Genomic DNA, 226,429 nt, shown 5'->3' with positions numbered 1-226,429 from the left:
CGCCCACGAAAAGATGGAAGACGACGACTCGAGCGACGTGATCTCGTCGGCGGGCTACTTCTACCAGTAGAGCGCCACTCGAGAGCCATCTCTCGGTAACGGATCGCGCTCGGTCGTCTCGGGTGGGTAGTCGATGCGGTAGTGATTTTTAACGATCGTCGATCGCGGATCGCAACGCCTTACGCCGTCCGTCTCCGACCCGTAGCTATGAGCACGATTCGAGTCGTCTGGGGGTCCGCCTCGGGTCCCACGGCGATGTCTTCGTACGACGCCGCCCTCGCGGAGGCTGGCGTCGAGAACTACAATCTCGTCTCCGTCTCCTCGATGATCCCGGCGGGTGTGGACGTCGAGGCTGTCGGCACCGCACCCGATCTCGGTCCCGCGGGTGAGCGTTTGACCGTCGTCGAAGCGCGGGCGACGACCGCCGAACCGGGGCGAGTGAGCGCGGCACTGGCGTGGTCCCAGTCGATCGACGGCGGGCCGGGGGTGTTCTACGAGACCGCGGGCGAGATGGACGGCGACGACGTCGAACGCCGCGTTCGCGAGGGATTAGCGTCGGGACAGGAGCTCAGAGACTGGCAGTTCGACGAGCCGTCTGTGATCGTCGAAAGCATGCAGGCAGACTCCGGCACCCACACGACGGCCCTGGTGCTTGCGATCTACGGCGACAGCGATCCCTTACTCTGAGATGAGAGTGCCCGAAGGCGAACGTTTTTCACCCCGTACAGACTATGGTAGAGACACACACTTCTCATGAACGGAAATACGCCGTACGCAGGGCTGCCGGGGGAAACGGGTGCTGGTCAGCGTGCAGCGGCGGACGTTCCTGATCTCTCGAACACCCAGAAGCGAGTGCTCAACCGCGACGTTTCGCGGATCGCCGCCCGCACTCGCGAGTTCCTCCCGGACGAATACATCGTCGACGCCGACATCTCACGGGGAATCGCCGGCCCGGAGGTCACCGTTGCCGTCCGGCCACCGGTCGGCCATCCCGTTAGTGCCGGCTTTACCCCGGAACTGGAGGACGCCCCCGAGGAAGTCATCACGGCCGACGAACGAGACGAAGTCGCCCGCGGCCTCGCCGCAAGCGCCGCCTTGCAGGTCAAACAGGCGGTCAGTGACAACGTGACGCCGACCGGGAAATAAGTCGCGAACGCCAACCGCCGACCCCGATCGTTCTTCGCTGACACCGACAGCCTCGATATCGTTTCTTTTGGTATCGAACCGACGCGTACCGTCAGGTATGATACCAGTCAAAACGCTCATGTATTCGCATCCAAAACCCGAATCATGGTCCTCCAGCGTCCCCGTGCTGTCTCCCTCCTCCTCCTGATCGTCCTCGGAATCGCCGCACTGTGGAGCGCCGTCGCGTTCACCGAACCCAAGCCGGACACGGTTCGCCAGTACACGGCCGTCGAGGTGAGCCACGACGGCGAACTCGTCCTGACGGAGGTGGACTCCGGAACGGAACGACGCCCTTCCGCGGTCAACGTCGACGAGAACGTCGTTTGCCTGCCGAGTCTCACCAGAGAGTGCTCGCTCGCTCACCAGGAGTACGACGGCGAGATCAACGCCACCGGGCTCGGGTCCACGTTCAGCCACGCGTACCTCGACGGCGAGTTCTACCGAATCAGCGCCAACAGAAGCGCTAGCCTCGAGTTCGAGTTCGAACGAGTAGAACCCGACACCGCACTCGATCGGCTCGCGATCGATGCTGACCAAGTGACCGACGCGGAACGAGAAGCGATCGAGGACGGCCAGTCCATCACCACAGAACCCCCCACGAACGTCAACCGGATCGTCGAACACGAGGGACGGTACTACACGATCCAGCAGACCGGCTATAAAACGTACGGCGATAGCGGATCGTTCTGTGGCTCGAGCGGCGACGACTTCTGCGACCGCGCCGACTACGCCCGGTGGAGCGGTCTGCTCACCCTACTCGTTCTCGGCGTTCTCGGTGTCTTGGGGACCGGAACCGGCGGCGTTGGTCTGATCAGAGCGTTCCGAGACGCCGACGACCGGGAGTGAGCGCGCCGCGAACTCGCCTCTCGTTTCCCGGCGGTCCCGCTCAGTACAGCAGTTGCTCGAGCTGGTGGCGTCGGCGCTCGAGATCGATCGCCGGTTCGATCGAGGAGTCACTGACGAGGCGATCGATCGTTAACAGCGGATCGACGCCTTGGCGCTCGACGGCCAGCAGCAGCGCCTCGATCGCCTCGCGGTTGGTCGCGAGCGACGAACACAGATCGAGCGCGAGTGCAAGCGGCACCGCGCTCGCGGCTCGAGTCGGAAACGCCTCGCTGATCGACGAAAAATCGGGATCGTCGCGATCGCTCGTCGCGTCCGTCGGTGCGGGATCGACAGTGAGACAGCGTGAACAGATCGCTACCGCAGACGCGGTCTCGGGTGCGTGTTCGCGGTACTCATCCGGGATAGAAACGGCGATCGTCGACTCGGTTCCACACGCTGAACAGGCCATCGGCCGGGATTACTGGTCAGCCGTGGGCGATCGGGCGGCGGTACTCGGCTGACTCTCCTCGACGGTCGACACGGCGTCTTTGGCCGCGGCGTCGGCTTCCGCCTCTGCCTCGGCTTCTCGTGCTTCTCTCTCTTCCTGTTCTTTTTTGTCCTTGATCTTTTTCAGGCGGAACGTCTCCTCGCGTTCTTGCTCTTCGAGTTTCTGCTCGATGTACTCCTGACTGTCGTAGAGATCCGGAAGGAGTTTGAACTCGAGTGCGTTGACGCGGCGTTTGGTCGTCTCGATCTCTCGAAGCATTTTCTTCATCGCGGTTTCGACCTCTGCGGCGAGGATGATACTCTCCAGAAGATCCTCGTAGGCCTCGGCGGCTTCGTCGATGCGGGCGGAAGTTCCCATAATCCCGTAGCCACGCTGATCGAGCGTTTTGGAGACGCGTGAGGACTCGATCTGTGGGACGACCACGCCCATGATGTTCTTGGATTCGGTGGTGATCTCGGGATGTTCCTGCAGCGCCGCGGCGGCACCGCGAACGGCGACATCACCCTCCATCGCTCGGGCCATGTTGATCGTCTTCTGGGCCGCCTCGTAATCGTCTGCGAGGTCCCCACGAACGTCCTGTGCTTTGTCCAGGATGTCCATGAACTCCATGATCAGCCCGTCCCGCTTCTTCTCTAAGGTCCCGTGCCCGCGCTCGGAGAGTTCGATCCGATCCTCGATCTCCATCAGGTTCTTGCGGGTGGGTTTTACGTCCTTGGCCATCTTGTGGGGGGATTGCGCCCCCAGTCGGATAACTGTTTACAGTTTTGCTCGGCGCTCGCGTCCCGGGTCGGGAGTCCAGTACACTCACGATGGTTCGTCCGCGGTCCCGAATTCCACACCGGCTGGGCTAGCCGAGAAACAGGTCGACCATGTCGCTCGTCTTGCCGCCTTTGTAGAGTTCGGCGTATCCACAGTTCGTACAGGAAACGACGCGAAACCGACGGTTCTGGATGTCGAAGAACTTCGAAAGTCCGGTCCCCGTCGTCGAGATGTCATCGACCTCCGTTTCGGTGTGGCCACACTTCGGGCAGCCGTCTTCGTTGGGCATACGCTTCCGTACTCGTCAGACAGCAAATGTTTTGTGTCCAACTGGTTTACTGGAGATCGACGGTGGAATCCATGGCTGGCGGTACACTGGTCGTGATCGTGTTGCTCCTCGTGATCTTCACATTCGCACTCTACGCGCTCATCGAGAGCGAGACGTCGAACCCGGAGGTGGTCGATCGGCAGGCGGCCGAACGCGAGGCCAAAGAACAGGGTGGACTCCGACGAACCCCCCGTCGAACGGGGGCGGACGAGAACCGACGAGGTCGGACGGACGATCGGGGATCAACGGCGAACCGGGACGAGGAGGACCCGGATGGGAACCGCACCTTCTGGGACGAGCGCTGATCCGTGTCCGGGTGGTATCCTACGACGTCGCTTTCGATGGGAAAACCGAACGTAAAAAACCCCGATCGAGTCAGTCGTCAGCCGTCGCTTCCGCGAGTTCGGCCTCGTCTTCGCGGTAGTGCTCCGCGATGAGGTCTTCGTCGATCCGGTTGAGAGCCTCCTTCGGTAGCATCGAGAGCAGGTCCCAGCCGAGTTCGAGCGTCTCCTCGATCGTTCGATCGGTGTCGTACCCCTGCTGGACGAACTCCGTTTCGAACCGATCGGCGAAGTCGAGGAACTTGTTGTCCCGTTCGCTGAGTGCCTCGCGACCGACGATGTTCACGAGGTCGCGCAGGTCCTCACCCTCGGCGTAGGCGGCGTACATCTGGTCGGAGACGTCGCCGTGGTCGGCGCGGGTCAGGCCCTCACCGATCCCGTCGTCCATCAGCCGCGAGAGGCTTGGGAGAACGTTGATCGGCGGCTCGATCCCCTGACTGTTGAGGTCTCGGTCCATCACGATCTGGCCTTCCGTGATGTAGCCGGTCAGGTCAGGGATCGGGTGGGTGTCGTCGTCGCCGGGCATCGTCAGAATCGGAAGCTGCGTGACCGATCCCTCGCGACCCTCGATACGGCCGGCACGCTCGTAGAGCTGTGCCAGGTCGGTGTACATGTATCCGGGGTAGCCACGGCGACCCGGAACCTCCTCACGTGCGGCACCGATCTCTCGCAGCGCCTCACAGTAGTTGGTGATGTCGGTCAGGATGACCAGCACGTGGTAGCCCTTCTCGAATGCGAGGTACTCCGCCGTCGTCAGCGCGAGTCGCGGCGTGACCGTCCGCTCGACTGCGGGGTCGTCCGCTAAGTTCATGAAGACGACCGATCGCTCGAGCGCGCCGGTGCGCTCGAAGTCCTGCATGAACTCGTTTGCCTCCTCCTGGGTGATGCCCATTGCGCCGAAGATGACTGCGAACTCGGTGCCCTCGTCGTCGTCGCCCTCGTCCTCTTCCGGCACTGTCGCCTGACGGGCGATCTGGAGTGCGAGTTCGTTGTGGGGCAATCCCGAACCCGAGAAGATCGGCAGTTTCTGGCCGCGAACCAGCGTGTTCATCCCGTCGATACCGGAGACACCGGTCTGGATGAACTCCTCGGGATACTCCCGGGAGTAGGGGTTGATCGCTTCGCCGACGATGTCGATGCGCTCGTCGGGAACGATCTCCGGGCCGCCGTCGATCGGGTTTCCGGAGCCGTCGAGGACCCGTCCGAGGAGGTCCTCGGTGACGGGCATCTTCATCGTCTCGTCGAGGAAGCGAACGGAGGCGTTACGGTCGATTCCGCCAGTGCCCTCGAACACCTGAATCGCGACGAGTCCCTTACTCGATTCCAGTACTTGTCCGCGCAGCGTTCGGCCGTCGTCGGTTTCGATCTCGACGATCTCGTCGTAGCCGACCGGCTCGTCGACCTCGGCGAACACCAGTGGACCGCTGATCTCTGTGATTGTCTGGTACTCTTTCATGGTTAGTACAGTGCGCTGATCTGCTCGGAGAGGTCCGATTCGAGTTCGTCGATGAACTCGTTCCACTCCTCAGCGACCCCCATCCGGTTCAGTCGGGGTGCCGCGTCGACATCGGTGATCTCTTCGACCGGGACGCCGGCTTCGAGCGCATCGAAGGCCTCGTCGTTGAGTGTCTTGATGGCACCCAGCATCCGGTAGGTCTTCTTCGGATCGCAGTACGTGTCGACGTCGTGGAACGCGTTCTGCTGGAGCCACGCCTCGCGCAGGTAGCGTGCGACCTCGAGGGTCAGCTGCTGGTCTTCCGGCAGCGCGTCCTTACCGACGAGCTGAACGATCTCCTGCAGTTCGTCTTCTTCGTCGAGAACGTCGACCGCCCACTGGCGGCGCTCGGGCCAGTCTGCCGCGACGTTGTCGCGGAACCACGGGTCGAGTTGCTGGCGATACAGCGAGTACGACTCGTTCCAGTTGATCGACGGGAAGTGGCGTCGTTCCGCGAGGTCCGCGTCCAGCGCCCAGAACGTTTTGACGATACGTAGCGTGTTCTGGGTGACTGGCTCGGAGAAGTCCCCACCCGGCGGAGAAACGGCCCCGATGACCGAGACCGAACCGCGGGTGCCGTTGATGTTCTGGAACAGGCCGGCGCGCTCGTAGAACTCCGACAGCGAGGCTGCCAGATAGGCGGGATACCCTTCTTCGCCGGGCATCTCCTCGAGTCGGCTCGAAATTTCGCGCATGGCCTCCGCCCACCGGGAGGTGGAGTCGGCCATCAGCGCGACGTCGTAGCCCATGTCACGGAAGTATTCCGCGATCGTGATCCCGGTGTAAATGCAGGATTCACGGGCGGCGACGGGCATGTTGGACGTGTTCGCGATGAGGCACGTCCGCGACATCAGCGGCTTGCCGGTCTTCGGGTCTTCCAGTTCGGGGAAGTCCTCGATAACCTCGGTCATCTCGTTGCCACGCTCGCCACAGCCGACGTAGACGACGATGTCCGCGTCGGCCCACTTGGCGAGCTGGTGCTGGGTGACCGTCTTCCCGGAGCCGAACGGGCCGGGAATCGCGGCCGTCCCGCCTTTGGCGATCGGGAACAGACCGTCGAGAATCCGCTGTCCGGAGACGAGCGGAATCGTCGGCGTTTCCTTCGTGTCTGCGGGGCGGGCCTCCCGAACGGGCCACTCCTGGTGCATCTGGATCTCGGTGCCGTCTTCGAGCGTCGCGATCGTCTGATCGACGCGGAACTTGCCGCTCTCGATCTCGTCGATGTCGCCGCCCTCGACGTCCGGCGGAACCATCACTTTGTGGGTGATGCTCTCGGTCTCGGGGACTTCACCGATGATGTCACCGGGCTCGACCGTGTCACCGGTCTCGACGGTCGGCGTAAACTTCCACTTCTTCTCGAAGTCGATGCCGGGCGCGTCGACCCCGCGGTCGAGGAACGCCGATCCCATCTTCTCCTCGAGTTCGTCGAGTGGGCGCTGGACGCCGTCGTAGATGGCGTTTAACATCCCCGGTCCGAGGTCGACGGAGAGGGGTTCGCCCGTGTTCTCGACGGGTTCGCCCGGGCCGACGCCGGAGGTTTCTTCGTACACCTGAATCGTGGTCAGGTTCCCTTCGATCTCGATGACCTCGCCCATCAGTCCTTCGTCGCCGACGTAGACGACGTCGTTCATCCGGGCGTTGAGGTCCGTGGCGGTCACGACCGGACCGCTCACGCTTTCGATTACACCGTCTTCGTCGACGGTCTCGATGTCTTCTGCCTGGCTCATAGTGTTACTCGCTTTCGTCCTCGTCCATCAGGTCGATACCGATCGCTCGTTTGATCTGTTCGCGAAGCCCGCCGCCAGCGCCGCTGCCACCGATCGTGACGACGACCGGTTCGACGCTCGTCTCGACGTCCTGGCGCACGTTTCGCGACAGGTAGTCGAGGTCCTCGTCGTGCATCACCACGATGCCGACGCCCTCGTCGCCCAGCACCTCGGTGACGGCGTCGTCGAGCGCTGCGTCTTTGTCGTCGTCCGGCACGTTCTCGAACCGGCGAACGCCAGCGAGGCGAAAGCCGGTCGTAAACTCCGGACTGCCGACGACTGCGATTTCCTGGCTCATAGAATCACCAGCTCTTCTTCGATTTCGCTTTCCGAGAGACCGACCTCTCGCCCGCGCGCGATCGCGCGAATGTTTTCGACCTCGCGTTCTTTGGCGAGGATGTACGAGAGCACGGCCGAAACCGAGGTCGGATAAATGCTCGAGAGTGTGTCCGCGTACTCGAGCAACGCAGCGTCTAGTGCGTGCTCGAACTGGATAAGACTGTCAGCTTCGCGCAGCCGATCCAGGGCCTCGGACAGCCGATCACCGTACCGTTTGTCCTCGGCAATATGCTCGACGAGTTCGTCTTCGGCGCCGATGAGGCGGTTCAGTTCCGCCTGATCGAACAGGACGCCGCCCTCAATGTAGTAGGCTGCCGGGTCGAGGTTGGCGCCGCTCCGTGCGAGGCGCAACGCGTTCCGGAGGTTTCGGAAATCGATCTCCGCCTGCAGGAACTCGATATAGAGCGCCTCTGCCCCTTCTTCCGGCTCGCCGTACTGCCGGCTGACATCCTCGAGCAGGTGCTCGTAGAACTCTCGGTCCAGTGCGTTTTCGATAGGGACGAGTGCGCCCGTCTCTTCGAACTCTTCGTAAGCCGCGGAGAGTGGGTCGTAGTAGATTGTCCGGTTGAGCACTTCGATCGCGTCCTCGATCGTATCGACCTCGAGCAACCGGTTGATCGTCGCCTCGCCGAGTTCGCCGGCTCGGATCAGGTCGGTCTGGATCTCTTCGGGATCGGTTTCGGTGTAGATCCCTCGGATAATCGTCTTGATGTTCCAGACGTCGAACTTTCGGAGGTACCGAGCGATGAGGTCGTAGAGCCGCCCCTCCGACCAGTCGAGCAGATCCTGGAAGTGCTTTGCAAGATTCCGGTTCAGGGCGTACTCGATCAGGTCGACGCCGGAGAACCGGGCCCCGAGTGCATTGATTTCGCGTTCGTACTCGGTCTCCTCCATAAACCGTGCGATCCCGCTCGGCCCCATCCGGATCAGCTTTCGATAGTCTTCGTCCGAAAACAGCGACGCTCGGCGCGACCGAACGCGAGCATTCACGTATTCCGGATTCGAGGCGCCTACACTCATTGTTCGAAGAGTCGGTTACTGATCTCCCGGAGGTTGTCCTCCCAGACGTCCTCGAGGACCGAGTCGAACGTGTTATTGACCCGGACCCGTGACTGTTCGCTCTCGACGACGACGCCGCCGAGACAGTCGTATTCGCCGGCGAACTGGTAGCCGTCGTAGTCATCGACGATCGACTCGAGCAACTCCTCGTCGTCGGCCCGACCGTAGACGCTGACGTCGTCGTCCTCGTCGAACTCGTCGCTCGCGGCGTCGAGCAGGGTCCGCGTCAGCTCCTCACGGGCGTCTCCTTCGAGGGCGGCGATTTCCTCCTCGACCTGTTCGCGAACCTCCCCGAGGACGTCGCGGCGGGCCTCCAGGCGCTGCTGTTTCGCCTCCAGTTTCGCACTGGAGAGTCGCTGTTCGCGTAGCTGCTCGATCTCGCGCTCGCTCTCCCGCTCTGCGGTGGCGAGGATCTCCTCGGCCTCCTCCTCGGCGGCCGATTCGATCTCTTCGGCGCGCTCTTCGCCCTCTGAGCGGATATCCTCCGCACGCGCGCGGGCTTCTTCTCGAATGTCTTCTACGACTGTGTCTAAACTCATTGTGAGAGAAGGGGACGCGGTTGTTAGACGATGAAGATGACGACCAGTGCCAGAATCACGAGCGTCTCGGGAAGGACGGTCATAATCAGGCCGGGGACGAACATGTCGTCATCCTCAGCGATCGCTCCGACCGCGGCAGCTCCGATTCCGCGTTCGGCGTAACCGGCACCGAGCGCAGCGAGTCCGACGGCCAGGGCTGCGGCACCAGGGCCTGTGATCGATGGGGACTCAGTCATTTCTCCGTTTTGCAGTACGATATTTGCCATTTCCGCGATTTCAAGTTCCATTGTATTCAGTCCTCACTGTGGTTTCGATCGTCTCCGAACGGTTCGTAGTTCTTTCCACCGCCCTCATAAAACTTCCCAAAGAACTCGACGTACTCGAGCCTCACACCCTGTAATCCGGCACTTGTGATACCAAGTAGCAAGACTACTATGTGTCCGACGACCAACAGGACGAGTCCGAAGACGAGTGCGATCGGGCCCATGTGGATCAGGCCTTCGAACATCACTTCGCCGGACTCGTGAGTGTAGTCAGTCCATGGGGCGAGGAAGGGGCGCGTTCCCTCTTCAGTTTCGATTCCGCCGAACACCAGGAGGTTGACGACGAACGCCATCCCACCCTTCGCGAGCAGGACTGCCGCCATTCGGGCGTAGGAAACGCCGTGTGCGAACGGAATCGCGAACTCGGCGAGTTCGACGGGATCCCCGATTGCGAGCAGGACGATGCCGATGATGACCAGCAGGAACGGCAGCGTCAGCGTAAACGTCTCGTAGCCCGAGATTGCGATCGGCAACGGGATGTCGGCGATCGCCATCATCGGGAAGCTGCTGAACCCGAAGTTGAACGCAGCGCCGTCGAAGATCTCGAACAGGAAGTCGGGCTTCGCGCCCGCTCCCTGCGGTGTGAACACCCAGATCCAGAGCCCGTTGAGCATCAGGATCCACGAGCCGCTGTGGGTGATCGCGCCCCAGAGGCCGTGTCCGTGCTGGATATTCTCGATGAAGTCCAGGATGTACGCGATGTTCAGGTGGATCACGCCGAGCAGGACGCTCACGACGACCCACGTGATCGCGAAGTTTTCGGTCGCCGGCGAGAGTCCCTTGTCTTCCATCGGCGGGTGGCCATCGAACAGGATGTAGCCCAGTTCGTGGATGCCGAATATTTCTCCGAACATGATGCCGAAGAAGATCGTGAACGCGCCAGCCCACATCGCGACGCCCCCGAGGCTCGTAATCCCGGGGCTGTCGAAGCTCTGGTACATGTAGAACCCGATCAACACGTACAGCAGCCCGTACCCGACGTCGCTGATCATGAAGCCGAAGAACAGCGGAAACGTCAGGAACAGGAAGATCGTGGGGTCGAGTTCGTTATACTTCGGTCGGTTGACCGCCTTCACCAACACTTCAAACGGCTTGGCCGCCGACGGGTTGTCTTGGACGGTCGGCGGCTGGTCGCCCATCGTGATGACCGAGCCACCATCGGTGACGGCCGTTTGCTGCTGGCTGTCCTCCGACGCCGCATCTGATTCGTCGTCGCCTGCAGCCTGCTCGCCCTGCTGGATCTCTTCCGTGTGCGAGCCGCCGTGGCGATCGTAGCTCGCCCGCTCTAGTTCCTCGATCTCGATGCCGTCTCCGACGGCGTCTTCGAGCGCCCCGACGAGTCTGTCGTACTCGCCGCTCGGAATCCACCCCTCCGCGATGAAGGCGTGATCGCTCGTCGCAAACTGCAAGGGTGCTTCCGCCCGCTGGACCTCGATCGTCAACTCCGCTTCGAGACGAAGCAGGAACGAGCCCTCGGTCCCTTCGATCTGGTCGAGTTCCGCGTCGATCTCGTCGATCTTCGACTCGAGGTCGCGCTGTCGCGTCTCGAGTTCGTCGACGTACGCCGCGGGACTTTGATCGGTTTCGGGTACCTCGTATCGGGTCAGTTCGACGCCGACGAGCGCGTCGTCGATGACGCCCGGTCCGGCACCTTCGGTAGGTGCAGCGACGACCGCCACGATATCGCCTCCGGTAAACGTCTCGAAGGCCCGAATGTCGTCGGATGCGTCGACGGCTGCCTCGATGGCCTCCCGTCGGCCCTCACCGACGAGAACCTCGACCGATTCATACCCCGACAGCAAGTCGAGGTCGATCCCGAGTTCCGCGAAGGGCGCGACGCGGTCTATCTTTTCGTCGACCTGACGGAGTTCCTCGCTGACCTCGCTTCGCTGGTCGTCGAGTTCGTTGACTCGCGTTCTGATCTCTTCGAGTCGCGCCTCCCAGTCGTCGCCGATCGGTCCTGGCTGGGCGTCGGTTTCCGCCAGTCCGAGCGTACTCTCGAGTGCCCGGACGGTCACGAGCTCCTCGGAGGCGTCGTCAGCACCCTCGATCGGGTTGCCGTTGTCGAACCCCTCCCAGGAGCCGTCGTAGTCCGAGAGGTGAACCAGGTTCAGCTCGTGGATCGTCTCGATGACCGTGGGCATGACGCCCTTCGAACCGGTCACCGAAACCTTGCTCATCCGTTCAGGTCTGAGCATGAACGTCCTCCTGGAACAGTTCGACGACGTGTTCGGTCACTTCGTCGACCCGGCTCTGGGCGCGCTTGGCGAGCGCCTCGCGCTCCTGTTCGCCCTCTTCGAGGACGCGTTCACACTCCTGATCGATCTCTTCGCGCGCCGCCTCGAGACGGCGCTCTTTGAGATCGCGTGCTTCTTGTTCCGCTTCCGTGCGAATGTCCTCGGCACGTTCCCGGGCCTCGGTGATTCGCTCGTCGCGGTCGTTCTGTGCCAATGCGACGATCTCGTCGGCCTCTTCTTCCGCCGACTTAATTCGTTCGAGAACCTCTGGCCTCGGCATACTCTAAGCAATCGGATGTTTGCCAGAGCGCGTATATGGTAGTTGCGAAAGCGACTCGCCAATTCCGTGCGTTCTGGCGGAGTATTTGTCGATTACTTTCGAGACAGAGACGACCGGATCGTCCCGGTCCGATCACGCCTCGGCGGGAACGGCAGACATATCCCGATCGGATCGAAATACTTCGGTAATGGGAGTTCTCGAGAACAAGGCTCGTGCCCGACTGTTCTACAAGTACCTCTCCAAGGTCTACGATCGGGTCAACCCCTTCATTTGGACCGAGGAGATGCGCTCGGAGGCACTCTCGTTGCTCGACCTCGAAGACGACCTGACCGTACTCGACGTCGGCTGTGGCACCGGCTTCGCCACGGACGGACTGCTCGAACACGTCGACGAAGTCTACGCGCTCGACCAGAGCGAACACCAGCTCGAACAGGCCTACGCGAAGTTCGGCAAACGCGGCCCGCCCGTCCACTTCCACCGAGGTGACGCCGAACGACTCCCGTTCGCGACGAACACGTTCGACATCGTCTGGTCCTCCGGTTCGATCGAGTACTGGCCGAACCCGATTCTCGCGCTTCGGGAGTTTCGCCGCGTGCTGAAACCGGGCGGACAGGTCCTCGTGGTCGGTCCAAACTATCCTGATAGTTTCCTCGCGCAGCGGCTGGCCGACTCCATCATGCTGTTTTACGACGAGTACGAGGCCGATCGGATGTTCAAGACTGCCGGCTTCGAGGACGTCAAACACCTCTTTCAGGGTCCCTCCTACGATCCCGATGTCGCGATCACGACGATCGGACGGTCCCCCGAATAATCCCTCGGTCGACGGGACTATCCACGCCCACGCGTCAGTTTGCGGTCGCTTCGAGCGTCCTGACGTGTCGCTTTTCGACCGCCAGCGTGACCGTGACCGTATCGCCGGCGTCAATCGGCGGCCCGTTCGTCCCGGCGACGACGAGACTCACGCGCTCGCCGGCCCGCCATTCGGAATCGCTCGCCGCGTTGAACGCTCCTGTCGGTGGCCCGTCGAAACCGGGTGCCCCGGCGAACGGCACCGGCGGCTGTTTCGTCAGGTCCTCGTCGTTGACCGCGATCGTCACCGACAGCCGCTCGACGTCGATCGGATCGCCCGCGAGGTGATCGATCGCGACGACGGACCGATCGCCGTCGACGGTCAGGTCGAACGCCGCCATCGATCCTCCAGCGTCGATCGACCACGCGCTGACGCCGACGGCGATGATGCCGGCCAGTCCGACGGTCAGCGCTATCAGCAAGACGACGCCGACGATCGGCGTTACCGCCCGCTGCTCGCGTTGGCGGTCGTCCCTCGAGCATTGGGGGAACGATTCGTTCACACCCCGTCCTGGTCGCCCGTTCCCGGATAAACGTACGCCTGGCGGCGCTCGTCGTCAGCTTTCGGATACCGTCACGGCGATGCTACGATCGTCTGTCTCCGCCGTCAGTTCGTACGTCCCTTCCGGCGGGATGATCCAGATGGTCCCGTCCCCGTCGGTCTCACCGACTTCGAATCCGTCGATCGTGACCGTCGCGGTTTCGGGGTCGCCCGTCTCCGAGTCGGTCACAGACACCGACGCCGGTCCATCCGCCGGCGTCTCGTTGAGCGTCAGTTCGAGACCGTCGTCGGCCCAGCGCGTTTCCGTTTCCGTCGGCAGCGACGCGTAATTCAGTATCTGGACTTCGCGGTGGACGGTGGCCGTCCCGCCGTCGAGATACGCGACGAGGCTGCCCTGATCGTGCGAGGCCTGAATCTGGTACAGATTCACCGTCGTGTGCTCGTTGATCGTCGGCGAGCGGCTGGTTTCGACCCCCCACGGGTACAGTTCGCTCGCGTACTCGTAGGCGTCGGTGATATCTTCGAATTCTGTAACCCACGCCTCCCGGCGATTGTCGAATCTGGTCGCCTCGCGAACGTAGTTTCCGTCGAGATACGAGAGGCTGTACCCCGTTTCGGAGGTTCTAATCGCGATAACGGCGTCGTCAGTCGCTTCACCCGTCGCCGCCCGATCGAGATACGCCCGTACCGGCGTCCGGTGCATCGCGAGTTCGTTCTGGTCGTCCTGTACCGACAGCGAGTAGCCGGAGACTTGATCCGCCCGGGCTTCGACGTCATCGAGGGCATCCGAGAGTACCGCCGCCTCGTAATAGTTCTGCAGTACGATCTGGAGCAGTTCGTGTGTCGACAGACTGCCCGCCGCGTGGTCCGTTACGGCGGTCTGTTCTCGCTGTTCGAGTTCGTCACTTCGGTTCTTGAGACGGTCGTACGCTGTCTCTACCTTCGCCTCTCGTTCGTCCGGCCCCGCTTCCTCGAACTCCCGATCGAGCACCGTATACTGATCGTAATCAGTTCGTAACTCGGTCTCCGTACCCGCAAGTACTGACCCGAAATCGGCCCCGAACTCCACGTAGTCGCTTCTGACTTCGCCTTCGAGCGGGAGACGGTTGGTCGTTCTCTCGGTTGCTGTCTCGTTGACCGTCCGGTTCAGTTGCTCGGCTTGCAACTGGGCAACCGTTCCGGTCTCGGCCCCGAGTCCAGTACTGGGTCCCGCTGCGACTGGAACCCCGACGAGTGACGAGACGAGAAGCACCGCGAGGAGGATGGAGGGCGTACCGTTCATCGAACCAGCATACGAACTCCTCATACAAAAACAGGTCGCACTCGAAACTTTCGCGGTTGCTGACGGGTAAACGCGTGTTACCGTCGTTTTATGGCTATTCCCGTCGTTTCGCGAGCGTTCGAGTCGCCGTTCTTTCGACAGAGACCGTTCAGCGCCGACGGTAACGCCGTATTTTTCGATGGAAAGGGTTTTTTCCCCCGGGCGACCACCGTGTTGGTACGCATGCGGGTATCCGCCGCCATTTCACTCGCCCTCGCAGCCCTCCTCGCGATGTCCCTCTTCGGGGCGGTGGCCGCTGCACCGACCGCCTCCGGCTACGGACCCGACGACGGTTCGCTGGACGCCGTCGGTGACGGGGCGCTGTCAGCTGTCGAAACCGCACCTCTCGCGGCCGGTCCCTCGGCCGCCCCGACCCTCGCTACTACCCAGTCCGCACCCGACGAGGTCGACCCCGGACAGGTTATCCGAATCAATATCAGCGACGACGGCGACGCGACCTGGACGATCGAGAGTCGCTTCCTCATAACGAACGCGGACGACGAAGCCGCGTTCACCGAGTACGCCGACGCGGTGACGAGCGGCCAGCGCGACGTGACCTACGACGCCCAGCAGTTCGATCGGTTCCGCCAGAACGCCCAGCGATCGACCGGTCGGGAAATGACGATCGAAAACGTCGGCTGGGACGACCCGCGTCTCCTCACACCCGCGGAGGCGGGCCTCGACGAGCAAGCCTTTCCCGAAGCCGACGACGAACCGACCGGCGACGAACCGGCCGGCAACGAAACGACCGGCAACGAAACGGCAGTTCGCGTCGGCGTGCTTTCGTACTCGTTTACCTGGACGAACTTCGCCACCGTCGACGAGGATCGAATCTACTTCGGTGATGCCTTCGAAACCGACACCGGCGTCTGGCTCTCGCTGAACGACGGCCAGCGTCTCGTGATCGAGTCACCGTCCGGGTACGCCCTCGAGACGCCGAGTACGCTCGAGTGGGACGGTCCCTATCAGTTCGAGACGGACGAACTGCAGATCGTCTTCGTTCGGAGCGCCGGCGGGCCGGCACCCGGCGTCTCGGGGTGGATAATCGCCGGCGTTGTCGGTGCCGTCCTGTTCGCCGGTGTCGGCAGCTACCTCCTCGCTCGGCGCCACTCGCAGGTCGACTTCCCGGAACCCGTCGATCGACTCCCCGATCGCGTCGGGAAACTTGCGATCGTCGGCCGGCTTCGATCGCGCGTGTTCGGTGGGGACCCCACACCGGCTTCGGCGGACACCGATGGCGGCTCGCTTCCACCAGACTCCGATCGCGACACCGGATCCGGCCGTCCCGGCGAGACGGAGACAGAACTCGAGTTCGAGGAGGATCGCGACGAGGAGATCGATCCAGAACTGTTGAGCGACGAGGAACGCGTCAGCCGAATGCTCAGACGAAACGGGGGCCGGATGAAACAGGGCTCGATCGTCTCCGAGACCGGTTGGTCGAACGCCAAGGTTTCGCAATTGCTCTCGAAGATGGACGAAGACGGCGAGATCGAGAAGCTCCGGATCGGCCGTGAGAACCTTATCACGCTGCCGGAAGTTGACCCGACCGAAGTGGAATAAAATAGCCGCTCGCTCACGCTGTTCGCTCGCGGTGCAGTTTCTACGCTAACGGCGTCCGCTCGACGACCTGCCCATCGTACGTCGGGTACTGTTCGACGATCTCGCCATCGTCGAGGTCGCCTTCGTCGATCATCTCCTCTAGAAGCCACCAGGCGACTTCGACGTGGTTCGTTTTGACCGTGTAGAACTCCTCGGGAACGCCGAGCGCCTCGAACCGATCGGGCGAGGCCGTCGTTTTGCCGTAGACGAGCGTGCCGTCGTCGGTGATGTCGTCGAACTCGCGGCGGATGTTCCGGGCCATCCGCTTCAGTCGGCGTCGGTGCTGGGCGGCATCTTTGAACACCGACGTACAGAAGTATACCCGTTCGTGGTCGCCCATCACGTCGAGGATCTCCTCGCGATCGCCGTCGACGGCGCTCATGTGGTCTTCTTTGAGTTCGAAGCCTTGCTCTTGCATCCGGCGGTAGTTGCCGTCGCTCATCTCGAATTCGTTGACGTTACAGAACTCCGCCGCCCCTTCGTCGAGGAACTCGAGGAACTCCTCCTCAGCACGGATTCCCGGAATCTCGAACGCCGGAGTGAGTCCTTCTTCACGAGCGACGTAGAGAATGTCCTCCCATTCGGTGCCGTGGAGGTCGCCCCACTGTTCGAGCGGCGGGTGGAACCGAATCTCGTCGAGACCGGCTTCCGAGAGCCGTCGCATGTTCTCGCGACCGCCCGTGATCCCCGTATAGAGGTGGGTGTGGTGGTCCTCACCGAACTCGTCTTTCAGCAGGGAGAGGTAGTGACAGGTTCGATCGAGAGCCTCCTGTGGTTCGCCACCGGTGATCGAAGTCCCGAGGGCGTCCATCCGGTGGGCCTCGGTGAGCACGTCCTCGTCGGTCTCGACGAGCCGTTCGTTGGCGTAGACGTCGGTGACGTTCTTGCGGTTCTCTCCGAGCGGGCAGTAAAAGCAGTCGCGCTGGTCGCAGTAGCCGTAGACGAACAGCACCATCTTGCCACCTTTCGCACACTGCTCACAGCCCCTGGAGATCATTCGAGTCTCACTACCGGACCGAGCCTCAAAAGCCGTGCGAAACGAATCCGTCGAACCCGGGGTGTTGATACCGAATCACACGATTACGGCGTCTCTCGCGGCCGCAAAACTGCAACGTCGCCGCCGAGCAGTCGATCGGTTTCCGACCTGCCCGGCGTCGATCGATTCGGCGTCCCAGAAGAGCAAAATACCGTGGCGTGCAACCACAGATAGATGCTGCTGGTCCTGTGTGTCGACCTCGACGACGACCTCGGCAGAAAGACCGGTTTCTCGACGCCCGTTATCGGCCGTGAACCCGTCGAGGAAGCAGCCGTCGCGCTCGCGACCGCAGACCCTGAAGACTCCGACGCGAACGTCATCTTTCAGGGACTGCACATCTACGACGATCTCGACAGCCGCGGCGAGAGTGTCGCGGTCGCCGTCGTCACCGGTAACGACGACGGTGACGTTCAGGCGAACCGTGAGGTTGGCGACGAAGTCGATACGGTCCTCGCGAGTCTCTCGACGGCCGAGGACGTCACGGCACTGGTCGTTACCGACGGGGCCCAGGATGAGTCGGTCATCCCGATTATCCGATCGCGGGTGCCGATCGACGGCGTTCGGCGGGTCGTGGTCAGACAGGCCCAGAACTTGGAGTCGATGTACTACACGATCAAACAGGTGCTCAACGACCCCGAGACCCGAGGGACGGTCCTCATTCCGCTGGGGATTTTGCTGCTCATCTATCCGCTCGCACTGATCGGCACCGTACTCGATATGCCGGGCTTCTTCCTCGGGACGACCTCGGCCCTGCTCGGCCTCTATCTCATTTCGCGCGGGATTGGTCTCGGCGATCGACTCGACGCGGGCGTCGAACGGGCCCGCCGGTCGCTGTATGCCGGCCGAACCACGCTGCTCGCGTACGTCGTTGCGGCCGCTCTACTGGTCATCGGCGGTGTCAGAGGCCTCGACACGCTCGAGGCAGTCGAAGCGTCAACGACCGGCGAGATCGACGTGGTCGTCCACCTCTCGGCGCTGGTCTTCGGCTCGATCCAGTGGATCGCCGCGGCGGGAATTACCACGAGTCTCGGACAGATTACCGACGAGTACATCGCGGGCACGCTCGAATGGCGTTACCTCAACGCCCCGTTTTACGTCCTCGCGATGGCGATCGTTCTCCACGCCGTCAGCGCCTTCTTTATCGACGAAGTCGGCATCACCTACCTCGCGGCGGCGCTCACGACCGGGACGCTGCTGGGAATCGTAAGCACGCTTACGTTCGCGGTCGCCGAATCCCGGTTTTCAGAGGGTGGGCGACAGCCCGACAGCGCCTCGCGCTGATCGCCGGGGCCGATCATTGCGGCCCGCTAACACCCTCGTCCACCCCGTGCTCACCGTTCTCGTTCGACCACGAACTCCGCCAGTTCCTGCAAGTAGCGTCTGGCCTCGCGATCGGCCGCGTCGACCCGGTCGAGGGCCTCGAGTGCGCGATCGGCTTCCGTTCGCGCGCGATGGTTCGCCTCCTTCGGCGTGAGGTCGGTCACCTGGACGACCGACGGCCGTTCGAGCGCGGCGTCGTGGCCCGTCGGCTTGCCTAGCTCCTCCGCGTCGGCGACCGCGTCGAGTACGTCGTCTCTGATCTGGAACGCGACGCCGACGCGCTCGGCGTACTCGCCGACGGCCTCGACGGTAAACGGGTCCGAGTCGGCGGCGATCGCGCCGAGTTCGGCCGCCGCCCGGAACAGCGCACCCGTTTTTCGCCGTGCGAGGGTCATGTACTCGGCTTCGTTGGTCGGCTGTGCCGACAGTTCGGTCGCCTCGCCAATCCCCAGTTCGACCATCGCCTCCGCGACAGTCTGCGTGGCGTCTGCGTCCGTCGAAAACAGTGCGAACGCCTCTCCGAGCAGTCCGTCGCTGGTGATAATCGCCGGCCCGTAGCCGAACTCGGCCCAGGCGCTGGTCGTCCCGCGGCGCAGTTCCGATCGGTCGATAATGTCGTCGACGACCAGCGAGGCGTTGTGGACGAGTTCGATCCCAACGCCGAAGTCGACCGCCTCCTCGGCGGTTCCGCCGACGGTTTCGCAGACGAGAATCGTCACCATCGGGCGAACCCGCTTCCCACCGGAGAGCGCGACGTGGCGAACTTCATCGCTGAGCGTCTCGGGATCGATGCCATCGATGACGTCGACGAGACGCTCTTCGATCAGCGCCCGACGGCGCTCCAGAAGTTCCATTGCCAGCGCTTAGGAGGGGGTGAAAAAGTAGCTAACGGATCAGCCGCCGAACTCCTCGATCAGCGCCGGCACCACCTCGAAGAGATCGTCGTGGATCGCGTAATCCGCAATGTCCATAATCGGGGCGTTGGGGTCCGTGTTAATCGCGACGATCGTCTCCGATCCTTTCATTCCGGCGACGTGCTGGACGGCACCGGAGATGCCGATCGCGATGTAGACCTCGGGCGTGACGACCTTCCCGGACTGGCCGACCTGGCGGTTCTTGGGAAGCCAGCCGTTGTCGACGATCGGGCGGGAAGACGAAACCGTCGCGCCGAGTGCGTCGGCAAGCTCCTCGATCAGCGGGATGTTGTCCTCCTCTTCGATGCCGCGGCCGACGGAGACGAGCACGTCGGCGTCGCTGATATCCACGTCGCCGCCGCCGACCTCCTCGAAGCCGGTGACGGACGAGCCGATCGCGTCCTCGTCGATCTCGGCCTCGACGGCGTCGATCGAGGCGTCGCCGGTTCCCTCGGCTGCGGGCCACTCCGCGCCGCGGATGGTGACGACGGCGTCGCCGGCGACTTCGTTCGTCGTCTCGACCTTGCCGCCGTACATCTCACGGGTCGCAATCAGCGTCTCGCCATTGGTTTCGAGGTCGGTGGTGTCGGTGACGATCGGGAGTCCGAGTCGGGTGGCGATCGCGGGCGCGTAGTCGAGTCCGTTGACGCTGTTCGGCGTGAGGACGTACTGGGGCGCGAGCTCGTCGTAGAGCTGAGTTGCCACCTGGGTGTAGACGTCGTGGTTGAACTCCTCACCGTAGTCGACGGTGTGGATGGCGTCGACGCCCTCGCGATCGAGTTTGCCGGCGAACTCCTCGACGGTGCCGCTGATGACAGCGAGGTGGAGGTCGCCGCCTGTTTCGTCGGCCAGTTGGCGGCCCGCGGTGATGATCTCGTAGCTGACGTCGCGAAGTTCGCCGCGGCGGTGTTCGGTGATGGCGAGAACGTCCGTCATTGTGCCACCCCCTTCTCGCGGAGCAGCTCACCGAGTTCGGCGGCCGTCTCCTCGGGGCTGCCCTCCCAGATGGTTGCGTCGGTCTCGCTTTCGGGCTCGTACATCGCCGTCAGTTCGAGTGCGGAGTCGACGGCGCTCTCGTCAACGCCGATGTCGGCGAGGGTCTGGACGGCGAGTTCCTTGCGTTGGGCCTGTCGAATCCCGCGCAGGCTCGCATACCGGGGTTCGTTGATCCCCGTCTGAATGGTCAACACGGCGGGAAGGTCGATCTCGGTGAGTTCCTCGACACCGCCCTCGAGTTCGCGACGGACCGAGGCAACATCGTCGTCGAACTCGTGTTCGAGGTGGTTGACGACGGCACCCCACTGGAACCCGAGCGCTTCGGCCAGCGAGACACCGGTCGCGCCGAAGCTGTCGTCGCCGGCCTGGACGCCGGTCAACACGAGGTCGGGGTCTTCGTCCTCGACGACGGCGTGCAGAATCTCGGTCTTGGTCCCGACGTCGAGCAGGTCGACGCCCTCGAGTGCGTCGTCCCAGACGCGCACCGCGCGGTCGGCACCCTTCGCGAGCGCCTGCCGGATCGTCTGCTCGCACTCTTCGGGACCGATCGTCACGGCGACGACCTCGTCGGCGATCCCGTCTTCTTGCAGTTGGACGGCCTCCTCGATCGCGTAGTCGTCCCACTCGTTGAGGTCCGCACCGAGGTACTGCTCCGCGATTTCGGTTCCCTCGATTTCGAACTCGTCTTCGACGGTTGCGACTTCTTTGACCGTTACGAGGATCTTCATCATCGATCACTCACACCTCCTGACCGTAAACGTTTTCGAAATACCCCGTGTCGTGACTTCATTAGGGGATTTATTACAGCTAATAAACTAATACGGGCCACATCATTGAGAGATAGTAGATGAATGGCGCGACATTCACAAATCTGTAGGTGGTTGTTTGGCGTTTATCAGCGGACGGTGTGACTATTCCGAGACGACTCACCGGGGAAGTCCGATCACGAGCGAACCGAACCCCCTACCGACACTACTAACAGGGAAACCTGTGTACCGGTATTCGACGCCGTGTACCGGTATTCGACGCCAGGCCAATCGCCGTTGTGTCACACGAGAATTTTATGACGAAGACGACAGTATCCGATCGCTGGGGACGAGACAGTCGGCTCTATAAGGAGTTCAATCGCCGCGCACAATTCCTCCTCGAGACCGAACGCGAATTCGAGACGGCAAAACAGGAGTGGGAGTCGTTTTTTCTGACGAGCCACGGGGACGTGTTCGCGGCGATCGATCTCGAGACCCCGCGAAAGCGCCTCTTTATTGACTCGCTGTATTTTGACTTCGTCGTGGACGGTGTCATGGAATACTGCGAGCGAGCGGTCGAGTGTCCCGTCAGCAATCGAGAGGCACAGGCGAACACGGATGCGCTTTCGGTCGATATTCGGGCGCTCTGTGACCGGGTCGTCGAAGACGCGTCGTTCTCCCGGTCGTCGATCGCTGACGATATTGAGACGGACGGTCTCGAAGCGGAAATCCGAACTGGATCCACTGACTTTCTCCGAACGCTCTACGAACGTATCATCTCCCGAGAGATCCGCCTCGAAATTGGGGAGTACTACACGCCACGGGGCGTTGCAGAACTGGCCGTCGACGCGATCGACGGGAACGGACTCGCGGAGGAGTCGGTTCTCGATCCTGGCTGTGGCTCCGGTGTGTTCGTTGCCGTCTGCGTCTCCCGAAAGATCGCCGCCCTTCAGGACGACCACTCGCCCGAGGAGATCGTCGACGCCGTCACCTCGACGGTCTTCGGCATCGATCTGAATCCCGTCGCCGTCAAGAGTACGAAACTGGCGTATTTGCTCTCGTTGCTCCCCGTCCTCGAGAACGCGAGCACTCCGCGGGTCGAACTTCCGGTGTTTCTCACCGACGCACTCGCGCTCACCCGAGACGACGCGATTACGTTCGAGGGCCGAGAGCTGGCGCTTACGGTCGACACTCTCGTCGGAAACCCGCCGTGGATCACCTGGGACCGCCTCTCCGAGGACCTCAAAGACGAGTGGCGCGACACCTACGTCGACCGGCTGAACTTGCTTCCCCACGAGGGGACCATCTCTCGTCTGGGCTACGCGAACGACGACATCGCGATCCCGTTCGTCTGGGTCTGCATCCACCGGTATCTGACTGCTGGGGGGACCGCCAGCTTCGTCATGAAACGGGACATTATGAAGGGACCGGCGGGGAAGCTCCTCCGGACGCTGTCGGTCGGCGATCGATCACTGGAACTGACCCACGTTCACGATTTCAACACGCTCCAGCCTTTTGGCGAGCAGGTCGGCGCGAACGCGGCGGTCTACACGTTCGCCGCCGATCGCCACCCCGAATTTCCGATCGAGACGGCGTCGTGGACGAGCGGCGACGAGACGGCCGACTTCTCGACGACGGCGACGATCCGCGAGACGTTGTCGGCCGAATCGACCGCGATCATCCCGCTCGAGGACGACGAGTCGACCTCCGCCTGGATTCGACGCGACGCCGAACGCGGCGCGCTCGGTGACTGCGACCACGACATCCGCCACGGCGTCAAAGACGACGCTCAGGCGGTGTTCTCGATCGATCGCGAGCAACTCTCGGAACTCGAACCCGATCTCGTCTACCCGTATCTCAAGTCGAGACACGTCGTCAAGTACGGCCTGTTCGGCCACGACCTGCGTCTGGTCCCGATAACACGGGCGAACGAGGACAACGAGGACGAGCTGAAAGCCGACCTGCCCTTGACATACGACTACCTCGACGGCCACCGCGAACGACTCGACGACCGATCGTCCGCCTGGCTCGAACAGGGACCGTTCTACAACGTATTCGGGCTCGGGGAGTACACGTGGGCCGACTACAAGGTCGTCTGGTGTCGACTCGGCTTCAAACCCCATTTTACCGTCATCTCGACCGTCGAGGATCCGGATCTGGGCGAGAAGCCGGTCGTGCCGGGCGATCACTTCATGTTCATTTCGACCGACAGCAGGGACGAGGCGCACTTCCTCTGTGCCCTGTTGAACTCGTCGCCGTATCAGCGCTGCCTGGCAGACATCGCTTCCGAGGGGAAGGCGAGTCTCTCGAAAACGACCGTCTCCAAACTCGAACTGCCGGAATGGACGGCAACCGACGAGAGCAAACGGCTCGCCGAACTCTCGATGCAGGCCCACGACATCGTGTCCGACTCCCTCGCAGACCATCGTCCGCCGGATAAGAGTACGCTCACGCTCAGCAAACGAGCGTACAATTCGACGACGATCGAGGAGCTAGACACTGTTCAGGCGGAGATCGACCGTCACGTCGAAACCCTCCTCGCGGGGGGAACGCCATTCCCCGGCAGTGGGCAGCAGACACTTCCCTCAACCTGAGGCTAAATCGGTGCGATCGACTCCTGCCGGCACGTCCCGCCTCCGCTGGATGTCGTGAAATCGCCACCCGGAAGCCGGGTTGATGGTTTCGGTGTCGGGGTCCGGTGGATCGTCGATCACGCCCTCTCGATCGCCGCTTGCGCACTCGACCGAGCGAATACCGCTACTCCAGCACGCTGTGCCGGCTGGTCTCGATCGGCCCGTGCCCGTAGCTCGGCAGTTTTCGGCGGTCGTTCCAGAGACGGAAACGGTTTAACGACGCCACCGATAGTACGAGTCATGGCAGACTGTCCACTCGCCGACGACTGTCCGAGTTTTTCCGAACGGGTAACTGGCATGGGGTGTCAACACTACGGCGATCGGGGTGGCAAGGAGTGGTGTAACCACTACAGCCAGCCGATTCAGGACCTGAAGACCCAGCCGGTCAAACCCGGCGAAGAGGTCGTGATCGATGTCGTCGATATGCACGAAAGCGGGGCCGGCGTCGGTCGAACCGAGGACGGATTCATCGTGATGGTCGATGGCGTCCTTCCGGAAGCCCGCGCTCGCGTCAAGATCACGCGGGTCCACAGCAATCACGCACGTGCGGACGAATTGGAACTCCTGCCCATGGACGACGAAGACGACGACGGATCCGCCGACGATGTCTCGGCCGACGCAGACGAAGACGAGGAAGTGGATCCGTACGAACGAGAGCGACTCGGCAGCCGCGAGAACTTCTGGGGGTCGTAACTCGCCGTTTGTCCGGACAGATCCCCGGAACCGACTGCGTGGACAGTCACTGCACCGCCGTGTGGATCTTCTTGTCGATCTTCTATTGCAATAACACGTAAATACCAGCAATCAGTAATGTACGCCAGCAATGGCGGGGCCAGCAATCGATCGACGACTCTTCACTACCGTTGCAGTTCTGTGTGGGATCGGCGGTCTGCTACTCGCCGCGAGTGCGATGCCGATGGTCGCGACGGAATCTCCCGCGAGCGACCTCTTTGCGGACGGTCAGGAGCGATCGATCGACGGTACGGATCGAGACGGAAGTCTCGCCGACCGGCCGGCGAAGATGGCAGGCGATGGCGAATCGACCGCTGACGATGCTCACGGGTCGGTTGAGGACGGGCCCGGAGCGCCCGGTGGGACCGTACCCGGTGACGGGATCGGTGGCATCGACGATCCGATCGTCGATGCGGCGCTGTACGGAATCGGCGCGATATTCTCGGCGTTCGGCGGCGACGCGTCGGCGATCGAGGGTGAGCAACCGCCGGATGCGGCGGTATCACAGGCGGATGCCCAACAGGAAACCGCCGCCGAGGGAATGGGCGGGGCGTTCGGCAAGATGGTCGTCGGCGAGTCGAATCTCGACGACCTCGAGGCCGGCCCGGGTGCGCTCCCGGATGAGTCGCTCGAACGCGGGTTCGACGCCGACGAGTTCGATGCGGAAGCCGTTGACGGAGGGGAACTTGACGGCGAGGAGTTCGATGCGGAAGCCGTTGACGGAGGGGAACTTGACGGCGAGGAGTTCGATGCAGAAGCCGTCGACGGCGAGGAGTTTGAAAGCGACGAGTTCGACGACGGTGGTGCAAACGACGAGGGTTCCGACGGTAACGTTGCGACGACGACCGACGGGCCGAACGCCGAGGGGACCGCAAGTGAGGACCCCAGTGGCGGCGGTGACGACACGTCGGGCGCGCAGGACGACACTGTCAGCGAATCGTCGTTTGCCGACGATCCCGACATGTCGCCGGCCGATCGCGACGGGGAGACCGTCGAGGACACCGATCGGACCGCCGATGCGGACGACGACGCCGAATCGAGTGCCCCGGACGACGGCGGCGAGGACGCCGACTCCGGACTCGACGACGCGCTTCCCTCGCTGTCGGGCACCGCGTTGCTCGCGATCGCCGCCGCAGTCGGTGTCCTCGTCGCGGGCTATCTGTACCGGACCCGCGAAAACCCGATCGCGACGTTGCTGTCGATTCCGGGCCGGATCGTCTCGATCGCGCTCTCCGTCGTCGTCGCCTGTGCTCGCTCGCTCGAACGGGCGATCGCCGCGCTCGGCCGGGTTCGGTCGATTGCGGAACTGCCGGGACTGTTCGTGGCCGGGTTGGGAAGCGTCCTCGGCGGCGTCCGGACGCAGGCCCGGAACGCGAAAGCGGCGCTGTCACTGTTCGGTGACGACACGGACGAATCGACCGCCGAATCCCGGTCCGACAAGCGGGTGACGGCGCGCGATCGAATCCGCCTCGCCTTCGAGAGCGTGATCGAGGCGTCGACGATGTACCGGGCCCGCGTCGCGACGGCCACGCCGGCGGACGTCGCCCGAAGCGCCAAACACGCCGGGGCTCCCTCGACCCCCGTCGAGACGATCACGGACTCCTTCCGTGACGTCGAGTACGGGGACCGCGACCCCGAGTCGTATCTCGACGGGACGACCGCCGCCCACGAGCGGCTTCGATCGGAACTGGACGCGGCTGACGGCGCTGATAGAAACGCAGACGGTGGGGGCGACGACGCTGATAGGAACGCAGACGACGAGGGCGAAACGCAAGCGAGCGCCGAGCGCGAACGACCATCAGACGCCAAACGCAGGGAGGGCGACGATCGATGAGTCGGACGCCGTCGACGCGCTGGCTCGCGGTCGTCTCCGTCCTCGCCGGCGCGATGCTCGCCCTCGGCGGCGCACTCGCCGTTCGGCCGGCACTGGTGCTCGAGCGACTCCCCGAAATCGACACGATCGTCTCGGCGGTCGATCCCGGTCTCGTCGTTCTCGCGCTCGTGGCCGTTCTCGTGGTGTTCGCGCCGACGATCGGAATTCTCGGTCGGCTCCGATCCTCGTCGACGGAGTCGATCGTCAGAACGGAGCGATCGACGGGGAGCCACTCCGAGACCCGGTCGTTGCTGGCGTCGGGACCCACCAGCAACGCCGTAATCGGCGCTTCGGTCGACCAGAACGTCGACGCGGCGACGGCGTACGACGATCGCACTCGCACGGAGCGCGAACGGGCACGACACCAGCTCGTCGAGTCGCTCCGGCCGATCGCGGCGACGGCGTACGCGAACCGCGCGGGTGTCACCCCCGAAGTGGCGGCGACTGCGATCGAAACGGGCGAGTGGACCGACGACGCGCGTGCGGCGGCGTTTCTCGCGGGCGAAGACGGGTCGTCGACGCCGATCCTGGTCTGGCTGTACGATCTGGTGAGCACCGCCGACCCGTTCGTCCGTGGGCTCGACCGGACGATCGCGGAGATCGATCGCCTGCAGTCGACGCCAGCGATTTCGGCGGGTGATGGGTCGTGATCGACTCGTACCGACAGGCTCGCTGGCAGGCGGCGCTGGTGGTCGCGGTGACGGTCAGCCTCGTCGCCGTCGCGCTCGGGATTCCGTCGCTGTTCTTTCTGGCGATCGTTGCCCTGGGGTTCGTCCTCGTCGGGCAGTTGAGCGGCGTCCCCGACGGCGAGTTGCGAATCGAGCGCGAACTCGACAACGCACGCGTCCGACCGGGTGCCTCCGCGACGGTCACGATCGCGGTGACCAATAAGGGCGATCGGGTCGCACCCGACGTTCGCATCGCGGACACCCCGCCAGAAGACGTCCCGGTCACGGGATCGACGGCGTTCGCGACGGCCGTCCCGCCCGACGAAACCGTGACCCACGAGTACGAACTGACGCCGCCCCGTGGCGAGTTCGCGTTCGGCCCGGTGAGCGTTCGGCGGCGATCGCTCTCAGCGACGGTCGTCAGCGCCGAGGAGCGCGATCCGGACGGCGACGACGTGGTGACCTGCGAGACGCTCCTCGATTCGTTTCCGTTTCGGGATGAGACGATCCAGTACGTCGGACAGGCCCCGACCGATGACGGCGGCAGCGGCATCGAGTTCTTCGCGACCAGGGAGTACCGCCGCGGCGATCCGATGAACCGTATCGACTGGCACCGATTCGCCCGGACGGGTGACCTCGCGACCGTCGAATACCGCGAGGAGCGGGCGGTGACGATGGTGTTCGTGATCGACGACCGATCCGCACCCCAGCGGGAGGCTCCTGGGGGCGGTCCCGACACGTTCGACCTCACGCTTTACGCCGCATCGCGGGGCGTCGTCGCCTCGCTCGAAGACGGCAACCGGACCGGACTGGCGACGCTCGCGGGCGATACCTGGATCGAACCCGGATCGGGAACCGGCGTCCGCCGTCGCGTCGAGGACGCGATCGAGGAGGTGGCGACCGACGGCACCGATTCCGCATCGACGCAGTCGGCCCGCGGCCCCGGCTCCGAACGAGCGCGGGCCGTCTCCGACGGCGGCTCCCTCGGCGTCTCGCTCGAGCGACGGCTGCCGACCCGCGCACAGGTCGTCTTCTGTACGCCCCTGACCGACGATCGGGCGGTCGATCTCGTGGAGACGCTCCGGATGCGGGGCCGCGAGGTGACGGTCGTCTCCCCAGATATCACGACGGGAATCACCGTTTCGACGGTCTCGCCGGGGGCGCGTATCGCCGGCCTCGTCCGGGCCAACCGGATCGACGAGCTTCGCGGGTTGGGTGCGACCGTCGTCGACTGGCAACTCGACGACCCGATTTCGGTCGACCTCGCGCGGGCGTTCGGTTCGGGAAGCCGCGGCGTCCGCGGAGGGCGATCGCGATGAGCAGCGACGCAGCGGGGTGGACCGCTCACGGTGAACGGGAGGACGGCGGCGATCGATCGCCGCGGCTGGTTGCGCGTCGCATCGCCTCGTCGACGATGACCGGACTCCGGCGGGGGATTCAGCGCGGGCTCGCGGCACCGACGGCGAGCGACGTCGCCATGATGTGCTGTACGCTCGCAGTCGGGATCGGCGTCGGGTCGACCCTCGTCGGCCTGCAACTGGCCGCACTCGCGACGGTTGCGGGGCTGGCGGCGGCGCTTTCGACCGTGTTGCTCGGGAGCGATCGACCGATCGTTCGGGCGCTCGGCGGCGCGGTAGCCGTTCCCGTCGCGTTGCTCGTCGTCTCCCCGGCCGCCCTCGCCGGTGCGCTCGTACTGAGCGGCTCTGGACTCGGCCTGTTCGCGGGTGGGGCCGTCTGGGCGCTCGTCGTCGCCGGCCTCGCGGCCGGACTCGTCTCGTGGAACCGGTTCGGAGACGGGGGCGTTCGGCGGGGTGCGACTGGAACGATGCTCGCCGCGATCGGCGTGACGGCCGTCGCTGGCGTTCGCATCCTCCCCGAGGCGAACGCCCGCGAGCAGGCGGCCGCGGCGATCGGAGAGACGGCAGATGCGGGCTGGAACGCCCTCGTCGCCGCCGACGGCTCGTGGGCGGTCCTCTCGTTTGCGGGCGTTCTCGGGGTGGCCGCCGCCTGCTGGTGGATCACGCTCGGTGACTTGCCTCTGGAGCGACTGGTGCCGCCGGATCGACAAAACGATCTCTCGCTGGCGATCGCGCGACTCCGGCGTAGCTGTTCGCTGGCGTTCCGGCTCTCGATCGCGATCGTCGTCGCGGCCCTCGCCGCCTCCTCGGTAACCGATCGAATCGATGCGGTTCCGGTGACGCCAGTGGAACTTCGAACCGCGATACCCGAGCCAGTCGGAGGGATCCTCGCAACGCTCGTGACGACCCCGGAGATTCGCCTCGCGCTCCTCGCGTGTTCGGCCGTCGCGGTTGCGCTTGCGGTCGTCGAGTTCACGCGACGGGCCCTCGGCCGAGGGATCGCTGTCGTGCTGGCACGGCTCGTCGCCCCGGCAGTTGGCGGCGCTGCCGTCGCAACGGTGGTCGCCTGGTTGCTCGACGACTCGATTCCCGCTGATGCGCTCGAAACGGCACTCGAGGGGACGGCTCCCCCCGCGGTTGTCGACCTGATCGCGTCGGTACCGCTGTTCGCTCTCGCAGCGGGTCTGCTGGTCGTCGCGCTAGCCGCGCTGTCGTCGCTGCTGGGAACCGTCTGGACCCTCCGAGTCGTTCGGTTGCTTCCGCCGCGAGCGATCGGTGCCGCGCTGGCTGCCGGTGCGGTGTTCGTCCTCGCCGCGGGACTCGCGATCGTTGGGCGGGTCGAACCGGCGATCGTGACGGCCGCGGGGGCGTTCGTCCTGTGGGATATCGGTGAGTACGCCGACGGCATCCGGACGGAGCTCGGCCGGGACGCGGCGACCGTTCGCGCGGAACTGGTCCACGTCGGCGGCTCCCTGCTCACCGGCGCCGTCGTCGCCGGTGGTGCGATCACTTGCTATCGGTGGGTCGCCCCCGAGGTGTCCGTAGCCGATCCGGCTTACGCCGCGATCGCCGTCGCCACGGGGCTGGCTGCGCTGGTGCTCGTCACGTGGACGCTCCGCGGGTGATACGGTTCGATCCGGAAACCGAATCGATCGGTACGAACTGCTGCGATCGGAACGCGTTTTTCGTTGCACTTACGGGAAATTCGAGGCGAGAGCCTCGTGCTACAGCGCGGGGAGATGTCAATCTCACCGATCCGGTGGAACCGTCCTCGACTATCGTAAAGAGTGTTAGACGGCCCGGTAGCCCGTGAAACCGCCTCCTGGCGTCTTATGGTCCGTTTTTGTCATCGAGCGTTCTGCTCAGGAGGTAGCCGACGATTCCGAGACTGCCGACTGCACCGATTATCCCCGGCCCAGCCATTCCATCCTGACCGTCGTTTTCGATCTCCAGGCCAGTATTCTCTTGATCGTCGGTCTCGGTTGCCTCGTCCGCTTCCGAGTCGATTTCTGTGCTTTCGGTATCGGCCAGATCGGTTTCTGATCCGGGAACAGTCTCGTTTGTAGTACTCTCGTTATCTTCGTCCGACAGGTTTTCGACGGCTTCTTCGATGACTTCCTCGCGAGCTTCCTCCGCGTCTTCGTCTACCTGTGTTTCGTCTCCCTCGTAGTCGTCCGCTTCGACCAGTGTACCAGTCGTCTCGAGGCACGAGCCCTGACTCCTGACCCCAACCGTCAGTTCGTCTGCGGGTCCGAACGCTTCGAGATCGTAGCTCACGGACCACGTATCGTTTTCGACGGTCGTCTCTTTGGCATGGAACAGAACGCCCGGAACGTAGAGACGAACCTCGAAGGTCGTTCCGTCGGGAAGCGTTGTTCCGCCTGTGAGAGTCGCGTTTTCTGCAGTTGGGAGGACTGGTGGATCTTCATCCAGCCACACGTCGTCCTCACACGCAGCCCCCACTCCCGACACGGCTCCTGCGCCGACTATTCCGGTAGCGGTGAGTCGTAACAATCTGCGTCGTCGGAGTAAATTGGAGTTCGCTGAACCGCGCTCGAACGATCGACTACTCATCATGAGCTGTTATACCGTTGATGAGTGTTAAAGATCGCTGTTGACGTGAGTTCCGAGCGCAAACCGACGAAGCACACTGGTCAGCAGACTGTGGCCACTCTTGTCGAAGGACATTCTGGCAGGACACTCACAACTGTTTTTTCGATTCCCGTACCACAAGAGGCATGAATCGGATTCCGTTGTCGAACTCGGCCTTCGAGGGCGACAACAACGCCTACCTCTTTGCAGACGGCGAGGAGACCGTCCTGCTCGACACCGGAGACTGGATGGAGACGACCCGCGACCAACTCGAAGCCGCCTTCGCAGACCACGGACTCGAATTTGCGGACGTCGATCGAATCGTCTTGACTCACTGGCACCACGATCACGTCGGTCTAGCGGGCGAGATTCAGGCCCAAAGCGGTGCCGAGGTCCTCGTCCACGAAGCCGACGCGGCGCTCGTCGAGGGCGACGACGACGCCTGGAACGAGATGTTCGACCTGCAGGAACGGTACTTCGAGGAATGGGGCATTCCGGAAGCCGGCCGTGAAGCTCTTCGAGAGCTGATGGTCAGCGCGGACGTCGCGACCGAGAACCCGACCGTGACGCCGATCGTGGACGGCGAGACGATCGCCTTCGACGAGACGGACCTCCGCGTCGTCCACGCCTCCGGGCACGCGGCTGGTCTCTGTGTCTTCGAGGCCGACCTCGACGGCCGGCACGAGGCGTTCACCGGCGACGCACTGCTCCCGGTCTACACGCCGAACGTCGGCGGTGCGGACGTCCGGGTCGACGAACCGCTGAAAAAGTACCTTCGCGCCCTGGAGCGGATCGTCGACGCCGACTACGATCGCGCCTGGCCCGGTCACCGCGACCCGATCGACGAACCCGGCGAGCGAGCCCGGTACATCACCGACCACCACGCGGAGCGTTCCTACCGGGTGCTCGACGCGCTCGATCGACTGGGCCCGTGTAACACCTGGACCGTCAGCGCGGACCTCTTTGGTGACCTCGAGGGGATTCACATCCTCCACGGTCCCGGCGAATCCTACGCCCACCTCGACCACCTCGAACGCGAGGGAACCGTCGTTCGCGAGGGGACCGAGTACCGACTCGCGGAGGGGGTCGCCGCCGATCTCGCCGCGATCGACGACGAGCGCTGGGAACTGTCGTACTGATCGCGTCGGGCGGTCCGTCGAGAGTGGAGTCGCCTCGATCGACGGTGGATCAGTTCTCCATCGACGGCACCGGCACGCTGCTCAGCGCGCTCTCGACGATCGTTCGTGGATCGACGTTCCGGACGTCGGCTTCCGTCGTCAGAACGAGTCGGTGATCGAGCACCGAATGAACGACCGCGCGAACGTCCTCGGGTGCGACGTACTGGCGGCCCGCGATCGCCGCCCGGGCGCGACTCGCCTCGAACAGTCGCTGGACACCTCGTGGCGAGACGCCGACCTCGACGCGCTCGTCGGTGCGAGTCGCCCGGCACACGTCGACGAGATACTCCCGGATAGCCGGATCGACAGCGATCGTTTCGGGCACCGAACGAAGGTCGAGTACCGACGCGCGATCGACGACGCTCCCGACTTCGGGCGTCCGGGAGTCGCGATCGGCGCGTCGATCGAGCAACTCGAGTTCGCCGTCTCTGTCGGGATATCCCATCGTCGTCTTGATCATGAATCGATCGACCTGGGCTTCGGGCAGTGGAAAGGTTCCCTCCTGATCGACGGGATTCTGGGTCGCGATGACGATGAACGGGTCGGGCAACTCGCGCGTTTCGCCGCCGGTCGAGACCTGTGTTTCGCCCATCGCTTCCAGCAGTGCGGCCTGCGTTTTGGGTGGTGCGCGGTTGATCTCGTCGGCCAATACGACGTTCGCGAAAATCGGCCCCTTCTCGAACTCGAACTCGCCGGCGTGTTCGTCGTAGATGTGCGTGCCCGTGATGTCCGCCGGCAGCAGGTCCGGCGTGAACTGGATGCGTGTAAACTCCAGATCGAGCGCCGTCGCCAGGGTTCGTGCAGTCAGCGTCTTCCCGGTCCCGGGAACGTCTTCGAGCAGGACGTGTCCCTCGCCGACGATCGCGGTCAGGATCGTCTCGAACAGGTTCCGATCGCCGATCACGGCAGTTTCGACCTCCTCGATGACGGCCCCACACGTCGTGGCAGCCTCGGATACGTTCATTATTGGCAACCAGTCACGCGATCGCCATATACCGTTCGGCTCGATTGGTTCGGCGTGGCTGCGTCCGGGTGCGATCACCCTGACAACGGCCGGAATCCGACCGGGGAACCTTTGACCTCACCGTCGGTAGTGTCGTATATGCGTATCCGAGTCACAGGGAGGCGATCGTCGTGATCGACGACGTCGAGGAGTTGCTCGAGGAGATCGGGTTCGATCCCGAGACGAGCGTGTTGACCCACCGACAGGCACAGGTGCTCGCGCTTCGGGAGCGTGACGTCTCCCAGGCCGACATCGCCGACGCACTCGGCACCTCGCGGGCGAACGTCTCCTCGATCGAAGCCAGCGCCCGCGAGAACTTCTCGAAGGCCAAAGAAACCGTCGCGTTCGCGGAGGCGCTCCGCGCCCCGGTTCGCGTCCGTGTTCCGGAGGGGACCGACCTCTACGACGTGCCACAGATGGTGTACGAGGCCTGCGACGAGGCCGGCGTCAAGGTCGATTACACCGCGCCGGACCTGATGAAGGTCGTCAGCGACGCCGCCGGCACCGCCGTCACCGGCCGCCAGGTCGCGACGCCGCTGCTCGTCGGTGTCACCTCTGAGGGGATGGTTCGGGTGCGCCATCAGGAGTGAGGGCCGGTTCAGTTCGTTGAGCGATTTCCAGGGTCGGTTCCCGCGATCGGTCTCTCCGCCAGTCCCGATTGCCAGAGCCACGGAAGATTAGTAGGCCGACGCTGTGGGTCCGAGCATGGATCTCGAACTCGACGGGAACGCAGCACTGGTGACGGCCTCCTCGAGCGGCCTCGGCTTCGCGAGCGCACAGGCGATCGCTGAAGAGGGTGCGGACGTGGCGATCTGCGGACGCGACGCCGATCGACTCGAGGCGGCACGCCAAGACCTCGAAGCGACGGCGACGGGAGACGTTCTGGCCGTCCAGACGGACCTCACCGACCCTGACGACGTCTCTCACCTCGTCCGCGAGACGGTCGACGCCTTCGGCGGCCTCGATCACGTCGTCACCTCCGCCGGCGGCCCGCCGAGTACGACGTTCCTCGAGACGGACGAACAGGACTGGTATCGGGCCTACGATTTGCTGGTGATGAGCGTCGTCTGGACGATCGAGGAGGCACACCCGCACCTGCTCGACTCCGCGTACGGGACGATCACTTGCATTACCTCGCGGACGGTTCGTGAAGTGGTCGACGGGCTGCTCCTCTCGAATTCCGTTCGACGGGGCGTCATCGGTCTCGTCAAAACGATTTCGCGGGAGTTCGCCCCCGAGATCCGCGCCAACGCGGTGTTGCCGGGGACGATCGAGACGGCGCGCATCGAGGAACTCGTCGAGGCTCGCGTCGACCGGGGCACCTACGAGGACTACGGGACGGGACTTGCCGACATGGCAAGCGAGATTCCGATGGATCGTATTGGCGACCCGCACGAACTCGGGGAGGTGGTCGCGTTCCTTTCGAGTCCGCGGGCCAGTTTCGTCAACGGCGTCGAGGTGCCGATCGACGGCGGGCTGATGCGGAGCTAGTCGCGGGTTCGGCGGTCGATCGCCGGAGGACCCGCGGACGAGCGATCCGCGGCACAACCTGGCTCAGTCGGCCGAAATTCCGCAGGTCCCCTCGTAGGCGACGTCCTCGACGGACTCGATCTCCGGCTCGTCGCCACAGACGGGACAGGCCGGATTCGATCGCATCTGGACCGTCTCGAACGTCATGTCCATCGCGTCGTACATGAGAAGTCGACCCTCCAGCAACTCGCCGTTCTCGAGCAGGTACTTTACGACCTCGGTGGCCTGAATGCAGCCGACGGTTCCGGGAAGGACGCCGAGAACGCCCGTTGTGGCGCAGTCGGGGACGGTCCCCGGCTCGGGTGCTTCGGGGAAGAGACAGCGATAACACGGCGGGGACTCCTCGTCCTCCGCTCCCTCTGTGGGCGTTCCGGCTGCGGGTCGATCGTTCGTGAACGTCGTCACCTGGCCCTCGAAGCGGTAGATCGCGCCGTGAGAGAGGGGCGTCCCCGTCAGCACGCAGTGGTCGTTGAGCAGGTATCGCGTCGCGAAGTTGTCGCTGGCGTCGAGGACCACGTCGTAGTCGTCGACGAGCGCCGCGACGGTTTCGGCGGTGAGACGCGTCTCGTAGGTCTCGACGTCGACGTCCGGGTTGAGCGCCGCCACGTAGTCGGCCGCGCTCTCGACTTTGGGTCGGCCCACGTCGGCGTCGCCGTGGACGATCTGTCGCTGGAGGTTCGATCGCTCGACGATGTCGTCGTCGACGATGCCGAGTCGGCCGACGCCGGCCGCCGCGAGGTACTGGATCGCCGGCGAACCGAGTCCGCCCGCGCCGACGACGAGGACGCTCCCCTCGAGCAGTCGCTGCTGGCCGTCCGGACCGATCTCGTCCATAATTACGTGTCTCGAGTACCGATCGAGCTGGGTGGCGTCGAGGCGAAGGTCGCTCATACCCGATCGTTGGGCCGTATCGGGCAAAAACCCGCGGGTCGATCCAGCGGTCCACGATCGGGGGGACCGGTGAATACTGGTTGCTCAAGTGACCTGTTCGGATTCTGGATACGGCTTACTGTAGTCAATTACCGGCGCAACCGCAGGACGGTTCGCGGTGCGCCGGTAAATCGTTACAGCAGACCGTATCAGGCAGCATGTTCGCCCTTCCAAACGATTTAATAGTGTGGTGTGCATTGACACACCTATGGCAACCTCACCCAATGGTGCCGGTGACGATGTCCTCGACCAATTCCTTTCGGATCGCGGTCATACGGTAGAACGGGTCGGGTGGGAGCAAGAGTATAACAAGAAACAGTGCCCGGACTGTGGCGGCCTTCACGATACGGCCGCGACCACCTGTACCGTCTGCGGATGGGAGCCAACTCCCTGACGAATTACTGCAGCGGCGTCGATCGTCTCGGCGTCCTTCCGCCGTTGCGATTCGGTTCGGTCAATTTTTTGCGCGATCGATCGCCAGTGGCGCGTGTGTATGGGACGCGGGCTCGAACTCCAGTGACTTGCTCACGTTGTGTCTGCTGACTCACTCACGTACGCTTACTGATAGGGATTATCGTAGGAGTTCATAGCTTTCCCACGAAGAACCGAGAGACCACACTGAAGGACGGGCTTCGAAACCTCCGGTTGGCTACGATAATCCCTATGACTCTCACGCTGGGTTCGGTGGCCCACCCTCGCGGCCGTCCTGTTCCGCGTGGACCGCGTCTGGCGAAACCCACGTGACTTATGAGCATCGCGGCCCTGAACAGGGATAATGGCTATTACGGAGACGAAGGTGACCCGGCTGTTCGGTGGTCCGGGCAGTGGGAAGACGACGGCCCTGCTCGACCACGTCGAGGAGATTCTCGAGGAGGACGGCGTTACCTTCCGGGACATCCTCGTCGTTTCGTACACGCGGGCGGCAGCACAGGAGGTTCGCGAACGACTGGCCGATCGACTCGACGAGAGTCCGCGCGCACTACAGGGAAACGTCTGTACGATGCACGCGAAGGCCTACGAACTGCTCGATCTCTCCCGGAGCGACGTTATCGGTGAATCGGACAAAGAGGAGTTCTGTGATCAGTACGGCCTCGAGTTCGAAGACGAGTACAGCGGTGCCGGCCGCCGGACCGCTCGCTCGACGACGATCGGCAACAAGATCATCGCGACCAGTCAGTGGCTCCAGCGGACCGGTCGCGAGGTCTCCGACTGGTACGACGTGCCCTTCCAGTGGAACGACGAGGAGGTTCGACTGCCGCCGGAGATCGACGACAACGCCCAGGAGGGGAACAAGTACACCCCGACCTGGCCCAGCGACGACGATCGAATCGACGTCCCCGAAGCGATCCGGGGCTGGCGTTCCTACAAGGGCGAAGAAGGAAAAATCGGCTTCGCAGACATGCTCGAGCGCGTCAAGCAGCGATCGCTGCTCCCGAACGTCGACTACCTCGTCATCGACGAGTTTCAGGACATCACGACCCTCCAGTACGACGTCTACGAGGAGTGGAAACCGCACATGAAACAGGTACTGATCGCCGGCGACGACGATCAGGTCGTCTACTCCTGGCAGGGCGCAGATCCCGCACTGCTGCTCGACGAACAAGTCGACGACGACATTATTCTCCCGAACTCCTACCGACTCCCCTCGAACGTCCTCAACGCGGTCAACAAGGAGATCCGCCACATCGAACACCGCCAGGACAAAGATCTCAAACCGCGCACCGAAGGCGGCTCCGTCGAGGCCCGGACGAACGCGTCGATGCTCGACGTCGTCCGAATGGTCCGGCGCACCTTGGTCGAGGGAGACGGCACGATCATGATCCTCTTTCGGGCGCGCTACCAGATGTTCCAGTTCATCGATGAGTTCATCACCGAGGGAGTCCCGTTCACGTCGCTGACCGACCAGCGGATGTGGACCGATCGACTCACTCAGTACGTCCGTGCCGTCGAAGCGATCGACGCTGGCGACGATGTCACTGGCCTGCAGGCCCGCCGCCTCGCGGATATGCTCCAGGACTCTGCGTTCGGGACCAACGAGCGCGACGACTTTTTCGACGCGATCGACGAACGCCAGGAGGAAAGCGGCATCGACGACCTCGAAGCGCTCATGATTCCCGTCGAAGTCGTCACGGACCACGTGCCGTTCATGCCCGGTCCGGAATCCGCAAGTGACATGCTCCGAAAGGTGACCAACTTCCAGAAAAAGAGCGTCAAATCGTATTTCGGAATCGGTGAGTATCGCGGGATGGCCACCGATCGCGTCCGCGTCGGCACGATCCACTCCGCGAAAGGTCGCGAGGCCGACCACGTCTTCGTCGGTACCGACCTCACGGAAAAGGTCGTCGAGCAGATGGTCGCGACAGTGGACGATCCCGAGGCTATCCCCGGCTGCGAGGAGTTCACCAAAACCACGTCACCCGTCCCCGTCCTCACCGACAACGAACGACGCGTCTTTTACGTCGGGATGTCGCGGGCACGCGAACGCCTCGTGCTCCTCGAAAACCTCGTCGACGGTGCGCCGACACTGCCGGTCGACGTATTGCTCAAAAACCAGCTGTGCGACCAGACGCTGGAGGAACTGATCGAGGAGGCCCAGCAGCCGGTCGACGTCGAGAGCGAGGGCGCGGATGCGACGGAGGGGTCGGACGAGGTCGAAGCCGAACTGCCGTGACCGACGGCGCGAGTAGCGCCCTCGAAACGGCGCTTTCGGCCGCGCTCGACGATCGCGATGCAGTCGCGTTCGTCCACGCCGGCTCCAGTCGCGACCCCACGATTCGCTACTGTCGAACAGGCAGATCAGCGTCGCGATCGAGTTCTCAGCGGCGTCTCCGCTCGGCCGGTCGCACGCTTGCCGTCGCGTTCGACGGTGCTGACTGGCTCACAGCGACAGACGACGGGTCGGACCACCCCGCCGCGGACCTCGCAACGACGCTCGTCGATCGGGTCGGGGCGGGGACCGTGCTCACCCCGGCCCGAATCCCGCACGACGCCGCCCTCTTCCTCGAACGTGCAGGATTCTCGCTCGCATCGACTGACGTCGTCGAGCGCACGCGATCGAAAAAGACGAACGTGGAGCGAGACCGCATCGCCACGGCGCAGGCGGCTGCCGGTGTCGGCGTGCGCCGCGGGGCCGTCCTGCTCGCCGGAGCGACGATCGAAGACGGCGACCTGATCGCGGATGGAACGCCGGTGACAGCAGAGCGACTGCGACGAACGATCGACGAGGGAATCGTCAGAGCCGGCGGCTTCCCCGCCGGGAACACGACGATCGAGACCGGTGCGGAGGCGAACGCAACGCTTGAGCATGACGATACGAGTCCACTCCAGCCCGGCGACCCGATCCTCGTCGCGGCCGCCCCGCGGACGCAGACGGGCTACTACGGGGCTCTCGTCCGGACGCTCGTCGTCGATAGCGAGGGCGGAACCGAACGGCGGGCACACGTCGGCGTGACGCAGGCGTTTCGCTCGGTTCAGTCGATGCTCACGGCGGACACCCACTCCGTGACCGCTGTCGAAGCCGATCTCGAGGCCGAAATCCGCGGGTTCGGGTTCAGCGACCACCCGATCGAGACGCGGGTCGCCGGCATCGGCCTCCAACCCACTGAAGGGCCTTGCAATGGAGCTGACGAGGTCGGGCCGGGTTCAGTGGTACGAATCGAGGCCGGCGTCGCGTTCGCTCCCGATCGGTGGATTCGGCTGGCTGACGTACTCGCTCTCGATGATGATGGAGTCGAATGGCTCGCGCCAGTGTCTCGATCGATCGCGCCGGGTGCGCTACGCGACAGCACCGACACGTAATTCGGGTGAGCGTCGGGCTTCTGGACTCGCTAGTCCGAGTCGTCGCCGTCTGGGTCCGGCTCTTTCGGGACCGCTCTGAAGAATCGTCGGGCGACGAGCCCCGGCACGTCCCCCGGCGTCGTCAGCCGTCGCTCGATGACGACGAGCAATGCGGCGAGAAGGAGGAGGGCGCCACCGAACAGCGTCTCGCCACCGATCAGCAGTTCGAGTCCGGCCAGCGCCGCCGGGATCGCCAGCACGAGAACGCCCGCGAGTTTGATCGTCTCGATGATGCCTGCCATTGCACCCCGTAGGGCGAGTACTGTCAAAAACGCGGCGACTGGCCGACGCGTTCGTTCGGTCGCCGCTACAGTCGACCAGACTCGTCCCACTCCATTAGACTCGCCCTACGGAACTGGAGCGGATACCGGGTCCGCACAACTCCGTCACGGATCTGGAATGGATACCGGGCCCGGAACGCCTTTAGCCGCCCGCTGGTAGCTTCGAGTATGTTCACGGGAATCGTCGAGGAGACCGGCGAGATCGTCGCGCGCGAACACACCGAGGACGGCCTGCGCCTTCGGATCGGTGCCGACGAGGTCGCGACGGGACTCGAACACGGCCAGAGCATCAGCGTTAGCGGCGTCTGTCTCACGGTCGAGCGCTTCGTCGACGGCGAGTGGTTCGAGGTCTTCCTCGCGAGCGAGACGATCGATCGGACCTACCTCGGTGATCTCGAGACGGGCGAGGCGGTCAACCTGGAGCGTGCGATGCCGGCCGACGGTCGGTTCGACGGCCACGTGGTGCAGGGTCACGTCGACGCGGTCGCGACGGTCTCGGCCATCGAGTCTGTCGACGAAGACTGGTTCTTCGAGTTCGAGCTTCCGCCGGGGTACGATCGGTACGTCGTCGAGAAGGGATCGATCACGCTCGACGGGATCAGCCTCACAGTCGCCGGTCTGGCGGAAACTACCGAGGGCGAAACCCGCCGCGTCACTGTGGCGATCGTGCCGACGACCTACGCGGTAACGACGCTTTCGGAGAAATCGGTCGGGGATCAGGTCCACCTCGAAGTCGACGTCCTCGCGAAGTACGTCGAGCGATTGCTCGAGGCGCGGTTCGAGGCGTAACGCGGGTCGTCGTCTCGTATTAGCGCTGTGAGGGCTCGAACTCGGTCAGTTCGGACTTCGGCGGCTCGCCCGTATCGTCGCGAACCTCGCGGTACCGACGCCGATACCGTGCGATCTTGCGATAGAGGTAGTAGCCGACGGCGAGGTCGAAGACGATGACGTAGCCGACGAACGCGAGCCCCGGCCCGATCGGGTAGTTCGCGGAGACGAGGCCCGGAACGATGCCGACGGTTGTGTTGTACGTCGCGTGGACGAACGCGGCGACGAGCAGCCCCTTGACCACGAGCGGGCCGGCGTACTGCGGGTTGAACTTCGCCAGGCCGAGGTAGTAGCCCGCGATCGCGGAGTAGATCACGTGGCCGGGACCGACCAGCGCCCGGACGGTCGCGATTCCCGTCGCGGCCGTCACCGTCCCGACCTGGGCCTCCGAGACCGTACTCGCGATGTAGATGGCGTTTTCGATCGCGGCGAAGCCGAGTCCGGCGATGGCACCGTAGACCGCGCCGTCGACGACCGCGTTGAAGCTATCGCTCCGGTAGGCGAAGACGCGAACCGCGAGGAGTTTGACGGTTTCCTCGACGGGGCCGACGACCAGGTAAAAAAAGAGGATGGTGCCGACCAGTGGGACGGCCCGGAGTCGCGGGCCGAGCGCCGAGTTCACGACCGCGGCGAACGTGGCGAAGAGGACGGCCAGGACGAACGTCGCGACGAGCAAGCCGAGCGGCTCGCTGGTCGTGATATCCGTGTACCAGATGAATCCGGCCAGAAGCGCCGCCGGGACGACCGAGAGCCCGAAGAACGCGCCGAGCCACGGATCATCGATGACGAGGACGGCGGGTTGGACGAGCAGTGCCAGGGTGATGACGAGCGCCACGATCAGGACGATCGCCCGGAATCCGTAGCTGATCCCGTTGTAGACCGTATACGAGAGCAGATCGACGATCGATCGCGGCTCCCACGTGGAGACGTCGTAGAGGTCTGTCGACTCGTCGCTCGCTCGTTCGACCGGGTCGCGCCTGCGCTGCATGGCGGTGTCTATGATCCCCCGCCCAGTAAGCGTTCGGCGGGATAGGGCGGCGACGGTGGCTCGTCGGGACCCGGAATCCACAAACGTCTCCCGTCCGAAGCCGCGAGCATGCACTTCGACCAGCGCACACAGCGGGCGCTTCGGGACGTTGGGCTGGATACCGACGACCTGCAGTCCGCCTCGGAAGCGATCGCCGCGGCCGTCGATGACGACGCCGCAGCGCTCGAGGCGTTCTTCGACGAACACGAGACGGTGTACTCTGACATGGAGATGGCTCACTCGCGGGCCGATTATCCCGAGCACGCGGTCGACCACCTCGATCTGACGACTCACGCAAACGAGATGCGCGGCTGGCTCCGGTTCGATAGCTGGGGCGTCTACGTCGAGGACGGCCGGCTCCTCCCGGACGGCTCCGTCGAACTGACCTTCGGCCCCACGATCCACGATCGGGTTCGGTTCGCGGCCGATCGGGAGACGCTGCGGTGATCGCCGTGACCACAGCCGATCGTTTGACGAGGTCCGGCGATCGTCTGACGGAGGGGAGACCGTGACCACGGTTCGCGTTCGGGGTATCTACACGACGGCCGCCACGCACCTACTCGACGAGAACGGTTTCGCGGTCGTCCAGGCGTCGGAGCCGATACAGAATCGGTTCGACGACGGGTTCGACGCCGCCCCGGCCGACGTGTCGATCGAGACGACACGCGATAGACAGGGGCTCGAACTCTCCGGCGACCCGGACGGCGTCGCGGCGGTCGTCACCGAACTCGACTCGCTTGCGGTCGATACGTTCCGCTGGGACGCCGACGTGTCTCGGGGCGCAGTTTTCGACGCCGAGGTGCTGGAGGCCGACGGCGGCGGCGGGGCGCTCGTCGACCTCGGCGGCGATCGACGCGGCTATCTCGACTACGACGACGTCGACGGCTACGTCGACACCGGGAACCGCTACCGCGTGCAGGTCCGCGAACCGACGCCGCCGTGGGACGACGATCGACCGCGAGTCGTCCCGTCGATCGAGATTCAGGGCGGGATCTGTGCCCTCTCGCGCGATCGAACCGGCGTCTCCGCGGCGCTTCGCGGCGAGCGCGCGAACGAACTGGTCGGCATGACCGACCTCCTCTCGACGGACGCGCCCGAGGGGTGGGGGCTGCGCTGGCAACGCGGCGCGGCCGACGCGGATCTCGAGGCGATGAACGCCGCACTCGAACGCGCCGTCGACCGCGTCGAGGCCCTCGAGAGTGCCCTCGCGGACGCGCCGGACGATCGCGGCGAACCCGCCCTGCTGGCCGCGCCGGAGCGAACGACCTGGCTCTGGTTTGGTCGGGAGTCGCGGTTCGCCCTCGACGACGCCCGACGATCGGTGACGGCGACGATGCCGGGCCACCACCGAACGAAGGCGGCCGACCGGGCCGCGAGCGCGGCCGTCGACTTCGCGGAAGCAGTCTGTGGGTCCGCCGGGAACGGAGTTGCAGGGGCGGTAGAGAGCGAGGATGCCGAGGACGACAGTGACGCGTTCCCCTTCGCGGCGGTCTCCCGTCAGTTCGGTCCCGGGACGGGCGATCGGATCGCGATCGGGCACGGCAAACCCGACGGCAGACTCATCACGCTCGGTCGCGGCGAGGTGACAGACTGGGCGGCCGACGGCTCGCTCACGCTCGAACGATCGATGCGTGGCGGCGGCACCTACGACGCGCTCGGCGTCCCGAAATCCGACGGCGACGTCGCCGTGACGAAGTTCCGTGAAGGTCGGTGGTGGTATCCGACGACCTACAGGGACAGCGAGGGGACTGCGAAGGGGACCTACGTCAACGTCTGTACGCCCGTCGAACTGTTCCCCGATAGCGCTCGGTACGTCGACCTCTACGTCGACGTGATCAAGCGACCGGACGGCACCGTTGCGATCGTCGACGAGGACGAACTCGCAGACGCGGTCGAGGATGGGCTGGTCTCCGACGCGCTCGCGAAAAAGGCCCGAACCGTCGCGCAGGCCGTCGAGCGCGCGCTCTCGAAGTGATCGGGGCGGGGATACACCGAAAGTTAGCGCCTGCGTCGCTCGATCGCACTCTCGATCGCACACGTCATGCGCGCGATCGGCGTACGACTCGTATGAGCCGGGGCAACATCACGCTGTACATCGCAACCAGTCTGGACGGATTTATCGCGACGCCGGACGGCGACGTCACGTGGCTCGAAGAAATCGAATCGAGCGATCGACTCGCCGATCGGTACGACGCCTTCTTCGACGGCGTCGACGCGCTGGTGATGGGTGCGAACACGTACGACCAGGTTCTCTCGTTCGAGGGGTGGCCTTACGGAGAACTCCCGACGTACGTGCTGTCCCACGAGGCGCGCGCCCTCGCGACCGACCACGTCGAACTGGTCGACGGGCCAGCTACCGAACTGGCCGGCGAACTCACCGACCGCCACGATCACGTCTGGCTCGTCGGCGGGGCCCAGCTCGCGCGGGCGTTCTGTCGAGCCAATGCGATCGACGAACTCTGGCTGTCGCTCGTTCCGCGGCTACTCGGGGCCGGTATCCCGCTGTTCGGTGAGTCGGGAATCGATCGCGTGCTGACCGTGATCGAGACGGTACCCCATGAAAACGGCATCGTCGAACTTCGGTACTCGGTCGAGTCGAACTGACCCGTTTGGGGTCGGTCGACGGTTTCAATCCGCAGCCGTGGCCGATTCTCCGGGCTGATCGGCGCTCGAGAGGAGATGGACGTAGTCGTCGAGGTCGAGCGCGAACTCGCGAGTCGTCGCCGGATCGACCCAGTAGAGTTCGAATTCGGCACCGTGTTCCTCCCCGCCATCGGTGACGGTGTGCGTCCACCGGTCACGCGGTTCGTGGACCGTCGCGTGGAAGAAGTGCCGGACGTATCGCTTCGGGGGCGAGCGACGTCGGGTCCAGACGTCGGTCGCGAGGTGATCCGGTGTGCTGAGCGTCCCGAGTCCACTCTCCTCCATGACTTCCCTGAACAGTGCCTCCCGCGGCGATTCGCCCGACTCGAGCGTTCCCTTCGGGATCTGTAAGTCGTCGTGACCTGGCCCCTCGAAGACGAGGAGTTCACCCGTCTGCCGGGTGATGTAGGCACAGGCCTTTCCGACGTACGTTACGTCATCCATGCTACTTCATAGCACATCCACGAGGGGTAAAAAGCGTACCTGTGGTAGTGTTATAGGACATTAAGGATATTCGCGCTCGATCGCCGTCCGTGTAAGCGTCGATCGATATCGGGGATCACCTGTCGAGCAGCGATCGCAAGAGCGTCGATTCCGCTTTCCGCAGGTGTTCGGCAGCCGTACTGGGCGCACAGTCGATCGCCGTTGCCACGTCTTCGTGGCTCGCCTCGCGAGGAATCTCGTAGTAGCCGAGTTCGATCGCAGCTTCGATCGCCTCCCGCTGGCGCTCCGGGAGCAGCGACTGGCGAACGGCGGGTGCGGCTGCCAGTCCACCGACTTCGGTGACTGACACGTCGATCGGATCCGGAATTCGTTCGATAGCCGCCTGCAGCTCTGCGGGCGGTCCAACTGCCGAGAACGTTACCGTCCCGTCACCAGTGTATTCGACCGGTGGGAGGACGACTACCGGATCCCGTGTAACGGGCGCGAACAGCTCCCGCAACGGCTCAGTCGTTGCATCTCTGACATACGCATAGAACTGGTCCTCACCAACCGCGACGAGTTCGTACGCCAATACTTCCGCGATCGAGTCGAGCGTCTCCGCGAAGGCTACGTGATCTCCCTCGACGTAGTGCATGATGCCGAGTTCGCTCCCGGTGAAGTTCCAGTGTATTGCGGTCGCCCGATCGACGAACGGTGCGTTGACGAGCACGTCATACATCGGATGAATCTCCCTCTCGCGGCCACGTGCGTCGAGGGCGAGTCGGACGTGTTTCACATCCACCCTGTCGCCGCTCCGTCAGTTAAACCCCACAGACGAATTCGGCAGTGACGGTTTCGAGGTAGCGGTCGACTATCGACCACGATGAACGAAATCCGGACACTCCTCACGGGCGCGACAGGGACGCTTGGGCAGGCGTTACTTCCCCGACTTCACGAGGGAGGACACGACGTCCGCACAGCCAGCCGATCACCACCATTGGAAGATGGACGGACGAGCGACGACCACGCCCCCGGTCGAGCATGGGCCCGAATGGACCTCGTAGACGGAACAGGAGTGCGAACGGCCGTCGACGGCGCGGATATCGTCGTTCACGCGGCCACCGCCCCCAGGGGTAACAGCGAAGCGGTCGACGTACGCGGCACCGAACGACTGCTTGAGGCGGCTGCCGACGCCGGCGTTTCGAACTTCGTCTACGTCTCGATCGTCGGGGTCGACGAGATCTCGCTCACGTACTACGAGCACAAACTGGCGGCCGAACGAGCCGTCGATGAGAGTGCTGTCCCGTCGACGATCGTTCGCGCGACGCAGTTCCACTCATTCGTCCACGATCTGCTCGAAGCGGTGGCCCGTCTACCGGTGTGGCCGCTCCCCACCGAGTTTCGGCTCCAGCCGATCGCCGTCGACGATGCTGCTGACGCGATTGTCGAGCACGCGACGCCAGATCCGAGCGGTCGCGTTCCCGACGTGGGCGGCCCCGAGGTGCTGACGGTCGGTGAGATTGCTCGGACCTATCGCGATACGTCCGGGTTGGAGCGGCCGATCGTCCGTCTGCCAATCCCTGGCTCGGTTGCGTCCGGATTTCGATCGGGTGCGGCGCTGTGTCCGGAGCGGACCGTTGGGACCGTGACCTGGGACCAGTGGCTGGTCAGCGAACACGATCTGATGCCTCTCGAGCGCTCCCGGTCGGAGTGACTGTGGAGGCGCGGCGGGGACTGATTACAGGAGGTTCGCCGCGACGATCGCGACCTGCCCCAGCAGGATCGACGCGAGAGTCGCCGCCGTCACCAGTTCGTAGACGCCGCGCACGACGTCAACCTCGTCGTCGCTGGCTCGATCGAGGAGGGCGGCCAGCCACCGGAGCCCGAGGAACGCGATCGCGATCGCGACCGGAAACGCGGCGAGGACGACCAGCGTCGGGGCGTACTCGGGACCGTAGTGGGTGCCGATCGTCCACCGAATCCGCATACTCTCACCCAGCGTACCGACGGCTATGAGACTCACGGCGAGACTCGCGAGGACGGTCAGGAGGCCGCCACCGGCAGTCGGCCGCAGCGCGCTCGATCGCGAGAGGTGGTTCCACAGACTGAGTGCCGTGCGGTGGGTAATCGCTGCCAATCGGGATCGTGACTCGGTCGTTCGTGTCGAAGTCGTCATACCCGATCGAACGAGCGCGGAGACAAAAGGTGGGTGAGCACGACTTCACGGCGTGCAGTCGTGATAATTACTTTATGTCTGATCTCGGTAGACACTGACACTGTGAGTGAGGAGCCGGACGTCGAACGGGTCGGGGCCCTGCTGGAAGACCCCGCGGTACGAACGATCCTCACGAAGACGAGCCAGGAACCCATGTCAGCGACCACTCTGAGTGACCACTGTGACGTCTCGCAACCGACGGTGTATCGGCGGCTGGAAGACCTCCGGGAGTCCGGGCTTCTCGTCGAGCAGACGCAACTGGACCCTGAAGGCGGCCACCATCGAACCGTTTACTCGACGAACCTCGAGCGGATCACGATCGAACTCGACGACGGGACGCTCCAGGTCCGCGTCGATCGTCGGGAGGATATGGCCGATCGGTTCACCCGGCTAATCGAGGGGATGTAGCGTGAGTCAACTCTCCCTCTCCCCGGGCACCCCGCCGCTCCAGCTCTGGGAGGTCGAAGAGGTGCCACCCGAGTGGGTCATCACGTTTATCCAGGCGACCGACATTCTGAGTGCGCTTCTCGGCCTGTTCATCGCCTACCTCGCCTACCGCGGCTACCGTCGCAACGAGAGTCGTCCCATGCTGTTCATCGCGATCGGCTTCGTATTCTCCCTCGCAGTCCCGTTTTTCCTGTTGCTACTGCATCTGGCGATCCCGATTCTTCCCGAGATCGCTACGGCGCTGCTGACGCAGGTGAGTCAGGTACTGGGGCTGGTGGCGATCGTCTACGCGCTCAGAATGCCGGCCTGATCGGTCTCCTACCGAACTCGAGAACGCAAGCGCCGGTTCCGTTCGATCGATCGCGGCACCGAATTACAACGGCCCGTTCAGTAGTCAGTCGTCGGTATTTTCGTCGGATTTCTTCCTGTATTTGTCCTTCTTCCGTTCTTTTTTCGACTTCTCCTCATCACCTGGGTCGTCTGGATCATCCGGATCGTCGGGGTCGTCCGGATCGTCCGGATCGTCGGGGTCGTCCGGATCGTCGGGGTCGTCCGGATCGTCGGGGTCGTCCGGATCGTCGGGGTCATCCGGATCGTCGGGGTCATCCGGATCGTCGGGGTCATCCGGATCGTCAGGATCGTCTGGATCATCCGGATCGTCGGGGTCGTCCGGATCGTCGGGGTCATCCGGATCGTCGGGGTCATCCGGATCGTCAGGATCGTCTGGATCATCCGGATCGTCAGGATCGTCTGGATCATCCGGATCGTCGGGGTCATCCGGATCGTCAGGATCGTCTGGATCATCCGGATCGTCGGGGTCATCCGGATCGTCAGGATCGTCTGGATCATCCGGATCGTCGGGGTCATCCGGATCGTCAGGATCATCCGGGTCCGTATCCCCACAGAAAATGACGTTCGAAATAGCTGCCTGCTGCCCACCACCGGTCTCGAGATTCGTTTCGATGGACCCGCTCATCGCGTCGTCGACGGCGAAGTCCTGGCAGTCGTTTCCTCCGTTTACCCGGATCGACGAGACGGTACAGTCGCCCTCGACGATCGCCCAGTCGAACGCGATCGGCTCACACTCCTCGTCGGGCTTGTCCTCGACGTTGGTAACCTCGATCGAGCACTCGCCGTCTTCTTGTACGAACGAACAATCGTCGACTTCGAGCTTTGCGACCCGTTCGGAGTCGTCGGGACACTCGTACTGTCCCGGCGGCACGCAGGATCGATTCCCGTTTTCCTGGGCCGCGCTCAGACAGCCGCTCAGCGCACCGACTGTCGCGCCGGCGGCGAGCAAAACGGTTCGTCTCGTGGTGGGTTCTCCCATAGTACCGCCGACAGTCACGACGTATATCGTTATCAGCGTCCTGAACAATGCGCCCGAGCGGAGTCTCAGCGTACGCTGCAGTTTCCGGCGCTGTAGGGGGCCGCTTCCGAGAAAACGGCAGTCCGACGAGAACGGTCGGCCTGCCGGTTCGAGTGCGGAGCAACACGCGCGACTGCCTAGTCTGCTGTGAGTTTATCCAGGCCCGCGGATTCGATGTCCGCGCCGTCGATCGACGATCGCAGCGAGTCCATCCCGTCGTCGCGATCGATCCCGAAGTTCGTCTCGGAGAGCTCGTCGACGCGGACCATCTCCTCCTCGGAGAGCTTCGGAACGTCGCTGGCCGCGGCCCACTCGTCGATGTCGGCTTTCGTTCGGAACGTGGGGGTCACGCTCGCAACGGGATCGTGGGAGAGCAGCCACGCGATCGAGGCCTGGCCCATCGTTCGCTCTCCGTCGGCACCGTTCGCGCGTTCGAGAAACCGCAGGTTTTCGAGTTTCTCCCAGCCGGTTTCGTACCAGGCGTCGGGGCGGAAGCCGCGATGGTCGCCCGCGTCGAGTTCCGTCTCTGGTGTGACCTGTTCGTTGAGGATGCCCGAGGAGTGTGGTACGCGGGGGATGAGACTGGTCGAGGAGCCGGTTCGCTCGATCGTCTCGAGGAAGTGGTTCCCGACTTCCTGTTCGAGTACGTTCCAGACGAGTTGTACCGAGTCGAACTCCTGCTCGATCGCGAAATCGCCCTCAGCGAGCCAGCCGATCGAGGGACCGAGTGCGAGACCCGTCGCTTCGATCAGGCCCTCCTCTTCGAGTTCGTCGAGGAGTTCGAGCACGTCGGGGGTGATTTCGTCGACGTTCGCGTTGTGAAGCTGGAGGACGTCGATCGAGTCCACGTCGAGACGGTCGAGACTCTTCTCGACGGCGTCCCGAAGGTAGTCGGGGTCCATCTCTTTGGGCAGTTCGCCGTGACCCGCCTGCGGGTTGTTGTAGAAGTCGTAGCCGACTTTGGTGGCGATCGTGACCTCGTCTCGAACGTCGGCCAGTGCCTCGCCGATCAGTTCCTCGCTGCGGCCGTGACCGTAGACGTCGCCCGTGTCGATGTAGGTAATTCCCTGCTCGACGGCGTACTGGACCATCTCGATCGCGTCGGCTTCGGAGCGATCGCCCCACCAGTCGGTGCCGACGACCCACGCGCCGAACCCGACCTCGCTGACCTCGAGACCGGAGTCGCCCAGTTCCTGGTATTGCATACTCGCCTCTTGGGAGCGAGGGGACTTATTGCGTGCGGAACGCTGTTGTGGCACCCGCCTCGTCCCCCACACCAGCGGTACCGTCTTCCCAGTTCCCCTCGTCTCCCCCAGTAACTCGCACGTCACCTGGTTTACGGGTCGGCAAGCCACACGCACAACCGAACCCCTATGAGTGCTGCGGGCAATACCTCGAGATATGACAAAGCGGTACGTCTCGCTCCCCGACGAGGCGGAGACGGGAATGCGCGAGTTCATCGATGAGGTCGACGAACGGCTGTCGGGCGACGAAGACACCTGTGCGGTCGTCGAGGACGTGTTGATCGACCTCTCGGGCGATCGAGGGGCCTACGAACGGTGGAAGTCCGGCGAACCCGTTTCGACGGCCGAGCGCATCCGACTTCAGAGCTACGACCCGTGTAACACCACGCTCGAAAGCGAGTACTACGCCGAAAAGGACGAAGAGAAGTTCCGGCGCTCGAAGCATCTCCAGTGGCTCTGGCGGCAGTTCGACAGCCTCCCGATCGCGGACAACGTCGAGTTCGCACTGCGCTTCAGGCGGATGCTTGCCGACCACCTCTTCGAGGAGTGTGGTGATGGCTGCCGATTCTTCAAAGGCATCTCGGTTACCTACGGCCACAACATCACGATCGGAGACAACACCGTCGTCCACGACGACGTTCATCTCGACGATCGCGGGAAGTTGACGATCGGCGATCGGGTGTCGATCTCCGACGGCGTCCACGTCTACAGTCACGACCACGACGTCGTCGACCAGACGGCGGTGCGCAACTACCATACGATCGTCGAAGACGACGTCCGCCTCACCTACGACTCGATGGTCAGGGCGGGCAACAAGGTCGGCGAGAACGCGATCGTCGGCGCACGCGGCGTCGTCCAACACGACATTCCGGCCCACCATATCGCGGTCGGGATGCCAGCCAAGAGCGTCAAGATCAAACCTGGCTGGGAGGAGGTCGCGACGCCGATCGACGAGGCCGGCGTCAACCGTCAGGAACAGCGCCACCTCGAGTACGATCTGCCGGACGGTCTCGAGGTCTTCGACGAGTTCGGTCGCGATCTCCAGCGGTCCCGATAGTTCTCCGCGTCTCGACAGTCTCGCCTTTCACACTATCATTGTACGATGAGGCAGGGAATATCCAAGTGCGTTGAGAACGTATCACACGGTGATGGAGCTCTGGGGCTGGCTCATCGGCTACGTGGTGTTGTTCGCACTGCTCCACCTGCTACTGTACTACGTCTACGTCCGCGGCGAGGACGGCGAGAACGCCGGAACGCCGTCGCTTGCCGATCCGAATCGCGCCGGTTCGCGCACGTCGCCCGGTACCGATCGGTACCCCAGAGCGCCCGACGACGCCGGCGACCCGATCGATCGGGCGGATGACCTCGCGTTCGACGACGAGGCGATCCGGTGTCCACACTGTGGCGCGCACAATGCTGCCGACCAGACCTTTACGTACTGCTGGAACTGCGTCTCGGCGCTCCGTCAGTGATACGCGGCGTCTGTCGGTCGTCAGGTCGAACGTTGGGAAGCTGACACTCAACGACGGATTTCACGATAACTAATCGGTTTCGTGCGGATACAGTCGGGATGTTATCAGTTAATCGACGATTACGCTTTTGTTCTTGAGGGGACGACTGGCTGCAGAAGGCGACATCGAATGCCCAGAGATACACCCGCAATGTCACACACCCCTCCCTCCGTGTACCGTGCCGTCCACGACCCCGACGATCCCGCGACGCTCAGCACGACCGTCGTTCACGCGCTGGCCGACTGCATCGGCGTCGACGTCACCGACTCTCGGGTATCGCTGTACGACAGCGTCGATCCCGACGCCCTCGACGCACTCTTTCGGCCGCGCCACGACGGCACGCCGCGATCGGGCGGGACGCTCTCGTTCGTCGTTCACAACCACCGCGTAACGGTCGACAGTTCGGGGGAAATCCTGATCGAACCGCCGACACGTCGGTAGCCCCGTTCGCTCCTGTCGACCCGAGTCGGCTCGGTCCGTCGTCGATTCCTGTCGACCCGAGTCGGCCCGAACCGTTTTCGATCTCTGTCGATCCGGGTCAACTCAGACCGTCGTCGCCAGCGCGTCGAGGTGGTCGATCCCGACGACGGCGACGATCGCACCATCACGGCCCGCTCGAAGCCCCGCCAACCGATCGCGCATACAGCGCTCGCGCGTCTCGTCTCGATACGCCAGCGGGCTGCCGTCGGTCTCCAGGCTCCCGAGGAGCGCCTGGACGCTGGCGACGTGCGATCGCTCGTGGGCCGCCTGCTCGGCCGGCGGATCGCCGTACTGACAGTCGTACTCGATCGGGTCGTCGCAGGCGACGGTCATCGAGGTCGCGTGGGTCAGCGTCGCGGCGAGCCGGCAGGTTAGTGCCGTCCGGGTCGCCCCGCCCACGCTCGAGATGACGCGTCGCGCCGTCGACGCCGGGACGCGCTCGGCCGCGAGTCGCGCGAACAGTTGTCGCAGAAACGACCAGTTGGGAGCGTCGATGCCGACGACGTCGCAGTCCGAAGCCCGGATCGCTGCGGTCATCTCGCCGCCGAATCGAGGCGGACCGGTCCCGTCGCCTTCGCGGGCGTAGGCGCGGTACAGCGGAATTGCTGCGGGTGGCAACTCGAGTGCGAGCGTCGCGGGATCGATCGTCTCGAGGACGCATTCGACGCGAGCGACGCTCGCGGGGTGGTCGTGAACGACGCCGACGAGGTGGCAGTCGGACGGGCCGGAAACGCGACGATAGAACTGCGGCGTAACCCGCGGATCGTCGATCGTCTCCGGGACGGACTGGCGATCGCCCATTGATCGAATAGTAATACCCGACTAGTCGCATAACCCTTCCGTTGTCGCGACACAGCCATAGGTTTCGATCGCGTAACCGGTTCGAATCGATCGGTAACGCCGTCTTATTTCGGTTTACCCTGGAAACAGTATCCTGTCCGACGGAAACGATTTGGGCCGTTTATTGACGGCAGGTCCCTCGCTTCGCCAGACCGGTTACGGTATCCGATCGGTCGATCGCGATCGGGATGTCCTCGACTCCGGGTTACGGACGGCCGCGGGGCCTCCCACCTGCGAGCGGCCCCTCGACGTGATCGCCGTCGACCGGACGATCGAACGGGACACTCATGTCACGAGACCAGTTGACGAAAGCGGACGAGGGAAAACGCGTCCTGAACACCGACGGCACCGAAGTCGGCCGTATCGTCGCTGTCGAGGGCGACCGCGCCTACGTCGATCCCGACCCGTCGATTGCGGATACGATCAAAGCCAAACTCGGCTGGGGAGACGTCAGTAGCGACGCCCATCCCCTCGACGAAGGGAGCATCGCGGAGATTACCGATGACGAGATCTATCTCCGCGGAACGCTGTGACTGTTCCCGACTGCCGTCGTAACCGTACTTGCTCCCCGACTGCCGTCGTAACCGTACTGGTCCGTTCGCGTGACCGATCGATTCCCCACGTACGGCCAAAAGGCGTTGGAACGGATGTGACAGGTGAGATCGAGCCTGCGGTGCCCTCGCCGTCTCGACTCACGTGTCTGTCAGCGCCACTTGATCCCGAGTGTGGGATTAGCCCGACGCTGACTGCCCCCTCATACGCCATCCTTCGCCCGTGCCATCCACCCCGACCGTTTGTGGCCGTCGTCGCCACTCTCTGGTTGGGATAGTCACCTCTTGAGGATTGTGGCCGTAGACCAAATGCAACCGTCGTAGCCGAGCGTCGACGACGAGTAACGGAGGGGTTGTGAGGTACTGAGGGAGGGGTGCGGTGTGCGACGGTGGGATTGGGGGCGCATATCTGCGAGTTCGTGGTGAACGACGAGCCACCGCGGCGAGAATCAGTCCGTTAGCGAGAGTTCCCGCGCAGTGGCGCGGAATCGGCGGTAGACGTCGTTGGCCCACTCGAGTGCGTCCGTCGTGTCGTTCTCGATGACGGCCTTGATTTCCATATTCTGTAAGACGAACAGGAGGACCCGCGACTCGGTCGGCATTTCGACGATCGTGAGTTCGTACGGCAGGGTCTCGATAACGTAAAAGTCGATGCCGCCGTCGACGACGAGGTCGTAGAGTTGCTGTGGATACTCCGATTTCATAAACGCCGCGAGGTCGTCGGTCACGAGCAGTTCCGCATCGAGCGTCCCGTTGACCGTCCGCTCGTACAGGCGTTTCCGAAGCTGTGGGGCGCGCTCTGCGCCGGTAATCGCTCGCACTCGTTCGGCTCGATCGACGAACCCGGCGAGTTGCTGCAGCGGTTCGGTCGGGGCGTGAGACGGCGGTTCGTCGGCCACCGCTCCGTCGAGCATCGCCGTCGACATCGGCGCGTCCCGCGGAATGTATCCGAGCAGCGAACTGACTTTGCGGATCGAATCGAAGCGGGTGGTGCTGTCGCGGTGTGCCGCAAGCGCGAGCCGTCCCGCGGCCGTCAGGCGGTAGACACCGTCCTGGCGGCGAACGAACGCGAGCCACTCCAGTTCACGCGTCGCTCGATCGATCGTCGACCGGGAGCACTCGAGTCGATCGACGAGGTCCCGCTTGTCACGCGGTCGATCTGCGAGGCTCGAGAGGAGTTCCTGACGACGGATGACGATCTCGAGTACGTCCAGCTGTGGCCCCTGGGAACGCATCCAACTACCCTGACCCAGAGTGTCCGCCTGAATAAAACTTCGCCGCCCCGAGGGGTACGTGGTGACGCAGTCGTCGCCGCCCGGAGTCGCAGTCAATTACGGCGAGTTAGACGGCGGTAGGACGGTCTAGACGCCCGTACTGTACCGCAAAATTCCCGCAAAGCCGCCGAAGGCGTTGTACAGCTGTTCGCCCTTCTCGAAGTCCGTCGAGATGAACTTCGTCTCCGTCCCGCGCTGTTCTGCGATCTCGATGAGGTGATCGATCGCGTCCTCGCGGTCCTCCTCGCTCGCGTCGACTGCGGTTCCACATTCCGTACAGTCGTGACTCGGCGTCGACTTGCGTCGATCGACCACCTCGCGATCGGTGTTCCCGCACTCGGGGCAGTCGTAGGTGATGACGTCCTTCCGGAGGTCCTCGCTGATTAGCAATCGATCGACCGACCCCATCATGAGGTTTCGACGGGTCGGCTCGAACCCGTAGGTCGCGAGGTCGCCGGCGTTGAGTTCCTCGAAGAACTCCTCCATCTGCTGTTTGTCCTTGACGACCTCCGCGTCAGCGAGGGCGTCTTCGGCGTTGTCGACGAGGTCCTTCAGGCCCGACTCGTCGGTGTAGGCCACGTCGAACTTGCCGAGGACGTTGTCCTGAATCTCGTGGTGAAGGTAGTCGCCGTCTAAGAACTCGTCTTTCGTCGGTGAGGGACCGCCGACGAGGATGCCGTCGAGTTCGTGGCGCTTCGGGACGAACAGGTCGTTGGCCATCCCCGCGACCTCCTGGTAGAAGTTGTCGATCGCTTCGAGTCGGAGTCGGGCGAACCGCTGGGCGGACTGGCCACCTTTGCGCTGCTTGCCGGGGACGAGCGAGGAGGCAGATTTGACGGGTTCGATGCGTTTGCCTTTCAGCCAGCCGACGTTGGCCTCGCGACGATCGAGGACGATCAGGCCGTAGAGTCCCTTGTCCGCGAGCATCTCCTCGAGTGGCTCGGTGAGGAAATCCGAGTCGCAGTGATACCGGAAGGACTCGACGGGCTGTGGCGGACTCTCGAGGACTCTGGTAACCATCTCGGTTCGGCCGCCACTGGAGTCGACGGCACCGGAGAACAGCACCATCCCGTTCTCCGGCGGGTAGGTATCGTAGTACCGGAGTCGGTCCTTGATACTCGTCAGTGCGTCCTGGACGGCCGTCCGGGTCTGTTTGGACTTGATGTTTGCCGCCTCGCTGTGTTCCTGTGTGACGTGGGTAACGACGTCGCTGATCTGGCGATCCTCCGGAATGTAGATCGATACGAGTTGCGTGCCAGAGCCGTCGAAGTCCTTGAGATCCTCGATGACCTTCCGGAACTCGTATTTTTTCCGGTCGGATTGCTCCTGCTCGCCCTCCTGGCTCATTGGCCGAGTAAAACACTGCTGTGGGTAAGTATCCTTTGACACACCGCCTACCGTGCCACCGGTCGTCGGTCGACGGTCGACGATCGATCGGCGGCGACGAACGCCACCCAGAACTGTGTGAGAGACAACACGAATCCGACCCCGGCACGTGGTCACGATTTAAGGTGCTGCCGTCCCACAGTCCGGACAGTACTCGAATATGTCTCAGGAGACGGTCTATGCTATTGCGAGCGGCAAGGGCGGCGTCGGGAAAACGACGACCACGGTCAACCTCGGGACCGCGCTCGCACAGGCGGGCAAACGCGTCGCGATCGTCGACACCGATCTGGGGATGGCGAACCTCGCTGGATTCGTCAGTCTCTCCCCCGATTCGACGACGCTGCACGACGTGCTAGCGGGCGCAGCATCAATCGACGACGCCACCTATCGACTGGCGGATAACATCGTCGCCGTTCCCAGCGGAACCGACCTCGACGACTACGCGGAAACGTCGCCCGAAGGGCTTCGCGAGGTCGTCTCGGAGCTTCGACAGCGCTTCGACTACGTCTTTCTCGACGTCGGTGCCGGCGTGAGTCACGAGACCGTCCTGCCGCTGGGACTGGCCGACGCCGTCATACTCGTCTCGACGCCGGAGCCTGCATCCGTCCACGACTCGAAAAAGACCCTCGAATTGACCGATCGCGCCGGCGGCGAGGTCGCCGGCCTCGTTATTACGCGAACGCGGCCGGAGGGTGACGTCTCCTACGACGAAATCGCGTCGCGGTTGCAACTCCCGCTGCTCGGAACGGTCCCCGAGGACTCGGCGGCCCGCGAGAGCGTCTACGCGGGCACGCCCCTGATCGTCAACGCACCCGACGGCCCGGCCGCGGCAGCGTACCGCCGGCTGGCGGCCGATCTCGCCGGTATCAGCGATATCGCCGCGTCATCCTCGGCGTCGACCGATCGCGAATCGACCGACGACGAGGAAACCGAGACTGGCGACGGCGCAGGCACGAAACCGTCCCGATCGTCGGGAATGCAGGCGACAGAAGACCCGCCTGCAGACGAACGGGAAGCGGCCCACGACGACGTCTCGAACGCGATTACGGAAGCCGAAACCGACTCCTAACTTCGCCTGTAGTGCCCCTCGGGGCTCCGGACTGAGTTGCCTCTGCGCCCCGCCTGGTTGCTGCTGAGTTCTTCGCTGCCGATCGCACTCTGCCGATGTCGTCGCCGGTTACATCGATCGCGGCGCGTCGACGCCCAGAATCGACAGCGCGTTCGCGACGGTGTGTTTCGAGGCGGCGACGAGCGCGAGTCGGGCGTCTCGAACGTCGGGATCGACGTCGGCGGCGAGGACGGGACACTCGCGGTAGAAGCTGTTGAATCGATCGGCAAATTCGCGCGTGTAGGTCGCGATCTGGTGGGGTTCGAGGTCGTCGGCGGCCTCCTCGACGACTCCGGGGAACCGAGCGATCGTCTCGAGCAGGTCCCGCTCCGCCGGCGTTTCGAGTAGGTCGGTGTCGACCGCGGCGTCGAGGTCGATGCCGTCCTGGCTCGCGAGATCGCGGTCGGGGTCGAGACCAGCTTCTTCGAGAATCCCACAGCAGCGGGCGTGAACGTACTGAACGTACGGCGCGGACTGGGCCTCGAAGTCGAGTGCCTGATCCCACTCGAAGGTGATCGCTTTCGTCGGCTGTTTCGAGACGATGTCGTACCGGACCGCGCCGATGCCGACCTGGTGGGCGATGCGTTCGATGTCCTCGTCGTCGAGGTCGTCGTCCCGGATGCGATCGTCGAGGCGGTCCTCGACCTCCTCACGGGCGCGATCGATCGCCTCGTCGAGCAGGTCGTCTAAGTCGACGCCGGTGCCCCGTCGCGTGCTCATCTTCCCTTCTGGCAGGTTGACGTAGGAGTACAGCACCTGTCGAAGCTGGTCCGTCTCGTTGCCAAGCAGGTCGAGGGTAGTACGAAGCTGTCTGGCCTGGAGTTTGTGGTCCTCTCCGAGGACGGTCACCGCACGATCGTAGTTGTCGAACTTCCATTCGTGGTGGGCCAAATCTCGGGTCGGGTACAGCGAGGTGTCGTCGGCTCGGAGGAAGACGAGATTCTTGTCGATCCCGTGGTCGTCGAGTTCGAGTTGCCAGGCGTCCTCTTCGTAGACGGCCTCGTCGAGGTCTTTGAGTCGGGAAACGAGGTCGTCGGTCGAGCCGTCGAACATGAATCGCGTCTCCTTGACGAACTCGTCGAACTCGGCGGGGAGGCGCGCGAGACACTCCTTCATCCCCGAGAGCACCTGGTCGACGACCTCGCTGACCCGCTCGTAGGTCTCCTCGTCGCCGTTTTCGAGCCCCTGCATGATCGCCTCGATTTCGGCTTCGGCCGCGGCGACCTCGCTCTCGGTCCCGTCCTCGAGCACGGCGTTGCCCTTCCGGTAGTAGCGTACGAGGTCGTACTCGATACGATCGCGCTCTGGCTCGTCGTCGAGGTCGTCCTCGTCGAACGTCTCGTAGGCCCAGGTAAAGGTCGCGATCTGGCGACCGGCGTCGTTGACGTAGTAGTGGCGGGACACGTCGTAGCCGGCGGTGTCGAGCAGGTTCGCGACCGCGTCGCCGATGATGGGGTTTCGCGCCCGACCGACGTGGACCGGCCCCGTCGGATTCGCGCTGGTGTGTTCGACGACGACGGACTCCTCGCGATCGTCGAGCGACCCGTACGCTTCGCCGGTCGCCGTCTCGAGGGTCTCCGCGAAGTAGGCCGCACTCGGCAGGAAGTTGAGGTACGGTCCCTGCGTCTGGATATCGGAAACGTAGTGCAGGTCGGCGGCGTCGATCGCGTCGGCGAGCTGGCCGGCGACCTGTGGCGGCGCGGCTCCGGCTTCGCCGGCGAGTCGGAAGGCGACGCTCGAGGCGAGGACGCTCTCGACATCTTCGGGCGGTTCTTCGATCCCCAGATCGTCAGTCGGGAAGCCGCGATCGGCGAGCGCCGCCTCGAGGGCACTCTCGACTTCGGCGCGCAGGGCACGGAACATACCCGCCCGTATTCAGGGGGCGACTAAAGGAATGTCGGGTTTCGCCAGCAGATCTCGGTTCGGTTGCTCGTTCGATCGCGGTGGATCGGTCTTCGGTTCACCGGAGTCTGACGGCGGTCCCGTAGGCGATCACTTCGGAACCACCCTCGGTAACCTTCGAGGTTTCGAGTCGGACGTTGACGACCGCATCCGCACCCATCGACTCGGCGTCGGCTTCCATCCGGGCGATGGCTTCGTCGCGCGCTTTGGTCAGCAACTCGGAGTACGCTTTCAGTTCGCCGCCCGTGATGTTCCGGATGCTCTGGGTGATATCCCGGCCAACGTTTCGGGCTTCGACAGTGTTCCCGCGGGCGATTCCGAGCGTTTCGACGATCTCGCGATCCGGGATCGTCTCGGTCGTCACGAGTTCCATACGTGGACATCGACGATCGCTGAAATAAGTCCCGCGGCGATACTCCGATCGAGAAACTCATCGCCAGGAGACTGCAAGACGTTCCTTCGGACACCCGATCGTCTCGACTCAATCCGTCGTCGGCCCGTTGATCGATCGATCGCGCTCGGGAATCTCTCGGCCCGGTTCCGCCTGGAGTTCGGACTGTATCTTTTCGACTAACAGATCGATCGCCATCCGGTTCGCTCCCTCCGGGATGATCACGTCGGCGTGTTTCTTCGTCGGTTCGACGAACTTCTCGTGCATCGGCTTGACCGTCTCCAGGTACTGGTCGATAACGCCATCGAGGGCGCGACCGCGCTCGATGACGTCGCGTTCGATGCGGCGCAGGATGCGCACGTCGGCGTCGGTCATCACGTACACTCGCAAGTCGAGCATATCCCGGATCGCCTCGTCGTGCAGCGCCAGGATCCCTTCGAGAACGATCACGTCCGACGGGTCGACGGTGACGTGCTCGTCCGTCCGATTGTGTATCTCGAAGTCGTACTGGGGCATCTCGATCGACTGGCCCGACAGCAGCGCGTCGAGTTGCTCTCTGAGCAGTTCCCACTCGAAGGCGGCGGGGTGGTCGTAGTTGACCTCCGATCGCTCTTCGATCGCCAGGTGAGAGAGGTCCTCGTAGTAGTTGTCGATCGGGATCCGCGTAACGCCTTCCCCGACGGTTTCGGTGACCGTCCGCGTGACCGTCGTCTTCCCGGCCCCCGTGCCGCCGGCGATTCCGATCGCGAACGACGGTATACTCATCGTCCGATTCTTGTGGGGGTGGCTAATGAATCCCGTGATTCGCCGTCGTAGCCGCGAGTTACGGAGAAGGTGCAGCGTCCGCGGCCCGGAACCGCCTCAAAGCGTTTTCAACCCGCTACCGGTCAGGGGCACGACGATGTCCTCGTCTTCGTCGATCGCACCTCGTTCGCGATACCGTCGCAACGCGGCCGGCGCGACCGCGCAGGTCGGTTCGACGTAAAAGCCGCCGCGGTGGAGGCGATCGAGCGCGGTCTCGATCGGGTCGGAGCCGACCGCGATCGCGTCGCCGCCCGTCTCCTCGATCGCCTCGAGAATTTCGATGCCGCGGGCGGGTTCGGTGATCTTGATCCCGTCGGCGATCGTCGTCCCGTTGCCGTCCTCGTCGGTGGTGTCGCCGCCGAGGGCGTCGACGATCGGCGCGTAGCCGGTTGCCTGTGCGCCATAGAGCCTCGGCATCTTCTCGACGATGCCGGCCTCTTTCAGCAGTGAGAAGCCGCGATAGGCACCGAGAAACAGCGTGCCGTGGCCGATCGGAAGCACGAGCGCGTCGGGAACGGCCCAGTTGCGCTGGGCGGCGACCTCGAAGGCGAACGTCATCGTTCCGGCGTAGAAGGCGGGGTTCCAGGCGTGACTGGCGTACCATCCCTCCCCGGTCTGGTAGGGAGCCGATACCTCGCCGTTGTCGCTATCGTCGTCGCTGTCGCCGCTTGTGGCGTCACCGGCAGTACTTTCGTCTTCGACGTTCCCGACGACGGCGTCGAGACAGGCAGCCGTCACGTCTTCTCGATCGCCCTCGACCCGGACCGGCCGGGCGTCGGCCCGCTGGATCATCATCAGCTTCGACTGTTTGACGTCCGCGGGGACGTAGATGTCCGCGTCGATCCCCGCACGCGCCGCGTAGGTCGCGATCGCGGCCCCGGCGTTGCCCGAGGAGTCCTCGATGACTTTCTCGACGCCGAGTTCGATCGCTCGCGAGAGCGTCGTCGTCGCGCCGCGGTCTTTGAACGACCCCGTCGGGAAGACGTATTCGAGTTTGAACGCGGCGTTCCACTTGGGGGCGTCGACGATCGGGGTGAACCCCTCGAAGAAGGTGACGTGGCGCTCGATCGGGAGGAACTCGAAGAACGTCCAGAGGCCGTCGGTCGTGTCGAGTCGCGAGATGGGGAGCGGATCGCCCTGCGGATGCGGTCGCTCGGTGAACTCGAGGGGGTGGCCACATTGACAGCGCCAGGGTTCCGCTGGACCCGCCTCGTAGACCGCCTCGCAGTCGGGACAGATGAGATCGGACGGCATCTCAGTACTCGTCAATCTCCGTGGCGACAGAACAGACGTACTCGCCGGTTGCGACCTGCGGGAGGCGTCGCATGCGCCAGAGGATACCGTTGCTGTCGGCGGTCACTTCGGATTTCGTCTCCCCGAACGGCGTCGTCACCTCGAACAGGACGTCGCCCGCGCTGACCCGTGTGCCGAGTTCTGGGACGAACGTCACGAGGCCGCCGACCGGCGCGCCGTACTGTTCGAATCCCCTCGCGCGGGTCTGGGGGGAACGCGGAGGCGTTCCGTCGAGAAAGCCGTAGTGTTTGAGTACGTTGAATACGCCATCGACGCCTCTCTGGATGCTTCGTTCGTCCCAGCCGACACACCCCCCGAGTTCGGGATCGACCGTCGGGATGCCCTCGTCCGGTCCCGCTCGTGCGAGTTGGCCGTCTGGTCCCTTCTGGTCCAGGACGTAGCCACAGTCGAAGGCTTTCGCCAGTTCGAGACACTTACTGTGAAGCCGGTGGCGACCGCCACAGCGCACCCGAACCTCGTCGATCATCCGACTCGTCGAACCCTGGTGAAGGTCCAGAATGAGATCCGCCCGGGTAGCCACGTCGAACGTCGCCGCGGCGATGCGCTCGCTAGAGGTTCCGTTTTCGTTGCCCGGATACGCGCGGTTCATCTTCGTGTCGTCGATCGGATTCCGGTGTTCTGCGACCTGGAACGCGTGGTAGTTGACGATCCCGACGATCAGGATCGTCCCGGATAATGTCGCGGGATCGAGCCGGGGGACGACCCGCTGGATGACGCCGACTCCGTTCAGTTCGTCGCCATCGCTTGCTGCCTGCAGATAGAGCGTCTTCCCGGCGTTTGCGCCGTTAACCACGGCGACGGGGAGACCGAACGGGCTCCCGTCCCGAGTCTCGCCGACCTCGAGTCGGCCCGTATCGACCTCGCCGGGGTCCGCGCTCGCCGTTCCGAGCGTCGTCGTCATGTGCCAGACGATGGACCCGTCTGTCTTTATTTGTTCGGTTACTCCCAGCCGTCGTCGAGTCTCGATCGTCTCTCTCGCGGTTACGTTTCGCGAATAACGTTTCGCGAAGAGCGTGTGATGGGGACGCCTCGAGTGACCTCGCGGGAAGTGAACTGTGAGGGGAACACCAAAGCCGATCGAGTGAGCAGACGCTCATATGAGTCTCGAACGGGAACCCGGGGAGGAGACGGCGGTCGACCCACTCGATGGCTTTCGCCAGTTTTTGGCCCTCGAGCGGGACGTCCTCGTCCTCTCAGTCGCGATGTTCGCGTTCAGTCTCGGCTTCCAGATGACCAACCGGTACATGGCGGAGTACATGTCCGCGCTGGGGGCGACGGCTCTGGTCGTCGGCCTGTTCGGAACCTTCGGGAACGTTATCGCCGCGCTGTACCCCTATCCCGGCGGCGCGATTTCCGATCGAATCGGCTCCCGGTACGCGCTCACGGCCTTCGGTCTCTGTTCGACGCTCGGCTTCGGGGTCTGGCTCGCCGCCCCGCTGTTTGCCGATGTCGCCGTCGGGCCGACCTCTCTCGCGATCGTTCTCGTCTTTCTCGGACTGATCCTCGCACAGGCCTGGAAGTCCTTCGGCCTGGGTGCGACGTATGCGATCGTCAAGCAGTCAGTCTCGCCGTCGCGTCTGGCCGCGGGGTTCGCGAGCACGGAGACGTTTCGACGGACGGCCTTTCTCGTCGGCCCGCTGATCGCCGCGGCGCTCTTTTTTCCGTTCGGGTCAGCCGACAGCGACGTCGTGGTCGCCTTCCAGTTGATCCTCGTCGTCGCCCTCGTCTTCGGCGCCCTCGGCACGCTCGTCCAGCACGCGCTCTACGAGGTCGAGGCCGACAGCTTCGGGAAGGAATTCGAGGGCGTCTCCCAGGTGGTCGCGGACCTGCGAGCGATGCCCGACGAGCTGCGCCCGCTCCTGATCGGAGACACCCTCGTTCGGTTCGCGAACGGCATGGTGTACGTCTTCTTCGTGCTCGTCGTCACGCGGTTTCTCGAGGTCGGACTCACGGTGGCGCTTCCGGCCGTCGGCACGGTCGCGCTCTCGCCCCAGTCGTACTTCGGCATCCTGCTCGGACTTGAGATGGTCGTCGCCTTGCTCGTGATGTTCCCCGCCGCACTCGCCGCCGAACGGGTCGGACTCAAACCGGTCGTCGCCCTCGGCTTTCTCGTCTACGCCGTCTTCCCGATTATGCTCATCAACGCCCCGGAAAGCGCCGCCATCCTCGCCGTGCTGTTCGCGTTCTCGGGACTGCGCTTTGCCGGGCTGCCGGCCCACAAGGCGCTGATCGTCGGTCCCGCGGAGATGGGCGCTGGCGGCCGCGTCACCGGCACGTACTACCTCCTGCGGAACCTGATCGTCATCCCGAGCGCCGCACTCGGCGGCCTCATCTGGGGCGGCTTCGCGAACCCGTTGACGGGCGAGACGGTGCTCGTCGGATCGCCAACGCTCGCATTCGCGATCGCGACCGCGATCGGGCTGGCGGGGACTGCCTATTTCCTAATCTTTGGCAGGGAGTTCGAGGCCTACAAGTGACGACCCGTCGATCAGGATTCGCCGTCGATACCCCGCGAGCAGGCGTGATCAAGGATCGCCGCCGGCGTCTCGCGAGCAGGTGTCGATCCCCAGCAGGGCGTTCAGCCCGCAAAACTGCGTCGCGGCGTTGAACAGGAGTCCGATCGAGACCGCGGCGGCGAGGAGACCGAGCGTTCGCCGTCCGGCGATCGCGCCGCCGATCGCGACCCCGAGGAGGACGATTCCGAGCGCGCCACGAAGGGTTCGATCGAGTCCGCCGACGTTCCGTTCGAGTGCCATACCGTCCGTTCGTCGGCAGGTTTCAAAAGCGCGATCCCTCCCAGTGTCGGCTCCCGGCGCAGTCGTCGCCGGTCGAACCGCCTAGAGGAACGGGCGGAAGTAGTACGGGCTGATGAATCCCTCGACGAAGCCCGCGATCGCCAGGAGGACGCCGACGCCGACGAGCACCCAGAACGCTCGTTCGAGGGCGTCCGCGAGTTCGGGCCGACTGGTGTGGCCGAGCGGAACGCGGGCGGCGACGACGCCCAGCGAGAGGCCCACCGCCGTGGCGATGAGGATCGCCGGAATCTCGAAGACGCCGTGGGGAGCGACGAACGCCGCCAACTCCGCGGGATTGACTTCCGTTCGGGCGTAGGCACCCAACAGGAGTCCGTTGAAGACGAGCGAGACCAGCGCCGGGACCGCGAGGGCGAACCCGGCGTAGGCGGTCGTGATCGCCACCAGCCAGTTGTTTGCGAAGAACTCTACGGCTGCGGCCGGTGGAACGTGTCCGTCCAGTCGCGCGATGATCGAACTCTCGAAGGCACCGGCGTACGGTCCGGCGAGTTCCCAGCCGATCCAGAACGTGCCGAGCGCGAGGACGACAACGAACGCGTGCGTCAGCGGCGTCGAGCGAACGTAGGAGACCATCTCGGTCCAGCCGGTTCCCACGCCGCCGACGAACTGGTCCCGGACCGATCGGTCGGGGGTGACGGGCGGTTCGAGACGCCCTCTCGCGTCCGTATACAGCCCGGTTTTCAGCAGATCGAGGAGGGGAAACAGTACGAGTGCCGTGACGAGCGCGCCGAGGGTCGTCACCTGGACCATCGCGAGCAGCGCGCCGACGGTCGAGAACGCGATCAGCGAGCCGGCGGCGACAACGTAGTAGAAGCCCGCCCCGATCGGGTGATGGCGGACGAACCCGAGCGTTCGGGAGAGCGAGGCGAACACGCCGACGTCGTCGACGACGACGGCGACGGGTGCGAACGCGAAGACGGCCCGGATGGCGGCGAACGCGAGTGCGCCGAGCAAGAAGACCGGTAGCCCGACGAGCAGGGCTGCAGGTCCGATTGCAGCCCCGGCCAGTCCGGTCAGGAGAACGCCGGAGACGAGGACGACGCCGACGACGACGAGCCAGGCGGCGAACTCGAGCAGGTAGAGCGCGAGAAACCGGAACCAGTACCGTCGCCCGCCCGCAAAGCCGGCAATCAGCCCGCGTTCGTCGCGGAGCCGTCCGTAACAGGCCGACAGCTGAGCGGCGGCGACGACGGCCGACAGCAAGACGAAGACGAGCGCGCTCGCGAGGACCGTCACCACGAAGAGAATCCCGATCGTCGGCGTCAGTAACTGCTCGACGACCGGTTCGAAGCCACTCGCCCACTCTTCGAACGCCTCAGGGTCGGCGTTCGGGTCGGGCGCGTCGAGGTCGAGCGCCGCGAGTTGCTCCTGTGCGGCCGCGAGTCGACCGGTCGCGGAGAGATAGCCGTAGGCGACGATCACGAAGAAAAACGGGATGACGCGGACGACCGCCGGGATCGCGGCCCCCAGCAAGTAGAACGGAAGCAAGTCACTCGGGCGACGACGAAGGACTGAGAGGGCAGCGCTGACGGAATCGGAGAGCTCCATACCCGTCGATTGACGTGTCGGCAGTTAAATACTCTTCTCGACGAAGCAAATCGCGTCGCGACGGTGCGTCTCTCGCCGGTGCCGATCGGGCCGCGACTGTGCATCCGCGTAGCCGACGTTTACGTGTGTCACCGCCGTATCGACTGGTATGGTTACGACGCTCTCCCCCGATCGACTCGCAGAACTGCAAGACGAGGGTGCCGAGTTCGCGCTCGTCGATACGCGGCCGGCGGACAGCTACGACTCGTGGCACGTCGCCGGCGCGCTGCACTTTCCGTTCGGCCCGGAGGAGGAACTCGACGGTCGCCTCGAGGAACTCGAAGCGCTCGTCGGTGACACCGATCGCGTGGTCACCATCTGTGCGAAAGGCATCTCGTCGGGTCATCTCGCGACCCAGCTCGCATCGGCCACCGACGCGTTCGAGGTCAACGCGGTCGACGGCGGGATGAAAGGCTGGAGCGGCGTCTACGATCGCGTCGACCTCGATATCGCGGACGACCTCGAACTGGTCCAGATCCAGCGCCGGGCGAAGGGCTGTCTGAGCTATCTCGTCGGCTGCGGGGAGACCGGCGAGGCGATCGTCGTCGATCCGACGGCCGACGTCGACGAGTTCACGGCCGCGGCCGCCGGGCGCGGGCTCACAATCACCGGCGTCGTCGACACGCACGTCCACGCCGACCACGTTTCCGGCGGTCGGGAACTCGCCGCCGAACTCGAGGTTCCCTACTACCTGGGCGATCGGGCCGGGGAGCGCGGCGTCGAGTTCGAGTTCACGCCGCTCGAACGAAACGAGGTGCTCGCGGTCGGGACTCGTGAGGTCAAGGCGATCGCCACACCCGGCCACACCAGCGAGATGATCTCACTGCTCGTCGATTCCCACGCGCTGTTGACCGCCGACACGCTACACATCGGCTCGACGGGGCGGACGGAACTCGAGTTCAGTGAAAATGAGGGTAAAGAGGGCGCACGAATGCTCTACGAAACCCTTCACCGTACGATCCTCGCAGAGCCCGATTCGATCGCCGTCCTGCCGGGTCACGTGGCGGTCACGAACGACGGCAGATTCGAGCACGGACGGCCGGGAGACGCGATCACCACGACGATCGGCGCGGCCCGTACGGGACTCGACGTGCTCGACCTCGACGAGGAATCGTTCGTCGATCGGTTAGCCGACGCCGGCGAGAAGCCGTCGAACTACGAGGAGATTATCGACATGAACCGCGGTGCCGAGACGAAACCGCCCGAGGACCGCGTCGAACTCGAATTAGGGCCGAACAACTGTTCGGCCTAAACGGGCGAGGCGGGAGTTGGTGAGGCGAGGCGGGAGTTGGTGAGGCGAGGCGGGAGTTGGTGAGGCGAGGCGGGAGTTGGTGAGGCGAGGCGGGAGTTGGTGAGGCGAAGCAGGGATTGGTGAGGTGGGGCAGGAGTTGGTGATGTAGTGGGTGAGACGGAGCGAAACGAGACGGGCGGTCGTCACCGCGAGTAGGTTTCGAGTCTCCCGATTTGACCGCCCTCGATCTCCAAGAAGTCGGCGAACTCGAACAGGAGGCGATCTGTCCGTTCGTCGACGACGCGGCCGCGAGCGGCTACCCGATCGCCCTCCGTGACGATCGCCGCCGTTTCGTGGCGCGTGTCGGGATTTGGCCGCTCGTCGCGCATGAACCGGACGAACGCGTCGCGACTCTCGAAGGACCGATCGGGTCTGTGCTGGACGAAATCCGGTGTGAGCAATTCCTCGAGTCGTCCGTACTCGTGATCGTCGAGGGCGTCGTAGTACTGCCGAACGAGTGTCCCACTATCTTCGGCCATAGCCGACGTTACGTCGCCACCGCCAAAAGCGTGTGACACCGACAGTTCGGTTCGATGGGCATCCGCGTATTCGGTTCGGTAGTTATCCGATTCTTCGGTTCGATAATTACCCGAGTCGATCGCGAAGGGCGTCCGGATGAGGCGGTTCGTTACGCTCCTCGACTGCGGCGTAGGGGCGGTCAGCGTCGTCACGGTACTCGTCGCCTCGGTCGGCGTTCCCCTTCCCGTACTGTCTGGCGGCTTCCGCGTACCACTTTGCCGCGTTGTGCCGATCGGTCGCCTGGGCCTGCGCTGTCGCCGCCGCGTCGACGATCAGGTCGTCGTCGCCGTACCGTCGGGCGGCGTCGAACGCATCGGCTGCGCTAGCTAGCGGATCGATCGCGTCTTCGAAGACGCTGGCAGCCGTCACCCAGTCGGTCTCGTCGATCGCAGTGCGTCCCTGCTTGTACGCTTCCAGGCCTTCCCGGTACTGGCGGTAGGCGATTCGGTATCGCTCGACGGCGGTTTCGTCGTCGGACGCGGCCTCGATCGCTGACCGGACTGCCTCGAAATCCGGCAGGGTGTGCACGTCGTCGGTCGACCACGCGTACTGCACCGTTCGGTCGGCATCGACGACGAACACCGATCGCTGAGCAACCGTCCGGTGGCCGTCGGGGGCTTCGTCTTCGAGGACGCCGTAGGCCCGTGCGATCGAGCCGTCGCCGTCGGCCACCAGCGGGAAGCCGAGGTCGTTCTCCGCGGCGAACGCGCGATGGCTATAGGCCGAATCCGTCGAGATGCCGACGATCGAGACGTCCGGCTGGAGACCAAACAGGTCGAGGTCACGAAGTGAACAGAGTTCGTCCGTACAGACGGGGCTGAAATCGGCGGGGTAAAACACCAGCACGACGATGTCCGTCCCTACGCCCAGCGCCTCGAATGACAGTCGTTGAATCTCGCCGTCGGCGGCGACGGGGCGCTCGAACGATGGTGCGATATCTCCCGACTCGAGCATACGCGACCATCGGATGCCCGGTACGTATCTCCACCGGTCTTTACAGCATTCGATACAGTTCCCGATTGTGATGGGAACTATCCGGGCCTCGTGACGTGTCGCCCCGTTCGACGCGCTGGACGACCGTTCCACGGTCCTTTTCTTCCGGCTTCCCCTACGGGCGTGCGTGGAGGTCCACATCTACTACGAGGGTGACGACGACCCCGACAAGTGCACCGCCCGCCGCCTCGAACGCTTCGACGAGGCGATCCTCTACCGAAAGATGGCGCAGGTGCCCTACGGTGTCGTCCTCAACCCCCACGCCGATCGGGCGCTCTCGCCGGCCGACGCCGACGCGGGACTCGACACGCTGGTCGCGCTCGACTGCTCGTGGAAGTCCGCCGAGGAGGCGTCATTTCGGATGAACGGTGTCCACCGGGCGCTTCCCTTTCTCGTCGCCGCGAACCCGGTCAACTACGGCCGCCCGTTTCAGCTCACCACCGTCGAAGCGCTCGCCGCGGCGTGTTGCATTTTCGGTGAACGCGATCGGGCCGAGGACCTGCTCGAACCGTTTCGCTGGGGCGAGACCTTCCTGACGCTCAACGAGGAGCCTCTGCGTCGGTACAGCGAGTGCGATGATTCGAGCGAGGTCGTCGCCGTCCAAGAGGAGTATCTGGCCGACGAGAGCGAGGAGTGACCGCTGGAGTCGTCCGCGGCGGACCACAGCGGTTAAATGCGCTACGGGCCAAGCGGGGGTATGGCCAAGTTCGAAGCTGCCGAGAAGCGCTCCCTCGAGAAGATGATCTGTATGCGCTGTAACGCGCGCAACCCAAAGCGAGCGGACAACTGCCGTAAATGTGGCTACGGCAACCTCCGCCCCAAGGCGAAGGAAGCCCGCGCCGCATAATCCGCGACGCGACTCCGATCGAGTCGCCCCATCGGTTCGATTCTCGAATTTCTCACCGATCAGCCCCCGCGTCGTCGATCAGTTCTCACCTGTGGATCGACTGCGGGGTTACTGACCGGGATACTTCGGCTCGCGCTTCTCCGCTCGCTCCAGCGCCGTCTCGACGACGTCACGAACGTCACCGTGGAAGACGCCGCCGTGGCCCGCGTACATGTGCTCGACCCCCTCCGGCATTCGATCGAGCAGATCCTCGATGCTCTCGATGAGCCGCTCGCGTGACTGGCCAGCCATATCGGTGCGGCCGAAGCTGCCGTAGTCGAAGGCCCCGTCGTCGTGGACGACGACATCGCCGGAGAAGAGTGCGGTGTCGGAGACGAACGAGACGTGGTCGTCGGCGTGGCCCGGCGTGTAGACCACGTCGAATTCCGCGTCTCCGATCGTAACCGTATCGCCGTCGTCGATTTCGTGGGTTCGTGTCGGATGGTCGGCGTACGCGTAAACGTCCGGATCGAAGGCATCGACGACGGCGTCGAGTTGGGCCACGTGATCGCCGTGCTGGTGGGTCATCACCACCGTGTCCACGTCGTCGGTGTACGATCGGATCTCGTCGACGATGCTGTCCCACGCGCCGGCGTCGACGAGCGTCGTTCGATCGCCAACGGCCAGAAAGGCGTTGCAAGTGAACGTCTCCGCGTCCTCGGTGACGTGATGGACCTCCATACGGGCTACGTCGTGAGCCGGCGGCAAAACGGTACCGTCCGCCGACCCGCACTTCTGTTGGTGGAGTTCGTACAGATCGTCGGTTCCGGCCGATTCGCAGTGGTTGCAGACTTGGGCTAATTCGTTCCGGGTGGTGACGGGACCTATTCGTGCGACGTGTAACCCTGTGACAATCTGGCTACCACGAGATTTTTCACTCGCAAGCGCCAATGGTACTCTGTATGGGATTCGGGAGCTACGACGAATCCGAGCAACAGGAGGTCGACGCTGATTTTGACGAGGACGACGCGGTACAATCCGACGGAACCAACCACGAGGGCACGATCGAGTTCGAAAACGGCGCATCGAGCGACGAACTCCTCGATCGGCTCGCGGAGATCAAAGACGACGATTGAGCGCGGATGACCCCCGGAGTACGGCCATGAAATCTGGGGTCAGGGCGCTGGGTATTGCCGAATCGTTTTCGGGTGACCCACGCGGGACAGCCCGGAGCACGTTCGCCGGTGTGGTCGTTCGCGCCGATCGCGTCGTCGACGGGGTTGGCTACGCCGCCTGCACCGTCGGCGGAACCGACGCGACGGCCGCGATCGAGTCGCTTCTCGAGGCGTGCTGTCGCCCGGACGTTCGCTACGTCCTGCTCGGGGCCGTCGCCCCGGCGTGGTACAACCTGCTGGATCTCGATCGAATTTACGAGACGGCCGATCGCCCGGTGCTCGCCGTTACGTTCGAGGCGAGCGACGGACTCGAATCCGGGCTTCAGGACGCGTTTTCGGGGGCGGAACTCGAGGAGCGACTCGACCGGTATCGATCGCTCCCCGATCGTCACGCAGTGTCGGTCAACGACGAAACGGTGTACGTCAGGCCGGTTGGCTGCGACGCCGACGAGGCCCGTGAGATCGTTCGGGCGTTCACTCCGAACGGCGGCCGCCCGGAACCACTGCGGGTTGCGCGGCTGGCTGCGCGGGCGGCGGACGAGTACGCCGGCGATCGAGAGTGATCCGTTAACTAAATCTTGACAGGTGACTGGCCGGTGACCTGTTGGTATCCGAGACCCCCCGAACGGTCCACAGCGGGGTGGGACTGAAAGGGGCTCGACGATCGGGGACGGCGGACGACGCAAGCACCGCAGCCGAACGAAGTGAGGCGAGGAGCACAGCGAGGCCCCCGACTCGATCGTCGAGGGGCTTTCTGTGTCGTCGTCTCGGTTGCGGCCGTCAAACCGACTCGATCGCTTGCACACCTTCGTCGAGACCCGAAAGACGTAGGAGGTGGCCGTCGGACCCTCTGGGTATGGGAACGATGGAGGACCTTCGGGTCACCGCCTGCACCCGGTGTCCGGAACTCGTCGAGTGTCGCAGCCAGATCGTCAACGGCACGGGTCCCGAAGACGCCGACGTGGTGTTCGTCGGCGAGGGACCGGGTGCAAGCGAGGACGAGCAGGGCGAGCCGTTCGTCGGTCGCAGCGGCTCCGTACTGGACGAGCAGCTTCGCATCGTCGGCCTCGATCGAGAGACCGTCCGCATTACCAACTGCGTGCGCTGTCGGCCGCCGGAGAACCGCGACCCGACGGGCGAGGAACTCGAAAACTGCCGGGAGTATCTCGAAGAGGAGATCAGCCGACTCGATCCCGAGGTGATCGTCACCCTCGGGAAGGTCCCCAGCGAACACCTGCTCGATCGATCGGTCGCGGTAACGAAGGAGGCTGGAGACGTCGTGGATGTCCGAATCGAGGGGACGCCGCGACGAGTACTGATCTGCGTCCACCCGGCAGCGACGCTGTACGATCGCAGCCAGGAAGACACCTTCCAGACCGCGCTTGGCCGGGCGGCGGAGTTGGCAGGGGTCGACGGCAGCGATAACGGAAGCGGGCAGACTCGACTCGACGGATTCTGAGCTGAGCGATCGCGACGGGTTTTGAGGTGTGCGATTCCAACGGGTTCTGAGAGAGGCGATCGATTGCTCGAAAGGCAATACACTTCACACCGCCGGACCGAGTACGCGTATGAGCACGGTCTCGTCCGAACAGGAGCAATCGATCGCCTCCGTGGTGATCGTCGACTACGGACTCGGAAACTTGCGTAGCGTCACCCGCGGGTTAGAGCGTGCGGGTGCCGACGTGGAGATCACCGACGACCCCGAGGCCTTCCACGCGGCCGACGGCGTGGTGCTCCCCGGCGTCGGGGCGTTCCGCGAGGGCGTCGAGAACGCCGACCCGCTGCGCGAGGACCTCCTCGCGGTAGCGGAGGCCGGGACGCCGCTGTTTGGTATCTGTCTCGGAATGCAGATGCTACTGACCACCAGCGAGGAGGGGGAAACCGACGGCGACGCCGCAGTACAGGGCCTCGACCTGGTCCCCGGTACGAACGTTCGCTTCGCGGAGGGCCAGAAGGTCCCGCACATGGGCTGGAACGAGCTTTCCGTCGAGCGCGACCACCCGCTCGTCGAGGGCGTCGATGGCGAGTACGCCTACTTCGTCCACTCCTATTATGCGGTTCCGGACGACGAACACGCAACCGTCGCGACCACCGACTACGAGGTCGAATTCCCCTCGATCGTCGCCAACGAGGACGGCACCGTCTTCGGAACGCAGTTCCATCCCGAAAAGAGCGGTGAGACGGGGCTGCAAATTCTGCGAAACTTCGTCGAGATCTGTGCGGAAGAATAGTCGACCGCGAGCGACCGACGGGAGCGAGCGGCTTTTTTTGGTCCAGATTTTTGCCGTGAGCGGTCGGCACCGCCGACCCGAACGGTAAAAAGGTGGGTGTGTGAGACGGGGCTGCAAATTCTGCGAAACTTCGTCGAGATCTGTGCGGAAGGTAATTGAGCGCGATCGACCACCGGGAGTGAGCGACGCTTTTCGTTCTCTCATCGAACGGGGAGAGTACTGGTTAACGATAGGGGTCAGCGTAGATTTTCGTACGTCCTAATGTGAAAAATTTTTCATATGTTGAAATCCGCGTGCAAGACTTAGAGGCTGAGTTCAGCAGACAGAAACCGTGCGAATCACAGGCTCAAAATAAGGACTTCTCTGCGTTAGTATCGCGCTGCCGTGCCAGTTGCCTCCGACCCGGGTGAGGAAAAACTCATTATCCCATGGCGTAGGACGATAAGAAGTGTCAGAACGAGCATGGCTATTATAAACGCTTGCCCACCGATGTCGGATTCGATTGCGGGGAACGCCCATAATGCCCAATTGAACGATGCATGGAGCAGGATCATCGGGGCGAGGCTCCCTCCTGTGTTCTGGAATACCCACGTCATGACCACGGACAGGAGCGTTATCGTGATCAGAAAGCCCACAAGCGGGCGCTGATAGTACAGCGTCATAGAGGGCATGTAGAACCACGGCAAATGCCAAACGCCCCATACAATCCCCAACCCGAGACTACCTGCTAACGCGCCGAATCGGTCGATCAGCGGATCGAGTGCGTACCCGCGCCAGCCGAATTCCTCCTGAAGGGGCCCACCGAGAAGCAGAACGTAGACGAATGCGATCGGGAGCACATATGCTTCACCCGCCCACGGAAATGTCGGTTCAACCCCCCAGACAACGGCGACACCCAGTGTTCCAACGGCGAATGCTGGGAACAGCACCAGTGCAGGTACGAACCACCGTCGGGGAAATGAAAAGTCAATGGCTCGCTTAAGGAGACGGGTGGCGCCGCGCCGTCCAGTATGCAGATACACGAGTACAACAGCAGCCACTGTAGGACCGAACGCCCCGATCTCTGGGATCAGGGTGATCCCCACGATCAGGTCGTCTATCACTGTGATTCCTGTCTCAGTTCCCGAAGACACGGCGACCCTTGGGAGCCACACCGCCCATGAGAAACCAAATGTGAGTACAAAGAATAGAACGAGCTGCTTGGCTCCGGTGTTCGGAGTTTTGTTGGTCTCTGGAGACGATTTCATCGAATGGAATACAAATTGACTATAAAAAACATTTTTGATATTCTGAGCTGGACACTTCGAGTCGGCTTGATGATAACACCCGTGGGACGTTCGCGCTGTGTATTCGTCAGCGAATGTATGTCAGCCACTAATGAGTATTGGTGCGAAGCTGTGGATTGTTTTGCAAACCCTACGAGAGTGGTGAGAGAGACACACCCCGGAGTGCCGCTGTATGGGTTCGGGAGAGCGTGTTTGGTCGGTGATTTCGACCGAATTGGGGTCTTCGTCTCCTCGAGATCGATCGATTTCCTGAATTGATTGGACCGATCGACGCGAGAAAGACAGCAGTATTAAATAGTACTACTGTGTGAAAGTTCACTAAGTCTTCGAACGCATTGCTGTTCGATCGCGATCGAACGCAGATTGTCGTTCCACTCGATACGAACCATCCAGCGTTTTCGGTTTCTCGTACTCGGTAGCTGGTGAGCTATCTCGTATTCGATCGCTGTCGAGTCGGTTGACTGCTGTTGAATCGGTCGCCTGCCGTTGAGTCGGTCGCCTGTGGGGTAGTTGGAGTTGCCAGATGATAGCCTGGCTTCGGTCGTCACGCATGGCTGTCTTTCCGCCGGGGACGTACCGACACCGTCCGGCCGAAGGCCTGCCATACGTTCCAACGGGGGATGTGCCGGACCCCCCACGACCCCCAGTTCAACTCCACCACAGCCCCACACGCATACAGCGGCACTCCGGGGTGTGTGTCTCCCACATACAGCGGCACCGAGGGGTCCAAACCGATCGGTTCGATTCCGATGGAAATCGTTTTGTAGCTATACAGCGGAACTCCGGTGTTGCGCTCGCGATCGGTCCGAAACCCGATCGTGACACGGAGAACCCAGGGTCGTCCGATACAGCGGCACTCTGGGGTTACTGCGTTCTGTGCGGCAGCACTCCCGGATCACAACCGTGCTACACAGCGGCACTCCGGGGTCGCAACCGTGCTATACAGCGGCATTCCGGGGTCGCAACCATGCTATACAGCGGCACCGAGGGGTGTCGAACTGACCTTTCAGCGACTCTACGGCGAAGAACACAGCTATACAGCGGCACTCCGGTTCAGAACCTTTAAGTTACGATCGTGTGTCGGTTCGGATAACTGAATGTCGGATTCGATGGACTACTTCGGGACCGAACACGAAATCTTCCAGAACAAGGAGCTGTTGCAGGTCTCGCACCTCCCCGATGGCGATCGGATCATCGGTCGCGAGGACGAACTGACGAACCTCGCGAACGCAATCAAACCAGCGACGCGCGGTAACACGCCGAACAACGTCCTCGTCTACGGGAAAACGGGGACCGGCAAATCGCTGTGCTCGAAGTTCATCACGAATCAGGCGATCGAACGCGCGAAGGGTAACGACGTCTCGATCGGCGTCGCGTACGTCGACTGCCTGCAGGAGTCGACGGAGACCCAGGCCGTCCAGTCAGCCGCCCACCGACTCAACGACAGGGACGAGACGGGCATTTCGATCCCTCACTCCGGCCTCAGCACGGCCGAGTACTACCGGCGACTGTGGCGGATCGTCGACACCCGCTACGACGTCGCGTTGATCATCCTCGACGAGGTCGACAAGATCGAAGACGACGACATCCTGATGCAACTTTCGCGGGCGGTCGAATCCGGGAAACTCACCGAGAGCACGGTCGGCGTCATCGGCATCTCGAACAAGGTCCGGTACAAAGACTCCCTCGACGAGCGAATCAAATCGAGCCTCTGTGAACGCGAGTACGTCTTCTCACCCTACGACGCCGGCCAGATCCGAGAGATCCTCCGATCGCGCTCCGATGCGTTTCACGAGCACGTCCTCGACGACGGCGTCATCGCTCGCGTGGCCGCACTCGCCGCGCGCGAACACGGCGACGCCCGCAAGGCGATCGACATTCTCCGGTTTGCCGGCGAAATTGCCGAGGAGAACGATTTCGATTCCGTCACCGAAGACTGCGTCGACCAGGCCCACGAGCGCGAAGAAACCAGCCGGCTCGCGGAACTCATCTCCAAAAGCCCAAGTCATGCGAAACTGGTTCTCGAGGCGATGGCGCTGCTCACCCAGCAACAGGACGGCGACGACGTTCCCGTGACGACGAACGAAGTGTACGAACTCTATCGTCGGCTCTGTGAGCGCGACGGCTCCGACCACCTGAAACTCCGGCGCGTCCGGGACATCCTCTCCGAACTGGAATTTCTCTCGATCATCGACCAGGAGCGCAAGTGGGCCGGCAAGGGGAAAGGAAATTACATGGAAAATCGGCTGATCGACGATCCGACGGTCATCATCGCCGCCTGCAACGAATCCGAGTAGGGACCGAGTTGTCTGAGTAGGGACCGAGTTGTGCAAATAGCGATCGAGTTACCCGCGTAGCGATCGAGTTACAGCAGTTCTCGCACGTCGGAGTACCACATGTCGTGGTAATCGACATGGCCGACTCGGCGCGCGACCGCGACGGCGATCGTGTGCCAACAAAGCTCGGTCGGATCCTCCGAATCGAGGTTGTACTCGCTGTCCTTGCACGTACAGCCGCCGTCCTCGACGATGTACTCGTCCTCGTAGCCGACGACGATCGTAAAATCACGGTAGGCCTTCACCCGGTTTTCGCTGACCGCCTCGATTGCCTTCGCACCCCGATCGCCGTGGACGCGCGTGATCTGTTCGACGACTTCGGGCGTCAACTCGCCCGTCTCTTCGAGGGTTGCCTGCCAGCGATCGACGGGTGTAGCCTCCGGCACGATCGGAACTGTGTCCCGAACTGTAAAATCCGTTTGGTTGTCCGTCGGTGACTATGCTGCCGCCCAAAAATACGCGATCGTGAACGCTTCGAAAGTCCCACCCTGGCAGATGGTCTGCCGGCGACAGTGAGCGGATTGTTTGCCTCGGCTGGCGGAGACCACGCCGTTTTTCGATCTCCACCGACGAGAGGGGGTATGCGCGTCACCGAGGGCGGCGTCGAACTCGAGGTGCCAGGCGAGCAGACCGAAGGCGTCGAGGAGGCGGTGTTCTACAACCCCCGACAGGAACTGAACCGCGATCTGACGATCGCCACGCTCCGGGCGTTCCGCGATCGGGAGCCTCGGGCCGAATCCTATCTCGATGCAATGACCGCAAGCGGCATTCGCGGGGTGCGCGCGGCGGCCGACGGCTGGGACGTCACCTGCTGTGATATCGACGAGGCGGCGATCGATCTCGCACGCGAGAACCTCGCGCGAAACGACTGCGAGGACGCGACCGTCGAACACCGAAACGTCAACGCCCTCATGCACGACGATCGTTTCGACGTGATCGACCTCGATCCCTACGGGACGCCGATGCCCTTCGCCGACGCTGCCTTCGCGAACTGTCAGGACCTCGTCTGCGTCACCGCGACCGACACCGCGCCGCTGTGTGGGGCCCACTTCAACAGCGGCGTTCGATCCTACTCCGCCGTTCCGCGAAACACGGAGTATCACCCCGAAATGGGCGTCCGGATCCTCCTCTCGGCGCTCGCCCGTAGTGCCGCCCGGTTCGACGTCGGCGTCACCCCGATCCTGACCCACGCAACCAGCCACTACGTTCGGACCTACCTCGAACTCGAGCACAAAGCGACCTCGGCCGACGCCGCGATCGACCAGCTCGGCTACATCACTCACTGCGAGGACTGTCTCTACCGCGAACACGAGTCGGGATTGATCGCGGCTCCGATCGATCGCTGTCCGCACTGCGGCGGCGAGCGCCTACTCACGGCGGGTCCGGTCTGGCTCGGACCCGCACACGATTCCGACTTCGTCGCCGCGGTTCGCGAGGAAATTCCGGATTCCTTCGGCACCGCGGAGAAGGCCCGATCGCTCTGTCGAACGCTCGAGGACGAACTCGATACACCGACTCACTACGACCAGCACAAACTCTGTCGAAACTGGGGCCTGCCGGCCAACGCGATGGACGAGTTCCTCGCCGATCTTGACGGTGCGGGCTACGTCACTTCGCGGGCCCACTACGGCGGCACGACGTTCAAAACGGACGCGACCGTCGGTGAGATCAAGACGGCGACCGAGGATAATCTCACGTAGTCTACGTTACGATCGGCTCAGCGCCATTAGTCGTCGTCACGATCGGCATAGAGCCGAAGTAACCCGCATTCGGGACAGCAGACCCCGTCGACGCTCGCCGTCTTTCCGACACCGAACTTCCCGAGGATACCGTCTCGCGGTCCGGTCTGGATCGAAAGCTCGTATCCCCCGCTCGTCTGGACCGGAACCGACTCCATTCGGACGCCACAGTCGGGGCAGCGGTATTCGTCCATACTCGTGAACAGATCGTGCATCCAACAAAAAATCTCTGTACCTGCTGTACCGTTGGACATCGTTGCTTCGGTTGGACATCGTCGCTTCGGCTGGATATCGTCGCTTCGAAACCGGCAGGCGTCTCCCTCCGTGCCTGTAACGCGCGATCACATATTTGGCCGTGTCCCGAATAATAGGCACGTGATCGATTACAGACAGGGAGTCGCGTTCACGCGGCAACTCGTCGATTTTTCCAGGCGAGAACAGCTACCGCTGCTTGCGGCCGGGGTTGCCTTCTACGGGTTCATCTCGCTCGTCCCGCTCATGCTGCTCACCGCCGCACTCGCGGCCTCGATCGGCGGGGAGGCACTCGCGGCCCGGGTGACGGCTGCGGCCAGTGACATCCTCACACCGTCGGCACAGGAACTGCTCGCGGAGACGATCGTCGACGAGGCTGGGCGAACGGGTGCGACCGTCGTCGGGATCCTCGGGCTTCTCTGGGGATCGAGTCGCGTCCTGTGGGGGCTCGATCAGGCCTTCTCGCTGGTGTACGGGACCGGTGCCTCGAAGACGGTGCTGGATACGATCTGGGATGCAACGATCGTTTTCGCGGTGATCGTACTCGGTCTAACGCTCGTCGGTGCCCTCGAGATCGTGATCCGAGTGGTTCCGCTCGTCGGTGTGACCGTCTTCGGCCCACTGCTCGTCTTGCTGGGACTGGTCGCGACGTTTCTACCGCTGTACGTAATCTTTCCGGACGTGGATGTCAGCGTCCGTGAGGCACTTCCCGGCACCGCTGTGGCCGCAGTCGGCTGGTACGCCCTGAGTCGAACGTTCTCGGTGTACGCCGGTTTCGCGGGGGAGTACGCCGTCTACGGCGCGCTTGGTGCCGTCTTTCTGGTCCTCATCTGGTTGTACGCCGGGGCGATCGTCCTCGTCTTCGGGGCCGTACTCAACGCGGTCCTTGCCGATCGTGAACTGGATCGGCAGCTACAAAGTCCCCGCGCACGACAGTTTTCGACAGAAGCGATGACCGACGACGCTACGGGTGCCGACGAGGGTGACGCCGAGAGCGCCGCGGCCGACCGCGACGGAAGCCGCGAGCCGCCGAGTGACCGATCGAAATCGAGCGCTCGCACGCGCGATCGATCGGCCGATCCCGAAGCACTTCGCGAGGAGATCGAACGGCTGCGCGATCGGATCGACGACTTCGAAGAGGGCGTCGAGCGTCGCACCGTCGACAAACCGTCCCTCGAGAGCGAACTCAAACGCTACGTCCGCCGGAAGATGTGGCGCGGCCACGCCCACGGCTGGGGACCGTACCTCGTGTTGCTCTACGGAACGGCGATGGCGATCGCGGCGTTTTATTTCCTGAACGGCGGATGGGCCATCCTCGCGATGTTCGTCGTCTGGACGTCGACGCTCGGGGTCTACATACTGATGGTGCTCCTCGGTGCCGGCATTTCGGTGCTCGGCATCCCCGGTCGACTGCGCGATCGAATCAGCGACTGGCGGTCCTGACGACTGGCGTTGCAGTGGCTGTTGACTCGCTACGGTGTTCACCTCATTCTTTGTATACGTACAACCCAATTGCATCCGGGCCGGACCGAATCACGACAGCGGATTGAGTCACAGCGTTGGTAGAAGGGGGCGCAGGGTAGCGGTGTTGCTCGCAGGGTTCGGGTCGCGACGTTCCTCAGTCGCGACGTTCCTCAGGCGCTGTTTAGAACGTTTCGAGGTAGCGATCGAGTTCCCACTGGGAGACGTCGATGAGGTACTCCTCGAACTCCTGGCTCTTGGCTTCGACGAACTTCTCACCGATGTGCTCGCCGAGGGCGCTGTAGATGATCTCGTCGTCTTCGAGGGCGTCGACGGCTTCCCCGAGGTTCGTCGGCAGCGTCTCGATGCCGTACTCGTCGCGTTTCTCCTCGTCGAACTCGTAGATATTCTCGCGGACCGGGTCCGGCGCGTCAAGGTCGTTCTCGATCCCTTCCAGCCCGGCGTGGATGAGCGCCGCGAGCGCGAGGTACGGGTTACACGACGGATCCGGGAAGCGCGCTTCGATGCGCGAGGCCGCCGGGACGCGCGCGGCCGGTTTACGGATCAGCGCCGATCGGTTGCGATCGGACCAGGCGACGTAGACGGGCGCCTCGTAGCCGGGGACCAGGCGCTTGTAGCTGTTGACGGTCGGATTGGTGACGGCCGTGATCGCGGGAGCGTGTTCGAGGATGCCCGCGAGGAACGAGTGGGCGGTCTCGCTCAGGTCGAACTCGTCGTCGCCGTCGTGGAAGGCGTTCTCGCCGTCCTCCGTGAACAAGGAGAGGTGGGTGTGCATGCCCGAGCCGTTGATCTTCGGGATCGGTTTCGGCATGAAGGTTGCGTGCTGGCCGTGCTGGGCCGCGATCGCGCGGACGACGGTGCGGAAGGTGCCGACGTTGTCGGCCGTCGCGAGGGCGTCGTCGTACTCGAAGTTGATCTCGTGTTGGCCCTCTGCGACCTCGTGGTGGCTGGCTTCGATCTCAAAGCCCATCTCCTCGAGACCGTAGATGATGTCGCGGCGAACGTCGCTCGCGAGGTCTTTCGGCGCGAGGTCGAAGTAGCCACCCTTGTCGCCCGTCTCCGTCGTGGCGCGCCCGTCCTCGTCCTCCTCGAAGAGGAAGAACTCGGGTTCGGGAGCGGCGTTGACCGTATAGCCCATCTCGTCAGCACGTTTGAGAGCCTCCTTGAGGACGTAGCGCGGGTCGCCCTCGAACGGTTCGCCCGTCGACGTGTTGTAGACGTCACAGATCATTCGGGCGGACCCGCCCTCTTCGCGGTCTCGCCACGGGAGAACGGCGAAGGTATCCGGGTCCGGAACCAGACGCATGTCCGATTCCTGAATACGGACGAAACCCTCGATCGAGGAACCGTCGAAGTAGATTCCGTCAGTAAACGCCTTTTCGGCCTGTCGTGCCGGCACCGAGACGTTTTTTACGGTGCCGAGAATGTCGGTAAACTGGAGTCGAAGAAAGTCGATATCCTTCGCATCGATCTCGTCGAGTACGGCCTCCTCTGTCGCAGTTATGTTTCCGCTTGTCATCTTTCTCGTCGGGCTATCCAAGAATCTCTGCTACTAAAACCCTACTGCTCTGAGCAATTCTTCGGTTGGTCGGTTGGAATTGGATATTCGTAAACTTCTAAAGGCTCGAGTGAGTGGCTAGACCTGATGACGTACGAAAATCTCGATGCAAAGCTAGTGAATGCACTTCTCGGGGACGGCCGGGCGAGCCTCCGGAGCCTCGCGGAAGAACTCGACGTGTCCGTTACGACGGTCTCGAACCACCTCTCGGATCTGGAAGAACAGGGTGTTATCCACGGATATACTCCCCGAATCGACTACGATGCGGTCGGATACGACGTAACCGCTGTTATTCAGTTGCAAGTCGAGGGGAACGCTTTGCCGGACATTACGGACACGCTTCGCGAACACCGACAGATGACCAGCGTCTACGAAGTGACCGGCGATTACGACGTGATCGCCATCGGGAAGTTCAAGGATACGGACGGTATGAACGACCAGATCAAACAGTTGTTGACCGATCCGGACATCAAAGCCTCGAACACCAGCGTCGTTCTCAACGCCGTCAGCGAAAACGAGCAGTTCGAACTCGACGTCGACGATACCTGATTCAGCGGTTCGTAATCGACGGTCGCTCACCGACTGTTCTCCGACTGCTGACTCGCCAGCCGTCGCTCTGGCCGTCGCGTTCGCCTGTCAAAAATGCCGCAGTCGGAATCGATTGCGCTGCGAGCACAGCGTGTCGGTCAGTAGTGGGTGTAGGCAATCCTGAACGGCGGTTACATCATGCCGCCCATGCCGCCGCCCATGCCGCCCATGCCACCAGCACCGCCGGGTGCGCCGCCTTCCTCGTCGCCACCTTTGTCCGTCGACAGATCGCCGGCGGAGATGATGTCGTCAATCTTGAGGACGAGGTTCGCGGCCTCGGAGGCGGAGGAAACCGCCTGCTCTTTGGCGTGAGCCGGTTCGACGACGCCGGACTCGAAGGTGTCTTCGACGTCGCCCGTGAAGACGTTGAGGCCCGCGGTCACGTCGCCGTCGTCGTGAGCCGCACGGAGGTCGACGAGGGTGTCGATCGAGTCGAGACCTGCGTTCTCGGCGAGGACGCGCGGAACGAGTTCGAGCGAGTCAGCGAACGCTTCAACGGCCAACTGTTCGCGTCCAGACACACTGTCGGCGTAGTCACGCAGTCGCGAGGCGAGTTCGACTTCGATCGCACCGCCGCCGGCGAGGACGCGGCCGTCGGAGACGGTCTGGGCGACGACGTCGAGGGCGTCGTTGACGCCGCGTTCGAGTTCGTCGACGACGTGGTCGGTCGAACCGCGAAGCAGGAGGGTGACGCCGTGGGCGTCCTCGCCCTCGACGTAGAACAGCTCGTCCTCATCGTCGCGCGTCACGTCACCGAAGCCGAGGTCGTCTTCGGTCGCGCTGTCCAGGTCGGAGACAATCGACGCGCCGACGACCTCCTTGAGGAATTCGAGGTCAGACTTCTTCGCGCGTCGGACTGCGAGAATGCCCTCCTTGGCGAGGTAGTGCTGGGCGAGGTCGTCGATGCCCTTCTGACAGAAGACGACGTCAGCACCGAGATCGACGATCTGATCGACCTTGTCGCGAAGCTGTTTCTCTTCGCGGTCGAGGAACTTCTGGAGTTGATCGGGGTCGGTGACGGAGACTTCGGTGTCGACGTCGGCTTCCTCGACCTCGATCGCTTCGTTCAGCAACAGGATGTCCGCGTCTTCCGCCGAAGTCGGCATGTTGTCGTGAACGGGGTCCTTGTCGATGATGCCGCCCTCGAGCAGGTCGGATTCGCCGGCACGGCGGCCGGTCTGGGTCTCGATGTTGAGGAACTCGAGGTCGACGACGTTGTTGCCCTCGTCGTCCTCGACGGTAACCTGGCGGATCGCCTCGACGATGAGTTCCGCGAGATACTCCTTGTTGACCTCGGTGCCCTTGCCGGTCATCGACGTCTCGGCGACCGATCGCAGGAGGTCCTCGTCGTCGGTGTCGACGTCCTGTGCGATGTCGTCGATCTCCTCGCGGGCCTGCTCGCTCGCGAGGTGGAAGCCCTTGATGATCGCCGACGGGTGGATGTCCTGTTCGAGGAGATCTTCGGCGTTTTTGAGAAGTTCGCCCGCGATCGCGACGGCCGTCGTCGTGCCGTCGCCGGCTTCGTCCTCTTGCGTTTCGGCGACCTCGATGATCATCTCGGCCGTCGGGTTGTCGATGTCCATCTCCTGGAGGATAGTGACGCCGTCGTTCGTGATGGTTACCGACCCCATCGAGTCGACGAGCATCTTGTCCATTCCCTTCGGACCGAGTGTGGACCGAACGGCCTCAGCGACTGCGCGAGCAGCACTGATGTTGTAATCCTGCGCGTCCTTGTCCTTGACGCGCTGGGAGTCTTCGCTCATTACGATCATCGGCTGTCCCTGTTGCATTCGCTGACTCATAGTCGGCTGAAAGGTTGTTTGTGGTTCTATATAATTGTTTTGTTATTCGGGAGAGCGATCGATCCCGGACGTGGTTCCGAGACGGAGCAAAAGTCGCCCCACTGCGCCATGATTGTCGACAGTTACCACGGACGAACCGAATCGGGGATAGCGAACCGACGATCGATGAGAGGGTCTTTTTATATAGTGATTGGTAGCGGTACTCTTTCGAACGGTGTCCCACCTCGTCGAGTTGAGTCCACTACGACGTGAGTCAGAGAGAATCGGAGAACAGCGGTGGAGCCGGAATCTACGGTAAGATTGTCGGGCGATCGTTCGAGAGCGAGCTCGCTTGGGCCCCTCACAGACGAGACACTCCTACAGAGGCAGGCGCCTCGTAGACGGGTTCTCGAGAGAGTCGTCTCACAACCGCCTGTCGAGGTAAGATCTGAGGAACTCGTCGTACCCGTCTTTCGGAAGGAACTCTTCGATCTGCATGATCGTCTGGTCGTCGGTGTAGACGTGATATTCGCGTCGAAGGTATCGAGGTTCGACGCGGTCGATGAACTCGGGGACTGCGTTCTCGGCTGTTCCAACGAGCGAGAGATCGACCAGTTCCCGTCTGGTCTCGAGCGATTCGCGGCTGAGAACGTCACCGATTCCGATGTCCTGATCGACGAGTCCGCGCCGGATCTCGGCTTCGAGAGGGGCGAGGTGGACCGTCGATCGGGCCCAGACGAGCGGTTTGTCGTTTTCGGCCTGTTCTAAGACCACGTAGCGGTACAACACCGAGCCGTCTTTCTCCCGGCCGAGAATGTTCACCCTGACGTCGTCTCGGACCAGCGCACGCAACATGTCCGTCACTGTCCCGTCAGTCGCGAGCAGGAGGCGTTCGATCGGCGAGAGCAGGACGTCGGTCTCTCCCTCGAGCGCCCTGAGTTTTGCGTTGAACCCCATCGTCTCACTCACCGGTCGACGCTCGCGGTTGCGGTGGGTTTCCGCCCGGTTGGGTTTGTTCACTCATCGTCACGGAACTTGTACCGCATGATCTTGCCGCTCGGATTTCGCGGGAGACTGTCGACGAACTCGTAGGCCCTCGGGCGCTCGAAATCCGGTAGCGAGTCGCTGTCGAGACACCACTCGTCGAGTTCGTGCGCGCTCGATTCCTCGCTGACGACGTACGCTTTCGGCACCTCTCCCCAGTCGGAATCCGGAACGCCTACGACGCCGGCTTCCGCGACGTTCGGGTGTGCCTCCAGTACGTCCTCGACGTTCGACGGCGGGATGTTCTCACCGCCGCTGATGATCATGTCGTCGGACCGCCCGACGATGACCGTCTTCCCCTCCGAGGTACGGTAGGCCACGTCGCCGGTGAAAAACCACCCGTCGTGGATCGCGGTCTCGGTCGCTTCCGGCCGGTTCCAGTATCCCGAAAAGGTCGTCGGCGCGTCGGTGTGGACGATCAACTCTCCTTGTTCGCCAGTGTCGACGACCCGCTCCGGATCGTCCGAGTCGAATTCGACGATCCGCGTCGGCGTCAACAGGTTCGACGGTCCCGTTTCGACCGGGTCGCCGTCCTCGAGGAGATTCACCTGTGCAAGCGGCGCGTACGCCTCGGTACAGCCGTACTGGTTCGAGAGGAACTCGGGGTCGAACAGGTCGACGACGCGCTCGAATAGCGACGGATTCATCGGTGCGCCGGAGTAGGTCACGGTCTGGACGCTCCCGAGGTCACAGCGATCGATCGCTGCGGTGTCGGCCATCTTCTTGAAAATCGTCGGTGCCTCGTGTAGGGCGGTGATCTCGTAGTCCTCGATCGCCCGCACGCACGAGACGGCGTCGAAGTCCGTCACCGCGACGTACGTGCCGCTGAGGGCAAGCACGTTACAGAAGATGCCGTGCAGGCCGACGGTGTGATACAGCGGCATCACGCCGAGCATCCGCTCGCCCAGGCGAAACCCCTGTCCGAACGTGTTTACGAGAACGCGACTGGTGGTCGATCGATGCGAGATCTCGATCGCCTTCGGCTCACCGGTCGTCCCCGAACTGTAGTGAAGGAGACTCAGATCGTCGGGGGCGACATCGGCTGGCCGATCCATCGCCGGCCCGTCGCACAGCGACGGGTACTCGATCGCAAACTCCGGACGCTGGTTGCCAACGTAGACGAAGGTCTCGCAGGCGGCATCAGTGGCGACATCGACGACAGCGTCACGGACCGCATTGCCAAACACGACTACCGCGGGGTCGGCGTCGGCGAGGGTGTGGCTAACGCCACTCGCGGCGAGTCGGAAATTAAACGGGACTGCAACCGCGCCGAGGTACTGGGTGGCGAGAAAGAGCGCCGCGTGTTCGGGCCGATTTCGCAGTCCGATCGCGACGCGATCGCCCGTCTCGACGCCGAGGGCGGCGAGTGACTCGGCGACGGTGGCGACCCGTTTTTCGAGGTCGGCGTAGGAAAGTTCGTCTCCACTCGCCAGATCGACGATAGCGGTGCGATCCGGTGTCCGGCGGACCGACTGTCGAAATACCGACGGAAACGTCGTCTCGGACGAATTAACCATAAAAAAATTACTTACTCCAATAGCAAAAAAGCATTTCGATAACCTCTTTCACTGTCTAATAAACTCTGTTGTGAATGAGATAAATAGGTTGTTGTGAATGAGAGACACGGCTACCTCATACCTGTGGCGTCGCGTCGGTCGCCCGGCGGTACATCACGACCGCGATGGCACCCAACACGAGGTCGAGGACGACCAGTGCGACGACCGACGGCCAGAGGACGCTCCACACCCAGCCGTCGAGCATCAGCACCCGAACGGCGTCGACGGCGTAGGTCACCGGGTTCAGAACGCTGATCGTCTGGATCCATCCCGGAAGCAGCGAGACGGGAAGAAACGCCGTGCTCACGAACAGTAACGGCAGCGAAAGGAAGTTCGTGACGATGATGGTCGCCTCCGTGTTTTTTGTCAGGATCGCGATGATGTTCGAGAGCGCGAGGAACCCGACGCTAAACAGCCCGGTGAGCAGGAGAATTCCGAGTACGCCTGGAACCCCGGTCGTGAGCTGTGCGCCGAGGATGAGGGCGAAGACGAGGATCAACACCGTCTGGACGAGGATGCGGACGGTCTCAGAGAGGATCTTGCCGAGGAAGATGCTTCCCCTGCTCATCGGCGTCGCGAGCAGTTTGTTGAACACGCCGGTTTGCATGTCGTCGACCAGCCCGATGCCCGAGTTGCTCGAGGCGAACAGTGCCAGTTGAATAATGACCGCCGGCGCGAAGAACTCGAGGTAACTAATCGACTCGAAGGCGGGAAGTTCGGCGATCGCCTTGAACACCTGCGTAAACAGGACCAGCCAGATCACCGGCTGAGTCAGCGTCGACGAGACGACGAACGGGTTTCGGAGCGATCGCAGGGTAACCCGCTTGAAACTCGTCCAGACGTCGTGGGCGTGTCTGCGCCGTCCGGCGAGGCGATCGACGGTGGCTGTCGCGTACTCTTCTGAGGAACTCATCTCGATCGCACCTCCGGATGGGCCGTCTTAGCGTACTGTTGCTGCATCTTTGAGTGCCTCCGCCAACCTGTCTATCTGGGCTGGCTGTTTTCGTTCGAATCGCTCTGCGCGTTTCCGACCGCGGATCGCGAAACTCTCGTACACGTCGGGGTCGTCCAGTCGCTCGATCGCCTCGACCCACCGATCGGGGTTCTCGTGGTCTTCGATGAGCCACGCTGCCCCGCCGGCCGCCTCCGGCAAGCCGGCGCGGTGACTGGCGACGACCGGAATCTCGTTCCACATCGCTTCGAGGACGACGCGACCGAACGTTTCCCGCCAGACTGATGGCACGAGCAGCACCCGGGTCTGCGAGTAGACGTCCAGAATGCGAGGTTCGGTGACGTAGGTCACGTTCGGGACGTCCTCGAAGTCGGGTTCGTTCGGCGGCGTGATCGCCGCAAGCGGGAACGGGTCCGGCGTTCGCTCGAAGGTCTGCGCGAGGATCTTGATTCGTTCGCGGTCCCACTCGAGGTCCTCGTCCCTGTACCCGTACCAGCCAATTTTCGTCAGAAACTCCCGATCGGGGAGCGCCTCGGCGATCGATTTGAACGTAAAGCCGCCCTTGTGGCGAACCGGGTTGATCATCGAGACGTGATCGGACGGCCCGTCGGGCGTCGTGTAAAACTCGAAGTCGATATGAGGATAGACGAGCGTCGAATCCCTCCCCCAGACCTGACTGATCCACTGCTGGGTGTAGCGTGAGTTCGCGACGAGTCTGGTCGGAGACAACTCGGCGAAGACGTCTTCGTCGCCGTGGAGACTGACGACCGAAAGCACTGACGGAATGCCGAGGCGATCCGCCGCCTCGATTGCGATATCCGCCCATCCACCCTGGGCCAGTACGACATCGGGGTCGTGGCGCTCGAGTCGTCGTTCGATTCCGTCGAGCGGGCGGAGACCGGCTACTTCGCTGACCCGGTATCCGCCGATCGTCTCTGTTCGTTCGCGCTCGCCACGACAGACGATGCTGATCTCGATCTCCCGATCGGTGAGTTTCTCACACCAGTCTTTGACTGTGATATCGGCACCGCCCATCGTCCCGATCGGGTTCGAGACGCAGACGTAGGCGACGTGTACGGTGTCGTTCCCGCTCGCCATGGCTTATCGCCTTCTGAACGATATATTTTCACGAAGACTATTCCGTAGTTCTATCAACATGAGTAAACACTCAAGCTACAACTACTAATAATCTTTTTATTTTTCGACTGGTGAAATACTGCGGTGGTCTGGACAGACGGACGTCGCGCCGGTACGAACGGACGTCCTAATCGCCGCGGTCGACTGCTCACCGGGTTGGTCTGCTGTCGTCGGTGATCCCGGTGTACACCTCGAAGACGTGCCACTGTTGTGGAGAGCAGGGCTATCGCCCTGACCAAGCGACGTGCAAGTGTTCCAACTCGGAGTGTTGGGTTTCGGAGTACCACGCAGACATCAACGCCGCGCTCAATATTGCAGACCGCTACCTCAGCGGAGAGAGCCGTTCAAGAGAACACACGGGTGGCGATGACTCGGCTGAGGAAGGGGGCCGTTCGACCCGCCCGCAAGACAGCCAAGCCGATGCTGAAGCCCAGCAATTGACGCATGGAGCGTATGCGTCTTGAAACCTCAGGGTCGAATCGGTCGGCCCGAAACCCCATGGTGGGATTCACGCGACGTTAGGCGCGGGAGGAAGTCAACGTTCGTATACCGGCTGAGTGTTGCGTTCGCCAGTTACCGCTCGCTCGGGGCGACGGCGTCGTCGGTAACCGAGAAAAAGACGTCGTCGAGCGTCGGGGTGCTCACGGAAAACTCGGTCGGCGTAAGTCCGCTGTTTTCGAGTTCGACGAGGACGTCGGTGCTGATCTCCGTGGCTCGACGGGAGTTGATGCAGATGCCATCTTCGGTGATGCCGATCGATCCGTCGTCGTCGAGGATGTCCGAATTGACGAGGATGTCACGTGCACGGTGTCGGCCCTCGGCCGAAGTGCCGTCGAGTGAGATGTCTAACGTGTCGCCGCCGACTCGCTGTTTGAGTTCGTCCGGATCGCCGCTGGTGACGATTTCGCCATCAGCGAGGACGGCCAGTCGCGAGCAAAGTCGATCGGCCTCTGTTAAATACTGGGTCGTCAGGAAAATTGTCGTTCCCTGCTCGTTTATTTTTTCCAGGTGTTCCCACAGCCGGATTCGCGCCTCCGGATCGAGTCCCGTCGTCGGCTCGTCGAGAAACACCAGCGGCGGCCGGTGGACGAGACTCGTCGCGATGTCGAGGCGCTTTTTCATCCCACCGGAGAACGTTTTGGCCGTCTCGTCTGCGACGTCGGCCAGGTCGACCAGTTCGAGGAGAGTGTCGATCCGATCGGCACGCTCCTCCTGTGGGACGTGATAGGCGTCGCACATGAGTTGCATGTTCTCTCGGGCCGTGAGCAATCCGTCGACGTTCGTCTCCTGGGCGGTGTATCCGATCGACGATCGGACCGCGACCGGTCGTTCCTCGACGTCGAACCCGTTTACCGAAATCGACCCGGAGGTGGGCCGAAGCAGCGAGACGAGCAGTTTGATCGCAGTCGTCTTTCCGGCACCGTTATGCCCGAGAAAGCCGAAGAACTCGCCGTCCTCGACGGTAAAACTCACGTCCCGGATTGCGTGGTATCCGTCGTCGTACCTGAAGTCGACGTTGGAGACGTCGATCGCAGTCATCTCTAATCTATTCGATAGTACTTTTTATTGGTATTAGTCACTTTGGTATCAGAGCAAGTCTCGGACGGACTCGATCGCCGTCCGTACGCTTCGGTCAGGACGGCGAGTGGCTTCGGAACCACTGCTCGATCTGCTCGAGACGGTGGATATCGGCCGACGGATCGGTGAGGTGGTGTGGCTGGTCGGGGTAGACGGTGAGCCGCGTCGGAACGCCTCGCTTTCGTAGAGCGACGTACAGGCGCTCGGCCTGGGAGAGTGGGACGACTTTGTCGTTGCCACACGCGTTTAGTAGGGTGGGCGTTTCGATCGCCGCGACGTCGTCGAGAATCGATACCGCGCGGTTGCGCTCGGGATGTTCCCACGGAACCCCGAGGTCGTGTTCGTGCCAGTTGTGGAGCATGCTCGACCCAAATGCGGCTCCGTAGTCGTAGACGCCCCGCTCGAGTACCGCAGCCGTGAACGCGTCGGTTTTAGTCAGGACGTGACCGGCGAGATTCGCTCCCCGAGAGAAGCCGGTTAGAAAGAGCCGATCGGGATCGAACCAACCTCGGTCGACGAAGTGAGCGACTCCGCTCGCGATGTCGTCGGCGTCGAGAGTTCCCCACCGTCCGCGGATCGCCGAGGCAAACTCCTGGCCGTACGATCGGCTTCCGCGGTAATTGACGGACGCGACGACGTAGCCGCGACTCGTCCAGTAGCGATCTGCGAAGTCGTACTCGGGTTCGTCCAGCCCGGTGACGCCCGCGTGAACGTCGACGACGGCCGGACGTGGCTCCGGATCGTCGGGATCGAAATCGGGCGGGCAACACAGCAGCGTCTCGACGGCTTCTCCGTCGACGCTCTCGAAGGCGCGCCGCTCGAATGCTGGTGGGGTTCCCGGAACGGTCGACGCGGCGACTCGACTCGGCGGTGGATCGTCGTACCTGCGTTCGGATAAATCCTCGCGATCGATCTCGCACTCCTCACCCGCTGTGTTCTCGATCGACGCCGCATACAGCGACGGCCCCGCCCCCGGTCCGTCGATCCGCAGTGTGAGGGTGTCTCCGCCGACGTCGAGCGCCCGGAGCGTGCGATCGTCGCCCTGGCGATCGAAACACCACTCCACTGGGTGATCGTCGGTGTGAAAGCGGGCGAGACGCGTCCGTCCGCGATCGCTGACGAGGGCGAGCAACGTCGACGCTGAGGTCCACGCCAGGCTGTGGACCTCCCGAGACTGCCAGACGCCGATCGATCGATCGAGATCGGCAGAAAGCCGCTGGTACCCGTTTGCATCTCCATCTGCAGACACGACGCGGAGATCCGTCGGAACGTGCCAGTTTCTCGGCTCCTGGTTGATGAAGGCAATCTCCTCTCCATCAGGCCGCCAGCGGACCGTGTAAGCGGTTACGTCCGAGTTGGTAACGGTCCGCAAATCCTCGCCCGCGGCGGTGATCGTGTAGATGTCTCGGACGTAGGAGTCGTCGGGTCGACCGGTTCGATTCGTAAAGAACGCGATTCGATCGTCGACGGGCGACCAGACCGGTTGCATCCCGAAATTCGCGTCGAGCGCGCCGCCGCCCCAGGCGTCCGCCAGTTCGTGTTCGGTCCCCTCTACGAGGTCGACGACGATCAATCGATTCGTGGCGGGTGTCCGACCACACATCAGGTGCTTGTGCTGCAGGCGCTCCGTGACGATCGGTTCCCCTGCGGAGCCGCCGGATTGAGAACCGTCGGGAACGGCCGTTTCGACGACGAGCCGATCGCCCGCTGGTCCCCAGTCGTAGCCCTTGACACCAGTCTCGACGCTCGTTAGTCGGTGTGGTTCCCCGGAGCCGTCCGCGTCGATCGCCCACACCTGCGTGCGCTGCCGGCCACCGGTTTCGTCGCCCCGGTCTGTGGCGTCCGGGGCTGGCTCGCGTCGCGAGAGGAACGCCAGCTTCGAACCGTCGGGACTCCAGGCTGGTGCCCTGGCGCTCGTGGTTCGGGTCACTCGCCGCGGCGGTGTACTCCCGTCGGCCGGCGTGACGAAGATCGATTTGTACCACGTCTCGTCGTCGGTGACGCTCTTGACGACGTACGCGATTCGATCGCCGTCAGGGGAGACGTCGAGTGCGCCCGTAATCAGGTGCTGTTCGTCAAACGCGGTCGCCGAAAGGGATTCTCGTGCCATCGCAAACGCGGTCGCCGAAAGGGATTCTCGTGCCATCGTGTCGTGTTGTGGGGGCTATTCGAGACCAGGATCGTGCGTTTCGAACCACTCGGTGATCGTCCGAAGCCGGTGGACCTGCGTGTCGGGGTCGGTAAGGAAGTGGGGCTGGTCGGGGTAGACGACGAGTTTCGCGGGGACGCCCTGCTTTTTGATACTGACGAAGAGCCGTTCGGCCTGCGAGACGGAGACCATCAGGTCGTTCCCGCAGGCATTGACCAGCGTCGGCGTGGTGACGTTTCCGACATCGGGCAGGCTGGAGACGGCGCGGTGGGTTTCCGGGTCTTCCCAGGGAAGCCCGAAGTCCGTCTCGTGCCAGTTGCGGAACATGCTGGTCCCGAATCCGGCAGCGTAATCGTACGTCCCTCGCTCACCCGCAGCCGCCGCGAAGAGATCGGTCTGGGTGATGAGATACCCGGTCACGATCCCGCCGCGGGAGAAGCCGGTCACGAAGAGTCGATCGGGATCGCACCAGCCGCGATCGATCCCGGCCTCGATGCCACAAACGATGTCGTCGATGTCTTGCGTTCCCCAGTTGCCGCGGACGGATTCGGCGAACTCGCGGCCGTAGGACGCGCTTCCGCGGTAGTTTATTCGCACGACGATGTACCCCTGACTGGTCCAGTAGAGGTTGTCGAAGTCGTACTGGGGCGCGTCGAACCCGAGCGTGCCGCCGTGGAGGGCGACGATCGTCGGATGGGGATCGGGATCGTCGCGGTCGAATTCCGCGGGCAGGTAGGCGAAGGCATCGATCGCCCGCCCGTCGGTGCTCTCGAACGTGAGTTTCTCGATTCCCGGCATCGCTCGGGACTGTACGAGGTCTTCATTCGTCCGCGACAGTCGCGTACGCGGGTCGGGTTCCCCGGCCGCGGTATCTACGTCGTCGATCGACATCGCGTACACGTCCGGCCCGTCGTCCGGCTGTGAAAATCGCATACAGACGGTGTCGCCTTCGACAGCGAGGTCCCGAACGGTGGTGTACTCGTCTTGCCGCTCGAAGACGCGCTCCGTGGTTTCCTCGCTGGTCGAGATCCGGATCAGTCTGCTGCGGCCGTCGTCCCCGATGACGCCGAGCAGCGTCGCGTCGTCGACCCACTCGAGGTGGGGTTCGACGAGAAACCAGTTCCCGATCGATCGGTCCAGGTCCGGCGTGATACAGCGACAGGTCCCCTCGGGGATCGACGCGACGTAGGCGTCGTTGAGCACGTATCGGTTCCCCGGATCTTCGACGACGAACGCGAGCTGGTCGCCCGCTGGTCCCCACCGGAGGGCGGACGCGTGCACGTCCGAGTCCGTGGTCTTCCGGAGGTCATCGCCGTCCGGCGAGATGGTGTAGACGTCCCTGACCGCGGTGTCGTCGGGGTTCGGCGTCCGCGTCGAAAAGAACGCGATACGATCGCCGTTGGGACTCCACGACGGCTCCAGGCCGAAGGTCGGATCGACCGCGCCGCTCCCGTAGGCGTCGTCGAGCCGACTCTCCTCGCCGGTGTCGAGGTCGACGACGAAGAGGTAGCTCGTCACGTCGACGCGCTCGTGAAGCAAGTGTTTGTGCTGGAGTCGATCGATGACGATCGGTGCGTCGTCCGGCTGGGCCAGTCGTTCCTGCTCGCCAGGGGTCGGATCGTCGGCTTCGACGACGAGTCGATCGCCGTCGGGACCCCAGTCGAAGCTCTCGACGCCCGCGGGTCGCGTCGTAAGCTGTTTCGGATCGCCGCCGCGTTCGAAGTCGTACGCCCAGACCTGCATCCCTTCTGCGTCTTCGCCGTCCGGACTCGGGCCGCCACGGAGCGCGGCGTCGGTCTCCCGGTGGGCCAGGAACGCCAATTTGGTTCCGTCGGGACTCCACTGCGGTGACTGGGCGTTGCCGACGCGGGTGAGTCGCCGGGGTAACTCGCTCCCGTCAGTCGGAGCAACGTAGAGTGCGAACTGCCAGCGTTCGTCGTCGGGAACGGTCTCCTTGGCGACGAACGCCACGCGATCGCCGTCCGGAGCGAGATCCATCCGGCCCGTCACGAACCGCTGGCGGTAGAAATCGTCGAGTGTAACCTCGTCGCTCATGGCCTGCATTCGACACAGACGCCGTATATAGCTCACCGAGACGGTGCTTTCTGCCGGAAAATTATAAAATCCAATAATAGTTAGAACCGATTAATTTCCGGAAGCGATCCCGTCGGTCGGCCTCTCAGTAGTGTTCCCTCTCCACCAGTTTGTCGAACGCCTGCTGGAGGTGGCGAGTGAGCGGGCCGCTACCGATCTGGGTTCCCCCGATGTCCGCTATTGGCCGGAGTTCCCACGTGGTGTTCGTCAGGAACGCCTCGTCCGCCGCGAGCAGGTCTTCGGGTCCGTAGGTTCCGGTTTCGACGGGGATCGAGGCATCGCTGGCGAGTTCGAGAACGACCTCGCGCGTAATTCCGGGGAGGACCGGCCCGTCGAGACTGGGCGTCCGGAGTACGCCGTCGGTACAGAAAAACAGGTTGCTCGTCGTCCCCTCGGTGAGGTTGCCGTCTTCGTCTACCAGTAGTGCGGTATCGCCGTCGGCCTCGAGTCGGGCCAGAATCCCGTTCAGGTAGTTGTGCGTTTTCGCCCGCGCGGGAACCGCTCGATCGGGAACGCGTTGGGTGTCGACGATCGTCGCACTCGCGGGCGTCGACCACGGAACGTCGCCGCCGACGCCGCCGCGGGGGAGTTCGGAGACGATCACGACGACGCCGGGGTCGGTCACCGGGTCCGGCGTTAGCTTACCGGGCTGGACGCCCCTGGTGATCGAGATGCGAACGTACGCCTCGGACAGGTCGTTCGCCGCGAGCGTCTCGTCGATCCGCCGGTGCAACGCGGCCCGCGAGAGTCCGTGGTCGATCGCGAGGCAGTCACACGTCGCCTCGAGCCGGTCCGCGTGGGCGTCCCATCGGAACGGCTCGCCGCCGTAGGCCCGGAGCGTCTCGAAGGCCGCGTCGCCGTACAGGAATCCGCGATCGCGCACGGAGATGGTCGCCTCATCCGCCGGGACGAGTTCGCCGTTTACGTGGTATCGCATAGCTCGCAGAAGCGGCTGGTGAGTTGCTTCCCGACGTCGGTGAGGATGCTCTCGGGGTGAAACTGCAAGCCGAGGTGGGACCGTTCGCGGTGGCGGACGGCCATCAGGATGTTGCGGTCGTCGGTGGTCGTCGCGGACTCCTCGAGACAGTCCGGGAACCGATCGCTCTCGACGGCCAGCGAGTGGTAGCGGCCGACTTCGAACGAGTCGGGAAGGCCATCGAAGATCCCCCGGCCGTCGTGGGTGACCGTCGACGGCTTCCCGTGGACGACGTCGGGAGCGTGGGTGACCGTCGCGCCGTGGACGGCACACAGGGCCTGATGGCCGAGACAGACGCCAAGTATCGGATACTCCTCGAGTTCCGCGAACAGCGGCATCGAAATTCCGGCCTCCTGTGGCGTCCCCGGACCGGGCGAGACGACGATCCCGTCCGGATCGAGGTCCCTGACGCCCTCGACGTCGATCGCGTCGTTTCGTCGAACGGTGAACTCCGCGACCTCGCCGACGTACTGGACGAGGTTGTACGAGAACGAATCGTAGTTGTCGATGATCAGAATCATGGGTCCCTCCGGCTGGCGTCGTCGATCGAGACGTCTGCATCGTCTCCGAGCGCATCGTCGACGGCCGTTACGAGCGCCCGCCCTTTGTCGAACGTTTCGGCGTACTCCTTGCGGGGGTTCGAGTCGTGGACGATTCCGCCGCCGACCCGCAGGTGGTACTCTCCGTTCCACCGGACCATCGTCCGGATCGTCATCGAGAGCGTCAGGTCGTTGTCGACGCCGATAATGCCGATCGCACCGGTGTAGGGGCCTCGTCGCGTGTCCTCGACCTCGTCGATAATCTCCATCGTTCGGGGTTTCGGTGCGCCGGTGATCGTTCCGCCGGGGAATACCGCTTCGATCGCGGCCGCGATCCCGGCCGCGTCGGTCAGTTCGCCGTCGACCAGCGAGACGAGGTGCATCACCTCCGAGTAGCGATCGACCCGTCGGTACTCGGGCACGTCGACGGTACCGGGGCGACAGACTTTCCCCAGGTCGTTTCGCTCGAGGTCGACGAGCATCGCGTGCTCGGCGCGTTCTTTCTCGCTGCCGCGCAACTCCGCTTCGAGCGTCTCGTCCTCTTCGGTCGTGTCGCCCCGCGGTCGCGTGCCGGCGATCGGTTCGGTGATGAGTCGCTCGCCGCGGCGTTCGAGGAGGAGTTCCGGACTCGTACTCACGAGATCGATCCCCTCGAACTCGAGCAGCGCCGAGTACGGAGCCGGATTCGACTGGCGAAGCGACCCGAAGAGGTCGACGGGGTGGACGGGGGCGTCGGTCTCGATTCGCTGGGAGATGTTCGCCTGGAACGTATCTCCGTCGCGGATGTACTGCTGGACGGTCTGCACTCGATCAACGTAGGATTCTACGTCACAGGTGCTCGCAAATCGGTACGTGTCGCGGGTGACCTCGGGAGAGTTCACGGTGGGTGAGCCGGTTAGTGCCGATCGGGCGAGCGATTGTACACGGTCGAGACCGCGACGGTAGGCGTCGTCGACGTCGTCAGCAACGCGAGGACACGCGACGATCCGGAGCGTCGTCTCCTCGCCCTCGCGGGGTTCTTTCCAGGCGGCGATGCAGTCGTAGAACCGAAACTGGAGACGTGGGAGCCGGCGACGATCGGTCGTCGTATCCGGAAGGTCCTCGATTTCGCGGGCAACGTCGTACGAGATCCAGCCGAGGTATCCGCAGGGGTAGGGAACGTCGCATTCGCCCCTCGCGAGGGGTTCCTTGCCGATCCACTCTTCCAGTTGCTCGAGGGAGGGGCCGGCCTCGGGTACCGCGCCCTCGGCGCGGACGGTCAACTCGTCCCGCGGGTCGACGCCGAAATATCCCCAGCCGTCCTGTCCGCCGGTGGTCTCCAGAAAGACGCTGTCGTCGTCACTGCGAGCGCGTCGATACGCGCTGTACGGATCGTCGACGGCTATCCGTAGCTCGATCGGGATTCTGGTTCCGCCGTCGACGGTTGCCGCGACGTCGTGGAACCGTTCGCGATCGGTGACGATCGTCATCGGCGTTTCAAACGACCTGTCGCTCATCGCAGTCTCCGTCTGCCGATTATCTGTTTACTACACCCACTCATTGATTTTATTCTCGACAGTTTCGTTGCATACACATTGGTTAGTATCTTTTGGTGTTATTATCCAGCAACTAATTATAAACTATTCTTCTCCATCGCCAAGCAAAAGTTGTTCACTACGTGATCCGGGAAATTTATGTCGGTCGTTGATAACAGTACTCGGAAGCGATGACCCGGATCAGATCGTGGTGGAGGGAAGCGGTCGTCTATCAGGTCTACCCTCGGAGTTTCGCTGATACCGACGGCGACGGGATCGGCGACCTGCCGGGAATCCTCGAGAAGGTCGACTACCTCGCCGACCTCGGGGTCGACGTGGTCTGGCTGAACCCGATTTACGATTCGCCCAACGCCGACAACGGGTACGACATCAGGGACTACCGGTCGATCATGGATGCCTTCGGCACGATGGCGGACGTGGAGCGACTGCTGAGCGCGCTGCACGCCCGAGACATGAAGCTCATTCTCGATCTGGTGATCAATCACACGTCGGACGAACACCCGTGGTTCGAACGGTCCCGGCAGTCCGTCGACTCCGAGTACAGGGACTACTATATTTGGCGACCGGGCGATGGGGACGGGCCGCCGAACAACTGGGAGTCGAGTTTCGACGGCCCGGCCTGGACCTACGACGAGGCGACGGGGGAGTACTATCTACACATCTTCGACGAAAAGCAACCCGATTTGAACTGGGCCAATCCGGCCGTCCGCGAGTCGATCTACGACGTGATGCGCTGGTGGCTCGAGATGGGACTGGACGGCTTTCGACTCGATACGGTCAACCTGCTCTCGAAGCCAGACGACCTGCCCGACGGCGACCCCGACACCTTCTGGACCGGGCGGAATCACTTCATCAACGGCCCGCGAATTCACGAGTACTTACGAGAGATGGAACGGGAGGTCTTCTCGGCGTACGACCCGCTGATCGTCGGTGAGACTCCGGAAGTGACCGTCGACGAGGCTCGATCGTACGTCGGTGACGACGGCCCGCTCGATATGGTCTTTCAGTTCGAACACATGCTGATCGACCTCCCCGAGGATCCCGATCGGTGGTTCGAGATCGGCGAGTGGACCGTCTCGGACCTGCGCGATATTTTCACGCGGTGGCAGCGCGGACTGGCCGAGGACGGCTGGAACGCCCTGTATCTGAGCAATCACGACTGGTCGCGAAGCGTTTCGCGCTTTGGCGACGACGGCGAATACCGCGTCGAGTCCGCGACGATGCTGGCGACGTTTCTGCACATGCTCCGGGGAACGCCGTTCATCTACCAGGGCGAGGAGATCGGCATGACCAACTACCCGTTTCAGTCGCTCGAGGAGATCCAGGACGTCGAGACGAGAACGCGAGTCGAGGGGATGCTCGACCGGGGCGAAATTTCCTCGTTCGACGAGATCGACGACCAGGTCCGGTACTGGTGTCGTGACAACGCGCGAACGCCGATGCAGTGGAACGGCGGTTCGCAGGCGGGATTCACGGACGGCGATCCCTGGCTCGCGGTCACCCCGAACCGCTCCGAGGTAACCGTCGACGCCGCACGCGCCGATCCGGATTCGGTCTGGCACTACTACCGACGGCTGATCGAACTGCGCAACCAGTACGAGGTGGTCGTCGCCGGCGAGTACGACCTTCACGCCCCCGATCACGACGCCGTCTACAGCTACTGGCGACGGTTCGAAGACGAGCGGCTGCTCGTCCTGTGTAACTTCTCCGATCGGAGCCAGCGCGTCGCCCGTCCGCCGGACGTTTCGGCGGTCGACTCGACGCTACTGATCGCCAACTACGACGGGATCGACGGAGGTCCCGAACGAAGCGACCGCGAATCGGACGGTCGCGATCGCGAACTGGACCGTCGCGACCGCAATCCCGAACAGTTCGAGCTTCGTCCGTACGAGGCCCGCGTGTACCACCGCTGCGAATAGCCGAGAGCGATCGGCAGTGATCGACGACGATCGATCCGGTCACCGTCGGATCGACGGTTCCGACACGGAGCCGGACGGGAAGCGAGTCAACAGGATTATCCCGTCGACCGCAAATCGTCGCACATGACGCTCTCGAACCGACGCGTACTCGTCACGGGTGGTGCCGGATTCATCGGCTCACATCTCACCGACCGACTGCTCGCGGACGGGACCGACGTCACGGTCGTCGACGACCTGTCGAACGGGACGCTCGATCGCGTTTCCGACGAAGCCGAGTTCGTCGACGCTGACCTGACGAATCCCGACGCCCTCGCGGGCCACCTCGACGATATTGACCTGGTCGTCCATCTGGCCGCGTCGAAACACGTCGACACGGACCGACCCCACGCCCAGTTCGATGCCAACACGCGGATGACCCGAAATCTTCTCGAGGCGATGGCCGACGCCGACGTGACCGAGATCGCCTACACCTCCTCCTCGACTGTTTACGGCGACGCCCCGCGGCCGACGCCCGAGGATTACGCGCCCCTCGAACCGATTAGTGCTTACGGGGCGAGCAAGCTGGCCGACGAGGGACTGCTCTCGGCGCGGGCCCACAGCCACGATCTGACGGTCTGGAATTTTCGCTTTGCGAACGTCGTCGGTCCGCGCCTCCGCGGAGCGGTAATCCCCGATTTTATCGAGAAGCTACGGGAGAATCCCGAGACGCTGACCATCCTCGGCAACGGCCGACAGGAGAAGTCCTACCTCCACGTCGAGGACTGTCTCGACGCCATGTTCCATACGATCGCACACGCCGACGACGCGATGAACACCTACAACCTCGGCACGCGCACGACGACGTCGGTCGATCGGATCGCGACGATCGTCGCCGACGAGTTAGGTGTCGACCCCGATCGGGAGTACACCGGCGGCGAACGGGGCTGGACCGGCGACGTCCCGAAGATGCGCCTCTCGATCGAGAAACTATCCGCGCTGGGCTGGTCCCCCGCCCTGTCGAGCGACGAGGCGGTGCGGCGATCGACTCGCGAGATCGTCGGGGAGTTGCGCTGAGTGTCGAACGAGAACCCGCGTTATCGAGGAGGTGCGCTGAGCGGACTCGACGCCGGGCTGTTCGAGCGAAACACACTCGAGAGCGACTCCAGTGCCCACGAAATGGAGTTTTAGGTGGGCTTAAATATCTGGACTCGAGAGCACTCACGTATGACCGATGAGGGCGAGCGATCGAGCCCGCGAGCCGACGACAACGGGGAGCCGTCGTCGGAGCGGACTGACGATGGGTCAGTGTCGGAGCGGACTGGCAATGGGGCGGCGAACAGCGGGTTCGCCACGGTACTGACGCGCCGCCGACTGACGATCGCGGGGACGGTACTCGTACTACTCGGATTGATCGTTGCCCTCCGGAAGCTTGACGCGCGCGCGGTCGCCGCCGAGGTCTCGAGTGCTGACCCGCTCTTTCTCGGGGCTGCAATCGCCGTATACGCCGTTTCGTGGCCGCTTCGCGGTCGCCGGTACGGGGACGTTCTCGATGCGATCGGCCACCGCCGTGGGACGGGGTTTCTCACGATGGCGATCTTCGTCAGCCAGACGGCTAACCTCGCGATCCCCGCGCGAGCGGGCGACGCGGTTCGTGCGTACGTGATCAACGAACGCGACGTGCCGTACACCGCGGGGTTCGCCTCGCTCGCCGTCGAGCGGGTGTTCGATCTGGCGACGATCGCCTCGCTCGCCGGACTCGCGACCGTGTGGCTTGCACTGGACGGTGCGGCCGGACCGCTCGAACTCGTCGCGGAGAGTGAGGGCGCGCGGACCGCCCTCCTGGCTGCAGCGGCCGTAAGCACGGCGACCGTCGGCGTCGGTTTCGTCGTCGTCACGTCCGCTCGATCGGAACTCGGACTTGGCAGGTGGCTTCGGATGCGAACCGACAGCAGGCCGCGGCTAACGCGGGTGGTCGACGCTGCGCTCGACTTCGCAGGGAGCGTTCAACTCGTCGCTCGCCAACCGCGAGCGCTGGCCGTCATAGGGGGAGTAAGTCTTCTCGTGTGGGTCCTCGACGTGCTCACTGCAGTGCTCGTCCTCGCAGCGCTGGGCAACGGGCTCCCGTTCGGAACGCTGGTGGCAGTCGGGACGCTGGCGGTCAGCGTCGGCAACCTCGCGAAGGTGTTGCCGCTGTCCCAGGGCGGGGTCGGTCTCTACGAGGCAGCCTTCACGGCTCTCGTCGTCGGACTCACTCCCGTGGGTGCGAGCACGGCACTGGCCGCTGCGATCGTCGATCACGCGTTGAAAAACGGGGTGTCGCTTCTTGGCGGCGCGGGATCGGTCGCAACGCTGGGGATCTCACTTTCGGACGCGACCGCGGCGCGGTCGGGACCTGCGCGGAACAACGACAGTTTTTTAGGCTCACCTAAAAAATAGCGGCGCAATGAGTCAGGATATCTGTGTGATCGTCCCGACGATCCGGGAGTACGAGTGCATGCGTTCGTACTTCGCGAACGCTCGCGACCATGGCTTCGACCTCTCGCGGTTGCACGTCGTCCTCGTCACCGAGGACTTCTGTGAGACCGAGGAGATGGCGGCCATGCTCGAGGAGGAGGGCGTCTCGGGCGACGTCTTCGACGGAACGCGACGCGAGCAGTGGTACGAGGATCACGGCGTCGCGGAGTACGGCCACGTCGTCCCGGCGGCGAGTCACGCCGAGACGAGTTTCGGACTGCTCTACATGTGGGTCCACGACGAGTTCGAGTACGGCTTTTTCATCGACGACGACACCCTCCCGCACGAGGACGAGGACTTCTTCGGAACCCACATGGCAAACCTCGCGTTCGGCGGCGAGATCGAAGCCGTCACCTCCGACGAACAGTGGGTCAACGTCCTCTACCAGAACGCCGACAAACACGGACTCTACCCGCGTGGATACCCCTACTCAGCGATGGGAGAAGCGGTCGAGACCGGTACGACCGAGATCGACGGCGGCGAGGTCGTCGCCTCGCAGGGACTGTGGACCAACGTCCCGGACTTAGACGCCGTCCGGATTCTCATGGACGGCGACCTCGAGGGACAGGCCCAGACCCGAACCACCAGCGACGACTTCGGGAACGATTTCGTCGCCGCACGGCGCAACTACCTCACCGTCTGCTCGATGAACCTCGCGTTCCGTCGCGAGGTCATTCCCGCGTTCTACCAGCTGCCGATGGACGACAACGAGTGGGAGGTCGGCCGCTTCGACGACATCTGGAGCGGCGTTTTCCTCAAACGCGCCTGCGATATCCTCGGTAAGCGGATCTACAACGGCGCGCCGCTGTGTGAACACAACAAGGCCCCGCGAAGCACGTTCGACGACCTCAACAACGAAGTTCCGGGACTCGAACTCAACGAGCACCTCTGGCACGTCGTCGACGACGTGGAACCGGAGGTTTCCCGAGCCGATCGGACGGCAACGCCGTCCGAGGACGGAGTCGGTAACGAAGCCGATGCCGACGCCTACGCCCGCATCTTCGAGGCGATGGGCCGTGAACTCGCTGACGGTGACTGGTCGGCGTACAACAACGGTGCGTTCTTCAACTACGTCGGTGAGCACATGCTCGACTGGCTCGAGTGCCTGGAGGCGCTCGATCGATCGGCGTCCCATACGGTAGAATCGACGGTTATAAGTTAGTTTAGGCTAGCCTAAAACACATGACTCGACACGATGGTCTTGGAAGTCGCCGGGCGTTCATCGCCGGCGCGGCTGCACTGGGTACTGCAGGGCTAGCCGGCTGTTCCGGTCTCATCGGGGGCGAAGAGGAAGACGACGACAGCCAAAACGTCTTCGGACAGATCGGCTCCGGCCGCGAAGGTCGACCCGAACCCGGCGGGACGCCGATCGAGGAGATGCCGCCCCTCGAAGGCGAACTGAGCGTCTACTCCGGTCGCAGCGAATTCCTCGTCGGGACGCTCGTCGACGATCTGGAGTCGTACTACGACGATTTCTCGATCGAAATCCGATACGGCAGCTCGTCGGATCTCGTCAACCAGATCAAAGAGGAAGGATCCGGAACCCCGGCGGACGTCTTTTACACGGTCGACGCGGCTGCACTCGGAGATCTCGCCGACGACGATCGAGCAGCGTCGCTCTCCGACGACCTTCTCGAGTTGGTCCGCTCGGAGTTCCACACGGACCAGTGGATCGGCACCTCGGGACGGGCACGGGCGGTCCCGTACAACACGGACTCGCTCTCAGAAGGGGATATGTTCGACAGCATCGACGCCTACGCGGAGGGCTTCGACGGCGACCTCGGCTGGGCTCCCTCCTACGGCTCCTGCCAGTCGTTCGTCACCGCGATGCTCCAGCTCAGGGGCGAAGACGAGACCCGCGAGTGGCTTCAGGGCGTCGTCGATACCGGTATCACGGAGTACCCCGGCGAGTTCGAGGTCTGCCAGGCGGTCGCAGACGGCGAGATCGACGCTGGCTTCACGAACCACTACTACATCCAGCGCGTCCGTGACCAGTCTGACAACGCGGCGATCAACGGCACGTTCACCGAGGGCGATGCGGGATCGGTCTTCGACGTCGCCGGTGCGGCCGTCACCGACGCGGCGGACGATCCGGAACTCGCGGAGAACTTCATTCGCCACCTGCTTTCCTCGCAGGCCCAGGAGTACTTCGCTACCTCGACGTTCGAATACCCGTTGATCCCCGGCGTGGAACCGGTCGGCGGCCTGCCGACGATCGACGAACTGGACGTTCCGGACCTCGATCTCTCCGAACTGTCGAACCGCCAGCCAGCGATCGATCTCATGCGTGAGGTCGGGATCAACACCTGAACACCCGCGACCACCACGTCCCATAGCTGTCCTCCCGGTATGTTCCAGTGACACCCGATCCTCGTCGTCGTCGCTCGTCGTCCGCGCTCTCGAGAAGCGGTTCCAGCGCCGCTCGACTCGTTCGCCGCGTTCGATCGAGGCTCCCCGTCCGCGGTGACGCCGCGCGCGAGGACCTGTACGCGATCTGTGTCGCGGCCCTCGCCGGAATCGCCGTATTCACGCTCGCGACCCAGTTGTTTCCCTATCACTCCAGTAACGACGACGAGGCCGTCTACCTCATGCAGGCGGCGATGCTGCTCGAGGGGCAACTCGAACTCCACGCGGGCGATCTCGCCGGCGCGTTCAGACCGTGGTTCTTCGTCGAGGACGGCGGTCGACTCTACCCGAAGTACTCGCCGGTCCCGGCCACCATGTACGCCGTCTCGATGGGACTACTCGGAGAGCCACGTGTGACCCTTGCGATCGTCGCCGCGGCCAACGCGGCGCTCGTCTACGGCCTCGGATCGATGGTCTTCGATCGGCGGGTCGGCGTAGTCGCCGCCGCCGTCTTCGCCGCCTCGCCGCTGGCGCTGATCACCTCGTCGGTATTCTTGTCTTACGCCCCGACGACGACGTTGAACCTCGTCTTCGCCGTCTCGTACCTCCGCGGCGTCCGCAGTGGTCGCCTCCGGGATGCCGGTCTGGCGGGCGGTGCGATCGGTCTCGCGTTTTTCGCCCGCCCGTACACCGCCGTCCTGTTTGCAACACCGTTTATTTGTCACGCGTGCTGGACGATCCTGCGATCGGTCCGTGGCGACGAGTGGCAGCAGACGCGACGACCCGGATCGCTTCCGGACCCGATCCGGCGAAACGCGCTGACCGCCGCCGTCGGAGTGGCGTTCGTCGCCGTTACGCTCGCGTACAACGCCCGAATGACCGGCTCGGCGCTCGTGTTCCCCTACGAGGCGTTCGCGCCGCTCGACGGTCCCGGCTTCGGCTATCGCGAGATTCGCGGCCACTCGATCGACTACACGCCGGCGCTCGCACTCGAGGCGAACGGCTACGTGCTGTGGTACTTCGCGACGCGCTGGTTCACCGCCGGTCCGATCGGCTCGATCGCCGCGATTGCGGGACTCGGACTCGCGTTGTGGCAGTGGCGTCCCGGTCCCCTCGATCGGTGGCCGAGAAGCGATGGGAAGGGGAACGATCTCCCGGCCGTGGGTGGACCGGCCGGTAACCCGGACTCTGGGGCTGCCCGACCGGCCGCTGACCGAACGGCGGGCCTCCTCGTCGCCGGCCTGCTGGTGACCGTTCCGCTGGGAAACCTCGCGTTCTGGGGCAATTTCAACGTGCTCGCGCGGATGGACGACCCCACGAACGGGCTTCTCGCCCAGTTCGGGCCGTTCTATCACTTCGATCTCCTCGTTCCGCTCTCGATCTTCGCCGCGTTCGCGTTCGTGACCGGCTGGCGGTGGCTCCGTGAGGTGGCGATTCGCGATCGGCTCGCCGCGTCGCGGTCGCCGCGTGCAGTTCGCGCAATCGTCCTCGCGGCGCTGGTGACGAGCACCCTGTTCGTCGGCGCGGTCAACGCCGCCGTCCTCTCCGGGCCGATCGAGCGCAACGCGGTTCACACCGATCGGTTCGAGTCGGCGTACGAGCCGTTCGAGGAGCGCGATCTCGAGAACGCGCTCGTGTTCCAGCCGACGCCGTACGGCCAGTGGCAAAACCATCCTTTCCAGTCGCTGCGGAATCATCCGTCCCTCGACGGCGAGACGGTGTACGCACTCGACGGCCCGCCGGAGCGGGACTTCGCGGTGCTCGACGCCTACGCCGATCGGGAGTATTATCGGTACACCTATCGCGGCGAGTGGACGCCGGCTCCCAGCGACCCGATCACCGCGGCGCTCGAGCCGCTGTCGATCCGCGAGGGCGACTCCTTCGACGGCGAGACCGTCGTCGGCGTTCCCGACGGGATCGATCGGGCGGCGGTCCGACTCGAGAACGACAGCGGTGGGGCAGCTACCCAACGAATCGCCACTCCGGGTGAGCAGATCGCAGTCGACTGGTCGCTCGAGTCGACGGCGGTCGACGGTGTCGATGGCGACGGAGGCGACGATCGCGGCGGCATCGCACGGCTGGCGGCCGACGAGAACGCGACGGTAGCGCTCGAGTCGACCGACGAGATCGTCCTCGAGATCACGCTGGTTCACTTCGACGGTGGCACCTTCACCTATCGGCAGGCGGCGACCGTCCGGACGACCGACGAGGGAATCGAGGTCGTGTGGCCGCCCGAGCGAACCGGGTGTCTTCTGGTCACGAACTGTGGCACCGAAGGGACGTACCTTCCCGATCGGCCGGACACCCACCGCGAGTGGGAATCGTTCGAGACGCGACTCGAAGCCCGAGAATAGGAAGCGGCTGTTGGAGAACTCGATCCGTGGGAATGCTGGAGCACTCGATCTGTGAGAGAAATCGATCGCAGACGATCGCGTTACGCGAAGCGTTCTTCGAGACAGACTTTGACGATCGACTTCGCGATGGCGAGCCCGCCCTGGATCGGATCGAGTTTTGTTTCGCCGGCGCGCTCGCGGTAGGCGATCGGCTGCTCGCGGACGTCGTAGCCGCGCATCAGCGGGCGGATCAGCAGTTCGGCCGAGAGGCCGGTGTTTTCGGTCCACTCGATCGACTCGACCACGTCGCGGCGGTAGGCTCGCATTCCGGTCGTCGTGTCGTGGACGCGGGTCCCCATCAGGACGCTCGCGATCGCGGCAAACGCCTGGTTTCCGAACCGGTTGAACCCGGGCATCGCCTCGGCCCCGTGGTAGAGGCGATCGCCGCTGACGACGTCGTACCCGTCGTTGATCAACTCGAGGAACTCGGGCAGCTGTTCCATCGGATACGTGTCGTCGCAGTCCGTCGTGACGACGATCGGTCGGTCCGGTTCGAGGATCGCCGCGCGGACGGCGACGCCGTAGCCCTGCGGTTGCTGTTCGACGACCGTCGCCCCGTGTTCGCGGGCGATCTCGGGCGTGCGGTCCGAGGAACCGTCGACGCAGACGACCTCGGCCTTCCCGTCGGTGATCTCCTCGATGTCCGAGAGCACTTTTCCGATCGCTTCCTCCTCGTTGTACGTTCCCATGACGACGCTGACGTCGTCGAAGGTGTACCGGTCGGTGCCGTCTTCCTCGACGGGGTATTCGCTGGTATCGTTCGATTCGTGCTCGCTATCAGTGCTGTCGACGTCGTCCGCATCATCCGCGACGCGGCGATCGAGGCTGCTCATTGCCGGTACTCTCTGCCCGTCGCACTTATATTTTTAGGTTTGCCTAAAACAAACGGATCAGGGTGCGTCGAGCACGCTATCAGCCGCATACAGTGCGAGCGCGGCGATCGTCAGGGTCGGATTCATCGCGCCGCCCGTCGGGAAAACGCTGCTCGAGGCGATCCAGCAGTTCTCGAGGTCGTGAGTCCGGAGTGTTGGATCGACGACGCTCTCGTCGGGATTCGTCCCCATCCTGGTCGTTCCCATGTGGTGGTAGGCCGGGCCGGTATTGTCGGGGCCTACCTGCCAGGTGATCTCGGTGCCGAGTTCGTCGAGGATCCGCTCCTGGATCTCGTTCGCCCGCTCGATCGTCCGCAGCGCCCGATCGCCGACGGTCCAGTGAACGTCCGGGACGGGGTTGCCGCGGTCGTCCGTCCGATCGGGATCGAGCGCGACGTAATTGTCTTCGCTTGGGAGTTGCTCGACCAGCGCACCCATGCCGACGTGGCTGCCGTACTCTCCGCGAATCCGTTCGAGGAGGTCGTTACCCCAGTCGTCGCCGGTAAGCGCCATGCCGACCGGCGAGGGGCCGGCGTAGTTGAAGAACTCGAGTTTGAACGGGCCGGTTTCCGCGTCGGCGTCGTCGTAGAACTGGTGACTCTCGCTGGTGAGAAAGCCGACGTGGTTCTGTCGCGTCGGTTCGTCGAGGACGCCGCCCATCCCCGCGAACAGGTGATCCATGAAGAAGTTCCCGACGAGACCGTTCGAGTTGGCCAGCCCGTCGGGGTACTGCCGCGAGTCCGAGAGCAACAGGAGGCGCGGCGTCTCGACGCCGCCACAGGCGAGCACGAAATTCTCGGCTTCCTGGCGGTATTCGTCGTCGTCCGGGGTCGCGTAGACGGCCGCTTCGATCGAGTCGGCGTCGTGGTCGAGAAACTGGACGGGAGCGCGATCGATCACCGTCGCGCCGCGTTCTTCGGCTCGATCGACGTGAACGGTCGCGTCGTACTTCGCGCCGGAGGGACAGACCGGCTGGCAGGTCCCGTAGCCGACGCAGGCGCTCCGATCGTCGTACGCCTCCGAATTACGCGCGTTGGGCACCGAGTGCATCGCGATCTCCAGTTCGTCACAGGCCTCGGCAAACAGCGAGTCGCTGTAGGAGGGCGGAAAGGCGGCCATCGGGTGTGGCCTATCGCGCGGCGGCGCGAAGGGGTTGTCGTCGGCCCCGGCGACGCCGAGTTCCCGCTCCGCCTCGGCGTAGTACGGCCGGAGGTCGTCGTACTCGATCGGCCAGTCGACGCCGACGCCGCGCTCGCTCCGGGAGTTGAAATCGGCCTCGTGGAGGCGCATCACCATCCCCTGCCAGTGGAGCGTCGACCCGCCGATGCCCTTTACGCGGGCGTGGTTCAACGGATAGAACCACTCGCCGCTGGCCGAATGGGCGTCCCGCTCCGGGTCGCCGTCCCAGACCGCCGGGCGATCGTAAGCGGGTCTGATCGCCCGCTCCTGTCTCGCGCGTCTGTCGTCGAAGTCGAACCGCGGCCCTGCCTCCAGGATCACCACTTCGCGACCGGCCGCGGCCAGCCGGTTGGCTACCAGGCCGCCGGCCGGCCCGGCCCCGATCACGCAGACGTCCGCGTCCTCGACCGGGGTTCGATCGCCCTCCTCGTGGTCGCCCGTGTCTCCGCTACTCGCGCTCTCGGCTGGCGGCCACTCGCCACTCACGATTCCGGCCCCCGCTGGTAGGTGTCGATCCCGCCGGCGTGACCTTGCGGGTTTTCGATACCGACCAGTTCGCCCCCCGTCGGTGACGCGTACAGCGCGAGTAGCAGTTCGTTGACGACGAAGTAACGCACTCGTTCCGCGGTCGTTCCGTCGGGATCCTCGTCGGCCGTATCCGAGCCGACCTCGCGCAACAGCGAGTCGCGATCTGCGACCGAGAGGGCCGCGACGCCATCGCCGTACCACTCCGCTGACAGCCGTTCGAGGTCGGCAACCGTCTCGTGCACTCCGGCGGCGTGATCGGAATCGTCCAGCCGCCCCTCGAGAAACGTCTCGACGAACGGCTCGATTCCGGACACCTCGTCCGGATAGATGACTTCGGCGGCGGCGGCGAGCGTCTCGTACACCTGCTCGTCGTCGCCCGCGGCGTCCGACGACCGATCGTATCGCTGGAGCCCAACCACGGCCGCGCCGCCCGCACCGAGCGCACCCAGCGCGGCGACCGCGTCTCGCCTTGTCAACTCCATGCTGCGGATTAGGTAAACCTAAAACTTATACTCGTTGGAACGAGATCGTCAGAACGGAGCCCAGGCGGCGAGACGGCGATTACGAAACCGATCACGACTGCGGCCCCGACGAGGATTGAGAGACGAACCGATCGACATTTCCCGGGCATGGCTCAAAAATCACTACCTCGAGACCTATGAAATCGCTTGCTCCGCTCCGGCGGTTCGACATGGCCGACGAGGTGCCGATCGGACTCGCGCTGTTGGCCGGCGCGATCGCTGCGAGTATGGTCGTCCCCCTGACGTGGCTCGTCTTCGAGGCGACGCAAGTGAACCCCGCTCGCGCGCGAAACATGTTCGTTCGCCCGGAGACGGTGGAGATCGTCGGTAACAGTCTCCTGTTGATGGTGGCTGTGACCGCCTTTTCTGTGCTACTCGGCGTCCCGCTGGCGTGGCTAACCGTCCAGACCGACCTCCCGTTTCGACGCTTCTGGTCGATCGTCGTCGCGTTGCCGCTCGTGGTACCGAGCTACATCGGGGCGTTCTCGTTCGTCTCGGCGTTCGGTCCGCGCGGGGAGTTCCAGACGATCCTCCGGCCGCTCGGTATCGAACAGTTACCCGAAATCTACGGTCTCCACGGGACGACACTGGTGATCACGCTCTACACCTACCCTTACGTCTACCTCACGACTCGCGCAGCCCTGTTGTCGTTCGACACCACGCTCCTCGACGCCGCGCGAACGCTCAATCACGGCAAATGGGACGCGTTCCGCCGGATAACGCTCCCCCAGGTCCGCCCGGCGATCGTCGCCGGGGCCCTGCTCGCAGCGCTCTACAGCGTTTCCGATTTCGGAACCCCGGCGATCATGCAGTTCCCGGTGTTCACCCGACAGATCTACGTCGAGTACAACGCCGGCGGCCCGGACTACGCGGCGTTTCTGTCCCTGCAGTTGCTCGCGCTCGTACTGGTTGTCCTGGCGCTCGAATGGTGGGTTCGCCCCGATCGGACGATTTCGGGCAGCGGCTCTGACCGATCGAACGACCCCGTCGTCTCCCTCGGCGTCTGGCGGTGGCCGGCGACGGCGCTCCCCGCGGGGATTACGACGTTGGCGCTCGCCGTCCCGGTCTGGATCCTCGGAACGTGGATCGTCACCGCCGACCCGTACGCCCGAACGTCGCTGGCGTTCGAGTTCAGCTACGCGGCGAACTCGCTGCTGGTCGCCTCGGCGGCCGCGATCGTCGCCGTTCTCGCCGCGTTGCCGGTCGCGTACTTCGCGGCCAAATACGAGTCACCGCTGGCACTCGTCTTCGAGCGGGCGACGTACGTCGGGTTCGCCGTGCCGGGGATCGTCCTCGGACTCGCGCTCGTTTACTTCGCGACGGGCTACGAATCGCTCGACCTCTCGTACGCTCCCACGCTCTACCAGACGCTCCCACTGCTCGTGTTCGCGTACGTCGTTCGCTTCATGCCCCAGGCCGTCGGCTCGATTCGGACCACGACGCTCCAGGTCGATCCGCAACTGGTCGAGGCCGCACGGACGCTCGGTGAGACGCCGGTTCGGACCTTCCGGAAAATCACACTCCCGCTCGTCACGCCGGGCGTCACCGCCGGTGCCGCGCTCGTCTTCCTGACGACGATGAAAGAACTTCCGGCCACCCTGATTCTCCGCCCGACCGGGTTCGATACGCTCGTGACGATAATCTGGCGCGCCCAGGAGGCCGCCTACTTCCAGTACACCGCGATTCCGGCGTTCATCCTGCTCGCCGTCTCCGCGCTCTCGATGCTCGTGTTGCTCTCACAGGGCGGTCGCGAGGGACTGTAAGCGTCGACGGCCGCCTTCCGTCCCGTCACTCGATCGGTTCGATCACCGATGGCTCGTCCACGGACGGATTCCCGACGGCCGTCGAGACCGGATACGCACGCATTTCGTCCGACGGGTGCGGCTCGAGAAGGCCGCGGGGATCCGACGCGGTCAGCCACTCTCGCTCGCGGTCGCGCGGCAAAATCGCCGCCATCCGGTGGTGGAGATCCGCGATCAGGTCGTTTGGCTCGGTGGTGGCGATCGTAAACGTCTCGAGTGGCCCGCCCGCGTCCGCGTCGTCGAGACCGCCACCGAAGGCGTCCAGTCCGGTCTGGGTCGTTTCGGGTTCCCAGCGCTCCCACAATCCGGCCATCGCGAACGTGCGCTCGTCCTCGAAGGCGACGCGGTAGGGTTGCTTTCGCCCGTCGTCTCGCCGGTCGGCCGTCGATCGTTCTCCGTCGCTGTCTCCCTCGCCCTGCTCGACCCACTCGTAAAACCCGTCGGCCGGGACGAGACACCGGCGTCGTTCGTACGCCGCCCGGAAACTCGGCTTCTCGTCGATCGTCTCCGATCGGGCGTTGATCAAGCCGCCGCTGTCGTCGTCAGCCCATGGGGGGACCAGCCCCCACTCGAAGTGCTGGAGAACGTCCGGTTCGTCCCCGGTAATCACGGGTAGCTTCTGTCCCGGTGCCATGTTGTACCGCGGGCGGAACGACTCCGGGACCGCGACGCCGAAGCGGTCTTCGAGGTCCTCCCGCTCGACGACCAGGGTGTACCGGCCACACATACGCACAGATACGGGCGGCCGACACTAAGCGCTGTTCGTTCCGGTCCCGTTTCGGGCCGGGCCAAGACATCCCCCGCGGCAGGCCACGCGGTACGCGGTGACTACCCCGCCGTTCGCTCCGGGTAGGACCCTCGTTACCATACCCGATCGAGTCCCAGTTCTCGACGGGGTCAGGATGACCGATCGATTCGAATTCGTGGTGTGTCAAAACGGAACGCTGGAGCTACGGGACCCGGATCGACCGGAACGGTGGATCACGACCGATACGCCCGCCGAGATCGAACGGTAGCAGCGGGGTCAGCGGCAGTTGCCGGTTCTGTCGATCGTTGCCACTCGAGAGTGTTCTCGTTGCAAAATACGCCTCACGGCTTTACCGTTTGCCCATTCTGAGGAGCGAGCGAAGTAAGGTCCTCGCGACGCCAGGACTGGGATTTGAACAGGTGCGAGACGTTCCGGGGTGCTCACCTCACGTCGTTCGGTTGCGCTCCCGGGGCTGCGACTCGCGTGTTCAAATCCCGCTTCTTGCGCTCCGTGATTCCGGTTTGCTCGCTCCGCTACGCGGCGCTCGTGGATGTGGAATCACAGAAGCGCCAGGACTGGGATTTGAACCCAGAATCCCAAAGGGAACACGCTTTCCAGGCGTGCGCCTTACCGTTCGGCCATCCTGGCTCACCTGTTCCTAACCACGTCCGTCGTTTAACTCTTACTTTTACCGTCGCCGTCGTGTGACTCGGTTTCACCCGACGCGCGACGTGCCGCCCACGCGACGATGCGATATTCGAGCAGATAGGCACCGATCGCGGCCCCAAGGCCGACGAGGGCGGCAATCGCAGCCCCCTGGACGATCGTTACCAGCGGTTCGACGAGCAGGGTGTAGCCCTGGATGAGGACGAGAACAGCGAGCGCACCGACGACGCCCCACAGGATCGCGGATTTTCTGCGACGCGTGCGGAACTCGGCGTCCGGCGAATCCGCCGTCCTCGACGTCGTTCGTGCCTCCGGTGACGGCGACTCGTTCGCGTCCGAATCGCCGCTGGAACGATCGCTGCTCACGCGCGGTCACTCGATCGAGACGACGGCTTCGATTTCGACGCCGACCCCCTTCGGGAGGGCGGCGACTTCGACGGCGCTTCTGGCCGGCGGTTCGTCGTCGAAGTAGTTCGCGTAGGCCCGGTTCATCGCCTCGAAGTCGTCGATGTCGTCGAGGAAGACGGTTACTTTGAGGATATCTTCGGAACTCGCGCCCGCTTCATCGAGGATCGCGTCGAGGTTGTACAGCGCCTGCTCGGTCTGGAGGTCGATCGATTCGTCGGCCAGCACCTCCCCGTCGGTAGTGAGGGGGATCTGGCCGGCGGTAAACAGGAGCGAGCCGTTGGTGGTCGCCTGGCTGTACGCGCCGACCGCGGCGGGCGCGTCCTCGGTTTCGATAATCCGTTTCATACCTCTGTCCTTTGTCTGTCGGGTCTTAAATGGGTGCGCTGATTCGGGCGTCTCTACTCCCCCTTACGGCCCGTCATCTCACGCTATACCAGCACGTCGACGGCGTATCCCGCGTCCCGGAGATCCGCCAGAAAGGCGTCGACGTGGTCGGGCCCGCGCATCTCGAGATCGATCTCGACTTCGGTGTCGCTCATCTCGACGCCTCGCGAGGTGCGATCGTGGTGGATCGCGTAGATGTTCGCGCGGTGGGCGGTGAAGATCTCGAGGAGGTCTTCGAGCGCCCCCGGTTGGTCTTTCAGAACAGTCCTGATCTTGAGGTATCGCCCCGTCTCGACCAGTCCGCGGACGATCACGTTGGTGAGCGTGTTGAGGTCGATGTTCCCGCCACAGAGGGCCGTGACGATCGTCTCTCCCTCGTCGTAGGCGAATTTCTCGAAAAGGACGGCGGCCAGCGGGACCGCGCCCGCCCCTTCGACGAGGGTTTTCGATCGCTCGAGTAAGTAGACCAGCGCGACCGCGATCTCCGGGTCCGAGACGGTGACGACCTCGTCGACGTACTGCTGAATGTAGGGAAACGTCTCCTCACCGACGCTGCGAGTCGCAATGCCGTCCGCGATCGTATCCACGCCGTCGAGCGAGATCCGCTTTCCTTTCTCGAGAGACGTGGCGGCGCTCGAGGCCCCCTCGGCCTGGACGCCGATAACGCGGGTCTCGGGCTTTTGTTCTTTGATCGCGGTGGCGATTCCGCTGATGAGGCCGCCGCCGCCGATCGGGACGACCACGGTCTCGACCTCGGGACAGTCCTCGAGAATTTCGAGACCGATCGTTCCCTGACCGGCCATCACCGCCTCGTCGTCGAATGCGTGGACGTAGGTTCGCCCCTCGTCGCGTTCGATCTTGTGGGCGCGCTCGGCGGCTTCGTTGTAATCCGCCCCGTCGAGGACGACCTCGGCACCGTAGTTTCGCGTCGCCTTGACTTTCGAGATCGGCGCGTGTTCGGGCATCACAATTTTCGCGTCGACGCCGCTTCTGGTCGCCGCAAGCGCGACACCCTGAGCGTGATTGCCCGCGCTCGCGGTGACGACGCCCGCGTCTTTCTGCGCTTCCGAAAGCGTCGCGATCCGGTTCGTCGCGCCGCGAATCTTGAACGCTCCCGTTCGCTGGAAGTTCTCCAGTTTCAGGTGGACCTCGGCACTCGTCATGGCGGAGTAGGTGTGAGACCGTTCCAGTGGCGTGTGTCGAGACGTTTCGCGAACCCGATCGCGCGCCTCGAGAATCGCCGGGAGTTCGAGCATACCCTCGACTATTCGGCTGGACATCTAAGAGTTGTTGTCGGGGTGCCAGCCGGCACGGCTGGCCTGACAGGCCTCTGCCCATCGCTTCCCCCCAACGTCGATGTGTTGTGCGGCACAACACGACAGGGAATACAGGGAATGCACGGCGCGTGACGTGCGACTGTAGAGGGGGGCTGAGGCATTATAAATGTCATGGGCCCGGACCGGAAGTGAAATCGCAAGACTCCGGCGGGGTAAATCCTTCGTCTGACGCTAGACTGACGGCCGTCATTCGGTACGTTTTACCACGGCCGCAGCCAGCGAAAGATAGGTCCGAACGCGGTCTGCCAGCGGTCCGTCGCCGGGCCACTGGTCCTCGACGCCCAGTCGGTCCGGATCCCCGACGTACGCCCAGACCGACCCCGACTCCTCGACTTGCGGATCGACGAACGGGACCGCGACGCGGACGTACAGCCCCCGGTCGACGCCCTCGTAGCGATCGAGCCGATCGAGACCGGACTCGTCGACGGCCAGCAGTCGTCCGTCGACGCTCTCGCCGGGGGCGAGCGTCGGATACTGGCCCTCGACGCGGCCCAACCCGTCGAGCGTCGCCGTACCCGCAAACTCCCACGTCGGTTCCCCGTCGCCGACGGGACCGTCTCTGGCCCCGAGGACGCGCTCGGCCTGTTCGGAATCCGTCAGCGTCCCGTACACGAAAACGTCCGTGCTCGAGCGCCGTGCCATCCGTTCGATCGCGTGTTCGGCACGAGGACACAAAACACTTATAGGACTGATTCAGTGCCAGTGACATGAATCGCGAGTCTGCCCTGCTGGTCGCCGCGCTCGTGGTCGCGGTCGCGGCACTCACCTCCCTCGCCCTCTCCGGTGCGGTCAGCGATCCCAGCGAACCCGACACGGGTGCTGCGATCGATCGGGCCGGAAGTGCATCGCTGCTGGAAGTGACGATCGCCGCCGCCGAGGTTTCGGGCGAAACTGCCACGCTCGATGTGGACACGTACCTCCAGCACGAAGGCGAACCGGTCGACAACGTCACCGTCGTCCACCGAACGCGAACCGTCGACACCGACCTCCTCGTCGAGACGACCAAACGCGAGGTCGGAACTCTCGAGGATGAATCCGAAACGGTCGTCTCCGGAACGGTCGACGTTCCGCGGGACGGACCCCACCGGATCGAGACGATCGTCTATACGGACGGAAAGCGCTCCGAAACGGTGACTCACCGCGTTTCCGGCGTCGAATCGCTGACGCCGGCCTACGCCGACACCGGCCTCGAGTTCCACCGCTACACCGGCGCGCTCGCGGACGTCCCCGCGATCCAGTACTCCGTCGAGTCGACGACCGAGGACAGCGTCGGACTCGAGGTCGAGAGCTACCTGACGAACGCGGGCGACGAGGTCGCTGAGGAACTCGAACTCGAACTGAAAGTCCGGCAGGCCGACTCGAACATCGTCGCCGACTCGGTGACGGTCGATCTCGACGCCGTCGATCCCGGCGACACGATCGCGCCGACGGCCGATCTCGAGGTGCCCGACGAGTACGCCTACCACCTCGACGGCATCCTCTGGCTCGACGGCACGATCGTCGCGACCGATCGGGCGATCGCCGACCTCCGACCGAACGCGACGGAGGGCGACGACCTCGACACGGGAGCGTTCCACGACGACGCCGAGGACGAACTCGACGCAGTCGAGGAGGATTCGGAGACGGCAGAAGCCGCGGAGTCCGACGATGCGGCCAAACGGGACGTGACGCGCGACGACGCCGAGGAGGACAGCGGCGACGGAACGCCCGGATTCGGCAGCGCCGTCGCCGCCGTGGCACTGCTCGCAACCATCGCGCTCGCACGGAGGTCAATCGATGAGTAACACCGACCCGACGATCGATTCCGACGACGAACAACGCGCTGACCAATCGCAACCCGCCTCGGATGGCGAATCCGAGACCGGCCAACAACGACTTGCCTCGGACGGCAAATCCGAGACCGACCACCAACGATCCGAACCGAACGCCGACTCCGTCCCCGAACAATCCCGTGCGACGGCGGCTGGCGAGACGGGTGTCGATCAGACTCGATCCGACACCAGCGATCAGACTCGATCAGACGCCGGGATCGATCTCCAGTCCTCTCCCGTCCGGCGCTATCTCGCCTGGGCTGCACTCGGGGTTTGTTCGGTTCTCGCGCTGTTCGCGCTGGTCCAGTTCTACGGCAGCGTCACCGCCGCGATCGATCTCTGGGTCGAACCCAGACACCAGCCGCTGATGCGGGCCGCGTTCAATCTCGTCGTGTTGCTCGCCTCGCTCGTCGGTGTCTCGCTGATGACTCGGGAACTGAGCGATAGGAGCCACTGATACGGAGTAGTGTCCGTAGTTACCGCCGAACGGCGAACCGTCTTGGCCAACCGGCGGTAATCGATGACACTACTCCGTATGACTCTTGGCTCCGTCTACGCTACTTGAGTCCGGCGACTCGAGCGAACGCTTCCGAAACGAGTACTCACGCCAACCCCCGATCACGCTCGCTTTTCGAAGGATCAGTGAGGACTGCACTCCCCGTGTTCGTCCCTGTTCGGGCGGATCCACAGTGGGTCGTTGACAAACGGAAACGATTACCGACCCCAGTTCTGAATGCGATGCATGCGTCGTCTCGAACTGTGGGGCTGGATCGGAACCGGGATCGTCCTCTGTGCGTTGGCGATCCCGTGGTTTCTCTGGGGAGACGGGACGATCGTCGCTGGCCTGCCGCTGTGGCTCTGGTGGCACGTCGGCTGGATGGTGCTCGCGTCGATCGTCTTCTGGCTGTTTGCCCAGCGGGCGTGGGGGATCGGAATCGAATCGAGCGAACACGGAGCGTCGGGAAATTCGGCGGTGGCCGATCGCGAGCCGGGCCGGGCCACGAACGGGGGTGAGTCGCGGTGACGCTCGCGCTCCAACTAGGTATCATCGTCGGCTACTTGCTACTGGCGCTCGCCGTCGGCCTGGTCGCCTATCGAGTGACCGATCGCACGGCGGAGGACTTCTATCTCGCCAGCCGAACGCTCGGAACGGTCGTCCTGCTGTTTACGACGTTTGCAACGCTGCTGTCCGCGTTTACGTTCTTTGCCGGTCCGAACATCGCCTACCATCAGGGCCCAGAGTGGATTCTCGTGATGGGACTGATGGACGGGATCATCTTCGCGATCCTCTGGTACGCCATCGGGTATAAGCAATGGTTGCTTGGTCGCCAGTACGGGTTCGTTACCATGGGCGAGATGCTCGGCGATCGATTCGCCTCGAGACGGCTTCGCGGACTCGTCGCCGGCGTGAGTTTGCTCTGGCTCTTTCCGTACGTGATGCTCCAGCAGGTCGGGGCCGGGACGGCGTTGCAGGCGCTCACGGAGGGGGCCGTCCCCTACGCCGTCGGCGCTGGTCTGATTACGGCCTTTATGATCCTTTACGTGGTCGTCGCCGGAATGCGCGGGATCGCCTGGACCGATACGCTCCAGGGCGCGTTCATGCTCGTCACGACGTGGGTGGCGACGATCTGGGTGCTCGCGGTCGTCGGCGGCCCCGGAGTGGCGACGGGGGCACTCGAAGCCGAGGCGGCGACCCACCTCGCGCTCGGCAGCGATCACTACTCGCCGCAGTGGATGCTCTCGACGGCGATTGTCATCGGTTTCGGCGTCGCGATGTTCCCGCAGGTAAACCAGCGCTTTTTCGTCGCGGGGTCGAAGACGGTGCTCAAGCGATCGTTCGCCCTCTGGCCGATCCTCTGCGTGTTGCTGTTCGTCCCCGCGTTCATGCTCGGCGCGTGGGCCCGCGGGCTGGAGGTCGCGGTTCCGGAGGGGGGCAACGTCCTCCCCGCGGTGCTCGGTGAGTTCACGCCGGTCTGGTTCGCGGCGCTCGTTATCGCCGGCGCGATGGCCGCGATGATGTCCTCCTCTGACTCGATGTTGCTCTCGGGATCGTCCTATTTCACCCGCGACCTCTATCGCCCGTTCGTCGCCGCCGACCTCTCGGATACGCGCGAGGACCGCCTCGCCCGCATCGGCGTCGTCGTCTTCGCGACCGCCGCCTTCGGCGCGAGCCTCGTGAACCCGGCGACGTTGTTCGAACTCGGCGACGCGGCCTTTAGCGGCTTCGCACAACTCGCATTGCCCGTCATGGTCGCCCTCTACTGGCGACGGACGACCCAGGCAGGGATCACGGCCGGCATTCTCCTCAGCCAGGTGTTTTACCTCTCGAGTCTCTTCTTTGCCGCCGTTCCGAGTGCGTACTTCGGATGGACCGCCGGGATCGTCGGCATGCTCCTCGGATTGGTCGTTACCGTCGGCGTCTCGCTGGTCACCGCCCCCGCGGCCGACGAACGCCCAGCGATCTACTTCGATGGACTGAGTGCGGACTGATACGAATCGCTGTCGCGTTTTACTGGCGATCGCTCGAACGGGGTCGCGATCGGATCACGCCCCGGCCGCTCGAGTGGTTCGATCTCGGTGGGTTCCCGGACGGAGCCGATCTCGAGCGAGACTGCGCTCGTCGGAGGATCCGTCACCGCCACACCGAAAGGGATCGGCGGCGTAGGCACTCGCCATGACGACCCCGCTGCCGGCGTCGCTGGCCGAGGACTGGCACCCCGCCGGCACCAGAACCGGAACGACGAGGGTGTTGTTCGCGACGATCACCGCCGAAACGACGCTGTACGAACCCGTCGACGCGGCGGCGGCGCTCGCGGAGATCGGCGCGACCGAGATTCCGATTCGATCGCTGTTCGCGGTTGACCTCACTTTCTCGCCGCCGTTGTCCGCACTGGGAGTGACGCCCGCTGGCGTCTTCTCGATGGCAGCACCGAACGCGAAACGGCAGTTCGTCGGCACGCTCGAGGAGGCGGATCTCGTCGTCGAGGGGACGCGGGAAACCCACGCCTTCGAGGCGCAAAACGGCATCGAAGGCAAGTGGTACGTCCTCGACGTCTCCTATCCGATCGCAGCCGAGGTGGCTCCGGACGGCCCCGATCGGCTCTCGGCCGAAACGCACGTCGCCGTTTGGCCTACGAAAGCGAGCTACGGTCTCGCCGGGGGGACGGTCCCGCTCGAGGTTCCGGCGGCCGTCGCACGGTCGATCGATGCCGAGATCGATATCGATCCAGCGACCGACCGCGAGCGAATCGCCGAACTGGTCCGGTCGATCGATCTTGATGCGACCGACGACGACTGATTGGGCGACCCTCGCACTGATCGAGCGGATTCCGCGGGGTGAACCGCCTCAGGCTTGACCCCGAGGCACTCGGCCCGCTCCGACTGTAGATGACTCCGTGACCGTCGCGGAGCCTTAGAGACCTCACCGGAGCCTTAGAGACCTCACCGGAGCCTTAGAGACCTCACCGGAGCCTTAGAGACCTCACCGGAGCGGTGCCGACGGAGACGAACAGCCACGTGGCAGCAAAACGTGATTACCCGGTAAGCTTATCCGGAAGCGACGGATCCGGAAAATAATGACAGCAAAGAGACGGTGGCCGGTGGAGGCGGTCGCCACCTGTCGGGGACCGGGGGCATCGGCGGGCCAATCGCCATCGCATTCTGATATCGCATCCTTCGAACTCGATTCCCAGTGCACCTTCATCAGCGTCACCGACGGGTTCGTCGCGGTTACCGAGTACGAACGCGATCGACTCCTCGGCGAGCACATCTCGCTCGTCTATCCCGAACCGGCCGTCGATCGCGTCAGGACGCTTGTCCGGACGCTAACGGAAACTGCCTCCACCGCGACTCCCGACGACGAAAGTACGCGCAGCGACGATCTCGAACCGCTCGATACACGGGGAACCACACCGCGCGTCACGGTCGATCTTCCCCTTCGAACGGAAACCGGAACGGTCCACTACACGCATCAGTTGCGATCGTGTCCGTGTGAAACCGACGCAGACGGAATCATCGTCACGGCCCACCAAATCGGTCCCGGGACTGGAATCGATCATCTCGCGGTATCGACGACCGACACGGCATCCACGGGTGCAAGCGAGCACTCCACGGAGACGCAGCCACGGGAGACCGCATCGGACGATGACACAGGAGCCAACACCACACCGAACGACGATCCGGAAACCGGCACCACACCGAACGACGATCCGGAAACCGGCACCATACCGAACGACGACCCGGATACGGTTTCCGCCGCGGTCGATCGGCTCGAAGACGGATTCTACGCGCTCGATGCGGACCTGGAGTACACTTACGTCAACGATCGGGCTCACGAACTCCTCGGTCTCGACGAGTCGACGATCGCGACCGGCGACGATGCGGTGCTCTTTCAATCCGCTCACGAACGCGCGATGGAGATGCAACGACCGATCACCGTCGAAGAGTATTACGCCCCGATCGACGGCTGGCTCGAGGCGCGGCTGTTTCCCGACGAAACCGGGCTAACCGTTCAGGTTCGCGATCGGACCCCGTGGAAGGCCCGTGAGGAGCGTCTCGAATCGGGAAATCAGCGATACAGGGCAATCTTCGAGCGTGCACACGACGCGATTCTGCTCGGCAACGAAGATGGGGTCGTCGCCGCAAACCCTGCTGCGTGCGACCTGTTAGACGGCGGCGGGACGGAGCTTCGAGACCGGCCACTCTCCGAGTTCGTCTACGGGACAGACCACCGCAACGAGGACTGGGAGACGTTTCTCGAGAAGGGGGACGTTCGCGGGACGTTTTCGGTAGCACATCCCGACGGAGACGACCGTCTCGTCGAGTGCAACGCCGTCGCCGATGTCCTTCCGGGGATCCATCTCTCGATTCTTCGGGACGTGACGACGGCACGAAATCGGGAGCGAACACTCGAGGCGCAGCGTGAACGACTGACCGCGATCGACCACGTCCATGACGCGGTCCGCGAACTCACCGACGCGATCGCCACCGGGTCATCGCGCGACGAACTCGAGATGATCGTCTGCGAGTTACTTGCCGAATCTTCGTCCTACGAGTTTGCCTTTATCGCCGGGATCGATCCGACCGAGGAGACGGTTCTTCACCGCGTCGAGGCGGGGGTCGACGACTACGTCGACTCGATTCCGCTCTCGACGGATCCCGACGACGAGGCCGGTCGAGGGCCGTTCGGGCAGGCGGCCCGGACACAGGAACTTCAGGTATCGAGTGACGTGTTTTCTGACCCGGACTTCGAGCCATGGCAGGACGACGCCCGCGAACACGGCTACCGGGCGGCCGCCGCCGTTCCCATCACCCACGACGGGGCTCTGTACGGCGTCCTCGGCATCACGAGCGCCCGCGATCGGGCCTTTGCCGACGAAGAACGGCCGGTCATCGGGCAACTCGGCAAGATTCTCGGGCACGCGATCGACGCGATCGAACGAAAACAGGTCCTGCTCGGCGAGTCGGTGATCGAACTCGAACTGGTCGTCGACGACGCGATGGCGATTTTCGACGGGCCGGAGATGACAGACCAGTCGGTCTGGTTCGATCGCGTCGTCCGGATCGACGACGAGCGGTTCCTCGAGTACGGTACCACGGCGACGGAGACGGTTCCGACCGTCGAGCGACTCGTCGACGCCGTCCCCCACTGGGACGACTTCACGGTTCTCAACGAATCGATGGGCGAAGTCCGGTTCGAGATCGCGATCACGTCGCCGCCGCTGTTCTCGACGATCGACGAGTACGGCGGCTACGTCGAATCGGCAGCGATCCACGACGGAGACTACATCACGAGACTTCACTTTCCACAGGACACCGATGTGAGAGCCGTGACGGACGCGATCGCAGACATCTATTCCAGCGTCCGAACTGTCGCGCGCCGACAGGTCAGCCCCGACCACGAGTCGATCGGCCAGATCCAATCGCACCTGGCTCGCAAGCTCACGGATCGTCAGCGGACCGCCCTGGAAACGGCCTACTACGCCGGCTACTTCGAGTGGCCCCGCGACAGTTCCGGCGAGGAGATCGCGGCGACGCTCGACATCTCGCCGGCGACGTTTCACGAACACCTCCGGACCGCCCAACACAAACTGGTCGAAGTGATCGTCGAGGAACCGGACACGACGCGATCGAGAACGGGAGAGGACTGACCGTCCCAGCGGCGGCGGAATCGATCGAATCCGACGACTGTCTATCCGGACCGGCCAGATCCATCTGTATAGGTGGCCTTCGATAGATAAATCAACGTATTTTGTCCCATTCATCCACATTATATTGCCTTCTCTCCCATATTGTCCTCACAGTAAGCCTTAATACCGAAGGAATGTACAATACTGGTGTAGTGGTGATCGAAAATAGAAACAGACCTCACCCAGAACGACCATACCGACACCCCCTGTGGCTGTGATTTGTGGTAGGCGCCGGTTGGCGTCTGCCGTGCTTTTCCCTTGACCGCGGGATCGTGGCACCATCCCGCCGTCGCTTCGTTCGAACATCCCGAGAGGCTTCTCGCAACGGTCGATTCTCCTCGGTGAATTAGCCGTGAAGTACATCTGCGTATCGAGCGACGCTACGTACAAATCCGCTGAACACGACGTACTTACGTCAATACCGAGTAATATTTACAACCGACCGACCACGTCAGACTGTATGCCCTCCACCACACCCTTCGTTGACCCGGCTACGGGAGAGTTGAATACGAGTCAGATTCTTGCGGAAGCGATTCCACTCGGCAAGCTCATCGCCTTGTTCGTCGCACTGAGCGTCGTTCCGTTCGGTCTCGTCTTTCTGACATTGGGGAATTCGATTGTAGGTGCAGTACTGGTGGTGATCGCACAGTTCATCCTTGCAGTCGGAACCGGTATCGCACTCATGTACGTCGTTGCTCGTGGGATGCAGTTGTCGGGTCGGTGAACGCACCGTACTGACTACTCGTCGGATAGCTGACTAGCGGGTATAAAAACGATTCGCTAACACCCGCTCCGGTTTCGGTAGCGACTGAAAGTTGGATATTTAATCGTCCTCGCTAACTACCACGTATGCACACTCACATCGTGCCGGTCGGCTTCGACTACGACCGGCTGATCGCGCCGCTAGTCCGCGATCAACTCGATGTCGACAGCGTGATTCTTCTGGAGGGTGCAGTCGGCAGCGAGGCGAACGTCGAGTACTCACAGCACCTCTCGCGGAAACTCGAAACGGACTTTCAGAACTTACTCGGTGCCGACACCGAGCGGTTCGTCCTCGAAGACGTCTACGACTACGACGAGGCGTTCGAGCAGGCCTACAACCTGATCACGGCCGAACTCGATCGCGGTAACGAGGTCTGGGTCAACGTCGCCGCGATGCCCCGGACGGTCAGTTTCGCGTTCGCGACGGCCGCGAACTCGCTGATGGTCGAACGCGAGGACGAACGCGAGCAGATCCACACCTACTACACCGCCCCGGAAAAGTATCTCGAAACGGAACTCGCCGAGGAACTGCGCGAGCAGATCACGCTACTCGAGGACATCCAAAAAGAGTCGATCGCGGACGATCAGTCGCTCAACGATGACCGAATCGACGCGCGACTCGAGAGTGCCGAACAGTTGCTCTCGGAGTTCGACGAACGCGGGACGACGATCGGCGCGAAGGAAATCGACGGCAGTCACATCGTCGAACTCCCCGTCACCTCCTTCTCGAACGTCAAACCCTTCGAGGAACTCATCCTGTTCAAACTCGGTGAGGACGGTGAGTTCGACTCCGTCTCCGAACTGGCCGAGTCGCTGGCCCGCGAGCTAAACGAGGAGTACACCGACAGCTTCCGCTCGAAAGTGATCTACAACGTCGATCGACTCGGTCCCGGCGGAAAGGGGTACATCGAACGCGAGGAACACGGCAAATCGTATCGAACGCGGCTCTCCCGGATCGGGGAACTCTGGGTGCGAGCGCACTCGGACGGCGATACGGAGGCGTAGGTTGTTGCCGCGTTGCGTCTACGCGATCACCGATCGCGCTCGATAAGGACCGCGATCGGGTCGTAGCTTTGCCCGAGCATCACGCCCGCAAAGCGTCCCCAGAGCCGCGCGATCGCGTTCAGGACGTGCAACGTCAAAAACACGAGGAGGCCCCCGACGAGCGCAACGGCGATCGCCTGTGGCAGTGTCGTAATCCGCCAGAAGCCGATCGTGATCACGGTCTCGAAGCCGACCAGCAAGTAGTTCCAGCCGACGTACAGCGTCGGATGAAACTCCGGTGCGCGATCGGAGATGACGCCGACGTACAGGCCGGGCAGGTCGTAGTAGAACGGCACCAGCAGCATGCTCATCGCCGTCGACGTGCTGGTGACGAAGACGACGAACGAGGCGATCCCGAGGACGAACTTTACCGGGAGGTAAATCAGTGCCGTCCACGTCTTGGGATCGGTCAGGAGCGATCGAAGCTGTGCCAGCCCTCCATCACCCTCGAGGGCGGTTCGGGCCTCGATGTCGACGCCGAGCAGTCGCGTGGTCAGCCAGCGCTCGAACCCCGCGAGGCCGAGACCGATCGCAAACGTGATCGCGAGCGCGACGATCCCGACGAGCAAGATCGCCAGTCCGAGCCCGACCGACACGCCGACCGTGACGAACACGAAGTATCCGATCCCGAGCGGAAATGCGAGCAACAAGTACACGAGATTCAGGTACGTCTGGCGATCGAGGACGACCCCGAAAAACCACCTGAGACGGCGGCCGAGTCGGCCGAGTCGATCGTCGGCAGCCGCCGTGGCAGGTCGTGACATTCCACTCACAACTGTCCCTCGTGAACGAATAAAACGTTCGCCTCGCGCCGGCGAACAGCCGACGAGACCACGACCCCGACCGCCACGCCACGACGCAGTCGGTTATCGACGCCAGTACCGAGACGAACAGCCGTCGAGACCACGAACCCGACTGCCACGGCGACGATCGACACGACCACAGACGGCCGTGCCAGCGTCCCCGTCGGTTGTGCGGCCGTGATACTCATTCGAGCGTCGTGAGCGCGATCCGGCCGGTACTCGTCTCGAATCGAAGCGTCGGGCCGCCGTCCCCGAGCGTTCCCGTGACGCGGTCGGCTTCGATCGTCGCGTCGTCGAGCGGAAGATCACCGACGTCGACCCGACCGGTGTTCGTGCTGACGCGGAGGTCGGCGTCGAGGTCGGGATTGACGGCGGCGCTAATCCGACCCGTCGACGCCGAAACGGTCGTCTCGCCGTCGATCGCCGGAACGTCGAGTTCGATTCGACCGGTCGTCGTGGACACGTCACCGATCCGGCCTACGTTCCGAATCTGTACGCGGCCGGTCGTCGTTTCGGCGGTGACTCGATCGCTGACGTCGGTGACCTCGACCCGGCCGGTCGTCGTCTCGGTGGTGACCGACCCGGAAACGCCCGCGACGTCGAGGCGGCCAGTCGTCGCTGACGCGGTCAGCCCACCCTCGGTTTCGACGTTCCGAATCGTGATCCGCCCCGTGCTGGTCGCGACCCGATCGAGCGCCAGGGTCGACGGAATCGTGACGTCGAGATTCATCGCGGGGCGACTGGTGAACCAGCCGTCGCTGCCCGTCCAGACCGAACGGAACTCGAGGCGCTCGCCGGTTCGATCGGTCTGGAACTCGAGATCGTCGAGGTCGGCACGGACGGAACTGGATTGCTTGGTGATGTCGACGCGCACGTCGTCGCGATCGTCTCCGGTTACCGTCACGTCACCGACTTCGCCCTGTATCGCAAGCGATTCCGCGCCGGACGGGTCGATCGTCTCGCTCTCTTCGAGTCGGCGGCCGACGAACGGAGTCGAGGCGGCACAGCCGGCAAGCGAGAGAAGTCCGGCGGTTGCCCCGCCGCCGAGCAGTCGGCGTCTGGTAATGTCCGTGGTCATACACTGTCGTTCGGACGCGATCGACGTTAAGGGGGCGACTCGATTGATGGATCGCCAGTCGGCCCCCTACAGTTATATATCAGTTGCCGGTTCCGATCCGTGTGAGGACGCGTTCGCGCAAGACGAGCAGACACGGTAAAACCGTGAGGCAGGCGACGAACGCGAAGATGATGCTCAGCCCCGTCACGATCCCAAAGCGCTGGAGCGGCGGCGCGAGGGCGAGTGCGAGCACGCCGAACCCGGCCGCCGTCGTTAGCGCACTGCCGAGCAACGCTCCGCCGGTTCCGGTGACGGTCGCGGCGAGTGCACCCTCGAGCGAGTCCTGCCGGCCGCGTTCACGGGTCGCGGCGCTCCCCGCTCCCGACCCCGAGGAGCCGCTGGCTCCTCGCAGTTCATCCACGAACCGCTCGCCAACGTGGATGCTGTAATCGACGCCCAGCCCGATCGCGAGGCTGGTGATGACGGCGGTTTCGCTGTTGAACGGGAGATCGAGCAGCGCCATCGTTCCCAGCAACCATGCCAGCGCGGCTACGACGGGTGCGAGCGTCACGATTCCGAGCGAGAGCGATCGGTACCGCACCCAGTAGAGCACGGTGAGGAACGCGAGGATGACGACCAGCGTGACCGCAAACGCCTGGACGAGCGTCTCGAGCAGGGCGTCCTGGACGACGGCGGTCGTGACCGGGCCGCCGGCGGCGACCGCCGTCACCGATCCGCCGGCACCGGATTCGATCGACGACGCGAGCCAGCGGGTGTCCCCAGCGACGTCCTGTGCGGCAGCGTTACCCTGAACGCTGACGAGGAGACGGGCCGATTGGTACTCGTAATCGCCTCCGTCGTCGGTTCGGTAGAGCACCGACGACGCGGCGTCCTCGTCGGCCTCGTAGAGTTCGTCGTAGAACCCTTCGACGTCTTCGTCCGGCAACCCGTCGCCTGTCGTATCGCGCTCGTCGAGTGCGGCGGCGACGGACTCGTTTTCGGCTGCAACGTCTCGGATGACCGAAACCGGACTGTCGATCGCCGCCTGCCCGTTCGATCGGACGACGATCGTTTCTGCGGAGTTCCGGTCGACGCCGTCGCTGGCGTTTTCGATCGCCGCGAGCGTCGTCGGATCGGTCACGTCACCCCGTATCAACACCTGGGTCTGACTCCCCTCGCCGCGTTCTCGGAAGTTGTCGCCGAGGTAGGCGGCGTCGTCGCTGATCGTGTACGTCCCCGGCGCGAGCGGTCCGGGGAGCGATTTGGCCCACTCGGGGGCGTCTTCGGGCAGGAAATCGGCCTGGTTGAACTCCGTGTCGATCCCCGTCGCACCGTAGGCTCCGCCGACGGCCAACAGGAGTGCGACGAGGACGACGGCGAGCGGGGCTCGCTGAACGAGCGAGACGCCGCCCGAGAGGACCCGGTTGACGACGCCCGTTCCGGTACCGAACGGCTGTTTGGCACGATCGATCCCGAACCGGTTTTCGAGCAGGTCGTCGACCTCGACTTTCAGCGCCGGCACGAGGACGGCGAAGGCGACGAACGTCGCGAGAATCCCGCCGGCGGAGAGAATCGCGAAATCTTGAATCGCCGGCAGCGGGCTGACGACGTTCGAGAGGAAGCCGACTCCGGTCGAGAACGTCGCAGCCGCAAGCGCGAGCACGACCCCCGTCAGGCCGAGGGCCATCCCGCCGCGGATACTTCGACCGGAGCCGGTTCCGGCATCGGTTCGATCGCGAGCGCCATCGTCGCCCCCGTCGGGAGCCGTCATCTCGGTGCTGTCAGCCGTCGCGACACGGCGGTCGCGATCGAGCAGTCCCGCTCGCGCCTCGCGGGCGCGCATGACCACGTGCAACGAGTAGTCGATACTGAGCCCGATCAGCAGGAAGGGGACGGCGATCAATAGCTGGCTCATTGGAATCTCGAGCCAGCCCATGATTCCGCCGAGCCAGGCCATCACCACGGCGATGCCAAAGAGGCTGATCAGCACGTCGACCACGTCCCGGTAGGCCGTGCCGAGTGCGAACAGCACGAGAATCAGCGCGACGGGCGTGATGATCGCGAAGCTGTCGCCGACGGCGTTAGCCGAGGCCTCGTCGGCGATTCCCTGCCCGAAGACGAACGCGTCCTCGAAGCGCTCGTCGACGAGCTGGGCGATCGCGACCTGCGCCGCGTAGGCCGCTTCCGGGTCCTCGTCGGGACCGCTGTCGTCGACCTGGAAGATGAACGCGATCCGCGCGTCTGCAGTGGTCGAGCCGGGTTCGTAGTCGGTCGGCAGGAACTCGGCGGGATCGCCGGCACCTGGCTGGGGGCCAGGCTGGCCCCCGTCACCGTTCTCGTCGGGATCGAGCACGTCCGCGAGCAGGTCATCGACCTCCGCGTCCGATCGGGACTCGAGCGCCTCGATCTGTTCGTCGAGCGTCGGCTGACTCGTATCGATCTGGCCGGCGTCGGCTGGCGGACCATCTCCGTCTGTCTGTTCGGTTGGCGGGCCGTCCCCCTCTGCCCGGTCGCTTCCATCCGACGGACCGCCAGCCTCCGCCCGCCGATCCTCGAAGACCGCAGCCGTCGCGACGACGTTCTCGAGTGCAACGACGCCCTGGTCGTCGAGTGTCGCGTTCAGATCGTCGTCCTCGCGGATGTCCTGTTGCAGTCGCAATCCCTCGAGCAGGGAGTCGCGGGTCAGCACGTCGCCGCCCTCGTCCCGAACGACGAGTTGGGCGACGATCGCGTCGTCGGTCCCGTAGGTCGCGTCGATCTCGTCGAGTGCGCGCGTCTCCTCGGAGTCGACGTCGAACTGGCCGATTTCGCCGTCTTCGCTCTCTCCGATCGCCGCGCCGGCGGCGACGACGGCGGTCAGCAGGAGGACGAGGACGACTACGAGTCGGCTGTGAGAGACGATCGTCTCCGCGTACCGCCTGGCCAGCCCTCCGCTCATGCGCCCATCGAACTCCGGATCACGATCATTGGACCCTAGTGGCACCGGGAGATTCATAGCGCTTCGGATGGAAACGGAGTACGTATAATCGGAATTCGATTATGGACACGACGATCGATCGCGAACGGGGCGTCCTCAGTCCGACCGACCGAGCGTACCTGCTCGGCGAGCGAGAGTTCGGCCACGAACAGTCGAAACGGAACGCCGAAGCGCGGATTCGGCGGCGGATTCACGCGGCAACGCTCGATTTTGACCTGCTGTTGCACACGCTTCCCGAAAAAGACCGCCGGCAGATATTCGAGCGGACGGCGACCGATGAGGCGTTTCTCGACGGGCTTCGAGCGATGTTCGCGTTCGTCTACCTCGGGACGGCGCGCTACGGCGTCGATTTCGAGGAAATCCTCGAACCCGCGATTAGGAGTTCCGAGGAGTATCTGGCGGCGACCGACCGGGACGAAAGCGTCTCGGTCAACGTCTCGTTCGAGGTAGAGACGACGGTCGAATCCTCGCTCGACGGAATTGCGACGCGGCTGGACGCGGGCGAACCGGTGACCCCGCGGGAACTGTTTTCGGTGGTGATGCAAGGCGACTACGACGCCCGCAATCACGATCGGATCACCCTCGTCAGCGTCGACGAACACGACGCCGAAGGGGGCTTTCTCGATCGACTGGCGTCGTATCTGGACGGTGCGGTGACGTACGCGAGCGAGTCACGAGCCGTGATTCATCTGACGGACGATTCCTCCGAGCACGAAGACGTCTGAATCGAAGCGAACGAGGATGCAGACGGCGAAATCTCGTCATTCGGCGTCAGCGTGTTCCGGATGGCGTGACGCGAACAGCGGCCAGAACGGCACCAGAAGCACCGCGCCGACGACCAGAAACGCGACGACCACCAGGTCCGTGGGAACGACGATCCGCCAGAGACCGATCGTGATCCCGATCGTCAGCGCGACGTACGCGTAGAACACGGCCTGAACGCCGAGGTAGTTGTTAAAACCGTCAGCCGGAAGCATACTCTCCAATATTTCACGAGAGTAATATAATCGTACGGGAACATGCGATCGTCGTCGACTCGATCCCAACGCAAACTCACAACCCACAGTCGCGAGCGTCCTCGCGGCATCTGCACGAGGACACGGCGAATCGAATCGCCGTCTGACGGGCGCTGCGACGAGGGAAGCCTCCGTACCGTCCGTGGGCAAGCCGTTCTCGAGTTGTATCCACCACCTTTGAGTTCTTATCTAGTATATTTCTAGATAAAATTTTTATAATGTGGTATAGTATGGATTAGTGGATATGGACGCAAACAACTCCGATCCGATCCACTTCGTTGCGGACCTAGAAGAGCGCGAAAACGCAAGCGGAATCACCACTATGGCCTGCTTCGAGACGGGTTGTGGCGGCTATTTCCTGTTCTAAGTCGGGAGGCACCCCCCTCGTTTCGCTCGACGCCCCCCATCGCGAGTGAGCGGACCGCGCCGAATCGACCCCCCTCCAGAATGAAAAAAGGAGGGGACAGGTGCATTCTACAAACCGTCACCACGGCCCGAGAACGACGAGCGCGAGGTACGCGTTGCCCGCCACGAGCGCGATCGTGAACGCGATCACGGCGAGTGCGTATCCCGCAGGAGCCGACAGGGTCCCCCGTTTGAGATCGGTGAACCCGCGGCTCCGGAGATTGTGCCACCCGAACAGATCGACGAGCAACCAGTAGCCGTCGCCCTCCATAAGCGGGTTCAGGACGAATACGATTCGAAGGACGAGCAAGACGGCGAAGAGCCCGAACATCGAGACCGCTGGAAACGCGACGAACGCGGCGGCGAACGCGACTGCGAAGACGGCGTCGACGAACGGGCCGGCGAGACTGATCCACAGCCGAACGCTACGCGGACACTGCCAGGCGTCCGTCGTCCGCGTCACGACCGCCGGAACGACGCGGTTGAGCAGGGTAAGCCGAACGGTCGGATCGAAGTACCGTTTGCTCACGGTGTAGTGGCCGAGTTCGTGGGTCGCCGTCGTCAGAAGCGTCACGGCGACGACCATCGCGACGAGCGACAGGTCGATCTCGAGTGCGGACGGAAGCTGCCGAAGCTCCGCACTCCGAACGACGAGCAGCCCGAGACAGAGACCGATCGCCCCACAGAACGCGATGACCCGAGGCCACAGCCGGATTCCCAGCGGCGTCTCGATTCGTCGTACCTCGCCGTCGGGGACGAGATACCCCTCGCGAGCGAGCAGTTCGAGCGTCCGCACGATCGGTTCGTCGAGCGATTCGAGATCCCGCCGGGAGTCGGCCAGTTCAGTGAGCCGATCGAGAAACGCCGGTTCGATCCGTTTGTACGAGCCCGCATCGTTACGGAGCCAGACCGTCTCCCCGGTCTCGCCCCAGGTGAATCCGAACTCGCCGTCGAGCTCCGCCGGATCGACCTCGGCCGGCCGGGACGGAGGGGCGGTCGTCGGTCGGTGGGCTTCGTTATCGGTCATTTGCGGATTCCGAGCGTTCGGGGGCAGCCAGATGGGCCGCGAGTTCGTCCGCGACGGTCGTTCCGGCCTGCTCGTCGATCGCCGCGAACATCGGGGACGGGTTGGCCTCGAGAACGCAGGCCCGATCGGTGCCGTCGATCAGGTCGACGCCGGCGAACGAGAGGTCGAGTCGTCGCGCCGCGTCAATGGCAGCAGCTTCGAGGGCAGGATCCAGTTCCGCGAGCGGAATCCGCTCGACGGTCGTCTCCGTCTCGCCGGCCCGGTAGTCGAGTTCCGCCGAGGTGGTTCTGACGGCTGCGACTGCTGCACCGTCGACGACGAACACGCGGATGTCGTCACCGACGATCCGTTCCTGAAACTGAACCGGCACGTTCGAGAGCAGCGAAAGACGCTCGTCGGTCAGGTCGTCGTCGGAGAGCAGTTTCGCGTGTCCGCCGCCGCCAACGGGCTTGTAGATGACGTCCTCGAACCGATCGACGAACGCGCTGACGGCCTCGGGATCGGTCGTGGTGAGCGTCTCCGGGACGGGGACGTCGGCCGCTGCGAGGGCGGACAGTTGCCACGGCTTGTGCCGGTGGACGCGCTGGCCCGCGAGCGGGTTGACGATCCGGACACCACGATCCTGCAGTTGGCGGAGGATCGACTCGAACACCGCCCGATACTCCCGAAGCTGGTTGAGCGTCGCGAGCGGTCGCTCGACAAGTTGTGACTCGTACTCGGGGTACCGAACGTCCATCCCGAGGTCGCGAAGGTACACCGTGTGAAACCGATCGGCGTCGATGGTGGTTCCCTCGATTCGGATGTCGAGTCCCGTTTCCCGCTGGTGTACGGTGATCGACCCGTCTCCCGGCCACTGTTCGACGTTCCACACTGTCGTCTCGACTCCTCGACGAGTGAGTGCCCGCTCGACCGTCTGAACTTCTGCCCCTGCACGCGGGCCGACTAGTAATACGCTCATAGACTAATTAATATATTATATTCATTCAATGCATTATTACTATTTTGGGTGCAATATTTCGACCGATCGAGAGCCGCGCGACGAGACGGACGAGACGCGAAACAGCTAACAGGGTTGGCGAAGCTAGCTGTACCTGTGACCGACTCCGTCGCAGCTTCGGATACCGATCCGGTGTGGTCGCCCGATTCCGGCCAGTCCGTTTTCGTAGGGGCAGTCTAGCCCCGCATCACCCGCCCCGTTTCGACGGATGTATTGTCTGCGACCAGCATTCACCGAGCAACGACCGGTATTCCCAATGATCGACTACAGGTTCGACGCCACGACGACGTACCGACGACGCCCGATTCGGGCGGTGAGAGCATGAGCACGGATGCGGCCGAGCAGGAGGAGGAGCGAGGACGGTCCGACGAGGCGACTCTCGAGGGGGGCTACGACCCCGAAGCGGTCGAGTCCCGGTGGCAGGATCGCTGGGTCGACGAGGATGTCTACGCCTACGACGGCGACCCGAAGCGAGACCCCAACACCGTCTACGCGATCGACACGCCGCCGCCGACGGTCTCTGGCAGCCTGCACATGGGCCACCTCTACGGCTCGACCCTGCAGGATTTCGCCGCCCGGTTCCAGCGGATGTTCGACGGCGAGGTCCTCTTTCCCTTTGGCTACGACGACAACGGGATCGCCAGCGAACGCCTGACAGAGGAGGAACTCGACATTCGCCACCAGGATTTCGAGCGCCGCGAGTTCCAGGAACGCTGTCGGGAGGTCTGCCAGCAGTACGAGGACGAGTTCACGGAGAAGATGCAGGCCCTGGGCACCTCGATCGACTGGAACCACACCTACAAGACGATCGAGCCTCGCGTCCAGCGAATCTCTCAGCTATCTTTCCTCGATCTCTACGAGAAGGGGCGCGAGTACCGCAAGAAGGCTCCCGCGATCTGGTGTCCGGAGTGCGAGACGGCGATTTCGCAGGTCGAGACCGAAGACGACGAGCGCCACTCTCACTTCAACGATATCGCGTTCGAGGTTGTCGGGGAAGATGGCGACACATCCCGTGAGGAGTTCGTCATCTCGACGACCCGCCCGGAACTCATCCCTGCTTGCGTCTCCGTCTTCGTCCACCCCGACGACGAGGAGAATCAGGACCTCGTCGGCCGGATGGCCCGAATTCCGCTTTTCGGCCACGAGGTGCCGATCATCGCGGACGAGCGCGTCGACATGGAAACCGGCTCCGGCATCGTGATGTGCTGTACCTTCGGCGACCAGAACGACATCGAGTGGTACCAAGCCCACGACCTGCCGCTTCGAGTGGCGATCGACGAGACCGCGACGATGACCGACCTCGCCGGCAACTACGAAGGGCTCTCGACGGAACAAGCCCGCGAGGCGATCGTCGAGGACTTAGACGAGGCTGGCTACCTCCGCGATCGGCGCGACCACGTCCACGACGTCGGCGTCCACGAACGGTGTGACACGCCCGTCGAGTACCGCGTCTCGAAGCAGTGGTACGTCGAAATCCTCGACCACAAGGAGGAGTATCTCGAGGCCGGCCGGGAGATGGACTGGTACCCCGAGAAGATGTTCACCCGCTACCGTCACTGGATCGAGGGGCTGGAGTGGGACTGGCTGATCTCCCGCCAGCGCGACTCGGGGATTCCGTTCCCGGTCTGGTACTGTACGGAGTGCGACCACGAGATCATGGCCGAGCGGGAGGACCTGCCGGTCGATCCCCTGAGCGACGACCCGCCCGTTGACGCCTGTCCCGAGTGTGGGAACGAGGGACCGGACGCGTTCGAGGCCGAGGAGGACGTCTTCGACACCTGGGCGACCTCTTCGCTGACGCCGCTGATCAACGCCGGCTGGGACTGGGACGACAAGGCCGAGGAGTTTACGATGGAGAACCCAGAACTCTACCCGTTCGACCTCCGTCCCCAGGGCCACGACATCATCTCATTCTGGCTGTTCCACACGATCGTCAAGTGCTACGAACACACCGGCGAGGTGCCCTTCGATGCGACGCTGATCAACGGCCACGTGCTTGACGAGAACCGCGAGAAGATGTCCAAGTCGAAGGGGAACGTCGTCGAACCCGACGCGGTGCTCTCGGAGTACCCCGTCGACGCCGTCCGTTTCTGGGCGGCGAGTGCCGCCGTCGGCGACGACTTCCCCTACCAGGAGAAGGACCTCACTGCGGGTGAGAAACTCCTGCGGAAGCTCTGGAACGCCTCGAAACTCGTCGACAGCCTCGCACCTGCCCACCCCGACGAACCCGACGAACTCGACGCGATCGATCGCTGGCTGCTGGCCGAACTCGACGACGCGATCGACGATCTCACGGCCCACTTCGAGGACTACGAGTTCGCCAAGGCGCGTGATCGACTGCGGACGTTCTTCTGGAACACGTTCTGTGACGACTACCTCGAGATCGCCAAAGGTCGCGCGGACAACCCCTCGACGCAGTACGCCCTGCGGACGGCCCACCAGACCTTCCTCGAACTCTGGGCACCCATTCTGCCCCACGTTACGGAGGAGATCTGGCAGGCCGTCTACGCCGATGGCGACTCACAGGAGTCGGATGTGGGCGACCTCGAGAGCATTCACACCCGCGACTGGCCGACTCTCCAGGGGTACGAGGCCGACCTCACGGCCGGCGAGACCGCAATGGAGGTCATCTCCGCGCTACGACGGTACAAAAGCGAGAATCAGCTGCCGCTGAACGCCGACCTCGAGTCCGTCTCGGTGTACGGACCGATCGAGGGCTTCGAGGACGCGATCCAGAACGTGATGCACGTCGAGGAGTTGACGGTGCTCGAATCGGCTCCCGAAATCTCGACCGAGGTCGCGGCGATCGATCTCGATTACGCGACGCTCGGGCCGAAATACGGCTCGAAAGTGGGTGAGATCGACGCCGGGATCGATAGCGGCGAGTACGAGATCGACGACGAGAGCGCGGAGTCACGCTCTGCGGATGACTCGAGCGGGCAAGGCCCGCGAGAGGGCCGTGTCTTGCGTGTTGCAGGTGAGGAACTCGCTGAGGACCTGTTCGAGATCGAACTCGAACGCACCTACTCGGGCGAAGGCGACATGCTCGAGACCGACTCGGCTGTCGTGATCCTCGAGTAGCGATCGACGATCGATCGTCTTTCGTCCGGGTTCGAGAGGGGGTCACCGATTCGTTTCACTCTCGCTCACCGAGTGGTCGCTGGCGACTCGGGAGCGAGTCGCTTCGCATTTTTTGACCGTTGTCGCGAGCGCGAGAAAGAGTGCGAGCAGCGTAAACGTCACTTCGCCCGCTGCGACGACGCCCAGCGCGTCGGCTCCGAGGAACATCACTTCGTCTCGCGGAACGGGGATCGTCGTATGGTGGGGCACGCCGCCGACGACGGGAACGAAGTAGTCGACGATCAGGTTACCGGTGTACCAGACGAGCGCAACCGCGACGCTCCAGACGGGAAAGTCGGAGATCCGGTGGAGAACGAACGCCTGTACGACCATCCCGAGGTGACTCCAGAAGAGAAACTGGTACATCAGCGGGTGGGTCTGGGTCGCGTAAACGTCGTAGAATACCAGCAGGGTGTACGGCGTCCACAGACCGAGAATAACGTTTCCGAAAAACGCGAGTGCGGTCAGCCACGGGAGTTCGTAACCGAGTTTCCAGGCCGCGATAGCCAGCGCGATCAGCAGCGTCGCCATCGGGCTGTCGGGGACCCACGGCCACATCACCGCAGGCGTGCGGGCGAACTGCGCCGAGTAGTACCAGAAGCCAAAGGCCGTCCCGGCGAGGTTGATCGCGACGATCAGCCACGCAAACCGGAGACCGAGGTCTTCGATCGTCTTCGGGACGGGCGCGAGATAGGTCGGCAGGGGCTCGCGATCGGGGAGCCCGGTCGACGGAGACATCGTGTTCGTCAGGCGCGACGAACGGCAGACGCAAAACGATAGCGATTGGCGCGGCCTGCCACAGAGACGATTTCCGGCCGCGTGGCCCGTTCGAGAGAAACGTCCGCAAAGGACACGCGTAAGTGCGGTGGCTCCTAACGGCCGCGCATGGCAGCAGACACCGATCTCGAGGAACTGCGACGCGGGACGGATCTCGTCAAGCGGGGATTCGCCAGGATGCAGAAAGGCGGCGTGATCATGGACGTCGTCAACAAAGAACAGGCCCGAATCGCCGAGGACGCCGGTGCGGTCGCCGTCATGGCGCTCGAGGCAGTCCCCGCGGACATCCGCAAACGTGGCGGCGTCGCCCGGATGGCCGATCCAGCGGACGTCGCGGAGATCGTCGAGGAGGTCTCGATCCCGGTGATGGGCAAATCCCGTATCGGTCACACGAAAGAGGCCCAGATCCTCGAGGCCGTCGGTGTCGACATGATCGACGAAAGCGAAGTGCTCACCCCCGCAGACGACGCCTATCACATCGACAAGCGCGACTTTACCGCGCCGTTCGTCTGTGGCGCACGAAACCTCGGGGAGGCGCTGCGGCGAATCAACGAGGGTGCGGCGATGATCCGCACCAAAGGCGAAGCCGGCACCGGCGACGTCAACCAGGCGGTCCACCATCAGCGGACGATCAAGGGGGCGATTCGCGAACTCGAAGGCATGAAACACGAGGAACGCGAGGCCTACGCCCGCGAGATCGAGGCCCCCGCCGAACTCGTCCAAGAGACCGCCGAGATGGGGCGACTCCCGGTCGTGAACTTCGCAGCCGGCGGGATCGCGACGCCGGCAGACGCCGCGCTCATGATGCACCACGAGTGCGACGGCATCTTCGTCGGCAGCGGCATCTTCGGCGCGGAGAATCCGCCGGAGATGGCCGACGCGATCGTCGAGGCGACCACCAACTGGGACGACCCCGAGACGCTCGCGGAGATCTCGAAGAACCTCGGCAAGAGCATGAAAGGCGACGCGAACGCCGATCTGGCCGAGGAGGAAAAACTGCAGGGACGCGGCGTCTGACCGGCGGCCAACTCACACAGATACGGGGAGGAAGCCAACGACTTCAGTCGTGGGTTACTGACACTCGTTACCACCGCCGACACGCTGGAACCGAAACGATCGGCAAGCACGCCCGTTTTCTCCGTGTGAAGCCTCTTTCTCCCATGAGCCGCGCAACGTCTCCGACTCCTATCGAGCAGCTGTCCGATCGACTCAAAACGGGAACCGAACGCCTGGTAGGAGAAGCCGACACCGGCTCACCGGACGAGACGCTCTCGGCGACGGCGAACGAACTGTGGGATATCCTCAGAGAGGTCGAGGACCTCCTCGGCACGATCGACCTCGATCGGCTGTCGGACGTCGTCGAGGTGTCGGCGCTCCCGGACCTCCTCGACCTCGACGAGCTTCCGGCCGCCATTCGTGAGACCGATCCGGATCTGGCGCTCGACTTCAGCACGATCGGACACGTCATCAAACTACGAGAACTCTGGAACACCGTCGATCTCGTCGACTTCGGGAACGAGTTGCGACAGCTCAGGGACGAACTCGACGACGTCGTCGATCTCGATGCGATCGAGTCCGCCGGCGGCTCCGAGGCTGCAGCCGAGGTCAAAACATACGTTGACGAAATTAAACCGGACGCGACGAACGTGGCGATCCAGCAGAAGGCGAAAGAAGCCATCACGGAGGGGCGAAAGGGCGTCACCAGCGGTCACTCGAAATTCGAAGAGCTGTACGAGTCGACCCAACGCGGCCCGGGATACGCCGGCCGGAGACCGGTTTCGAAGAATCCGACCGCGGTCTCGTCGGTTCCTCACGGGCCGCTCCCGGCCAGCGTCTCGACGCGGGTATCGACGGTGCCATCGGCGGTTCGTCGCGCAAAGATCGACCCCCTCCCCCGGATATACGCTCGTCGCTGGCGAACCGTTGGCGAATCGACGTAAAAATTCCGGACCCCCGAACGGATCGAGATTCGACCGAAGTTCCGGTCGCTACTCAGTCGTCGATCGTGAGTTCGGACGCGGTCACGTCGAGGTAGTAGAGCGGCGGGCCAGGACTGGGGGCAATCTCGACGCCCGAGATCCGGTCATCGTACCCGACGCCGCCGGGTCGGACGTTTCCGATCTCGACCCGATCGGCCACGATGCTCCCGTCGATCGTCGGATTCCCCTGGGCAGTGACCGTCGAATCTGGCGCGTAGAGCAGCGCCGCGATCGTCGGAGATCCGTTTGCCGTCGCCACGGTACTGTCGGCGGAGAACAGTAGTCGCGTCCGGGAGGGGTCTGTCTCGTTCCCGATCACGGCGTTTCCGCGCGCGTTGAGATCGCCGTCGACGACGATCGTCAGGTCGTGTTCGCCCTCGACGTCCAGCCGACCCTGATAGTTCGGATCCCCAATCGAGTCCCGGACGACGACCTGAATGTCGCCGGCGGACGTGTCAAACGCGTGGTCGTCGTCGATGCTGTCGACGCAGTAGCGGCCGGGTTCGGTTACCTCCTCGGGGAGTTCCTCGACGCCCTTAGTCTCACAGTCTGCGACCAGTTCGGAGACCGTCTCGTCGATCGACGGGTAGTCGTAGCCCTCCTCGATCACGTTCCCGTTGACTCGGTCCTCGTCGATCGAAGCGGCTCTGACGTCGCCGTCGATCCGAGGTGCATTCGTGTGGACATCGATCTCGTGAGCGACGATGGCGCTATCGATGGCGTCGACTGTCGGCGGAACTGTCAGTTCGAACTCGACGCGATCGGCGCTCCCCGCCGAACAGCGTTCCGTGACGCTCCCCGGAACCGCGGCGTCGATTTCCCGCTCCCAGCCGTCACAGTACGCGCTCTCGATTTGGATCCGAACGTCGCCGGTCCCGCCCCGTGGCACCGTCGGATCGTCTTCGCGAAGGTCGAGACTGGTCACGGAGCCGGACCGCCGGACGCTCCCGCTGAAACCGTTGCCGCGAGTTTCGGTGTCGGCCAGTTGTGCGATCGAAAACGTGAGCGTTCCCTCTCGGTACTCGAGGGATGGCGAAGAGACGGGGATCGAATCGTTCCCGTCGGACCGCCACACGCCGCCGCCCTGATACGCGATTTCGGTGTCGCTATTCGCATACCGGAGCGTTCCGAGCGGTTCGCTGTGGAGTTCCTCGGTCCCCGTATCGGTCTCGTGGACGACGCGTATCCGGCCCGCGTCTCCACGGGTTTCGACGGTCCCTCGATCGAACGCGCCGACAGAGACGGGGACCGGATCGTCGGCGATCGTCGCCGTTTCGGCCGCGTGGGCGAATTCGACCAGCGCCCCTTCGGCGGATTCGACCTCCGCGGCCGTCTCGTAGGCGTCGAGACCGGCCGTCCCGAGGAGGACGATCGCGATACTGCCCGTGGCAACGATACCGAGAAGCACGACGAACCCGAGAACGTGCGCCTGTGCCCGCCTTCGGTCGGCCTGTGCCCCCCGGAAGAGACGTACTGGACGCTCATCATCTGGTTCCCGATCGTCGTCCAGTGATCCCCGATCATCGTCCAGTGGTTCCCCACCCTCGACCAACGACCCAGCAGTTCCCACCCCGTCGAACACCCTCCGCATACAGTCATCGGTTCCAGAATGTCACGGTTAGTTATCTGATGGCATCCGAGGGTTACAGCCGCCATAACACCACCTAGGCCGTCGTTACTCCGGGTTCGATCGAACCGCTTCGCGTGATCGGACGGGCGTGATCGCACGGACCCCAAGAGCGCGGGCGCGGAGAAGGCGACGCAGCGATCGGGGGTGAGGACACGACGCGGCGATCGAGGGTGAGGACACGACGCGGCGATCGAGGGTGAGGACACGACGCGGCGGCTGAAGGTGTCCCGATCGAAGGGGATGCACCGACAGGAACGCGGAGGCGACGATCGCTGACTACAGACGCATCGCCGGAACGACGGCCAGAACGACCAGATACGTCACCAGCGACCCGATTCCCGCCGAGAGAACGATCGCGGGAGCGACGATCGCACCGCCGGCGGCGATCGCGACCGCCCCGACGAGCGAGACGATCTGGACGACGGGACGCTCCCAGACGCGGCGAACGGTCTCGACGTGGCGAAACGCGAGTAGTTCGAACGCGATCGTTCCTGTGGCACCCACGATAAATCCGAGAATCGAAAGCGCGGCATCGACGAGAGCGAACGCACCCAAAAAGACGGCGAGTGCGATCAGTGCTAGCCCCGCGTCCGTCCGGACACCCATCGCTACTCAGTCGCGATAGAGCCGCGCGCCCTCGCTGACGGTCGTCTGGTAGGCCCGACTCTCGATCCCGGCGTCGTCGAAGGCGTCGATCATCGACCCGGCAACCCGACGCTGGTCGGCGGCGTGACAGACCGCGATCACGCCCGGTCCGGCTCCGCTGACCGTGACGCCAGTCGCGCCGGCATTGAAGGCGGCCTCGCGGACGCCGTCGTAGCCGTCGATGAGCGCCTCGCGTTCGGGCGTGACGATGCTATCCGTCATTCCACGACCGACCAGGACGGGATCGTTTCGAGCCATCCCGACGCTGAGGGTCGCAGCGTTTCCGACGGTTTCGACGACGTTTGCCATCGACGTCGACTCGGGGATGACGCCGCGGGCGTCGCGGGTCGAGACCGTCGTTTCGGGGAGACAGACCACGAGCGGAATCGACGTATCGACCTGCGTGACGCCGTCGTCGGTGACGATCGTAAAACCCCCGAGCAACGACGGGGCGACGTTGTCCGCGTGGGCCTCGCCCGAGACGAGGGCCTCGCCTTCGGCGGCGATCGGGACGAGTTCTTCCCGCGAGAGGCCGCGATCGTAGAGGGCGTTCAGCGCGACGGCTGCGCCGGCCGCGCTTGCCGCCGACGACCCGAGCCCGGACGACGGGCGAACGCCTTTGTCGATCTTGATGTGAGCCGGCGCGTCGAGAGCGTCCGCGACGGCACCGACGGTGTTCTGTGCCGGGTCCTCCGGGATGTACTGGCTGCCAGCGCCGGTGACCGTAATCCGCGTTTCCGGGGCGCGTTCGACGCGGATCACGTCGGCGGGCGTCCCGAGAGCGACGCCGAAGACGTCGAAGCCACTCCCGAGGTTCGCGCTCGTCGCCGGTGCCCGCACAGTGAGCATGCCGATTTCTTTCCAGAGTGCAGGCAAAAAGGTAGCGAACGACGACGACCAGCCGCCGGCACGCCACAGCGGTAGGGTCCGGCGATCGAACAGTCACGAACCCGACGATATCCGCAACTGCAAAGAGCCAGCGACCCCGTCGTGCGAACATGATCGCCGTCGTCGGCGCGACCGTCTCCGGACTCGCGGCGGCAACCCGACTCGCTCGCCGGGGTCACGACGTACGGGTGTTCGGGGCGAGCAACGTCGAGGCAAGTGACGAGCGTGGCGGACGTACGGAGTCGGCAGCGGGACGCGAAGGCCCGATCGAGGCTGGTCCCGTTTCGTTTTCCCGGCGACGGGACGACCCGGCGCTCTCGTTGCTGGCCGAGCTGGGACTCGATTCGGCCCTCGAGTGGCGACGGGTTCGAACGGGTGCGTACGTCGACGGCGTCGTCCATCCGCTGGACGTGCCGTGGGAGTTTTTCGCCGCCCCGCACCTCTCGCTCGGGGATACCGCGCGATTGGCCGCGCTAACGAGTAGCGTCGACGTACGCGGCTTCCCGCGAAACCTCCCGAAACGCGGAGCCTACGACGACCCCACGGCGTTCGTCGACGTTCCAGCTGATCAGTTCTGTCGCGAGCACGCGTCGAAACGCGTCTACGACCGGTTCGTCGAGCCGCTTCTCGCGGCGCAATTCGGCACCCGCGCACCCGAGATCAGCGCCGCGTGGGTGCTCGATCGGCTGCGGGGCGAACGCGAGACGACGCGCGCGGGCCGGGAGATTCGGGGCGTTCTCGCCGGTGGGCGGGTCAGCCTCAGAGACGCCCTGATCGACTCGATCGGTACCGATCGAGTCCGAACCGACGAAACGGTGAGGGCAGTCGAATTCGAGGAGACCGCCGACGGGAGCGCAGTCGAGTCGATCGTCGTCGACCGGAACGAGCGTATCGAGCAGAAGCGGATCCCCGTCGACGCGGTCGTCCTCGCGACGGGTCCCGACGAACTGGAACGACTCACCGGCTACCGCTGTTCGCTACCGATGACAGTGCGGACCTGCGTTCGGATTACGACGGCGACCCCGCTGACCGACGTCTATCGGACGACGATGACCGACGACGCCCCGTTTGGCGAACTTCTCGCAGAGACGGCGCTAGCCCCGGTCGATCGCTCCAGTGGGACCCACTGGTACCTCCTTCGCGACGGCGGCGGGGCCGCCGACCGCGGCGACTCGCTGGCGACGATCGAACGGGAGTGGCTCGAGGCGTTCTCCGCGCGGTTTCCGGCGTTCGATCGACGCGACCTGCGATCGGTCGAGTCGACGCGCTTCCGACAGCCGGTGTACGAGGCGGGCTACTCGTCAGCGCTGGTTCCGCAGGATCTTTCGGCCGAGGTCGGTGACGGCGTCTCCTATGCCGGCATCGCGAGTGCGCCACAGTTCCCGATACGGCGTGCGGGTAGCGCGATCGAGGCGGGCCTGCGATCCGTCGATCACTTCGGTGACGGCGAGCGTGAGCGCGTGCGTGAGAAGGAATTACGACGGAGGGTTCGTCCCTGATCCGACAGCGGTTGGTTCGTTTCGGCTTCGCTAAAACCCTTGAGAAGTGACATAGTTCTGTATTCCTGCTGAGTCCAGGGCGCGACTGCAGCACTGTGTCATCGAGAGAAGTGCCACTAGCTTTTTGACACCAATCATAGTGGTTGCAGGTATGACATCAGTAGCGGAATCGTATAATACAGATGTACGGTTCAGAAAGCGTCTTGTGAGGGTGTGCGTCTCAATAGCTATACTGACTGGCGTGACTGTTATTCTCGGATACGGTGGCTGGATTGTGTTGACGCTCACCGCCAAAGTCGGAGGCTACGATCCGAAGACAGCCGATGGGGAGTTGCTACGTGATCGGTTACTGGCGTGGCCCGACCGCAACAGAGAAGTCATGCGCTCGAACGGCAGGATGGGCCTCCCGTTGAAACCGTAGCGCATTTGCGAGGCTCCTCGTCCGGATCTTGCATCCTCCTTCTGATAGATGTGGGACAGGTTGGCTGAAGCGTGCGAGATACGAAACGCGTATCTCACACGATGACGAGTTAGGACTCCTTGGTGTCGTTGAGGTCAGGATCGAATAGGTCTTCGATTGCACAATCGAAATAATCTGCGAGTTTGAACGCGAGTTCCAGCGAGGGATCGTACCGGTCACGTTCGATGGCGTTGATCGTTTGACGAGAGACGCCAACGGCCTCTGCGAGGTTTGCCTGACTCTCGTTGCGGGCTTGCCGCTCCTCGCGGATCCTTGAATCCATCGCTATCGGTAGTACCCGAGGAAAAGGGCATAAGTGATGTACACCACTGCGGTCGTGATCGAGAGAGTGCCCGCCACAGGTCCCCACTCGAAGTACGAGGTCGTCGAGAGCGCCACCAGCGATGGGAACACGATGGCTGCGAGCCACCCGAACGCGGCGAGTGTGACGCCGCTCGCGCGCTGATGGATCGTGTCGTCTCGCTCGTCGAACAACGTGTAATCCATTATATAGGGGAGCATCATGCCTCCAGCCATTCCGAGAACGTAGAGTCCGACGGCGACCAGCGGGAATTCGAGTGCGGTTCCCACACCGAGGGCAATTCCTGCAAACACGAAACAGGCTATCGTCAGTCGTTTGTACGTTTCCGGCGATCGGGATTGGTCGATTATTGATAGTATTTCTGTCATTACTGGTGTCAACCTCGCTTTCCGTAAAGTCTCCTTTACAGTAAAGCGAACTTTACACACTTACATAAAAGTTCCGGTTTAGTTCGCACGATCCATCTGCCGACTTCCATCTCTATATTCATCAGCTAGTCATTGTCCAGTACAGAACGTTTCCAACAGCCCGTTTCCTACTCTGACGAGCAGTGTCCCACCGCCGATCGCCCGTTGGTCAATCTTCTGCGTCTGCGCTTCCGACGGGGCGCGTCTCGCTCTCGAAGAACCGATCGAGACCGGCCAGTAGCCCGATCGACAACAAGCCACCAGCGAGTGCGAAGCCGGCGATCAGGAGGAAAAACGCCGCAAGCGACAGGCTGCCGAGGACGAAGCCGCCGATCGCGATGCTCGCGGAGCCGAGGCCGAACTCGCCCAGGTAGGTGTAGCCGTAGGAGAGTCCGCGGCTGTCCGGCGGCGTGTAGACGGCGACGGCGTTCTGGTAGAACGGCTGGATCGCAAAGAGGAAGAAGCCGAAGACGCCACAGAGGACGACAATCGCGCCGAGTCCCATGGTCGTCACGGGGACGAACGCGACTGCCAGCACGGCGAGGACGGCGAAGATCGCGGCGAGACCGCGGGCCGGAGCGAACCGACTCGTCAGTTTGCCGCCGACGTACTGGCCGGCCATCCCGACGACCAGCAGGCCGACGTAAATGTAGTCGGCGGGTTCGATCCCCTCGAGTCCCGATGGAATGGCGAGTGCGTCCATCGCGGGGAGCCCGTGGAGAATCTCGGGGAGGTAGGTGAGCATTCCCCGGTAGTAGAGTCCCTCGAAGGTGACGATGACGAAGACGATCGCGAAGGCGCTCGCGAACAGGGCGCGAGAGTTGCCCAGCAGGTCCGACAGCGACAGCGCCTCGTCGGGACCGGCGTCCGCCTCGTCTGCCACCGCAGCGGTCGGCTCGAACTCCGCCGAGAGGCCGTAGGCCACCGCGAGCAGGCCGGGAACGGCGAGCAGGGCTGCGACGAGTTGCCACTCGAGGAAGATGAGCAGCGTCGCGGCGACGAACGGGCCGAGGGCGATCCCCGCGTTCCCCGCGATGCCGTGCCAGGCGAAGACGGTTCCCCGGTCCTCGACGCCCGTGCTGATGAGCGCGAGACCGGCCGGGTGGTAGATGCTCGCAGCGATTCCCCACAGGAGCAAGCCGATGGCGATCGCGTAAATCGACGTGGCGATCGCGAGGACGAGAAAGGCGAGGCTCATTCCGGCCAGACAGACGAGGATGAGCCGTTTGGTCCCGAACCGATCGGCGAGAATGCCGCCCGGAAGCGCTCCCAGCCCGAACGGCGCGTAGCCGAGGGCGACGACGAGGCCGAGCAAGGCGACGCTGACGTCGAACGTCGCGAGCCAGACGACCAGAAAGATCGGAATCGACGTCTCGAACCAGTGGACCAGCGCGTGGCCGGCCATCGTAAAGCCCGCGATCGATCGATCGTTCGCGTTCAACGCCATGAGTTAGGTACGTATACCCGAACGCGGCCGACACTTAGCCCCTCGGAATTCAGTCGTCCTCGATCGGCTCTTCGTCGACGCCGACGGCTTTCGAAACGTCGACCTCGTCGGGTTCCTCCTGCCCGCCGACGACGAGGTCGCCCTCTTCGGTTTCGACGTAGACATCGTCCGCGAAGCCGCCTTCGGCGTAGGGGTGTTCGGGGTCGTCGAGTTTCTCGGGCGTCGAGGGAGCGCTCGGCAGTCCCGCCGGCGGCGCGAACTGCCCGAGCGGGTCGTCGATCGTGATCTCCCAGGTCTCGAAAAAGTCGCGGTAGCGATCGTAGTGAGTGTCGAGTTCGTCACCGGGGAACTCCATCATCTCGGTCCAGCCGTGATTGTAGAAGTCGAAATTGGCCTGAATGTGGGTGATCTCGCGGGCTTCGGCCTCGGAGTACCCCTCCTGGAGCGCCCGCAGGTAGGTGTCCATCGTCGCCTCGAAGAAGGCGTCGAGGCGATCAGTGCGTTCCTCGGCGTGGGCGGGATCTGCCTTCTTCGTGAAGATTTTCGTGTGGAGGCGAACCAGTCCGGACTTGGCGAGCGATCGGACGACCGGCGTCTCGAGTGCCTTTCGCGACGCGAAGTGACGCGCGTTCTGTCGAACCTTCATGCACGGCCCTATGGGTGCGTCCGTCAAGAGCGGTTCGGACGGGGCCAAACGGACAGGAGGTCGGTGGTTGCGAAACGGGCTGGAAGCGAGTGCCGGTTGTCTCGGGACGGCAACGATGGCAGGGACCCATCATATGGTGGAGTCAAAAGTTCCGATCGTCTGCGTGTCGGCGTTTTCGGCGGACGATCGTTTGCACAGGACTCCGCTGGACAGTGGAGTGACAGAGTCGAGATAGCAATCCACTTTAACCCGCATTACGAACGGTCTGGATATGACCAAGTACGTCATCATCGGTGACGGGATCTCCGGCAGTTCGGCCGCCGAGACCCTCCGGGAAGAGGACCCGGAGTCGTCGATTACCGTCATTACCGATGAGGGGGAGGCTCTGTACAATCGGATTCTCATCAAGGAGCACGCGAAAGGAAAGCTCCCGGAGGCCCCCATCTCGATCCACGACGAGGAGTGGTACGAGGAGCGTGACATCGACCTCTCGCTGAACACCCACGTCACGACCGTCGATACGGACGGGAGGGTCGTCCACACGCACGAAGGTGAGGAGATCTCCTACGACAAACTGCTGATCGCGACCGGCGGGACGCCGACGCAACTCCCGGTCGAGAACAGTGACGCCGAGGGCATCCACCACTTCTGGACGTTTCAGGACGCCCGGAAGATCCGCGAAAGCGCAGAAGCGGCCGACGACGCCGTCATCGTCGGTGCCGGCCTCCTCGGAATCGACTTCGCCGCCGTCTGTGGCTCCCAGGGAGTCTCGGGGAAGTACCTCATGCGCGGCGATCGCTGGTGGCGCTATGCGCTCTCCGGTGAGGGCGCCGAAATCATGCACCAGGGAATGCGAGACAAGGGCGTCGAACCCGTCTTCGACAGTGGCGTCGATCACTTCGAGACTGACGGCGAGGGCACCGTCACCGCCGCCGTCGACCCGAACGGCGATCGCTACGAGTGTGACTTCGCGGGCGTCGCGATCGGACTGACGTTCAACACCGAGTACCTCCGTGGGGCGGGACTCGAAGAGAACAACGGGATCGTCGTCGACGAGTACATGCAGACGAACGTCGAGGACGTCTACGCGGCCGGCGACATCACGCGATTCTACGACGTGCTCCTCGGTGAGCAGGCTCAGAACGGGTCCTGGGGCTCGGCGAAAGAACAGGGGCGCGTCGCCGCGGTCAACATGGCCGCAGACGACGAGAAAGAGCCGTTCGAGTGGGTTTCCTCGTATTCGATTACGCACTTTGATTTCCCCTTCCTTTCTTTTGGTCATCCAACTCTCGGCGACGACCACGCCGAACGCAAGTACAGCGACACCGAATGGCGACGCGTCGCGTTCAAAGACGGCAAGATCGTCGGCGGCGTCCTCATCGGAGACCTCGCACCACAGAGCAAATTCAAGCAGTTGATGCGCGAACAGCGTGTCGTCGCCGACCAGAAAGATGTCTTGCTCGCAGAAACGGTCGATCTCGACGACCTCGCACCGACCCAGGAACAGTGACTTCCTCCCCACCCTACTCGCTTACCGCGTCGAGTGCGCCTGATACGGATCAGTGTCCGTAGTTACCGCTGATCGGCCAAGGCGGTTCGCCGTTCGGCGGTCATTGATGACACTGATCCGTATGAGAACTCCGGAGAATCTCCCGAAGAGATTCGCCGTCGTGAGCCTGATGTGGGAAGTATCGAAGCCGTTTTCCCCGGTGCACGTCTTCGTTGACGTATGAACGGCGACAGCGACATGACCCTGGCGTTCGAACTCGAGGCGCTGAAAGAACTCGCCTCCCCCGAAACCGTGTTCGAGGACGCCAGAACGTGGTCCGAGTATATTGGCGTCGTCTCCGAGAAGCCGACCTACGTCGTGACGAACTTCACGCGCAAGAACCGCATTCGGCAGGATTTCTTCTCCGGTCCCCGCGGCAAACAGGAGAGTCTCGAGGGTATCAAAGGGCAGTTCGACACTGACCGACACGTCTTCATCGGCGTCAGCGACGAGGACGAACAGCTCGCGGAAACCGTCGGCTGGGAGTACCTCGCGATCGGAGACGCCGCTGAGGCGGCCGACTGGGTACTTGCCTCGAGCACCGAACCGGAGGAAGACGATGCCGAACCGGTCCGAGACGACTGGCCCTGAACTCGGCTGGCACCTCGGTTTTTGGACGGTCTCGGCGGGCCGTCGCCACCCTATTCACGCGATCGGTTCTATCCGATAGCGAGCACGCCGACGATCGTGCCGTGTCGCGGTGACTTATAACGGTGCCGTCCGATGAGAGTGGTATGAAGACGCGTGACCTGGGAGCGACCGGCCACCAGAGTAGCCTCGCGACGTTCGGGGCGATCGCCCTGAACTGGCTCGAACAGGAGGGTGCAAACCAGCTCGTCGAACTCGTTCTCGATCGCGGCGTCACCCACTTCGACGTCGCGCCGGCCTACGGCGACGCCGAGGTGAAACTGCGGCCCAAGCTCCGCCAGCACCGCGAGGAAATCTACCTCGGATGCAAGACGATGGAGCGGGAGTACGACGGGGCACGGGAGAAACTCGAACGCTCGCTCGATCGCCTCGGCGTCGAGTTTATCGACCTATACCAGATCCACGGTCTCGAGTACGAACACGAACTCGAGACGATTACGGCCGAGGGCGGCGCACTCGAGGCGATTCGAGACGCACAGTCGGAAGGACTCGTTGGCGACATCGGCCTCACGAGCCACGGGAACCCACAGCTCATCCTCGACGCGATCGATCGCATCGACGATCTGTCGACGGTGATGTTCCCGCTGAACCCGGTCGTCGTCGGAAAGGACGACGCAGACCACGACTACGAGGCCGTTCTCGAGCGTGCGAACGAGGAAAACATCGGAACGATCGGCATCAAAGCCTTCGCGAACGGCTCGTGGCCCTCGACAGACGAGTTACCCGAAGCGGACCGTCCGTACGCCAACTGGTACGAGCCGGTCGACACTCAGGCCGCGATCGACGAGCGGTTCGACTTCGCGGCTGCACAGGGATTGACAACCGTCGTCACGCCGGGAGATCCGAAACTGGTCGCCATGGCCCTCGACGCGGCGCGACGGTACGACGGCATGGATGAAGGCGCGCAGCGATCGCTCGTCGAACGGGTCCGCCACGACGAGAGTCCCGTCCCCGAGCAGCTTCACCACTGACCGGAACCGGGATGGACGTTCCGGCAACGGTGACGACAGCGATCGAGGACCGACCGATCGAGAACGCGATCTGTCTGGATGCCGGCTGTGGCCCCGGAAACACGACGGCGGGGCTCCTTGCTAACGGGGCAAGTTGCGTGTACGCCGTGACGAACGATCGCGAGCACGCGCGGACGGCTAACCGGCGCGTTCGCGATCGGTTCAGCGAAAACACGCCACGACTCGCTGAGGGCAGACGACGATTCGACAACGAAACGCTAACCGAACCCGGCACGGCGGACCGTCTCGCCGTACTCGAAGCCGACCTCCGAACTACGCCGCTGCCGGCCAACTCGATCGACGTCGTCGTCGCCCACGCGCTATTCAACGTCGTTCCACCTGCGGCGCTGGCTGCGATCGCCGGCGAACTAACCCGAGTAGCCCGTCCCGGTGCGCACCTCGTCGTCGATGACTACGAGCCGCTACCCGAGGACGCCGCCGTTCGCGATCTGTTCGCCGTAGAGAACGCGGCCGCAGAGCTATCTACGGGCCAACCGGCGCTATCGTTCTACCCCGCGGACCTGCTCGAGCGGCTATTCACCGGATTCGGCTGGACGATCGATCGTCGGCGGACACTGCTCGAGCCGGTTCCCTGGACCGAGTCCCATCTTCAGGCGCACCTCGCCGCAACGCGATCGAGCGCGGCCACACTGCCGCCGGACCTCGCGGATCCGCTGGTTGATCACGCAGAGCGTCTGGCCGCGACGATCGGGGAGGAGTCGGTCGGCGAGATGTACAGTCTCGCGGCGACGCTGTGAGTCGTCGGCCTTATGCCCGGCCCGGCCGAACCACGAATAATGGCAAAACCCCGCGTACCGGGTCCCCGAGACGACCGCCTGGAGTTGCCCTGTGGAGAGGTCCTCGACCCGCACGCGATCGACCTCGGGATGCGCGAGTATCGGTGTCCGTGTGGCGAGCGTCACGCTGTCGTCACCGACGTCCACCCACCCTCGCGGTTCTTCCCGGAATCGCTCGTCGAGATTCTCCGGGAGACGATCGACACCGCCGACGAGTTCGAAGAGTTCGGGACGCCCCACCTCATGGGCGTCACGATGGAGGAGTTCCCCGAGAAACTCGTCGTCCACGACGCCGCCGAAGACGGGGCCGTCGGCTACACGCTGCTGTGGGTTTCCGACTTCGATTCGCGCCGACTGCACGAGGTCGTCGTCGAACTTATCGTCGAACTGATGGAACACGCGATCAGTCACGCCGAGGACGAGACCTCCGTCACCGAGTTCGAGTCACAGATGCTCGAATTCGACATCAGCGAGTTCGTCGAACAGTACCGACGCCAGCGGGATTTCGAGCACGAACACGATCGAGCGCTATGACATCCTCTCCGTGGTAAACGACGGGCTTTGGTGAATCGCCAGAAGGCGTTTGATTTCACTGTTTCACGGCTCGCTTGATGTTGTAGACCGCACACATCAAAACGATCTCACGAAATTCGAGGTACCACGCTCGGGCACGCACCGCGTGGCCGAGCGTGCGCTTGATTGTGGAGAAGACGGTCTCAGACAGTGCTCTTTGGCCGTATAGAGACCCATCGATGCGCGCATTATGCGCGCAATCGATGGGTCGAAACTCGCGGTGCTTAATCAGCGGTCTCACGTCCTCTTCGCGCAATTTCTCGCGTAATCGTTGCCAGTCGTAGCCTTTGTCGGCGGCGAGGCTGGCAATCTCGCCCGCGTTGCGGAGGGCGAGTTGCCAGCCGATCTGCGTGTCGTGCCGTTTCTCGGTCGTGCAGTGAACGTCAAGCACAGCTTGCGTTTTTGTATCGACGAGCGCGGTCGTTTTCAGCGTTTGAACGCGATAGTTCGTCCGGCGGCAGTAGTGCTTGCTGGCGGTTTCGCGGTCGAAAAACGTCGCGTCCATCGCAGCGTGATCGGCGGTGTCGCGCAGCTGCGCCGACAGCCGCAGCAGCACCCGCCAAACTTTCATCTCGAACCTATCAAACGCCTTTACCAAAGTTGAGTGATCAGGGAGATCGCCCGGATCAAGCCCGATCTCGGCCACTATTTGTGGCATCTCACTCAGCAGATCAAGCGCCTCGCGGTAGGATTTCTCTAGGTAAATCCGGAGACAGTGGAGCGAAACAACGGCGTAGTCGGCGAAGCCCCCACCCCCTTCGGGGGCGGCGGCTTCGCCTCGGCCACCAACAGCATTTTTAGCTAACGTGACCGCCTTGCTCGTGAAGCGGGAGATCTTCGACATAGGCATCGCCGATTTCCCGCTTCACTTCCTTTGATTTGACGACCTATCCCGTCGTCTTACAGCGATTCACCAGAGCCAAACGACGGGGTTTCCTCTCCGGCGTGGGAGTCTCAGGTTGCCTGAGAATCCACGGAGGCAACATTCCCGTCACGGTGGACGGTACTCGGGTCTGTGCGCTGTTCTTTGGGACGATAAGAGCGTGGTGGCTCCGACCAGTTGTGGTCGTCCCACTCGAACCGCACGGGCCGTGCCATCGGCCTGACTGCCTTCTCTGTGTGCCGCTTCAAGAACGTTTCTGATGCCATAAGATCGGCGTGGCCGTCAAACCCACACGGACAGGTGAGTGTATCCTGATACCGAGTCGTCCGGTCTGTCGACCCGCATTGTGGACACTCTTGACTTGTTGATATGGTGAGACAATAACGGAGCGCACGCGATTCACGCCTGTTGAGCAAACCGAAGGTTTGTGAAGCCCATCAGAAATCTCTGATTTCTGAGGACGCCGTGAACGACGGGACTCTCTCGCTGTCGAAAGGGAGGAGCGACACTGTCTCAGTTCTCGATACCGACCATCTCCATCTCGATTCTCGGTACTGGCCACCTCCGTCTCGTTTCTCGAGCAGGGAGGAGAACGCAGCTACCGACAGACTCAGCCGACGATCGAGCCCCGATCCGAATCGAGCGACACGTCGAACCGGACGCCGCCGGCGTCGCTTTCACCGATATCGATCGACCAGCCGTGGGCTTCGATGACCTCCGAAACGATCGCCAGCCCGAGTCCGGTGCCGTCGCCGGCCGTCGTGTAGCCCGACTCGAAGACGTCCGCACGGTCCGGGGCGGGGATTCCGGGGCCGTCGTCGGTGATCGCGAACCCGCCATCCGTTGACCGAACCCGAACTGTCACGTCCGGCCCGACGTGCTCGCGGGCGTTCCGAAAGAGGTTCTCGAAACAGACGAGCAGTCGGTTCTCGTCGGCGTCGACCGTCGGGAGGTCGCCGTCGACGGCCACGTCGAGTTCCGGATCGACGGTACGGTGGGCCTGCTCGACAACGGCCGCGAGATCGATCGGTTCGGTCTCGGTCAGGCGCTTGCCGCTTCGGGCGAGGACGAGTACGTCCTCGATGAGGTCGTCCATTCGATCGAGCGCCCACTCGATTTCACGGACGTGGTCGCGTCCGTCCGAGACGTGCTCCCGGAGGCTCTCGAGATGGCCGTTCGCGAGTGCAAGGGGGTTTCGCAGATCGTGAGAGACGGTGCTTGCGAACTGTTCGAGGCGGTCGTTCTGACGCTCGAGTTCCCGCGTCCGCCGGGCGAGTTTGGTCTCGCGGTGGGCGCGTTGGAGGGCGGCTTCGACGTTCGCAGCGAGGATCTTCGCGAGCGTGAGCGCTTCCTCGTCGAAATCGTTCGGCTCGGTCGAGCTAACGATGAAGATGCCGTCCTCTCCGAGCGGGATGTGGGCTTCGCTCCGGACTGCCGTCTCGGGGTTGCGAACGTTGTCCGCGTGGCGCACGTCGCCGTGAGCGAGAGGCAATCCCGCATCGTAGGCGTCCCAGGCGAGTCCGCCGTCGGGTTCGATCGTGGGAACGCCCTCGAAGGCGGCCGCCGCCTCGTCGGTCACCGCCGCGGGGACGAGTTCGTTCGCCGCGTCGTCGTACAGGTAGACGGTGTTGAGACGCAGATCGAGCGCGTCGTGTGCGATCTCGGAGGCGACCTGTGCCACCTCGTCGGCCGCCTCCGCGGCCATCAGCCGTCGGGTCCCGTCGTGGAGTTTCCGAATCCGGCGTTCGCGATCGGCTCGATCGGTCACGTCTCGAACCACGCCGACGCTGCCGACCAGTTCGCCGTCCTCGACCAGCGGGGCGATGTTATCCTCTGCGAGGAACGGGTCGCCGTCGAGCGGTTCGACGGTCATCTCGAACGTTCCGCCGCTTCGCTCAGCCTCGAGGAGTTCGTACAGCAGCTGCATTCCCTCTTCGAGGTCTTCGTCGGGAATAAACGATGTGGCGTGAGTTCCGAGAATGTCGTCCCGAGATGCACCGAGTTGCGCTGCCATCGCGTCGTTGATCATCTCGATGGTACCGTCTCGATCGAGGACGTACATCGGATCGCCGACCGTCTCGACGAGGGTTCGATACTGTTCGAGTTCCCGCTCGCGGCGCTTTTGGGCCGTGATATCCGTGTAGATATCGTACTCGTGGATCGTGTCATCGATTTCGACGGTGAACCCGCGAAACAGGAACTCGCGGACCCCGTCTGCCGTCTGCCGTTCGACGGTCGTCGTCACGACGCCGTCCGCGTCGGCTCGTGTCTGGACGTCGATCGGGTCCGCACCGTCGGGGACGATATGATTCTCGAGTTCGTTGCCGATGAGGGTCGATCGCTCGTAGCCGAACACCGCCTCGAACCCCGGGTTGACGTCTTCGATACGACGGTAATCGCCGTCGTGAACGCAGTACGCGACCGGATCGGGGACGCTCTCGAACAGCGAGGCGAACCGATCGTGTTCGTGTCGGAGCGTCTGTCGTGACTGAAGCCGGTTGATCGCCAGCGCCACGTGCGTGCCGATGAGTTCGACGAGCACGACGTCGTGTTCGTCGAACGCGTCGCCGTCCGTCGAAACCGTCTGAAAGACGCCGACGCCGTCGGCCGGGACGCTCAACACCGATCGGATCGCGGCCGGCGCTGCATCGTCGACTTCGAGATCAGTGTCGGCGTCCGACGACGGATCGACGATCGCACTCTCGCCCGTTCGGTGGGTCCGCGCGGCGAGTCCCGCCCAGGCGTCGTCTCGGGCGTACCGCGTCGCACCGTCTCTCCCGGCGACGGCAACCGCGCGCAGGTCCGCCGAGGCGCGAGACGTCGACGGTGAGTCCGGTTCGACGAACAGTGCGGTTGCCTCGCCGGAAAACAGCCGATCAATCGTCTCGACGGCGTGCTCGTAAGCCTCGTCGATGGCTGTACACGACTCGAACGCGAGGGCGAGTTCGTAAATCGTCTCGACGGGGTCTGTTAGACGGCGCTCGTCGTCGATCGCAGACCAGATCTGGTCGAGCAAGGGATCGATCGCGTCGGTCTCGGTCCTCGGAACGTATCCGGACACACCAATCGCAAAGGCATCGCTCGCGACTCGTTCGCTCCCGTCGGCCGGGTAGAGCACGAACGGGACTGCAACGCCGTCTCGCTCGAGCGAGTCGAACAGCGATAGTCCGTCCGTGTCCGCGAATTCGTACGCGGAGACGATACAGGCGTACTCGGAGTCGACCGCCGCGAGTCGCGTCCGAATCGCGTCGGCGGACGCTACGGTATCGACGGTGAGCGTCACATCCGCGGACTCGATCGCCGCGGCGGTCCGACGGCGGCGGTCGTCGTCGGGATCTGCATAGAGGATAGAGACGGGAATGTGTGTACTGTGAGAACCAGAGCGGACCATTGAGGCGTTATCCAGTAGAGAACGGAAGGATCGTGATAAGGGATTCGGCCGTTTGACGGGTGGAGACGGAGCGGAGAGTCGAGACTGGCGACGCCCGGTGCGCGGTCTGACCTCTCTCCGCTGTGTCGTCATCGCCACCGAATTCGAATTTCGAAAAGGCGTTTCGAGATTCGTACTGTATCGTGGGGCTTATTACGATGTACGAACTCCCAACGGACAGGAACCAATGAGTACGGACAACGAGCGCGGCGAGGAAGCCGCGGAAAATCAGCGCGGCGAGGAAACCGCAGGAGACGATCAGGGCGGGGACGTCACAGGGGACGGACGCACAATCTTGCTGATCGGGAGCGGCCCGATCCAGATCGGGCAGGCTGCGGAGTTCGACTACTCCGGCGCACAGGCCTGTCGCGCACTACAGGAGGAAGGCGCACGCGTCGTCCTCGTCAACTCGAACCCCGCGACGATCATGACCGATCCGGAGATGGCCGACCGGGTCTACATCGAACCGATCACGACCGAAGCGATCGCAGAAATCATCCGCAAGGAGAACCCCGACGGCGTTATCGCCGGTCTGGGCGGCCAGACCGGGCTGAACGTGACAGCTGAACTCGCCGAGGAAGGCGTCCTCGAAGAGTACGACGTCGAGATCATGGGGACGCCGCTTGACACCATCTACGCGACGGAAGACCGCGACCTCTTCCGCCAGCGCATGGAGAAGATCGGTCAGCCCGTGCCGCGATCGACCACCATCTCGCTCGAAGAGGGCGAGTCGACGAGCGAGATCAGCGACGAAGACCTCCGCGAGCGCGTCGAGGCCGCCGTCGAAGAGGTCGGCGGCCTGCCGGTGATCGCCCGCACGACGTACACGCTCGGCGGGAGCGGCTCCGGCGTCGTCCACGAGATGGACGAACTCCTCGCCCGCGTCCGCAAGGGGCTTCGCCTCTCGCGCAACAGCGAGGTACTGATCACCGAATCGATCGCCGGCTGGGTCGAGTACGAGTACGAGGTCATGCGCGACGCCGACGACTCCTGTATCATCATCTGTAACATGGAGAACATCGACCCCATGGGCATCCACACCGGGGAGTCGACGGTCGTCACGCCCTCGCAGGTCGTCCCCGACGAGGGCCACCAGGAGATGCGCACCGCGGCGCTCGACGTCATCCGCGAACTCGGCATTCAGGGCGGCTGTAACATCCAGTTCGCCTGGCGCGACGACGGCACTCCTGGAGGAGAGTATAGGGTCGTCGAGGTCAACCCCCGCGTCTCGCGCTCTTCGGCGCTGGCCTCCAAAGCGACGGGCTATCCGATCGCCCGCGTGACCGCAAAAGTCGCGCTGGGCAAGCGCCTCCACGAGATCACGAACGAGATTACCGGCGAGACTACGGCGGCGTTCGAGCCCGCGATCGACTACGTCGTTACCAAAGTACCGAGGTGGCCCAAGGACAAGTTCGACGACGTGGACTTCGAGCTGACGACGGCGATGAAATCGACCGGCGAGGCGATGGCGATCGGGCGCACCTTCGAGGAATCCCTGCTCAAGGCCCTTCGATCGTCCGAGTACGACCCGGACGTCGACTGGGCGGACGTTTCGGACGACGAACTCGAGGCGCAGTACCTCGCCCGCCCGTCGCCCGATCGTCCCTACGCCATGTTCGAGGCGTTCGAGCGCGGCTACACCGTCGACGAGATCTGCGAATTGACGGACATCTACGAGTGGTACGTCGAGCGCTTCAAGCGCATCGCCGACGCCAGCGTGGCCGCCCAGAACGGCAACTTCACCGAGGCCGCGATCGCCGGCCACACGAACGCGACGATCGCCGCCACTGCCGGTGCGGACGTTGGGGCGGTCGAGCAGGAAGTTCCCGGCCGCACGTACAAGCAGGTCGATACCTGTGCCGGCGAGTTCGAGGCCGAGACGCCGTACTACTACTCCGCACGCAAATCCGAGTTCGAGTCCGGACCGCTGCTCGGTGACGCCGCGGCGGGCGAACTCGAAGTCGATCGCGATCTCGAGAGCGTGATCGTCGTCGGCGGCGGCCCGATCCGCATTGGACAGGGCGTCGAGTTCGATTACTGTTCGGTCCACGCGGTGCAGGCGCTGCGCGACATGGGCATCGAGGCACACGTCATCAACAACAACCCCGAGACCGTCTCGACGGACTACGACACCTCCGACGGCCTCTTTTTCGAGCCGATCACGGCAGAAGAGGTCGCCGACGTGGCCGAGGCGACCGGTGCCGACGGCGTGATGGTCCAGTTTGGCGGCCAGACCTCCGTCAACATCGGCGAACCGCTCGAGGACGAACTCGAGCGCCGGGGCCTCGACTGTACGGTCATGGGAACCTCCGTCGAGGCGATGGACCTGGCCGAGGACCGCGATCGATTCAACGCCCTGATGGACGAACTGGGCATCGCCCAGCCCGAGGGTGGGACTGCCTTCTCCAAGGAGGAGGCCCTCGAACTCGCCCACGAGATCGGCTACCCCGTCCTCGTGCGCCCCTCCTACGTGCTCGGCGGCCGCGCGATGGAGGTCGTCTACGACGACGCGGAACTCGAGACCTACATCGAGGAGGCCGTTCGCGTCAGTCCGGACAAGCCGATCCTCGTCGACGACTTTCTCGAGGACGCGATCGAACTCGACGTCGACGCCGTTTCCGACGGTGAAGACATCCTGATCGGCGGCGTCATGGAACACGTCGAGGCCGCCGGGGTTCACTCGGGCGACTCCGCCTGCATGATCCCGCCGCGATCGCTCGGCCGCGACGTCAACCGCCGCGTCCGCGAAGTCGCTGAGGAGATCGCCCGCGAACTGAACACCGTCGGCCTGCTGAACGTTCAGCTAGCCGTGACGGGGATCGACGGCGAGGCGCCAGGCGCCTCGGAATCCCCGAGCGGTGAAACCGCGAGCACCGACGCTGAACCGAAAGTCTACGTCCTCGAGGCGAACCCGCGCTCCTCGCGCACCGTCCCGTTCATCTCGAAGGCGACCGGCGTCCCGATCGCCAAGATCGCCGCGACGGTGATGGCCGGCGAGTCGCTTGCCGACCTCGACATCGAAGAGCAGGTTCCTTCCCAGACCTCGATCAAGGAGGTCGTCCTCCCGTTCGATCGCCTTCCCGGCTCCGATCCGCGTCTCGGTCCCGAGATGAAATCCACGGGCGAGGTCATGGGTACCGCCGACACCTTCGGCAAGGCCTACGACAAGGCACAGGACGCCGTCGGGAAGCCGATCCCGGAGGACGGAACGATCGTCGTCGACCTCTCGGCCGACGAGTTCCCCGACCCCGACACCGAGGCCGGCGAGGAACTCGTCTCCGGTTTCACCGAGTACTACGACCTCTGTGAGGCGGTCGACCTGACCCAGGCCGTCCGCGAGGGCGAAGTGGACCTAATCATCTCCCGCGATCGCGACCTGCTCGAGGTTGCCGTCGAAGAGGAAGTTACCTACTTCTCGACGGAGACGTCCGCGAAGGCGGCTCTCGAGGCCAGAGCGGCCAAGGACGAACCCATCGACGTTCAGGCGGTCACCGACCGTCCACAGCGCCAGGAGTACTGGGGCCAGCCGAAAGCCGAATAACTGCGCTACGACGAGCGATCGGTGCTGCGGTGACGACCCGCCGCCGTCGGACCTCCGCCCGGACGGGTCGATTCCCACACCGGGCCCTGAGTTCGACACCCTAAAGCGGGAAGACGCTGTTTTTCGAGTATGGAGTACCACGAGGCGGCGGACTTCTTATTCGGTCTGCGGCGGTTTCGTCCGAAGCCGGGGACGGAGTCGACCGCGAGGTTGCTCTCCCACCTCGGAACCCCTCACGAATCGATCGACTGCGTCCAGATCGCCGGCTCGAACGGGAAAGGGAGCACGGCGCGGATGGTCGAGCGGACGCTGCGGGAAGCGGGACTCTCGGTCGGCCTCTACACCTCGCCGCATCTGGAAGACCTCCGGGAGCGGATCCGAATCGACGGCCGGAAGATCCCTCGGTCGGCCGTCTGCGAATACGTCGAGCACAGTCGGGAGTACGTTACCGATCGCGGGGCCGACGGGGAGTCCCCGACCTTTTTCGAGGCGATGACGGCGATGGCGCTGTGGCACTTCGGCCGGCAGGACGTCGACGTCGCCGTCCTCGAAGTCGGCATCGGGGGACGCTTCGACGCCACGAGCGTCGTCGATCCGATCGCCAGCGCGGTCACGAGCGTCACGCTCGAGCACACGGGCATCCTCGGAGACACCGAAGCCGAGATCGCCCGGGATAAAGCACAGGTCGCACCCGACGCGGACGACACGCCGCTGGTGACGGGGGTCACGGACGGTCCGCTCGAGGCGATCCGCGACGTGGCCGGCGACGTCGTGACCGTCGGTACGGAGTCGACAGCGGATGTCCGCGTCGCCTACGGCGGGCGGACGAACCACACCGAAGCCGCCGTCTCGATCGACGCGGGCAACTGGTCGTGTCAGACCCGGATTCCGTTGCCGGGGAGCCACCAGGCCGAAAACGCCGGCATCGCGGCCGTCCTCGCCCGACAGGTGGCCGACGTGTCGATCGAGGACCTCCGGCGGGGGCTGCGAAACGCTCACTGGCCGGGACGCTTCGAGGTGATCGACACCGACCCGCTGGTGGTCTTAGACGGGGCACACAACCCCGGTGCTTGCAAAACGCTCGCGGAGACGCTCGACGGGTACGAGTACGATCGACTCACCGTCGTCTTCGGCGCGATGCACGACAAGGCCCACCGGGAGATGGTCGCGGCGTTGCCGCCGGTCGATCGAGCGATCGCGACCGAGCCTGCCCTCGATCGTGCCGAGGATCGAGACGTCCTCGCAGAGGTATTCGAGCGGGCGGGCGTCGATCACGTCACAACGGACGCGGCGGTACAGGACGCGGTGGCGACGGCGCTCGACGAGAGCGATCCGGAAGACTGCGTGCTGGTTACGGGATCGCTGTTCGCCGTCGCTGAATCCCGATCGCGGTGGACGAGCACACAGATTCCGAAGCGGATTCACGATCTCGACGCGGCTGGCGACGTACTGGAGGGGGCGAACGTCACTGACGCCGGCGTCTTCCGGATGCGCGGAAAAGCCGTCCATCGGGTCGTCAAGACGAGTCTGCAGTACCGACAGGCGAGCTACCTGAAACAGGAACTGCTGAGTCTCGGCGGCGAGTGTGCCGTTTCCGGGCTGGCCCGCGACGACGAGCGCGTCGACGCCGTGTTGATGGGGACGCTCGCGCAATTCAAACGCCTCACCGAAAAACTCGACGGACAGGCGTACGGTCTCCCCGAAATCGGACGGGAGCTACGGGAGACGCTCGATATTGGCCCGAACGTCAGCGCGGGCGAGAAGACGCCCACCCAGTACCCGTGGCACGATCGAACGGCCGTGATGGGCATTCTGAACGTCACGCCCGACAGTTTCCACGACGGCGGAGAGTACGACGCACTCGAGGACGCCGTCTCTCGCGCCGAGGCGATGGTCGAGGCCGGCGCGGCTGTCCTCGACGTGGGCGGGGAGTCGACGCGACCCGGCGCGGACCCCGTCTCGATCGAGACCGAGATCGATCGAGTCGTCCCAGTGATCGAGCGGATCTCGTCCCTCGACGTGACGGTATCGATCGACACGCGAAAGGCTGCCGTCGCTGAGGCCGCACTCGAGGCTGGCGCGGACGTGGTCAACGACGTCTCGGGGCTCGAAGACCCCGAGATGCGGTTCGTCGTCGCCAACCACGACGCCGGCCTGATCCTGATGCACAGCATCGACGCCCCCGTCGTTCCGGATCGCGAGGTGACCTACGACGACGTCGTCGAGGACGTGATCGACCAGCTGTCCGAACGAATCCTGCTCGCGGAGAAGGCGGGCGTCGATCGGGAGTCGATCGTCGTCGATCCCGGTATCGGCTTCGGCAAGTCCGCCCGGGAGAGTTTCGAACTGCTGGGCAGGATCGACGAATTTAGCGCGCTGGGCTGTCCCGTTCTCGTCGGCCACTCCCACAAATCCATGTTCGACCACGTTGGCCGCGGGGCCGACGACCGGCTCGAGCCGACGGTTGCGGCGACCGCGCTCGCGGCAGATCGTGGGGCCGACGTGATCCGGGTTCACGATATCCCCGAAAACGCGGCGGCCGTGCGGACGGCCCTCGCCACACGGGACCCGGACGAGTTCGTGTGGGACGAGTGAGGCGGGCGAGCGGCGAGGAGAGACGACCGAAACAATCGACCACAGGTGAGCGTTGCGAATCGTCCGCGGAAACGGTGTCGATCTCCGCGTTAGTGTTCTAGACACCGAACCGGCGGTTCGAATCGAACGCTGATTTCGGCAATAACACTAAATCGTGCCGGACAGTGATCAACCACTAGTGGTTCCGACATTAACCGAGACGCTATTGCTCGCAAACGTCGGGCTCCTGCTCGGGCTCGCGGCTATCGCCTGGCAAAACCGGGCCGCTCCCGGTGCGAGGGTGTTCGGTGTGTTGCAGGTGGCCGCAGCCGGGTGGGTGGGGCTGACCGTACTCGGGCTTCAGTTCCCACCCGGGTCGCTGCGGCTTTCACTCTGGGGAGTGACCACCGGCCTCAGCCTGCTCGTGATCGTCGTCTGGCTCGGGTTCATTCTGGAGTATACCGGGTACGGCAGTGTGTTGTACTCCCGACGGTTCGCACTCGCTGCGCTTCCGCTTCTTTTCGGCAGCGCCCTCTACGCGCTCGTGCCGACGTGGACGCCGTTTATCGCGGAGGCGACCCAGGAAGTGAGCGCTGCCGGTACCGTCGTCCAGGCCACGATCGGACCGATCGGCGGGCTACTGGGGGTGTACGTCTACCTCGTGTTTTTCGTCGGGTTTGCGGCGGTCTTGCAGACGGTTCGAAGCGGGAACTCGTTGTTCATTAGCCAGGCGGTCGCACTCGTCGTCGGCACTCTGGTAACGGTCGTCGCCAGCGCGCTCGTGATCGTCGGCGTCCCGTTTCAGGGATATCCCCTCACGCAGGTCGCACTGGGCGGCCAATCGCTGTGCTGGGGGTACGCCGTCTTCCGTCAGCAGTTTTTCCACCGCGTTCCGGCAGTCGCACGGATCGGCGAGCGATCGGTGTTCGACCAACTCGACGAGGGCGTCCTCGTCTGTAACGGCGGCGGAACGGTCGTCCGGGCGAATCCGCCGGCCCGAAACTGTTTCGAAACCGATGAGATCGTCGGCGCTCCGGTCGACTCGGTACTCGATCGGATGGACGTCGACTCCGTCACGGAGCTACCGACGCGGTTTCGCCAGCAGGGACGCTCCTACCAGGCGAGCACCTCGAGCATCGAAAACTGGCGCGGCGCGTCGATCGGTCGCGCGATCGTGATCCGGAACGTGACCCAACTCGCACAGCGACAACAGCGGCTACAGGTGTTAAATCGCATCCTCCGACACAACGTTCGTAACGACATGACGCTGGTCGCCGGACTGGCGACCGAACTGGCGGAATCGGACGATGAGGACCTCACGGCCCTCGGTGGAGAGATCATCCAGACGGCCGAGGAGATGACCCGGATGAGCGAGAAAGCCCTCGCGATCGAGGATGTCTTTACCGAGTCGATCGAGGTCGAATCGATCGATCTCTCGGAGTTTCTCGGCGGAATCGTCTCGTCGTTTGCCGAGGCGTATCCGGATTCGACGATCGTCGCGTCCGTCGATCCCGACGAACTCCGGACCGATCCCCAGGTGCTCAGTCTCGTGATCACCGAGATCATCGAGAACGCGATCGTCCACGCCGGTGAGGACCCGACGGTGACCGTCGACGTGACGCGGGAGGGAGACACCGTCAGAATCAGCGTCGAAGACGACGGCTCCGGCATCCCACAGATGGAACTGGACCCGATCGCGAACGGCGTCGAGACGGACCTGAAACACGCGAGCAGCCTCGGACTGTGGGTGATTATCTGGGGGACACAATCGCTCGGCGGACGCGTCGAAATCGACTCGTCTGAAACCGGTTCGCGGGTAACGGTCCCGATTCCGGAGGGGGGCGCACCCGAAACGACGGCGGGAGCGACGTGATTCGGAGCCTGAAGACGGGATCGACGAAACGGCCCTCGGATCGCTGCTGGCGGAGTACGCGATCGGTCGGGACGACCACGAAAACGGGCCGGCGTTCGTGATCCGCCCGAACAAAATCCACGAAGTACATGGTACTGGGGAGCGTCGATCGATGATCGAGTACCACTGCCACGACTGCGAACGGTCGTTCGTCGACGAGCGCGAGAACGAGTACGGGACTTACGAATTCACCCGGTGTCCGAACTGCGGGAGCGGGAAAACGACGCTCTCGCGGTGACGTCTCCTGACAGCGGTCAGCCGCCGCTCACTGCTCGAGGCGGGTCGAAAACGAGAGTGCGAATGACCGGCACAGCCCGATCACAGGGCGGCACCCGCTCGACCGTCTCCCGCTCGGAGTCGGATTGACGGACATCACGGGAGTGAGCGGACCGCGGCGTCAAACCTGCGAACGGTCGGTCGAGAGAGATGCGAGAACCTATTACGGTGGCTGCAAGAGTTGCCGGGTATGTCCGACGGAGAGTTCGAAGGATACGGCGGGCGATACGTTCCGGACCCGCTCGAAGAGCCACTCGACCAGCTCGCGGCCGCCTACGACGAGGTCGCGACGACGGAATCGTTTCAGACCGAGTTTCGCGACCTGCTCGAGACGTTCGCCGGTCGATCGACGCCGCTGTACCACGCGAAAAACCTGAGCGATCGGTACGGTGCGGATATCTACCTCAAACGCGAAGACCTGCTTCACGGCGGCGCACACAAGATCAACAACTGTCTCGGCCAGGCGCTGCTCGCAAAGCGGGCGGGACGCGATCGGCTGATCGCCGAAACCGGGGCCGGCCAGCACGGCGTCGCGACCGCGATGGTCGGCGCGCTCATGGGTCTCGAGACGGAGATCTACATGGGAAAAAAGGACGTAAAGCGCCAGGAGATGAACGTCTTCCGGATGCGCCTGATGGGTGCCGAGGTCAACGAGGTTACCCGCGGCGGGGAAGGACTTGCCGACGCCGTCGACGCCGCGCTCGAGGATTTCGCCCAGAACGTCGACGACACCCACTATCTCGTGGGAAGCGTCGTCGGTCCCGACCCGTTCCCGCGGATGGTTCGAGACTTCCAGAGCGTCATCGGGGAGGAAGCACGCGAGCAATTCCAGGCTCGAACGGGCGGTCTCCCCGACGCGGCCGTCGCCTGCGTCGGCGGCGGCTCGAACGCGATCGGACTCTTCCACGCGTTTCGAGACGACTCGGTCGACTTCTACGGGGCCGAAGGCGGCGGCGAGGGCGCGGACTCGACGAAACACGCCGCGCCGCTGGCGAAGGGAACCGACGACGTGATCCACGGGATGAAAACCCGCGTGATCGACGAGGACGTCGAGGTTCACTCGGTCTCTGCCGGTCTCGACTACCCCGGTGTCGGTCCCGAACACGCCATGTTCCGGGCCGTCGGTCGCTGTGAGTACACGGGCGTCACCGACGAAGCGGCCCTCGCCGCCTTCAGGGAACTGAGCGAAACCGAGGGAATCATCCCGGCGCTCGAATCGAGCCACGCGATCGCTCGCGCGATCCAGCTCGCAGAGGACGGCGAGCACGAAACCATTCTGGTGAACCTGTCGGGCCGGGGCGACAAGGACATGGAGTCGGCGGCCGCGAAGTTCGATCTGTAGGCCGGCCGCTCAGCGTTCCCGGTCGCTCAGCGTTCCCCCGACAGCGCGTCCCGAATCGCGCTCACGAGCCGATCGGCCGCGGCGTTGTCGAGCCGACTGCGGGCCAGCGAGAGTGCCACGTCGTCGTCCTCGTAACGCGGGACGAGGTGAACGTGGGCGTGTTCGACGGTCCCGACGAGCGGTCCGCTCGTATAGAACAGGCTGACGCCGACCGGATCTAGCGCCTCGTCGATCGCCGCCCTGACCGTTCGCGCCGTCTGAAACACCGCAGTCGTCGTCCGTTCGTCCAGTTCGAACAGCTCCGTTTCGTGTCGCTTCGGAACGATCAGCGTGTGGCCCGTCGTGGCCGGTCGTCGATCGAGAAACGCGAGAGTTCGATCGTCCTCGTAGACGCGCGCCGCGGCGGTCTCGCCGGCGGCGATTCGGCAGAACGCACAGTCCTCGTGCATGGTCGTTCCACCTGTTGTGAGCGAATCGACATATACTGTCGGTCGATCGCCGTCCTACCGGTCGTGGTCTGGCCCTCGATCACCGGATGGCTGCCGATCGAGATCAACGACGATTCGCTTCGGCCGACCGCCTCACAACAGGCCGCGATCCTCCCGCAGGGTCCGATACCGCTCTAGATACCGCTCGGCGACGGCGTCCCTGTCGTAGCCGGCGAACCGATCGTCGTAGTCCCGGTGTTCGAGGTCGCCGGCGGCCAGGATGGCGTCGACGAGTTCTTCCTCGCTGGTGGTCCGAAAGCCCCGATCCCACCCTTCGACGAGTTCGTGAGCGCTGGAGTCGGTGTGATACTCCGCGATAGCGACACAGCCCGAGGCGACCCCCCAGAGCATCTCCGTCGGGAAGACACAGCGTTCGGCCGTCTGGGCGAAGACGTGGGCCCCGCGGTAGGCCGCGATCCGCTCGTCGAGCGAGCAGTCGCCCAGAAACGAGAGGCGATCGTCGATTCGGAGGTCGCTCGCGAGCCGTTCGTAGGTCTCACGCTCCGGCCCGTCGCCGATCACCGTCGCCGACCAGTTTCGATCGCGAAGTTCAGCAAGCGCGAGCAGGAGACTCTCGAGGTTGGCCCCGTCGTCGAGTCGACGGGCGTAGACCACGTCCGTGCGATCGTCCGGCTCGACCGCCCGAATCCGATCGCAGTCGATCGGGTTCGGAATCGCGTCGACGATCGCGCCGTCGGCCCCGCGCTCCCTGACCCACGTGCCGACGAGTTCCGACGGCGTGACGATCCAGTCCGGACGGCCGGCCGCCAGCCGAGTCCACCGATCGTCGTTGACGCCCTCGTCGCCGTACCACTCGACGAGCAGGGGGACGCGGGCGAACGTGGCACCCCAGTTGGCAGCGAGGACCTGTGACGGTGGGTTCGCGGCCACGTGGACAATATCCGGCCGCGCGGCTGCGAGGACGAACGGCAGTCGCACCAGAAACGAGGTTCGTGCCTCGGGTCCAACCGAGACGCCGTGGTAGGTGATTCCGTTTCGTTCGAGTCGACTCTCCTCGCCGGCCCAGAACTGCGCACAGAACAGGTGCACGTCGTGGTCCTGGTCTGCGAGCAACTCGAGAATCGACTGGAATCGCTGGTTCGTCTCGGTGTCGCGATGAAAGACGGTTTCAACCGAGACGAATGCGACGCGCATATGCCGTCGGCACGTAGTGGGGGGATAAAAAATCACTTCTTTCGGCCAGTTCCCGACTTCGCTCTGGCCACAGCCCGGGATGGGACAGGTCGATCGTCTCTTCGGCGCGACCGGATGGAACGCTACCGAACCCCGGACTCGATCGCGAGTCGTCCCGGCAGTGATTCGATCGCGCCGTGTGTGCGCTCTCGTCTCCTGTGCCCTCGTATCCGTCAGTCCTCGTCTGTGGGAACGAGTCCGTCGAAGAACGAGCCGATCCACTCTAACAGTCCGCTGTCGTCGTCCTCATCGGCGTCGTCATCGGCTTCGTCCCCGCCGTCGTCGTCCTCATCGGCGTCGTCATCAGCTTCGTCCCCGTCGTCGTCATCGGCTTCGTCCCCGCCGTCGTCGTCCTCATCAGCTTCGTCCCCGTCGTCGTCATCGGCTTCGTCCCCGCCGTCGTCGTCCTCATCAGCTTCGTCTTCACCGTCAGCTTCGTCCTCATCAGCTTCGTCTTCACCGTCAGCTTCGCCCTCATCGGCGTCGTCATCAGCTTCGTCCCCGTCGTCGTCATCATCGGCTTCGTCTCCGTCCTCGTCGTCCTCGTCATCACCCTCATTCTCCCCGGCCTCGTCATCTTCCGCAAACTCATCGTCGTCTGCGTCCTGCGCATCATCACCGCCATCCGCTTCATCGTCGTCCGACGCGCTCTCTTCGACACCGTCGTCCGACCCGCTCGGTTCAGTATCGTCCGCTCCGCCCTCGATCGCGTCGTCCTGCTGGTTCTCGTCGATCGATTCGGACGCCGGCGCGGGGTCGGGTGTGGACGACGAGCCGTCGCCGCCGAGAAATCCCGGACTCACGGCCGCGACGGTCGCGCCAAAGGCTGCGAGGACGATCAGCGCCGTCACGAGGACGACGAGTCCCGACGCGTCGTCAGCCTCCGGTGTCGCATCCTCCGTCCCCCCCGTCCCGTCGGTGCGCATGGATATCCGAATCAGGCGGGCCCTCGCGCTTTGTTACGCACACCGAACACGGCCGGGCCGATCGACGACCGTTCCCGACCCCGAGCGGGCGCGATGGGATCGACATCGATCGGTTCGCGATCGTACTGGAGTCGAGGGCCACTGTAAGCGCGGGCTACTCGGCGTACGCGGGCCGCCAGTCACTCCGGTCCGTCGTGCGTCGGGAACCGGGGCGAAGAGCGAAAGCGATCCGACGCGACAACGCAAACGACTACCGGTCCCGATCCGTAGGCGGTGGTATGGGCAGGTACGATATCGAGCGGTATCTCAACATTCGGAGCGCCTACGGCGCGTCGTTCGGTCCCGACGGCGATCGACTCTCGTTTCTGATGAACACGACGGGGACGCCCCAGGTGTGGACGATTACGGGGCCCCGCGAGTGGCCCGAGCAGCGAACCTTCTACGACGAGCGAGTCACGTTCGCCTCGTGGTCGCCCGAGCGGCCCGAACTGATCTTCGGGATGGACGAGGGTGGAAACGAGCGGGCACAGCTGTTTCGCCTGAACGCCGAAACCGGCGTCATCGAGAACCTGACCGCGATGCCCGAGGCGAAACTCCGTCGTGGCTCCGGGAGCCACAACGAGCCTCGCGCTCGCATCGCTCGCGCGAAACACCGCTGGGGCGGGTGGAGCCACGACGGCGATCGGTTCGCCTTCGCATCGAACCGGCGAGACGAGTCCGTCTTCGACGTCTACGTCCAGCACCGGGACGAGCGGGGAGACGAGGCGACGCTCGTCTACGAGGGCGACGGCTGGCTCTCGCTGTCGGGGTGGAGTCCCGACGACTCCCGACTGTTGGTCTCACAGGCGTACTCCAACTTCGACCAGGACCTCTACGTGCTCGATCTCGAGACCGACGACCCGGATCTCGAACATCTGACGCCCCACGAGGGCGACGTCCGCTACGGAAACGCGAGTTGGGCACCCGCGGCCCACGCCGACGGGGACGAAAGCGAGGGGATCTACCTCGTTACCGACGAGGGCGACGCCGACACGCTTTATTTGGCCTATCTCGACCTCGAGACGCACGAACTCGAGCGGGTGGTCGACGGAGACGGGTGGAACGTCGACGGCATCGCGCTGGACGACGAAACCGGCCGGTTCGTCTACTCGCGTAACGTCGAGGGCTACACCGAGTTGACCGTCGGCGCGTTCGACCCCGAGGATCCGACCGCCTTCGAGACCTTCCCCGAACCCGACCTGCCCGGCGGCGTCGCCGGCGGCGTGAGTTTCGGTCCCGACGGGGAGCGGTTCGCGCTTTCGACGTCGGGTGATGCGGTCAACACGAACGTCTTCGTCGTCGAGATCGAGAGCGGCGATGCGGAGCGATGGACCAGGGCTCCCACGGCGGGCATCCCACGAGACTCGTTCGACGAGTCCGACCTCGTTCACGTCGAGAGCGTCGACGAGTTGGCGGTTCCCGGTTTTCTGAGCCTTCCAGACGATCGTACGCAGGGAGAGACTCCGGTCATCGTCGACATCCACGGCGGTCCCGAGAGTCAGCGCCGCCCCTCGTTCTCGAGCGTCAAACAGTACTTTCTCGATCGGGGTTACGCCTACTTCGAGCCGAACGTCCGTGGCTCGGCGGGCTACGGCGCGGAGTACGCCGCGCTCGACGACGTCGAAAAGCGAATGGACTCGGTCGCTGACATCGAGGCCTGCGTCGAGTGGCTGCAGGATCATCCGGCGATCGATCCCGATCGAATCGCCGCCATGGGCGGCTCCTACGGCGGATTCATGGTACTGGCCGCGCTCACCGAGTACCCAGACCTGTGGGCGGCCGGCGTCGACGTCGTCGGCATCGCGAACTTCGTCACCTTCCTCGAGAACACGGGCGAGTGGCGTCGGAAACTTCGCGAGGCCGAGTACGGGAGTCTCGCGGACGACCGGGAGTTCTTGGAAGAAATTTCACCGATCAACAACGTCGATCGAATCGAGACCCCGCTGTTCGTCCTCCACGGCGAAAACGACCCGCGCGTTCCGGTCGGGGAGGCCGAACAGATCGCAGAGAAGGCCGAAAAACAGGGCGTTCCGGTGCGCAAACTGATATTCGAGGACGAAGGTCACGGCTTCTCGAAACTCGAAAACCGCATCGAGGCCTACTCCGGGATCGCTGATTTCCTCGACGAACACGTCTGAGTCGGGTTGCGGGCCGATACCGTCGGAGCGAGTGACTCGTACAGATCCGTGCGACTGGTCGGGTCGTTCGGTGGTCCGACGACCCCTGTTGAGAGACGGAAGAGTGGTGTCGGCACATTCACAGGTAGAAACTGCTGGGAAGGTATACCCGAGTCGGTCTGGGATGACCGTGTATGGCCGCGATCGAAACGACCGCGTTGACGAAACGTTTCGGTGGAGACATCCTCGCCGTCTCGGACCTCGATCTCACCGTCGAGACGGGCGAAGTATTCGGCTTTCTGGGACCGAACGGGGCCGGGAAATCGACCACGATCAATATGTTGCTGGACTTCGTGCGTCCGACGAGTGGCTCCGCTCGCGTGCTCGGTCACGACACCAGAGAGGAGGCCGACGAGATCCGCCGGCGGATCGGCATCCTGCCGGAAGGTGCGACTCTCTACGAACGCCTGACCGGACGCGAACACCTCGAGTGGATCGAACGGGCCAAGACCATCGACGGCGATGTCGACGGGACACTCGAACGCGTGGGACTCTCCCCCACGGAGGCGGACCGGCAGGTCGGGAGCTACTCGAAAGGAATGTCCCAGCGACTCGCCTTCGGGATGGCCATGCTCGGTGATCCCGACCTCCTCATTCTCGACGAGCCGTCGTCCGGACTCGATCCCGCCGGAATGCAGGAACTCCGCGCGGTCATCCGCGAGGAAGCCGATCGTGGCACGACCGTCTTCTTCTCGAGTCACATTCTGGGCGAAGTCGAGGCCGTTGCCGATCGACTGGGCATCATGAACCAGGGGGGACTCGTCGCCACCGGCGCGATCGACGACCTGCGAGAAACCCTCGACTTGGACGCGTCGGTCGCGGTCGAACTCGATTCGGTCCCCGAGGCCCTCGAACTCGACGCGCTCGACTGTGTCAGCGCGGTCGAGGTCGACGAGACGACCGTCCGGGCGACGGTCTCGGATTCGACGCGGAAGATCGACGCGATCAGACACCTCGACGATCGAGCGGAGGTGGTCGACGTGCTCTCGGCGGATACGTCGCTCGAGCAGCTCTTCAACACCTACACTGACAACGGGCGCGACGGGGACGCGGGAGTCGCCGGAGTCACGAGCAAGTCCGCAGCCGCCGAACAGGCCACGGCCACGACGGAGGTGGATCGATGAGTACCAGAACCGTCATCGCGAAGGATATCCTCGACGTTCGTCGGGCGAAAATCGTCTGGTTCGTCGGCGGACTCTACACGTTCTTGACGGCGCTGTTCGTCTACCAGGCCAGGGAGTTCGGCGGCTTCGACGAGTGGCCGACCGTCTACTCGGCGCTGTTCGACCTGGTGTTCGTCGGGGCGATGTTCGTCCCCGCGGTCGCACTGGTCGCCGCCTACCTCTCGATCGCGGGCGAACGCGAATCCGGCAGCATCAAGTTCCTGCTGTCGACGCCGATCAGCAGGCGCGACGTCGTCCTCGGGAAGTACGTTTCGCGGGCGACGATCGTCACGGCATCGCTCGTCCTCGCGTTCGTCGTCGCCGCCGCGCTCTCCGTGGCGTGGTTCGATGAGTTCCCCGCTCAGGTCTTCCTCGGCGTCGCCGCCCTCACGATCCTGTATGCCCTGGCCTACGTCGCCGTCGCGATCGCGATTTCCGCGGCGACGGCGTCCCGATCGCGGGCGATGGGTGGTGCGCTGGGATTCTTTTTCGTGACGAACGTGCTCGTCCTGTTCGGCGATCTTTCGATCATGGGTGCCCTCGAGTACGTGCTCAACGACCTGTTCGGTCTCGGCGTCGGTGAGGACCCGCTTCAACTGGTCGGGATGCTCATCAGTCCGACGCTGTCGTACTTCAGCAGTATCGCGATGGCGTTTCCTGAGGACTTCATCGCCGCAAACCCGCAGGCCGGCGACCCTTCGGATGTCGCCTGGTATCTCGAACCCGAAATCGCCGTCGTGCTGTTGATCGCCTGGATCGTCGTCCCGCTGGCGTTCGGTATCAGGCGATTCAGCCGGGCAGATCTCGGCTAGTTTCGAACCGCTACTCAGTCGATAACGCCGGTTTTCGCCGCAACTTCGCGGGCGGCGTGCTCGTTCATCCCGTCGCCCAGGATCGTGTACCGATCGCGAATGGCGTGACAGGTCGTCAGCGCCTCGATCACCGTTTCGTCGTCGATACCGAGTTCGGCGGCCGTCGTCGGCGCATCGATGCTGTCGAGGGCGTTACGGATATCCCGCCAGACGCCGCGTTCGCCGCCGTGGAGGTAGGCCGTCATGATCGAGCCGACGCCGACCTGGTGGCCGTGTAAGGCCGCGCCGGGCGCGAGCCGATCGAGCTGATGGGAAAAGAGGTGTTCGGCACCGCTTGCGGGTCGCGAGGAGCCGGCGATGCTCATCGCGACGCCCGAGGAGACGAGCGCCTTGGTGACGATCCAGGACGATTCCTCGAGTCCCGGCCGGACGAGATCCGCGTTGTCGACGAGGATCTCGGCGGTCATCTCCGAGAGCGCAGCGGCGTACTCGGAGTACTCGACGTCTTTGAGGCGCTTGGCCAGCCGCCAGTCCATCACCGCGGTGTAGTTCGAGATGATGTCGGCACAGCCCGCAGTCGTGAGTTCCCACGGCGCTTCGGCCAGAATTTCGGTGTCCGCGACGACGGCCAGCGGCGGTTCCGCCGCGACGCTGTGGCGCGTATCGCCGTCCGGCACCGAGCCGCGATTGCTGACGATCCCGTCGTGGCTGGCCGCCGTCGGAATCGAGAGGAATCCCATCGAGAGGTGGTCGCTTGCCATCTTCGCGATGTCGATCGCCTTCCCGCCCCCGATACCGACGAGGTAGGCGACGTCCTCGGCCTCGGCGGTTTCGATCACGCGCTCGACAGCGTCGAACGTCGCTGTCTCGATCGTCACGATCGCGGGCTCGGTACCGGTCGCCGCGAAGGCCGCGGCGATCGGATCGGCCGCGACTCGTTTCGGGGTCGGGCTGGTGACGAACAGCGGCCGGCCCTGCAAATGAAGATCGTCGACGACGTCGACGACATCGTCGATGACGCCGTGGCCGACGACGACGTTTCGCGGCAGTCGAATCCACGTCGACTTCTCGAACATAGTTCAGTTCACGGAGTGGAACACATAAAACCGTTCTTGTCGACCCAGTTATGGGTTGTCGATCGGATGCGGGCGGCGGCCCGGAACGAACGAATAGTGACTTTCTTGGGACCACTGTTCGTCGGACCCGACACAAACGACGTGAGAGGAACCGGTCTCGGCGTTCGGTACGGTCCACACCTTGCGGCGTTCAGCGTCGGCTACGTCCTCTTTTCGTACGCATCGGTCCCGGCCACGGTCGTCGATCGGTTCGGCGTCGGCTACACGGCGGTCGGCTTGCTGATGAGCGCGGCGCTCGCGGCGTTCGTGATCGTCCAGACGGTCGGGGGCCGGCTCCTCGACGATCGCGCGACGCTCCCCGTTCTCCTCTCGGTCGTCGTCGCCAGCGCGGCGCTGTCGATCGTCATGGACCTCGCGACATCGTTTTACGGGCTACTCGCGTTGCGCGCCGTCTGGGGGCTCGCGGGCGGTCTCTCGGTGACGATCTGTGCGACTCACCTCTCGCGAGTGTACGACGGGCCGACCGCCACGTGGCACCAGGGACTCAACGGCGCGATGTTCACCGGCGGCGGCGCGGTCGCCTTCGTCGTAACGCCGGCCCTCGTCGGCGCAACCGGATGGGTCGGCGTCCACGCCGTCGGCGCGCTGGTCGCGATCCCCGCACTCACCGTGCTCTGGCTCGATCGGAACAGGGCCGACGAGACGCGCCCGATCTCACAGCCGACCGGTTCGGAGCGGCGAACCGACGGCGGCGAACCGGAGCGACGATCAGACGAGAGCAATTCGGAGCGGCGAACCGACGGCGGCGAACCGACCAGCGCGCTCGCCGTGGTGCGATCGCCCGTCGTCCTGCTCGCGGCGGTCTGTAATTTCGCGACGCTCGGCAGTTACGTGACACTCTCGACGTTCGTCGCGGCCTACTTTGCGGATCTCGGAATCGTCGGGCCGCTGAGCGCGTTCGCCCTGCTGGTCGCCTCGCTCGGTCGTCTCGGCGGCGGAATCACGGTACTTCGACCCGACCTCCCCGACGGGACAGTGATCGCGGCTGCGGCGAGTATCGGTGCCGTGAGCCTGTTCGCGCTGGTCGTCGGCGACGGGATGATCCTCGTCGGGGTGGCCTTGCTGGCGCTCGCGACGGTGTCGTTACCACTCGGGGCGATCTTCAAGACCGCCTCGACGGCGACGAAACGGGACGGGACCGCAGTGGCGTTCGTCGTCGCCGCCGGCAACGTCGCCGCCCTCTCGCTGCCGGCGATCACCGGGTACGTCCGCGACGCGTCGGGAGAGTACGGAATCGCGTTCGCGCTGATGGCACTGCTAAACCTCGTCGCCGCCGTCGCCGGCGTCGCGATCGCTCGCTACCGATAGGACGGCTTCAATCAGACGCCGCCGATAGGACGGCTTCCGTCAGAACGTCTCGAGAATCCCGAGTACCCGCTCTTCTGCCTCTCGATCGGGACCGTGTTCCTGGCCGTCGCGATCGCTCGCGAGGTGGGCTTCGACCGATCGGGCCATCGCCTCCTCGAGCGGGGTCGACTCCCAGCCGAGGGCGGCGAGTTTCGCCGTCGAGAGGACGTGGGGGTACTCCCGGTAAAGCACGTAGTCGTCGAGGGCGATACCGCCGGCCTCGAGTTCCCGTGGGCCGGCGGGAACGACCTCGACCGTCGTCTCCAGCGACTCCGCGATCAGATCGACCATCTCGGCCATCGTCACGAGTCGGCGGTCGCCCACGTTGTACGCCTCGCCGGCCGCGCCGCGTTCGGCGACGATCCGGAGCGCGTTCGCCACGTCCTCGGCGTAGGCCCGGTGCCAGACGTTCGTCCCGTCGCCGGGGACCACCACCCGATCGAACCGGTTGACGCGATCGATCCAGAAATCCAGCCGCTCGGTGTAATCGTGTGGCCCGTAGACGATACAGGGGCGAACCGACATCGCGTTGACGCCGCGGTCTGCCGCCGCGAAGACGGCCCGATCACCCTCGGCTTTGCGAGCGCCGTACGTCTCGCTCGAGTCGTCGATCGCATCCTCCGACGTACAGGACTCGAGGGGCGTCTCTCCTTCCCGTTTCGGGATCTCCTCTCGACCGTAGGCCGCGCCGCTCGAGACGAAGACGTAGGCCCCGACGTCCGCAAAGATTCGCGTCGCCGCCTGCACGTCTTTCGGGTGGTAGGCGACGCAGTCGAAGACGGCGTCCGGGTCGACGGTCATCGCGGCCGCTTCGAGCGCCGAGTCGTTCGCCCGATCGCCCTCGACGTGGGCGACGCGATCGTCGTCGGCGAAAGGATTGTCGTGATTGCCGCGGTTGAAAACCGTCACGTCGTAGCCGTGTGCGAGGAGGTCCTCGACGAGGTGGCGACCGATAAAGCGCGTGCCGCCGATAACGAGTGCGCTGTCCATAGTCGGTGATCGTCACTGCGCTAAAAAACGATGGCGAAGCGGCCGGCACCACCGCCGCGTGGAACCGCACCCGTGTTGCCCATTTTGGACCCACTGGCGATACGGCGGCACGGACGTGCTCGCGACCGACGTTGGTACACCGTTCGAGGCGGTTCGTGAGGGGGCGATCACTGACGGTGGCAGGCTCGAACGCGAGTGACCGCGTCGGTGCCAGCGGAGTGATCGGGGACCCCGAACTATACCGATCGCCGGCGAACCGTGCGCTATGTCCGAGCCAGAATCAGACGCCGACTCCGATCCCGATCCCGAACTCGCCGCCGACGCCATGCGCCGGTTCCCGGTTCCCGACTTCGACGACCTCCCCGAAGACCTGCGATCGCGCATCGCCCACGAAACCGATCGAGCGGGGTTCACACCGAACGTGTTCGCGGCGATGGCGTACAAGCCGTCACACTTCCGTGCGTTTTTCGCGTACCACGACGCGCTCGTCGATGATACCGCGCTCGAACGCGAGGAGATAGAGATGATCGTCGTCGCGGTTTCGGGCGTCAATCACTGCTACTACTGCAACGTCGCCCACGGCGCGCTCGTCCGGATCTACGCCGACGCGCCGAACCTGGCCGATCAGCTCGTCGCCAACTACCGGACCGCAGAGATCAACGAGGCCCACCGAACCATGCTCGACGTCGCCGTAAAACTCACCGAACGGCCGACGGCGATCGAGGAAGCTGACTTCGAGACGCTCCGCGAGGCCGGGTTCAGCGAGGAAGCGATCTGGGATATCGCAGCAGTCACGGCCTTCTACAACCTGAGCAATCGGCTGGCGATGGTCGCTGATATGCGGCCAAACGACGAGTTTCACACGCTCGGCCGAGAGTAGCGGGAGACGGGATTGCACGTCAGTGCTGCATCGAACTCGTCCGGCTGACGAGTCGATACCCGCCGCGGTCACGTCGATCTCCCCGGATTTTCCGACTGAACCACCCGAGACTCTTCGACCGGGATTGCCCCGTTCCAGACTCTGATGCACCGGCGACGTGATTCACAGGCGACGAGATGCCTGTGAAACCGGGTCTCGAAGCGAATTAGATGCATCTAATCTAGTACTTAGATAGAAACAATTATATCGTTCGCTATCTGCATTACAACTGATGACTGAGACGCTGTTTCGTACCGATCGCTGGTCTCGCCGACGGTTCGTCTCGACGCTCGGTGGCACTGCAGCAGCCGGATTGGCCGGCTGTGTCGGGAGTGGTGACGAGGGTGACGACGGTCCCGTCGCAGTCGCGTCGTTCTTTACCTTCTACGACTTTGCGAGAACGATCGCGTCCGAGACGCCAGTCTCGGTCGAGAACCTCGTTCCCACGGGGATGCACGGGCACGGCTGGGAGCCGGATCCCTCGATCCAGCGGGATATCACCGACGCGGACGCGTTCCTCCACGTCGGGCCCGACTTCCAGCCGTGGGCCGATCGGGCGATCGAAGCCGTCCAGGCCGAGACCCAGGAAACGCACCTGATCAACGTTCGCGAGGGGATCGACCTGATCGACCTGGCGAGCAGTCTCGACGACGACGAAGCGGTCGGGGACGCAAAGGACCCCCACTTCTGGCTCGACCCCGAACTCGCCATGGAATCGGTCGACAACATCGCCGACGGCCTGACCGAAATCGCGCCGGACCACGAAGACGCGTTCGCGGAGAACGCGGCCAGTCTCCGGTCGGAACTCGAGACGCTCGACGAGGAGTGGCAAGCCATCTTCGACGCAGCCGAGCGAGAGGTCGCATTCCTGGCGGCACACAACGCCTTCGAGTACGTGGCCCACCGGTACGACGCGACGATCGAGCCGCTCGTCGTCAACCTCGCCGCCAACGACGACGTTCGCCCGGCGGACATGCAACGCGCCCAGGAGACGATCACCGACAACGACATTCGCTACATCGGCGCTGCCGTCTTCGAACCGATTCGCCCCGCCCAACAACTGCTCGAGCAGACGGACGTCGAGGCCTACTATCCGGTGACGCCGTACGCCGGAACCGCCGAATCCTGGGCCGATCGCGGCTGGGGCTACTTCGACATCGCGCGCAACGTCAACATGCCGACGTTCCAGTTACTCCTCGATGCCGCCGCGCCCGAAGACGTAACCTTCGAGGATTACGGACGGAATTTCGAACCATGAGACAGTTATGACCCCCGAAACGACCGCAGATCACGGTTCCCGAATTGGCGATCGACTCGTCGACGTCGACGACGTCTCGTTCGGCTATACGGCGAGTGCGGTCGTCGAGGACGTCTCGCTCGCGGTCGATCGCGGCGAGTACGTCGGGATCATCGGCCCGAACGGCTCCGGAAAGAGCACGCTGTTGCGGCTACTGCTCGGACTCCACGAACCCGACCGTGGCAGCGTGGAACTGCTCGGCCATCCGGCGCGTGCGTTTGCCGAGCGCGAGCGGGTCGGCTACGTCGCTCAGGACGTCACCGAGAACACGAAACGAATGCCGATCACGGTCGCGGAAGTCGTCCTGATGGGGCGGTTCCCCCATACCGGAATTGGCCGCGTGACGAGTGAGGATCGCGATCGAACCCGCCAGGCGCTGCGGACCGTCGGTATCGACCACCTGGCCGATCGAAAGATCACACGACTCTCCGGCGGGCAGCGCCAACGTGCGTACATCGCACGCGCACTCGCCGGCGAGGCCGAACTGCTCGTCCTCGACGAACCGACGGTCGGCGTCGACGCCGAGTCCGTCGACGCGTTCTTCGACCTGCTCGCGGACCTCAACGACGACGGCATGACGATCCTGCTTGTCGAGCACGACATCGGGGCCGTCCTCGAGCACACCTCGCGCGTGATCTGTCTCAACCGGACGGTGTACTTCGACGGCACGCCCGCCGCGTTTGCCGAGAGCGACGCGCTCGATCGCGCCTACGGAACGAACGTTCGCCGGGAAGACGGAGTGATCCAGTCGTGACCGCGGCCCCGTTGGTTCCCGGCCTGTTCGGCGTCGTCTACGCCGTCCTCGACTGGCTGATCGGGCAGTGGAGCGCCGGCCTCGGCTGGCTCGGTGAGACGCTCGGAATCGGGATGCTCGACTACGTCTTCATGCACCACGCGTTCCTCGTCGGCGGGCTCATCGCCGTCATGGCTCCGCTGATCGGGACTTTTCTGGTTCACCGACAGCTCGCACTCATCGGTGACGCGCTCGCGCACACGGCCTTCGCGGGCGTCGCGGTCGGCCTGTTCGTCAACGCGGCGTTCGGCACCGGCATCTCGCCGTACCTCACCGCCGTCGTCGTGGCGATGATCGCCGCGCTCGCGATCGAACTCATCTCCGAGGTCACGGACGCCTACAACGACGTCTCGATGGCGATCGTACTCTCGACCGGATTCGCACTCGGTGCCGTCCTGATCAGTCTCAATTCCGGCGGCCTCGCGGTCGGTATCAACCAGTACTTATTCGGCAACCTCGCGACGGTCTCGCGGGAGAACACGATTATCCTCGTCGTGCTCTTCGTCGTGGTCTCGCTCGTCGTCACCCTCTTTTACAAACAGCTCCTGTACGTGACCTTCGACGAGACCGCCGCCCGCGTCGCCGGGCTCAACGTCCCGTGGTACAATCGCCTCATGGCGATGCTCACCGCGATGGTCGTCGTCGGCGCGATGCAGATCATGGGCGTCATCCTGGTCGCGGCGATGCTCGTCGTCCCGGTCGCCGGCGCGTCCCAGCTCGCACGCGGGTTCAGGGAGGCGCTGCTGGCCTCGGTCGTCCTGGCACAGCTCGCAGTGCTCATCGGGATTACGCTCTCGTTCCAGTACGAGACCACGGCCGGCGGCACGATCGTCCTCGTCGCCGTCGCGATCTACATCGGGACCGTCCTGCTCGGAAAACTCCAGTCCAGTCGGGTCGACGTCGAGAAAACGCAGTCAATCCCGGACGATCGGACGGCGGACTGACCCGGACGGTTCACCGACAACCGACCGGAACCGATCGCGGAGACACAATAGCGCAGTTTTCCGTTCAGAAGTATGCCTCAAACCGAATCGGGCAGTTGGTTACTACACGTGGCTACTGACCACCGACGGTTCCCTCAGAAGATTGTAATTAAATAAGACAGACGCCAACTCTCCTTGACGGCGTTCGTAATCGGAACGGATTACTGCCGTTCATCGTGTACCTCCTTCCAATGGCCGGACTCGACGTCGTGAATTTCTCCCTTCGCCTCACGTTCCCCTGGCCAGAATGCAATTAAAAGGACTGTCATATAGAACAAACCCATCGCTGTTGCAACGATTAAGCCCGGGATTCCCGGAAGTTCCGCGGCCTCGGTCCACTGTGCTTCGGGGGTGAAGAACGTGATTTTAAAGACCCAGGCGAGCCCGACGACGACAAAGAGTAATACGTAAACCCGACGGATTCGACGAGACAACGCTTCGAAGTACGAGACTTTGAACGTCGGCTGACGGAGGTCGTTGCCGATCTCCTCTCTCCAATTCGGATGATTTTCGCTACCGTCGGGATCGAAGGCGTTCGCGAAGATGTTCTCCTGAACGAATCGGACTCGAGACCGCCACACGTCGTAGAAGCGATAGCGTCGGACCTCGAAAGCGAGGAACATACCCAGTAGTACCAACCCGATCAGCAGGAGGTGCGCCGGCATATCCTCGTTTGCGAACACCACTGAGAGCAGGGCGGCGATTAGGGTGATTGCCCAGTCGGTTGTTCGGTCGAGTCGATCCTGTGCGCTTACCGCTTCACTCACAGTACCTCGATAGAAGTGAGGGAGAAGTGAAAGGAACTCCTCACGATCGGTGCCGGCATCGGCCGCAACATCTTCATCTGGAGTGTCACGTTGATTGGATGTCTCGTCCACATCAACTGTACGATTCCGACCGGGATAACGTACTCTACGAATCCAACGCTGCCGGACAACCATCATCCCTTTCATCATTGAGTAATGATCACATTATAACTGACATGGATGATATATAACTGTCAAAATGACAGCGGCGGTAGGCTGGATGGATCCGCTAGATTCAGCGAGCCAGATCTGACAAAAACAGAGATATTGGTCCTGTCCGATAACTGTATTCCCGATACTGAACTCGACTCTCACGATCCATTCTGAATATCGAAACCGCGGTACCAACTACTGGTAGGAAAATCGAGACACCGATCGCGGAATCGGCGTATTAGTCGTCGCTCGCCGCGAAACTGGCCGACTCGGCGGTGGCCTCGCTGCCGGGCGAGGCCGGCAGTTCGTCGCGAACGTCGTCGCTTCCCTGCTCGGTGATCGCCGCGTAGTAGGCTTCGGGCATGACTTTCACGAAGGCGTCGAGCGCGCGCTCCCAGTTTTCGAGGAGGAGGTCGCCGCGCTCGGAGCCCGTGTAGGCGACGTGGTTCTCGACGAGGCGGCGGAGCATCTCCTCGTCTTTCCCCTTGAGATCGTCGTGGAGCGTCACCATGCCGGTGTTGGCCCTGGCCGCGAACTCGTCGTCGGGATCGTAGACGTAGGCGACGCCGCCGGACATCCCCGCGGCGAAGTTCTTCCCGGTCTCGCCGAGGACGGCGACGACGCCACCGGTCATGTACTCACAGCCGTGGTCGCCGACACCTTCGACGACGGCCTTTGCGGCCGAGTTGCGGACGGCGAAGCGCTCGCCGGCGACGCCGTTGACGTACAGTTCGCCGCCGGTCGCGCCGTAGAGTGCGACGTTTCCGATCGCGATATTCTCCGTCGGGTCGTAGGCAGCCTCCTCGGGCGTGCGGATCGTGACCTTGCCGCCCGAAAGCCCCTTCCCGACGTAGTCGTTGGCGCTGCCGTCGAGGTGGAGCGAGACGCCGCTTGCGAGGAACGCGCCGAAACTCTGGCCGGCGGTTCCATCGAGATCGACCGCAATCGTATCGTCGGGCAGGCCGGCTTCGCCGTACCGGCTGGTGATGCGGTTCGAGAGCATCGCCCCCACCGTGCGATCGACGTTCGAGACTTCGGTCGACAGCGCGACTGGTTCTTTGGACTCGATCGCGTCGGCCGCGGCCTCGATCAGGTCGCGATCGAGTTGCTCCTCGAGTTCGTGGTCCTGCTCGCGGATCTTGCGTCGGACGTCGCTGCCGGGGTCGGCGATGACCTCCGAGAGGTCGACGTTACGGGCTTTCGGGTGATCGATGTCCTCGCGCTGTGTGAGCACGCCGACCTGACCGATCATCTCGTCGACGGTACGGAAGCCGAGTTCGGCCATGATCTCGCGCAGCTCCTGGGCGATGAACGTCATGTAGTTGATGACGTGTTCGGGTTCGCCGGGGAAGCGCTTGCGCAGGTCCTCGCGCTGGGTGGCGACGCCGACCGGGCAGGTGTTCTTGTGACACTGTCGGGCCATGACACAGCCGCCGGTGACGAGCGAGGCGGTCCCGAAGATGTACTCCTCGGCACCGAGCAAGGCGGCGACGGCGACGTCGCGGCCCGTCTTCATCCCGCCGTCGGCGGAGACGCGGATGCGATCGCGCAGGCCGGTCTGACAGAGCATCTGGTTGGCTTCCGCGAGGCCGAGTTCCCAGGGGAGACCGGCGCTCTTGATCGAGGTGCGCGGCGAGGCACCCGTCCCGCCGGAGTGGCCCGAGATGTGAACCACGTCCGCGTTGGCTTTCGCGACGCCGGCGGCGATCGTGCCGATGCCGGCTTCGGAGACGAGTTTGACGTTGATGTCGGCCTCCTCGTTCGCTGCCTTCAGATCGAAGATCAGCTGTTTGAGATCCTCGATCGAGTAGATGTCGTGCAGCGGCGGCGGGGAGATGAGGCCGACGCCGGGGGTCGATTTCCGGACGTGGGCGATCATCTCGTTGACCTTCGAGCCGGGGAGGTGGCCGCCTTCGCCGGGCTTGCTGCCCTGGGCCATCTTGATCTGCAGCTCGTCAGCCGAGGAGAGGTACGTCGAGGTGACACCGAAGCGGCCGGAAGCGACCTGCTTGACGTTACACTCGCGTTCGGTGTCGAACCGTTCGGGCGGTTCGCCACCCTCTCCAGAGTTACTTTTACCGCCGATGCGGTTCATCGCGATCGAGTTGTTCTCGTGGGCCTCCGGCGAGAGCGACCCGAGGCTCATCGCGGCGGTCGAGAAACGCTGGACGATATCCTTGATCGGCTCGACCTCTTCGATCGGGACCGGGTCGCGATCGCTCTCGAATTCGAGGAGTCCGCGCAGGGTCTGGAGGGTCTGTTGCTGGTCGTTGATCTGTTCGGCGAACTCGCCGTAGCGATCGTAATCGTTCGATCGGACGGCCTGCTGGAGCGCGCCGACGGTGGCGGGGTTCCATTGGTGGTGGATGCCGTTCGATCGGTGCTCGAACTCGCCGGAGCGGGCGAGGTTGGAGTTGTCCCCGCCGCCGAAGCCGGTTTCGTGACGCTCGCGGAGGTCATCTTCGATTTCGGGGAGACCGATGCCGCCGGTGCGGTTCTCGGTGCCCTCGAAGTACTCGTCGACGACATCCGAATCGAGACCGACTGCCTCGAAGATCTGGGCCCCCTGGTAGCTCTCGACCGTCGAGATCCCCATCTTAGCCATGATCTTCAAGAGGCCGTCCTCGACGGCACCGACGTAGGCGTCGATGGCGACCTCGGTGTCAGCGCCGTCCTCCCCGGCGGTGATGTCCTCGATCGTCTGGTAGGCGAGGTACGGGTTGACCGCGCCGGCCCCGTAGCCGACGAGCGTCGCGAACTGGTGGACGGTTCGGGGGTCGCCGGACTCGACGACGAGTCCGACGTGGTTGCGCAGGCCGTTTCGGACGAGGTGGTGGTGGACGCCGCCCGTCGCGAGCAGGCTGGGAATCGCCGCGCGATCGTCGTCGACGGCTCGGTCCGAGAGGATGATGATGTCGTGGTCGGCTTCGATCGCGTCCACGGCGTCGGAACGGACGCGCTCGATCGCGGCCCGAAGGTCGTCGCCGGAGTCGTCGCTCGAGGGTTCGTAGGTGATGTCGACCGTCGCTGCCGTGATGCCGTTGGCATCGCAGTCGCGGATCGAATCGAGTTCGGCGTCGGTCAGGATCGGGGAGTCGAGGACGAGCTGGCGGGCGTGGTCGGGCGACTCGGCGAGCAGGTTGCGCTGGAAGCCGAGTCGGCTCTCCATCGAGGTGACCAGTTCCTCGCGGATGTAGTCCAGCGGCGGGTTGGTAACCTGTGCGAACAGCTGTTTGAAGTACGAAAACAGCGGCCGATTGAAATCGGTGAGCACCGACAGCGGGGTGTCGTCGCCCATCGAGCCGACGGGGTCTTTCCCCTTCTGGGTCATCGGCTCGATCATGTTGTCGAGTTCGTCGCGCGTGTAACCGAAGGCGGCCTGGTAATCGCGCAGCCCGTCGACCTGATCGCGCGGGGTGCTGTCGCCCGTGGTTCGAATGTCGTCGAGGTGGACCTGTTCCTGTTCGACCCACTCGCCGTAGCGATCGTCGGTAAGGTCGTCGAAGACCTCGTCGTCGGGGATAACGCGACCCTCTTTGGGGTCCGCGAGGAACAGCTGACCAGGCTGGAGGCGGCCGCGTTCTTTAATCTCGTCGGCATCTGGTTCGAGCGCGCCGGCCTCGCTCGCGACGATCAAGCGGTTGTCCGTCGTCACGTCGTACCGGCAGGGTCGAAGCCCGTTGCGATCGAGCACTGCGCCGACGCGTTCGCCGTCGGTCGCAGCGACGAGGGCCGGGCCGTCCCACGGTTCGACGAGCGAGGCGTGGAAGTCGTACCAGTCCTTGCGGTCCTGGTCCATGGCGTCGTCGCCGCGCCACGCCTCGGGAATGAGCATTCGCAGGGCGTGTTCTAAGTCGCGGCCGTCCTCCATGAGGAGTTCGAGCGCGTTGTCGACGCTCGCGGTGTCGGACTGGTCGGGGTCGTCGATGATCGGCTTGACCGCATCGAGATCTTCCAGAACCTCGCTTTCGAGGTCCGTCTCGCGGGCGCGCATCCAGTTGATGTTGCCCTGGATGGTGTTGAACTCGCCGTTGTGGATGATGTTACGGTATGGATGGGCGAGGTGCCAGGCACCGAGCGTGTTCGTCGAGAAGCGCTCGTGAACCATCGCGAAGTTCGACTCGATTTGTTCGTCGGTGAGATCAGGGTAGTAGGATGGGACCTGTTTGCCCTTGAGCAGGCCCTTGTAGACGATCGTTTTCGCGTCGAGTGAGCAGACGTAGAAACGCTCCGCGCCGTCGACGTCAGCGTCTTCGACCTCGTTTTCTATAGCACGGCGTGCGACGTAGAGGCGACGATCGAAGTCCTTCCCGTCGATGTCGTCCTCGGGTGTGACGAAGACCTGCCAGACGTCGGGTTCGGAGTCGACGGCCGTCTTTCCGAGGTCCGCGTTGTTCGTCGGGACGTCCCGCCACTCGAGGACCGAGAGATCGTAGCGATCGAAGACCGAGTCGACGATTTCGACGAGTTCCTCGCGATCGTCGTCGGCCTGCGGGAAGAACAGCGAGCCAGCGGCATAGGTCTCTGGGAGATCCGCGTCGAGAACGTTATCGAAGAACGCGTCTGGAAGCTGGAGCATGATGCCGGCCCCGTCGCCGGTGTCCTTTTCCGCACCGGTGGTCCCCCGGTGTTCGAGGTTGCTGAGGAGTTCGAGTCCGTCGGCGACGACGTCGTGTCCCCCCTCGTCGTCGAGATCCATGACGACGCCGACCCCGCAGTTCGACCGCTCGTCCGCCGGGTCGGCAAGACCCTGCGAACGCTCGGTGGATGAATGTGGCTGTGACATACACACCATTCGCGCGAGCGTCCATAAGAGACTACCCCATAATCACTAAGGGTATTATAAACACATATTAACAAATATAGTGTGTATGCGTTTATGTGGATCAGTATTAATCACGAGGGTTGTACCTTCAGGCGAAGTGGATCACAGTGCCCGGATTCGCCCACATCCGCCGCATTCTGGTGGACAATACCGGTACCGAATCGTCTAGAACGTTCTATTCGATCGGTTCACGAACCGATTGTTCGTCCAATTCGGGAAACGAAAGTGTCAGAGGCGTGTAGTGCTCACCCACCAGAGTGAACACCACAGTGGAGAGACGGTCCCCAGAATCAAGACGTATCGGGCTAAAGAATTAGGGTTGCCGATCACCGCGAGGATCCCACGTCGACGATTGTGGCAGGACGGGTCGCGGCGAGACGGATTCCAGCGAGACGGATCAGTACGATTTCGCGAAGTACGCGACTTCGTCAGCCGGATCGCCACAGACGCCACACTCGTCGTGGTCGGGTGCGACGACTTCACCCGAGGAGGAACCGCCTTCCTCGGCCAGGGGTTGCATGACGATTTCGGCGGCGATCTTCTCTTTGATCGCTTCCTCGCAGGCCTCGTCGCCACACCACGGGGTCTTCACGTAGCCACCGTGTTTACCGATCGTCCCGAGAATCTCCTCGGGGCTGTGCGCCTCCCGGACGTTCTCGTCGAGGTTTTCGGCGGCCGTCTCGTACAGTTTGTCGTAGATCTCGTCGAGGTGATCGTCGACGGTCTCGACGACGCCCTCGCGGTCTGCGACGGACTGTTCGTTGTCGGGTCGGTGGACGAGCGTGATCTCCTCGTCGTCGACCTCGTGGGGACCGATCTCGAGACGCAGCGGAACCCCGTTGAGTTCGTGTTCGTTGAACTTGAAGCCGGGATTTCGCTCGTCCCGATCGTCGAGTTCGACGCGGAAGCCGGCGTCGTCGAGGTCCTCGGCGATCGATTCCGAGTACTCGAGGACGCTCTCTTTGGTATCGGCCTGCCAGATCGGGACGATCACGACCTGCGTGGGGGCGATCGTCGGCGGGAGGACGAGTCCCTGATCGTCGGAATGAGTCATGACGAGCGCGCCGAGTGCACGCCAGGAGAGTCCCCAGGATGTCGTGTAGGCAGTCTGTTCGTCCTCGTCCTCGTCTGCGAACGTGATGTCGAACGCCTCGGCAAACGACTGGCCGAGGTGGTGGCTGGTGCCGCCCTGAACGGACTTGCCGTCGGGCATCAACGCCTCGACCGTCGTCGTGGTGTCCGCGCCGGGGAACTTGTCGTGTTCGGGCTTCTTTCCCCGGAGCACCGGGATCGCGAGAACGTCTTCGTAGACGCGTTCGTACTGGCCCAGTCGGGTCCAGACCTCCTCCCAGGCGCTCTCGTCGGTCGCGTGGGCGGTGTGGCCTTCCTGCCACATGAACTCCTTCGTCCGGAAGAACGGCTTGGTCTCGGTGGCTTCCCAGCGGACGACGGAACACCACTGGTTCAGTCGAAGCGGCAGGTCGCGGTGACTGCGGACCCACTTCGCCATGAACGGCGTGATGATCGACTCGCTGGTCGGTCGAACGGCGAGTCGCTCCTCGAGTTCCTCGTGACCGCCGTGGGTGACCCACGCGACCTCCGGGTCGAATCCCTCGACGATGTCCTTCTCGCGTTCGAGGTAGCTCTCGGGGATGAACAGCGGGAAGTAGGTGTTCTGAACTCCCGTCTCCTTGAACCAGCCGTCCAGCGCGTCCTGAATGCGCTCCCAAAGGGCGTAGCCGCGCGGTTTCGTGACGATAAAGCCGCCCATCGGTGCGTAGTCCGCGAGACCAGCCTTCTGAACGACCTCGGCGTACCACTCGCCGGGTTTGTGCGATTTCGACTCGGTGATTCCGAGTTCCTGACTCTCGTCGCTCATACTCGCTTGTTTGCAACCGGTGGCATAAATCGGCAGTGTTTGACGAGCGTCGTTGCCCGTCCCGAACTGCCGGACGGTGACGGCGTTTACGGACACGCGAGATCCCGCCCGAGCCAGCGAAACGCCGCGCCCGCCGTTTCCAGTTGTCGAGCACTTATAGTCCCGTGTTACAAATGGAAGACTATGGACGCAATCGAGGTAACAGAGTACGGCGACAGTGGACAACTCGAGTTCGTCGACAGATCGATTCCGAAGCCCGAAGCCGGCGAGGTCCGCATCGACATCGAAGCGGCAGGGATCAACTTCGCTGACATCATGCAGCGCCGCGGGCTCTACCCCGGCGGACCAGACACACCGTACGTGCCGGGGCTCGAAGCCGCCGGAACGATCGACGCGACCGGCGAGGACGTCGGACTCGACGAGGGCGATCGAGTCGTCGCGATGTTAAACGGCGGCGGATACGCCGAGTACGCGACGGCGAACGCTCAGATGCTGTTCCCGATTCCGGAGGGCATGAGCGTCGAGGAGGCCGCGGGCTTCCCGGTCCAGTTTCTGACCGCCCACTCCTGTCTGTTCGAGTGGGGCGGCCTCGAGGAAGACGAGACGGTGCTGATCCAGGCCGCTGCGGGCGGCGTCGGAACGGCCGCCGTCCAGCTTGCATCGAACCACGGCGCGGAGATCTTCGGCACCGCGAGCACGCAGGAGAAACTCGACCTCGCCGCGAAACTGGGCTGTGACCACCCGATTAATTACACCGAAACCGACTTTCGGGAAGCAATCGACGAGGAAACCGACGGCGAGGGCGTCGACCTCGTTCTGGAGAGCGTCGGCGACGACGTTTTCGATCGGAGCCTCGACGCGATGGCGCACTTCGGCCGGATGGTCACCTACGGCGTCGCCAGCGGCGTCCCGGCCAGCGCCGAAAACCAGCGGCTGCTCTTCGAGAACAAAACGGTCACGGGCTTCCACCTCGGCCAGGCTTTCTCCCACGACCCGAGCAAGGTCATGAAGGCCGTCCCAGAACTCACGCAGGGACTCACCAGCGGCGACCTCGAGGTCGTCCTCGGCCAGGAGTTCGACCTCGCGGACGCAGCAGACGCTCACCAGTACATCGAGGACCGCAAAAGCTCCGGAAAAGTGCTCCTGAAACCCTGATCGCGGCGCGGACCGATCGATTGGGCCGAAACGGGCAGTAGCACGATCGAACGGGGATCAGTATCAGTCGTCGTCCTCTTGTTCTTCGTCCTCATCATCCTCGTCACTATCCGCATCGTCTTCGCTCTCGTCGTCTTCGTCCTCATCGTCGTCTTCGTCCTCATCGTCGTCTTCGTCACTATCCGCACCGTCTTCGCTACCTCCGTCTCCGTCCGCTCCACTATCCTCGTCATCCCCATCATCGCCCACGTCTGCGTCGTCGCCGATGTGTATCTCACCGTCGACGCCGGCCTCGTCACTAATATCGATCGAGTCGGCGGTCACGTCGCCGTCGACGGTTGCACCAGCGGCGATCGTCACCGTCGTCCCGAGAACGTCGCCGGTCACGATGGCGTCCTCGCCGATGGTCACGGAGTCCCCTCTGATGCCGCCCGCGACCCGACTTCCCGGCCCGAGTTCGATCGCGGAAGCGACGATCGAACCGCCGATTTCGACGCTCAAATCGGTTTCGAGAGTCTCTCCGGCGGTAACCGGCCCGGCGACTGCGGCCTCCTCGTGGAGGACCACGGACCCCGTGGCCGCGATCGATCCGTCGACCGTGACTCCCGCGCGGACCTCGACGGTGCCGTCCGTCGCGACGCTCTCCGCGAGATCCGTGTCGATCGTCACGTCGCCGCTGGCGGTCCGCGATTGCCCGTCGAACCGGCCGCTGGCGTCTCTGACCACGTTCTCGGAGTCGTCCGCAGTATCGGTCGACCCGGTACACCCGGCGAGGACGGCCGCCAAACCGCCGGCCGTCGCGGCGAGTACGGATCGCCGCCGATGGGTGTCGTGCATACGAGATCGAGACTATCACGATCGCACGGAAGTACGTTGCCCGCTCTCTCGCTGCCCGCGACAGCGTCAGCGGGCACCTGCGACCGATCGGTCAGTCGTGGGGTTCGAAGGAGACGCCCCAGTCGAGGTCGTAATCGACGAACTCGGCTTCGTCGAGGGGCGGGCCGCCCTCGAACCGAAACTCGCCGGCGACGGTATCACCCTCGAGAACCCCCGGGAGCCAGAGGTGGTCGTCCTCCCACATTCGGTCGTACGGAACCTCGTCGATCGGAATCCACTCGGGGAACGCCTCGTCGGAGGCTGTGGGATCGCCCTCGAACGATCGCGTCCGGTAGACGTGACAGAACGTGTGCCCCTCGCCGTCGAGGGTGAACGTGAGTTCTCCGGCCTTCGTGAGATTCGTAACTGTGAGACCGACCTCCTCTCGGGTTTCGCGAACGGCACACTCGCGGGGCGTCTCCTCGTCCTCGAGTTTTCCGCCGGGTCCGTTGTACCACCCCTCTCCGAGCCCGCGGCGCTTTTGGATTAACAGCACCTCTTCGGGCGCGGTTCCGGTATCGTCTCCGGTCTGCTCGCTTCCAGTCCGAAGTGGAAAACACAGCGTCGCTTCGATCATATCGCTCCCTTCGACCGATCGAAAATAAAGGTCGTTGCTCCCGACACAGCACCCGTCGTAAGCCGCGATCGGTCGGGGCCCGCGGCGGTGGCATTTACGACGGGCCCCGATCGACCCCGACGGCCGTCAGGTAGCCCACGTACACCAGGGCAACGACGACGAGCGAGGCGGCAAACACCGTAACGCCGATGTACCCTTCGAGTGCGACGTCGGGGCGTTCCCAGAGGTAGGCTGCCCCTTCAACGGCGAAGACGAACAATCCGCCGTAAACGACAGCGAGGGCGATCGCACGGGCGAGCGTGATCACGCCGATAGTTCCGCGCTGGAGCAGTTCGAGGACGAAGAGGAATGCAACGGCGAGACCGTAGAACGGTTCGGGGATCGCCTGTCCGAGTTCTCGCGGACCCTGAACTGCGACCACGCCGTAGTACGCCAGCGCGAGCAAGACGGCTCCGACGAGCGTCAGCGTGAGTCCGTAGCCACTCGTGTCCGTCGATGATGGAATCGCGTCCGGAACGGGACCTCGATCGTCTGCCTCGCTGCTGGTGGTCTCAGCAGGCGATCGTTCGCGTGCGTCGTCCGGCATACGGTTCGATCGACGGGGGAGTGGCTTAGTTAGTGAGACCGTGTGCTGCGAGAGCGATGATCTCTGACAGATGATGGAGACTGAACACGCTATCCCAAAGACGGTGATGGCGGCATAGGCCGAACCCGCGGCCTGTAAGTCATCCCCGTTTGAGAATCCGACGAATCGCACCGGTTGGCCAATCCTTATATTATCCAAGGGTCATTCACCGCCATGGAAGATATTTTCGTCGCACGGGTCATGTCCACGTCACTCCACACGGTGTCACCGGAGACGCTCGTCGAAGATGCGGGGCAGGTAATGCTCGAAAACGAGGTCGGCTCGGTCGTGGTCGTCAACGATGACAACCAGCTCGAAGGTATCTTGACGACGACCGACTTCGTAAACATCGTTGCCGAGAGCCACCCGAAAGCCGAGACGTCGGTCTCTCGATACATGACAACGGACGTCACCACCGCCTCGGCACAGGACAGCATTGTCGACGCGGCGGACCTCATGGTCGAACACGGATTTCACCACCTCCCGGTCGTCGACGACGACGAGGGCGTAATCGGAATGATTACTACCTCGGATCTGGCGGCGTATCTCTCTCGCGTCTCCGAGCCGGTTCCCAAGAGTCTGTAACTCGATCCAAACAGTTCGGTTACTCTCGCCGGTGCTGACAGTCTTATCTGACATCGCTACTCCCCGCCGACTGACACGGTTACTTCCCAAATCCCTCCTGCGATCCGAAACGGCTCGGTGGACTCGACTCGGCTATACTCCCGATCGGGTGCGACCGATAGACAGCAGTTCGACGTGGTGGACAGGGAGCAGACCGACATGGTCAACAGGAGGATATCCGACGCGTAAGCGATATCGTGGACTCGAACTCACCCCTCATGAACGGGTAAACACAGGTATAATGATATAGCACAAGCACTGCAGTCGAGATTCCGGGGCTTTCCCCCGATTAGGACATGCTATCCGACGATGAACTGCCCTGCCAGTTCCTCGACCTCCGATCGGGATCGTGGCTGGTCGAACGCCATCGGGAATCCGATTTCGCCGGTGAGCTCCCGGAGCAACGAGGCGTGGCGCGCTTCGACGCTGTGGATGCTGAGCGCCGGCGGGATCAGTTCCGCAGTCTCGATCGATGGCGCTGCACCGGCGTACGCTGAAACACCGATATCCTCGAGTTGTGCACCGGTCGCGACGAACTCCTCGGGATTCTCCACGGCCGTTCCAAAGTCGAACTCGGGTGCGGCGATCGGCTCGCCGCCGAGCAGTTCGACCGTCTCACCGAGGACCCGGGCGTGCGTGATCTCGTGATCTCGAACTACGCGAAGCCTGTTGACGACCCGATCCCCGAGCACACCGTACTCGCTGAAAGCCGCGCTGAACTCGTCTTCGCTGATGTTTCGGATACCGCGCGTGTAGAAGACCGCTTCGAGGAACTCGAGGAGCCGAGCGTAGTTGAGAATCTCGATATCGTTCGCAAACTCGTCGGGGACTGCCTCGGGTGGCTCGTCGGTCGGCTGCTCGTCGTGGGCCGATTTATCGTCCACGTGTTCGTCTGCTGTGGCGGTCGAGACGCCACCCAGCGCACCGGCAGTGAGAGCCGCAGACGCTGCGAGGACGCGCCGTCGGGACGATCCATCGTTGGGTGTTTGCTCGGTTAGTTCGCGATTCGGTTCGAATACATCGTTTTCGTCTGTCATAATCTCCGTGTCGGGCTGATCCCCGTCACTGAGAGCTAATTCACCTCCCAGTGATCGGGGTCACCGACGAACCGTAGTACCGAAACCGGGACAATAAGGCTCGGTACTGTATGTTGTGATAATACGGATCCAAGATGTCATTATGTGAGGACTGTCGACTCGATCGGGGTTTCAGGAGTATACGAACGACTGCCGTCGATCGAACGCGGTATCGCCACGCTGTCGCCACGTTCGCTTGGCTTACAGCTGTATATCGAGAGCGTACACTGTAGACAGGAGATCTGATTGGCGTGGATCGATCGCTTCGATCGACTCGCCTTTGGGAGAGAGATCCACCTCGATCATCCTGGTTCACGAATTATAGTAGCCACTGAACGCCACTGCACACCCGATCGCAAGACTGCTCTACGATCGGTGTGTAAATCGTTTCGGTTGTTACGATAGGTGACGGCGAAGAATCGTGGACTTGCGGGGTTCTAGCCAGCGAAGCGAGTGAGGAGACACGCGAGGGAACGAGGCGAACGACGTGAGCTGCGAGTGGACTCGCGGGGATGTACAAATCGCTTCGAGTCGTACGGTTTTGCTCATTTCTCTCATGGTTGTGATAGTTACGGAAGGTTCTCGCGTCGGACTGCCATTTTTTCGCGCTCGGTGCGTGCGTCGTAGTGCTCGTAGAGGACTTCGAGCGAAACGTCCATTCGCTCGCTGACGATCTCGGGAGTTGCCTTCTGGTTCAGGTGATGCGTGATCGCTCCTCGACGAATCGCGTGGGGCGATCGCGCCGAAGGGCACTGTGCGGGATGTCCGTTGCTGCCTCGAGCGTCACACGCTCTGGGAGTCTCGCCGTGTGGACACTCGCCGTAGGTACAGGGATGCAGCGCCCGGATCACCCATTTGTAGATCGTGTCGCCAGTCGGCCGGGTTCCCTGCTGACTTGTGAACAGCGGTTGACGGCCGTGGTCGTCGGTGACCCTCGGCCGATCGGGATTATCCCGGTAGGCTGTGAGGATCGCGAACCACTCCGGCCCAAGGTAGACCCACCGATTGCCGTCGTCGCCGTTCTTGATCGTCGTCCCCGCGTCCGGTCGGTGCTCGACACGAACCGCGTGGTCGTCAGGCTCCAGGTCGTCGACATCGATCGATCGGGCGGCACTCCGGCGCATTCCAGTTCGCCAGAGTAGCGCAATCAGCGCGTGATCACGCGATCCGTAGTGATGCCGGTCGAAGTATTCGAGGGCAGCTTTCGCCCGCCTCGCTTCCAGAAAGACATCTTTTGATTTGGCACCGTCGGGTAGGTCGGGCGAGTGTAGCTTTTCGGCCAGACCGTCGTCGACGGCTTCGATGTCAGCCCAGTAACGGAGCGCCTGACGGACACTACTCAGCTGCTTTTGCAGGGTGATCGGGGCAACGTCGCTCCGTCGCCAGTCGACGAAATCAGCGAGTTCGCGGCCGTCGAGGTGGTTCAGGTTCTCGACCTCCCGCTCATCACACCATTCGAGAAACATCGACAGCCGGTGCTTCGCGTTTCGGTACGACGTTTCACGAACTCCCGGCCTGTGGTGACGGAGAAAGCGGTTGACGCCTTCCTCCGGTGAGAGTGGGTGCAAGCCGTCACTCATCACGACCACCGCCCTGCCAATTCTCGGCGCGTCCGAGCGAACTCATCGGACCATCTTCGAGATCGTCGCGTTCGAACAGCCGATCGGCAATCGCCGTCTGCAGCGCGGTACCCGATCGATCGCGCGGCTCGTAGTCTCGAACGTAGCGGTCGTCGACGCGCGCGGCCAGCTCGTCGATCGCGTCGACCGTCTCGACCAGGACCGCGTTCTGGTAGCGGAGTTCGGTGGCGATCGCCTCGAGCGCGTCAGCCTGGCGTTCGATCGCGTCGGTCTGCCGGTCGCGATCGGCGTCAGACACTGCAAACACCCCGATCGCCGCCACCGCCGGCACGGTCCGACCCGAACGATTCGCAGTTGGTCAGCTGAATCGCCGCGATACCGTGCTCGACGCTGCACGCGGCGACGGTTGCGGCGAATTCCCGACCGTCGATCGAAACCGTGACGCGCTTGCACTGCCAGATTCCGGAGAAGTCGAATCCGTCGTTGACTGCAGATTCGACGCCGACGTGTACGATTACGTCACCGTCGAACCGATCGATCTGCATGGCCGGTACTCGCGCGCCGTCGATCGTGACCGGAATGTACTGCTCGTTCGCCTCGGTCTGCCGGTCGCAGTCCGCCTCAGACATAGACCCGCACCTCCTCGATGATCGTCGCGCGAAGGCTATCTTCGCAGCCCTCACAGACGGTGACCTTGCCGTCGGGGTTCTCGACTGCGACCTCGCGAACGCGGCCGATCGTCAGCCCGCAGCCGTCGCAGGGTGGCACGTCGCGATCGGTGGCGCTCATCGGCCCACCTCGCGGGTATCGAGTTGATTACAGTATCCGGTACGCTTACTGGGGTTGCGTGTCTGGGTTGTCATGGTCTCACAGGTGTGGGACCGCGGACTCACCGCGTGCGCCACTGTGTAGGACCGGGGGCGCGCGCGGCTGCTGTCCGTCAGTCGAGTTGTACCTCTTTGTGCGTCGCTCTTAGGTGCTGCCGGGTGGTTTCCAATTTTCCGATAACTCACGAACCGGCGACTAACACGCTCTCGTGAATGTCTGCGGTAGTATCGGATATTTCCGAAAACGATTCCGAAACGGTGCGAGTCGAGCGTGGGCTGTGGGCCGCGGCTCGAATCGTGCGGTCGATCGGGGGCTTTATTCCCCGTTGCGTCGTTCGATTGCATGCTTCCGTAGTCTGGATACGGAGGCCAGCGGGCCGGTGCTACTACACCGAGTCCGCGTTTTCACAGGGACCCGACCGAGTAGCGGCGGGTCCGTCTGGCTTCCGTTGCCCGGACCCAAACACCCCATTCACTTATAATTAACCGACCGTACGTTAATCTACAGAAAACCATATGTTGCCATCCACTCCGCTAACCAGTATTGATAAAATGCCAGTACAGCACGTTCCAGTATGCGACGACCAAGGGTGTCGTGGATGACACAAGCAGATGATCGAATCCTCGAGACCCTTGCAGACAGCGGTCTAATCCTTTCTCCCCGTGTTCTGGCGGTCAACACCGATTACTCTCGACACTATCTGAGTACGCGGCTTGGCGAACTTCGAGACGCCGGTCTCGTCGATCGCGTCGACGAGGGTCTGTATCGAATCACCGATCGCGGCCGGGCCTATCTCGCCGGCGAACTCGACGCGAGCGAGTTAGAAGCCGACGACTCGGACCAGTAGCGACTCTCGTTTCGGAATCAGTAACCCGGCGTCAGCGTTTCGTCGATCGCGTCGTGTAGAACAGCGGAACGAGCAAGACGAGGAACACGGCCCCCATCGAAGCGATCCCGATCCAGATTGCCGAGAGCCACGCCTCGGGAATGAAGCCCGCGAGTTCAGCCAGCCAGAACAGGCTGTACGCGCCGACGAGAAACAGACTCACGACGTAGACGCGAAAGAGCGCCCGCGCGACGTGATACAGCGTCGTTTTGGTCACGCGATCGGGCAGGTAGGCATCGAGCACCCCGATCATATCGTCACCTCGGTGGTGAGGATGCGCGAACTGTCGTTGCCGTCCGCGTCGGTATGAGCAACGGCGACGATCGCGACGACGACCGTACCGGTAGTACCGCTGTGCTGTTGGAACGTCACCGCCTCGTCGACGCTGTGAATCTCTTCGAGAACAACCGTCGCAGCGTTGCCGTCGCCGTCGTCGAGGCCGTCGCTCGGATCGATCGACGTGGCTTCGACAGAAATCCGATCGGCACGCTGCATCGAAATCGCAGTGATCGTCACGAATCCGTCGTCGTCGTCGGTGACGACGGAACTCGTCTCGACTGCCGCCTGTGAGCCCCCACTCACGTCAGACCCCAGTCCGATCAGGAACGTCCCGATCGATGCCGACAGGATGACTGTGACCCCGATCAGGAGGACGATTCCGATGACTGGGTTGGCCGCACGATTCGACAGAGAAAAAGACATTAAAAGTTAGGATTCAGTTAAAATTCCAAGATTCACTTGCAACTTGTGTAGCTGTTCCGTCGTCTTCAATAACAGCAATTGCAGTGATTGTACCCTCGTTACCAATGTCACCTTCGATATCCAACGTTACTGCGTCTCCTACAGTGAGCTGGTCTCGATTCACAGGATCGTCCGCCGTACCGTCGTATGTAGTTGTGTCGATCTGGTCAGCATCACTTCCCAAAACGACAAAGTCTGCATTGCCTAGAGAAGTGACTTCTACTTGCATATTACCGTCAACTTCGTCAACTTCCATCGTGACTCCTGCTTGAGCCTCTTGGCCTACGCTGTCACCTAAATCGAGTACAAATGCTGCGATCACAGCGGCGAGAATAACAGTGATTGCAACCATAAGAATAACTCCAATCACAGGTGACACTGCACGTTCATTATCCGATGCTTCAGACAGATTGCGCTTGCTTTTCATTTTCATTGTTATGATTCTAGCTGTTGTCCTCGAATTCGAAATTCTCGCTTGCAACTTGTGTTTCCGTATCGTCTCCCTCGATCACTGCAATAGCAGTGATTGTCCCACTTACAGTACTTTCAGTACCATCGCCTTCTACATCAGCACTCCAAACACTGGGATCTTCAAATTCTGCAGAACTAGCATCCCAAGAGAATGTCATCGTATCTCCAACACCCATCTGCTCATCACCCGTGTAGTCACCACCGAGGTCAACATAATCTGCATTACCCAACGATGTAACCTCTACTTGAATCTCTTCGGCAGAACTTGAGTTTGTTACATCGATCGATACACCAGCCTGCGCCTCCTGACCCACACTGCTTCCAAGATCGAGCACGAACGCTGCGATCACGGCCGCGAGAATCACGGTGATCGCGACCATAAGTATAACTCCTATGACAGGCGATACTGCCCGTTCCTCTTCGTTACCGATCAACTTCTTGCCGTATTTGTCTAACATCGTTTGATCACACACCGTGAACGGTCGGAAGGATTAACAGCACTGGCACACTACCAGTCTGTTGCGCTTAGGGGGATTGGGAACGCAGCCCCACCACAGCGCCGTACCATCCTTTTCGCCGCGAATCGGTGTGATAGCAACAAGCCGGCCAGGTGCATATATAGGTAGGGGATCGTGACCCTCTCTCAAGTTGATGAGTGTTTCAGATGTGATAATCAGGCAAGAATAGAACGGTTACAGCACCCCCTTGAAGCCGCGCCGTCTGTCGATTTCAGATCCGCGTGACCGTGGCAATAACTGTTATGGCCCCCCAGTTTGACCACGGGATATGAGCCGCGACGATACTCTCGTCACCGAGCGCGACCTCGCGCGCACCTTCGACGGGGGGAGTTACGCCGACGCCTGGGATGCCGTCGAACAGTATCGAGACGCGATCGAGTACGCCCACCAAAATAACTGCAAGTCCGCCGCGACGGCCTCGGCGCTCGACCTCCCGCGGGGTCGACTGCGAACGTGGATCGACGACGGTGGGGCACCGGACGCGGTACGGGCGATCGAAGCCGCCCGCGACTACGGATGGCTCGACATCGAGTTCGGTGACCGGGAGTTTACGGCACTGAACGCGCTCGTCGCGAACGCCTTCTCGGGCGGGTCGATCAGCGGACACGACTATCGCCCATCGTTTGCGATCAACCACCGCGGTGCCGACGCCCATATTTTCGACGCGCTCGAGCTGGCCGGCGTCGAGTATCGCACGGTCTCCGATCGATCGGGCCGAGCCGACGAAGTACGACCCACTACCCACCCCACAGTTCTGGGACGGGTTCTTGCCGTCCTGGGGTCTCCGATCGGACCGAAGGCCGACCAGCGACTCACGCTACCTGCGTACCTCGACGACGCACCGACGGGCGTCCGCGAGACCTTCGTCTATGCCTATCTGGAAAACCGAGCGACCGAACACGAACAGAAAGCGACGCTCACGATTCAGGAACAGCGCAACCGTGCGTATCTCGAGTCGCTTGCGGAACTCATCGAGGACGTTGCGGGCGATCGCGTCGAATTTGGCGAACAGTACATTACGATTAGCGCCGACGCCGCCCGGAACCTCGGAACCGTTCGGTAGAATACCTCGATTCGAGCTGCTGTTAGCGCCCAGGGGTGTCATAGAACGGTTCGCATACTTTTTCCGCGAATACTCAGCGAACGACAAGTACAGGCTGTCGCCATAGCGTTCGTCGCATGAGAATGACCGTACAATAGGATCGTCGTAATATCCCGCAGTCATGGTTATTGCCACACATGATGTAACGGACAGTGAGGAATCGAAATGAAAACAAAACATGCGATGAAGATGGTCGCGGTACTCTCAATCGTCACGATAGTGCTGTTCGTCGGGACAGTTGGGATGGTTAGCGCCGACCAAGTTAGACTCTGCGAAAAGGACTCTTATGGATCACCGACTAATTCGGACGATAGAGGTGACAACGCTATCGACCAAGGGTGGAACTCTAACGATGGGGGAACAGTCGTTGGTGATGGCCCCGATAAGAAGTCTGGGCCAAACTCGGTGAGTCAGGGCGAGAACAGCGTGCAGAAATCAGGTAACGCCAATGACGGTGGTACGACAACTTCCGACTGCAGTCCCGCCTCAAACTGAATGGATAAATCGCGGTTGCATGGTTGCTATTCGCCCCCGTTTTTTGTGAGGATATAGTAAAAATAACAACATATGGATGTGCTGGGATGACTCCGGAGAGCGTACTGGAACTACCATGTTACTAAATCGTCCACTGCCGTGCCAGCAATGAATCTATAAGTTCGAACCTCACTCCCAACTGAGAAACACAGACGAATATTCCACCGTCTGTAGAGTACGCACGTGTAGTGAACGGATAGTTCAGTTCAGATAGAGAGAAAGGAACGCCATGAGAACCGTTCTACGACGCTCTTGTTAGCGCCACTTGCTTTCGATCGACGTTCGATACCGGATCCCAAGAACGGACGTGTTCGCGATCGCCTGAATTGTCTCGGGATCGAACTCGTCGCGGGCGTCGTCGATATTCTTCTCGGATTCGACCAGGTGCGTGAGTGCCGCATCGAGCACGACCGACATCGGCGGGTCGTCGTACTCGTCCTGGGCGACGATCGCGCTGGCGCGGTCGAGCTTTCGTTGCCGTTCGTCGGTGAGTTTCAGACTGGTTCGCTTGGTCATACTTGAACAGGTGTATGCACGGGGGGTTGATTCGCGTCGCTCGCGGGTGAGCGATCGGTCTGTTCTTTATATGGGTGGGTCCGACCGTCGCGGCGATCGGGCCGGGGGCCGGGGCGATCGGGTTCGATTTGATGCACCTGTTCGGCCCATTGCCCACGGCGGGGTGCATACATCGAGGACTTCGAATACATCTGAGCGCAACCCCAGGGGGTCGGATTCGAGAACCGGGTTTCGCGGTCTCTGGTCACAGATCGATCCCGTCCATAAGCTCGAGCGTCCATTCGCCCTCGTCGACGTGGCGGATGTGAATGTAGTTCTCGCCGTCGATCTGTCCGTTTTCGTCGAGCAATTCCTCAATGCGGAGGTCGTCTTTCGGGAGCGTTACCCCGGCAGATCCGCCGACTTCTTGCAGTTTCCGAATCGCCATGGTAGCCGGGCATCCCGTTACCTATTATACTTAATGACTACCCAAATACCTGAGAGTTTAGCGGGGACGGATTGAGCGATCAGCCGTTGCATTATGGCAACGAGAACAACTTTCGGCAGTTACGGACCGAGCGGAGAAAACGAAATCGACCTCGTGGACGTGGCGGGGCTTATGCTCCTGCCCGTCTTCGCGAGCATGATCTTCGGCGTGTTCAGTCTCTCTATCGAGGTCTTCGGAAACTACGACTTCACGCAACCGATCTGGACCGTTGGCGGGGCCGACATCTCGGTCGCGCTCCTGGTCGCGCTCGGTTCGATCCTCTGGATTCTGGGGACGAACGTGATGAACGACGAGACCGAGCACGAAGGCTACGAGCTGGGAGCGATCGCGGTTGCGATCGCGCTGCCGGCGGCCGTGGTGTTCATCCCGGCCGTCGAGGCGCTAGTCTTCTGGCACGATCTGACGCAGCTGATGGCGCTCGTGTACGTCTCGGGTGCGACCGTCTGGATCAGCTTCACGGGGTGATCTGGATGCAACAGACTGGGATCAACGACCCGCTGATTCGGGCGGCACTGATCGCCATGCCCGCTCTGGGGTGCGTGCTGACCGTCGTGTTCATCGCGGCCGGCGGAGGGTTCTAAGATGTCGGCAGAAAGCCCACAGCCCACGCCCACGGCCCACGATGTGACAGTCGGCCGCACGCTTGGCCGTCGGGAAATGCTGGCTGCTTCGGCAGCTGGTATCGTAGCGATCGGCGCGACAGGGACCGTCTCGGCGCAAGAAGACGAGGACGAGGACCACTGGCTTGAACAGGGGTTGAGCAACTTAGCCGAGTTCGGCAAAGAAGTCGGTCACTTCGGCTATATGTTCGCTACTGGTCGGGCTGGTGAGTACGTACTCGGAGACGATCGTGATTACAGCAACTACGTCGGTGCCGACAGGCTACACTACGAGATCGCCTACGGTGCGCTCCAAATGGAGACGGCCGACGAAACGACCATGACCTCGCTCTCGAACGAGATCGAGTTCAGCGCGAACGTCGCGCTTCCCAAAGGGAAAAGTGCGGTCATTGAAGGCCTGAACGCCGAGGACGACCAAAGTATGGTCCAAACGGCGATGGAGGACGCCGTTAACGGGTACTACGACGGAATCGAGGAGAACATCATAAACCACTACAAGGCACAAGTAGCGCAGCTATTCCACATGTCCGATCAAGTGCTGACGCACAACGAGCAGGACATTCAATCGGTGTTCGATGCGTACACCGACCAGTGGGGTAGCGGTGACCCGGATGCGTCTAACGGGTCCGATTCGTACGCCTACGAGCTGATCACTGGCGAGGATATCGGCTTCTCTGGCGGTGTCGAATACATCGAATACGATCTTCCCGGTGGGGGTTCTGTTGCTGATGTCCCTGTCGTACGGGCTACGAACTTCGACGCTTCGCTGGCTCCGCATACGTCGCTCTCTGACGTGGCTTCTTACACCCGATACCGCGTCACGAACCCGCCGACGATCGACGACGAAGACGACGATCGCGAGGAAATAACGCAAGAGGTTGACTTTCTCGACTGTCAGCGATTCGGGGACGCAGTCGATGCCGTTCGCGACGAGCGCAACAGGGTTCTAGATAACCTCACGACGTTCGTTCAGGACGTGTTCGATGCCTACCAACCCGGTGAAATCGACGCGTCGCAGTTCGTCGATCCGATCACGGCGTACGCTGAGATGAACGCTGACTACGACGAAACAGGCTACTACGGCTACGCCGGTGCTGCACTCTCGACGTCAGGTGTCCCGATGTCCGACGGGCAGGTGACGGTCGAATTGCTCGAGGACGGGACTATTGTCGATGCACAGGTCTATGCGACAGACTGGCCGGAGACGGGCTTCTCCGTGGGTGATACGATCGATCCCAGCGCTGAGGATGGGACGATCTATCTTGCTGCGAACATCGTAACCGAAGGCGAAGACGGAGAACCAGTTGAAGAATCGGACCTGTTCGCAGTTGATCAAGAATTCGAGATACTTGAGGCGGTCGACGCTGACGGTACGGAAACCGATTCAGTAGAGGGTGGCTCTCGGAACTATCAGACCAGCGATGTAGACGCACTGATTGATGAAATGGACCAGTTGAACGACCTCATGGCCGAAATGCAGGAGGATGCACAAGAACACGACAGCGGCGGCGGAGGCGGATTCACGTGGCCGGACCTGTTCGGTGATAGCGGGTACGGTGGCCCGTTCATCGGGGCGGTTGCTGTCCTGCTTGCCATCGTCGGAATCGGTCAAGTAACGAACTAACACCCATGCACAGGATTTTTCGCGTACTGACGGCGGTAGCCCTGCTTGCAGCGTTGGGCATGGGCATGGGCGGTATGGGCGTCTCGGCACAGGAGAACGTGACCGAGAACGCGACCGAGGATGCGATCGAGAATACCAGCGACGAGCTGGGCGACGAGGGGAACGTCACCGGGGCCGACACACTCGAGAATCAGCAGGTAATCCGATTCAACGATTACACGCGGATAGTTGGCTGGGAGTTTACCAACGGTGAGGGAATCGTCGCGATCGCGTCGGACAGGCGGGCCGGTGTGACCGTTTCGGACGCGCTCGCTGGGATCGGTGAGGACGGAGCGACGCAGGTCCCGCAGACAAACCAATTTCTCGAACGGGATGAAGTGACGAGAGTTCGAATGGATGTCACCGAATTCCGGGGCGGAAGCGCCGTCTCAGTCGAAGTGGACGGCATGACCGTTCGCCTCTCGACGGAGATGGACGGCGAGGACAACCCGTTGCAGTACTTCGGCGGTGAGGAAGGGCTGTTCTTCGGGATGCTCTTATCGATCGTTCTCTCGGGTGCAGCAGCCGGATTCGTCCTCTACAGAGAAGAAAGCGGAGTGATCAAAGCATGACCCTTAGCACGACGTTCGGGAACTGGAAGGACAGACTCACCTACCTGCTGGCAGAGGCGCAGATACTCGCCCTGGGGATCTTTCTGTCACTGGGCGCGATGCTGGTGATCTACCGGCCGTCGTTGCCCGGCATTCCCCCGATCGCCGTCGGGATGCTGGCGGCGACCTTGCTGTTCGGGCCGGCGCTGTTCGGCTTCTTCGTGTGGCTAATCAAGAAACTCCGGCAGCGACACATGGTCGCGGTACACCACATCAACGGCGTCACAGACGCCCGAGAAAAGTACTACGTCGAACCGTCCGTGTGGGACGAAAAGACCGTCGAGGGGCCATCTCCGTACTCGGTCAACGACGGGGACGCGTTCGAGGTACGCGAGTTTGCACACCACGACGACACGGACACGCTCGTCGTTCGCGGCTGTTACTTCTCACAGATGGCCGACTCGAAACTCGTCACGACGAAAGCCATGTTCGAGGACGTACACGGCGATCTCGTCGAGGCGTTCCTCGAGTACAACCGACTCCGCGGACGGATCAGCAAGATGGGCTTGCAGATCCAGTCCGACGTGATCAACGAGGAAGCCGAGGCCGACGAACGCGGACTCATGAACCCGCGCACGGCCGTGAAAGAACGCTTCGAGTCGGCCAAGCAGGACGCCGAGGACCGCGATATTGACGAGATCAAAGACATCACCGCGTACGTCGACGACTACGCCGATGAGCACGGTATCGACACCACCGGCGGACCACCGCAAACCCAAGCACAGGCGGCGGAACAGGCCGCAACTGACGGGGGTGTCGATCGATGAGCGACGAACAGGACAACTTCACGGTCGGCGGCTTTCGCGAGTACCAGAGCAACAACCTGGCACGCGATCCCGACGAAGTGCTCGAGCACTCCGGGTTCGTTCGAGACGAACAAGTCGATCGCCAACTCTCCATGCGGGCGGTCCACCATGATCCCGATCGGTGGAACACGAAGGCGTCAGCGACGTACATGGACGTCGGGAAGAACCGCGACATCCTCCGCGCCGAAGGGGCGACGACGGCGCGGCAGGCGCTCGAGAACGGCGACACGCTCACGCTGAAACACTATATCGGTGACCCGGCGCAAGAGGCGGACCTATCCGGTATCAAGGCGATCACGCGCTTACGGGAGATCGTCGCCGGACCCGCGCCGGTGATCGTAATCCTCGGTGAGATGGGTGCCGGGAAAACGAACCTCGCGTGCCTGATTGCGCAGCTGCGCGATCGGTGGGTCGACGGCAATCTGAAAGTCGCGTCGAACATCCGCACGCTCCCGCGGAACGACGACTGGGTTCGTGACGACGGCAGCGTCGAGGACGGCTGGATACCGAACTACCCGCTACTTGCCGAGTGGGTCGAGAAGGACGGTGATCCGGTCGAGAACGCCCAACAGCCGAAGCTCTTCATCGGTGACGAGTTCTCGACGAACGCCAGCGGAACCGGTGAGGACGGCCAGAAAGTCCGCAAACTGATGGGGCCGCTGGTGTTCAAGATCCGCAAGTACAACGGCGCGTTGATCTATATCGGTCACGACGAGAGTTCGATTCACCCACTTCTCTGGCGCGTCGGCACGATCCTGAAAAAGCCCGATCGGAACAACCAGGGCAAGGCGATCAAGGCCGAGCGCATCTCCGGCGGGAAGCTGCAGGACATCGACCCGCGGCCGTTCACGGGCATTCCGCCTGCCGACTGGGAGCCTCATACGAACGACGAAGCCGACTGGAGTTGGACAGCTCCAAGCGACGATACCGATCCAACCGAGGCGATCTCCGAACAAGAGGTGAAACAGGTCGCAATGTGGACCATCAAAACCTGCGTAGACGAGGGAATGTCGCCGTATAAGGCTTCACAGTACGTTCCGTATTCCGACCAGACGGTCTATAACTGGTTGGAAGATTACGAGTCTGGCGACTCTGAAAAGCGCGAATGGGTTGAAACGGTGGATCGTGTAATCGCATGACTGCGCTACGATTCCAACATTCCAAATCCAACCAACCCCCCTTTAGTAACGCCCATAGCCCACCGCTCGCTCCCTTCGGGAGCGAAGCGAGCCGTGGGCGGTCCCTCGCTCGAGCAGCGGAGTCGTATATATATCGGCGCGCGGGGCGCACGTGTTGCATACGAAATTTGACATTTTTAGAGAGCGATTTCGAAAAAACGCGCCGCGCGCGTAACGGTGGTCGATCGGGGTGAATCGATCGAAGCGAGCGAATCACTTCGGGACGGCCTGCGAAAAGCGGATGGCCAAGAAGCGTCGATTCACGCTCGAGCGGGCGAGCTGGCACGACGCGAGGTTTCAGAACGGAACACCCGTCGAAATCAAATCGACGATGATCGAACACAGCAACGGTCAGCCGGGCAATTTCAAAGTCTACCGCGAGTACCACGAAAAACTCCGGCGAGCGAACGGCTGGTACTGTTTCGTGGTCTACCGTCCACATGGGCGATCGGGTTGTACGATCCTGCAGGACAGGATGGTCAAGGCGTCGAGTCTTCCGCTACTCCGCTGGCACGGTGGCGGCGATCACCGCGGGACCGAACAGGCGAAGATCGCAATTGAGGAATTGTTTTGAGTACGATCCTCTGAGGCAGTACCAGAAAAATAGTAGAATTAATCTTTTTCAAAGAAATTAGCTTTCACCTCGCCAAAAAGATAAGCAATACCCAATTCAGTCATTTCATACTGACCATTTGAATATTTCACAACCATGTCATGGTCGGCTAATTCATCAAGCCGTTCTTTTACTCTGTCCTGACTGGCAAACGCTTTTTTTATTGATTCTAAAAAGGACTCTGTATGAATTTGCCAACAGTAGTACGATACCAAAAGCGGTGTCACTGGGTATTTCTTGTTAAATAAAACACTCAAAATCATTGCATCAGCTGTTTTCATCCACTTTGCAGGTCTATCTGGTTTTGGATAGCTTCTGTCACCTAATTTCAGGTTGTAGCCAAACTTGGTATCATTTTCAAGAATATATGCGGATGTGAACATATCTGAGACAACGAAAGTTTGCAAGAGCCAAGCAAACAAAACAAAATATAGAAACACCAGTGTGAGATCCGGATTAGAAGATAACTTGGGAAACATAAACACAGAGATCATTACAGAGATAAGCCAAGATACAATTCCAACGGTTGAAATTGACAGTAATATCAATGTCCTTGGCTTACGGACTAAGTGGGAATAACCCTCGATATTCAAAAATAAATCAAAATGATTGTCGGGATAAATATATGCAGGACCCTTACCAAATAGGCTAACAAGATATCGCTGTCTTACTGTTCTTTGCGCTAATGGATTTTCTTCCGGCCCATTAGGACCATGGATTGACCGTATGCCTGTAGTGAACACTGTGGCTCCAAGCAACGATAGTAAACTAATCGTCATATATAACCAAGATAGCAAATCTATTGCTATATAGAAACATAATATGACTGGCAAGAAGAAACCTGCTGAATAAAGGTTCGTCAATCCAACGTTGTCAAATCTCACTGTTCATCTAAATTGATCATCCGATATAATAAAAACTGTAGCCACAACTCCGGGTTTGTCCAACTACAGAATTATTCAAATCACACCAAATATCCAATTGTTTGTAAACCGAATGAGAAGGCCAATAGAATAAATCCAACTGCGCGGACTGCAGCCTGATAATTATTGATTCGCCGTCTGATTTCCGACCGGGCGACTCGGTAATCTACCTCTTTTCCCAGTTCTTTTCCTAACGGCACCTGTGATTCTTCATTTTGCTTATCAGTGAATAAGAATATTGTTTCAAAACCATATCGTGACATTGTATGATTGCCGACTCGATACCCCCACGAATTACTTAATATACTTGTGTTATAGATTTCTTCTATAAGGATACCAACTTCTTTATATCCTATTTCGTTTTCAGTTAATCCGTTTGCCTCCATCTTATACAGTCCTTCTCTAACCCGCTCCGACCACAAAATTAGTCGCAAACGTGGTGTATCAGGTAGTGCTATTACTACTGCACCAACTACACTAAAAAGTCCACTAAATAGGATCAATCCCCCTCCTATAGACATAGTTCTGACTTCTAAGAGATGTGGAATAAATGTATTGAAGAATGGGAGTACAACCACCATTTCGAGTGCATCAACTGGAGATTTTCTGCGGAGACGGGGCGGGGCGTTGTAATTTTTTGCCTCTGTCCCCTTGGGGACACCCGCCAAGGGGGCGTTCGCGCGCAGCGCGAAACGACCCCGCAGCGGTGCAGTGCGATCGCGGTGGCGACCCCGGCCTCTAGCCACCGACTACAACCAGAGTTACACAGTCACCGCTATAGAACAATCTTACTTGCTGAAATAAAGGACGAAAACAGCGTTGCCACTACCGAGGCTGGTTCAGCGATCGGCCATCGGGCCGACGAATCCGGTCTCGGTGGCGCCACCGGGCGTCTTCCAGGTCATCCGTGACCCGCGAAGAACCGACGGATCGTTACCCGATTTCGACCACTTCTCGAGGGCTTCCGCGGCGATCGTGCCGACGGTCTCGAAGCTACTCGACTTCAGGTCGGACAGGATCGTGTCGACCCGCACGCGTTCCGGATCGCCGTTCTCGTCGAACTGGACGTCGGCACCGTTCTCGGCAAGCCACTCCTGGAAGGGAGAGAGTTCGGCAACGTGATCGGCCAGCCCCATCACGTGCTGGATGCGATCGGCAAAGCTCTCGATCGCGTACTCGGCGCTTTCGACGAGCGCACGGAGTTCCTCACGATACTTTCGGACCCGGAACGACACGTCGCCCTGGTCGAGCTGAAGAATCTCGTCGAGGTCTTCGATCGCGCGGTAGATCGTCGCGGGGTGCTTGCCGAGCTGGTCGGCAAGTTCCTCGACGGTCGCACCGCCGTCGGTCGCGACGGTCTCGGTCACGTCGCGGGCGGTCTCGCCCATGTCTCGAAGCGTGGTCATCAACAGGTGGTCCGTCTTCGCCTCGAGCCGCGGCGTCGGGTCTTCGTACAGCTCGACGTTCTCGTCTCGCGCCACCGCGTCGAAGTGATCGTCTGCGACGTAGACACCGCTTCCGTCGGGACCGAGCGGGATGTCTTCCCAGTGCAGCGCGTTCAAAAGCGTCTCCTCGATCTCCGCGGTCAGCTCGTGTCGATCAGCCCATGCCCATGCCTGACCGCCGTTCATCTTCTTGTTTACCAGCACCTCGACCTTCGGGTGGTAGGAGGGGTGGTCCTTCGACACCGCGTCGGGATCGGCCAACTGGTAGATCTCGAACTTGCGGCCGTAGGTGTGACCCGGCAGCAGTTCGGTCACCGACGACGGCTCGAGAAGGAGCCGGTTCTGGTGGTTCATCACCTCGGTGTTATCGATGTGCAACTCGGCTTTGGCTCCCTCTAGATCGGATAGATAGAGCGCGACCTTCTGCAGCACACCGGCCGACGAGAGTTTGCGTGCCCATTCGCGAGTGATTCGGACGTACCGCTCGTACGCCCACATCCGGCTCGCCGGGTGCGGATCGTCTCGAAAGTACTCCGAATAGATGTGTTCGTTCGCCTCGTCGAACACGGCCGCGAAGAACTCCGGCAGCAGCTCGAGGCCACGCTCGGCTTCGATGTTACTCGTATGGAACTCGACGTCGACGCCGTCGACCTCGCCTACCTGATTCTCCCAGGGGAGCTGAATCCGATCGCCGGTCTCCCAGTGGCGCATATTCGGGAACCGTGGGGAGATATTGTAGGACGCTTTTCGCTCGCCGCGACCGCGACCTTTGATATCCCACTCGTACAGCCGTTCTGCGTCGATTCCGTCCGACAGCCGCGGCGCGAACCCCGACTTGCTGTAGCTCACCTCCAGGTGCCAGGGTTCGCCGTCAACCTCGACGTCCAGTTCGAGATATCCCTCGAACGGTGGGCCGAGCATCACCGACGAGAGCGCGTCGTACGGGCCGCGACCCCAGTCAGGCCACTTCCACCGGCCTTCGATTTCGTGCGGCGTCGTCTCGACTTGCGCCATTACGCGCCTCCCGCCTCTGCGAAGTCGGTCAGCGTCGCGTCCGGATCGTCGGCCTCGTCGTCACCGTCGTCGATCGGGATAGTCGACGGGTCCGGGTGGTGAACGATCTCGACGTCTTCCAGGTCGTCGACGATCGCGTTCGCGAGCAACCGTCGGTGGCACCAGCGGGCGTCTTTCTCCCAACAGACCAGCCACAGATCACGCTTCCGAGCGCGATCGGTCAGCTCGTCGAGTACGGTCTGTGGGCCGGGTCGCTGCAGGTACTCGAGATACCGGCGTTCGTACTGAACCGAGTTCCACGCGATCGCGGCGGGGTTGGCCTCGCCGTTCTTTTCGGCGGCCGACTCGACGGTCTTGTAGGCGTCGAGAAGGTCGTCGGGCGGCGCAACCGCCGGGATGTTCCGATCGGTGATCCGTTCGACGAAATCCTTCGGATAGCGAACGACGCCGTAGACCGCCGCGCCGTCGAACGGGTCGTAGCTCGGAAGCCGCCCGAAGTATGTCGTGTGGACGATCACCGCTGACCACCGTCCTTGTGGTCGGTTTCCGAATCTAGTTGTCTCGGGCCTTGAATCTCCGAATCATGCTGACACGCAGGTGCGCGCAGTGAACACATGACTTTGTCCGGCCGTAGAGTAAGACTGCCGGTCGGTAGCTCAGACTGGACAGAGCGCCTGGCGTCGAACCGGGTAGCCGGAGGTTCGAATCCTCCCCGGCCAGTACCGCCCAAAGAGTATTCTCCGGTCGTCACAGCCGATCACCCACGGTTACCGCGGGATCGACGGTCGTCGGGTCGATCACGTGCGACCAGGCGAGTTTCGCGACCTCCCGTTCGGATCGATCGCCGCCGACCTCGTACCACCGACCGGCCAGGAGTTCGTCGAGGATCGACGCGGGCACGATCGCGCGGGCGACCTGTGGTAGCCCCGGCCGGGGGAGGTAGACCACAATCAGGTACATCCCGGCGGCATTGAGCAATTGTTCGTGGGCCGCCCGCTTGACGTAGATTCGACCGTGGGTCGTTCCGTCGCCGTTGCTCGTCTCGAGCTGGCAGCCTTTGATCTCGACCGGGATGTCCGGCTCGAGCAACACGATGCTGTAGAACGGCAGCGATCGGTGGGCTTCCAAAATCTCGGTGGTTCGAGCGTCGTGCCAGGTGGCCGTCCGGTCACCGACGTACTCGAGCGCGTGAACCGCCTGGATGACCTCGGCTTCGATCGCATCACCGCTGGCCTTCGGACTCTCGAGTTCGGACGTACGCGAACTCATAGCGGCCCCTCGCGTGCGTCGCGAACCTCTCGCGTGCAATCTGAGCAAAGGCGTCGAAGCACGTCGACGCGATCGCCACAGCGTTCACACTCGTCGGATTCGACGAGACGGGTCACGCTGATTCACCACCGTGACGGCCGACGCTCGTCTCCGGGTCAGGAATCTCGACGTTTTTTCCAGCAGCGGACCCGCGGCTCAGTCGTCGGTAGCTATCGCACTCCGAACAGCGGTGGGCGCGGTCCCGATCGTCACCGAAGACCCGGCCGAACTGATCGGTGACATGTGAGTCACAATTGAGACAGGTGGATTCAGTGACATATGGCCGAAGCGTGGTACTCACGCCGACCACCCCCGGTTTCCTTCGCTGGAATCGGCAGCAAGCGCGGACGTGGATTCGATACTGTTCGTCCTTCGATTTTCAACAGGGGTTTGTACGCACGCCTTACTGCTGGATAATTCCGAATCAGTCGCTACACGTGCGACTAACGGGACAATTCGAGACGTGACAAGAATCGAATGGACTCGCGGGGATTTGAACCCCGGGCCTCTTCCTTGCGAAGGAAGCGATCTACCGCTGATCTACGAGCCCGCAACGTGTTCTATCCGACGTTTGTATTTGTAGCTTGTGTTTCGGAACAGGACGTGATACTGGTCAACACTGGTGTGTCCGTTGCCGGACGATCGATCGTCAATCGATCATCGTCTAGCACCTCGCGATCGGACCTCGAGCACGCCGGCGCGGCCGGCGAGCAACCCGAGTAAGAGGCCGGTGAAGTGGGCGACCAGCGCGACGCCGGGCTGGGCGGTCGCCAGCGTGACGATTGCAGCGAGGACGAGAAAGACGGCGATCGTCGCCCACTGGGGGGCGTCGATCATCGATGCGAACACGTCCGAAAGCCGGTTAGCGGCGAACAGGTAGCCGAGCAGCGCGAAGACGGCACCGCTGGCCCCGAGCACACCTGCCGTCGGCACCACCGGGACCATCGGCAGCGAGGCGAGCGCCCCCGTGAGAACGATCTGGGAGACTCCTGCCAGCGCGCCGGTGACGAGAAAGAACGTGTGAAATCGCAGCCGGGTCGTCGCTCGCGCGACGGGCCAGCCGAAGACGATCAGGGCGACGCTGTTCGAGAGCAGGTGTCCGAAGCCGCCGTGGGCGTAAACGCTCGTGACGATCGTCCACGGATTGTCTACCAGCGGGGGTGCGAGCACGAACAGGCCGACCATCGCGCCGACGAACGCGGTGATCGCCTGAGCGACGTAGACCAGAACGAAGATGGCGAGCAACTCGACGATGGGACCGGAGCCGGACCAGTCGGTCGACTCACCGCTCTCCGGACGCCCCGCCAGTTTCGGTCCCGACCGCGATCGCGATCGCTCGGACATACCGTACGATGGGGCGGCGAGTGACAAAAGTCTGCGCGGCCTACTGTCGAAAGTCAGTGGCTACGCGAAATCAAGGGTCAAAAGCGGTGGCCGCTTCAGTCACGAACCCGCGAATCGTCCCGCACCGACGATCGGATTCTCGGGACACTCGATCCAGGATCCAGGTACAGCGACGGCTCGATCGTCGGAGAACGTGAAAACTCGCAACTGCGTTCAGTCGCGATCGTCAGTCTTCGAGGACGATCTCGATCGAGACATCGTTTGGCACCTGAATGCGCATGAGCTGGCGGAGTGCGCGTTCGTCGGCGTCCAGATCGATCAGGCGCTTGTGGACGCGCATCTCCCAGTGCTCCCACGTCGCAGTGCCCTCGCCGTCAGGCGACTTCCGGGTCGGCACCTCGAGGGTCTTCGTCGGCAGCGGGATCGGACCGCTCAGGTTGACGCCGGTGTTGTTCGCGATCTCGCGGACGTCGTCGCAGATGTTGTCGAGGTCGTCTGGACTCGTGCCCGCGAGTCGAACGCGTGCCTGCTGCATTTATTTCTCGTGGACTTCGAGGACCTTACCGGCCGCGATGGTCTGACCCATGTCGCGGATGGCGAAGCTCCCGAGTTCTGGGATCTCGCTGGACGGCTCGATGCTGAGGGGTTTCTGCGGTCGGATCGTCACGACGGCAGCGTCACCCGACTGGATGAAGTCGGGGTTCTCCTCGGCGACCTCGCCGCTCGAGGGGTCCATCTTCTTGTCGATGGACTCGATCGTACAGGCGACCTGGGCCGTGTGGGCGTGGAAGACCGGCGTGTAGCCGGCCGTGATCACGGATGGGTGCTGCATGACGACGATCTGGGCCTGGAACGTCTCGGCGACGCTCGGCGGGTCGTCGGCCGGGCCACAGACGTCACCGCGGCGGATGTCGTCCTTACCGAGGCCGCGGACGTTGAATCCGACGTTGTCGCCGGGTTCGGCTTTCGGCACCTCTTCGTGGTGCATCTCGATCGTCTTCACTTCGCCGCCGACGTCGCTGGGCTGGAAGGAGACGTTGTCGCCGACGTTCATGACACCGGTTTCGATACGTCCGACGGGGACGGTACCGATACCGGAAATCGTGTAAACGTCCTGGATCGGGAGTCGAAGCGGTGCGTCCGTCGGTGGCTCCGGCTCTGGCAGGTTGTTGAGTGCCTCGAGCAGGGTTTCGCCGTCGTACCACGGCGTGTTGTCGGACTCCTCGGCAATGTTGTCGCCCTCGAACGCCGAGATCGGAATGAACGACGCGTCGTCGGTGTTGAACTGGACCTGCTTGAGCAGCTGGGTCACTTCTTCGACGACTTCGTCGTACGTCGACTCCTTGTAGTCGACGACGTCCATCTTGTTGATGCCGATGATGAGTTCGTCGATACCGAGGGTACGAGCCAGGAAGACGTGCTCCTGGGTCTGGGGCGCGACACCGTCGTCGGCGGCGACGACGAGGACGGCGTTGTCCGCCTGGGATGCGCCCGTGATCATGTTCTTGACGAAGTCGCGGTGGCCCGGACAGTCGACGATGGTGAAGTCGTAGGCGTCCGTCGAGAACTCCTGGTGGGCGATGTCGATCGTGACACCGCGCTCTCGCTCTTCGGCGAGGTTGTCCATGACGTAGGCGAACTCGAATCCACCCTTGCCCTTCTCTTCTGCTTCTTCGCGGTGCTGTTCGATGACGTGCTCTGGTACGCTCCCCGTCTCGTAGAGGAGTCGTCCCACGAGCGTACTCTTCCCGTGGTCAACGTGGCCGATGATGGCCAAGTTCTGGTGTTGTTCGCTCATTGTTGTAGCTCACGCGCAGAGGCGCTTATATCGGTCTCTTTTGCTCGTTGCGGTTAAAACCATTTCGATAGCGTATTCTGCCGAACCCGACGCCTGCTTGCGGTTTGTGTCTCATGCACACACCTATCGACCCCCGCCGATCGACCGACGGCGTCGGCTGACGACGCTGGGTGACGGTCGTCTATCCGCCAGTACGGAACGAGCGATCGGTAGCCCACGCTCACCGGTTGATCACCAGTTAGTCACCGAGTTTCGATCGATACGGATGAGTGGAGAAAAAACGACTACTGTGGCGTCGATTCGACCCGGAAACCGACGGTGGGTGGACGATGGTGGCGGTGAACCGTAGCTGCGCGGTTAGCGTAGCGGCAGTCGACCAACGTCCGAGAGGACGGCAGTCGCCGTCTCCGGACCGCCCGCACCGCGGCCGCTGTTGTGGAGGCTGCCGGCGTGTTTCGTCTCGATCTGGACGATATTTCGCGTTCCGGTCACTGCGAGCGCACCGTTTTCTGGAACGAGTCGGGGCCCGACGCGAATCCCGTCACGAGTCGCCTCCCCGATGAGGCGGATCGTTCGGCCGTCTTCGGCGGCCAGGTCGAGTGCGCTGCCGGGGATGTTCTGAATCCCCGAGACGTCGGCGTCCGCGAGCGAGAAGCCGCCGTCTGCTAGCACGTTGGCCAGAATAACGAACTTCAGCGCCGCGTCGGTGCCGTCGACGTCGAACGTCGGGTCGGCCTCGGCCACACCTAGATCCTGGGCCTCCGCGAGAACGTGCTCGTAGTCGAGTCCCTCCGCGGCCATCCGCGTCAGAATGAAGTTCGCGGTGCCGTTGAGGACGCCCCGGACGGCCGTAACGGCCTGTGGCGTGGAGTCTTCGATCGTCGAGAGAACCGGAATCGCGCCACCGACGGTGGCCTCGAATCGGATCGACCCCGCACTCTTGGCTTCCAGTTCCCGGAGTTCGTCGTAGCGTTCGGCAACCGGTCCCTTGTTGGCGAGGACGACGTGTCGATCGGTCTCGAGTGCGCGTTTCGTGTGCGAGAAGCCGGGTTCGGCGTCGTCGAGTGTCGTCGGGGTAGCCTCGACGAGCACGTCGTAGTCGGTCTCGAACACGTCCGCGGGGTCGTCCGTCCCGATGGCCTCGTTCCCGACCTTCCGCTCGAGCACGTGGTCGACGTCGATTCCCGACGAATCGATCGCGGCGTCCGTCGAGTCGGCGAGCGCGACGACCTCGTGGCCGTACTCGCCGGCGAGATCGGCGACGGAACGACCGACATCACCGGCACCGAGAATCGCGAGTCGCATCAGGCGTCACCCCCGAGCAGCGGTTCGACGACGGTGAGGTCCTTCGTCGACCCGATCGATCGGATCGCCTTCAGCGCCTGTGTGGTCCGCCCGGAGTCGATCGCGAGGCGAACGCGGGCGCTGGCGACGCCAGCGGTTCCTTCGGGTGCAGCCAGCGAGAGGTCCAGCACGACGGCGCTGGCCTCGTCCTCGATCCGCGAGAGCGTCTCCGAAAGGTCGTTCTCGACGAGGTGACCGACCAGCACGACGCTGATCTCTTCGCCGTAGCGTTCGGCACCTGCCTGGATGACGTTGACGCCGGCGTCGCGAAGCCCCTCGACGATATCGTCGAACCGATCGGGTGGACACTCCATGTCGACCTCGACGGGGATGTGTCCGCGGGGGGTGATGTTGCCGCGTTCGTGGTGAATACTCAGGAGATTTCCCCCGTTGTCCGAGATGGGTTTCAGTGCGCGAAGCAGTTCACCGGGTTCGTCTACGAGTTCGAGACGGACGGTGTACGCGCGAACACCGCCGTCCGTCTCGGCGTCCGCGTCCGATTCGTCCTCCGTGTCGGCGACGTCACTCATCGCCGCCACCTCCGTCTTGCGGGCGTCCACACGTCATCATGGTATACGAGTCCGTAATGGATCGCTAAAAGGATATAGGAGTTCCCAAAACTGTCCGACCCTGTCAACGAACGGCACGCAGCTGTCTGTTAGCAGGATTACAAGTAATCCTTGCGGGTTAGAGGTGGTCTTTGCCCGGATTCGAGGAGCCCCAGTCGCCGCGGCCGCCTTCGGTTCGATCGATTCCCATGATGGTTTCGGCCTGGTCGGGGCCGCCCAGGCTCTCGCGGGCGTCGGGAACCCGGATCGTCACGTCGTCGATCTCGGGCCACTGGATGAGTTCGGCCTCGATGTTTCCCGTCGTCACGTCGCTGACCGAACAGCCCTTGCAGCCGCCGCCGAGTTCGACGATCACTTCGCCCGTCTCCGGATCGGCCTTGCGGACGGCGCTGGTCCCGCCGTGCATCTGGATGATCGGCATCTCGCGCGTGAGCCACTTTTCGACCCGCTCTTTCAGCGGCGTCTGGTCCTCTGAATCGCTCATTACACGGGGCTATGGCTCGGACGCTAATAGGTCTGGTCCACGGGAAGAGACGTTCAGGAACGATTACGAGGGATTTGCGAGCGAGATCGGTAGCGGCGAGGGACGTTCGGGCCAGATCGGTGTGGCTCACCTGCCGCGGCGACGGCGCATCCACTCCAGTCCGGCCAGTCCGCCGGCAACGCCTGCGATCGTCGCCACGCCGGCGAATCCGGGGGTGGGATCGTCGCCGTCGTCGGTACCGGCCCCGTCGTCACCGTCGCTGCCGGGTCCGTCATCGCCGTCACCGTCGTCGCCCGAGATCGAAGCAATAGGGAACGTATAGAGTGCCCCGTCAGTGTCGGCGTTCGGAATGAGTTGCGTGCTGCTCGCGACGATCGTCTCCCCCGGTTGGGCGACGCGTGCGGTCCAGAAGCCCGCCTCGTTGCGGTCTTCCCATCGAGCCAGTTCGACGGGATCACCGGGGTCCGACACGTCGTGGACCGAGACGCCGCCCAGGTACCACGAGGCGTAGAGGCGATCGTTCCGAAGCTCGAAGTTGTGCGCCGTCGTCCACTCCCCGCCGCGGTAGGAGGCGTCTTCGGTCTCGGGCGGCTCGATCGAGGCGGCGTACTGTGGCTCGCTCGGGGTTGAAACGTCGTAGAGATCGATCCCGCCGGGGCCGTCGGGATCGCCGCCGCCGGTCGCCCACGCCTCGCGTCCGACGCCGAGCAGGGATCCCGTCTCGTCGACTGCGGCGTAGTGGTCGTTGCCCGGTAGACTCTGCTGGGCGACGGTATCGACGTCGATCGCGCGCTGGTCCTCGATCGTGGTGTCGCGCACGTGCGAGAGGTATTTTGGGTCGGTCGGATCGCTCACGTCGAGCAGGTAGGTGCCGGCGTTCCAGTTGGCGAGGTAGGCGACGTCGTCGTGGACGGTCACGTCGTGGAGGTAGCGGGCGAGCCAGTAGATCTCCTCCCACTCCGGGTCGCGATCGAGCATGGACCAGCGGCCGATCTCCTCGATCCCGTCGCGTACGTCGAACACGTCGAGCCGATTACCGTCGGGGGTGTTCGGATCGTCGCCGTCCCCGTTGGCGACCACGTAGAGTACATCGCCGTCGAGGAAGCAGTTGTGGATGTGGTAGCCGGTCTCGTATTCGTCGACCCGGACGGGGGTGGCGGGATCGCTCACGTCGTACAGCCCGACCCCCTCGAAGATGTCGCTTCGGCGCTGATTTGCCGGGCCGGGAACGACCAGCAGATCGCCGTCGACCGCGACGTCGAGGATCTCGTTCAGTCGACGACCCTCGACCTCGATGCGGCGTTCCTCGGCGAGGACGACGGGGTCGGCGGGGTCGCTCACGTCGACGGTCGCGAAGCCGTTCGTGGCCGCGAGATACGCCACGTCGCCGTCGTCCCCGACGACGGTTTCGGCAGCGCCCTCGACGGAGACGCGACCCAGCGGCTCGAACTCCTCATCGATCGCTGTGGCGGACGGAGACCACGACGCAGCCGTCGTCCCCAGAGCGGACACCGAAGCGCCGGCGATCACACTGCGTCGAAGGAGCGCACGTCGGTTCACGTCACCCACGTTTACCGCCATCCAAATAAGCGGTACTACCCTGTTGCGAGCGACGACATCCCAGCTGAGGCGAGGTCATCCGTCGTCACGGCAGCACGCGAGCGGATTTCGACCGGTTCGCGTCAGGTTTCGAGCCGTCGTCGATCGCCCGTGCCCCCCGTCAAAGCGCTCGCGAGCGCCCCTTCGAGGACGACGTCGTCACCGAGGCCGGTGACGCGGATTTCGGGGACGTTCGTCATCACCATCTCCGAGACGCGCTCGCGGATCGCGTCGACGACGAGTTCCTCGTTGTTCAGCGCGACGGCACCGCCGAAGGAGACGACGATCGGCGCGAAGGCGTGGACGACGTTCGTCACGCCGATGGCGTTCCAGTGGGCGAGTTGCTCGATCGTGTAGTCGGCCAGGTCGTCCTCGCCGGCGAACTCGAACACGTCTTTGGCCGTGAAATCCGGCCCCTCGAGCGGGAGCGCCGTGTCGATCGTCGGATCGTCTTCGGCGAGCAATCTGGCGTAGTCGGGAATGCCGTTACCCGAACAGTAGGCCTCCCAGTGGCCGTCGTGGCCGCAGCCACAGGTCAGGCGTTCGCGCGGATCGACGACGTAGTGGCCGACCTCCCCGGCGTTTCCGTCCCAGCCGCCGACGATCTCGCCGTCACAGCAGACCCCGGCACCGATCCCCGATGAAATCGTAATGTAGACCATGTCGTCGGGGTTTCGATCGGCGTGAAAGCGCTCCCCGATAACTCCCGCCGTGGTGTCGTTGTGCAGGTAGACCTCCTCGCTGTCGATCAGTTGTGCGACGGGACCAGTCAGGGGAATGCGATCGATCGAGTCCGGTAGGTTCGCGGGATCGATCACTGCGCCCTCCGCGAGGTCGAACGGCCCGATCGAGCCGATTCCCGCGGCGACGATCGCTTCGGGTGCGATCCCAGCGTCGCCGCATGCTTCACGAACCGTCCGAAGGACGCCTTCCGTCACGTCGATTCCGGTGGGACCGCGCGGCGTTGCCCGTCGGCTCACACCGATCGTCGTCCCGTCGGCCTCTGCGACGAGCGCCCGCATATTCGTCGCCCCGAGGTCGATGCCCGCGTAGTAGACCATCCTGTTCTAGGGACTGCCGTCGCCGTACTTAACTACCCAGATCCTGCTTCACCGCGAAAGAGCGATCATCACCGACGTCGGCCGCCACGCGATTCAGCAACACACGTATGTGACACGATAGCATAGTTAAGGGTATGGGAACCGACGACTCTCACCTGGGGGCCGGCGGCAACGAGGGGACCGCCGACGGGGGAATTACCCGAGACGTGACCGGTGGCCGGGAAACCGACCGGAACGGAACCGACGGCGAGGGCACTGACCGAGACCTGACCGACTGCGGCGGGACGGATTCCGAATCGGAGCCGGCACTCACCGAGGACGAACTCGAGGCGCTCCACGAGGTCGAACTGGGACTCGAGTGGCTCCAGCGGGCCCAGGGCTGTCTCATCGAGTTCCACCACGCGACGGGCCACGGGATGGACCACCTGGCCGAGGCCGAGACGCTGCTGGAGCGACGTGGCCACGACGCGCTCGCGGATGCGATCAGAAACCGACTGCTCCCACACGGCGTCGTCGACCACGATCGATGGTCCTACGACGTGCTGGAGGACTTTCAGGAGACGCTCCTGACCGAGACGAGAGACGTCGAACGCGCCGTCCGCCGGGACCTTGCCGACGGTCAGCGCCACGTCCGCGAACGACGCCAGGAACGCGAGTGGAAGCGACGAGCGGACCCGCCCTGAGCGGCAGAAGATCGGACGTCGCAGGCGGAGACGACGGCGGGACAGCGTCGGCTCCGATCGGCAAAACCGAGAAACAGCGTCGTCGAGCGTGAGTCGAGCGGGCTACTCGTCGCTACGGACGAATGTCACCGGGCACGGTGCCGAAAGCAGCACTTCCTGAGCCGTCGATCCGAAGACGGCTTTCCCGGTCGGCGATCGGCTTCGGCCGCCGACGACGACGCGGTCGGCGTCGACATCGGCCGCGAGGTCGACGATCGTCGAGCCGTGCTCGCCGACGGCACCGCGGGTTTCGTAGTCGATGTCGTGTTCGTCCAGTTTCGCCTGCAGGTCTCGGATCGTCGAGTGGCGCGACGCCACGTCGTCGGGATCGATCTCGTCGAGTTCGGTATCGAACTCGAGTCGGGTGATGACCTCGTCGTACTCGCTGTCGGTGAAGATATGACCGAGTACCACGGTCGCGTCGGCCGGTTTTGCGACTTCGATGACGGCTTCGGCCAGTTCGTCGGTTCGATCGGCGTCGCCCGGTCCAACGGCGAGCAGCACAGTTTTCAGCGTCATGGATCGATCAAGACAGGCGTGATACTTAAATTCACACTTTTGAGAGTAAACTCTCGAAAAATGACCGGACACGCGAACACGAACTGATACGGAGTAGTGTCCGTCGGTACCGCCGATCGGCCAAGACGGGTCGCCGTTTGGCGGTAACTGATGACACTAATTCGGATGTGTGCCGAACGGTTTTCCACACGGTCGTCGATGGCCACGTATGGACGGACCCGACCTGTCGGAACGGACGGTACTGGTCACGGGAAGTGCGAAAGGCGTCGGGCGCGAACTCCTGTTGGCGACGGCCGATCGCGGCGCACGGACGGCGGTCCACTACCACACGAGCGACGACGCGGCCCGCGAGGTCACCGACGAAGCCCTCGATCGCGGGGCGAGCGACTCGATGACGATTCAGGGAGACGTTACGGACCCAGAGAGCGTCGATGGACTCTTCGAGGCGATCGAATCGGAACTCGGCTCAGTCGACGTCCTCGTGAACAACGTCGGCGACTTCGCGCCCGCTCACTGGGAAGACATCGAGTTCGACACCTGGAACCGGGTTCTCGAGACCAACCTGAACGGAACTGCCCTCTGTTCGAAACGGGCGCTGCCCGCAATGCGTGAAAACGGGTTTGGGCGGATCGTCAACGTCGGCTACGCCTCGAGCGAGAAGGGCCTGGTCAGTCCGAAGAACTTTCCCTATTTCGCGGCGAAAACGGGCGTCCTGATGTTCACCCGGATGCTCGCCGCAGATACCCAGGACGACGGGATTACGGTCAACGCCCTCTCGCCGTACGTCGTCGAAAACTCCGACGAGTTCCCCGACGAACTGCCCCGCGATCGGCCCGCCTCCTTCGAGGATTTGATCCAGCCGCTGTACTTCTTCCTCGATTCCGACAGCGGCTACATCAGCGGAGAGAACGTCGAAGTCGACGGCGGCTGGCTGCCGGAGACCGTCTGATCGACAGGAGGGCGATTTCAATGCTGCTCAGTCGCGATTACGTCGGCATCAGAGGGACCACCGCCGTCGAACTCCGCGACGAACGCGTCGAGCCGATCGGGGTCGTCGGCACCGGGAAGCCGTCGGTCGGCCGTGACGCAGGGTTCCTCGACGCCGAGTCGATCGCTGACGAGGTCGGCCGTCGTCTCGGCCATCGCCCGGTAGGTCGTGAGCTTTCCGCCGACGATCGAGGCGGCGTTTTCGAGGCCCGCGTCGGCGTGGTCGAGCAGGAAGAATCCACGCGAAATCCCTCGCGCGTCCCGAGACGCTTCGTCGGGTGCGTACAGCGGGCGGACGCCCCACCACGTGCGCACGTGCTCGGCGTCAGCCACGGGCGGGAGCATCGTCGCACACTCCTCGCGGACGCGATCGAGTTCCCAGTCGGCGGTGTCGTCGTCGGGATCGGTGACGTCGGGGTCGTCGACGTCGACGCTCGTCGTTCCGAGCACGACCTCGCCCTCGTGGGGGACGATGATGTCGCCGTCGTCGGGGTCGCGAGCCCGGTTGAGCACGGGGCCGAGGTCGTCGTACCGAACCGAGATCATCACGCCCCGGTTGGGCTGCATTTCGACGTCGAGGTCCGCCATCGCGGCGATCCGCCCGGCCCACGCGCCCGCGGCGTTGACCACGAACGAGGCCTCGATCGTCTCTTCGACCTGACCGCCGACCCGGACGCCGGTGATCCGATCGCCCGAGACGGCCATCCCCTCGACGGGGGCGTGCGTGAGAATCCGTGCGCCGTGATCCCGAGCGTCCGCGGCGTTCGCGGCGACGAGTCGGGAGGGGTAGACGACGCCGTCGGGGACCGCCATCGCACGGCGGACGTCCGTCGACAGCTCCGGCACTCGCTCGCGGGCCTCGTTGCCGGTCAGCATCGTGGTCGGAATACCGATGTCGACGCAGGCGTCGTGCTTTGCGCGCAAGTATTCCGGATCGTCTTCGTCGAGTTCGACGAACAACCCGCCGCTGTCGCGCACGCACGCGCCGGCGATCTCACCGACGATTCGGCGCTCCTGAATGCACTCCTCTGCACCCACTCGATCGGCTTCGGCGTATCGCGCGCCGCTGTGGAGCAGCCCGTGCGATCGACTCGAGGTGCCACTGGAGAGGCCGCCGCGATCGACGAGGACGACGTCGACGCCCCGTAACGCGAGGTCGCGTGCGATTCCGGCACCCGTGGCTCCGCCACCGATGACGACGACGTCGGTCTGGATCGTCATACGAACGGTACGGGATCAGTCCCAAAACGTCTACTCCCAACACTGGGAGGGCAAACCGGGGCGAGGGGGGACCCGGGCGGCGAGGGAACGGATCAGACGGTTCCGACGCCCTCGACGGCAGCAATGATCGCAACCGTCGCAACGAAGCCGAGACACGCTCCGGCGGCGAGTTCGTACCGGCCGCGGGTTCGGAGATCCGCCCCGGCGGCGATCCCTGCGGGCAGAAACTCGACGATCGCGAGGTAGAACAGCGCACCCGCCGCGAAGCCGAAACTAACGGGCAACACCCAGCCGATCGTCGTGACGAAGACGAACGCGAGGACGGCCCCGATCGGCTGTGGCAGCCCCGAGAAGATGGCCCAGCCGACGACCCGCCAGCGACTCATTCCGGCGGCGATCAGCGGGATCGCGATCGCCAGCCCTTCAGGGACGTTCAGGACCGAGATGGCGACGGCCATGAAGACGGCGAGCGCCGGAACGGCGAGCCCGGCGATCTCGACGCCCGGCTGGGCCCCGAGGTCGGTGCCGAGGTCAGCGAACGCGACGCCGACCGCGATCCCCTCCGGAATGCTGTGGATCGTGAGGACGCCCACGGCGAGAACGAGCGTTTGCGGATCGACGTCTGAGACCGCTCGCGGGGAGAACTCGTAGCCGGCAACGACGTAATCTGCGAGTGAGACGAACGCAATGCCGAGGACCACGCCCGCGAGAACCTGCAGCGTGTCGCCCTCGGCAATCCCCTCGGCCAGCAGGCCGAATATCGAGGCCGAGAGCAAGATTCCGATCGCGAGCCCCCACAGACCCACGAGCCAGCGATCGCTGAACTCGTCGACGAGAAAAAAGGGTGCGACGCCAAGCCCGGTCGCGAGGCCGGTAACTAGGCCGACGACGAAGACGATGAACAGTTCTGACGACAGGACCATCGGGATCGAATCGATTGAATCGTCGGACTCCCGACTGATAGAAGAATCGATCGAACGACGGAGGTTCAATCGGACGGCCACCGACCGTCTGGACGCCGATACCGGCATCCATCCGCCAGCAGGTTAACTGTTTTCGCGCCCGTCAGGGAAACCTATGGCGTCGGATCGACAGGCACTGGCGCTCGTCGTCCTGCTGGGCAGCGCGTCGCTCGTCACGCTCGCGGTACACCTCACAGTGTTGCCGCGGTACTATCCGGACGAACCGTTCGTGTCAGGGCTGTTGCTGGTCGCCGGCTGGACCACCTTCGGGCTGGTATTCTACGCGGCCGGCCGTCTCCGGCCGGCACCCGAGAAGGGCCCGAGCATGCGAACCGGGGATATCGGTCTCGCACTCTTTCTCCTCTCCCTGTTGCTCGCACTCGGCATAGAATCGTTCGGCTTGCCGCCGAGTCGGGTCGGTGAGGTGTACGTCCTGCCCGCGATCGGACTCTACGCCGGGCTCGCGTTGCTCGGGTGGGCGATCGGGCGACGCACCGAGGCGGTCAACCGGATCGTCGCCGGCGACCGAGACGGTCCGCCGGGTTGAACGGATTACACCGCCCCCCGGCCGGGTGCCGTGACGAACACCGGAATCCGGCCGAACCGGACGACGTGATCCGTCACGCTCCCGACGGCAAGTCGGTGGAGACCGCCGTGGCCGCGGGTCCCCATCACGATCAGATCCGCGTCGATTTCGTCGGCGTAGGTCAGAATCTCGGTCGCCGGTGGCCCCTCGCGAACCGCCCCGTGAACGTCCAGCTCCGGGGGGACGCGATCGAGCGCGTCGTCGACGACATCCTCTGCGTACTGGCGGATCGCGTCCTCGGCGCTCGCTGCAGCACCCGGCAGACGGACCGTTCCGAGCGGCCCGACGTCTGCGACACAGAGGACGTACACCGTCGCGTCGTGGACGGCAGCGAGTTCGAAGCCATCCGCGACAGCCGCGCTCCCCTGTTCACTGCCGTCCGTCGGGACGAGGATCGTCTCGAACATCGGTGATCGTACCACCGCCACGCCCTAAACCGGTGGCCCTCGAGAGAGACACCAACACGAGAGCAAGTGCCACGGAGAGACAACCGGTGACGAACCAACGATGACGGCCGCAACACGTCGCGAGCGGAGACGAAAATCCAGCCACAGCAATCGGGCGCAGGGAGCGTACTCACGGCGATCGGGCGGCGACGATGCTTACAACAGGTCGCGAAGTCGAAGCTCCTGAGATGCGAACTGTTTGAGCAGCGGTAGGTCGTCGAGGTGGAGGAGTTTCGCGATCGCGGCGGGGTTTCCGTTGTTCGCTTTCGCCAGCGTTCCCTCGTCGAGTCGTTGCAAGTCGGCCATCAGTCGATCGTAGCGTTCGTCCGGCGCGAGGTACAGCAGTTTCGTCATCAGGAGTCGGGATCGCATGTTCGGTGCGACATCGCGGTGCCAGAGGGTGTCGTAGACGTCCAGATTCTCGGCGGTCGGCTCGACGCTGTCGTACTTGAGACAGCTGTCGGCCGCGGCGGCCGCGACGCGACCGGACTGCATACACTTGTTGATCCCCTCGCCCCACAGCGGGTCGACCGTCGGGACGGTATCACCGATCGCCATGAACCGATCGGTGTGCATCTGGCCCGGCATCTGGATGTGGGCGGAGCCGCGGTGTTGTTTCCCTTCGAGAGGCGTCGCGTTCTTGAACCGGGGGTCGGTCTCGAGCCAGTGGTTCAGGTAGTCGTCGATGCTGAAATCGTCCCGACCGTACTGGTGGTACTGTTCGTTCCGGATGTAACAGAGGCCGACCTTGGCGGTGTCCTCCCCGGTGTGGAAGATCCACGAGTAGCCGCCGGGGGCGAGTTCGTGATCCAGTCGAAGCATCATCGCGTCGTGGAGGTCCGCAAAGCCGGGACGATCGATGTCGATCCCCTCGAACTCGTACTCGATGCCGATCGCGTGATTCTCGCGCTTGAGGTCGACGACGTCGAGTTTTTTCGCGATCGGTGCGGCCGGCCCCGTCGCGTCGACGACGATTTCGGCGTACAGTTCCTGATCGCCGTTGTACGTGACGCCGACGATTTCGCCGTTCTCCATGATCGGGGCGGTCGCGCGCGAATCAAACCGGTACTCGGCACCCTTCTCGCGACCGTCCGCGACGAGATACCGCTTGAACTCCGCAAACTCGAGAACTGCGCCCGTCTGATGCTGGACGTAGTGTTCGGTCGGCGACTCGAGGACGACCTTGTCGGTGTACTGCATCACCACGTCGTCCGGAATCCCGAACGAGGTCATCATCGACGGGAACGTCCCCGCCGTCGATTTGTTGCTCTGGCGCGGGAACTCGTCCTCGGACTCGGTCTCGAGGACGACGACGTCGTACCCGCGTGCGGCGAGGTCGCGAGCGCACTGGGCACCGGCGGGACCGGCCCCGGCGATCACCACATCGTAGCGGTTGTTCATAACAGCGTGACTATCTCCGACCCATATTAGTTTGTTTAGTCTCGATCCGATGTCTGTTTTCTTACAACTGTCTCGATCGTCGCGTTCGACGGCCTCGTTACCGGACGATCGTCACGGGAACGGCTGCCCGTCGGGCAATCTTCTCCGCGACGCTGCCCAGAAGGATTCGAGAAACGCCGGTTCGCCCGTGACTGCCGACGACGATGCGATCGACCTCGTGGTCGCTCGCGTACTCGACGATCGTCTCTGCGGGCTGGCCGCGTACCGTCTCGGTCGCGATCGAACAGCCGAGCGCTGTCGCGCGATCGCGAGCCTGCTCGAACAGCGTCTCGGCCTGCTCCTGACGGCGTTCGAGCATCTCCTCGGTCCCGAGATGGGCGACCTCGCCGTAGCCGCTCTCGGAGAGGTCGATGGCGTGGATCACCGCGATCTCCGCCTCGGGGTGTTCCGCACACGCGAACTCGAGGGCTGCCCACGCCGGCTCCGAGTCGTCGAGCGCGACCAGCAGGTGCATACGAGAACCTACGACAGGAGCACACTTCAGTATCAGGACGGCCTGCCACGGTACCGATAGTAGCCACGCGCGCCAGTGTTTCGAGCGATCGCGGCGTACCCGGTTGCGAACCGATACCGAAATCGGCCGTCCACCGCCGGTTTCGAGCAGACGTTCGCAAGCGACGTCTAACCGGTTCGGTCGGTGCCATCGTCGAACCGCCTCTCGGCGTTCATCCCCGGTCGATCCTCACTCGGAGTAGCCTTCCTGAAGAAACGCCCCTTCTGTCTCGTAGATTCTCACGAGTTCATCGATGAACTCCTCGTAGGACTCGTCGTCCTCGAGATAGGTGTCGATTCGCTCTTTGAGATCGTCGCTGATTTCGATCGTGTGGCTCATGATGGATCGGTGACTGTCGGTGTCCAGTCGATACTAGTGTCGCCTTTCAGGGTAAAATACTCCCGGGTCGCGTATGCAGCCACGCCGAACACGCAC

At 63.3% G+C, this 226,429-nt stretch carries 219 protein-coding genes, 3 tRNA genes and 2 pseudogenes (1 of these 224 only partly in view); 99 read left to right on the top strand and 125 right to left on the bottom strand.

All coding sequences use genetic code 11. The features are described from left to right. From pan2 to AC6I6L_RS10995, 4 genes are all read left to right on the top strand, one after another. A protein-coding gene (gene pan2, locus AC6I6L_RS11010; RefSeq protein WP_497917809.1) for a proteasome-activating nucleotidase Pan2 crosses the window boundary here: on the top strand, positions 1–70 show its 3' end. Its footprint begins 1,163 nt before the window's first position; 70 of the gene's 1,233 nt are visible here — the last part of the coding sequence; its start codon lies off the left edge, out of view; the stop codon is at positions 68–70. Positions 71–207: 137 nt separating this feature from the next. Beyond that, positions 208–687 carry a pyruvoyl-dependent arginine decarboxylase gene (locus tag AC6I6L_RS11005; protein ID WP_497917808.1) on the top strand — a complete coding sequence of 160 codons (480 nt, stop codon included), beginning with the start codon at positions 208–210 and terminating at the stop codon, positions 685–687. Positions 688–753: 66 nt separating this feature from the next. Next, positions 754–1,146, top strand: coding sequence for a DUF5811 family protein (locus tag AC6I6L_RS11000; protein WP_497917807.1), 393 nt, complete (start codon positions 754–756; stop codon positions 1,144–1,146). A 144-nt stretch (positions 1,147–1,290) separates the two neighbouring features. Continuing rightward, entirely contained in the window at positions 1,291–2,031 is a 741-nt protein-coding gene (locus AC6I6L_RS10995) for a DUF8127 domain-containing protein (protein WP_497917806.1), read from the top strand. Positions 2,032–2,071: 40 nt separating this feature from the next. On the opposite strand, the gene AC6I6L_RS10990 is transcribed toward AC6I6L_RS10995, so the two are convergent. From AC6I6L_RS10990 to AC6I6L_RS10980, 3 genes are all read right to left on the bottom strand, one after another. After that, entirely contained in the window at positions 2,072–2,479 is a 408-nt protein-coding gene (locus AC6I6L_RS10990; RefSeq protein WP_497917805.1) for a DUF6276 family protein, read from the bottom strand. 9 nt (positions 2,480–2,488) lie between these two features. Continuing rightward, positions 2,489–3,238: a V-type ATP synthase subunit D gene (locus AC6I6L_RS10985; protein ID WP_497917804.1), complete on the bottom strand. Its 750-nt coding sequence runs from the start codon at positions 3,236–3,238 to the stop codon at positions 2,489–2,491. Between the two features lie 127 nt (positions 3,239–3,365). Next, positions 3,366–3,566, bottom strand: a complete 201-nt coding sequence (locus tag AC6I6L_RS10980; protein WP_497917803.1) for a zinc ribbon domain-containing protein — start codon at positions 3,564–3,566, stop codon at positions 3,366–3,368. A gap of 71 nt (positions 3,567–3,637) precedes the next feature. Here AC6I6L_RS10980 and AC6I6L_RS10975 point away from each other — a divergent pair, with 71 nt between their 5' ends. Further along, positions 3,638–3,910, top strand: coding sequence for a DUF8143 family protein (locus tag AC6I6L_RS10975; RefSeq protein ID WP_497917802.1), 273 nt, complete (start codon positions 3,638–3,640; stop codon positions 3,908–3,910). A 70-nt stretch (positions 3,911–3,980) separates the two neighbouring features. Here the strand turns inward: AC6I6L_RS10975 and AC6I6L_RS10970 are convergent, their stop codons facing one another. The 8 genes from AC6I6L_RS10970 to ahaH are packed head-to-tail and all read right to left on the bottom strand — an operon-like array spanning position 3,981 to position 11,984. Further along, the gene (locus AC6I6L_RS10970) at positions 3,981–5,402 is read right to left on the bottom strand and encodes an ATP synthase subunit B (RefSeq protein WP_497917801.1); all 1,422 of its coding nucleotides are present in this window, start codon (positions 5,400–5,402) and stop codon (positions 3,981–3,983) included. A gap of 2 nt (positions 5,403–5,404) precedes the next feature. Beyond that, complete coding sequence (locus tag AC6I6L_RS10965) at positions 5,405–7,168, bottom strand: ATP synthase subunit A (protein WP_497917800.1); 1,764 nt, start codon at positions 7,166–7,168, stop codon at positions 5,405–5,407. A gap of 4 nt (positions 7,169–7,172) precedes the next feature. Beyond that, positions 7,173–7,505, bottom strand: a complete 333-nt coding sequence (locus AC6I6L_RS10960; protein WP_497917799.1) for a V-type ATP synthase subunit F — start codon at positions 7,503–7,505, stop codon at positions 7,173–7,175. Beyond that, positions 7,502–8,566, bottom strand: coding sequence for a V-type ATP synthase subunit C (locus tag AC6I6L_RS10955; protein WP_497917798.1), 1,065 nt, complete (start codon positions 8,564–8,566; stop codon positions 7,502–7,504). The genes AC6I6L_RS10960 and AC6I6L_RS10955 overlap by 4 nt, the downstream gene beginning before the upstream one ends. Then, positions 8,563–9,144, bottom strand: coding sequence for a V-type ATP synthase subunit E (locus AC6I6L_RS10950; protein WP_497917797.1), 582 nt, complete (start codon positions 9,142–9,144; stop codon positions 8,563–8,565). The genes AC6I6L_RS10955 and AC6I6L_RS10950 overlap by 4 nt, the downstream gene beginning before the upstream one ends. Before the next feature lie 23 nt (positions 9,145–9,167). Continuing rightward, complete coding sequence (locus tag AC6I6L_RS10945; RefSeq protein WP_497917796.1) at positions 9,168–9,431, bottom strand: ATP synthase subunit C-like protein; 264 nt, start codon at positions 9,429–9,431, stop codon at positions 9,168–9,170. Between the two features lie 5 nt (positions 9,432–9,436). Further along, entirely contained in the window at positions 9,437–11,665 is a 2,229-nt protein-coding gene (locus tag AC6I6L_RS10940) for a V-type ATP synthase subunit I (protein ID WP_497917795.1), read from the bottom strand. After that, a complete protein-coding gene (gene ahaH / locus AC6I6L_RS10935) occupies positions 11,652–11,984 on the bottom strand; it encodes an ATP synthase archaeal subunit H (protein WP_497917794.1) in 333 nt (110 codons plus the stop codon). Before ahaH ends, AC6I6L_RS10940 begins: the two co-directional genes overlap by 14 nt. A 187-nt stretch (positions 11,985–12,171) precedes the next feature. On the opposite strand from ahaH, the gene AC6I6L_RS10930 reads away from it, so the two are divergent. Next, positions 12,172–12,795, top strand: a complete 624-nt coding sequence (locus tag AC6I6L_RS10930) for a methyltransferase domain-containing protein (RefSeq protein ID WP_497917793.1) — start codon at positions 12,172–12,174, stop codon at positions 12,793–12,795. A gap of 34 nt (positions 12,796–12,829) precedes the next feature. Here AC6I6L_RS10930 and AC6I6L_RS10925 read toward each other — a convergent pair whose 3' ends face one another. After that, positions 12,830–13,336, bottom strand: coding sequence for a type IV pilin N-terminal domain-containing protein (locus tag AC6I6L_RS10925; RefSeq protein ID WP_497917792.1), 507 nt, complete (start codon positions 13,334–13,336; stop codon positions 12,830–12,832). Between the two features lie 54 nt (positions 13,337–13,390). Continuing rightward, positions 13,391–14,617, bottom strand: a complete 1,227-nt coding sequence (locus AC6I6L_RS10920; RefSeq protein ID WP_497917791.1) for a DUF7096 domain-containing protein — start codon at positions 14,615–14,617, stop codon at positions 13,391–13,393. A gap of 222 nt (positions 14,618–14,839) precedes the next feature. Here AC6I6L_RS10920 and AC6I6L_RS10915 point away from each other — a divergent pair, with 222 nt between their 5' ends. Further along, a complete protein-coding gene (locus tag AC6I6L_RS10915; RefSeq protein WP_497917790.1) occupies positions 14,840–16,216 on the top strand; it encodes a helix-turn-helix transcriptional regulator in 1,377 nt (458 codons plus the stop codon). Positions 16,217–16,256: 40 nt separating this feature from the next. On the opposite strand, the gene AC6I6L_RS10910 is transcribed toward AC6I6L_RS10915, so the two are convergent. Then, positions 16,257–17,252 (bottom strand): radical SAM protein, encoded by a 996-nt coding sequence (locus AC6I6L_RS10910; protein ID WP_497917789.1) that lies wholly within the window; start codon positions 17,250–17,252, stop codon positions 16,257–16,259. Between the two features lie 213 nt (positions 17,253–17,465). Here AC6I6L_RS10910 and AC6I6L_RS10905 point away from each other — a divergent pair, with 213 nt between their 5' ends. Next, complete coding sequence (locus AC6I6L_RS10905) at positions 17,466–18,572, top strand: DUF373 family protein (RefSeq protein ID WP_497917788.1); 1,107 nt, start codon at positions 17,466–17,468, stop codon at positions 18,570–18,572. Positions 18,573–18,622: 50 nt separating this feature from the next. Here AC6I6L_RS10905 and AC6I6L_RS10900 read toward each other — a convergent pair whose 3' ends face one another. From AC6I6L_RS10900 to AC6I6L_RS10890, 3 genes are read right to left on the bottom strand one after another with little or no spacing between them, the layout of a single operon-like run. Beyond that, positions 18,623–19,465, bottom strand: a complete 843-nt coding sequence (locus AC6I6L_RS10900; protein WP_497917787.1) for a polyprenyl synthetase family protein — start codon at positions 19,463–19,465, stop codon at positions 18,623–18,625. 39 nt (positions 19,466–19,504) lie between these two features. After that, a complete protein-coding gene (locus tag AC6I6L_RS10895; protein ID WP_497917786.1) occupies positions 19,505–20,461 on the bottom strand; it encodes an electron transfer flavoprotein subunit alpha/FixB family protein in 957 nt (318 codons plus the stop codon). After that, the gene (locus tag AC6I6L_RS10890; RefSeq protein WP_497917785.1) at positions 20,458–21,249 is read right to left on the bottom strand and encodes an electron transfer flavoprotein subunit beta/FixA family protein; all 792 of its coding nucleotides are present in this window, start codon (positions 21,247–21,249) and stop codon (positions 20,458–20,460) included. The genes AC6I6L_RS10895 and AC6I6L_RS10890 overlap by 4 nt, the downstream gene beginning before the upstream one ends. Positions 21,250–21,584: 335 nt before the next feature. On the opposite strand from AC6I6L_RS10890, the gene AC6I6L_RS10885 reads away from it, so the two are divergent. The 6 genes from AC6I6L_RS10885 to AC6I6L_RS10860 all read left to right on the top strand — a co-directional run bounded on the left by AC6I6L_RS10885 (position 21,585) and on the right by AC6I6L_RS10860 (position 30,156). Continuing rightward, complete coding sequence (locus AC6I6L_RS10885; RefSeq protein ID WP_497917784.1) at positions 21,585–23,861, top strand: N-6 DNA methylase; 2,277 nt, start codon at positions 21,585–21,587, stop codon at positions 23,859–23,861. 279 nt (positions 23,862–24,140) lie between these two features. Next, positions 24,141–24,593, top strand: a complete 453-nt coding sequence (locus AC6I6L_RS10880) for a TRAM domain-containing protein (protein WP_497917783.1) — start codon at positions 24,141–24,143, stop codon at positions 24,591–24,593. Between the two features lie 130 nt (positions 24,594–24,723). Continuing rightward, positions 24,724–26,466 (top strand): hypothetical protein, encoded by a 1,743-nt coding sequence (locus tag AC6I6L_RS10875; RefSeq protein ID WP_497917782.1) that lies wholly within the window; start codon positions 24,724–24,726, stop codon positions 26,464–26,466. Then, entirely contained in the window at positions 26,463–27,155 is a 693-nt protein-coding gene (locus AC6I6L_RS10870; RefSeq protein ID WP_497917781.1) for a DUF7269 family protein, read from the top strand. Before AC6I6L_RS10875 ends, AC6I6L_RS10870 begins: the two co-directional genes overlap by 4 nt. Next, positions 27,152–28,492 carry a DUF58 domain-containing protein gene (locus AC6I6L_RS10865; RefSeq protein ID WP_497917780.1) on the top strand — a complete coding sequence of 447 codons (1,341 nt, stop codon included), beginning with the start codon at positions 27,152–27,154 and terminating at the stop codon, positions 28,490–28,492. Before AC6I6L_RS10870 ends, AC6I6L_RS10865 begins: the two co-directional genes overlap by 4 nt. Beyond that, positions 28,489–30,156, top strand: a complete 1,668-nt coding sequence (locus AC6I6L_RS10860; RefSeq protein WP_497917779.1) for a DUF7519 family protein — start codon at positions 28,489–28,491, stop codon at positions 30,154–30,156. The genes AC6I6L_RS10865 and AC6I6L_RS10860 overlap by 4 nt, the downstream gene beginning before the upstream one ends. A gap of 205 nt (positions 30,157–30,361) precedes the next feature. Here AC6I6L_RS10860 and AC6I6L_RS10855 read toward each other — a convergent pair whose 3' ends face one another. After that, the gene (locus AC6I6L_RS10855; RefSeq protein WP_497917778.1) at positions 30,362–31,003 is read right to left on the bottom strand and encodes a hypothetical protein; all 642 of its coding nucleotides are present in this window, start codon (positions 31,001–31,003) and stop codon (positions 30,362–30,364) included. A gap of 266 nt (positions 31,004–31,269) precedes the next feature. Here AC6I6L_RS10855 and AC6I6L_RS10850 point away from each other — a divergent pair, with 266 nt between their 5' ends. Next, positions 31,270–32,262: an MBL fold metallo-hydrolase gene (locus tag AC6I6L_RS10850; RefSeq protein WP_497917777.1), complete on the top strand. Its 993-nt coding sequence runs from the start codon at positions 31,270–31,272 to the stop codon at positions 32,260–32,262. Between the two features lie 49 nt (positions 32,263–32,311). Here the strand turns inward: AC6I6L_RS10850 and AC6I6L_RS10845 are convergent, their stop codons facing one another. Beyond that, a complete protein-coding gene (locus AC6I6L_RS10845; RefSeq protein ID WP_497917776.1) occupies positions 32,312–33,265 on the bottom strand; it encodes an AAA family ATPase in 954 nt (317 codons plus the stop codon). Between the two features lie 170 nt (positions 33,266–33,435). Between AC6I6L_RS10845 and AC6I6L_RS10840 the strand changes: the two genes are divergently transcribed. Both AC6I6L_RS10840 and AC6I6L_RS10835 read left to right on the top strand, forming a co-directional pair. Next, the gene (locus tag AC6I6L_RS10840) at positions 33,436–33,894 is read left to right on the top strand and encodes a Tfx family DNA-binding protein (RefSeq protein ID WP_497917775.1); all 459 of its coding nucleotides are present in this window, start codon (positions 33,436–33,438) and stop codon (positions 33,892–33,894) included. Between the two features lie 115 nt (positions 33,895–34,009). Further along, the gene (locus tag AC6I6L_RS10835; RefSeq protein ID WP_497917774.1) at positions 34,010–34,795 is read left to right on the top strand and encodes an SDR family oxidoreductase; all 786 of its coding nucleotides are present in this window, start codon (positions 34,010–34,012) and stop codon (positions 34,793–34,795) included. A gap of 63 nt (positions 34,796–34,858) precedes the next feature. On the opposite strand, the gene ubaA is transcribed toward AC6I6L_RS10835, so the two are convergent. Continuing rightward, the gene (ubaA, locus tag AC6I6L_RS10830; RefSeq protein WP_497917773.1) at positions 34,859–35,725 is read right to left on the bottom strand and encodes an SAMP-activating enzyme E1; all 867 of its coding nucleotides are present in this window, start codon (positions 35,723–35,725) and stop codon (positions 34,859–34,861) included. A gap of 247 nt (positions 35,726–35,972) precedes the next feature. On the opposite strand from ubaA, the gene AC6I6L_RS10825 reads away from it, so the two are divergent. The 3 genes from AC6I6L_RS10825 to AC6I6L_RS10815 all read left to right on the top strand — a co-directional run bounded on the left by AC6I6L_RS10825 (position 35,973) and on the right by AC6I6L_RS10815 (position 39,562). Continuing rightward, a complete protein-coding gene (locus AC6I6L_RS10825; RefSeq protein WP_497917772.1) occupies positions 35,973–36,158 on the top strand; it encodes an HVO_0416 family zinc finger protein in 186 nt (61 codons plus the stop codon). A gap of 381 nt (positions 36,159–36,539) precedes the next feature. Next, positions 36,540–38,435: a UvrD-helicase domain-containing protein gene (locus AC6I6L_RS10820; RefSeq protein WP_497917771.1), complete on the top strand. Its 1,896-nt coding sequence runs from the start codon at positions 36,540–36,542 to the stop codon at positions 38,433–38,435. After that, positions 38,432–39,562 (top strand): M24 family metallopeptidase, encoded by a 1,131-nt coding sequence (locus tag AC6I6L_RS10815; RefSeq protein WP_497917770.1) that lies wholly within the window; start codon positions 38,432–38,434, stop codon positions 39,560–39,562. Before AC6I6L_RS10820 ends, AC6I6L_RS10815 begins: the two co-directional genes overlap by 4 nt. Before the next feature lie 29 nt (positions 39,563–39,591). Here the strand turns inward: AC6I6L_RS10815 and AC6I6L_RS10810 are convergent, their stop codons facing one another. Beyond that, positions 39,592–39,843, bottom strand: coding sequence for a DUF7533 family protein (locus AC6I6L_RS10810; RefSeq protein WP_497917769.1), 252 nt, complete (start codon positions 39,841–39,843; stop codon positions 39,592–39,594). 207 nt (positions 39,844–40,050) lie between these two features. Here AC6I6L_RS10810 and AC6I6L_RS10805 point away from each other — a divergent pair, with 207 nt between their 5' ends. After that, entirely contained in the window at positions 40,051–40,671 is a 621-nt protein-coding gene (locus AC6I6L_RS10805; protein WP_497917768.1) for a riboflavin synthase, read from the top strand. Between the two features lie 19 nt (positions 40,672–40,690). Here AC6I6L_RS10805 and AC6I6L_RS10800 read toward each other — a convergent pair whose 3' ends face one another. Further along, entirely contained in the window at positions 40,691–41,698 is a 1,008-nt protein-coding gene (locus AC6I6L_RS10800) for a PrsW family intramembrane metalloprotease (protein ID WP_497917767.1), read from the bottom strand. 108 nt (positions 41,699–41,806) lie between these two features. Between AC6I6L_RS10800 and AC6I6L_RS10795 the strand changes: the two genes are divergently transcribed. From AC6I6L_RS10795 to AC6I6L_RS10785, 3 genes are all read left to right on the top strand, one after another. Further along, a complete protein-coding gene (locus tag AC6I6L_RS10795; protein ID WP_497917766.1) occupies positions 41,807–42,184 on the top strand; it encodes a DUF7532 family protein in 378 nt (125 codons plus the stop codon). Positions 42,185–42,245: 61 nt separating this feature from the next. Continuing rightward, on the top strand, positions 42,246–43,712 hold the full coding sequence (locus AC6I6L_RS10790; RefSeq protein WP_497917765.1) for a ribonuclease FAU-1 family protein: 1,467 nt from the start codon (positions 42,246–42,248) through the stop codon (positions 43,710–43,712). A gap of 92 nt (positions 43,713–43,804) precedes the next feature. After that, the gene (locus AC6I6L_RS10785) at positions 43,805–44,341 is read left to right on the top strand and encodes a dihydrofolate reductase family protein (protein WP_497917764.1); all 537 of its coding nucleotides are present in this window, start codon (positions 43,805–43,807) and stop codon (positions 44,339–44,341) included. A gap of 24 nt (positions 44,342–44,365) precedes the next feature. Here AC6I6L_RS10785 and AC6I6L_RS10780 read toward each other — a convergent pair whose 3' ends face one another. Continuing rightward, positions 44,366–44,824: an NUDIX hydrolase gene (locus AC6I6L_RS10780; RefSeq protein WP_497917763.1), complete on the bottom strand. Its 459-nt coding sequence runs from the start codon at positions 44,822–44,824 to the stop codon at positions 44,366–44,368. Between the two features lie 115 nt (positions 44,825–44,939). Then, positions 44,940–45,542, bottom strand: coding sequence for a helix-turn-helix domain-containing protein (locus AC6I6L_RS10775; protein WP_497917762.1), 603 nt, complete (start codon positions 45,540–45,542; stop codon positions 44,940–44,942). 144 nt (positions 45,543–45,686) lie between these two features. Between AC6I6L_RS10775 and AC6I6L_RS10770 the strand changes: the two genes are divergently transcribed. After that, positions 45,687–46,517, top strand: a complete 831-nt coding sequence (locus AC6I6L_RS10770) for an SDR family oxidoreductase (protein ID WP_497917761.1) — start codon at positions 45,687–45,689, stop codon at positions 46,515–46,517. Positions 46,518–46,541: 24 nt separating this feature from the next. Here the strand turns inward: AC6I6L_RS10770 and AC6I6L_RS10765 are convergent, their stop codons facing one another. After that, entirely contained in the window at positions 46,542–46,979 is a 438-nt protein-coding gene (locus AC6I6L_RS10765) for a hypothetical protein (protein ID WP_497917760.1), read from the bottom strand. 102 nt (positions 46,980–47,081) lie between these two features. Here AC6I6L_RS10765 and AC6I6L_RS10760 point away from each other — a divergent pair, with 102 nt between their 5' ends. Continuing rightward, a complete protein-coding gene (locus AC6I6L_RS10760; RefSeq protein ID WP_497917759.1) occupies positions 47,082–47,426 on the top strand; it encodes a helix-turn-helix domain-containing protein in 345 nt (114 codons plus the stop codon). Between the two features lies 1 nt (position 47,427). Then, a complete protein-coding gene (locus tag AC6I6L_RS10755) occupies positions 47,428–47,775 on the top strand; it encodes a DUF7521 family protein (protein ID WP_497917758.1) in 348 nt (115 codons plus the stop codon). 84 nt (positions 47,776–47,859) lie between these two features. On the opposite strand, the gene AC6I6L_RS10750 is transcribed toward AC6I6L_RS10755, so the two are convergent. Continuing rightward, positions 47,860–48,795: a DNA primase gene (locus AC6I6L_RS10750; RefSeq protein ID WP_497917757.1), complete on the bottom strand. Its 936-nt coding sequence runs from the start codon at positions 48,793–48,795 to the stop codon at positions 47,860–47,862. A 176-nt stretch (positions 48,796–48,971) separates the two neighbouring features. Then, complete coding sequence (locus tag AC6I6L_RS10745; protein ID WP_497917756.1) at positions 48,972–50,039, bottom strand: aldo/keto reductase; 1,068 nt, start codon at positions 50,037–50,039, stop codon at positions 48,972–48,974. 196 nt (positions 50,040–50,235) lie between these two features. Here AC6I6L_RS10745 and AC6I6L_RS10740 point away from each other — a divergent pair, with 196 nt between their 5' ends. The 3 genes from AC6I6L_RS10740 to AC6I6L_RS10730 all read left to right on the top strand — a co-directional run bounded on the left by AC6I6L_RS10740 (position 50,236) and on the right by AC6I6L_RS10730 (position 52,030). Next, a complete protein-coding gene (locus AC6I6L_RS10740) occupies positions 50,236–51,135 on the top strand; it encodes an acyltransferase (protein WP_497917755.1) in 900 nt (299 codons plus the stop codon). A gap of 91 nt (positions 51,136–51,226) precedes the next feature. After that, positions 51,227–51,550 (top strand): DUF7577 domain-containing protein, encoded by a 324-nt coding sequence (locus AC6I6L_RS10735; RefSeq protein ID WP_497917754.1) that lies wholly within the window; start codon positions 51,227–51,229, stop codon positions 51,548–51,550. Between the two features lie 189 nt (positions 51,551–51,739). Further along, positions 51,740–52,030: a HalOD1 output domain-containing protein gene (locus AC6I6L_RS10730; RefSeq protein ID WP_497917753.1), complete on the top strand. Its 291-nt coding sequence runs from the start codon at positions 51,740–51,742 to the stop codon at positions 52,028–52,030. A 102-nt stretch (positions 52,031–52,132) separates the two neighbouring features. Here AC6I6L_RS10730 and AC6I6L_RS10725 read toward each other — a convergent pair whose 3' ends face one another. After that, entirely contained in the window at positions 52,133–52,870 is a 738-nt protein-coding gene (locus tag AC6I6L_RS10725; protein WP_497917752.1) for a hypothetical protein, read from the bottom strand. 326 nt (positions 52,871–53,196) lie between these two features. Here AC6I6L_RS10725 and AC6I6L_RS10720 point away from each other — a divergent pair, with 326 nt between their 5' ends. Continuing rightward, positions 53,197–53,442: a DUF8593 domain-containing protein gene (locus tag AC6I6L_RS10720; RefSeq protein WP_497917751.1), complete on the top strand. Its 246-nt coding sequence runs from the start codon at positions 53,197–53,199 to the stop codon at positions 53,440–53,442. A gap of 467 nt (positions 53,443–53,909) precedes the next feature. Here the strand turns inward: AC6I6L_RS10720 and AC6I6L_RS10715 are convergent, their stop codons facing one another. Further along, the gene (locus tag AC6I6L_RS10715; RefSeq protein WP_497917750.1) at positions 53,910–54,695 is read right to left on the bottom strand and encodes a helix-turn-helix transcriptional regulator; all 786 of its coding nucleotides are present in this window, start codon (positions 54,693–54,695) and stop codon (positions 53,910–53,912) included. A gap of 126 nt (positions 54,696–54,821) precedes the next feature. Further along, positions 54,822–56,081 (bottom strand): peptide chain release factor aRF-1, encoded by a 1,260-nt coding sequence (prf1, locus tag AC6I6L_RS10710; protein WP_497917749.1) that lies wholly within the window; start codon positions 56,079–56,081, stop codon positions 54,822–54,824. A 199-nt stretch (positions 56,082–56,280) separates the two neighbouring features. Here prf1 and minD point away from each other — a divergent pair, with 199 nt between their 5' ends. Further along, positions 56,281–57,189 carry a cell division ATPase MinD gene (gene minD, locus AC6I6L_RS10705; protein ID WP_497917748.1) on the top strand — a complete coding sequence of 303 codons (909 nt, stop codon included), beginning with the start codon at positions 56,281–56,283 and terminating at the stop codon, positions 57,187–57,189. A gap of 108 nt (positions 57,190–57,297) precedes the next feature. Here the strand turns inward: minD and argS are convergent, their stop codons facing one another. The 5 genes from argS to AC6I6L_RS10680 form a co-directional block, all read right to left on the bottom strand. Then, on the bottom strand, positions 57,298–59,091 hold the full coding sequence (gene argS / locus AC6I6L_RS10700; RefSeq protein ID WP_497917747.1) for an arginine--tRNA ligase: 1,794 nt from the start codon (positions 59,089–59,091) through the stop codon (positions 57,298–57,300). Positions 59,092–59,188: 97 nt separating this feature from the next. Further along, a complete protein-coding gene (locus AC6I6L_RS10695; RefSeq protein ID WP_497917746.1) occupies positions 59,189–59,503 on the bottom strand; it encodes a YbjQ family protein in 315 nt (104 codons plus the stop codon). Between the two features lie 108 nt (positions 59,504–59,611). After that, positions 59,612–60,286 (bottom strand): uridine kinase, encoded by a 675-nt coding sequence (gene udk / locus AC6I6L_RS10690; protein WP_497917745.1) that lies wholly within the window; start codon positions 60,284–60,286, stop codon positions 59,612–59,614. Positions 60,287–60,382: 96 nt separating this feature from the next. Further along, positions 60,383–61,579, bottom strand: coding sequence for a pyridoxal-phosphate dependent enzyme (locus AC6I6L_RS10685; protein WP_497917744.1), 1,197 nt, complete (start codon positions 61,577–61,579; stop codon positions 60,383–60,385). A gap of 1 nt (position 61,580) precedes the next feature. Then, positions 61,581–62,540, bottom strand: coding sequence for a succinylglutamate desuccinylase/aspartoacylase family protein (locus AC6I6L_RS10680; RefSeq protein ID WP_497917743.1), 960 nt, complete (start codon positions 62,538–62,540; stop codon positions 61,581–61,583). Positions 62,541–62,736: 196 nt separating this feature from the next. On the opposite strand from AC6I6L_RS10680, the gene AC6I6L_RS10675 reads away from it, so the two are divergent. Then, positions 62,737–64,116: an MFS transporter gene (locus AC6I6L_RS10675; protein ID WP_497917742.1), complete on the top strand. Its 1,380-nt coding sequence runs from the start codon at positions 62,737–62,739 to the stop codon at positions 64,114–64,116. A gap of 48 nt (positions 64,117–64,164) precedes the next feature. Here AC6I6L_RS10675 and AC6I6L_RS10670 read toward each other — a convergent pair whose 3' ends face one another. Further along, positions 64,165–64,395, bottom strand: coding sequence for a YgaP family membrane protein (locus AC6I6L_RS10670; protein WP_497917741.1), 231 nt, complete (start codon positions 64,393–64,395; stop codon positions 64,165–64,167). Positions 64,396–64,476: 81 nt separating this feature from the next. Continuing rightward, a complete protein-coding gene (locus tag AC6I6L_RS10665; protein WP_497917740.1) occupies positions 64,477–66,000 on the bottom strand; it encodes a stage II sporulation protein M in 1,524 nt (507 codons plus the stop codon). A gap of 148 nt (positions 66,001–66,148) precedes the next feature. Here AC6I6L_RS10665 and AC6I6L_RS10660 point away from each other — a divergent pair, with 148 nt between their 5' ends. Next, positions 66,149–67,291 (top strand): MBL fold metallo-hydrolase, encoded by a 1,143-nt coding sequence (locus AC6I6L_RS10660; RefSeq protein WP_497917739.1) that lies wholly within the window; start codon positions 66,149–66,151, stop codon positions 67,289–67,291. 182 nt (positions 67,292–67,473) lie between these two features. Here AC6I6L_RS10660 and AC6I6L_RS10655 read toward each other — a convergent pair whose 3' ends face one another. Both AC6I6L_RS10655 and AC6I6L_RS10650 read right to left on the bottom strand, forming a co-directional pair. After that, positions 67,474–67,809: a nuclear transport factor 2 family protein gene (locus AC6I6L_RS10655; RefSeq protein ID WP_497917738.1), complete on the bottom strand. Its 336-nt coding sequence runs from the start codon at positions 67,807–67,809 to the stop codon at positions 67,474–67,476. A 106-nt stretch (positions 67,810–67,915) separates the two neighbouring features. Further along, the gene (locus AC6I6L_RS10650; RefSeq protein ID WP_497917737.1) at positions 67,916–68,803 is read right to left on the bottom strand and encodes a redoxin domain-containing protein; all 888 of its coding nucleotides are present in this window, start codon (positions 68,801–68,803) and stop codon (positions 67,916–67,918) included. A 166-nt stretch (positions 68,804–68,969) separates the two neighbouring features. Here AC6I6L_RS10650 and AC6I6L_RS10645 point away from each other — a divergent pair, with 166 nt between their 5' ends. After that, the gene (locus AC6I6L_RS10645) at positions 68,970–69,479 is read left to right on the top strand and encodes a DUF367 family protein (RefSeq protein WP_497917736.1); all 510 of its coding nucleotides are present in this window, start codon (positions 68,970–68,972) and stop codon (positions 69,477–69,479) included. 60 nt (positions 69,480–69,539) lie between these two features. Further along, positions 69,540–69,689: a 50S ribosomal protein L40e gene (locus tag AC6I6L_RS10640; RefSeq protein ID WP_497917735.1), complete on the top strand. Its 150-nt coding sequence runs from the start codon at positions 69,540–69,542 to the stop codon at positions 69,687–69,689. Positions 69,690–69,797: 108 nt separating this feature from the next. On the opposite strand, the gene AC6I6L_RS10635 is transcribed toward AC6I6L_RS10640, so the two are convergent. Further along, a complete protein-coding gene (locus tag AC6I6L_RS10635; protein ID WP_497917734.1) occupies positions 69,798–70,409 on the bottom strand; it encodes an MBL fold metallo-hydrolase in 612 nt (203 codons plus the stop codon). Between the two features lie 221 nt (positions 70,410–70,630). Here AC6I6L_RS10635 and AC6I6L_RS10630 point away from each other — a divergent pair, with 221 nt between their 5' ends. From AC6I6L_RS10630 to hisH, 4 genes are all read left to right on the top strand, one after another. Continuing rightward, complete coding sequence (locus AC6I6L_RS10630) at positions 70,631–70,804, top strand: DUF5786 family protein (RefSeq protein ID WP_497917733.1); 174 nt, start codon at positions 70,631–70,633, stop codon at positions 70,802–70,804. Between the two features lie 26 nt (positions 70,805–70,830). Next, positions 70,831–71,406, top strand: a complete 576-nt coding sequence (locus AC6I6L_RS10625) for an endonuclease dU (RefSeq protein ID WP_497917732.1) — start codon at positions 70,831–70,833, stop codon at positions 71,404–71,406. 293 nt (positions 71,407–71,699) lie between these two features. Then, positions 71,700–72,302, top strand: coding sequence for a uracil-DNA glycosylase (locus tag AC6I6L_RS10620; RefSeq protein WP_497917731.1), 603 nt, complete (start codon positions 71,700–71,702; stop codon positions 72,300–72,302). Between the two features lie 109 nt (positions 72,303–72,411). Beyond that, a complete protein-coding gene (gene hisH / locus AC6I6L_RS10615; protein WP_497917730.1) occupies positions 72,412–73,074 on the top strand; it encodes an imidazole glycerol phosphate synthase subunit HisH in 663 nt (220 codons plus the stop codon). Between the two features lie 368 nt (positions 73,075–73,442). Here the strand turns inward: hisH and AC6I6L_RS10610 are convergent, their stop codons facing one another. After that, positions 73,443–74,321: a CPBP family intramembrane glutamic endopeptidase gene (locus AC6I6L_RS10610; RefSeq protein WP_497917729.1), complete on the bottom strand. Its 879-nt coding sequence runs from the start codon at positions 74,319–74,321 to the stop codon at positions 73,443–73,445. Between the two features lie 1,136 nt (positions 74,322–75,457). Here AC6I6L_RS10610 and AC6I6L_RS10605 point away from each other — a divergent pair. Then, positions 75,458–76,657: a Cdc6/Cdc18 family protein gene (locus AC6I6L_RS10605; protein ID WP_497917728.1), complete on the top strand. Its 1,200-nt coding sequence runs from the start codon at positions 75,458–75,460 to the stop codon at positions 76,655–76,657. A gap of 68 nt (positions 76,658–76,725) precedes the next feature. Here AC6I6L_RS10605 and AC6I6L_RS10600 read toward each other — a convergent pair whose 3' ends face one another. After that, positions 76,726–77,082, bottom strand: coding sequence for a hypothetical protein (locus tag AC6I6L_RS10600; RefSeq protein ID WP_497917727.1), 357 nt, complete (start codon positions 77,080–77,082; stop codon positions 76,726–76,728). Between the two features lie 195 nt (positions 77,083–77,277). Here AC6I6L_RS10600 and AC6I6L_RS10595 point away from each other — a divergent pair, with 195 nt between their 5' ends. Further along, entirely contained in the window at positions 77,278–78,396 is a 1,119-nt protein-coding gene (locus AC6I6L_RS10595) for a tRNA (guanine(26)-N(2))-dimethyltransferase (RefSeq protein ID WP_497917726.1), read from the top strand. Positions 78,397–78,422: 26 nt separating this feature from the next. Here AC6I6L_RS10595 and AC6I6L_RS10590 read toward each other — a convergent pair whose 3' ends face one another. Beyond that, a complete protein-coding gene (locus AC6I6L_RS10590) occupies positions 78,423–78,629 on the bottom strand; it encodes a hypothetical protein (protein ID WP_497917725.1) in 207 nt (68 codons plus the stop codon). A gap of 181 nt (positions 78,630–78,810) precedes the next feature. Here AC6I6L_RS10590 and AC6I6L_RS10585 point away from each other — a divergent pair, with 181 nt between their 5' ends. Then, on the top strand, positions 78,811–80,130 hold the full coding sequence (locus AC6I6L_RS10585; RefSeq protein WP_497917724.1) for a YihY/virulence factor BrkB family protein: 1,320 nt from the start codon (positions 78,811–78,813) through the stop codon (positions 80,128–80,130). A gap of 202 nt (positions 80,131–80,332) precedes the next feature. Here the strand turns inward: AC6I6L_RS10585 and glnA are convergent, their stop codons facing one another. Further along, positions 80,333–81,688: a type I glutamate--ammonia ligase gene (glnA, locus tag AC6I6L_RS10580; protein WP_497917723.1), complete on the bottom strand. Its 1,356-nt coding sequence runs from the start codon at positions 81,686–81,688 to the stop codon at positions 80,333–80,335. A 126-nt stretch (positions 81,689–81,814) separates the two neighbouring features. Between glnA and lrp the strand changes: the two genes are divergently transcribed. Continuing rightward, on the top strand, positions 81,815–82,276 hold the full coding sequence (gene lrp / locus AC6I6L_RS10575; RefSeq protein ID WP_497917722.1) for an HTH-type transcriptional regulator Lrp: 462 nt from the start codon (positions 81,815–81,817) through the stop codon (positions 82,274–82,276). Positions 82,277–82,446: 170 nt separating this feature from the next. Here lrp and thsB read toward each other — a convergent pair whose 3' ends face one another. From thsB to AC6I6L_RS10550, 5 genes are all read right to left on the bottom strand, one after another. Beyond that, the gene (gene thsB / locus AC6I6L_RS10570; protein WP_497918198.1) at positions 82,447–84,105 is read right to left on the bottom strand and encodes a thermosome subunit beta; all 1,659 of its coding nucleotides are present in this window, start codon (positions 84,103–84,105) and stop codon (positions 82,447–82,449) included. Positions 84,106–84,519: 414 nt separating this feature from the next. Further along, positions 84,520–85,116: a chorismate--pyruvate lyase family protein gene (locus AC6I6L_RS10565; RefSeq protein WP_497917721.1), complete on the bottom strand. Its 597-nt coding sequence runs from the start codon at positions 85,114–85,116 to the stop codon at positions 84,520–84,522. Further along, on the bottom strand, positions 85,113–86,657 hold the full coding sequence (locus tag AC6I6L_RS10560) for a class I adenylate-forming enzyme family protein (RefSeq protein ID WP_497917720.1): 1,545 nt from the start codon (positions 86,655–86,657) through the stop codon (positions 85,113–85,115). Before AC6I6L_RS10560 ends, AC6I6L_RS10565 begins: the two co-directional genes overlap by 4 nt. 115 nt (positions 86,658–86,772) lie before the next feature. After that, entirely contained in the window at positions 86,773–87,609 is an 837-nt protein-coding gene (locus tag AC6I6L_RS10555; protein ID WP_497917719.1) for an ABC transporter permease, read from the bottom strand. A 27-nt stretch (positions 87,610–87,636) separates the two neighbouring features. Continuing rightward, on the bottom strand, positions 87,637–88,746 hold the full coding sequence (locus AC6I6L_RS10550; RefSeq protein WP_497917718.1) for a glycosyltransferase family 4 protein: 1,110 nt from the start codon (positions 88,744–88,746) through the stop codon (positions 87,637–87,639). Positions 88,747–88,958: 212 nt separating this feature from the next. Here AC6I6L_RS10550 and AC6I6L_RS10545 point away from each other — a divergent pair. Further along, positions 88,959–89,249 (top strand): annotated as a pseudogene (locus tag AC6I6L_RS10545) (zinc ribbon domain-containing protein); the annotation flags it as partial. Positions 89,250–89,358: 109 nt separating this feature from the next. Here AC6I6L_RS10545 and AC6I6L_RS10540 read toward each other — a convergent pair. From AC6I6L_RS10540 to pabB, 6 genes are all read right to left on the bottom strand, one after another. Then, the gene (locus tag AC6I6L_RS10540) at positions 89,359–90,324 is read right to left on the bottom strand and encodes an ABC transporter ATP-binding protein (RefSeq protein ID WP_497917717.1); all 966 of its coding nucleotides are present in this window, start codon (positions 90,322–90,324) and stop codon (positions 89,359–89,361) included. Positions 90,325–90,418: 94 nt separating this feature from the next. After that, positions 90,419–92,509, bottom strand: coding sequence for an alpha/beta hydrolase family protein (locus AC6I6L_RS10535; protein WP_497917716.1), 2,091 nt, complete (start codon positions 92,507–92,509; stop codon positions 90,419–90,421). 18 nt (positions 92,510–92,527) lie between these two features. Beyond that, entirely contained in the window at positions 92,528–94,567 is a 2,040-nt protein-coding gene (locus AC6I6L_RS10530; RefSeq protein WP_497917715.1) for a S9 family peptidase, read from the bottom strand. Between the two features lie 124 nt (positions 94,568–94,691). After that, the gene (locus AC6I6L_RS10525; protein ID WP_497917714.1) at positions 94,692–95,543 is read right to left on the bottom strand and encodes an aminotransferase class IV; all 852 of its coding nucleotides are present in this window, start codon (positions 95,541–95,543) and stop codon (positions 94,692–94,694) included. Further along, positions 95,528–96,103, bottom strand: a complete 576-nt coding sequence (locus tag AC6I6L_RS10520; protein ID WP_497917713.1) for an anthranilate synthase component II — start codon at positions 96,101–96,103, stop codon at positions 95,528–95,530. Before AC6I6L_RS10520 ends, AC6I6L_RS10525 begins: the two co-directional genes overlap by 16 nt. Next, entirely contained in the window at positions 96,100–97,617 is a 1,518-nt protein-coding gene (gene pabB, locus AC6I6L_RS10515) for an aminodeoxychorismate synthase, component I (RefSeq protein WP_497917712.1), read from the bottom strand. Before pabB ends, AC6I6L_RS10520 begins: the two co-directional genes overlap by 4 nt. 209 nt (positions 97,618–97,826) lie before the next feature. On the opposite strand from pabB, the gene AC6I6L_RS10510 reads away from it, so the two are divergent. The 6 genes from AC6I6L_RS10510 to AC6I6L_RS10485 all read left to right on the top strand — a co-directional run bounded on the left by AC6I6L_RS10510 (position 97,827) and on the right by AC6I6L_RS10485 (position 106,768). Continuing rightward, on the top strand, positions 97,827–99,575 hold the full coding sequence (locus tag AC6I6L_RS10510; RefSeq protein WP_497917711.1) for a glycoside hydrolase family 13 protein: 1,749 nt from the start codon (positions 97,827–97,829) through the stop codon (positions 99,573–99,575). Positions 99,576–99,698: 123 nt separating this feature from the next. Next, positions 99,699–100,628 (top strand): NAD-dependent epimerase/dehydratase family protein, encoded by a 930-nt coding sequence (locus AC6I6L_RS10505; protein WP_497917710.1) that lies wholly within the window; start codon positions 99,699–99,701, stop codon positions 100,626–100,628. A 150-nt stretch (positions 100,629–100,778) separates the two neighbouring features. Continuing rightward, positions 100,779–101,990, top strand: coding sequence for a lysylphosphatidylglycerol synthase transmembrane domain-containing protein (locus tag AC6I6L_RS10500; protein ID WP_497917709.1), 1,212 nt, complete (start codon positions 100,779–100,781; stop codon positions 101,988–101,990). 7 nt (positions 101,991–101,997) lie between these two features. Next, a complete protein-coding gene (locus AC6I6L_RS10495) occupies positions 101,998–103,230 on the top strand; it encodes an alpha-1 4-glucan-protein synthase (protein WP_497917708.1) in 1,233 nt (410 codons plus the stop codon). A gap of 20 nt (positions 103,231–103,250) precedes the next feature. After that, positions 103,251–104,378, top strand: coding sequence for an extracellular solute-binding protein (locus AC6I6L_RS10490; RefSeq protein WP_497917707.1), 1,128 nt, complete (start codon positions 103,251–103,253; stop codon positions 104,376–104,378). A 47-nt stretch (positions 104,379–104,425) separates the two neighbouring features. Beyond that, complete coding sequence (locus AC6I6L_RS10485) at positions 104,426–106,768, top strand: DUF7846 domain-containing protein (protein WP_497917706.1); 2,343 nt, start codon at positions 104,426–104,428, stop codon at positions 106,766–106,768. 80 nt (positions 106,769–106,848) lie between these two features. On the opposite strand, the gene AC6I6L_RS10480 is transcribed toward AC6I6L_RS10485, so the two are convergent. The 3 genes from AC6I6L_RS10480 to AC6I6L_RS10470 are packed head-to-tail and all read right to left on the bottom strand — an operon-like array spanning position 106,849 to position 109,868. Then, positions 106,849–107,640 (bottom strand): dolichyl-phosphate hexose transferase, encoded by a 792-nt coding sequence (locus AC6I6L_RS10480; protein ID WP_497917705.1) that lies wholly within the window; start codon positions 107,638–107,640, stop codon positions 106,849–106,851. Between the two features lie 57 nt (positions 107,641–107,697). Next, on the bottom strand, positions 107,698–109,344 hold the full coding sequence (locus tag AC6I6L_RS10475) for a GMC family oxidoreductase (protein WP_497917704.1): 1,647 nt from the start codon (positions 109,342–109,344) through the stop codon (positions 107,698–107,700). Further along, positions 109,341–109,868 (bottom strand): gluconate 2-dehydrogenase subunit 3 family protein, encoded by a 528-nt coding sequence (locus AC6I6L_RS10470; protein WP_497917703.1) that lies wholly within the window; start codon positions 109,866–109,868, stop codon positions 109,341–109,343. Before AC6I6L_RS10470 ends, AC6I6L_RS10475 begins: the two co-directional genes overlap by 4 nt. A 176-nt stretch (positions 109,869–110,044) precedes the next feature. Here AC6I6L_RS10470 and AC6I6L_RS10465 point away from each other — a divergent pair, with 176 nt between their 5' ends. Beyond that, on the top strand, positions 110,045–111,670 hold the full coding sequence (locus AC6I6L_RS10465) for an ABC transporter permease (protein ID WP_497917702.1): 1,626 nt from the start codon (positions 110,045–110,047) through the stop codon (positions 111,668–111,670). Between the two features lie 25 nt (positions 111,671–111,695). Here AC6I6L_RS10465 and AC6I6L_RS10460 read toward each other — a convergent pair whose 3' ends face one another. The 6 genes from AC6I6L_RS10460 to AC6I6L_RS10435 all read right to left on the bottom strand — a co-directional run bounded on the left by AC6I6L_RS10460 (position 111,696) and on the right by AC6I6L_RS10435 (position 115,894). After that, the gene (locus AC6I6L_RS10460; RefSeq protein ID WP_497917701.1) at positions 111,696–112,436 is read right to left on the bottom strand and encodes an SOS response-associated peptidase; all 741 of its coding nucleotides are present in this window, start codon (positions 112,434–112,436) and stop codon (positions 111,696–111,698) included. 588 nt (positions 112,437–113,024) lie between these two features. Further along, positions 113,025–113,105: transfer RNA gene (locus AC6I6L_RS10455), tRNA-Ser, on the bottom strand. Positions 113,106–113,132: 27 nt separating this feature from the next. Further along, on the bottom strand, positions 113,133–113,489 hold the full coding sequence (locus tag AC6I6L_RS10450; protein WP_497917700.1) for a DUF7981 family protein: 357 nt from the start codon (positions 113,487–113,489) through the stop codon (positions 113,133–113,135). A gap of 6 nt (positions 113,490–113,495) precedes the next feature. Beyond that, complete coding sequence (locus tag AC6I6L_RS10445; RefSeq protein WP_497917699.1) at positions 113,496–113,876, bottom strand: Rid family detoxifying hydrolase; 381 nt, start codon at positions 113,874–113,876, stop codon at positions 113,496–113,498. Positions 113,877–113,959: 83 nt separating this feature from the next. Then, a complete protein-coding gene (gene ilvA / locus AC6I6L_RS10440) occupies positions 113,960–115,171 on the bottom strand; it encodes a threonine ammonia-lyase (protein WP_497917698.1) in 1,212 nt (403 codons plus the stop codon). Between the two features lie 267 nt (positions 115,172–115,438). Further along, positions 115,439–115,894, bottom strand: coding sequence for a gamma-glutamylcyclotransferase family protein (locus tag AC6I6L_RS10435; protein ID WP_497917697.1), 456 nt, complete (start codon positions 115,892–115,894; stop codon positions 115,439–115,441). A gap of 65 nt (positions 115,895–115,959) precedes the next feature. Here AC6I6L_RS10435 and AC6I6L_RS10430 point away from each other — a divergent pair, with 65 nt between their 5' ends. The 8 genes from AC6I6L_RS10430 to AC6I6L_RS10395 all read left to right on the top strand — a co-directional run bounded on the left by AC6I6L_RS10430 (position 115,960) and on the right by AC6I6L_RS10395 (position 125,018). Continuing rightward, positions 115,960–117,036 (top strand): DUF7490 domain-containing protein, encoded by a 1,077-nt coding sequence (locus AC6I6L_RS10430; RefSeq protein ID WP_497917696.1) that lies wholly within the window; start codon positions 115,960–115,962, stop codon positions 117,034–117,036. Continuing rightward, positions 117,029–117,520, top strand: a complete 492-nt coding sequence (locus tag AC6I6L_RS10425; RefSeq protein ID WP_497917695.1) for a DUF8060 family membrane protein — start codon at positions 117,029–117,031, stop codon at positions 117,518–117,520. The genes AC6I6L_RS10430 and AC6I6L_RS10425 overlap by 8 nt, the downstream gene beginning before the upstream one ends. Positions 117,521–117,805: 285 nt before the next feature. After that, complete coding sequence (locus tag AC6I6L_RS10420; protein ID WP_497917694.1) at positions 117,806–118,087, top strand: DUF3311 domain-containing protein; 282 nt, start codon at positions 117,806–117,808, stop codon at positions 118,085–118,087. Next, on the top strand, positions 118,084–119,553 hold the full coding sequence (locus AC6I6L_RS10415) for a sodium:solute symporter family protein (protein WP_497917693.1): 1,470 nt from the start codon (positions 118,084–118,086) through the stop codon (positions 119,551–119,553). Before AC6I6L_RS10420 ends, AC6I6L_RS10415 begins: the two co-directional genes overlap by 4 nt. A 184-nt stretch (positions 119,554–119,737) precedes the next feature. After that, positions 119,738–120,361, top strand: a complete 624-nt coding sequence (locus tag AC6I6L_RS10410; protein WP_497917692.1) for a DUF6517 family protein — start codon at positions 119,738–119,740, stop codon at positions 120,359–120,361. Positions 120,362–120,638: 277 nt separating this feature from the next. Further along, the gene (locus AC6I6L_RS10405; protein WP_497917691.1) at positions 120,639–123,212 is read left to right on the top strand and encodes a bacterio-opsin activator domain-containing protein; all 2,574 of its coding nucleotides are present in this window, start codon (positions 120,639–120,641) and stop codon (positions 123,210–123,212) included. Between the two features lie 499 nt (positions 123,213–123,711). Further along, complete coding sequence (locus AC6I6L_RS10400; protein WP_497917690.1) at positions 123,712–123,975, top strand: hypothetical protein; 264 nt, start codon at positions 123,712–123,714, stop codon at positions 123,973–123,975. 125 nt (positions 123,976–124,100) lie between these two features. Then, positions 124,101–125,018 (top strand): HFX_2341 family transcriptional regulator, encoded by a 918-nt coding sequence (locus AC6I6L_RS10395; RefSeq protein ID WP_497917689.1) that lies wholly within the window; start codon positions 124,101–124,103, stop codon positions 125,016–125,018. Between the two features lie 26 nt (positions 125,019–125,044). On the opposite strand, the gene AC6I6L_RS10390 is transcribed toward AC6I6L_RS10395, so the two are convergent. The 3 genes from AC6I6L_RS10390 to AC6I6L_RS10380 all read right to left on the bottom strand — a co-directional run bounded on the left by AC6I6L_RS10390 (position 125,045) and on the right by AC6I6L_RS10380 (position 129,855). Further along, a complete protein-coding gene (locus tag AC6I6L_RS10390) occupies positions 125,045–125,821 on the bottom strand; it encodes a sensor domain-containing protein (RefSeq protein ID WP_497917688.1) in 777 nt (258 codons plus the stop codon). Between the two features lie 223 nt (positions 125,822–126,044). Then, on the bottom strand, positions 126,045–126,938 hold the full coding sequence (locus AC6I6L_RS10385) for a DUF4097 family beta strand repeat-containing protein (protein ID WP_497917687.1): 894 nt from the start codon (positions 126,936–126,938) through the stop codon (positions 126,045–126,047). Between the two features lie 79 nt (positions 126,939–127,017). Continuing rightward, entirely contained in the window at positions 127,018–129,855 is a 2,838-nt protein-coding gene (locus AC6I6L_RS10380) for an efflux RND transporter permease subunit (protein WP_497917686.1), read from the bottom strand. Positions 129,856–129,956: 101 nt separating this feature from the next. Here AC6I6L_RS10380 and AC6I6L_RS10375 point away from each other — a divergent pair, with 101 nt between their 5' ends. Continuing rightward, positions 129,957–130,619 (top strand): DUF8102 family protein, encoded by a 663-nt coding sequence (locus AC6I6L_RS10375; RefSeq protein WP_497917685.1) that lies wholly within the window; start codon positions 129,957–129,959, stop codon positions 130,617–130,619. A gap of 36 nt (positions 130,620–130,655) precedes the next feature. On the opposite strand, the gene AC6I6L_RS10370 is transcribed toward AC6I6L_RS10375, so the two are convergent. After that, positions 130,656–130,871, bottom strand: coding sequence for a hypothetical protein (locus AC6I6L_RS10370; protein ID WP_497917684.1), 216 nt, complete (start codon positions 130,869–130,871; stop codon positions 130,656–130,658). A 283-nt stretch (positions 130,872–131,154) separates the two neighbouring features. Between AC6I6L_RS10370 and AC6I6L_RS10365 the strand changes: the two genes are divergently transcribed. Further along, entirely contained in the window at positions 131,155–131,277 is a 123-nt protein-coding gene (locus tag AC6I6L_RS10365) for a hypothetical protein (protein ID WP_497917683.1), read from the top strand. Between the two features lie 117 nt (positions 131,278–131,394). Here AC6I6L_RS10365 and AC6I6L_RS10360 read toward each other — a convergent pair whose 3' ends face one another. Both AC6I6L_RS10360 and AC6I6L_RS10355 read right to left on the bottom strand, forming a co-directional pair. After that, positions 131,395–132,342, bottom strand: coding sequence for a hypothetical protein (locus AC6I6L_RS10360; protein WP_497917682.1), 948 nt, complete (start codon positions 132,340–132,342; stop codon positions 131,395–131,397). After that, positions 132,332–133,300, bottom strand: a complete 969-nt coding sequence (locus AC6I6L_RS10355) for an ATP-grasp domain-containing protein (protein ID WP_497917681.1) — start codon at positions 133,298–133,300, stop codon at positions 132,332–132,334. Before AC6I6L_RS10355 ends, AC6I6L_RS10360 begins: the two co-directional genes overlap by 11 nt. Before the next feature lie 252 nt (positions 133,301–133,552). Here AC6I6L_RS10355 and AC6I6L_RS10350 point away from each other — a divergent pair, with 252 nt between their 5' ends. Further along, a complete protein-coding gene (locus AC6I6L_RS10350; RefSeq protein WP_497917680.1) occupies positions 133,553–136,420 on the top strand; it encodes a valine--tRNA ligase in 2,868 nt (955 codons plus the stop codon). A gap of 42 nt (positions 136,421–136,462) precedes the next feature. On the opposite strand, the gene AC6I6L_RS10345 is transcribed toward AC6I6L_RS10350, so the two are convergent. Then, positions 136,463–137,197, bottom strand: a complete 735-nt coding sequence (locus tag AC6I6L_RS10345) for a DUF1405 domain-containing protein (protein WP_497917679.1) — start codon at positions 137,195–137,197, stop codon at positions 136,463–136,465. A gap of 147 nt (positions 137,198–137,344) precedes the next feature. Here AC6I6L_RS10345 and pdxS point away from each other — a divergent pair, with 147 nt between their 5' ends. Both pdxS and AC6I6L_RS10335 read left to right on the top strand, forming a co-directional pair. Next, positions 137,345–138,253 carry a pyridoxal 5'-phosphate synthase lyase subunit PdxS gene (pdxS, locus tag AC6I6L_RS10340; protein ID WP_497917678.1) on the top strand — a complete coding sequence of 303 codons (909 nt, stop codon included), beginning with the start codon at positions 137,345–137,347 and terminating at the stop codon, positions 138,251–138,253. A 143-nt stretch (positions 138,254–138,396) separates the two neighbouring features. Further along, positions 138,397–139,176 carry a hypothetical protein gene (locus AC6I6L_RS10335; RefSeq protein WP_497917677.1) on the top strand — a complete coding sequence of 260 codons (780 nt, stop codon included), beginning with the start codon at positions 138,397–138,399 and terminating at the stop codon, positions 139,174–139,176. A gap of 52 nt (positions 139,177–139,228) precedes the next feature. Here the strand turns inward: AC6I6L_RS10335 and AC6I6L_RS10330 are convergent, their stop codons facing one another. The 3 genes from AC6I6L_RS10330 to AC6I6L_RS10320 all read right to left on the bottom strand — a co-directional run bounded on the left by AC6I6L_RS10330 (position 139,229) and on the right by AC6I6L_RS10320 (position 142,339). Then, positions 139,229–140,785 carry a DUF7289 family protein gene (locus AC6I6L_RS10330; protein WP_497917676.1) on the bottom strand — a complete coding sequence of 519 codons (1,557 nt, stop codon included), beginning with the start codon at positions 140,783–140,785 and terminating at the stop codon, positions 139,229–139,231. Positions 140,786–141,121: 336 nt separating this feature from the next. Beyond that, entirely contained in the window at positions 141,122–141,451 is a 330-nt protein-coding gene (locus tag AC6I6L_RS10325; protein WP_497917675.1) for a hypothetical protein, read from the bottom strand. A 6-nt stretch (positions 141,452–141,457) separates the two neighbouring features. Further along, entirely contained in the window at positions 141,458–142,339 is an 882-nt protein-coding gene (locus AC6I6L_RS10320) for a homoserine kinase (RefSeq protein WP_497917674.1), read from the bottom strand. A 149-nt stretch (positions 142,340–142,488) separates the two neighbouring features. On the opposite strand from AC6I6L_RS10320, the gene AC6I6L_RS10315 reads away from it, so the two are divergent. Both AC6I6L_RS10315 and AC6I6L_RS10310 read left to right on the top strand, forming a co-directional pair. Continuing rightward, positions 142,489–143,877 carry an FAD-dependent oxidoreductase gene (locus AC6I6L_RS10315; protein WP_497917673.1) on the top strand — a complete coding sequence of 463 codons (1,389 nt, stop codon included), beginning with the start codon at positions 142,489–142,491 and terminating at the stop codon, positions 143,875–143,877. 151 nt (positions 143,878–144,028) lie between these two features. Continuing rightward, complete coding sequence (locus AC6I6L_RS10310; RefSeq protein WP_497917672.1) at positions 144,029–144,298, top strand: hypothetical protein; 270 nt, start codon at positions 144,029–144,031, stop codon at positions 144,296–144,298. A 109-nt stretch (positions 144,299–144,407) separates the two neighbouring features. On the opposite strand, the gene AC6I6L_RS10305 is transcribed toward AC6I6L_RS10310, so the two are convergent. From AC6I6L_RS10305 to AC6I6L_RS10290, 4 genes are all read right to left on the bottom strand, one after another. After that, positions 144,408–144,620, bottom strand: a complete 213-nt coding sequence (locus tag AC6I6L_RS10305; RefSeq protein ID WP_497917671.1) for a helix-turn-helix transcriptional regulator — start codon at positions 144,618–144,620, stop codon at positions 144,408–144,410. 2 nt (positions 144,621–144,622) lie between these two features. Next, the gene (locus AC6I6L_RS10300) at positions 144,623–145,027 is read right to left on the bottom strand and encodes a DUF2178 domain-containing protein (protein WP_497917670.1); all 405 of its coding nucleotides are present in this window, start codon (positions 145,025–145,027) and stop codon (positions 144,623–144,625) included. A 208-nt stretch (positions 145,028–145,235) separates the two neighbouring features. After that, positions 145,236–146,513 carry an MFS transporter gene (locus tag AC6I6L_RS10295; RefSeq protein WP_497917669.1) on the bottom strand — a complete coding sequence of 426 codons (1,278 nt, stop codon included), beginning with the start codon at positions 146,511–146,513 and terminating at the stop codon, positions 145,236–145,238. A 49-nt stretch (positions 146,514–146,562) separates the two neighbouring features. After that, the gene (locus tag AC6I6L_RS10290) at positions 146,563–147,159 is read right to left on the bottom strand and encodes a DUF6149 family protein (protein WP_497917668.1); all 597 of its coding nucleotides are present in this window, start codon (positions 147,157–147,159) and stop codon (positions 146,563–146,565) included. Positions 147,160–147,430: 271 nt separating this feature from the next. Here AC6I6L_RS10290 and AC6I6L_RS10285 point away from each other — a divergent pair, with 271 nt between their 5' ends. The 5 genes from AC6I6L_RS10285 to AC6I6L_RS10265 all read left to right on the top strand — a co-directional run bounded on the left by AC6I6L_RS10285 (position 147,431) and on the right by AC6I6L_RS10265 (position 151,697). Beyond that, complete coding sequence (locus tag AC6I6L_RS10285; protein ID WP_497917667.1) at positions 147,431–148,669, top strand: NAD(P)/FAD-dependent oxidoreductase; 1,239 nt, start codon at positions 147,431–147,433, stop codon at positions 148,667–148,669. 219 nt (positions 148,670–148,888) lie between these two features. Then, positions 148,889–149,299 carry a DUF7124 domain-containing protein gene (locus AC6I6L_RS10280; protein ID WP_497917666.1) on the top strand — a complete coding sequence of 137 codons (411 nt, stop codon included), beginning with the start codon at positions 148,889–148,891 and terminating at the stop codon, positions 149,297–149,299. Positions 149,300–149,442: 143 nt separating this feature from the next. Continuing rightward, on the top strand, positions 149,443–150,327 hold the full coding sequence (locus tag AC6I6L_RS10275; protein WP_497917665.1) for an aldo/keto reductase: 885 nt from the start codon (positions 149,443–149,445) through the stop codon (positions 150,325–150,327). Positions 150,328–150,338: 11 nt separating this feature from the next. Beyond that, positions 150,339–151,124, top strand: coding sequence for a class I SAM-dependent methyltransferase (locus tag AC6I6L_RS10270; RefSeq protein ID WP_497917664.1), 786 nt, complete (start codon positions 150,339–150,341; stop codon positions 151,122–151,124). A gap of 39 nt (positions 151,125–151,163) precedes the next feature. After that, on the top strand, positions 151,164–151,697 hold the full coding sequence (locus AC6I6L_RS10265; RefSeq protein WP_497917663.1) for a DUF5815 family protein: 534 nt from the start codon (positions 151,164–151,166) through the stop codon (positions 151,695–151,697). 55 nt (positions 151,698–151,752) lie between these two features. On the opposite strand, the gene AC6I6L_RS10260 is transcribed toward AC6I6L_RS10265, so the two are convergent. From AC6I6L_RS10260 to AC6I6L_RS10250, 3 genes and pseudogenes are all read right to left on the bottom strand, one after another. Then, a complete protein-coding gene (locus tag AC6I6L_RS10260; protein WP_497917662.1) occupies positions 151,753–152,580 on the bottom strand; it encodes an IS5 family transposase in 828 nt (275 codons plus the stop codon). 110 nt (positions 152,581–152,690) lie between these two features. After that, positions 152,691–152,984, bottom strand: a pseudogene (locus AC6I6L_RS10255) (zinc ribbon domain-containing protein); the annotation flags it as partial. A 245-nt stretch (positions 152,985–153,229) separates the two neighbouring features. Beyond that, positions 153,230–156,010: a PAS domain S-box protein gene (locus AC6I6L_RS10250; protein WP_497917661.1), complete on the bottom strand. Its 2,781-nt coding sequence runs from the start codon at positions 156,008–156,010 to the stop codon at positions 153,230–153,232. Between the two features lie 226 nt (positions 156,011–156,236). Between AC6I6L_RS10250 and carB the strand changes: the two genes are divergently transcribed. From carB to trpB, 5 genes are all read left to right on the top strand, one after another. Further along, positions 156,237–159,590, top strand: a complete 3,354-nt coding sequence (carB, locus tag AC6I6L_RS10245) for a carbamoyl-phosphate synthase large subunit (RefSeq protein WP_497917660.1) — start codon at positions 156,237–156,239, stop codon at positions 159,588–159,590. Between the two features lie 129 nt (positions 159,591–159,719). Next, on the top strand, positions 159,720–162,185 hold the full coding sequence (folP, locus tag AC6I6L_RS10240) for a dihydropteroate synthase (RefSeq protein ID WP_497917659.1): 2,466 nt from the start codon (positions 159,720–159,722) through the stop codon (positions 162,183–162,185). A gap of 178 nt (positions 162,186–162,363) precedes the next feature. Continuing rightward, complete coding sequence (locus AC6I6L_RS10235) at positions 162,364–164,037, top strand: sensor histidine kinase (RefSeq protein WP_497917658.1); 1,674 nt, start codon at positions 162,364–162,366, stop codon at positions 164,035–164,037. A 151-nt stretch (positions 164,038–164,188) separates the two neighbouring features. Then, positions 164,189–164,314 (top strand): hypothetical protein, encoded by a 126-nt coding sequence (locus AC6I6L_RS10230; protein WP_497917657.1) that lies wholly within the window; start codon positions 164,189–164,191, stop codon positions 164,312–164,314. A 228-nt stretch (positions 164,315–164,542) separates the two neighbouring features. Next, positions 164,543–165,694, top strand: coding sequence for a tryptophan synthase subunit beta (gene trpB, locus AC6I6L_RS10225; RefSeq protein WP_497917656.1), 1,152 nt, complete (start codon positions 164,543–164,545; stop codon positions 165,692–165,694). 26 nt (positions 165,695–165,720) lie between these two features. Here trpB and AC6I6L_RS10220 read toward each other — a convergent pair whose 3' ends face one another. The 3 genes from AC6I6L_RS10220 to AC6I6L_RS10210 form a co-directional block, all read right to left on the bottom strand. Next, on the bottom strand, positions 165,721–166,143 hold the full coding sequence (locus tag AC6I6L_RS10220) for an HIT family protein (RefSeq protein WP_497917655.1): 423 nt from the start codon (positions 166,141–166,143) through the stop codon (positions 165,721–165,723). A gap of 132 nt (positions 166,144–166,275) precedes the next feature. After that, positions 166,276–167,337 (bottom strand): glycosyltransferase, encoded by a 1,062-nt coding sequence (locus AC6I6L_RS10215; RefSeq protein ID WP_497917654.1) that lies wholly within the window; start codon positions 167,335–167,337, stop codon positions 166,276–166,278. A 212-nt stretch (positions 167,338–167,549) separates the two neighbouring features. Then, positions 167,550–168,302, bottom strand: coding sequence for a hypothetical protein (locus tag AC6I6L_RS10210; RefSeq protein ID WP_497917653.1), 753 nt, complete (start codon positions 168,300–168,302; stop codon positions 167,550–167,552). A 278-nt stretch (positions 168,303–168,580) separates the two neighbouring features. Here AC6I6L_RS10210 and AC6I6L_RS10205 point away from each other — a divergent pair, with 278 nt between their 5' ends. The 3 genes from AC6I6L_RS10205 (at position 168,581) to AC6I6L_RS10195 (ending at position 172,493) form a co-directional block, all read left to right on the top strand. Further along, the gene (locus tag AC6I6L_RS10205) at positions 168,581–170,479 is read left to right on the top strand and encodes a S9 family peptidase (protein WP_497917652.1); all 1,899 of its coding nucleotides are present in this window, start codon (positions 168,581–168,583) and stop codon (positions 170,477–170,479) included. Between the two features lie 173 nt (positions 170,480–170,652). Then, the gene (locus AC6I6L_RS10200; RefSeq protein ID WP_497917651.1) at positions 170,653–171,642 is read left to right on the top strand and encodes an ABC transporter ATP-binding protein; all 990 of its coding nucleotides are present in this window, start codon (positions 170,653–170,655) and stop codon (positions 171,640–171,642) included. Then, entirely contained in the window at positions 171,639–172,493 is an 855-nt protein-coding gene (locus AC6I6L_RS10195) for a DUF2705 family protein (protein ID WP_497917650.1), read from the top strand. Before AC6I6L_RS10200 ends, AC6I6L_RS10195 begins: the two co-directional genes overlap by 4 nt. A gap of 14 nt (positions 172,494–172,507) precedes the next feature. On the opposite strand, the gene AC6I6L_RS10190 is transcribed toward AC6I6L_RS10195, so the two are convergent. After that, on the bottom strand, positions 172,508–173,569 hold the full coding sequence (locus tag AC6I6L_RS10190; RefSeq protein WP_497917649.1) for an NAD(P)-dependent glycerol-1-phosphate dehydrogenase: 1,062 nt from the start codon (positions 173,567–173,569) through the stop codon (positions 172,508–172,510). Positions 173,570–173,710: 141 nt separating this feature from the next. Here AC6I6L_RS10190 and AC6I6L_RS10185 point away from each other — a divergent pair, with 141 nt between their 5' ends. Further along, positions 173,711–174,937 (top strand): MFS transporter, encoded by a 1,227-nt coding sequence (locus AC6I6L_RS10185; protein ID WP_497917648.1) that lies wholly within the window; start codon positions 173,711–173,713, stop codon positions 174,935–174,937. A 39-nt stretch (positions 174,938–174,976) separates the two neighbouring features. Here the strand turns inward: AC6I6L_RS10185 and AC6I6L_RS10180 are convergent, their stop codons facing one another. Further along, entirely contained in the window at positions 174,977–175,966 is a 990-nt protein-coding gene (locus AC6I6L_RS10180; RefSeq protein ID WP_497917647.1) for an NAD-dependent epimerase/dehydratase family protein, read from the bottom strand. A gap of 265 nt (positions 175,967–176,231) precedes the next feature. Here AC6I6L_RS10180 and AC6I6L_RS10175 point away from each other — a divergent pair, with 265 nt between their 5' ends. From AC6I6L_RS10175 to AC6I6L_RS10160, 4 genes are all read left to right on the top strand, one after another. After that, positions 176,232–176,846 (top strand): peroxidase-related enzyme, encoded by a 615-nt coding sequence (locus AC6I6L_RS10175; RefSeq protein WP_497917646.1) that lies wholly within the window; start codon positions 176,232–176,234, stop codon positions 176,844–176,846. Positions 176,847–177,117: 271 nt separating this feature from the next. Then, positions 177,118–178,143, top strand: coding sequence for a metal ABC transporter substrate-binding protein (locus tag AC6I6L_RS10170; protein WP_497917645.1), 1,026 nt, complete (start codon positions 177,118–177,120; stop codon positions 178,141–178,143). A gap of 7 nt (positions 178,144–178,150) precedes the next feature. Further along, complete coding sequence (locus tag AC6I6L_RS10165) at positions 178,151–178,936, top strand: metal ABC transporter ATP-binding protein (RefSeq protein ID WP_497917644.1); 786 nt, start codon at positions 178,151–178,153, stop codon at positions 178,934–178,936. After that, a complete protein-coding gene (locus AC6I6L_RS10160) occupies positions 178,933–179,919 on the top strand; it encodes a metal ABC transporter permease (protein WP_497917643.1) in 987 nt (328 codons plus the stop codon). The genes AC6I6L_RS10165 and AC6I6L_RS10160 overlap by 4 nt, the downstream gene beginning before the upstream one ends. 200 nt (positions 179,920–180,119) lie before the next feature. On the opposite strand, the gene AC6I6L_RS10155 is transcribed toward AC6I6L_RS10160, so the two are convergent. From AC6I6L_RS10155 to proS, 3 genes are all read right to left on the bottom strand, one after another. Then, the gene (locus tag AC6I6L_RS10155) at positions 180,120–180,836 is read right to left on the bottom strand and encodes a DUF2270 domain-containing protein (protein ID WP_497917642.1); all 717 of its coding nucleotides are present in this window, start codon (positions 180,834–180,836) and stop codon (positions 180,120–180,122) included. Between the two features lie 319 nt (positions 180,837–181,155). Beyond that, a complete protein-coding gene (gltB, locus tag AC6I6L_RS10150) occupies positions 181,156–185,703 on the bottom strand; it encodes a glutamate synthase large subunit (protein WP_497917641.1) in 4,548 nt (1,515 codons plus the stop codon). Positions 185,704–186,139: 436 nt separating this feature from the next. After that, on the bottom strand, positions 186,140–187,621 hold the full coding sequence (proS, locus tag AC6I6L_RS10145) for a proline--tRNA ligase (protein WP_497917640.1): 1,482 nt from the start codon (positions 187,619–187,621) through the stop codon (positions 186,140–186,142). Between the two features lie 183 nt (positions 187,622–187,804). Here proS and AC6I6L_RS10140 point away from each other — a divergent pair, with 183 nt between their 5' ends. Continuing rightward, positions 187,805–188,776 (top strand): quinone oxidoreductase family protein, encoded by a 972-nt coding sequence (locus AC6I6L_RS10140; protein ID WP_497917639.1) that lies wholly within the window; start codon positions 187,805–187,807, stop codon positions 188,774–188,776. Between the two features lie 63 nt (positions 188,777–188,839). Here the strand turns inward: AC6I6L_RS10140 and AC6I6L_RS10135 are convergent, their stop codons facing one another. From AC6I6L_RS10135 to AC6I6L_RS10125, 3 genes are all read right to left on the bottom strand, one after another. Then, positions 188,840–189,613, bottom strand: coding sequence for a bactofilin family protein (locus AC6I6L_RS10135; RefSeq protein ID WP_497917638.1), 774 nt, complete (start codon positions 189,611–189,613; stop codon positions 188,840–188,842). A 91-nt stretch (positions 189,614–189,704) separates the two neighbouring features. Then, on the bottom strand, positions 189,705–190,229 hold the full coding sequence (locus AC6I6L_RS10130) for an 8-oxo-dGTP diphosphatase (RefSeq protein ID WP_497917637.1): 525 nt from the start codon (positions 190,227–190,229) through the stop codon (positions 189,705–189,707). A 94-nt stretch (positions 190,230–190,323) separates the two neighbouring features. Beyond that, positions 190,324–190,815: a hypothetical protein gene (locus tag AC6I6L_RS10125; protein WP_497917636.1), complete on the bottom strand. Its 492-nt coding sequence runs from the start codon at positions 190,813–190,815 to the stop codon at positions 190,324–190,326. A gap of 213 nt (positions 190,816–191,028) precedes the next feature. Between AC6I6L_RS10125 and AC6I6L_RS10120 the strand changes: the two genes are divergently transcribed. Beyond that, the gene (locus tag AC6I6L_RS10120; RefSeq protein ID WP_497917635.1) at positions 191,029–191,439 is read left to right on the top strand and encodes a CBS domain-containing protein; all 411 of its coding nucleotides are present in this window, start codon (positions 191,029–191,031) and stop codon (positions 191,437–191,439) included. A gap of 338 nt (positions 191,440–191,777) precedes the next feature. Here the strand turns inward: AC6I6L_RS10120 and AC6I6L_RS10115 are convergent, their stop codons facing one another. The 5 genes from AC6I6L_RS10115 to AC6I6L_RS10095 form a co-directional block, all read right to left on the bottom strand. Next, the gene (locus AC6I6L_RS10115; RefSeq protein ID WP_497917634.1) at positions 191,778–192,515 is read right to left on the bottom strand and encodes a ferritin-like domain-containing protein; all 738 of its coding nucleotides are present in this window, start codon (positions 192,513–192,515) and stop codon (positions 191,778–191,780) included. Between the two features lie 608 nt (positions 192,516–193,123). Then, entirely contained in the window at positions 193,124–194,134 is a 1,011-nt protein-coding gene (locus tag AC6I6L_RS10110; protein ID WP_497917633.1) for a tyrosine-type recombinase/integrase, read from the bottom strand. Continuing rightward, positions 194,127–194,432 (bottom strand): hypothetical protein, encoded by a 306-nt coding sequence (locus AC6I6L_RS10105; RefSeq protein ID WP_497917632.1) that lies wholly within the window; start codon positions 194,430–194,432, stop codon positions 194,127–194,129. The genes AC6I6L_RS10110 and AC6I6L_RS10105 overlap by 8 nt, the downstream gene beginning before the upstream one ends. Next, positions 194,425–194,763 carry a hypothetical protein gene (locus AC6I6L_RS10100; protein ID WP_497917631.1) on the bottom strand — a complete coding sequence of 113 codons (339 nt, stop codon included), beginning with the start codon at positions 194,761–194,763 and terminating at the stop codon, positions 194,425–194,427. Before AC6I6L_RS10100 ends, AC6I6L_RS10105 begins: the two co-directional genes overlap by 8 nt. Continuing rightward, the gene (locus AC6I6L_RS10095) at positions 194,756–194,923 is read right to left on the bottom strand and encodes a hypothetical protein (protein ID WP_497917630.1); all 168 of its coding nucleotides are present in this window, start codon (positions 194,921–194,923) and stop codon (positions 194,756–194,758) included. Before AC6I6L_RS10095 ends, AC6I6L_RS10100 begins: the two co-directional genes overlap by 8 nt. Positions 194,924–195,536: 613 nt before the next feature. Here AC6I6L_RS10095 and AC6I6L_RS10090 point away from each other — a divergent pair. Beyond that, positions 195,537–195,809, top strand: a complete 273-nt coding sequence (locus tag AC6I6L_RS10090; RefSeq protein WP_497917629.1) for a winged helix-turn-helix domain-containing protein — start codon at positions 195,537–195,539, stop codon at positions 195,807–195,809. Positions 195,810–195,840: 31 nt separating this feature from the next. On the opposite strand, the gene AC6I6L_RS10085 is transcribed toward AC6I6L_RS10090, so the two are convergent. From AC6I6L_RS10085 to AC6I6L_RS10070, 4 genes are read right to left on the bottom strand one after another with little or no spacing between them, the layout of a single operon-like run. Next, on the bottom strand, positions 195,841–196,101 hold the full coding sequence (locus AC6I6L_RS10085; protein WP_497917628.1) for a hypothetical protein: 261 nt from the start codon (positions 196,099–196,101) through the stop codon (positions 195,841–195,843). After that, on the bottom strand, positions 196,098–196,550 hold the full coding sequence (locus AC6I6L_RS10080; protein ID WP_497917627.1) for a type IV pilin domain-containing protein: 453 nt from the start codon (positions 196,548–196,550) through the stop codon (positions 196,098–196,100). Before AC6I6L_RS10080 ends, AC6I6L_RS10085 begins: the two co-directional genes overlap by 4 nt. Positions 196,551–196,563: 13 nt before the next feature. Then, the gene (locus AC6I6L_RS10075) at positions 196,564–197,022 is read right to left on the bottom strand and encodes a type IV pilin domain-containing protein (RefSeq protein ID WP_497917626.1); all 459 of its coding nucleotides are present in this window, start codon (positions 197,020–197,022) and stop codon (positions 196,564–196,566) included. A gap of 10 nt (positions 197,023–197,032) precedes the next feature. After that, complete coding sequence (locus AC6I6L_RS10070; protein WP_497917625.1) at positions 197,033–197,518, bottom strand: type IV pilin domain-containing protein; 486 nt, start codon at positions 197,516–197,518, stop codon at positions 197,033–197,035. Positions 197,519–197,846: 328 nt separating this feature from the next. Here AC6I6L_RS10070 and AC6I6L_RS10065 point away from each other — a divergent pair, with 328 nt between their 5' ends. Continuing rightward, entirely contained in the window at positions 197,847–198,641 is a 795-nt protein-coding gene (locus AC6I6L_RS10065; protein ID WP_497917624.1) for a hypothetical protein, read from the top strand. Positions 198,642–199,469: 828 nt separating this feature from the next. On the opposite strand, the gene AC6I6L_RS10060 is transcribed toward AC6I6L_RS10065, so the two are convergent. Continuing rightward, on the bottom strand, positions 199,470–199,730 hold the full coding sequence (locus tag AC6I6L_RS10060; RefSeq protein WP_497917623.1) for a DUF7386 family protein: 261 nt from the start codon (positions 199,728–199,730) through the stop codon (positions 199,470–199,472). A gap of 244 nt (positions 199,731–199,974) precedes the next feature. Then, positions 199,975–200,157, bottom strand: a complete 183-nt coding sequence (locus AC6I6L_RS10055; protein ID WP_497917622.1) for a DUF8053 family protein — start codon at positions 200,155–200,157, stop codon at positions 199,975–199,977. Positions 200,158–200,250: 93 nt separating this feature from the next. On the opposite strand from AC6I6L_RS10055, the gene AC6I6L_RS10050 reads away from it, so the two are divergent. From AC6I6L_RS10050 to AC6I6L_RS10025, 6 genes are all read left to right on the top strand, one after another. Then, positions 200,251–200,682, top strand: coding sequence for a DUF8023 family protein (locus AC6I6L_RS10050; RefSeq protein ID WP_497917621.1), 432 nt, complete (start codon positions 200,251–200,253; stop codon positions 200,680–200,682). A gap of 117 nt (positions 200,683–200,799) precedes the next feature. Next, a complete protein-coding gene (locus AC6I6L_RS10045) occupies positions 200,800–202,461 on the top strand; it encodes an Env/VP5 family phage fusion protein (protein ID WP_497917620.1) in 1,662 nt (553 codons plus the stop codon). Between the two features lie 5 nt (positions 202,462–202,466). Then, the gene (locus AC6I6L_RS10040; protein ID WP_497917619.1) at positions 202,467–203,072 is read left to right on the top strand and encodes a DUF8063 family protein; all 606 of its coding nucleotides are present in this window, start codon (positions 202,467–202,469) and stop codon (positions 203,070–203,072) included. Next, positions 203,069–203,878, top strand: a complete 810-nt coding sequence (locus AC6I6L_RS10035; RefSeq protein ID WP_497917618.1) for a hypothetical protein — start codon at positions 203,069–203,071, stop codon at positions 203,876–203,878. The genes AC6I6L_RS10040 and AC6I6L_RS10035 overlap by 4 nt, the downstream gene beginning before the upstream one ends. Next, complete coding sequence (locus tag AC6I6L_RS10030) at positions 203,875–205,056, top strand: hypothetical protein (protein ID WP_497917617.1); 1,182 nt, start codon at positions 203,875–203,877, stop codon at positions 205,054–205,056. Before AC6I6L_RS10035 ends, AC6I6L_RS10030 begins: the two co-directional genes overlap by 4 nt. A gap of 229 nt (positions 205,057–205,285) precedes the next feature. After that, positions 205,286–205,669, top strand: coding sequence for a PD-(D/E)XK family putative nuclease (locus AC6I6L_RS10025; protein ID WP_497917616.1), 384 nt, complete (start codon positions 205,286–205,288; stop codon positions 205,667–205,669). 38 nt (positions 205,670–205,707) lie between these two features. On the opposite strand, the gene AC6I6L_RS10020 is transcribed toward AC6I6L_RS10025, so the two are convergent. The 4 genes from AC6I6L_RS10020 to AC6I6L_RS10005 all read right to left on the bottom strand — a co-directional run bounded on the left by AC6I6L_RS10020 (position 205,708) and on the right by AC6I6L_RS10005 (position 209,608). Further along, positions 205,708–206,487: a hypothetical protein gene (locus tag AC6I6L_RS10020; RefSeq protein WP_497917615.1), complete on the bottom strand. Its 780-nt coding sequence runs from the start codon at positions 206,485–206,487 to the stop codon at positions 205,708–205,710. 185 nt (positions 206,488–206,672) lie between these two features. Then, on the bottom strand, positions 206,673–207,152 hold the full coding sequence (locus tag AC6I6L_RS10015; protein WP_497917614.1) for a hypothetical protein: 480 nt from the start codon (positions 207,150–207,152) through the stop codon (positions 206,673–206,675). Positions 207,153–207,470: 318 nt separating this feature from the next. Next, positions 207,471–209,090, bottom strand: coding sequence for a DUF7845 domain-containing protein (locus AC6I6L_RS10010; protein ID WP_497917613.1), 1,620 nt, complete (start codon positions 209,088–209,090; stop codon positions 207,471–207,473). Next, a complete protein-coding gene (locus AC6I6L_RS10005; protein ID WP_497917612.1) occupies positions 209,090–209,608 on the bottom strand; it encodes a DUF488 family protein, N3 subclade in 519 nt (172 codons plus the stop codon). Before AC6I6L_RS10005 ends, AC6I6L_RS10010 begins: the two co-directional genes overlap by 1 nt. A 127-nt stretch (positions 209,609–209,735) precedes the next feature. Between AC6I6L_RS10005 and AC6I6L_RS10000 the strand changes: the two genes are divergently transcribed. Further along, positions 209,736–209,810, top strand: a tRNA-Arg gene (locus tag AC6I6L_RS10000). A gap of 27 nt (positions 209,811–209,837) precedes the next feature. Here AC6I6L_RS10000 and AC6I6L_RS09995 read toward each other — a convergent pair. From AC6I6L_RS09995 to AC6I6L_RS09945, 11 genes are all read right to left on the bottom strand, one after another. After that, positions 209,838–210,359 carry a PD-(D/E)XK family putative nuclease gene (locus tag AC6I6L_RS09995; RefSeq protein WP_497917611.1) on the bottom strand — a complete coding sequence of 174 codons (522 nt, stop codon included), beginning with the start codon at positions 210,357–210,359 and terminating at the stop codon, positions 209,838–209,840. 112 nt (positions 210,360–210,471) lie between these two features. Then, positions 210,472–210,708 (bottom strand): DUF7563 family protein, encoded by a 237-nt coding sequence (locus tag AC6I6L_RS09990; protein WP_497917610.1) that lies wholly within the window; start codon positions 210,706–210,708, stop codon positions 210,472–210,474. Positions 210,709–210,876: 168 nt separating this feature from the next. Further along, positions 210,877–210,948, bottom strand: a tRNA-Ala gene (locus AC6I6L_RS09985). Between the two features lie 107 nt (positions 210,949–211,055). After that, positions 211,056–211,742 (bottom strand): rhomboid family intramembrane serine protease, encoded by a 687-nt coding sequence (locus AC6I6L_RS09980; RefSeq protein ID WP_497917609.1) that lies wholly within the window; start codon positions 211,740–211,742, stop codon positions 211,056–211,058. Positions 211,743–211,968: 226 nt separating this feature from the next. After that, a complete protein-coding gene (rpsJ, locus tag AC6I6L_RS09975) occupies positions 211,969–212,277 on the bottom strand; it encodes a 30S ribosomal protein S10 (RefSeq protein ID WP_008160457.1) in 309 nt (102 codons plus the stop codon). Beyond that, on the bottom strand, positions 212,278–213,540 hold the full coding sequence (tuf, locus tag AC6I6L_RS09970) for a translation elongation factor EF-1 subunit alpha (RefSeq protein ID WP_497917608.1): 1,263 nt from the start codon (positions 213,538–213,540) through the stop codon (positions 212,278–212,280). It lies immediately after the preceding gene. Between the two features lie 357 nt (positions 213,541–213,897). Further along, on the bottom strand, positions 213,898–214,845 hold the full coding sequence (locus AC6I6L_RS09965) for a homoserine dehydrogenase (RefSeq protein ID WP_497917607.1): 948 nt from the start codon (positions 214,843–214,845) through the stop codon (positions 213,898–213,900). Next, positions 214,845–215,414, bottom strand: a complete 570-nt coding sequence (locus AC6I6L_RS09960; RefSeq protein WP_497917606.1) for an amino acid-binding protein — start codon at positions 215,412–215,414, stop codon at positions 214,845–214,847. Before AC6I6L_RS09960 ends, AC6I6L_RS09965 begins: the two co-directional genes overlap by 1 nt. Positions 215,415–215,571: 157 nt before the next feature. Further along, positions 215,572–215,937, bottom strand: coding sequence for a NifU family protein (locus tag AC6I6L_RS09955; protein ID WP_497917605.1), 366 nt, complete (start codon positions 215,935–215,937; stop codon positions 215,572–215,574). A gap of 126 nt (positions 215,938–216,063) precedes the next feature. After that, positions 216,064–217,497: an LVIVD repeat-containing protein gene (locus AC6I6L_RS09950; RefSeq protein ID WP_497917604.1), complete on the bottom strand. Its 1,434-nt coding sequence runs from the start codon at positions 217,495–217,497 to the stop codon at positions 216,064–216,066. Positions 217,498–217,619: 122 nt separating this feature from the next. Further along, a complete protein-coding gene (locus AC6I6L_RS09945; protein WP_497917603.1) occupies positions 217,620–218,597 on the bottom strand; it encodes an ROK family protein in 978 nt (325 codons plus the stop codon). Between the two features lie 266 nt (positions 218,598–218,863). On the opposite strand from AC6I6L_RS09945, the gene AC6I6L_RS09940 reads away from it, so the two are divergent. Then, positions 218,864–219,280: a hypothetical protein gene (locus tag AC6I6L_RS09940; protein ID WP_497918197.1), complete on the top strand. Its 417-nt coding sequence runs from the start codon at positions 218,864–218,866 to the stop codon at positions 219,278–219,280. Between the two features lie 102 nt (positions 219,281–219,382). Here AC6I6L_RS09940 and AC6I6L_RS09935 read toward each other — a convergent pair whose 3' ends face one another. After that, the gene (locus tag AC6I6L_RS09935; protein ID WP_497917602.1) at positions 219,383–219,838 is read right to left on the bottom strand and encodes a universal stress protein; all 456 of its coding nucleotides are present in this window, start codon (positions 219,836–219,838) and stop codon (positions 219,383–219,385) included. A 208-nt stretch (positions 219,839–220,046) separates the two neighbouring features. Between AC6I6L_RS09935 and AC6I6L_RS09930 the strand changes: the two genes are divergently transcribed. Next, entirely contained in the window at positions 220,047–220,787 is a 741-nt protein-coding gene (locus AC6I6L_RS09930) for an SDR family NAD(P)-dependent oxidoreductase (protein ID WP_497917601.1), read from the top strand. A gap of 17 nt (positions 220,788–220,804) precedes the next feature. Here the strand turns inward: AC6I6L_RS09930 and AC6I6L_RS09925 are convergent, their stop codons facing one another. Both AC6I6L_RS09925 and AC6I6L_RS09920 read right to left on the bottom strand, forming a co-directional pair. After that, the gene (locus tag AC6I6L_RS09925) at positions 220,805–222,046 is read right to left on the bottom strand and encodes an FAD-dependent oxidoreductase (RefSeq protein WP_497917600.1); all 1,242 of its coding nucleotides are present in this window, start codon (positions 222,044–222,046) and stop codon (positions 220,805–220,807) included. Between the two features lie 92 nt (positions 222,047–222,138). Continuing rightward, on the bottom strand, positions 222,139–222,969 hold the full coding sequence (locus AC6I6L_RS09920; RefSeq protein ID WP_497917599.1) for a ZIP family metal transporter: 831 nt from the start codon (positions 222,967–222,969) through the stop codon (positions 222,139–222,141). A 154-nt stretch (positions 222,970–223,123) separates the two neighbouring features. Between AC6I6L_RS09920 and AC6I6L_RS09915 the strand changes: the two genes are divergently transcribed. After that, on the top strand, positions 223,124–223,555 hold the full coding sequence (locus tag AC6I6L_RS09915) for a hypothetical protein (RefSeq protein WP_497917598.1): 432 nt from the start codon (positions 223,124–223,126) through the stop codon (positions 223,553–223,555). Between the two features lie 5 nt (positions 223,556–223,560). Here AC6I6L_RS09915 and AC6I6L_RS09910 read toward each other — a convergent pair whose 3' ends face one another. The 4 genes from AC6I6L_RS09910 to AC6I6L_RS09895 all read right to left on the bottom strand — a co-directional run bounded on the left by AC6I6L_RS09910 (position 223,561) and on the right by AC6I6L_RS09895 (position 226,333). Next, the gene (locus AC6I6L_RS09910) at positions 223,561–224,001 is read right to left on the bottom strand and encodes a universal stress protein (RefSeq protein ID WP_497917597.1); all 441 of its coding nucleotides are present in this window, start codon (positions 223,999–224,001) and stop codon (positions 223,561–223,563) included. A 195-nt stretch (positions 224,002–224,196) separates the two neighbouring features. Then, positions 224,197–225,441 carry a digeranylgeranylglycerophospholipid reductase gene (locus AC6I6L_RS09905; protein WP_497917596.1) on the bottom strand — a complete coding sequence of 415 codons (1,245 nt, stop codon included), beginning with the start codon at positions 225,439–225,441 and terminating at the stop codon, positions 224,197–224,199. Positions 225,442–225,538: 97 nt separating this feature from the next. After that, positions 225,539–225,955 carry a universal stress protein gene (locus AC6I6L_RS09900; RefSeq protein ID WP_497917595.1) on the bottom strand — a complete coding sequence of 139 codons (417 nt, stop codon included), beginning with the start codon at positions 225,953–225,955 and terminating at the stop codon, positions 225,539–225,541. Positions 225,956–226,183: 228 nt separating this feature from the next. Next, positions 226,184–226,333 carry a DUF7557 family protein gene (locus AC6I6L_RS09895; protein ID WP_497917594.1) on the bottom strand — a complete coding sequence of 50 codons (150 nt, stop codon included), beginning with the start codon at positions 226,331–226,333 and terminating at the stop codon, positions 226,184–226,186. Between the last annotated feature and the right edge of the window lie 96 nt (positions 226,334–226,429).

This window comes from Halosolutus sp. DAT137 (assembly GCF_059736405.1).
This window is presented reverse-complemented; position numbering and strand designations above follow the sequence as displayed.

Coding starts and splice junctions, on each gene's coding strand:
- AC6I6L_RS09915 (WP_497917598.1), top strand. CDS start 223,124: ATGGCGTCGGATCGACAGGCACTGGCGCTCGTCGTCCTGCTGGGCAGC.
- AC6I6L_RS09930 (WP_497917601.1), top strand. CDS start 220,047: ATGGACGGACCCGACCTGTCGGAACGGACGGTACTGGTCACGGGAAGT.
- AC6I6L_RS10280 (WP_497917666.1), top strand. CDS start 148,889: ATGAACGGCGACAGCGACATGACCCTGGCGTTCGAACTCGAGGCGCTG.
- AC6I6L_RS10400 (WP_497917690.1), top strand. CDS start 123,712: ATGCCCTCCACCACACCCTTCGTTGACCCGGCTACGGGAGAGTTGAAT.
- argS (WP_497917747.1), bottom strand. CDS start 59,091: ATGTTCCGTGCCCTGCGCGCCGAAGTCGAGAGTGCCCTCGAGGCGGCG.
- trpB (WP_497917656.1), top strand. CDS start 164,543: ATGTCCGACGGAGAGTTCGAAGGATACGGCGGGCGATACGTTCCGGAC.
- AC6I6L_RS10110 (WP_497917633.1), bottom strand. CDS start 194,134: ATGAGTGACGGCTTGCACCCACTCTCACCGGAGGAAGGCGTCAACCGC.
- AC6I6L_RS10375 (WP_497917685.1), top strand. CDS start 129,957: ATGGACACGACGATCGATCGCGAACGGGGCGTCCTCAGTCCGACCGAC.
- udk (WP_497917745.1), bottom strand. CDS start 60,286: ATGAGTATACCGTCGTTCGCGATCGGAATCGCCGGCGGCACGGGGGCC.
- lrp (WP_497917722.1), top strand. CDS start 81,815: ATGACGTACGAAAATCTCGATGCAAAGCTAGTGAATGCACTTCTCGGG.
- gltB (WP_497917641.1), bottom strand. CDS start 185,703: ATGTCACAGCCACATTCATCCACCGAGCGTTCGCAGGGTCTTGCCGAC.
- AC6I6L_RS10075 (WP_497917626.1), bottom strand. CDS start 197,022: ATGAAAATGAAAAGCAAGCGCAATCTGTCTGAAGCATCGGATAATGAA.
- AC6I6L_RS10820 (WP_497917771.1), top strand. CDS start 36,540: ATGGCTATTACGGAGACGAAGGTGACCCGGCTGTTCGGTGGTCCGGGC.
- AC6I6L_RS10860 (WP_497917779.1), top strand. CDS start 28,489: ATGAGCAGCGACGCAGCGGGGTGGACCGCTCACGGTGAACGGGAGGAC.
- AC6I6L_RS10835 (WP_497917774.1), top strand. CDS start 34,010: ATGGATCTCGAACTCGACGGGAACGCAGCACTGGTGACGGCCTCCTCG.
- AC6I6L_RS10590 (WP_497917725.1), bottom strand. CDS start 78,629: ATGGACGAATACCGCTGCCCCGACTGTGGCGTCCGAATGGAGTCGGTT.
- AC6I6L_RS10405 (WP_497917691.1), top strand. CDS start 120,639: ATGACAGCAAAGAGACGGTGGCCGGTGGAGGCGGTCGCCACCTGTCGG.
- AC6I6L_RS10770 (WP_497917761.1), top strand. CDS start 45,687: ATGAACGAAATCCGGACACTCCTCACGGGCGCGACAGGGACGCTTGGG.
- AC6I6L_RS10555 (WP_497917719.1), bottom strand. CDS start 87,609: ATGAGTTCCTCAGAAGAGTACGCGACAGCCACCGTCGATCGCCTCGCC.
- AC6I6L_RS10205 (WP_497917652.1), top strand. CDS start 168,581: ATGGGCAGGTACGATATCGAGCGGTATCTCAACATTCGGAGCGCCTAC.
- AC6I6L_RS10265 (WP_497917663.1), top strand. CDS start 151,164: ATGGCAAAACCCCGCGTACCGGGTCCCCGAGACGACCGCCTGGAGTTG.
- AC6I6L_RS10230 (WP_497917657.1), top strand. CDS start 164,189: ATGATCGAGTACCACTGCCACGACTGCGAACGGTCGTTCGTCGACGAG.
- AC6I6L_RS10300 (WP_497917670.1), bottom strand. CDS start 145,027: ATGACAGAAATACTATCAATAATCGACCAATCCCGATCGCCGGAAACG.
- AC6I6L_RS10385 (WP_497917687.1), bottom strand. CDS start 126,938: ATGACCACGGACATTACCAGACGCCGACTGCTCGGCGGCGGGGCAACC.
- AC6I6L_RS09920 (WP_497917599.1), bottom strand. CDS start 222,969: ATGGTCCTGTCGTCAGAACTGTTCATCGTCTTCGTCGTCGGCCTAGTT.
- AC6I6L_RS10010 (WP_497917613.1), bottom strand. CDS start 209,090: ATGGCGCAAGTCGAGACGACGCCGCACGAAATCGAAGGCCGGTGGAAG.
- AC6I6L_RS10190 (WP_497917649.1), bottom strand. CDS start 173,569: ATGTTCGAGAAGTCGACGTGGATTCGACTGCCGCGAAACGTCGTCGTC.
- AC6I6L_RS10055 (WP_497917622.1), bottom strand. CDS start 200,157: ATGGCGATTCGGAAACTGCAAGAAGTCGGCGGATCTGCCGGGGTAACG.
- AC6I6L_RS10720 (WP_497917751.1), top strand. CDS start 53,197: ATGTCACGAGACCAGTTGACGAAAGCGGACGAGGGAAAACGCGTCCTG.
- AC6I6L_RS10270 (WP_497917664.1), top strand. CDS start 150,339: ATGGACGTTCCGGCAACGGTGACGACAGCGATCGAGGACCGACCGATC.
- AC6I6L_RS10395 (WP_497917689.1), top strand. CDS start 124,101: ATGCACACTCACATCGTGCCGGTCGGCTTCGACTACGACCGGCTGATC.
- pdxS (WP_497917678.1), top strand. CDS start 137,345: ATGGCAGCAGACACCGATCTCGAGGAACTGCGACGCGGGACGGATCTC.
- AC6I6L_RS10680 (WP_497917743.1), bottom strand. CDS start 62,540: ATGACGACGACGCTCGGAACGGCGAGCGCGGACCCCGGCGAGGTCGAT.
- glnA (WP_497917723.1), bottom strand. CDS start 81,688: ATGACAAGCGGAAACATAACTGCGACAGAGGAGGCCGTACTCGACGAG.
- AC6I6L_RS10655 (WP_497917738.1), bottom strand. CDS start 67,809: ATGGCCGAAGATAGTGGGACACTCGTTCGGCAGTACTACGACGCCCTC.
- AC6I6L_RS10695 (WP_497917746.1), bottom strand. CDS start 59,503: ATGGAACTCGTGACGACCGAGACGATCCCGGATCGCGAGATCGTCGAA.
- AC6I6L_RS10885 (WP_497917784.1), top strand. CDS start 21,585: ATGACGAAGACGACAGTATCCGATCGCTGGGGACGAGACAGTCGGCTC.
- AC6I6L_RS09910 (WP_497917597.1), bottom strand. CDS start 224,001: ATGTTCGAGACGATCCTCGTCCCGACGGACGGCAGTGAACAGGGGAGC.
- AC6I6L_RS10365 (WP_497917683.1), top strand. CDS start 131,155: ATGGACGCAAACAACTCCGATCCGATCCACTTCGTTGCGGACCTAGAA.
- AC6I6L_RS10495 (WP_497917708.1), top strand. CDS start 101,998: ATGAGTCAGGATATCTGTGTGATCGTCCCGACGATCCGGGAGTACGAG.
- AC6I6L_RS10095 (WP_497917630.1), bottom strand. CDS start 194,923: ATGAGCGCCACCGATCGCGACGTGCCACCCTGCGACGGCTGCGGGCTG.
- AC6I6L_RS10650 (WP_497917737.1), bottom strand. CDS start 68,803: ATGCTCGAGTCGGGAGATATCGCACCATCGTTCGAGCGCCCCGTCGCC.
- AC6I6L_RS10955 (WP_497917798.1), bottom strand. CDS start 8,566: ATGAGTGTAGGCGCCTCGAATCCGGAATACGTGAATGCTCGCGTTCGG.
- AC6I6L_RS10335 (WP_497917677.1), top strand. CDS start 138,397: ATGAGCCGCGCAACGTCTCCGACTCCTATCGAGCAGCTGTCCGATCGA.
- AC6I6L_RS10510 (WP_497917711.1), top strand. CDS start 97,827: ATGACCCGGATCAGATCGTGGTGGAGGGAAGCGGTCGTCTATCAGGTC.
- AC6I6L_RS10890 (WP_497917785.1), bottom strand. CDS start 21,249: ATGAAGATCCTCGTAACGGTCAAAGAAGTCGCAACCGTCGAAGACGAG.
- thsB (WP_497918198.1), bottom strand. CDS start 84,105: ATGCAACAGGGACAGCCGATGATCGTAATGAGCGAAGACTCCCAGCGC.
- AC6I6L_RS10910 (WP_497917789.1), bottom strand. CDS start 17,252: ATGATCTCCAGGGGCTGTGAGCAGTGTGCGAAAGGTGGCAAGATGGTG.
- AC6I6L_RS10875 (WP_497917782.1), top strand. CDS start 24,724: ATGGCGGGGCCAGCAATCGATCGACGACTCTTCACTACCGTTGCAGTT.
- AC6I6L_RS10410 (WP_497917692.1), top strand. CDS start 119,738: ATGACGACCCCGCTGCCGGCGTCGCTGGCCGAGGACTGGCACCCCGCC.
- AC6I6L_RS10845 (WP_497917776.1), bottom strand. CDS start 33,265: ATGAACGTATCCGAGGCTGCCACGACGTGTGGGGCCGTCATCGAGGAG.
- AC6I6L_RS10870 (WP_497917781.1), top strand. CDS start 26,463: ATGAGTCGGACGCCGTCGACGCGCTGGCTCGCGGTCGTCTCCGTCCTC.
- AC6I6L_RS10210 (WP_497917653.1), bottom strand. CDS start 168,302: ATGCGCACCGACGGGACGGGGGGGACGGAGGATGCGACACCGGAGGCT.
- AC6I6L_RS10435 (WP_497917697.1), bottom strand. CDS start 115,894: ATGGCACGGCGCTCGAGCACGGACGTTTTCGTGTACGGGACGCTGACG.
- AC6I6L_RS10725 (WP_497917752.1), bottom strand. CDS start 52,870: ATGGGCGATCGCCAGTCCGTCCCGGAGACGATCGACGATCCGCGGGTT.
- AC6I6L_RS10640 (WP_497917735.1), top strand. CDS start 69,540: ATGGCCAAGTTCGAAGCTGCCGAGAAGCGCTCCCTCGAGAAGATGATC.
- AC6I6L_RS11000 (WP_497917807.1), top strand. CDS start 754: ATGAACGGAAATACGCCGTACGCAGGGCTGCCGGGGGAAACGGGTGCT.
- AC6I6L_RS10380 (WP_497917686.1), bottom strand. CDS start 129,855: ATGAGCGGAGGGCTGGCCAGGCGGTACGCGGAGACGATCGTCTCTCAC.
- AC6I6L_RS10355 (WP_497917681.1), bottom strand. CDS start 133,300: ATGAGCGTATTACTAGTCGGCCCGCGTGCAGGGGCAGAAGTTCAGACG.
- AC6I6L_RS10090 (WP_497917629.1), top strand. CDS start 195,537: ATGCGACGACCAAGGGTGTCGTGGATGACACAAGCAGATGATCGAATC.
- AC6I6L_RS09965 (WP_497917607.1), bottom strand. CDS start 214,845: ATGCGACTCGCGATTCTCGGTGCCGGTGATGTCGGTCGTTCCGTCGCC.
- AC6I6L_RS10970 (WP_497917801.1), bottom strand. CDS start 5,402: ATGAAAGAGTACCAGACAATCACAGAGATCAGCGGTCCACTGGTGTTC.
- AC6I6L_RS09980 (WP_497917609.1), bottom strand. CDS start 211,742: ATGTCCGAGCGATCGCGATCGCGGTCGGGACCGAAACTGGCGGGGCGT.
- AC6I6L_RS10850 (WP_497917777.1), top strand. CDS start 31,270: ATGAATCGGATTCCGTTGTCGAACTCGGCCTTCGAGGGCGACAACAAC.
- AC6I6L_RS10490 (WP_497917707.1), top strand. CDS start 103,251: ATGACTCGACACGATGGTCTTGGAAGTCGCCGGGCGTTCATCGCCGGC.
- AC6I6L_RS10060 (WP_497917623.1), bottom strand. CDS start 199,730: ATGACCAAGCGAACCAGTCTGAAACTCACCGACGAACGGCAACGAAAG.
- pabB (WP_497917712.1), bottom strand. CDS start 97,617: ATGAGCGACAGGTCGTTTGAAACGCCGATGACGATCGTCACCGATCGC.
- AC6I6L_RS10390 (WP_497917688.1), bottom strand. CDS start 125,821: ATGTCACGACCTGCCACGGCGGCTGCCGACGATCGACTCGGCCGACTC.
- AC6I6L_RS10425 (WP_497917695.1), top strand. CDS start 117,029: ATGAGTAACACCGACCCGACGATCGATTCCGACGACGAACAACGCGCT.
- AC6I6L_RS10780 (WP_497917763.1), bottom strand. CDS start 44,824: ATGGATGACGTAACGTACGTCGGAAAGGCCTGTGCCTACATCACCCGG.
- AC6I6L_RS10505 (WP_497917710.1), top strand. CDS start 99,699: ATGACGCTCTCGAACCGACGCGTACTCGTCACGGGTGGTGCCGGATTC.
- AC6I6L_RS10900 (WP_497917787.1), bottom strand. CDS start 19,465: ATGGAACTTCTGGAGCGCCGTCGGGCGCTGATCGAAGAGCGTCTCGTC.
- ahaH (WP_497917794.1), bottom strand. CDS start 11,984: ATGCCGAGGCCAGAGGTTCTCGAACGAATTAAGTCGGCGGAAGAAGAG.
- AC6I6L_RS10170 (WP_497917645.1), top strand. CDS start 177,118: ATGACTGAGACGCTGTTTCGTACCGATCGCTGGTCTCGCCGACGGTTC.
- AC6I6L_RS10810 (WP_497917769.1), bottom strand. CDS start 39,843: ATGGCAGGCATCATCGAGACGATCAAACTCGCGGGCGTTCTCGTGCTG.
- AC6I6L_RS10220 (WP_497917655.1), bottom strand. CDS start 166,143: ATGCACGAGGACTGTGCGTTCTGCCGAATCGCCGCCGGCGAGACCGCC.
- ilvA (WP_497917698.1), bottom strand. CDS start 115,171: ATGCTCGAACTCCCGGCGATTCTCGAGGCGCGCGATCGGGTTCGCGAA.
- AC6I6L_RS10800 (WP_497917767.1), bottom strand. CDS start 41,698: ATGCAGCGCAGGCGCGACCCGGTCGAACGAGCGAGCGACGAGTCGACA.
- AC6I6L_RS10775 (WP_497917762.1), bottom strand. CDS start 45,542: ATGTATGACGTGCTCGTCAACGCACCGTTCGTCGATCGGGCGACCGCA.
- proS (WP_497917640.1), bottom strand. CDS start 187,621: ATGAGCGACGAGAGTCAGGAACTCGGAATCACCGAGTCGAAATCGCAC.
- AC6I6L_RS10305 (WP_497917671.1), bottom strand. CDS start 144,620: ATGGATTCAAGGATCCGCGAGGAGCGGCAAGCCCGCAACGAGAGTCAG.
- AC6I6L_RS10285 (WP_497917667.1), top strand. CDS start 147,431: ATGACCAAGTACGTCATCATCGGTGACGGGATCTCCGGCAGTTCGGCC.
- AC6I6L_RS09925 (WP_497917600.1), bottom strand. CDS start 222,046: ATGACGATCCAGACCGACGTCGTCGTCATCGGTGGCGGAGCCACGGGT.
- AC6I6L_RS10670 (WP_497917741.1), bottom strand. CDS start 64,395: ATGGCACTCGAACGGAACGTCGGCGGACTCGATCGAACCCTTCGTGGC.
- AC6I6L_RS10605 (WP_497917728.1), top strand. CDS start 75,458: ATGTCGGATTCGATGGACTACTTCGGGACCGAACACGAAATCTTCCAG.
- AC6I6L_RS10665 (WP_497917740.1), bottom strand. CDS start 66,000: ATGGAGCTCTCCGATTCCGTCAGCGCTGCCCTCTCAGTCCTTCGTCGT.
- AC6I6L_RS10165 (WP_497917644.1), top strand. CDS start 178,151: ATGACCCCCGAAACGACCGCAGATCACGGTTCCCGAATTGGCGATCGA.
- ubaA (WP_497917773.1), bottom strand. CDS start 35,725: ATGAGCGACCTTCGCCTCGACGCCACCCAGCTCGATCGGTACTCGAGA.
- AC6I6L_RS10535 (WP_497917716.1), bottom strand. CDS start 92,509: ATGGCACGAGAATCCCTTTCGGCGACCGCGTTTGCGATGGCACGAGAA.
- AC6I6L_RS10470 (WP_497917703.1), bottom strand. CDS start 109,868: ATGGAGTTGACAAGGCGAGACGCGGTCGCCGCGCTGGGTGCGCTCGGT.
- AC6I6L_RS10880 (WP_497917783.1), top strand. CDS start 24,141: ATGGCAGACTGTCCACTCGCCGACGACTGTCCGAGTTTTTCCGAACGG.
- AC6I6L_RS10915 (WP_497917790.1), top strand. CDS start 14,840: ATGCGGGTATCCGCCGCCATTTCACTCGCCCTCGCAGCCCTCCTCGCG.
- prf1 (WP_497917749.1), bottom strand. CDS start 56,081: ATGAGCCAGGAGGGCGAGCAGGAGCAATCCGACCGGAAAAAATACGAG.
- AC6I6L_RS10500 (WP_497917709.1), top strand. CDS start 100,779: ATGACCGATGAGGGCGAGCGATCGAGCCCGCGAGCCGACGACAACGGG.
- AC6I6L_RS09895 (WP_497917594.1), bottom strand. CDS start 226,333: ATGAGCCACACGATCGAAATCAGCGACGATCTCAAAGAGCGAATCGAC.
- AC6I6L_RS10250 (WP_497917661.1), bottom strand. CDS start 156,010: ATGGTCCGCTCTGGTTCTCACAGTACACACATTCCCGTCTCTATCCTC.
- AC6I6L_RS10085 (WP_497917628.1), bottom strand. CDS start 196,101: ATGATCGGGGTGCTCGATGCCTACCTGCCCGATCGCGTGACCAAAACG.
- AC6I6L_RS10685 (WP_497917744.1), bottom strand. CDS start 61,579: ATGCCGTCCGATCTCATCTGTCCCGACTGCGAGGCGGTCTACGAGGCG.
- AC6I6L_RS10430 (WP_497917696.1), top strand. CDS start 115,960: ATGAATCGCGAGTCTGCCCTGCTGGTCGCCGCGCTCGTGGTCGCGGTC.
- AC6I6L_RS10200 (WP_497917651.1), top strand. CDS start 170,653: ATGGCCGCGATCGAAACGACCGCGTTGACGAAACGTTTCGGTGGAGAC.
- rpsJ (WP_008160457.1), bottom strand. CDS start 212,277: ATGCAGCAGGCACGCGTTCGACTCGCGGGCACGAGTCCAGACGACCTC.
- AC6I6L_RS10315 (WP_497917673.1), top strand. CDS start 142,489: ATGATCGCCGTCGTCGGCGCGACCGTCTCCGGACTCGCGGCGGCAACC.
- AC6I6L_RS10675 (WP_497917742.1), top strand. CDS start 62,737: ATGAGTCTCGAACGGGAACCCGGGGAGGAGACGGCGGTCGACCCACTC.
- AC6I6L_RS10180 (WP_497917647.1), bottom strand. CDS start 175,966: ATGGACAGCGCACTCGTTATCGGCGGCACGCGCTTTATCGGTCGCCAC.
- AC6I6L_RS10480 (WP_497917705.1), bottom strand. CDS start 107,640: ATGAGCAGCCTCGATCGCCGCGTCGCGGATGATGCGGACGACGTCGAC.
- AC6I6L_RS10630 (WP_497917733.1), top strand. CDS start 70,631: ATGGGATTCGGGAGCTACGACGAATCCGAGCAACAGGAGGTCGACGCT.
- AC6I6L_RS09935 (WP_497917602.1), bottom strand. CDS start 219,838: ATGACGCTGAAAACTGTGCTGCTCGCCGTTGGACCGGGCGACGCCGAT.
- AC6I6L_RS10065 (WP_497917624.1), top strand. CDS start 197,847: ATGAGCCGCGACGATACTCTCGTCACCGAGCGCGACCTCGCGCGCACC.
- AC6I6L_RS10595 (WP_497917726.1), top strand. CDS start 77,278: ATGCGCGTCACCGAGGGCGGCGTCGAACTCGAGGTGCCAGGCGAGCAG.
- AC6I6L_RS10905 (WP_497917788.1), top strand. CDS start 17,466: ATGCTGCTGGTCCTGTGTGTCGACCTCGACGACGACCTCGGCAGAAAG.
- AC6I6L_RS10805 (WP_497917768.1), top strand. CDS start 40,051: ATGTTCACGGGAATCGTCGAGGAGACCGGCGAGATCGTCGCGCGCGAA.
- AC6I6L_RS10785 (WP_497917764.1), top strand. CDS start 43,805: ATGAGCCGGGGCAACATCACGCTGTACATCGCAACCAGTCTGGACGGA.
- AC6I6L_RS09900 (WP_497917595.1), bottom strand. CDS start 225,955: ATGCACCTGCTGGTCGCGCTCGACGACTCGGAGCCGGCGTGGGCAGCC.
- AC6I6L_RS10460 (WP_497917701.1), bottom strand. CDS start 112,436: ATGTGTGGCCGGTACACCCTGGTCGTCGAGCGGGAGGACCTCGAAGAC.
- AC6I6L_RS09955 (WP_497917605.1), bottom strand. CDS start 215,937: ATGAGCGATTCAGAGGACCAGACGCCGCTGAAAGAGCGGGTCGAAAAG.
- AC6I6L_RS10980 (WP_497917803.1), bottom strand. CDS start 3,566: ATGCCCAACGAAGACGGCTGCCCGAAGTGTGGCCACACCGAAACGGAG.
- AC6I6L_RS10295 (WP_497917669.1), bottom strand. CDS start 146,513: ATGGCGTTGAACGCGAACGATCGATCGATCGCGGGCTTTACGATGGCC.
- AC6I6L_RS10015 (WP_497917614.1), bottom strand. CDS start 207,152: ATGTCTATAGGAGGGGGATTGATCCTATTTAGTGGACTTTTTAGTGTA.
- AC6I6L_RS10120 (WP_497917635.1), top strand. CDS start 191,029: ATGGAAGATATTTTCGTCGCACGGGTCATGTCCACGTCACTCCACACG.
- AC6I6L_RS10795 (WP_497917766.1), top strand. CDS start 41,807: ATGCACTTCGACCAGCGCACACAGCGGGCGCTTCGGGACGTTGGGCTG.
- AC6I6L_RS10525 (WP_497917714.1), bottom strand. CDS start 95,543: ATGCGATACCACGTAAACGGCGAACTCGTCCCGGCGGATGAGGCGACC.
- AC6I6L_RS11005 (WP_497917808.1), top strand. CDS start 208: ATGAGCACGATTCGAGTCGTCTGGGGGTCCGCCTCGGGTCCCACGGCG.
- AC6I6L_RS10660 (WP_497917739.1), top strand. CDS start 66,149: ATGGTTACGACGCTCTCCCCCGATCGACTCGCAGAACTGCAAGACGAG.
- AC6I6L_RS10985 (WP_497917804.1), bottom strand. CDS start 3,238: ATGGCCAAGGACGTAAAACCCACCCGCAAGAACCTGATGGAGATCGAG.
- AC6I6L_RS10930 (WP_497917793.1), top strand. CDS start 12,172: ATGGGAGTTCTCGAGAACAAGGCTCGTGCCCGACTGTTCTACAAGTAC.
- AC6I6L_RS10050 (WP_497917621.1), top strand. CDS start 200,251: ATGGCAACGAGAACAACTTTCGGCAGTTACGGACCGAGCGGAGAAAAC.
- AC6I6L_RS10320 (WP_497917674.1), bottom strand. CDS start 142,339: ATGCTCACTGTGCGGGCACCGGCGACGAGCGCGAACCTCGGGAGTGGC.
- AC6I6L_RS10960 (WP_497917799.1), bottom strand. CDS start 7,505: ATGAGCCAGGAAATCGCAGTCGTCGGCAGTCCGGAGTTTACGACCGGC.
- AC6I6L_RS10130 (WP_497917637.1), bottom strand. CDS start 190,229: ATGATCGAAGCGACGCTGTGTTTTCCACTTCGGACTGGAAGCGAGCAG.
- AC6I6L_RS10765 (WP_497917760.1), bottom strand. CDS start 46,979: ATGACGACTTCGACACGAACGACCGAGTCACGATCCCGATTGGCAGCG.
- AC6I6L_RS10550 (WP_497917718.1), bottom strand. CDS start 88,746: ATGGCGAGCGGGAACGACACCGTACACGTCGCCTACGTCTGCGTCTCG.
- AC6I6L_RS09960 (WP_497917606.1), bottom strand. CDS start 215,414: ATGAGTGACGTCGCCGACACGGAGGACGAATCGGACGCGGACGCCGAG.
- AC6I6L_RS10080 (WP_497917627.1), bottom strand. CDS start 196,550: ATGTCTTTTTCTCTGTCGAATCGTGCGGCCAACCCAGTCATCGGAATC.
- AC6I6L_RS09995 (WP_497917611.1), bottom strand. CDS start 210,359: ATGAGTTCGCGTACGTCCGAACTCGAGAGTCCGAAGGCCAGCGGTGAT.
- AC6I6L_RS10135 (WP_497917638.1), bottom strand. CDS start 189,613: ATGCACGACACCCATCGGCGGCGATCCGTACTCGCCGCGACGGCCGGC.
- AC6I6L_RS10745 (WP_497917756.1), bottom strand. CDS start 50,039: ATGCAATACCAGGAACTGGGCGACTCCGGTCTCGAGGTCAGCGAGGTC.
- hisH (WP_497917730.1), top strand. CDS start 72,412: ATGAGCACGGTCTCGTCCGAACAGGAGCAATCGATCGCCTCCGTGGTG.
- AC6I6L_RS10175 (WP_497917646.1), top strand. CDS start 176,232: ATGTCCGAGCCAGAATCAGACGCCGACTCCGATCCCGATCCCGAACTC.
- AC6I6L_RS10540 (WP_497917717.1), bottom strand. CDS start 90,324: ATGACTGCGATCGACGTCTCCAACGTCGACTTCAGGTACGACGACGGA.
- AC6I6L_RS10635 (WP_497917734.1), bottom strand. CDS start 70,409: ATGGAGGTCCATCACGTCACCGAGGACGCGGAGACGTTCACTTGCAAC.
- AC6I6L_RS09945 (WP_497917603.1), bottom strand. CDS start 218,597: ATGGTCTACTACGCGGGCATCGACCTCGGGGCGACGAATATGCGGGCG.
- AC6I6L_RS10560 (WP_497917720.1), bottom strand. CDS start 86,657: ATGGTTAATTCGTCCGAGACGACGTTTCCGTCGGTATTTCGACAGTCG.
- AC6I6L_RS10920 (WP_497917791.1), bottom strand. CDS start 14,617: ATGAACGGTACGCCCTCCATCCTCCTCGCGGTGCTTCTCGTCTCGTCA.
- AC6I6L_RS10020 (WP_497917615.1), bottom strand. CDS start 206,487: ATGACGATTAGTTTACTATCGTTGCTTGGAGCCACAGTGTTCACTACA.
- AC6I6L_RS10370 (WP_497917684.1), bottom strand. CDS start 130,871: ATGCTTCCGGCTGACGGTTTTAACAACTACCTCGGCGTTCAGGCCGTG.
- AC6I6L_RS10260 (WP_497917662.1), bottom strand. CDS start 152,580: ATGTCGAAGATCTCCCGCTTCACGAGCAAGGCGGTCACGTTAGCTAAA.
- AC6I6L_RS10195 (WP_497917650.1), top strand. CDS start 171,639: ATGAGTACCAGAACCGTCATCGCGAAGGATATCCTCGACGTTCGTCGG.
- AC6I6L_RS10740 (WP_497917755.1), top strand. CDS start 50,236: ATGACAAAGCGGTACGTCTCGCTCCCCGACGAGGCGGAGACGGGAATG.
- AC6I6L_RS10140 (WP_497917639.1), top strand. CDS start 187,805: ATGGACGCAATCGAGGTAACAGAGTACGGCGACAGTGGACAACTCGAG.
- AC6I6L_RS10530 (WP_497917715.1), bottom strand. CDS start 94,567: ATGAGCGACGAGGTTACACTCGACGATTTCTACCGCCAGCGGTTCGTG.
- AC6I6L_RS10995 (WP_497917806.1), top strand. CDS start 1,291: ATGGTCCTCCAGCGTCCCCGTGCTGTCTCCCTCCTCCTCCTGATCGTC.
- tuf (WP_497917608.1), bottom strand. CDS start 213,540: ATGAGCGAACAACACCAGAACTTGGCCATCATCGGCCACGTTGACCAC.
- AC6I6L_RS10940 (WP_497917795.1), bottom strand. CDS start 11,665: ATGCTCAGACCTGAACGGATGAGCAAGGTTTCGGTGACCGGTTCGAAG.
- carB (WP_497917660.1), top strand. CDS start 156,237: ATGAGTACGGACAACGAGCGCGGCGAGGAAGCCGCGGAAAATCAGCGC.
- AC6I6L_RS10100 (WP_497917631.1), bottom strand. CDS start 194,763: ATGTCTGAGGCGGACTGCGACCGGCAGACCGAGGCGAACGAGCAGTAC.
- AC6I6L_RS10975 (WP_497917802.1), top strand. CDS start 3,638: ATGGCTGGCGGTACACTGGTCGTGATCGTGTTGCTCCTCGTGATCTTC.
- AC6I6L_RS10045 (WP_497917620.1), top strand. CDS start 200,800: ATGTCGGCAGAAAGCCCACAGCCCACGCCCACGGCCCACGATGTGACA.
- AC6I6L_RS10950 (WP_497917797.1), bottom strand. CDS start 9,144: ATGAGTTTAGACACAGTCGTAGAAGACATTCGAGAAGAAGCCCGCGCG.
- AC6I6L_RS10610 (WP_497917729.1), bottom strand. CDS start 74,321: ATGAAATCGTCTCCAGAGACCAACAAAACTCCGAACACCGGAGCCAAG.
- AC6I6L_RS10290 (WP_497917668.1), bottom strand. CDS start 147,159: ATGAAGGTTCGACAGAACGCGCGTCACTTCGCGTCGCGAAAGGCACTC.
- AC6I6L_RS10520 (WP_497917713.1), bottom strand. CDS start 96,103: ATGATTCTGATCATCGACAACTACGATTCGTTCTCGTACAACCTCGTC.
- AC6I6L_RS10310 (WP_497917672.1), top strand. CDS start 144,029: ATGACATCAGTAGCGGAATCGTATAATACAGATGTACGGTTCAGAAAG.
- AC6I6L_RS10945 (WP_497917796.1), bottom strand. CDS start 9,431: ATGGAACTTGAAATCGCGGAAATGGCAAATATCGTACTGCAAAACGGA.
- AC6I6L_RS10215 (WP_497917654.1), bottom strand. CDS start 167,337: ATGCGCGTCGCATTCGTCTCGGTTGAAACCGTCTTTCATCGCGACACC.
- AC6I6L_RS10360 (WP_497917682.1), bottom strand. CDS start 132,342: ATGACCGATAACGAAGCCCACCGACCGACGACCGCCCCTCCGTCCCGG.
- AC6I6L_RS10420 (WP_497917694.1), top strand. CDS start 117,806: ATGCGTCGTCTCGAACTGTGGGGCTGGATCGGAACCGGGATCGTCCTC.
- AC6I6L_RS10465 (WP_497917702.1), top strand. CDS start 110,045: ATGAAATCGCTTGCTCCGCTCCGGCGGTTCGACATGGCCGACGAGGTG.
- AC6I6L_RS10035 (WP_497917618.1), top strand. CDS start 203,069: ATGACCCTTAGCACGACGTTCGGGAACTGGAAGGACAGACTCACCTAC.
- AC6I6L_RS10115 (WP_497917634.1), bottom strand. CDS start 192,515: ATGACAGACGAAAACGATGTATTCGAACCGAATCGCGAACTAACCGAG.
- AC6I6L_RS10895 (WP_497917786.1), bottom strand. CDS start 20,461: ATGACGGACGTTCTCGCCATCACCGAACACCGCCGCGGCGAACTTCGC.
- AC6I6L_RS10125 (WP_497917636.1), bottom strand. CDS start 190,815: ATGCCGGACGACGCACGCGAACGATCGCCTGCTGAGACCACCAGCAGC.
- AC6I6L_RS10445 (WP_497917699.1), bottom strand. CDS start 113,876: ATGAAACGGATTATCGAAACCGAGGACGCGCCCGCCGCGGTCGGCGCG.
- AC6I6L_RS10825 (WP_497917772.1), top strand. CDS start 35,973: ATGGCAACCTCACCCAATGGTGCCGGTGACGATGTCCTCGACCAATTC.
- AC6I6L_RS10325 (WP_497917675.1), bottom strand. CDS start 141,451: ATGGGTGTCCGGACGGACGCGGGGCTAGCACTGATCGCACTCGCCGTC.
- AC6I6L_RS10730 (WP_497917753.1), top strand. CDS start 51,740: ATGTCACACACCCCTCCCTCCGTGTACCGTGCCGTCCACGACCCCGAC.
- AC6I6L_RS10965 (WP_497917800.1), bottom strand. CDS start 7,168: ATGAGCCAGGCAGAAGACATCGAGACCGTCGACGAAGACGGTGTAATC.
- AC6I6L_RS10990 (WP_497917805.1), bottom strand. CDS start 2,479: ATGGCCTGTTCAGCGTGTGGAACCGAGTCGACGATCGCCGTTTCTATC.
- AC6I6L_RS10070 (WP_497917625.1), bottom strand. CDS start 197,518: ATGTTAGACAAATACGGCAAGAAGTTGATCGGTAACGAAGAGGAACGG.
- AC6I6L_RS10620 (WP_497917731.1), top strand. CDS start 71,700: ATGGGAACGATGGAGGACCTTCGGGTCACCGCCTGCACCCGGTGTCCG.
- minD (WP_497917748.1), top strand. CDS start 56,281: ATGTCTCAGGAGACGGTCTATGCTATTGCGAGCGGCAAGGGCGGCGTC.
- AC6I6L_RS10275 (WP_497917665.1), top strand. CDS start 149,443: ATGAAGACGCGTGACCTGGGAGCGACCGGCCACCAGAGTAGCCTCGCG.
- AC6I6L_RS09905 (WP_497917596.1), bottom strand. CDS start 225,441: ATGAACAACCGCTACGATGTGGTGATCGCCGGGGCCGGTCCCGCCGGT.
- AC6I6L_RS10715 (WP_497917750.1), bottom strand. CDS start 54,695: ATGCGTTCCCAGGGGCCACAGCTGGACGTACTCGAGATCGTCATCCGT.
- AC6I6L_RS10750 (WP_497917757.1), bottom strand. CDS start 48,795: ATGGGAGAACCCACCACGAGACGAACCGTTTTGCTCGCCGCCGGCGCG.
- AC6I6L_RS10345 (WP_497917679.1), bottom strand. CDS start 137,197: ATGTCTCCGTCGACCGGGCTCCCCGATCGCGAGCCCCTGCCGACCTAT.
- AC6I6L_RS10030 (WP_497917617.1), top strand. CDS start 203,875: ATGAGCGACGAACAGGACAACTTCACGGTCGGCGGCTTTCGCGAGTAC.
- folP (WP_497917659.1), top strand. CDS start 159,720: ATGGAGTACCACGAGGCGGCGGACTTCTTATTCGGTCTGCGGCGGTTT.
- AC6I6L_RS10735 (WP_497917754.1), top strand. CDS start 51,227: ATGGAGCTCTGGGGCTGGCTCATCGGCTACGTGGTGTTGTTCGCACTG.
- AC6I6L_RS10040 (WP_497917619.1), top strand. CDS start 202,467: ATGCACAGGATTTTTCGCGTACTGACGGCGGTAGCCCTGCTTGCAGCG.
- AC6I6L_RS10625 (WP_497917732.1), top strand. CDS start 70,831: ATGAAATCTGGGGTCAGGGCGCTGGGTATTGCCGAATCGTTTTCGGGT.